The organism is Erwinia sp. CGal63 (assembly GCF_037026505.1).
Taxonomy (GTDB): domain Bacteria; phylum Pseudomonadota; class Gammaproteobacteria; order Enterobacterales; family Enterobacteriaceae; genus Erwinia.
The window spans coordinates 54924-229321 of record NZ_JAKUMN010000006.1 but is presented as its reverse complement, the minus strand read 5'-3'; the positions used below and the strand labels follow the sequence as shown (position 1 = coordinate 229321).

Annotated in this window: 172 protein-coding genes, 2 tRNA genes, 1 other RNA gene, 2 pseudogenes and 1 other annotated feature; of the genes and pseudogenes, 89 read left to right on the top strand and 88 right to left on the bottom strand. The window is 57.0% G+C overall.

Annotation, left to right across the window (positions count from 1 at the left end; genetic code table 11):
• The 6 genes and pseudogenes from clpX to MKZ79_RS17960 form a co-directional block, all read left to right on the top strand.
• Nucleotides 1-399 (top strand): annotated as a pseudogene (clpX, locus tag MKZ79_RS17985) (ATP-dependent Clp protease ATP-binding subunit ClpX); the annotation flags it as partial.
• Nucleotides 400-586: 187 nt separating this feature from the next.
• Nucleotides 587-2941: an endopeptidase La gene (lon, locus tag MKZ79_RS17980; RefSeq protein WP_336144002.1), complete on the top strand. Its 2355-nt coding sequence runs from the start codon at nucleotides 587-589 to the stop codon at nucleotides 2939-2941.
• A gap of 213 nt (nucleotides 2942-3154) precedes the next feature.
• Complete coding sequence (gene hupB / locus MKZ79_RS17975; protein ID WP_336144001.1) at nucleotides 3155-3427, top strand: nucleoid-associated protein HU-beta; 273 nt, start codon at nucleotides 3155-3157, stop codon at nucleotides 3425-3427.
• A 199-nt stretch (nucleotides 3428-3626) separates the two neighbouring features.
• Nucleotides 3627-5498, top strand: a complete 1872-nt coding sequence (gene ppiD / locus MKZ79_RS17970; protein ID WP_336144000.1) for a peptidylprolyl isomerase — start codon at nucleotides 3627-3629, stop codon at nucleotides 5496-5498.
• A gap of 139 nt (nucleotides 5499-5637) precedes the next feature.
• Nucleotides 5638-5973: a ComEA family DNA-binding protein gene (locus MKZ79_RS17965; RefSeq protein WP_336143999.1), complete on the top strand. Its 336-nt coding sequence runs from the start codon at nucleotides 5638-5640 to the stop codon at nucleotides 5971-5973.
• 101 nt (nucleotides 5974-6074) lie between these two features.
• Nucleotides 6075-6476, top strand: coding sequence for an acyl-CoA thioesterase (locus tag MKZ79_RS17960; RefSeq protein WP_336143998.1), 402 nt, complete (start codon nucleotides 6075-6077; stop codon nucleotides 6474-6476).
• Between the two features lie 22 nt (nucleotides 6477-6498).
• Here MKZ79_RS17960 and queC read toward each other — a convergent pair whose 3' ends face one another.
• Both queC and MKZ79_RS17950 read right to left on the bottom strand, forming a co-directional pair.
• Nucleotides 6499-7194, bottom strand: a complete 696-nt coding sequence (gene queC, locus MKZ79_RS17955; protein ID WP_336143997.1) for a 7-cyano-7-deazaguanine synthase QueC — start codon at nucleotides 7192-7194, stop codon at nucleotides 6499-6501.
• 199 nt (nucleotides 7195-7393) lie between these two features.
• Nucleotides 7394-8413 (bottom strand): annotated as a pseudogene (locus MKZ79_RS17950) (PLP-dependent cysteine synthase family protein); the annotation flags it as partial.
• Nucleotides 8414-8528: 115 nt separating this feature from the next.
• Between MKZ79_RS17950 and MKZ79_RS17945 the strand changes: the two are divergent.
• The 5 genes from MKZ79_RS17945 (at nucleotide 8529) to amtB (ending at nucleotide 14455) form a co-directional block, all read left to right on the top strand.
• Complete coding sequence (locus tag MKZ79_RS17945; protein WP_336143996.1) at nucleotides 8529-8987, top strand: Lrp/AsnC family transcriptional regulator; 459 nt, start codon at nucleotides 8529-8531, stop codon at nucleotides 8985-8987.
• A gap of 33 nt (nucleotides 8988-9020) precedes the next feature.
• Nucleotides 9021-10796 carry a SmdA family multidrug ABC transporter permease/ATP-binding protein gene (locus MKZ79_RS17940; protein WP_336143995.1) on the top strand — a complete coding sequence of 592 codons (1776 nt, stop codon included), beginning with the start codon at nucleotides 9021-9023 and terminating at the stop codon, nucleotides 10794-10796.
• Nucleotides 10783-12543, top strand: a complete 1761-nt coding sequence (locus tag MKZ79_RS17935) for a SmdB family multidrug efflux ABC transporter permease/ATP-binding protein (RefSeq protein WP_336143994.1) — start codon at nucleotides 10783-10785, stop codon at nucleotides 12541-12543. Before MKZ79_RS17940 ends, MKZ79_RS17935 begins: the two co-directional genes overlap by 14 nt.
• A 255-nt stretch (nucleotides 12544-12798) precedes the next feature.
• A complete protein-coding gene (gene glnK / locus MKZ79_RS17930) occupies nucleotides 12799-13137 on the top strand; it encodes a P-II family nitrogen regulator (protein WP_336143993.1) in 339 nt (112 codons plus the stop codon).
• Nucleotides 13138-13156: 19 nt separating this feature from the next.
• Nucleotides 13157-14455, top strand: a complete 1299-nt coding sequence (amtB, locus tag MKZ79_RS17925) for an ammonium transporter AmtB (protein ID WP_442897172.1) — start codon at nucleotides 13157-13159, stop codon at nucleotides 14453-14455.
• Nucleotides 14456-14503: 48 nt separating this feature from the next.
• Here amtB and tesB read toward each other — a convergent pair whose 3' ends face one another.
• Nucleotides 14504-15364: an acyl-CoA thioesterase II gene (gene tesB, locus MKZ79_RS17920; protein ID WP_336143992.1), complete on the bottom strand. Its 861-nt coding sequence runs from the start codon at nucleotides 15362-15364 to the stop codon at nucleotides 14504-14506.
• A 197-nt stretch (nucleotides 15365-15561) separates the two neighbouring features.
• Here tesB and MKZ79_RS17915 point away from each other — a divergent pair, with 197 nt between their 5' ends.
• Nucleotides 15562-16122 (top strand): YbaY family lipoprotein, encoded by a 561-nt coding sequence (locus tag MKZ79_RS17915; protein WP_336143991.1) that lies wholly within the window; start codon nucleotides 15562-15564, stop codon nucleotides 16120-16122.
• 70 nt (nucleotides 16123-16192) lie between these two features.
• Here MKZ79_RS17915 and MKZ79_RS17910 read toward each other — a convergent pair whose 3' ends face one another.
• Nucleotides 16193-16504 (bottom strand): MGMT family protein, encoded by a 312-nt coding sequence (locus MKZ79_RS17910; protein WP_442897171.1) that lies wholly within the window; start codon nucleotides 16502-16504, stop codon nucleotides 16193-16195.
• Nucleotides 16505-16693: 189 nt separating this feature from the next.
• On the opposite strand from MKZ79_RS17910, the gene ffs reads away from it, so the two are divergent.
• Nucleotides 16694-16790: signal recognition particle sRNA small type (gene ffs, locus MKZ79_RS17905), an RNA gene on the top strand.
• Between the two features lie 48 nt (nucleotides 16791-16838).
• Here the strand turns inward: ffs and MKZ79_RS17900 are convergent.
• From MKZ79_RS17900 to MKZ79_RS17890, 3 genes are all read right to left on the bottom strand, one after another.
• Nucleotides 16839-17057 (bottom strand): HHA domain-containing protein, encoded by a 219-nt coding sequence (locus MKZ79_RS17900; RefSeq protein WP_125288446.1) that lies wholly within the window; start codon nucleotides 17055-17057, stop codon nucleotides 16839-16841.
• A 28-nt stretch (nucleotides 17058-17085) separates the two neighbouring features.
• Entirely contained in the window at nucleotides 17086-17466 is a 381-nt protein-coding gene (tomB, locus tag MKZ79_RS17895) for an Hha toxicity modulator TomB (protein ID WP_336143990.1), read from the bottom strand.
• A 143-nt stretch (nucleotides 17467-17609) separates the two neighbouring features.
• Nucleotides 17610-17963 carry a hypothetical protein gene (locus tag MKZ79_RS17890; RefSeq protein WP_336143989.1) on the bottom strand — a complete coding sequence of 118 codons (354 nt, stop codon included), beginning with the start codon at nucleotides 17961-17963 and terminating at the stop codon, nucleotides 17610-17612.
• 289 nt (nucleotides 17964-18252) lie between these two features.
• Here MKZ79_RS17890 and MKZ79_RS17885 point away from each other — a divergent pair, with 289 nt between their 5' ends.
• Genes MKZ79_RS17885 through MKZ79_RS17870 form a run of 4 tightly spaced genes read left to right on the top strand, consistent with a single transcriptional unit; the run spans nucleotide 18253 to nucleotide 20781 of the window.
• Complete coding sequence (locus MKZ79_RS17885) at nucleotides 18253-18375, top strand: hypothetical protein (protein WP_336143988.1); 123 nt, start codon at nucleotides 18253-18255, stop codon at nucleotides 18373-18375.
• Nucleotides 18375-19043, top strand: coding sequence for a metal ABC transporter ATP-binding protein (locus MKZ79_RS17880; protein ID WP_336143987.1), 669 nt, complete (start codon nucleotides 18375-18377; stop codon nucleotides 19041-19043). Before MKZ79_RS17885 ends, MKZ79_RS17880 begins: the two co-directional genes overlap by 1 nt.
• A complete protein-coding gene (locus MKZ79_RS17875; protein ID WP_336144010.1) occupies nucleotides 19040-19906 on the top strand; it encodes a metal ABC transporter permease in 867 nt (288 codons plus the stop codon). Before MKZ79_RS17880 ends, MKZ79_RS17875 begins: the two co-directional genes overlap by 4 nt.
• Entirely contained in the window at nucleotides 19903-20781 is an 879-nt protein-coding gene (locus tag MKZ79_RS17870) for a metal ABC transporter substrate-binding protein (protein ID WP_336143986.1), read from the top strand. The genes MKZ79_RS17875 and MKZ79_RS17870 overlap by 4 nt, the downstream gene beginning before the upstream one ends.
• Before the next feature lie 97 nt (nucleotides 20782-20878).
• Here MKZ79_RS17870 and ykgO read toward each other — a convergent pair whose 3' ends face one another.
• The 4 genes from ykgO to MKZ79_RS17850 all read right to left on the bottom strand — a co-directional run bounded on the left by ykgO (nucleotide 20879) and on the right by MKZ79_RS17850 (nucleotide 25819).
• Nucleotides 20879-21019, bottom strand: coding sequence for a type B 50S ribosomal protein L36 (gene ykgO / locus MKZ79_RS17865; protein ID WP_336143985.1), 141 nt, complete (start codon nucleotides 21017-21019; stop codon nucleotides 20879-20881).
• Nucleotides 21020-21028: 9 nt separating this feature from the next.
• The gene (locus MKZ79_RS17860; protein ID WP_336143984.1) at nucleotides 21029-21280 is read right to left on the bottom strand and encodes a type B 50S ribosomal protein L31; all 252 of its coding nucleotides are present in this window, start codon (nucleotides 21278-21280) and stop codon (nucleotides 21029-21031) included.
• A 190-nt stretch (nucleotides 21281-21470) separates the two neighbouring features.
• A complete protein-coding gene (locus tag MKZ79_RS17855) occupies nucleotides 21471-24617 on the bottom strand; it encodes an efflux RND transporter permease subunit (protein WP_336143983.1) in 3147 nt (1048 codons plus the stop codon).
• Between the two features lie 17 nt (nucleotides 24618-24634).
• On the bottom strand, nucleotides 24635-25819 hold the full coding sequence (locus tag MKZ79_RS17850) for an efflux RND transporter periplasmic adaptor subunit (RefSeq protein ID WP_336143982.1): 1185 nt from the start codon (nucleotides 25817-25819) through the stop codon (nucleotides 24635-24637).
• Between the two features lie 142 nt (nucleotides 25820-25961).
• On the opposite strand from MKZ79_RS17850, the gene acrR reads away from it, so the two are divergent.
• Nucleotides 25962-26603, top strand: coding sequence for a multidrug efflux transporter transcriptional repressor AcrR (acrR, locus tag MKZ79_RS17845; protein ID WP_336143981.1), 642 nt, complete (start codon nucleotides 25962-25964; stop codon nucleotides 26601-26603).
• Here the strand turns inward: acrR and rsmS are convergent.
• The 3 genes from rsmS to priC are packed head-to-tail and all read right to left on the bottom strand — an operon-like array spanning nucleotide 26600 to nucleotide 27612.
• Nucleotides 26600-26767 carry a pleiotropic regulatory protein RsmS gene (rsmS, locus tag MKZ79_RS17840; RefSeq protein ID WP_336143980.1) on the bottom strand — a complete coding sequence of 56 codons (168 nt, stop codon included), beginning with the start codon at nucleotides 26765-26767 and terminating at the stop codon, nucleotides 26600-26602. The genes acrR and rsmS overlap by 4 nt on opposite strands.
• Before the next feature lie 15 nt (nucleotides 26768-26782).
• Nucleotides 26783-27028, bottom strand: a complete 246-nt coding sequence (locus MKZ79_RS17835) for a GlsB/YeaQ/YmgE family stress response membrane protein (RefSeq protein ID WP_336143979.1) — start codon at nucleotides 27026-27028, stop codon at nucleotides 26783-26785.
• A gap of 50 nt (nucleotides 27029-27078) precedes the next feature.
• Complete coding sequence (gene priC / locus MKZ79_RS17830; protein WP_336143978.1) at nucleotides 27079-27612, bottom strand: primosomal replication protein; 534 nt, start codon at nucleotides 27610-27612, stop codon at nucleotides 27079-27081.
• Nucleotides 27613-27880: 268 nt separating this feature from the next.
• Between priC and apt the strand changes: the two genes are divergently transcribed.
• The gene (apt, locus tag MKZ79_RS17825; RefSeq protein ID WP_336143977.1) at nucleotides 27881-28432 is read left to right on the top strand and encodes an adenine phosphoribosyltransferase; all 552 of its coding nucleotides are present in this window, start codon (nucleotides 27881-27883) and stop codon (nucleotides 28430-28432) included.
• A 49-nt stretch (nucleotides 28433-28481) separates the two neighbouring features.
• Here apt and MKZ79_RS17820 read toward each other — a convergent pair whose 3' ends face one another.
• Nucleotides 28482-32042 carry an autotransporter outer membrane beta-barrel domain-containing protein gene (locus MKZ79_RS17820; RefSeq protein ID WP_336143976.1) on the bottom strand — a complete coding sequence of 1187 codons (3561 nt, stop codon included), beginning with the start codon at nucleotides 32040-32042 and terminating at the stop codon, nucleotides 28482-28484.
• A 475-nt stretch (nucleotides 32043-32517) separates the two neighbouring features.
• On the opposite strand from MKZ79_RS17820, the gene dnaX reads away from it, so the two are divergent.
• The 7 genes from dnaX to MKZ79_RS17785 all read left to right on the top strand — a co-directional run bounded on the left by dnaX (nucleotide 32518) and on the right by MKZ79_RS17785 (nucleotide 40883).
• Nucleotides 32518-34473, top strand: coding sequence for a DNA polymerase III subunit gamma/tau (gene dnaX / locus MKZ79_RS17815; protein ID WP_336143975.1), 1956 nt, complete (start codon nucleotides 32518-32520; stop codon nucleotides 34471-34473).
• Nucleotides 33818-33879, top strand: a sequence feature (DnaX frameshifting element). Its footprint overlaps the gene before it by 62 nt.
• A 54-nt stretch (nucleotides 34474-34527) precedes the next feature.
• Nucleotides 34528-34857 carry a YbaB/EbfC family nucleoid-associated protein gene (locus MKZ79_RS17810; protein WP_336143974.1) on the top strand — a complete coding sequence of 110 codons (330 nt, stop codon included), beginning with the start codon at nucleotides 34528-34530 and terminating at the stop codon, nucleotides 34855-34857.
• Nucleotides 34857-35462, top strand: a complete 606-nt coding sequence (gene recR, locus MKZ79_RS17805) for a recombination mediator RecR (protein ID WP_336143973.1) — start codon at nucleotides 34857-34859, stop codon at nucleotides 35460-35462. Before MKZ79_RS17810 ends, recR begins: the two co-directional genes overlap by 1 nt.
• A 96-nt stretch (nucleotides 35463-35558) precedes the next feature.
• Nucleotides 35559-37433, top strand: coding sequence for a molecular chaperone HtpG (gene htpG, locus MKZ79_RS17800; RefSeq protein ID WP_336143972.1), 1875 nt, complete (start codon nucleotides 35559-35561; stop codon nucleotides 37431-37433).
• A gap of 351 nt (nucleotides 37434-37784) precedes the next feature.
• On the top strand, nucleotides 37785-38429 hold the full coding sequence (gene adk, locus MKZ79_RS17795) for an adenylate kinase (protein WP_336143971.1): 645 nt from the start codon (nucleotides 37785-37787) through the stop codon (nucleotides 38427-38429).
• 115 nt (nucleotides 38430-38544) lie between these two features.
• A complete protein-coding gene (gene hemH / locus MKZ79_RS17790) occupies nucleotides 38545-39504 on the top strand; it encodes a ferrochelatase (protein WP_336143970.1) in 960 nt (319 codons plus the stop codon).
• 74 nt (nucleotides 39505-39578) lie between these two features.
• Nucleotides 39579-40883, top strand: a complete 1305-nt coding sequence (locus MKZ79_RS17785; RefSeq protein WP_336143969.1) for an inosine/guanosine kinase — start codon at nucleotides 39579-39581, stop codon at nucleotides 40881-40883.
• Nucleotides 40884-40893: 10 nt separating this feature from the next.
• Here MKZ79_RS17785 and ybaL read toward each other — a convergent pair whose 3' ends face one another.
• Nucleotides 40894-42576: a YbaL family putative K(+) efflux transporter gene (gene ybaL / locus MKZ79_RS17780; RefSeq protein ID WP_336143968.1), complete on the bottom strand. Its 1683-nt coding sequence runs from the start codon at nucleotides 42574-42576 to the stop codon at nucleotides 40894-40896.
• A 439-nt stretch (nucleotides 42577-43015) separates the two neighbouring features.
• On the opposite strand from ybaL, the gene ushA reads away from it, so the two are divergent.
• A complete protein-coding gene (gene ushA, locus MKZ79_RS17775) occupies nucleotides 43016-44761 on the top strand; it encodes a bifunctional UDP-sugar hydrolase/5'-nucleotidase UshA (RefSeq protein WP_442897175.1) in 1746 nt (581 codons plus the stop codon).
• Here ushA and MKZ79_RS17770 read toward each other — a convergent pair.
• Complete coding sequence (locus MKZ79_RS17770) at nucleotides 44750-45184, bottom strand: multidrug/biocide efflux PACE transporter (RefSeq protein ID WP_336143966.1); 435 nt, start codon at nucleotides 45182-45184, stop codon at nucleotides 44750-44752. The genes ushA and MKZ79_RS17770 overlap by 12 nt on opposite strands.
• A gap of 85 nt (nucleotides 45185-45269) precedes the next feature.
• On the opposite strand from MKZ79_RS17770, the gene MKZ79_RS17765 reads away from it, so the two are divergent.
• Nucleotides 45270-46136 carry a LysR family transcriptional regulator gene (locus MKZ79_RS17765; protein ID WP_336143965.1) on the top strand — a complete coding sequence of 289 codons (867 nt, stop codon included), beginning with the start codon at nucleotides 45270-45272 and terminating at the stop codon, nucleotides 46134-46136.
• Here the strand turns inward: MKZ79_RS17765 and ybaK are convergent.
• The 5 genes from ybaK to copA all read right to left on the bottom strand — a co-directional run bounded on the left by ybaK (nucleotide 46133) and on the right by copA (nucleotide 51491).
• Entirely contained in the window at nucleotides 46133-46618 is a 486-nt protein-coding gene (gene ybaK, locus MKZ79_RS17760) for a Cys-tRNA(Pro)/Cys-tRNA(Cys) deacylase YbaK (protein WP_336143964.1), read from the bottom strand. The genes MKZ79_RS17765 and ybaK overlap by 4 nt on opposite strands.
• 135 nt (nucleotides 46619-46753) lie before the next feature.
• Nucleotides 46754-47584, bottom strand: a complete 831-nt coding sequence (locus MKZ79_RS17755) for a TraB/GumN family protein (RefSeq protein ID WP_336143963.1) — start codon at nucleotides 47582-47584, stop codon at nucleotides 46754-46756.
• Nucleotides 47585-47859: 275 nt separating this feature from the next.
• Nucleotides 47860-48147, bottom strand: a complete 288-nt coding sequence (locus MKZ79_RS17750) for a phage holin family protein (protein ID WP_336143962.1) — start codon at nucleotides 48145-48147, stop codon at nucleotides 47860-47862.
• Nucleotides 48147-48530, bottom strand: a complete 384-nt coding sequence (locus tag MKZ79_RS17745) for a putative holin (RefSeq protein WP_336143961.1) — start codon at nucleotides 48528-48530, stop codon at nucleotides 48147-48149. The genes MKZ79_RS17750 and MKZ79_RS17745 overlap by 1 nt, the downstream gene beginning before the upstream one ends.
• A 456-nt stretch (nucleotides 48531-48986) precedes the next feature.
• A complete protein-coding gene (gene copA / locus MKZ79_RS17740; RefSeq protein WP_336143960.1) occupies nucleotides 48987-51491 on the bottom strand; it encodes a copper-exporting P-type ATPase CopA in 2505 nt (834 codons plus the stop codon).
• A 247-nt stretch (nucleotides 51492-51738) separates the two neighbouring features.
• Here copA and cueR point away from each other — a divergent pair, with 247 nt between their 5' ends.
• Entirely contained in the window at nucleotides 51739-52149 is a 411-nt protein-coding gene (gene cueR / locus MKZ79_RS17735; protein WP_336143959.1) for a Cu(I)-responsive transcriptional regulator, read from the top strand.
• Between the two features lie 82 nt (nucleotides 52150-52231).
• Here cueR and MKZ79_RS17730 read toward each other — a convergent pair whose 3' ends face one another.
• The 5 genes from MKZ79_RS17730 to tesA form a co-directional block, all read right to left on the bottom strand.
• Entirely contained in the window at nucleotides 52232-52693 is a 462-nt protein-coding gene (locus MKZ79_RS17730; RefSeq protein ID WP_336144009.1) for an NfeD family protein, read from the bottom strand.
• A complete protein-coding gene (locus tag MKZ79_RS17725) occupies nucleotides 52690-53604 on the bottom strand; it encodes an SPFH domain-containing protein (RefSeq protein WP_336143958.1) in 915 nt (304 codons plus the stop codon). Before MKZ79_RS17725 ends, MKZ79_RS17730 begins: the two co-directional genes overlap by 4 nt.
• Nucleotides 53605-53657: 53 nt before the next feature.
• Nucleotides 53658-54515: a co-chaperone YbbN gene (locus MKZ79_RS17720; RefSeq protein ID WP_336143957.1), complete on the bottom strand. Its 858-nt coding sequence runs from the start codon at nucleotides 54513-54515 to the stop codon at nucleotides 53658-53660.
• An 81-nt stretch (nucleotides 54516-54596) separates the two neighbouring features.
• Nucleotides 54597-55367, bottom strand: a complete 771-nt coding sequence (locus tag MKZ79_RS17715; RefSeq protein WP_336143955.1) for an SDR family oxidoreductase — start codon at nucleotides 55365-55367, stop codon at nucleotides 54597-54599.
• A 31-nt stretch (nucleotides 55368-55398) separates the two neighbouring features.
• The gene (gene tesA, locus MKZ79_RS17710) at nucleotides 55399-56022 is read right to left on the bottom strand and encodes a multifunctional acyl-CoA thioesterase I/protease I/lysophospholipase L1 (RefSeq protein WP_336143954.1); all 624 of its coding nucleotides are present in this window, start codon (nucleotides 56020-56022) and stop codon (nucleotides 55399-55401) included.
• Here tesA and ybbA point away from each other — a divergent pair.
• From ybbA to MKZ79_RS17695, 3 genes are all read left to right on the top strand, one after another.
• The gene (gene ybbA / locus MKZ79_RS17705; RefSeq protein WP_336143953.1) at nucleotides 55993-56679 is read left to right on the top strand and encodes a putative ABC transporter ATP-binding protein YbbA; all 687 of its coding nucleotides are present in this window, start codon (nucleotides 55993-55995) and stop codon (nucleotides 56677-56679) included. The two genes, tesA and ybbA, sit on opposite strands and share 30 nt — an antisense overlap.
• Nucleotides 56676-59093, top strand: a complete 2418-nt coding sequence (ybbP, locus tag MKZ79_RS17700) for a putative ABC transporter permease subunit YbbP (protein WP_336143952.1) — start codon at nucleotides 56676-56678, stop codon at nucleotides 59091-59093. The genes ybbA and ybbP overlap by 4 nt, the downstream gene beginning before the upstream one ends.
• A 154-nt stretch (nucleotides 59094-59247) precedes the next feature.
• A complete protein-coding gene (locus MKZ79_RS17695; RefSeq protein ID WP_336143950.1) occupies nucleotides 59248-59907 on the top strand; it encodes an acyl-homoserine-lactone synthase in 660 nt (219 codons plus the stop codon).
• Here MKZ79_RS17695 and MKZ79_RS17690 read toward each other — a convergent pair.
• The 5 genes from MKZ79_RS17690 to ppiB form a co-directional block, all read right to left on the bottom strand.
• A complete protein-coding gene (locus MKZ79_RS17690; protein WP_336144008.1) occupies nucleotides 59869-60612 on the bottom strand; it encodes a helix-turn-helix transcriptional regulator in 744 nt (247 codons plus the stop codon). The genes MKZ79_RS17695 and MKZ79_RS17690 overlap by 39 nt on opposite strands.
• Nucleotides 60613-61035: 423 nt before the next feature.
• On the bottom strand, nucleotides 61036-62115 hold the full coding sequence (gene purK / locus MKZ79_RS17685; RefSeq protein WP_336143949.1) for a 5-(carboxyamino)imidazole ribonucleotide synthase: 1080 nt from the start codon (nucleotides 62113-62115) through the stop codon (nucleotides 61036-61038).
• Nucleotides 62112-62621 (bottom strand): 5-(carboxyamino)imidazole ribonucleotide mutase, encoded by a 510-nt coding sequence (purE, locus tag MKZ79_RS17680; protein WP_336143948.1) that lies wholly within the window; start codon nucleotides 62619-62621, stop codon nucleotides 62112-62114. The genes purK and purE overlap by 4 nt, the downstream gene beginning before the upstream one ends.
• A gap of 146 nt (nucleotides 62622-62767) precedes the next feature.
• On the bottom strand, nucleotides 62768-63493 hold the full coding sequence (lpxH, locus tag MKZ79_RS17675; RefSeq protein ID WP_336143947.1) for a UDP-2,3-diacylglucosamine diphosphatase: 726 nt from the start codon (nucleotides 63491-63493) through the stop codon (nucleotides 62768-62770).
• Nucleotides 63493-63987: a peptidylprolyl isomerase B gene (gene ppiB / locus MKZ79_RS17670; RefSeq protein WP_336143946.1), complete on the bottom strand. Its 495-nt coding sequence runs from the start codon at nucleotides 63985-63987 to the stop codon at nucleotides 63493-63495. Before ppiB ends, lpxH begins: the two co-directional genes overlap by 1 nt.
• A gap of 226 nt (nucleotides 63988-64213) precedes the next feature.
• Here ppiB and cysS point away from each other — a divergent pair, with 226 nt between their 5' ends.
• Nucleotides 64214-65602: a cysteine--tRNA ligase gene (cysS, locus tag MKZ79_RS17665; RefSeq protein ID WP_336143945.1), complete on the top strand. Its 1389-nt coding sequence runs from the start codon at nucleotides 64214-64216 to the stop codon at nucleotides 65600-65602.
• A 41-nt stretch (nucleotides 65603-65643) separates the two neighbouring features.
• Here cysS and ybcJ read toward each other — a convergent pair whose 3' ends face one another.
• Both ybcJ and folD read right to left on the bottom strand, forming a co-directional pair.
• Nucleotides 65644-65856, bottom strand: coding sequence for a ribosome-associated protein YbcJ (gene ybcJ, locus MKZ79_RS17660; RefSeq protein WP_336143944.1), 213 nt, complete (start codon nucleotides 65854-65856; stop codon nucleotides 65644-65646).
• Nucleotides 65856-66719 (bottom strand): bifunctional methylenetetrahydrofolate dehydrogenase/methenyltetrahydrofolate cyclohydrolase FolD, encoded by an 864-nt coding sequence (gene folD, locus MKZ79_RS17655; RefSeq protein WP_336143943.1) that lies wholly within the window; start codon nucleotides 66717-66719, stop codon nucleotides 65856-65858. Before folD ends, ybcJ begins: the two co-directional genes overlap by 1 nt.
• Before the next feature lie 183 nt (nucleotides 66720-66902).
• Here folD and MKZ79_RS17650 point away from each other — a divergent pair.
• The 3 genes from MKZ79_RS17650 (at nucleotide 66903) to MKZ79_RS17640 (ending at nucleotide 68203) form a co-directional block, all read left to right on the top strand.
• Nucleotides 66903-66979, top strand: a tRNA-Arg gene (locus MKZ79_RS17650).
• Between the two features lie 199 nt (nucleotides 66980-67178).
• Nucleotides 67179-67304 (top strand): DUF2256 domain-containing protein, encoded by a 126-nt coding sequence (locus MKZ79_RS17645; RefSeq protein WP_187497670.1) that lies wholly within the window; start codon nucleotides 67179-67181, stop codon nucleotides 67302-67304.
• 431 nt (nucleotides 67305-67735) lie between these two features.
• Complete coding sequence (locus MKZ79_RS17640; protein WP_336143942.1) at nucleotides 67736-68203, top strand: glycoside hydrolase family protein; 468 nt, start codon at nucleotides 67736-67738, stop codon at nucleotides 68201-68203.
• Between the two features lie 39 nt (nucleotides 68204-68242).
• On the opposite strand, the gene MKZ79_RS17635 is transcribed toward MKZ79_RS17640, so the two are convergent.
• Nucleotides 68243-69145: an ATP-grasp domain-containing protein gene (locus tag MKZ79_RS17635; protein WP_336143941.1), complete on the bottom strand. Its 903-nt coding sequence runs from the start codon at nucleotides 69143-69145 to the stop codon at nucleotides 68243-68245.
• Nucleotides 69146-69387: 242 nt separating this feature from the next.
• Here MKZ79_RS17635 and MKZ79_RS17630 point away from each other — a divergent pair, with 242 nt between their 5' ends.
• The 12 genes from MKZ79_RS17630 (at nucleotide 69388) to MKZ79_RS17575 (ending at nucleotide 83473) form a co-directional block, all read left to right on the top strand.
• A complete protein-coding gene (locus MKZ79_RS17630; RefSeq protein ID WP_336143940.1) occupies nucleotides 69388-69744 on the top strand; it encodes a helix-turn-helix domain-containing protein in 357 nt (118 codons plus the stop codon).
• Nucleotides 69745-69833: 89 nt separating this feature from the next.
• Nucleotides 69834-70214 carry a hypothetical protein gene (locus MKZ79_RS17625; RefSeq protein ID WP_336143939.1) on the top strand — a complete coding sequence of 127 codons (381 nt, stop codon included), beginning with the start codon at nucleotides 69834-69836 and terminating at the stop codon, nucleotides 70212-70214.
• 121 nt (nucleotides 70215-70335) lie between these two features.
• Complete coding sequence (locus tag MKZ79_RS17620; protein WP_336143938.1) at nucleotides 70336-71295, top strand: chemotaxis protein; 960 nt, start codon at nucleotides 70336-70338, stop codon at nucleotides 71293-71295.
• Between the two features lie 380 nt (nucleotides 71296-71675).
• Entirely contained in the window at nucleotides 71676-71957 is a 282-nt protein-coding gene (locus tag MKZ79_RS17615; RefSeq protein WP_336143937.1) for a hypothetical protein, read from the top strand.
• Nucleotides 71958-72118: 161 nt separating this feature from the next.
• On the top strand, nucleotides 72119-72613 hold the full coding sequence (locus MKZ79_RS17610) for a DUF1198 family protein (RefSeq protein WP_336143936.1): 495 nt from the start codon (nucleotides 72119-72121) through the stop codon (nucleotides 72611-72613).
• Between the two features lie 304 nt (nucleotides 72614-72917).
• On the top strand, nucleotides 72918-73643 hold the full coding sequence (locus MKZ79_RS17605; protein WP_336143935.1) for a gluconate 2-dehydrogenase subunit 3 family protein: 726 nt from the start codon (nucleotides 72918-72920) through the stop codon (nucleotides 73641-73643).
• Nucleotides 73644-73677: 34 nt separating this feature from the next.
• Complete coding sequence (locus tag MKZ79_RS17600) at nucleotides 73678-75447, top strand: GMC family oxidoreductase (RefSeq protein WP_336143934.1); 1770 nt, start codon at nucleotides 73678-73680, stop codon at nucleotides 75445-75447.
• Between the two features lie 6 nt (nucleotides 75448-75453).
• Nucleotides 75454-76707, top strand: a complete 1254-nt coding sequence (locus MKZ79_RS17595; protein WP_336143933.1) for a c-type cytochrome — start codon at nucleotides 75454-75456, stop codon at nucleotides 76705-76707.
• A 215-nt stretch (nucleotides 76708-76922) separates the two neighbouring features.
• On the top strand, nucleotides 76923-82013 hold the full coding sequence (locus MKZ79_RS17590; protein ID WP_336143932.1) for an AvrE-family type 3 secretion system effector: 5091 nt from the start codon (nucleotides 76923-76925) through the stop codon (nucleotides 82011-82013).
• A 12-nt stretch (nucleotides 82014-82025) separates the two neighbouring features.
• Nucleotides 82026-82430 (top strand): type III secretion system chaperone, encoded by a 405-nt coding sequence (locus tag MKZ79_RS17585; protein ID WP_336143931.1) that lies wholly within the window; start codon nucleotides 82026-82028, stop codon nucleotides 82428-82430.
• 188 nt (nucleotides 82431-82618) lie between these two features.
• Nucleotides 82619-83071 carry an RcnB family protein gene (locus tag MKZ79_RS17580; protein WP_336143930.1) on the top strand — a complete coding sequence of 151 codons (453 nt, stop codon included), beginning with the start codon at nucleotides 82619-82621 and terminating at the stop codon, nucleotides 83069-83071.
• Between the two features lie 192 nt (nucleotides 83072-83263).
• On the top strand, nucleotides 83264-83473 hold the full coding sequence (locus MKZ79_RS17575) for a hemolysin XhlA (RefSeq protein ID WP_336143929.1): 210 nt from the start codon (nucleotides 83264-83266) through the stop codon (nucleotides 83471-83473).
• A gap of 116 nt (nucleotides 83474-83589) precedes the next feature.
• Here the strand turns inward: MKZ79_RS17575 and MKZ79_RS17570 are convergent, their stop codons facing one another.
• The 3 genes from MKZ79_RS17570 to MKZ79_RS17560 all read right to left on the bottom strand — a co-directional run bounded on the left by MKZ79_RS17570 (nucleotide 83590) and on the right by MKZ79_RS17560 (nucleotide 85727).
• Nucleotides 83590-83982 (bottom strand): RcnB family protein, encoded by a 393-nt coding sequence (locus MKZ79_RS17570; protein ID WP_336143928.1) that lies wholly within the window; start codon nucleotides 83980-83982, stop codon nucleotides 83590-83592.
• 199 nt (nucleotides 83983-84181) lie between these two features.
• Nucleotides 84182-85318: an iron-containing alcohol dehydrogenase gene (locus tag MKZ79_RS17565; RefSeq protein ID WP_336143927.1), complete on the bottom strand. Its 1137-nt coding sequence runs from the start codon at nucleotides 85316-85318 to the stop codon at nucleotides 84182-84184.
• Between the two features lie 31 nt (nucleotides 85319-85349).
• Entirely contained in the window at nucleotides 85350-85727 is a 378-nt protein-coding gene (locus MKZ79_RS17560; RefSeq protein WP_336143926.1) for a hypothetical protein, read from the bottom strand.
• Nucleotides 85728-86178: 451 nt separating this feature from the next.
• On the opposite strand from MKZ79_RS17560, the gene pqqU reads away from it, so the two are divergent.
• From pqqU to fetB, 12 genes are all read left to right on the top strand, one after another.
• Complete coding sequence (pqqU, locus tag MKZ79_RS17555; RefSeq protein ID WP_442897174.1) at nucleotides 86179-88296, top strand: TonB-dependent receptor PqqU; 2118 nt, start codon at nucleotides 86179-86181, stop codon at nucleotides 88294-88296.
• Between the two features lie 142 nt (nucleotides 88297-88438).
• On the top strand, nucleotides 88439-90829 hold the full coding sequence (locus MKZ79_RS17550) for a glucose/quinate/shikimate family membrane-bound PQQ-dependent dehydrogenase (protein WP_336143925.1): 2391 nt from the start codon (nucleotides 88439-88441) through the stop codon (nucleotides 90827-90829).
• A 507-nt stretch (nucleotides 90830-91336) separates the two neighbouring features.
• Nucleotides 91337-92485, top strand: a complete 1149-nt coding sequence (gene arnB / locus MKZ79_RS17545; RefSeq protein ID WP_336143924.1) for a UDP-4-amino-4-deoxy-L-arabinose aminotransferase — start codon at nucleotides 91337-91339, stop codon at nucleotides 92483-92485.
• Complete coding sequence (gene arnC, locus MKZ79_RS17540; protein WP_442897170.1) at nucleotides 92478-93458, top strand: undecaprenyl-phosphate 4-deoxy-4-formamido-L-arabinose transferase; 981 nt, start codon at nucleotides 92478-92480, stop codon at nucleotides 93456-93458. Before arnB ends, arnC begins: the two co-directional genes overlap by 8 nt.
• Entirely contained in the window at nucleotides 93455-95437 is a 1983-nt protein-coding gene (gene arnA / locus MKZ79_RS17535; RefSeq protein ID WP_336143923.1) for a bifunctional UDP-4-amino-4-deoxy-L-arabinose formyltransferase/UDP-glucuronic acid oxidase ArnA, read from the top strand. The genes arnC and arnA overlap by 4 nt, the downstream gene beginning before the upstream one ends.
• Nucleotides 95434-96327, top strand: a complete 894-nt coding sequence (gene arnD, locus MKZ79_RS17530; protein WP_336143922.1) for a 4-deoxy-4-formamido-L-arabinose-phosphoundecaprenol deformylase — start codon at nucleotides 95434-95436, stop codon at nucleotides 96325-96327. The genes arnA and arnD overlap by 4 nt, the downstream gene beginning before the upstream one ends.
• Before the next feature lie 4 nt (nucleotides 96328-96331).
• Nucleotides 96332-97993, top strand: coding sequence for a lipid IV(A) 4-amino-4-deoxy-L-arabinosyltransferase (gene arnT, locus MKZ79_RS17525; protein ID WP_336143921.1), 1662 nt, complete (start codon nucleotides 96332-96334; stop codon nucleotides 97991-97993).
• Complete coding sequence (gene arnE / locus MKZ79_RS17520) at nucleotides 97990-98322, top strand: 4-amino-4-deoxy-L-arabinose-phosphoundecaprenol flippase subunit ArnE (protein WP_336143920.1); 333 nt, start codon at nucleotides 97990-97992, stop codon at nucleotides 98320-98322. Before arnT ends, arnE begins: the two co-directional genes overlap by 4 nt.
• Nucleotides 98322-98711, top strand: a complete 390-nt coding sequence (gene arnF, locus MKZ79_RS17515; protein WP_336143917.1) for a 4-amino-4-deoxy-L-arabinose-phosphoundecaprenol flippase subunit ArnF — start codon at nucleotides 98322-98324, stop codon at nucleotides 98709-98711. The genes arnE and arnF overlap by 1 nt, the downstream gene beginning before the upstream one ends.
• Nucleotides 98712-98784: 73 nt before the next feature.
• Nucleotides 98785-99891: an ABC transporter substrate-binding protein gene (locus tag MKZ79_RS17510; protein ID WP_336144005.1), complete on the top strand. Its 1107-nt coding sequence runs from the start codon at nucleotides 98785-98787 to the stop codon at nucleotides 99889-99891.
• 45 nt (nucleotides 99892-99936) lie between these two features.
• On the top strand, nucleotides 99937-100602 hold the full coding sequence (gene fetA / locus MKZ79_RS17505; protein ID WP_336143916.1) for an iron efflux ABC transporter ATP-binding subunit FetA: 666 nt from the start codon (nucleotides 99937-99939) through the stop codon (nucleotides 100600-100602).
• The gene (fetB, locus tag MKZ79_RS17500; RefSeq protein WP_336143913.1) at nucleotides 100589-101347 is read left to right on the top strand and encodes an iron efflux ABC transporter permease subunit FetB; all 759 of its coding nucleotides are present in this window, start codon (nucleotides 100589-100591) and stop codon (nucleotides 101345-101347) included. Before fetA ends, fetB begins: the two co-directional genes overlap by 14 nt.
• Nucleotides 101348-101375: 28 nt before the next feature.
• Here the strand turns inward: fetB and MKZ79_RS17495 are convergent, their stop codons facing one another.
• The 5 genes from MKZ79_RS17495 to MKZ79_RS17475 form a co-directional block, all read right to left on the bottom strand.
• Nucleotides 101376-102707 carry a carbohydrate porin gene (locus tag MKZ79_RS17495; protein WP_336143912.1) on the bottom strand — a complete coding sequence of 444 codons (1332 nt, stop codon included), beginning with the start codon at nucleotides 102705-102707 and terminating at the stop codon, nucleotides 101376-101378.
• Nucleotides 102708-103032: 325 nt separating this feature from the next.
• The gene (locus MKZ79_RS17490; RefSeq protein WP_336143911.1) at nucleotides 103033-103287 is read right to left on the bottom strand and encodes a CsbD family protein; all 255 of its coding nucleotides are present in this window, start codon (nucleotides 103285-103287) and stop codon (nucleotides 103033-103035) included.
• Nucleotides 103288-103496: 209 nt separating this feature from the next.
• Complete coding sequence (locus MKZ79_RS17485) at nucleotides 103497-103646, bottom strand: DUF2474 domain-containing protein (RefSeq protein ID WP_125288513.1); 150 nt, start codon at nucleotides 103644-103646, stop codon at nucleotides 103497-103499.
• Nucleotides 103647-103668: 22 nt separating this feature from the next.
• Nucleotides 103669-104676: a cytochrome d ubiquinol oxidase subunit II gene (gene cydB, locus MKZ79_RS17480; RefSeq protein ID WP_336143908.1), complete on the bottom strand. Its 1008-nt coding sequence runs from the start codon at nucleotides 104674-104676 to the stop codon at nucleotides 103669-103671.
• A 1-nt stretch (nucleotide 104677) separates the two neighbouring features.
• A complete protein-coding gene (locus tag MKZ79_RS17475; protein ID WP_336143907.1) occupies nucleotides 104678-106099 on the bottom strand; it encodes a cytochrome ubiquinol oxidase subunit I in 1422 nt (473 codons plus the stop codon).
• A 717-nt stretch (nucleotides 106100-106816) separates the two neighbouring features.
• Between MKZ79_RS17475 and MKZ79_RS17470 the strand changes: the two genes are divergently transcribed.
• Nucleotides 106817-107446 carry a LysE family translocator gene (locus MKZ79_RS17470; RefSeq protein WP_336143906.1) on the top strand — a complete coding sequence of 210 codons (630 nt, stop codon included), beginning with the start codon at nucleotides 106817-106819 and terminating at the stop codon, nucleotides 107444-107446.
• 257 nt (nucleotides 107447-107703) lie between these two features.
• A complete protein-coding gene (gene gntT / locus MKZ79_RS17465) occupies nucleotides 107704-109020 on the top strand; it encodes a gluconate transporter (RefSeq protein ID WP_336143904.1) in 1317 nt (438 codons plus the stop codon).
• Nucleotides 109021-109217: 197 nt separating this feature from the next.
• Here gntT and MKZ79_RS17460 read toward each other — a convergent pair whose 3' ends face one another.
• Entirely contained in the window at nucleotides 109218-109520 is a 303-nt protein-coding gene (locus tag MKZ79_RS17460) for a hypothetical protein (protein ID WP_336143902.1), read from the bottom strand.
• A 555-nt stretch (nucleotides 109521-110075) separates the two neighbouring features.
• Between MKZ79_RS17460 and MKZ79_RS17455 the strand changes: the two genes are divergently transcribed.
• On the top strand, nucleotides 110076-111188 hold the full coding sequence (locus tag MKZ79_RS17455; protein WP_336143899.1) for a hypothetical protein: 1113 nt from the start codon (nucleotides 110076-110078) through the stop codon (nucleotides 111186-111188).
• On the opposite strand, the gene MKZ79_RS17450 is transcribed toward MKZ79_RS17455, so the two are convergent.
• From MKZ79_RS17450 to MKZ79_RS17440, 3 genes are all read right to left on the bottom strand, one after another.
• On the bottom strand, nucleotides 111166-111807 hold the full coding sequence (locus tag MKZ79_RS17450; RefSeq protein WP_336143897.1) for a response regulator transcription factor: 642 nt from the start codon (nucleotides 111805-111807) through the stop codon (nucleotides 111166-111168). The two genes, MKZ79_RS17455 and MKZ79_RS17450, sit on opposite strands and share 23 nt — an antisense overlap.
• A gap of 34 nt (nucleotides 111808-111841) precedes the next feature.
• Nucleotides 111842-113296 carry a PAS domain-containing sensor histidine kinase gene (locus tag MKZ79_RS17445; RefSeq protein WP_336143896.1) on the bottom strand — a complete coding sequence of 485 codons (1455 nt, stop codon included), beginning with the start codon at nucleotides 113294-113296 and terminating at the stop codon, nucleotides 111842-111844.
• Nucleotides 113297-113488: 192 nt separating this feature from the next.
• Entirely contained in the window at nucleotides 113489-114031 is a 543-nt protein-coding gene (locus tag MKZ79_RS17440; RefSeq protein ID WP_336143894.1) for an RNA polymerase sigma factor, read from the bottom strand.
• A 280-nt stretch (nucleotides 114032-114311) separates the two neighbouring features.
• Between MKZ79_RS17440 and sctW the strand changes: the two genes are divergently transcribed.
• From sctW to sctU, 11 genes are read left to right on the top strand one after another with little or no spacing between them, the layout of a single operon-like run.
• A complete protein-coding gene (gene sctW / locus MKZ79_RS17435; protein ID WP_336143891.1) occupies nucleotides 114312-115469 on the top strand; it encodes a type III secretion system gatekeeper subunit SctW in 1158 nt (385 codons plus the stop codon).
• Nucleotides 115466-117574, top strand: coding sequence for a type III secretion system export apparatus subunit SctV (gene sctV / locus MKZ79_RS17430; protein WP_336143889.1), 2109 nt, complete (start codon nucleotides 115466-115468; stop codon nucleotides 117572-117574). The genes sctW and sctV overlap by 4 nt, the downstream gene beginning before the upstream one ends.
• A 10-nt stretch (nucleotides 117575-117584) precedes the next feature.
• Nucleotides 117585-118466 (top strand): FHA domain-containing protein, encoded by an 882-nt coding sequence (locus MKZ79_RS17425; protein WP_336143886.1) that lies wholly within the window; start codon nucleotides 117585-117587, stop codon nucleotides 118464-118466.
• Nucleotides 118463-119824 (top strand): type III secretion system ATPase SctN, encoded by a 1362-nt coding sequence (sctN, locus tag MKZ79_RS17420; RefSeq protein ID WP_336143885.1) that lies wholly within the window; start codon nucleotides 118463-118465, stop codon nucleotides 119822-119824. The genes MKZ79_RS17425 and sctN overlap by 4 nt, the downstream gene beginning before the upstream one ends.
• Nucleotides 119808-120269, top strand: a complete 462-nt coding sequence (locus tag MKZ79_RS17415; protein WP_336143883.1) for a type III secretion protein — start codon at nucleotides 119808-119810, stop codon at nucleotides 120267-120269. The genes sctN and MKZ79_RS17415 overlap by 17 nt, the downstream gene beginning before the upstream one ends.
• The gene (locus MKZ79_RS17410) at nucleotides 120266-120883 is read left to right on the top strand and encodes a type III secretion system HrpP C-terminal domain-containing protein (protein WP_336143880.1); all 618 of its coding nucleotides are present in this window, start codon (nucleotides 120266-120268) and stop codon (nucleotides 120881-120883) included. The genes MKZ79_RS17415 and MKZ79_RS17410 overlap by 4 nt, the downstream gene beginning before the upstream one ends.
• Nucleotides 120880-121896: a FliM/FliN family flagellar motor switch protein gene (locus MKZ79_RS17405; RefSeq protein WP_336143878.1), complete on the top strand. Its 1017-nt coding sequence runs from the start codon at nucleotides 120880-120882 to the stop codon at nucleotides 121894-121896. Before MKZ79_RS17410 ends, MKZ79_RS17405 begins: the two co-directional genes overlap by 4 nt.
• A gap of 4 nt (nucleotides 121897-121900) precedes the next feature.
• Complete coding sequence (gene sctR, locus MKZ79_RS17400) at nucleotides 121901-122554, top strand: type III secretion system export apparatus subunit SctR (RefSeq protein WP_336143875.1); 654 nt, start codon at nucleotides 121901-121903, stop codon at nucleotides 122552-122554.
• Nucleotides 122555-122561: 7 nt separating this feature from the next.
• Nucleotides 122562-122822 carry a type III secretion system export apparatus subunit SctS gene (gene sctS / locus MKZ79_RS17395; protein WP_246761439.1) on the top strand — a complete coding sequence of 87 codons (261 nt, stop codon included), beginning with the start codon at nucleotides 122562-122564 and terminating at the stop codon, nucleotides 122820-122822.
• Between the two features lies 1 nt (nucleotide 122823).
• Nucleotides 122824-123627 carry a type III secretion system export apparatus subunit SctT gene (gene sctT, locus MKZ79_RS17390; protein WP_336143872.1) on the top strand — a complete coding sequence of 268 codons (804 nt, stop codon included), beginning with the start codon at nucleotides 122824-122826 and terminating at the stop codon, nucleotides 123625-123627.
• Nucleotides 123627-124712 (top strand): type III secretion system export apparatus subunit SctU, encoded by a 1086-nt coding sequence (gene sctU, locus MKZ79_RS17385; RefSeq protein WP_336143871.1) that lies wholly within the window; start codon nucleotides 123627-123629, stop codon nucleotides 124710-124712. Before sctT ends, sctU begins: the two co-directional genes overlap by 1 nt.
• Before the next feature lie 3 nt (nucleotides 124713-124715).
• Here sctU and MKZ79_RS17380 read toward each other — a convergent pair whose 3' ends face one another.
• The 12 genes from MKZ79_RS17380 to MKZ79_RS17325 all read right to left on the bottom strand — a co-directional run bounded on the left by MKZ79_RS17380 (nucleotide 124716) and on the right by MKZ79_RS17325 (nucleotide 133030).
• On the bottom strand, nucleotides 124716-125261 hold the full coding sequence (locus tag MKZ79_RS17380) for a bactofilin family protein (protein ID WP_336143870.1): 546 nt from the start codon (nucleotides 125259-125261) through the stop codon (nucleotides 124716-124718).
• A gap of 785 nt (nucleotides 125262-126046) precedes the next feature.
• On the bottom strand, nucleotides 126047-126346 hold the full coding sequence (locus tag MKZ79_RS17375; RefSeq protein WP_336143868.1) for a hypothetical protein: 300 nt from the start codon (nucleotides 126344-126346) through the stop codon (nucleotides 126047-126049).
• 14 nt (nucleotides 126347-126360) lie between these two features.
• Nucleotides 126361-126546, bottom strand: coding sequence for an HrpT family type III secretion system protein (gene hrpT / locus MKZ79_RS17370; RefSeq protein WP_336143866.1), 186 nt, complete (start codon nucleotides 126544-126546; stop codon nucleotides 126361-126363).
• Between the two features lie 9 nt (nucleotides 126547-126555).
• On the bottom strand, nucleotides 126556-128640 hold the full coding sequence (sctC, locus tag MKZ79_RS17365) for a type III secretion system outer membrane ring subunit SctC (protein WP_336143863.1): 2085 nt from the start codon (nucleotides 128638-128640) through the stop codon (nucleotides 126556-126558).
• Nucleotides 128641-128653: 13 nt separating this feature from the next.
• A complete protein-coding gene (locus MKZ79_RS17360; RefSeq protein WP_336143861.1) occupies nucleotides 128654-129037 on the bottom strand; it encodes a type III secretion system chaperone in 384 nt (127 codons plus the stop codon).
• Nucleotides 129024-129251, bottom strand: coding sequence for an HrpF protein (locus MKZ79_RS17355; RefSeq protein ID WP_336143860.1), 228 nt, complete (start codon nucleotides 129249-129251; stop codon nucleotides 129024-129026). The genes MKZ79_RS17360 and MKZ79_RS17355 overlap by 14 nt, the downstream gene beginning before the upstream one ends.
• Nucleotides 129252-129347: 96 nt before the next feature.
• Nucleotides 129348-129947, bottom strand: coding sequence for a type III secretion system stator protein SctL (gene sctL, locus MKZ79_RS17350; protein WP_336143858.1), 600 nt, complete (start codon nucleotides 129945-129947; stop codon nucleotides 129348-129350).
• Nucleotides 129934-130518, bottom strand: coding sequence for a type III secretion protein HrpD (locus tag MKZ79_RS17345; RefSeq protein ID WP_336143853.1), 585 nt, complete (start codon nucleotides 130516-130518; stop codon nucleotides 129934-129936). The genes sctL and MKZ79_RS17345 overlap by 14 nt, the downstream gene beginning before the upstream one ends.
• Nucleotides 130519-130521: 3 nt before the next feature.
• Nucleotides 130522-131289, bottom strand: a complete 768-nt coding sequence (sctJ, locus tag MKZ79_RS17340; RefSeq protein ID WP_336143852.1) for a type III secretion system inner membrane ring lipoprotein SctJ — start codon at nucleotides 131287-131289, stop codon at nucleotides 130522-130524.
• Nucleotides 131290-131295: 6 nt separating this feature from the next.
• Entirely contained in the window at nucleotides 131296-131658 is a 363-nt protein-coding gene (locus MKZ79_RS17335; RefSeq protein WP_336143851.1) for an EscI/YscI/HrpB family type III secretion system inner rod protein, read from the bottom strand.
• A gap of 62 nt (nucleotides 131659-131720) precedes the next feature.
• Nucleotides 131721-131951, bottom strand: a complete 231-nt coding sequence (locus tag MKZ79_RS17330) for a hypothetical protein (protein WP_336143850.1) — start codon at nucleotides 131949-131951, stop codon at nucleotides 131721-131723.
• A gap of 107 nt (nucleotides 131952-132058) precedes the next feature.
• Nucleotides 132059-133030: a sigma 54-interacting transcriptional regulator gene (locus MKZ79_RS17325; protein WP_336143848.1), complete on the bottom strand. Its 972-nt coding sequence runs from the start codon at nucleotides 133028-133030 to the stop codon at nucleotides 132059-132061.
• Between the two features lie 385 nt (nucleotides 133031-133415).
• On the opposite strand from MKZ79_RS17325, the gene MKZ79_RS17320 reads away from it, so the two are divergent.
• The gene (locus MKZ79_RS17320; RefSeq protein ID WP_336143847.1) at nucleotides 133416-134051 is read left to right on the top strand and encodes a hypothetical protein; all 636 of its coding nucleotides are present in this window, start codon (nucleotides 133416-133418) and stop codon (nucleotides 134049-134051) included.
• 123 nt (nucleotides 134052-134174) lie between these two features.
• Here MKZ79_RS17320 and MKZ79_RS17315 read toward each other — a convergent pair whose 3' ends face one another.
• A complete protein-coding gene (locus MKZ79_RS17315) occupies nucleotides 134175-135095 on the bottom strand; it encodes a lytic transglycosylase domain-containing protein (protein ID WP_336143846.1) in 921 nt (306 codons plus the stop codon).
• 130 nt (nucleotides 135096-135225) lie between these two features.
• Between MKZ79_RS17315 and MKZ79_RS17310 the strand changes: the two genes are divergently transcribed.
• Both MKZ79_RS17310 and MKZ79_RS17305 read left to right on the top strand, forming a co-directional pair.
• A complete protein-coding gene (locus tag MKZ79_RS17310) occupies nucleotides 135226-136137 on the top strand; it encodes a hypothetical protein (protein WP_336143844.1) in 912 nt (303 codons plus the stop codon).
• Nucleotides 136138-136158: 21 nt separating this feature from the next.
• Nucleotides 136159-136575 (top strand): CesT family type III secretion system chaperone, encoded by a 417-nt coding sequence (locus tag MKZ79_RS17305; protein ID WP_336143843.1) that lies wholly within the window; start codon nucleotides 136159-136161, stop codon nucleotides 136573-136575.
• Between the two features lie 49 nt (nucleotides 136576-136624).
• Here MKZ79_RS17305 and MKZ79_RS17300 read toward each other — a convergent pair whose 3' ends face one another.
• Nucleotides 136625-136870 (bottom strand): hypothetical protein, encoded by a 246-nt coding sequence (locus MKZ79_RS17300; protein ID WP_336143842.1) that lies wholly within the window; start codon nucleotides 136868-136870, stop codon nucleotides 136625-136627.
• A gap of 432 nt (nucleotides 136871-137302) precedes the next feature.
• Between MKZ79_RS17300 and MKZ79_RS21285 the strand changes: the two genes are divergently transcribed.
• The 4 genes from MKZ79_RS21285 to MKZ79_RS17285 all read left to right on the top strand — a co-directional run bounded on the left by MKZ79_RS21285 (nucleotide 137303) and on the right by MKZ79_RS17285 (nucleotide 139890).
• On the top strand, nucleotides 137303-137386 hold the full coding sequence (locus MKZ79_RS21285) for a hypothetical protein (protein ID WP_442897173.1): 84 nt from the start codon (nucleotides 137303-137305) through the stop codon (nucleotides 137384-137386).
• Nucleotides 137387-138193: 807 nt separating this feature from the next.
• Nucleotides 138194-138769 carry a lipid IV(A) palmitoyltransferase PagP gene (gene pagP / locus MKZ79_RS17295; protein ID WP_336143839.1) on the top strand — a complete coding sequence of 192 codons (576 nt, stop codon included), beginning with the start codon at nucleotides 138194-138196 and terminating at the stop codon, nucleotides 138767-138769.
• Nucleotides 138770-138919: 150 nt separating this feature from the next.
• The gene (gene cspE / locus MKZ79_RS17290; protein WP_004156612.1) at nucleotides 138920-139129 is read left to right on the top strand and encodes a transcription antiterminator/RNA stability regulator CspE; all 210 of its coding nucleotides are present in this window, start codon (nucleotides 138920-138922) and stop codon (nucleotides 139127-139129) included.
• A 332-nt stretch (nucleotides 139130-139461) separates the two neighbouring features.
• The gene (locus MKZ79_RS17285; protein WP_336143831.1) at nucleotides 139462-139890 is read left to right on the top strand and encodes a GNAT family N-acetyltransferase; all 429 of its coding nucleotides are present in this window, start codon (nucleotides 139462-139464) and stop codon (nucleotides 139888-139890) included.
• Here the strand turns inward: MKZ79_RS17285 and MKZ79_RS17280 are convergent.
• A complete protein-coding gene (locus MKZ79_RS17280; RefSeq protein WP_336143830.1) occupies nucleotides 139871-141220 on the bottom strand; it encodes an aminotransferase class I/II-fold pyridoxal phosphate-dependent enzyme in 1350 nt (449 codons plus the stop codon). The two genes, MKZ79_RS17285 and MKZ79_RS17280, sit on opposite strands and share 20 nt — an antisense overlap.
• A gap of 124 nt (nucleotides 141221-141344) precedes the next feature.
• Between MKZ79_RS17280 and MKZ79_RS17275 the strand changes: the two genes are divergently transcribed.
• From MKZ79_RS17275 to tatE, 6 genes are all read left to right on the top strand, one after another.
• The gene (locus tag MKZ79_RS17275) at nucleotides 141345-142304 is read left to right on the top strand and encodes a nitrate ABC transporter substrate-binding protein (RefSeq protein ID WP_336143829.1); all 960 of its coding nucleotides are present in this window, start codon (nucleotides 141345-141347) and stop codon (nucleotides 142302-142304) included.
• On the top strand, nucleotides 142304-143092 hold the full coding sequence (locus MKZ79_RS17270; RefSeq protein WP_336143828.1) for a deaminated glutathione amidase: 789 nt from the start codon (nucleotides 142304-142306) through the stop codon (nucleotides 143090-143092). The genes MKZ79_RS17275 and MKZ79_RS17270 overlap by 1 nt, the downstream gene beginning before the upstream one ends.
• Nucleotides 143093-143100: 8 nt before the next feature.
• Nucleotides 143101-143988 carry an ABC transporter substrate-binding protein gene (locus MKZ79_RS17265; RefSeq protein WP_336144004.1) on the top strand — a complete coding sequence of 296 codons (888 nt, stop codon included), beginning with the start codon at nucleotides 143101-143103 and terminating at the stop codon, nucleotides 143986-143988.
• Complete coding sequence (locus MKZ79_RS17260) at nucleotides 143985-144926, top strand: amino acid ABC transporter permease (protein WP_336143825.1); 942 nt, start codon at nucleotides 143985-143987, stop codon at nucleotides 144924-144926. Before MKZ79_RS17265 ends, MKZ79_RS17260 begins: the two co-directional genes overlap by 4 nt.
• Nucleotides 144923-145687: an amino acid ABC transporter ATP-binding protein gene (locus MKZ79_RS17255; RefSeq protein WP_336143824.1), complete on the top strand. Its 765-nt coding sequence runs from the start codon at nucleotides 144923-144925 to the stop codon at nucleotides 145685-145687. Before MKZ79_RS17260 ends, MKZ79_RS17255 begins: the two co-directional genes overlap by 4 nt.
• A 129-nt stretch (nucleotides 145688-145816) precedes the next feature.
• Nucleotides 145817-146023, top strand: coding sequence for a twin-arginine translocase subunit TatE (gene tatE, locus MKZ79_RS17250; RefSeq protein WP_336143822.1), 207 nt, complete (start codon nucleotides 145817-145819; stop codon nucleotides 146021-146023).
• A 66-nt stretch (nucleotides 146024-146089) separates the two neighbouring features.
• Here the strand turns inward: tatE and lipA are convergent, their stop codons facing one another.
• From lipA to leuS, 14 genes are all read right to left on the bottom strand, one after another.
• Nucleotides 146090-147055 carry a lipoyl synthase gene (lipA, locus tag MKZ79_RS17245; protein WP_336143821.1) on the bottom strand — a complete coding sequence of 322 codons (966 nt, stop codon included), beginning with the start codon at nucleotides 147053-147055 and terminating at the stop codon, nucleotides 146090-146092.
• A 151-nt stretch (nucleotides 147056-147206) separates the two neighbouring features.
• Nucleotides 147207-147848: a lipoyl(octanoyl) transferase LipB gene (lipB, locus tag MKZ79_RS17240; protein ID WP_336143820.1), complete on the bottom strand. Its 642-nt coding sequence runs from the start codon at nucleotides 147846-147848 to the stop codon at nucleotides 147207-147209.
• Nucleotides 147849-147924: 76 nt separating this feature from the next.
• Entirely contained in the window at nucleotides 147925-148188 is a 264-nt protein-coding gene (ybeD, locus tag MKZ79_RS17235) for a DUF493 family protein YbeD (RefSeq protein ID WP_158783723.1), read from the bottom strand.
• A gap of 105 nt (nucleotides 148189-148293) precedes the next feature.
• Nucleotides 148294-149505 carry a D-alanyl-D-alanine carboxypeptidase DacA gene (gene dacA / locus MKZ79_RS17230; protein ID WP_336143819.1) on the bottom strand — a complete coding sequence of 404 codons (1212 nt, stop codon included), beginning with the start codon at nucleotides 149503-149505 and terminating at the stop codon, nucleotides 148294-148296.
• 121 nt (nucleotides 149506-149626) lie between these two features.
• Nucleotides 149627-150751 carry an endolytic peptidoglycan transglycosylase RlpA gene (gene rlpA, locus MKZ79_RS17225; protein WP_336143818.1) on the bottom strand — a complete coding sequence of 375 codons (1125 nt, stop codon included), beginning with the start codon at nucleotides 150749-150751 and terminating at the stop codon, nucleotides 149627-149629.
• Nucleotides 150752-150760: 9 nt separating this feature from the next.
• Entirely contained in the window at nucleotides 150761-151873 is a 1113-nt protein-coding gene (mrdB, locus tag MKZ79_RS17220; protein WP_336143817.1) for a peptidoglycan glycosyltransferase MrdB, read from the bottom strand.
• A 2-nt stretch (nucleotides 151874-151875) separates the two neighbouring features.
• Nucleotides 151876-153780: a peptidoglycan DD-transpeptidase MrdA gene (mrdA, locus tag MKZ79_RS17215; protein WP_336143816.1), complete on the bottom strand. Its 1905-nt coding sequence runs from the start codon at nucleotides 153778-153780 to the stop codon at nucleotides 151876-151878.
• A gap of 28 nt (nucleotides 153781-153808) precedes the next feature.
• Nucleotides 153809-154279, bottom strand: a complete 471-nt coding sequence (gene rlmH / locus MKZ79_RS17210; RefSeq protein ID WP_336143815.1) for a 23S rRNA (pseudouridine(1915)-N(3))-methyltransferase RlmH — start codon at nucleotides 154277-154279, stop codon at nucleotides 153809-153811.
• A gap of 3 nt (nucleotides 154280-154282) precedes the next feature.
• On the bottom strand, nucleotides 154283-154600 hold the full coding sequence (gene rsfS, locus MKZ79_RS17205; RefSeq protein ID WP_336143814.1) for a ribosome silencing factor: 318 nt from the start codon (nucleotides 154598-154600) through the stop codon (nucleotides 154283-154285).
• A gap of 284 nt (nucleotides 154601-154884) precedes the next feature.
• The gene (locus MKZ79_RS17200) at nucleotides 154885-156516 is read right to left on the bottom strand and encodes a glycoside hydrolase family 19 protein (RefSeq protein WP_442897169.1); all 1632 of its coding nucleotides are present in this window, start codon (nucleotides 156514-156516) and stop codon (nucleotides 154885-154887) included.
• A 213-nt stretch (nucleotides 156517-156729) separates the two neighbouring features.
• Nucleotides 156730-157389, bottom strand: a complete 660-nt coding sequence (gene nadD / locus MKZ79_RS17195) for a nicotinate-nucleotide adenylyltransferase (RefSeq protein WP_336143812.1) — start codon at nucleotides 157387-157389, stop codon at nucleotides 156730-156732.
• Complete coding sequence (holA, locus tag MKZ79_RS17190; protein ID WP_336143810.1) at nucleotides 157382-158413, bottom strand: DNA polymerase III subunit delta; 1032 nt, start codon at nucleotides 158411-158413, stop codon at nucleotides 157382-157384. The genes nadD and holA overlap by 8 nt, the downstream gene beginning before the upstream one ends.
• Nucleotides 158410-159003 (bottom strand): LPS assembly lipoprotein LptE, encoded by a 594-nt coding sequence (gene lptE, locus MKZ79_RS17185; protein WP_336143809.1) that lies wholly within the window; start codon nucleotides 159001-159003, stop codon nucleotides 158410-158412. Before lptE ends, holA begins: the two co-directional genes overlap by 4 nt.
• Nucleotides 159004-159017: 14 nt before the next feature.
• Nucleotides 159018-161600, bottom strand: a complete 2583-nt coding sequence (gene leuS / locus MKZ79_RS17180; protein ID WP_336143808.1) for a leucine--tRNA ligase — start codon at nucleotides 161598-161600, stop codon at nucleotides 159018-159020.
• Nucleotides 161601-161841: 241 nt separating this feature from the next.
• On the opposite strand from leuS, the gene MKZ79_RS17175 reads away from it, so the two are divergent.
• Nucleotides 161842-162324, top strand: a complete 483-nt coding sequence (locus MKZ79_RS17175; RefSeq protein ID WP_336143807.1) for a zinc ribbon-containing protein — start codon at nucleotides 161842-161844, stop codon at nucleotides 162322-162324.
• Between the two features lie 148 nt (nucleotides 162325-162472).
• On the opposite strand, the gene MKZ79_RS17170 is transcribed toward MKZ79_RS17175, so the two are convergent.
• The 9 genes from MKZ79_RS17170 to miaB form a co-directional block, all read right to left on the bottom strand.
• Entirely contained in the window at nucleotides 162473-163198 is a 726-nt protein-coding gene (locus MKZ79_RS17170) for an amino acid ABC transporter ATP-binding protein (RefSeq protein WP_336143806.1), read from the bottom strand.
• The gene (gene gltK, locus MKZ79_RS17165; protein ID WP_336143805.1) at nucleotides 163199-163876 is read right to left on the bottom strand and encodes a glutamate/aspartate ABC transporter permease GltK; all 678 of its coding nucleotides are present in this window, start codon (nucleotides 163874-163876) and stop codon (nucleotides 163199-163201) included.
• On the bottom strand, nucleotides 163876-164616 hold the full coding sequence (locus MKZ79_RS17160) for an amino acid ABC transporter permease (protein WP_336143804.1): 741 nt from the start codon (nucleotides 164614-164616) through the stop codon (nucleotides 163876-163878). Before MKZ79_RS17160 ends, gltK begins: the two co-directional genes overlap by 1 nt.
• 190 nt (nucleotides 164617-164806) lie before the next feature.
• Nucleotides 164807-165706 (bottom strand): glutamate/aspartate ABC transporter substrate-binding protein, encoded by a 900-nt coding sequence (locus MKZ79_RS17155; protein ID WP_336143803.1) that lies wholly within the window; start codon nucleotides 165704-165706, stop codon nucleotides 164807-164809.
• Nucleotides 165707-166127: 421 nt separating this feature from the next.
• Entirely contained in the window at nucleotides 166128-167660 is a 1533-nt protein-coding gene (gene lnt / locus MKZ79_RS17150) for an apolipoprotein N-acyltransferase (RefSeq protein WP_336143802.1), read from the bottom strand.
• A 7-nt stretch (nucleotides 167661-167667) separates the two neighbouring features.
• The gene (gene corC, locus MKZ79_RS17145; protein WP_336143800.1) at nucleotides 167668-168546 is read right to left on the bottom strand and encodes a CNNM family magnesium/cobalt transport protein CorC; all 879 of its coding nucleotides are present in this window, start codon (nucleotides 168544-168546) and stop codon (nucleotides 167668-167670) included.
• A gap of 67 nt (nucleotides 168547-168613) precedes the next feature.
• Nucleotides 168614-169084, bottom strand: a complete 471-nt coding sequence (gene ybeY / locus MKZ79_RS17140; protein WP_336143799.1) for an rRNA maturation RNase YbeY — start codon at nucleotides 169082-169084, stop codon at nucleotides 168614-168616.
• The gene (locus MKZ79_RS17135; RefSeq protein ID WP_336143798.1) at nucleotides 169081-170142 is read right to left on the bottom strand and encodes a PhoH family protein; all 1062 of its coding nucleotides are present in this window, start codon (nucleotides 170140-170142) and stop codon (nucleotides 169081-169083) included. The genes ybeY and MKZ79_RS17135 overlap by 4 nt, the downstream gene beginning before the upstream one ends.
• 210 nt (nucleotides 170143-170352) lie before the next feature.
• Nucleotides 170353-171777: a tRNA (N6-isopentenyl adenosine(37)-C2)-methylthiotransferase MiaB gene (gene miaB, locus MKZ79_RS17130; protein WP_336143797.1), complete on the bottom strand. Its 1425-nt coding sequence runs from the start codon at nucleotides 171775-171777 to the stop codon at nucleotides 170353-170355.
• A gap of 178 nt (nucleotides 171778-171955) precedes the next feature.
• Here miaB and ubiF point away from each other — a divergent pair, with 178 nt between their 5' ends.
• Nucleotides 171956-173134, top strand: a complete 1179-nt coding sequence (gene ubiF, locus MKZ79_RS17125; RefSeq protein WP_336143796.1) for a 3-demethoxyubiquinol 3-hydroxylase — start codon at nucleotides 171956-171958, stop codon at nucleotides 173132-173134.
• Between the two features lie 226 nt (nucleotides 173135-173360).
• On the opposite strand, the gene MKZ79_RS17120 is transcribed toward ubiF, so the two are convergent.
• The 3 genes from MKZ79_RS17120 to MKZ79_RS17110 form a co-directional block, all read right to left on the bottom strand.
• On the bottom strand, nucleotides 173361-173840 hold the full coding sequence (locus MKZ79_RS17120) for a hypothetical protein (RefSeq protein WP_336143795.1): 480 nt from the start codon (nucleotides 173838-173840) through the stop codon (nucleotides 173361-173363).
• A complete protein-coding gene (locus tag MKZ79_RS17115) occupies nucleotides 173809-174006 on the bottom strand; it encodes a hypothetical protein (protein ID WP_336143793.1) in 198 nt (65 codons plus the stop codon). The genes MKZ79_RS17120 and MKZ79_RS17115 overlap by 32 nt, the downstream gene beginning before the upstream one ends.
• A 315-nt stretch (nucleotides 174007-174321) precedes the next feature.
• Nucleotides 174322-174396 (bottom strand) — tRNA-Gln (locus MKZ79_RS17110).
• Between the last annotated feature and the right edge of the window lie 2 nt (nucleotides 174397-174398).

Below are 174398 nucleotides of genomic sequence, written 5' to 3'. Positions count from 1 at the left end.
GAAGACCTGATCAAGTTTGGCCTGATCCCGGAGTTTATCGGCCGTCTGCCGGTGGTGGCGACGCTGAATGAACTGAGCGAGGAAGCGCTGATCCAGATCCTGCGGGAACCGAAAAACGCGCTGACCAAGCAGTATCAGGCGCTGTTCAATCTGGAAGGCGTGGAGCTGGAGTTCCGCGAAGAGGCGCTGAAGGCGATAGCGCACAAGGCGATGTCGCGGAAAACCGGGGCGCGCGGTCTGCGCTCAATCGTGGAAGGCGCGCTGCTGGAAACGATGTACGATCTGCCGTCAATGGACGACGTGGAGAAAGTGGTGATCGATGAGTCGGTTATCGCGGGCGAATCGGAGCCGATGCTGATCTACGGCAAGGGCGATGCGCAGCAGGCTTCTGGCGAATAAATAACCATATCATTCCAACCGGTTAGCGCAAATGGGGGAAATTATTCCCCCATTTACTTTTCTCTCGCACATAACGTTGAATGTCTGATATTCATCCCCATATACTCAACTACCTGTGGGTAAAACTGCATGCCAGACAATTGCGGTTCCCCTCACCCTGGCGGAAATTAAACTAAGAGAGAGCTCTATGAATCCTGAGCGTTCTGAACGCATTGAAATCCCTGTGTTGCCGTTGCGTGACGTAGTGGTTTATCCGCACATGGTAATTCCGTTGTTTGTAGGCCGTGAAAAATCGATTCGCTGCCTTGAAGCCGCCATGGATCATGACAAAAAGATCATGCTGGTCGCGCAAAAAGAGGCTTCAACGGATGAACCTGGCATTAACGATCTCTTCTCTGTAGGGACCGTAGCGTCAATTTTACAGATGCTGAAGCTGCCTGACGGCACGGTGAAAGTGCTGGTCGAAGGACTGCAGCGCGCGCATATCACCACGCTCGCCGACAATGGCGACCATTTTACGGCTCAGGCAGAATATCTGGTTTCGCCTGAGATCGACGAACGCGAGCAGGAAGTGCTGGTGCGTACGGCGCTTAATCAGTTTGAAGGCTATATCAAACTGAACAAGAAAATCCCGCCGGAAGTGCTGACTTCCCTGAACAGCATTGAAGACGCGGCGCGCCTTGCGGATACCGTGGCTGCCCATATGCCGCTGAAGCTGGCTGACAAGCAGTCCGTGCTGGAAATGTCCGACATCAATGAACGCCTGGAATACCTGATGGCGATGATGGAGTCGGAAATCGATCTGCTGCAGGTGGAAAAACGCATCCGCAACCGCGTGAAAAAGCAGATGGAGAAAAGCCAGCGCGAGTACTATCTGAATGAGCAGATGAAGGCGATTCAGAAAGAGCTGGGCGAGATGGACGACGCGCCGGACGAAAACGAAGCGCTGAAGCGTAAAATCGACGCGGCGAAAATGCCGAAAGAGGCGCGCGATAAAACCGAAGCCGAGCTGCAGAAGCTGAAGATGATGTCGCCGATGTCGGCGGAAGCGACAGTGGTGCGCGGCTATATCGACTGGATGGTTCAGGTACCGTGGAACGCCCGCAGCAAAGTGAAAAAAGATCTGGTGAAGGCGCAGGAAACGCTGGATACCGATCACTTTGGTCTGGAACGCGTTAAAGACCGTATCCTGGAATATTTAGCGGTACAGAGTCGCGTCAGCAAAATCAAAGGGCCGATCCTCTGTCTGGTAGGGCCGCCGGGCGTGGGTAAAACCTCGCTGGGGCAGTCTATCGCCAAAGCGACCGGGCGCAAATATGTGCGTATGGCGCTGGGCGGCGTGCGTGATGAAGCGGAAATCCGCGGTCACCGCCGTACCTATATTGGTTCCATGCCGGGCAAACTGATCCAGAAGATGGCTAAAGTCGGCGTAAAAAACCCGCTGTTCCTGCTGGATGAGATCGACAAAATGTCTTCGGACATGCGCGGCGATCCGGCTTCGGCGCTGCTGGAGGTGCTGGACCCGGAGCAGAACATCGCTTTTAACGACCACTATCTGGAGGTCGATTACGATCTTTCCGACGTGATGTTCGTGGCAACCTCGAACTCGATGAATATTCCGGCGCCGCTGCTGGATCGTATGGAAGTGATCCGCCTGTCGGGCTACACCGAAGACGAAAAGCTCAACATCGCCAAAAAGCATCTGCTCTCCAAGCAGATCGAGCGTAACGCGCTGAAAGAGAGCGAGCTGACGGTGGACGACAGCGCTATCGTTAGCATCATTCGCTACTACACCCGCGAAGCGGGCGTGCGTAGCCTTGAGCGCGAGCTGTCGAAGCTGTGTCGTAAGGCGGTGAAAACGCTGCTGATGGATAAAACGGTCAGCCATATTGAGATCAACGCCGACAACCTGAAAGATTTCCTGGGCGTGCAGCGTTTCGACTATGGCCGCGCCGACAGCGAAAACCGCGTAGGTCAGGTAACTGGTCTGGCGTGGACGGAAGTGGGCGGCGATCTGCTGACCATCGAAACCGCCTGCGTACCGGGCAAGGGCAAGCTCACCTATACCGGCTCGCTGGGCGAGGTGATGCAGGAGTCTATTCAGGCGGCGCTGACCGTGGTGCGCGCGCGCGCAGAGAAGCTCGGCATTAATGGCGACTTCTACGAAAAACGCGATATCCACGTGCACGTGCCGGAAGGCGCGACGCCGAAGGATGGCCCAAGCGCCGGTATCGCTATGTGTACGGCGCTGGTTTCCTGCCTGACTGGCAACCCGGTGCGCGCCGATGTGGCGATGACCGGCGAGATCACGCTGCGCGGTCAGGTTCTGCCTATCGGCGGCCTGAAAGAGAAGCTGCTGGCGGCGCATCGCGGCGGCATCAAAACCGTGCTGATCCCGGATGAGAACAAGCGCGACCTGGAAGAGATTCCGGACAACGTGATTGCCGATCTGGAGATTCATCCGGTCAAGCGTATCGAAGAAGTGCTGACGCTGGCCCTGCAGAACGCGCCTTACGGTATGCAGGTGGCTACCGCTAAATAGTGATGTAAGACAAAAAGACCCTAAATCCGGAGCTGGCAGACGAATTCGCACTTGCCAGCTTTTTTTTGTGCCGCTAATTTAGGGGGCTGTTAAGCCGGTGAAGGTCTGAACAGGCCCTGCTTTTACGACTCAACAAACAACGAAAATTGCAGCGTGTTCGCAACGAGGGGGAAGCCCGTTTGCGAAATGAATAATTAAAGAGGGGATGATTGAGTGAACAAGTCACAGTTGATCGACAATATTGCTGCTGGTGCGGATATTTCTAAAGCGGCAGCCGGACGCGTGCTGGATGCTTTTATGGAAGCGGTAACCGACTCTCTTAAGGCGGGCGACGAAGTGGCGCTGGTAGGCTTTGGCACTTTCTCCGTGCGCGAGCGCGCGGAACGCACAGGCCGTAACCCGCAGACCGGCAAGGAAATTACCATTCCTGCAGGCAAAGTGCCTGGTTTCCGCGCGGGCAAAGCGCTGAAAGACGCGGTTAATTAAGGTCAGGCAGCAATTTCTTCGGTGGAATGAGGACTGTCCTGACGTTCTCATGTACCATACGAGGCACATCACAAAACGATGTGCCTTTTTTGTTTCAACGGTCGCAAGTGCCTGATACGCAGCGGCGTGGAGCGTCCCGGGAACATGGGAAGCAAGCGCAAGGGTTTACATTCATAACACAGCGGAGTGTTGTCATACCATGATGGACAATTTACGCGCGGCGTCGAACCATGTCGTGCTCAAAATTATACTGGGTCTGATCATTCTCTCTTTTGTTCTGACCGGGGTAGGCAACTACCTGATCGGCGGCAACGGAGATTATGCGGCTAAGGTCAACGGTCAGGAAATCAGTCGCGCGCAGCTGGAACGAGCATTCAGCAACGAGCGCTCACGTCAGCAGGAGATGCTGGGCGAACAGTTTTCTCAGCTGGCCAGTAATCCGGCCTGGCTGCAGCAAATCCGCCAGCAGGCGCTCTCCCGACTGGTGGACGAAGCGCTGCTGGATCAGTACGCGAAAGATCTTAAGCTGGCGATCGGCGACGATCAGATCAAGCAGGCCATCTTTAATCAGCCCGCTTTCCAGAGCAACGGCAAGTTCGACAACGCACGCTATCTGGCCATTATCAACCAGATGGGCCTGTCGGCCGATCAATATGCTCAGGCGCTGCGCAAGCAGCTGACCACCCAGCAGCTGATCGCTGCGGTAACCGGCACTGATTTCATGCTGCCGGGCGAAACCGAATCGCTGGCCGCGCTGGTTTCTCAGGAGCGTCTGGTACGAGAGGCGACGATCGACGTGGCGGCGCTGGCGGCAAAACAGAGCGTGAGCGACGAAGAAGTTAAAAACTACTACGAGCAGAATAAAAACAGCTTTATGGCGCCGGAGCAGTTCCGCGTTAGCTACATTAAGCTGGATGCGGCCTCGCTGCAGAAAACGCCTGATGAAAGCGAAATCAAAAGCTGGTATGACAGCCATCAGCAGGACTATACCCAGCCGCAGCGCAGCCGCTTCAGCGTAATCCAGACCAAAACCGAAGCCGATGCGCAGGCGGTGCTGGACGCACTGAAAAAAGGCGGCGACTTCGCCACGCTGGCTAAAGAGAAGTCGATCGATCCTATCTCCGCGCGCAAAGGCGGCGATATGGGCTGGCTGGAGCCGGACACCACGCCGGACGAGCTGAAAAGCGCCGACCTGACGCAGAAAGGCCAGCTGTCGGGCGTGATCAAATCTTCCGTAGGCTTTATCGTCGCTCGTCTTGACGACGTACAGCCGCAGCAGATTAAGCCTTTGGCGGCCGTCCATGACGAAATCGCCGCTAAGGTAAAACGCGAAACCGCTATCGATGCCTGGTATAAGCTGCAGCAGAAGGTTAGCGAAGCGGCCAGCAACGACAACGAGTCGCTGCAGAGCGCGGAAGAAGTGGCAGGCGTGAAAGCGGTGGAAACAGAGTGGTTCAGCCATGACAATCCGCCGGCCGAGCTTAATTTCAGAGCGGTTGAGCAGGCGATCTTCAACGGCGGTCTGCTGGGCGACAACGGCGCGCCGGGCAGCAACTCCGACATTATTACCGTTGATGGCGATCGTGCCTTCGTACTGCGCATCGCCGCGCACAAACCGGAAGCGGTTAAACCGCTGGCTGAGGTTAATGCGGAGATCGTTGAGGCGCTGAAAACCCAGAAAGCGCAGGCGCAGGCAAAATCCCAGGCGGAAAAACTGCTGGCGGATCTGCAGGCGGGCAAAGGCGCGGACGCCATGAAGGCGGCCAGCCTCAGCTTTGGCGAACAGAAAACGCTGACGCGCAGCGGTCAGGATGCGGTGACTCAGTCAGCCTTCTCGCTGGCGCTGCCGGCAAAAGATAAGCCGGTTTACGGCATCAGCGAAGACGAGAAAGGCAACGTCGTGCTGCTGGCGCTTGATCAGGTACGCAGCGGCACGCTGCCGGAAGCGCAGAAAAAAGCGATGGTGCAGGGCATTACGCAGAACAACGCGCAAATCGCCTTCGAAGCGCTGCTGAGCAACCTGCGTAAAGAGGGCAAGATTAAATACGGCGCCGCCGCTCAGGCGCAATAAGCCTCGCAAAATTTTTGCAACTCAGTGCAACTCTAAAGGCCGCTTATGCGGCCTTTTCCATTTCTGCAAACTGCCGTTTGCCGCGCGATTTTTCCGGGTTTAGTCTGGCGTTGCTGTCACACACATGGAGGATAACAGCATGCAAAACAAACTATTGGCTTTATGTTTCACCCTGTTGATGGGCGGCGCTTCGCCGCTTTACGCCGGGCCCGCTATCGACAACGTCAGCGCGCCGCAGGAAAGCGCGCAGCCGTCCGCAGAGAAAAATGCGTCGCAGTCTGAGCTGATCAGCATTAATCACGCCACGGCAGAAGAGCTGAGCGCCGTCATGAGCGGTGTGGGACTAAAAAAAGCGCAGGCCATTATCAGCTATCGCGAACAGTACGGGCCTTTTACGCAAATCGATCAGCTAAAAGAGGTACCGGGCATTGGTAACGCGCTGGTGGAGAGGAACCTGGCCAAACTGAAACTGTGATCGCTTTCGCGACTTGTCGCGGTAGCTTCGCGCGCTGCGCGCAGGCTGCTACGCTGAAAGAGGTCATACCAGTGGGTGTGGCCTTTTTTCAGGGGGAAAATATGCAGATTACGATTAAGGTACGCGGCTATCATCTGGACGTTTATCAACATGTTAACAATGCGCGTTATCTGGAGTTTCTGGAGGAGGCGCGCTGGGCGTGGCTGGAAAAACTCTCCGCCTTTCGCTGGATGCAGGAGAACCGGCTGGCTTTTATCGTGGTAAACATCAATATCAACTATCGTCGTCCGGCGGTGCTGGGCGACGAGCTGGCGATCGACAGCCGGCTGCTGCAGCTCGGCAACAAAAGCGGGGTTATTGGCCAGAGCGTGACGCTGCGACCGGGTGGTGAAGAGATAGCCGATGCGGCGCTGACCTTTGTCTGTATTGACCTGCGCACGCAAAAAGCGCAGCCGCTGACGGGAGAGCTGAAGCAGCGGCTGGAAGAGATGCTGGCGGAGTAACGGGCCGCCAGCGCAATAACTATCAGGCCAGGCCGGTTTTGCGCTGCATTTCCTGCATTACCGTGGCGCTGTTGATCTGATAATCGCGCAGGCCGTTGGCGCGCAGATGACAGGCGGCGCATTCTCCGCAGCCGTCGCCTTTGATGCCGTTGTAGCAGGTAAGCGTTTCATTGCGTACCCGCGCCAGCTGCTGCCAGTAATCCGCCAGCGCCCAGGTTTCCGCTTTGTTCAGCCACATCAGCGGCGTCTCAAAGCGTACCGGGCGCGCCATACCCAGCTCCACCGCATGATTCAGCGCCTTAACAAACTCATCACGGCAGTCGGGATAGCCGGAGAAATCGGTTTCGCATACGCCGCTAATGACCGCTTCCGCTTCGACCTGATAAGCGTAGATCGAGGCGAGCGTCAGAAACAGCACGTTGCGGCCCGGTACAAAGGTACTTGGCAGTCCGCTGGCGTCGGGATCGTAAGCCGGCACCGGAATACTGTCGCGAGTCAGGCTGCTGACCGCCAGCTCGTTAAGCAGCGTGACGTCCAGCACCTTATGCGCCCGCGCGCCCAGCGACTGCGCAAGCTCGCGAGCGATATCGATCTCCGCGCGATGCCGCTGACCATAGTCGAAGGTCAGGCAATGCACTTCGTCATACTGCTGCAACGCCTGAATCAGACAGGTTGTTGAATCCTGGCCGCCGCTGAAAACCACTACCGCACGTTTCATACTCTCTACCTCATTAATCTGTTGCGCAGTATGGTACTGCCTGCGGCGGCAGAAAGGTAGAGCTGTCAGAAAGCGAAGCAGGCGAAGGCGCGACGGCGGGCGCTATTTCCATTGCGGCGGCGGCATGGCAAAGCGGCGTTAGCGGCGACCGTGCTTCCGGCCGCGCTTCTGCTGTTTCGACACGGCCACAAGCTGACGGTAACATCTGCTGCCACGGCTGCAGATCGCCAATATGCCGGGCTACCCATTCCGGCTGATAATAAGTTTCCTGATAACGTTCGCCGCTGTCGCACAGCAGCGTGACGATAGCGCCGCCGCGCCGCTGCTTTTTCATCTCTTCGGCGATCTGCAAAGCGCCCCAGATACTGGCGCCGGTAGAGGCGCCAACTTTTTTGCCCAGCCGCTGCGACAGCCAGTGCATGGCAGCGATACTGGCCGCGTCGGGAACCTGCAGCATTTCGTCCACTACATCGGCAATAAAGGAAGGCTCCACGCAGGGACGGCCGATGCCTTCAATTAAACCGCCGCGTTCGCTGCGCAGCGAGCGATCTCTTTGTCGCCAGTAATCGTAAAAAACAGAGTGTTGCGGATCGACCACCAGCAGGCGCGAAGCGTGGCCCCGATAACGCAGGTAGCGGCCAATGGTGGTTGCCGTGCCGCCTGTCCCTGCGCCGACGACAAAAGCGTCGGGTATGGGGAAGGGCGTTTGCGCCATCTGCCGGAAAATTGCGTCGGCGATATTGCCGCTGCGCCAGTCCGTGGCGCGTTCAGCAAAGGTAAACTGATCCATAAAATGGCCGTTGAGCCTTTTTGCCAGCCGCGCCGCCTCGACCGCGAGCTGGCCGGCCTCTTTAACAAAGTGGCATTCGCCGCCCAGCCGGCGAATTTGTGCAATTTTGCTGCTGGCCGTTCCTTCAGGCACCACGGCAAAAAAGGGCAGGCCCAGCAGCCGGGCGAACCAGGCTTCGGAGATAGCGGTGCTGCCGGATGAAGCCTCGACAACAGGCATATCTTTCTTTAGCCAGCCGTTACAGAGCGCGTGCAGAAACAGCGAGCGCGCCAGCCGATGCTTCAGGCTGCCGCTGGCGTGCAGACTCTCATCCTTCAGATAAAGCCAGATAGCAGGCGCCAGCGCCAGACGCAGCAGCGGCGTCTCCTGCTGCCGCTCTCCTTCGGCGCACATTTTTTCTATCGCTGTAGCCAGCCATGGATCTGTCATCCTTTTTTCTCCGCTTATCAACAGCCTGCAGAGTAAAGCATTAACAGGAAAAAAAATTTGCTTTCTTCTCTGTAAAATCGTTCCAAAAGAGAAAATTATTCTCCCGGAGGCGCAAATGACAGATAAAACAGACCGAAAGCTGCTGGCGCTGCTGCAGCAGGACTGTACACTCTCCCTACAGGCGCTGGCGGATGCGGTGCATCTCACGACCACGCCGTGCTGGAAACGCTTGAAAAGGCTGGAAGAGGAAGGCTATATTCGCGGCCGGGTCGCGCTGTTGGATGCGGACAAGCTGGGACTGCCGCTGACCGCTTTTATGCTGATCAAAACCCAGCAGCACAGCAGCAGCTGGTATCAGCAATTCGTCGCCGTGGTGCAGTCGATGCCGGAGGTGATGGGCTGCTACAGAATGGCCGGCGAGTATGACTATCTGCTGCGCATTCGCGTTGCGGATATGAAAAGCTACGATGCCTTTTATAAGCGTCTGGTGAACGCAATGCCGGGCCTGCTGGATGTGACCTCCAGTTTCGCGATGGAAGAGATAAAATACACTACGGCGCTGCCGCTGAACTAAAGCGCTCGCCCAAACCTGACCAGGACGTTTATTGTGCGACTTTTCAGCCAATTAAGCTGGTACTTTTTGCGCGAATGGCGCCGCTATCTTGGCGCCGTTTTCCTGCTGATTATCATTGCGCTGCTGCAGCTGCTGCCGCCAAAAATCGTCGGCACCATCGTGGATGGCGTCTCTCATCAGCAGATGAGCGGCTCGCGGCTGCTGATGTGGACAGGCGTGATGCTGCTTACGGCGGCGGTGGTCTATCTGCTGCGCTATGTCTGGCGCGTGCTGCTGTTTGGCGCCTCCTACCAGCTGGCCGTCGAGCTTCGCCAGGATTTCTATCGCCAGCTGAGTCGGCAGCATCCTGAATTTTATCTGCGCCACCGCACCGGCGATCTTATCGCTCGCGCCACCAACGATGTGGATCGCGTGGTGTTCGCCGCCGGTGAAGGCGTGCTGACGCTGGTGGATTCGCTGGTAATGGGCCTGGCGGTGCTGACGGTCATGAGCACGCAGATCAGCTGGCAGCTCACGCTGCTGGCGCTGGTGCCGATGCCGGTGATGGCGATAGTGATTAAACGCTACGGCGACCAGCTCCACGAGCGTTTTAAGCATGCCCAGGCCGCCTTCTCGTCGCTGAACGACAGAACGCAGGAAAGCCTGACCAGCATCCGCATGATTAAAGCTTTCGGGCTGGAAGATCACCAGTCGGCTCAGTTTGCCGATATTGCTGCCGATACCGGACGGAAAAATCTGCGGGTCGCCAGAATCGATGCCCGCTTCGATCCCACTATCTATATCGCCATCGGGCTGTCGAACCTGCTGGCTATTGGCGGCGGCAGCTGGATGGTCTGGCACGGCGATATGACGCTGGGGCAGCTTACCAGCTTCGTGATGTATCTTGGCCTGATGATTTGGCCGATGCTGGCGCTGGCCTGGATGTTTAATATCGTCGAGCGCGGCAGCGCGGCCTGGAGTCGTATCCGCGCGCTGCTGTCGGAAGCGCCTGCCGTCGAGGACGGTAACAAAACCCTGCCGGAAGATCGCGGCCAGCTGCAGATCGCCATCCGCGAGTTCTGCTATCCCGGCGCACAGCAGCCTTCGCTGCGCCACATCAACGTCAATCTCAAGCCCGGCCAGATGCTGGGGCTGTGTGGCCCGACCGGCTCCGGCAAAAGCACGCTGCTGAGCCTGATCCAGCGGCATTTCGATATCGCGCAGGGCGATATTCGCTATCACGGTATTCCTCTGCCGCAGCTGCGCCTGGATAGCTGGCGCAGCCGCATGGCGGTGGTCAGCCAGACACCCTTTCTTTTTTCCGATACCGTGGCGAACAATATCGCGCTTGGGCGACCAACGGCGCAGCAGAGTGATATTGAGCGCGCGGCGCGGCTGGCCAACGTCCATGAGGATATTTTGCGGCTGCCGCAGGGATACGAAACGGAAGTCGGCGAGCGCGGCGTGATGCTTTCGGGCGGGCAAAAACAGCGTATTTCCATCGCCAGAGCGCTGCTTTTGAACGCGGAAATCCTGATTCTGGATGACGCGCTGTCGGCGGTCGACGGCCGCACCGAGCACCAGATTCTGCACAATTTAAGGAAATGGGGCGCGGGAAGAACCGTGATTATCAGCGCGCATCGGCTGTCCGCGCTGACGGAAGCCAGCGAAATTCTGGTTCTGCAGCAGGGCACGGTAGCCCAGCGCGGGCAGCATGACGCGCTGGTGGCGCAAAGCGGCTGGTATCAGGATATGTATCGCTATCAGCAGCTGGAAGCCGCGCTGGATGAGGATGACACTGCGAAAGAGGTGCCGCATGGCGAATCTTAATCAGCTCTGGCCAACGCTAAAGCGCCTGCTTAGCTACGGTATGCCGTGGCGAAAATCGCTCGGCCTCGCCGTAGCGCTGCTGTGGATCGCGGCGGCGGCGGAAGTGCTCGGCCCGGTGCTGGTCAGCTATTTTATCGACAACATGGTGGCGAAGCACGCTATGCCGCTGGGGCTGGTAACAGGACTGGCCGTCAGCTTTATTCTGCTGCAAATGCTGGCTGCCGCGCTGCACTACTGGCAGTCGCTGCTGTTTAACGCTGCGGCGGTGGGCGTGGTGCAGCAACTGCGCACCGACGTGATGGACGCGGCGCTGCGCCAGCCGCTGAGCGCCTTTGACACTCAGCCCGTCGGCCAGATTATTTCGCGCGTCACCAACGATACCGAAGTGGTTCGCGATCTCTATGTCACCGTCGTGGCGACGGTATTGCGCAGCGCGGCGCTGATTGGCGCGATGCTGGTGGCGATGTTTAGCCTGGACTGGCGAATGGCGCTGGTGGCAATAATGATCTTTCCGGCGGTGCTGGCGGTAATGCTGATCTACCAGCGCTACAGCACGCCTATCGTACGGCGGGTGCGCAGCTATCTGGCCGATATCAATAACGGCTTTAACGAAGTTATCAACGGCATGAGCGTTATCCAGCAGTTTCGCCAGCAGGCGCGTTTCGGCGAGCGAATGAGCGAAGCGAGCCGATCGCACTATCTGGCGAGAATGGAGACGCTGCGGCTGGACGGTTTCCTGCTCAGGCCGCTGCTCAGTTTGTTCTCTGCGATGATCCTTTGCGGACTGATGCTGCTGTTCGGCTTCTCCTCCAGCGGCAGTATCGAGGTCGGCGTGCTTTACGCCTTTATCAACTATCTGGGCAGGCTTAACGAGCCTTTGATTGAGCTGACCACCCAGCAGTCGATGCTGCAGCAGGCGGTGGTGGCCGGCGAGCGTATCTTTGAACTGATGGACGCGCCGCGTCAGCACTACGGCAAGGAGAGCCGACCGCTGGCTTCCGGACAAATCGAGATCGAGAACCTGAGTTTTGCCTACCGCGACGGTCGCAATGTGCTCAGTGATATTAATCTCAGCGTGCCTTCGCGCAGCTTTGTGGCGCTGGTTGGCCATACCGGCAGCGGCAAAAGCACGCTGGCTAATCTGCTGATGGGCTACTATCCGGTTACTCAGGGCCAAATCAAACTGGACGGCAGGCCGCTCTCCTCGCTCAGTCATGGCGTGCTGCGAGAAGGCGTAGCGATGGTGCAGCAGGATCCGGTAGTGCTGGCCGACAGCTTCTTCGCCAACGTGGCGCTGGGGCGGGCAATTAGCGAAGAGGCCGTCTGGCGCGCGCTGGAAACCGTACAGCTGGCCGATCTGGCGCGTTCGCTGTCGGACGGGATCTACACGCGGCTTGGCGAACAGGGAAACAATCTCTCCGTGGGACAAAAGCAGCTGCTGGCAATGGCGCGCGTGCTGGTCGCCTCGCCGCAGATTCTGATTCTGGACGAGGCAACGGCCAATATCGACTCCGGCACCGAGCAGGCGATTCAGAAAGCGCTGCGGGCAGTGCGCGAGCAGACCACGCTGGTGGTGATTGCTCACCGACTCTCCACCATTATCGAAGCGGACACTATTCTTGTGTTGCACCGCGGTCAGGCGGTAGAGCAGGGCGATCATCAGCAGCTGCTGGCGAAGCAGGGCCGCTACTGGCAGATGTATCAGCTGCAGCTGGCGGGCGAAGAGCTACAGGAGACGGAACAGTAACCCTTACCGTTTCGCTGCACTAAAAGCAGGCGGCATCGCCGTCTGAATTTACCCGATGCACAATTACAACGCGCAACGCACCTTAATGGTGCGTTTTCTTTTTCCCTCTATTCTTAAAGTGGCTGGCCTGCTTTCCGGCGCCAGCGCTGTCTGCCGTCGCGCCTTTGTAATACGTCCGTTTCTTATTTATGGCACAACCTTTGCTTTAGCTTATGCGGGGCGGAATCACCGTTTTATTTAGCTGGAGGGGATCGTATGAAGCTGGTTACCGTGGTAATCAAACCGTTTAAATTAGAAGACGTGCGCGAAGCGCTTTCTGCTATCGGCATTCAGGGCCTGACCGTCACCGAGGTCAAAGGGTTTGGTCGCCAGAAAGGGCATGCCGAGCTCTATCGCGGTGCCGAGTACAGCGTGAACTTCCTGCCAAAAGTCAAAATCGATATCGCGATTGCCGACGACCAGCTGGATGAAGTGGTGGATGTGATTGGCAAAGCCGCCTACACCGGCAAAATTGGCGACGGCAAAATTTTCGTCGCTGAACTGCAGCGGGTTATTCGTATTCGCACTGGCGAAACAGACGAAGCCGCACTCTAATCTTGGGCCAGGAATTGTGATGGGATGGGAAAAAATGAGAAAAATGACTAAGTTCGGCCTCGCCAGCCTTTTCCTGCTGCCGTCGCTGGCGATGGCAGCGCCAGCCGTGGCGGATAAAGCGGACAACGCCTTTATGATGATTTGCACCGCACTGGTGCTGTTTATGACGCTACCCGGCATCGCTCTTTTCTACGGCGGCCTGATTCGGGCCAAAAACGTGCTCTCAATGCTGACCCAGGTTTCCGTGACCTTTGCGATGGTCTGCGTAATCTGGATGCTTTACGGCTATTCGCTGGCCTTCAGCACCGGCAACGCTTTCTTTGGCGACTTCAGTATGGCGATGTTGAAAAACATCCAGCTGACGGCGCTGGTCGGCACCTTCTACCAGTATATCCACGTTTCGTTTCAGGCTTCGTTCGCCTGCATTACGGTTGGCCTGATTGTGGGCGCGCTGGCTGAGCGTATCCGCTTCTCGGCGGTGCTGATTTTTGTCGCTATCTGGGTCACTTTCTCTTATCTGCCTATCGCGCATATGGTCTGGTCAGGCGGTCTGCTGGCGCAGGATGGCGCGCTGGATTTTGCTGGCGGCACGGTGGTACATATCAACGCGGCGGTCGCCGGACTGGTAGGCGCTTATCTGGTTGGCAAGCGCGCCGGGTTTGGTAAAGAAGCGTTTAAACCGCATAACCTGCCGATGGTCTTTACCGGCACCGCTATTCTCTATGTCGGCTGGTTCGGCTTTAACGCCGGTTCCGCCAGCGCGGCCAACGAAATCGCGGCGCTGGCTTTTGTTAACACAGTGATGGCGACGGCTGGCGCAATGCTGAGCTGGACGTTCGGCGAATGGGCGCTGCGCGGTAAGCCTTCGCTGCTGGGCGTCTGCTCCGGCGCGATTGCGGGACTGGTCGCTATCACGCCTGCCTGCGGCTATGTTGGCGTCGGCGGCGCGCTGGTTATCGGCATCATCGGCGGCCTGGCGGGATTGTGGGGCGTTACCGTATTGAAAAAATGGCTGCGCGTTGACGATCCCTGTGATGTTTTCGGTGTGCACGGCGTCTGCGGCATCGTTGGCTGCATCCTGACCGGCGTTTTCGCTTCCTCGTCGCTGGGCGGCGTCGGCTACGCCTCAGGCGTGACAATGGGCCATCAGGTTTGGGTGCAGCTCTATAGCGTAGGTATTACGGTGGTCTGGACTGGCGTGGTGGCCTTTATCGGCTTTAAGGTAGCGGATATGACGGTTGGCCTGCGCGTAGCGGAGGATCACGAGCGTGAGGGTCTGGATGTCAACAGCCACGGTGAAAACGCTTATAACCAGTAGCAGATAGCCAGAAAAAACAGAAAGCCCCGCCTGAGGCGGGGCTTTTTATTATTTGCGCAGCCGCATTACACCTTCCTGTACCGTTGAGGCGACCAGCACGCCTTCCTGAGTAAAGAACTCGCCGCGTACGAAACCTCTGGCGCCCGAAGCCGAAGTGCTCTCCACGCTGTAAAGCAGCCACTGATTTAGATCAAAAGCGCGGTGAAACCACATGGAATGATCGATAGTGGCGACCTGCATACCCGGCTCCAGAAAGCCTTTGCCGTGCGGCTGCAGCGCAACCGGTAGAAAGTTGAAGTCTGATGCGTAGCCCAGCAGATACTGATGAATTCGTCTGTCATCCGGCATCGGCCCATTGGCGCGTAGCCAGACGTGGCGAACCGGTTCGGCAACCTGTCCCTTCAGCGGGTTATGAAACTGCACCGGGCGAATTTCAAAAGGCTTTTCCGACAAGAATTTTTCACGCGCTTTTTCCGGAATGAAATGGGAAAGCTGTCTGGCGATTTCGCCTTCCGGGATCAGCTCTTCCGGCCCGACGACATCCGGCATCGGCTTTTGGTGCTCGAAGCCGCTTTCCGGCGCCTGGAAAGAAGCGGTCATATAGAAGATAGGCTGACCATTCTGAATGGCGCTGACCCGCCGGGCGCTGAAGCTGTGTCCGTCGCGCAGGGTTTCCACATCATAGATAATCGCCTTCTGGCTGTCGCCCGGACGCAAGAAGTAGCTGTGGAAAGAGTGGATAATGCGCTCTGCGGGCACCATCTGTTTGGCGGCATACAACGCCTGGCCGACCACCTGGCCGCCGAAAACCTGGCGCAGGCCAAGATCTTCGCTCTGGCCACGAAACAGCCCCTCTTCCAGCTTTTCCAGATTCAGTAAATTCAACAGCTCGTGCAGTGCCTGGCTCATGGCGGCTTCCTCAATAGTCGATTCTCTATCAGTTTGCGAAACCGATCCCGCTGCCGTCAACGGCAAGGCGAAATATTCTTATCAGCGCGTCTTAACTGGCTAACAGGCGAAAATCAATAACCTGTGCCAGAATTAAAGCTTACGGGGCAGGACAGCTGCCTTTTACGTCCTGCATTGATCATAAGGAGAATAAATCAATGAAACTCTGGCCTGTATTGACCAGCGCCGCTCTGGCGGTTGCGCTTTCCGGATGTGCTGATAAAGGTAGAGATGTGCCTACGCCCACGCTGGCTTCTAAAATCGCAGGGGAGTCGGACACGCTGCGACAGCCACACGTTAGCGGGACGATTACGCTGCCGAGCAGCGTCGTGCTGCCGCCGGATGCGTCACTGACAGTAATGCTTTCAGACGCTTCGTTGTCAGATGCGCCGGCTAAAGTGCTTTCGCAGCGCGTGGTACTGACCAGCGGCAAGCAAGCGCCGTTCAAATTTATTCTGCCGTTTAATCCGGCCGATATTCAGCCGAACGCCAGAATTTTGCTGAGCGCGGCGGTCATTGTTGATGGCAACGTGATTTTAATAGCCGACTCCATCAAACCAGTGATTAACGGCGGCGGCACTAAAGATCAGGTGCTGAACCTCAAGGCCGTTCCGGCGAAAGCGCTGCCGACCGCTCAGCGTCCGGTTACAGCGGTGCCTTCAACCTCGCCGACGCAGGTTACGCCTTCCTCAACCGTTCCCGCGCCAACCTCCCTGTAATCTTTTCCGCCCCTTAAGGGGCGGTTCATCCCCTCAGGGGCGGTTTATCCCCCCAGGAGGGGGTTATCCTTTATCCCTGCCAGCGATAGCGCTCGAGCGAAACCTTACCTTCCGGGCTTACCTCTACGCCTTCGGCCAGTAGCGCCTGGCGCTGACGTGCCAGATCGGCGCCCGTCAGCGAAATTTCTCCCAGTCGGTTAATCACCCGATGCCAGGGGAGTTTGCTGCCTGCGGGAAGCCTTTTCAGCACGCCGCCGACCTGACGCGCAGCGCGCGGCGAGCCAGCCAGCCGGGCGATATCGCCATAGGTTGTGACTTTGCCTGACGGAATAGCGGCAAGGATCTGCCATACCCGCCGTGGAAATGTATCTTGTTCGGTCATGACTGCTCCCTGTTACTGCAAATAAAGTAATCGAAAGCGATCGTAAGCTGAAGGGAAGTTGCGCAAAAGAGAGGGGAAAGAGGTGGAGTTGTGCAAGAAAACAACGGTCGTCGGGCGCGGGCTTGCAATTGCCCAGGGGTTCATTGATAATGCCCTCGCTCCATAACATGGAGCCGTCAATGGGGGCCCGGTTGGTTCTCCCGCAACGCTAACTTGTGAACTCGGTCAGGTCCGGAAGGAAGCAGCCGCAGCAGGTGACGCGTGTGCCGGGATGTAGCTGGCAGGGCCCCCACCCAATTCTACTGGTGAATCCCCCGCCGCTTTTCGCAAACTGCTATCGTACAAACTTCCAGACAGAAACCGGCACTTTATCGTAGAGCTTATTCATCGTCAGTTCGGCCAGACGATGATCCGCTGCCGAATAAAAAACTGCCAGTTCATTATCAGATAATTCGTATTTGTTTTTTTCGATAACGCGTTCGAGCGTGTCAATTGAACGGCATCGTCTTAAACGCATCAGATAATCAGTTTTCGTAAGTAGTTTATCTGTCATTATTAAACCATTGAAAAAATAAAGGTTACTAAAATGAATGGCTTGCCTGTGCTTTGACGACAGCGCATTCCTCTGTAAAGACGTTGAACAACCGTTTCGCTGATTTCTGCCAGCGATGAAGATCCTGAACATTAATACCGTAATTGCTGAACAGCATAAAGGTATCGTCAAGGTATTCATCAATCTGACTAATCAGCTCGGTGTCTTCGATATGCTTGATTTTGTAATTCATGGTAAACCCAGCAATATGCTCAATGAGATCATTAAGCTGCAAATTAATTGCTGAAGTTGGATCGTTAACCCAGCCGTGATGGCTGTCGCCTAACGTAGCCAGACTTTCATCATACAGGTTTTCACACAAAAATTTCAGCTGGGCAATATCATGCCTTTTCGGTGAGTATTCGTCCATCTTTTTCCCCTCCATAGCGAGTGAAAAATGGTGTCCCGCAGGCTTGTAGCGTACGGTGTGCCAGGAAGCGATATTGAAGCTTTTACAGATAGCCTAATAAACATAAGTCTGTTGAATTGTATTTTGAGTTTGATTACTAAAAATTACAATTCGTCCGCCACCGTGGCGCGTTCCGTTTCAATAAAATCAAAAATCAGTGCGTCCGGCTGGCATTCAAAATTGACGGAGTGGATGCTCGTCTCACTTTCATCGATGTCCAGACAGGCGTTAAAAACGTTCCAGCTAAAACGATAAGTCATTTTGTAACCTGTCGGCTCCCGCCTTTCAATAGAAATAATTTTAAGACTTTCGGGAACATATTGCGCATTTTGTGAATACCACAACAGTGAGCCGGTTAACTCATCTTCTATTTTGGGAATAATCCGCTGAATAACACTAATCAGACCAGTTTCGTTATCTTCATTAACCGTGAAAGAGACGGGAATACATTTGCGCATTTTTTCTCCACAGAGTTAATAAACGCTTATACAGATAATTGATGCCAGCAGCGAAATAATCAAGTCGCCCGAAAAGAGAAAAAACTATCTCAATGATTTGACTATTAATTATTTTAGTAGAGGATCCCGCTTTCTGCGATAGAAAAAAGCAATTAAGTTGCAGAATTTTTATATAACGCGAAGCCCCGTGCTGATGAGTAGTGGAAATAAAAAGATACATTTTAATCAGGAAACTTAGCCGGCGGCATAATATGCTATTGTTATGTTATAACATAATGGTTGTCAGGCTATGTCCGCTCCTTCTTTTTCTTACCGCACTACGCTACTGATGCAGTCGGCACGAACACGCTTGCTGCTGGCTTCCGCTATCGTAGCCATCCTGATTTTACTGACCAGCTGGGCGATTTCCTGATGATAAGTTTAGTCAATCTTCAGGTCGGCTATCAGGGAAACGCAGTCACGCCACTGCTTAACGGCACTTTTCCCGCAGGATCGATGACCGCGCTGATTGGTGCCAACGGCTGTGGAAAATCAACGCTGCTTAAAACGCTGGCAGGGCTGTTGCCGCCGGTAAGTGGCCAGCTGATGCTGGATCGCGCGCTTAATATCGCCTGGCTGCCGCAGCAGTCCGGAATTGAGAAAAATTTTCCCGTTAGCGTTTTCGATCTGGTGGCGATGGGCTGCTGGCGGCGCTGCGGCTGGTTTGGCGCTGTCGATCGGCAGATGAAGCAAAAGGTGATGACAGCGCTGGAGCAGGTCAATATGAGCGGATTCGCCGCCGCACAGCCCGGCACGCTTTCGGGCGGCCAGCTTCAGCGGGTGCTTTTCGCCAGGCTGCTGGTACAGGACGCGTCGCTGCTGCTGCTTGATGAACCTTTTACCGGGATCGATACGGCGACAATTCAGCTGTTACTGGCGCTATTGCAGGAACGACATCGGGCTGGCGCCACCCTGATTGTGGTGCTTCATGATATGGCAACGGTAGAGGGATTCTTCCCCCAAATTCTGCGGTTAGGCGCCACGCAGGCGGAATGGACGAAGCGATCGCCTGCGGTAACGGCGCTGGAGTCAATATGCTGACGCTGCTGCATCCTTTTATCGAGTTCGGTTTTATGCGACGGGCGCTGGTCGCCTGTATCGCGCTTTCGTTCAGCGCCACGCCGCTGGGCGTCTTCCTGCTGTTGCGCCGTATGAGCCTGGTGGGCGACGCGCTTTCTCATGCGGTGCTGCCTGGCGCGGCGATCGGCTATCTGATTTCCGGGCTTTCGCTGGTGGCTATGGGGATTGGCGGTATTGTCGCCGGTCTTTCCGTGGCGCTGCTCTCCGGCGCCGTCAGTCGCTATACCCCGCTGCGCGAGGACGCCAGTTTCGCCGGCTTTTACCTCGGTTCACTGGCGCTGGGCGTGACGCTGGTGTCACTGCGCGGTTCCAGCGTCGATCTGCTGCATGTACTTTTTGGCTCTTTGCTGGCCGTCGATACCCCTTCGATTCTGCTGGTAAGTGGCATTGCCTCGATCACGCTGCTGGTGCTGGCGCTGATTTATCGGCCGCTGGTGATTGACGCCTTCGATCCGACTTTTTTACGGGCGCAGAATTGCTGGGCTGCGCCGTTGGTGCACGCCATCTTTCTGGTTCTGGTCGTCACCAACCTGGTCGCGGGTTTTCAGGTTCTGGGAACGCTGATGTGTGTAGGCCTGATGATGCTGCCTGCGGCCGCTTCTCGCTTCTGGCATCGCGAGCTGCCTGGCACTATCGCCGCTGCGATGATACTGGCGTTAATCGCCAGCTTCGGCGGACTGACCGCTTCCTTTTATCTGGCGCTGCCTGCCGGGCCAGCGGTCGTACTCTGTGCTGCGCTACTGTTTTTTATCTCAATTTTAGCGGGGCCGTGCGGCGGAATTCTGCGCGCGCGCTCTTTTACTGTTGGTAAGGAGAAAGTATGAAAAAGTTACCCGTTGCGCTGGCTCTGGCGGCAATCTGCACGACCTCGTCAGCGATGGCGAAAAGCCTGGATACGGTAGCCAGCTTTACCGTGCTGGCCGATATCGTGAAGCAGGTTGGCGGCGATCGCGTTCATGTAAAAAGCCTGGTAGGGCCGGATGGCGATCCGCACAGCTTTGAGCCGACGCCGCAGGACAGTCAGGCGCTGGCGAAAGCGGATGTGGTGTTTGTCAGCGGTCTGGGACTGGAAGGGTGGATGGATCGCCTGATTTCCGCCTCGGAGTATAAAGGACAGGTCGTTGTGGCTTCGACAGGTATCGCTACACGCTCACTGGAGGAAGAGGGCAAAACCATTACCGATCCGCATGCCTGGAACAGCATGAAAAACGGTGAGGTTTATGCCAGCAACGTGATGAATGCGCTAATAAAAGCCGATCCGGAAGATGCCAGCTATTTTCGCCAACGTGGCGCAGCCTATATTGAACGGCTGCAAAAGCTTGATCGGTGGGCAGCCGCCGAATTTGCGGCAGTACCGGCGGCAAAGCGTAAAGTCCTGACCAGTCACGATGCGTTCGGCTATTTTGGCCAGCGCTATGGCGTTGTGTTTATGTCGCCGGTAGGTTTTTCTACCGAATCGGAAGCGAGCGCAACCGATGTGGCGGGCCTGATTGACCAGCTGAAAAAAGAGCACATCCACAGCTATTTTATAGAGAACCAGACAGATCCACGGTTGGTGAAGCAAATCGCTTCGGCGACCGGCGCACGCTCGGGCGGTGAACTCTATCCGGAAGCGCTGACGAAGAAAGAGGGCCCGGCGGCGACTTATGAGGCGGCTTTCCGTCATAACGTCACGGCAATGCTGGCCGGCATGAAATAAAAAAACGGGCCGCTAAGCGGCCCGTCTGCATGGTGCTGATAAGTAAGGCGGAAGAGGCCTCCGTGCCGACTACGCTTCCCGACGTAAAACGCTATCCTCAGCGTTTTTTCTTCCTGCCCTGAACCGCTTTGAAGCGGGGATTGCTTTTACAAATCACAAAAACCCGGCCGTGGCGACGGATGATTTTGCAATCCTTATGACGTTTTCTGGCTGACGCCAGCGAGTTAACTACCTGCATCTGCGTTCCTTATTTACTGAAGAATCGGCCAAAGCGCTGGTTGAAGCGGTGCGCGCTGCCTTCTTTGGCAAACTCTTTCTGCTTACCGGTGTAATAAGGATGGGAAGCCGAAGAGACATCCAGCACTACGTAAGGCAACGTTCTGCCGTCCAGCTCAATAGTGCGATCGGTTTTAATGGTGGAACCGACAACAAAAAAGGTGTCGGCGCTGGTGTCGTGGAAAGCGACGCTACGGTAAGCCGGATGAATACCCTGTTTCATAAATTACTCCGCATAATATATGTTATAACATAACAATTATTATGCGCGGCATCGGCGGCGTTTGCAACGATAAATATGGGCTCTCTGTAAGGGAGTAAAAAGGCGCCGCCTGATGGGAAGAGGGGAGAGCGGAAGGCGTAACAGCGCTAAAAAAAAGAGGCCGCAAACGCGGCCTCTGAAGGGAAATGTTTTAGTGAGGCTGTTCCGGATGATGCGGTTCCAGATCCTCTTTGTGCTTGCTGAAGCGGCGGCGAACCACCACAAAGAACACAGGCACGAAGAAGATAGCCAGAATGGTCGCCGTCACCATACCGCCCATTACGCCAGTACCTACCGCGTTCTGCGCGCCGGAGCCTGCGCCGGTGCTGATTGCCAGCGGCAGTACGCCGAGGATAAAGGCTAGCGAGGTCATCAGGATAGGACGAAGACGCATACGGACTGCTTCCAGCGTCGCTTCTACCAGACCTTTGCCTTCTTTATCCATCAGATCTTTGGCGAACTCTACGATCAGGATGGCGTTCTTCGCCGACAGACCTATGGTGGTCAACAGGCCTACCACGAAGTAAACGTCATTGCTCAGACCGCGCAGGGTGGTGAACAGCAGCGCGCCGATAACACCCAGCGGCACCACCAGCATTACCGAGAACGGAATAGACCAGCTCTCATAGAGCGCCGCCAGACAGAGGAACACGACGATCAGCGAGATAGCGTACAGCGCTGGCGCCTGATTACCTGAGAGACGCTCCTGATAGGACATGCCCGTCCACTCATAGCCGATGCCCTGCGGCAGTTTGCCGGCCAGCTCTTCCATCAGGTTCATGGCGTCGCCCGAACTTTTACCCGGCGCAGCCTGGCCCAGGATCTCCATCGAAGGCAGACCGTTGTAGCGCTCCAGACGAGGCGAGCCGTACTGCCACTTCGCGCTGGCGAAGGCGGAGAACGGCACCATTTCACCGTTGGAGGCGCGTACGAACCACTTATCGATGTCGCCCGGCAACATGCGGGAATCCGCTTTACCCATTACGTACACCTTCTTCACGCGACCACGGTCGATAAAGTCGTTGACGTAAGAGCCGCCCCAGGCCGCGCCCAGCGTGGTATTGATATCGGAGATAGAAACGCCCAGCGCCTCCGCTTTCTCCTGATCAATCGTCAGCTTGTACTGCGGCGTATCTTCCAGGCCGTTCGGACGCATACCGACCAGCGTATCCGGATGCTGGGCAGCCATGCCGAGCAGCTGGTTACGCGCGTTGGTCAGCGCTTCATGCCCCAGGTTAGCCTGATCGATCAGCTCGAAGTCGAAGCCGGTGGCGTTGCCCAGTTCGATAATCGCCGGCAGGTTGAACGGGATCACCATCGCATCTTTGATGGCGCCGAAAGCCTGCATGGCGCGTCCGGCAATGCCTTCCACTTTGTTTTCAGAGCCGCTGCGCTCGTCCCACGGTTTCAGGCTGACGAAGGCGATACCGGTGTTCTGGCCGCGTCCCGCAAAGCCGAAGCCGTTAACGGTAAACACTGAACGGACGTTATCTTTCTCTTTGGTCAGGAAGTAGTCTGTGACCTGGTCGAGCACTTTTTGCGTGCGTCCCTGGGTCGCGCCAGCCGGCAGCGAAGCCTGAGCCAGCAGCAGCCCCTGATCCTCTTCCGGCAGGAAGGCGCTTGGCAGCCTGATAAACATTACCGCCATACCCACTACAATCACCAGATAGATCAGCAGATAGCGACCGGTGCTGCGAATAATGTGGCCAACGCTGTCGGTGTAATGGTGCGTGCTCTTATCGAAAACGCGGTTGAACCAGCCGAAGAAGCCAGTGGTTTTGCCGTGATCGCCTTTTTTAATCGGCTTCAGCAGCGTTGCGCAGAGCGCGGGCGTCAGAATCAGCGCCACGATCACCGACAGTACCATCGCGGAAACGATAGTGATGGAGAACTGACGATAGATAACGCCGGTAGAGCCGCCAAAGAAGGCCATCGGAATAAATACCGCCGACAGCACCAGCGCAATACCGACCAGCGCGCCCTGAATCTGCCCCATCGATTTGCGAGTAGCTTCTTTCGGCGGCAAACCTTCTTCCGCCATCACGCGCTCAACGTTCTCCACGACCACGATGGCGTCATCCACCAGCAGGCCTATCGCCAGCACCATCCCGAACATCGTCAGCGTGTTTATCGAATAGCCGAAGGCGCTGATAATGGCGAAGGTGCCCAGCAATACCACCGGTACGGCGATCGTCGGGATCAGCGTCGCGCGGAAGTTCTGCAGGAACAGATACATCACGATAAATACCAGCACGATCGCTTCAATCAGGGTTTTCACCACTTCCATAATGGAGATTTTAACGAACGGCGTGGTGTCGTACGGATAAACCACTTTCAGACCGGCCGGGAAAAACGGCTCCAGCTTGCCCAGCTCCGCTTTAACCGCTGCAGCGGTATCCAGCGCGTTAGCGCCGGTCGCCAGCTTGATACCGATACCGGAAGCCGGCTTGCCGTTGTAGCGAGCGATAACCTCGTAGTTTTCACCGCCCAGCTCGATTTTCGCCACGTCTTTCAACAGTACGCGAGAGCCGTCCGTGTTGACCTTCAACAGGATCTTGCCGAACTCGTCGGTGGAGGTCAGACGCGTCTGCGCGATAATCGAGGCGTTCAGCTGCTGGCCCGGCACCGGCGGCGAACCACCAAGCTGACCGGCGGCCACCTGGGCGTTCTGCGTGTTGATGGCGCTGATAACGTCAACCGGCGTCAGCTGGTAGTTGTTCAGCTTGTGCGGATCCATCCAGATTCGCATCGCGTACTGCGCACCAAAGATCTGGGTATCGCCGACGCCAGGCGTACGGCTGATAGGATCCTTGATGTTGGACGCAACGTAGTCCGAGATGTCGTTCTGCGTCATGGTGCCGTCATCGCTGACGAAGCCCGCCACCATCAGGAAGCTGCTGGAGGATTTCTGTACCTGGATACCCTGCTGCTGGACTTCCTGCGGCAGCAGCGGCGTGGCCAGCTGCAGTTTGTTCTGCACCTGAACCTGCGCGATATCCGGATCGGTACCTGACTCGAAGGTCAGGGTCAGCTGCAGCGTGCCCGATGAGTCGCTGTTCGACGACATATACATCAGGCCATCGATGCCGTTCATATTCTGCTCGATAACCTGAGTTACGGAATCCTGCAGCGTTTTGGCATCGGCGCCTGGGTAGGTAGCGCGAATCTGTACGGCCGGCGGCGCAACATTGGGATATTGCTCAATCGGCAGTTTAAGAATCGACAGCACGCCCACCAGCATAATAATGATGGCGATAACCCACGCAAAGATGGGGCGATCGATAAAGAACTTAGCCATGTATCAGCGGCTCCTGTTTAAGACTTCGGTTGTTCAGACTGCGTTTTGGTTACGTCGTCTGCACTCACTTCCTGCGGAGTCACAGTGGCGCCCGCTTTGGCTCGCTGCACACCCGTGGTGATCACGCGATCGCCTTCTTTCAGCCCTGACGTCACCAGCCACTTGTCGCCAATCGCCTGCTCGGTGATCAGCGTCCGGGATTCCACTTTGTTGTCCGCGCCGACAACCATGGCGCTGGCCTGGCCGGTCGGCGTACGGGTAACCGCCTGCTGCGGCACTAACAGCGCGGAAGGATTGGTGCCTTCTTCCAGACGTGCACGCACGAACATGCCCGGCAGCAGCGAGTGGTCCGGATTAGGGAAAACGGCACGCAGCGTGATAGAGCCGGTGGTTTCGTCAACCGTCACATCAGAGAATTCCAATGTTCCGCTCTGCGCGAATTCGCTACCATCCTGCAACAAGAGCTTAACTTTAGCTTTGCCGTCGGTCTGCTGCAGCTTGCCAGAGTTCAGCTCCTGACGCAGACGCATAAAATCTTCACTGGATTGCGTCACGTCGACATAGATAGGATCAAGCTGCTGAACTGTGGCCAGGGCAGTGGTTTGTCCGCTCTGCACCAGTGCGCCTTCGGTCACGGCGGATTTACCGATGCGGCCGCTGATAGGCGAAATCACTTTGGTGTAGGCCAGATTGATACGCGCGGTTTCCACGCTGGCTTTCGCTACCTGAACGGCGGCGGCTGTCTGACTCTGCGTTGCTACGGCGTTGTCGTAGTCCTGCTGGCTGATATATTTGGTGCCCAGCAGTGGCTGATAGCGCTTGACGGTCAGCGCGGCAATTTTTGCGTTAGCCTGAGCCTGCGCTAAGTCGCCTTTGGCGCTGTCGTAGGTCGCCTGATAGGGCGCGGGATCAATCAGATAGAGTGACTGACCGGCCTTCACATCGCTGCCTTCGATAAAGTTACGCTTCAGAATGATGCCCGACACCTGCGGGCGAACCTCTGCCACGCGAAACGAGGAAGTACGGCCCGGAAGATCGGTGGTAATGGTTAGCGGAGCGCTTTTCAAAGTAAGCACGCCCACTTCCGGCGCTTTCTGCTGACCGCCTTGCTGTGCGTCCTTATTGTCACATCCTGTTAGCACCAGGCTGCCTGAAAGCATCAGTACGGCCGCCAGAGGCGTTAACCCTCTGTTTTTGTTCATAAATAAACCTCGAGTGTCCGATATCGATTGTTCAATGGATCTTAAACCCAATAAACCCATTGCTGCGTTTAAATTATGGTCGTGCTATGGTACATACATTCGCAAATGTATGTAAGTCTGGCTTAGTTGTTAACATCCCCCTATGGCACGAAAAACCAAACAGCAGGCGCTGGAAACGCGGAATCACATCCTTGATGCAGCTATTGCAAGGTTTTCCGAACATGGTGTGGCGAAAACTACACTGGCAGATATTGCCACGGCCGCAGGCGTGACGCGCGGCGCAATCTACTGGCACTTCAAAAACAAAACCGATTTGCTTAATGAAATCTGGTCTCAGTCTGAGTCCGGGCTGGAAAGCATAGAGCTTGAGTATCAATTAAAATATCCTGACGATCCACTTTCTGTTTTACGCGCGATGCTCACCTATGTCCTTGAAGCAACAGTAAGGGATAAGCGCAGACGGGCGTTAATGGAAATTATCTTTCACAAATGCGAATTTGTCGGGGAAATGACCACTTTACAGATGATGCAGCAGACGCTCTATCTGGAGTGCTACGACAAGATCGAAGAGGTGCTGCGGCAGTGCATGGCGGCGCGCCAGCTGCCGGAAAAACTGGATACGCGCCGTACCGCCGTGGTGATGCGCGGCTATATTACCGGCATTATGGAAAACTGGCTGTTTATGCCGGAAAGCTTCGATCTGGCAACGGACGCGCCGCAGCTGGTAGAGGTTCTGCTTGATACCGTTGCGCACAGCACGACGTTGCGAAGTGCCGCTTCTTAGCTGGATGAGCTGCGGTTTGGTTCGCCGCTCGCCTTTTTCTCGTAGTCTCTCTGCACGATGGCCAGGGCAGCCAGCACCGTTTGCGGCGCGATCTGGTTCTCTTCCAGCAGCATGATTAAATCAACGGCCAGCTTAACTTCTTCCGGAGCGCTTTCCAGCGACATCTTATTTCTCCCGTTTTAAAGGCGGAGTTTTCTGGCCACCAGCACCATCAGCAGCGCGCCAGCCAGAGCAATCAACAGCGCTCTGGGTTCCATTTCGCCCAGCGTACCATAATTGAAAAAGGCGCCGATATAGCCGCCAACCAGCGCGCCTACCACGGCCAGCACCAGCGTGGCTATTAGTCCGCCCGGCCGGCCAGGAAAAAAGCGGCGGCAGATAAACCCTACCGCCAGCCCGATAATAATCCAGGAGAGAAGCCCCATTAATGATCTCCAGTCAGCTTAAGCGAACAGTATAGCAAGGCAACGCGTCACTACTGGCGCTCGCGGTTTTCAATGGCGCGTTCGATTTTCTTTAGCGCCAGCAGGCAGCGCTGTAGCCGTCCTTCCAGCGCGGCGATTTCACGCTGGAGCTTCTGCTGCTGGACCAGCGTTTGCTGATTAGCCAGCTGGCTTTCGCGATCGGCCACCATGGCGCGCAGACGACGTTCATAATCCTGATGCTTCGCCAGCTTCTCGTAGAGGTTTTCCTGCTCGGGTTCCGGTCGATTTTCGCTGTTGCGCAGCTGTAGCGTCGCCAGCTCGCGCTGCAGTGCGCTCATTTGCAGCACCACGCGTTCGGCCATCCAGGCGACACGCTCCGTACGCTGGCCGTTTACGCTCTGCCTGAGCAGCAACATACTCTGCCGCACTTCCTGCAGATAGTCGTCAAGCCGCGTGCCGTGAGTGTGAAACAGCTGGCCGTCGAAGCGTGCTTTAGGGGTTCTGATATTGGCGTGTGGCGCGACGGCCTGCGCCAGCTCATTCAGCTTCGCCTCCAGCTGGTCAAGCAAATGGGCACTTTTCATTTTTTCCTCCCTGGGTAACCACGCCTATAATACGCTTAATTTGCACGATCTGTGTGCTGTGCTGTTTTCTCCGCTGCAATCGGCATTGATAAAGGGCAATAAAAGCGCGGATTTTGCTTCTGGCGGTTGCAATTGTCGGACGATTTGCATAGATTTGGTCGTTTTCGTGCGTGGCTTCCCCCGGAACAGATCTGTTCAGCTCTGCGACTCTCCGTGTCAGGGCAATGAAGCTGCGCGAGTCAGATTTGTATTTACCAGGCATAACACTATGACCGCGACTGCGCAGCAGCTTGAATTTCTTAAAAACAGTATCAAAAGCATTGAGGATTACCCTAAGCCAGGCATTCTGTTCCGTGACGTCACCAGCCTGCTGGAAGATCCCAAAGCCTATGCACTCAGCATTGAACTGTTGGTTGAACGCTATCGTGATGCAGGTATTACTAAAGTAGTGGGTACCGAAGCGCGTGGCTTCCTGTTTGGCGCGCCGGTGGCGCTGGCTCTGGGCGTGGGCTTCGTACCCGTACGCAAACCGGGCAAGCTGCCGCGTAAAACCTACGCTGAAAGCTACGAGCTGGAATATGGCACCGATTGTCTGGAGCTGCACTGCGACGCTATCGGCGCTGGTGATAAAGTGCTGGTGGTGGACGATCTGCTGGCTACCGGCGGCACGATTGAAGCCACCGTTAAGCTGATCCGTCGCGCTGGCGGCGAGGTGAAAGACGCGGCCTTTATCATCAATCTGTTCGATCTGAGCGGCGAAGCGCGCCTGAACGCGATGGGGCTGAACTGCTTTAGCCTGGTCAACTTCCCGGGCCACTAAGCCGTAAAGCGAATAAGAAAAGGCTGGCAGGCGCCAGCCTTTTTTGTGCTTAAAATTTAAGATTGAACGACGCGGAAACGGCCTGAGCGGTTTCATGCGACGATTTTTGCACGTCGTAGTTCAGCCCATAGGTCAGGTCGCCTTTTTGCAGCAGCGCGCCCGCGCTAAGGCCGAAAGCCGAGCTGTCGGCAATACGGGATTCGCTCCACGCCGAGCCGTTTACGTCAGCCATGCTCACTCTGGTACCGTGCGTGGTATCGCCTGTGTTGGCAATAAACGAGAAATCCACTCTGGGTTTCAGGGTATAGCCCGATTCAAACTGAAATTCGCGCGCCAGGCTGACGCCTAACGGCATCGACCATAGCGTGGCGGAAGCGGCGCCGTTCGTAAACAGCGATTTTCCGCTGCTGCGCGCGCTGAACCTGTTGTTTTTCAGTTTGCTGTAGCGCAGCCCGATATGCGGCATCACATCCATATAAGGCGTACTGAAAAGATATTCCGCCCGCAGACCGCCGCCGAGAATAGTCGACTTCGCTTTGCCGGAAATTTTCCCATAGCCTGCGGCCGGCAGCGACATATCCATCTCATGCGTGACCCGCGAGTAGTTTACGTCGGCCATCAGGTTCCAGTTATTGTTCAGCCAGCTGCCGTATACCGACAGTCCCCAGAAATCCAGGTCGCTTTTCACCGGATAAAGGTTGCCGCGCGCCCGGCTTTTTCCCCGACCGACGTTAAATGCGCCGCCGGTTTTCAGAATGGCCTCGTCCTGGGTGATTAGCGTATCCTCTGCGCCGATAAACGCGCCGCCCAGCCAGGTTTTGCTTTTACTGTTGAAGCCGCCCGAGTTGTAGCCTTTTAACTCGCTGTTGTCATACACCAGCGACGTCCACAGGTTGAAGCCTTCCTCCAGCGGCGTGCCCTCGAAAAAGTGTTCGCCCTGAGAAAGATGGCGGGAGAGGGCGCGGGTAGCGGCGGACATCACCTGGTAACCGGTGCCTGCGACGTTAGCCACGGAGGCGAAATTGATGGCGGACTCCACGATACGCGCAGCGGTAGCGGCATCGCTGACGTAACGTATATCTGTGGTTTGCGAGATCAACTGCTGGGCGGCGTTGTCGGATGTGGTGTTTACGCCAATCTGGCTGACCATCGCGTTAAGCAGGCCTGCCGAACCGGAAGAGAGCCGCGGCAAGGTAGTGCCGAGATCGGCCGTTTGCAGCGTCAGCTGAGTTCCCTCGGCGCTGGCAGAAGAGGAGACGTCCAGCATACGGCTGGTGGTACTGATGTTGGCCATTTTCCAGCTGGGCGCTGAGAGCGCGTCCGTGCCAGAAACGGCCGTGAAACTCTCTCCGGTGCTAACGCCGTCATCCGTCATAACCAGCAGGCTGGCCCGATCGTCGATTTGCGCGCTGCCTAACGCTAACGCGGCCTTGCCGGAATCAATATAAGATCGTGCCTTGATCACCGTCAGCGAGGAAGATCCCAGCCCCGAAGTGGCGGCGTCGCCGCCGATCCGCCAGCTGAGATCGCTGCTGGAGAAATCGATGGTGTTGTCGCCGCTCAGGATCAGTTTGCCGCTCCAGGTCTTGTTCAGCTCCTGCTCCAGGCGAGCCACGCTTTCCTGCCAGTTATCGACGTTCAGCTCTGTCGAGCCGAATATTACCGTGCCGTCGCCGCTCACGGTCAGCGTTCCCTGGTTGGCCTCCAGCGTTTTACTGGCGAAGGTGCCGTTATTAACGATCAGGCTGCCGCTATTGAACTCCGTCGTGTTGACCTGAAACGAGCCGCCGCTTTGCAGATACTGGCTGTCCGCCGTAGAAACGCTGCCCTGCAAAGTGTTCCAGACCGTAGAAGCGCCGATAGAAAGCGTGCCGGCGGTAAAAGAGCCGCCGCGAATTTCCAGTATGCCGGCGCCGCCAGCGCCCGCCGTTTGCGCCCGGGCGCTGCTGTTTAACACGCCATCGTGGCTGCCGTTGGCGCCGCCCAGCTGAACGGTAGCGCCTATCTGGCCGCTGCCGCTGGTAAAGATGGCTGTGCCGCTGCCGCCGTTGCCCGCCGCGCCGCCATTGCCGGAGCGGCCTTTAGCGCCGTTGTTGATGCCGCCGTCGCCAGCGTTGCCGCCCTGGCCGCCCAGCTGCAGTACGCCGCTGTTGTTAATGGTGCCGCTGTTGAACCAGAGCGTCCCCGCTGCGCCGTCGGAACCGTTGCCGCCGCTACCGGCGCCGCTGCTGCCCTGCAGTGAACCGCCGGCGCCGCCGTTGCCGCCGTTGCCGCCAATCCAGACGCCTGAACTCAGCGTCAGCTTGCCGCCTTCCACGGTCATGGTGCCCGCTCCGGCGCTTCCGGCATTGCCGCCGTTACCACCCTGGCCACCGGCCGCGCCTTTACCGGCCGACGCCACGCTATCCGCCTTGCCAGCCTGGCCGTTGCTGCCGCTATTACCGCCGTTGCCACCGTCCGCGCCGTTTGCGCCGACCATTAGCGACTGCGCGCTGACGGTGCTGTTGTTAAGCAACAGCGTTCCTGCGCCGCCGCTGCCGCCGTCTGCGCCTTTACCGCCGCTGCCGCCTTTACCGCCATAGCCGCCGTCGCCGCTGTCGCCTGTTTCACCGGTGATATTGGTTTCCACGTAGGGATCGGCCGTCTGTCCGGCATCGCCGCCGTTACCGCCTTCGCCGCCATTGCCTCCATTCGATCCTTTACCAGCCGCGCCGCCGACGGTCAGCGTATTACTTACCGTCAGCGTGGTGCTGTTAAACGTCAGGGCGCCGGTGCCGCCGTCGCCGCCGCTGGCGCCATTGCCACCGCTACCGCCAGCGCCGCCCGTACCGCCTTTTCCGCCGTTGCCCGGGATGCCGCCCGCCGCCTGTAAGCCGGATACGCCTGCTTCGCCGCCGCTGTTGCCTTTGCCGCCGTCGCCGCCGTTCTGGCCTTCTGCGCCAGCGCTGGCCGCGCCGCCGGCGCCGCCTACCGCCAGCTTAGTGCTGGAGAAATTGCTCTGGTTTACCGTCAGTGTGCCGTCACCGCCGGTCGCGCCGCTGCCGCCGCTGCCACCGTTCGCGCCCTTACCGCCGTTGCCGCCATCGCCACCGTCGCCGCCTGCGCCGCCCATACCGGAAGTACCGCCGCTACCGCCATTGCCGCCTTTTCCGGCCGCGCCGCCATCAGCGCCGGCGGAAGCACTGCCCGCTAAGCCGCCGCTGCCGCCGTTCGCGCCAACCCGCAGTTCTCCCAACTGACCTTTGACGTTACGTAAGGTAGCGGAAATGCCTGCATTGCTTAGCCCGGCGGTGCCGTCAACGCCTGGCGTGCCGTTAGCGCCGTTAGCGCCCGATAAGCCGTCGCTGCCGTCACTGCCATCGCGGTTTCCCGCTGCGTTACCGCCGTTGCCGCCATTGCCGCCATTGCCGGCGTCACCCGCCTGGCTGGCGCTTCCGCCGCTGGCGCCGCTGGCGCCCTGAGTGCCGACGGTAATATTATCCTGCGCCCGCACGGTGTTAGCAGCAAACAGAGCAGGTAAGGTGATTATCGCCAGCGCATTAAAAGCGGTAAGCCAGCCTCTTTTCTTTAATATACCCTCAGGATGAAATCCCTTTTCCTTATTCTTCATTTTAATAGTCCATTTTTTTATTTAACAAGGTCTGTAGAAATATTTCTTATAAAGTTTATATTATTCAATTAGTTGGGCCATCGATATTTTTTGCGTTTCTTAAGGTTTCTGAACTCCTTTCTGTTCTGTTTTAATAACCAAATTTCCAGGGTGTTTTTTTATTAAATACTCTTCTTATACGAGGGTAAATGCCTTTTTCAATTTTAGGAAAAGTGACTGGTTTTTATTTTAAATGGGAGGGGAGAACAGGGCTGGTAATTTTATGCGCGGCTTCACGTTAATATTTCTGATATAAATTCGCCCGGCATTTTGCCCGCCACGCGGCGCCTGCGGATTTAACCAGGGGTTTTGTGCAAATTGATAGGAATGACCCTGGCCGTACTGGTACACTATAGCGGCAATCAGCAACGAGGCTAAAACACGGGTTAACGGTGTTTAGATGAATTATTCCTTATAAATCAATGATGAATCACGAATGAGCTACCAGGTACTGGCCCGCAAATGGCGTCCCCAGGCGTTCAGTGATGTCGTCGGTCAGGAGCACGTGCTGACCGCGCTGGCTAACGGCCTGTCGCTTGGCCGCATCCATCACGCTTACCTTTTTTCCGGCACCCGCGGCGTAGGGAAAACCACTATCGCCCGTCTGCTGGCGAAAGGCCTTAACTGCGAAACCGGCATTACCGCTACGCCCTGCGGCAAGTGCGATAACTGCCGTGAAATCGAACAGGGACGCTTTGTCGATCTGATCGAAATCGACGCCGCTTCGCGCACCAAAGTCGAGGATACCCGCGATCTGCTGGACAACGTGCAGTACGCGCCGGCACGCGGCCGCTTCAAGGTCTACCTTATCGACGAAGTCCATATGCTCTCGCGCCACAGCTTTAACGCGCTGTTAAAAACGCTGGAAGAGCCGCCCGAGCACGTTAAGTTTTTGCTTGCCACTACCGATCCGCAAAAGCTGCCGGTGACCATTCTGTCCCGCTGCCTGCAGTTTCATCTCAAGGCGCTGGATGTCGCCCAGATCCGCGGCCAGCTCGAGCACGTGCTGCAGGCGGAACAGATCGAAGCGGAAACGCGCGCGCTGCAGCTGCTGGCGAGAGCCGCCGATGGCAGTATGCGCGACGCGCTAAGCCTCACCGACCAGGCTATTGCGATGGGGCAAGGGCAGATTACCACCGCGACGGTCAGCAGTATGCTCGGCACGCTGGATGATGAGCAGCCGCTGGCGCTGATCGAAGCGCTGGTGAACGCCGAGGGCGAGCAGGTAATGGCTCTGCTGAATCAGGCCGCTTCGCGCGGCGTCGAGTGGGAGGCGCTGCTGGTGGAGATGCTGACGCTGCTGCACCGCGTGGCGATGATTCAGCTGCTGCCTTCCGCGTTGGGCGAAGAGTTTGCGGGCGTGGAGCCGCGTCTGCGCGAGCTGGCTCGGGTACTGCCGCCTGCCGACGTGCAGCTCTATTATCAGACGCTGCTGGTTGGCCGCAAAGAGCTGCCGCTGGCGCCCGATCGCCGCATGGGCGTGGAGATGACGCTGCTGCGCGCGCTGGCTTTTCATCCTAAACAGGTGATTGCCGAGCCGGTGGCGCGGCCTGCGATGGTACCGCAACCGCAGCCAGCAGCCCCGCAGGCGGCCCGACAGCCGGAGAATATTCCGTCGCCGTCCGTGGTCAACAGCGAACCGCCAGCGGGGCCGGCGCCAACACATGCCGGGCAGAACAGCGCGCCGCTCCCGGACGCCACCAGCCAGCTGCTGCAGGCGCGAACGCGACTGCGTCAGCAGGGAGCGACCAAAGTAAAAAAGAGTGAGCCGGCAGCGCCCAACGCGCGGCCGGCAGCCTCGGCGCTGGAGCGGCTGGCTGCCGCGACCGAGCGTGGCCAGCAGCGGCAGAGCGCCGTTGCCGCGCCTGAACCGGTAAAACCGGAAGCCTATCGCTGGAAAGCGCAAACCGTCGAGGCGAAGCCAGAGCCGGTGGCGACGCCCAAAGCCTTGCGTACGGCGCTGGAACATGAGAAAACCCCGGAGCTGATGGCGAAACTGGCCGCAGAGTCGCAGCAGCGCGACGCCTGGGCGGCAGAGATCGCCGGGTTGACGCTGCCGAAACTGGTGCAGCAGCTGGCGCTGAACGCCTGGAAAGAGCAGACGGAAAACGGCGTTTGCCTGCATCTGCGCTCCAGCCAGCGCCATCTGAACTCGCCTTCGGCGCAGAAAGCGCTGAGCGAGGCGTTAAGCGCCGCGGCGGGCAGGCCGGTTGAACTGACGCTGATTGAAGACGATAATCCGGCGGTGTTAACGCCGCTGGAATGGCGACAAAAAATCTACGAAGAGAAACTGGCGCAGGCGCGTCAGTCAATTATCGCGGATAATCATATTCAGACGCTGTGTCGTTTCTTCGACGCGGACGTGGATGAAGAGAGTATTCGCCCCCTTTGAAACGCTGCGCCCGGGCTTCGGCGCGAGTGCGGCCCTTCTTGAAGAGAGAGAACTATGTTTGGAAAAGGCGGACTGGGCAACCTGATGAAGCAGGCCCAGCAAATGCAGGACAAAATGGCGCAGGTGCAGGAAGAGATCGCAGCGATGGAAGTCACGGGCGAATCGGGCGCGGGCCTGGTGAAGGTGACCATCAACGGCGCGCACAACTGTAAGCGCGTGGAGGTCGATCCAGGCCTGCTGGAAGATGACAAAGAGATGCTGGAAGATCTGGTCGCTGCTGCCTTTAACGACGCCGCGCGTCGCGTCGCGGAAGCGCAGAAAGAGAAGATGTCAGCGGTCTCCAGCGGGATGCAGCTGCCGCCTGGCTTTAAGATGCCGTTCTGATGCAGACCAGCCCGCTCCTTGAAAGCCTGATGGAGTCGCTGCGTTGCCTGCCCGGCGTGGGGCCGAAGTCGGCGCAGCGCATGGCGTTTCAGCTGCTGCAGCGAGATCGCAGCGGTGGTATGCGCCTGGCGCAGGCGCTGACCCGCGCCATGTCGGAAATCGGTCACTGTGCGGATTGCCGCACCTTTACCGAGCAGGAGATCTGCACCATCTGCGCCAACGCTCGTCGTCAGCAGACCGGATTAATCTGCGTGGTTGAAAGCCCGGCCGATATTCACGCCATTGAGCAGACCGGCCAGTTCGCCGGCCGTTACTTTGTGCTGATGGGGCATCTTTCGCCGCTGGATGGCATTGGCCCGAACGATATCGGTCTTGACCGGCTGGAACAGCGGCTGGAAAAAGAAGCGATTCAGGAAGTTATCCTGGCCACCAACCCAACGGTAGAAGGGGAGGCGACCGCCAACTATATCGCTGAACTGTGCGGACAGTATGGCGTTGATGCCAGCCGTATCGCGCACGGCGTACCGGTTGGCGGCGAGCTGGAGATGGTGGACGGCACCACGCTGTCGCACTCTCTGGCCGGGCGCCACAAGATTAAATTTTAGTCATTTAACGGCACGATACGTCGTGCCGTCTTGAAAACCCGCCAGTTGACCCCATTCTACCTCTCATCGTAAACCGCCAAGTTAACTGAGGTAGCAATGACCATGAAAGGACAAGAGACGCGTGGCTTCCAGTCAGAGGTAAAACAGCTTCTGCACCTGATGATCCATTCCCTCTATTCAAACAAAGAAATCTTTCTGCGCGAACTGATCTCCAACGCCTCTGATGCGGCCGACAAGCTGCGCTTCCGTGCGCTCTCTTCGCCGGATCTCTATCAGGGCGACGGCGATCTGCGCGTACGTGTTTCTGTTGATAAGGAAAATCGTACCCTGACGCTGAGCGACAACGGCATCGGGATGACGCGAGAAGAAGTCATTGAAAACCTGGGCACCATCGCCAAATCGGGCACCAAATCTTTCCTGGAGTCGCTGGGTTCCGATCAGGCAAAAGACAGCCAGCTGATCGGTCAGTTCGGCGTCGGCTTCTACTCCGCCTTTATCGTGGCGGACAAAGTTTCCGTACGTACCCGCGCGGCGGGCGCCAGCGCCGATGAAGGTGTGTTCTGGGAATCTGCGGGCGAAGGCGAATACACCGTCGCCGATATCACCAAAGAAGATCGCGGCACCGAGATCACGCTGCATCTGCGTGAAGGCGAAGATGAGTTTCTGGACGCCTGGCGCGTGCGCAGCATCATCAGCAAATACTCTGACCATATCGCGCTGCCGGTAGAGATCGAAGAGCATAACGAGGAAGAAAAAACCTCAAGCTGGGAAAAAATCAACAAGGCGCAGGCGCTGTGGACGCGTAACAAGTCCGAGATTAGCGACGACGAGTATAAAGAGTTTTATAAGCATATCGCCCATGACTTCACCGATCCGCTGACCTGGAGCCATAACCGCGTGGAAGGCAAGCAGGAGTACACCAGCCTGCTCTATATTCCTTCCCAGGCGCCGTGGGATATGTGGAACCGCGATCACAAGCACGGCCTGAAGCTGTACGTGCAGCGCGTCTTTATCATGGACGACGCCGAGCAGTTTATGCCGAACTATCTGCGCTTCGTACGCGGTCTGATAGATTCCAGCGATCTGCCGCTGAACGTCTCCCGTGAGATCCTGCAGGACAGCCGTATTACCCAGAACCTGCGTAACGCGCTGAGCAAACGCGCGCTGCAGATGCTGGAGAAAGTGGCGAAAGAGGACGAAGAACAGTATCAGAAATTCTGGCAGCAGTTCGGTCTGGTGCTGAAAGAAGGCCCGGCGGAAGACAGCGCCAACAAAGAAACCATCGCTAAGCTGCTGCGCTTCGCCTCTACCAGCAGCGAAGGCTCCGCACAGACCGTGTCGCTGGAAGACTATGTCAGCCGCATGGTGGAAGGTCAGGAGAAAATTTACTACATCACTGCCGACAGCTATGCCGCCGCGAAAAGCAGCCCGCATCTGGAGCTGTTCCGCAAGAAAGGCATTGAGGTGCTGCTGCTCTCCGATCGCATCGACGAGTGGATGATGAGCTACCTCACCGAGTTCGACGGCAAGCCGTTCCAGAGCGTCAGCAAAGCCGATGAGGCGCTGAGCAAGCTGGCCGACGAAGAGAGCGAAGAGCAGAAAGAAGCGGAAAAAGCGCTGGAGCCGTTCGTGGAGCGCGTGAAAACGCTGCTGGGCGACCGCGTGAAGGAAGTGCGCCTGACGCATCGCCTCACCGATACGCCTGCCATCGTCACCACCGATGCCAACGATATGAGCACCCAAATGGCAAAACTGTTTGCCGCGGCGGGCCAGGCTGTGCCGGAAGTGAAGTATCTGTTCGAGCTGAACCCGGATCACGCGCTGGTGAAACGTGCTGCGGAAACGCAGGATGAAGCCCGCTTTGGCGAGTGGATCGAGCTGCTGCTGGATCAGGCGATGTTTGCCGAGCGCGGCACGCTGGAAGATCCTAACCAGTTTATCCGCCGTATGAACCAGCTGCTGCTGGGCTAAAACCGCTTAAAGCGGAGAGTCGAGGTTTTCGCTCTCCGCTTTTTATCTTCCAGGTAAAAGCTTCCTTCTCCCGCCAGCCTCTCCTGCCCAAAATCTTCTGCCGATAAGGTTAGTGATGGTAACAATTCTGCTATCGTCAGGTGAAAGAGTCTGAAAACAGGGCTTTCAGCCCGCCAGCCTTCATAACGCGCTAAAGCTGCGTCAATAATGCCGAAAGCCCTTTACGTTACCGGTAACTTCAAGGCGTAGTTACCAGGCTTAACCGCCGCGTTCCTTGTGGATACAGGGGCATGATGGTATGTTCATGCCCTACATAACTTGATTAAAGCGATTCGCAAGGGGATTTACGCAATGCGTATTATTCTGCTCGGTGCTCCGGGTGCAGGTAAGGGGACTCAGGCTCAGTTTATTATGGAGAAATACGGCATTCCGCAGATCTCCACGGGCGACATGCTGCGCGCAGCGGTAAAAGCCGGCAGCGAGCTGGGTCAGCAGGCTAAAGAGCTGATGGACGCGGGCAAGCTGGTCACTGACGAACTGGTTATCGCCCTGGTTAAAGAGCGCATTGCTCAGGAAGATTGCCGTAACGGCTTCCTGCTGGACGGCTTCCCGCGCACCATTCCTCAGGCTGACGCCATGAAGGAAGCGGGCATTAAGATCGACAACGTGCTGGAGTTCGCCGTGCCGGACGAGCTGATCGTCGAGCGTATCGTCGGTCGCCGCGTACACGCGCCTTCTGGTCGCGTCTACCACGTGAAATTCAATCCGCCTAAGGTTGAAGGCAAAGATGACGTGACCGGCGAAGAGCTGACCACGCGTAAAGACGATCAGGAAGAGACCGTGCGCAAGCGCCTGGTGGAATACCATCAGATGACCGCGCCGCTGATCGCCTACTACAGCAAGGAAGCGGAAGCGGGCAATACCACTTACCACAAAATTGACGGCACCCGTAAAGTGTCTGAAGTCAGCGCCGAGCTGGAAAAAATCTTCGGTTAATGCCTTTCAGGGCCGATGAAAGTCGGCCCTACTACAGCAATTGGTTTTCCTTCCCCGATTTTCCGCTAAAATGATTCTCGTTTTCATCACCTGAGATGCCAGATAAGGAATAACAATGCGGCAAGATAAACCCGGCGTGCTGCTGGTGAACTTAGGCACGCCTGACGCGCCCACCACGCCTGCTGTTAAACGCTACCTGAAACAGTTCCTCAGCGATAAACGCGTAGTCGATACGCCGCGTTGGCTGTGGTGGCCGATTCTGAACGGCGCGATCCTGCCGATTCGCTCGCCTCGCGTCGCCAAACTCTACGCTTCGGTGTGGATGGAAGAGGGCTCGCCGCTGATGGTTTACAGTAAACGGCAGCGTGCGGCGCTGGCGGCGCGGCTCGATATGCCCGTAGAGCTGGGCATGAGCTACGGCAACCCCAGCCTGAAGAGCGCGCTCGACAGCCTGATGGCGCAGGGCGTAACCCGACTGATCGTGCTGCCGCTTTATCCGCAGTTTTCCTGCTCTACCGTAGCGGCGGTGTGGGACGGCATTACTGAGGTTTTTGCGGGCTATCGCAGCCTGCCTTCGGTGCAGTTTATTCGCGACTACGCCACGCATCCGACCTATATTGCCGCGCTGAAGGCGTCGGTGGAGCGCTCATTCGCCAAACACGGCAAGCCGGATCTGCTGGTGATGTCCTTCCACGGCATTCCGCAGCGTTTTGCCGATGAAGGCGACGATTATCCGCAGCGCTGCCGGGAAACCAGCGAAGCGCTGATCGCCGCGCTGGGCCTGAAAGAGCACGAAGCGATGCTGACTTTCCAGTCGCGCTTTGGCCGCGAGCCGTGGCTGACGCCTTACACCGACGAAACCATGCAGTCGCTACCGGCGAAAGGCGTGAAGCACGTACAGGTTATGAGTCCCGGCTTCTCCGCCGACTGCCTGGAAACGCTGGAGGAGATCAGCGAGCAGAACAGCGAGTTCTTCCTGCATGCGGGCGGCGCCAAGTTTGAATATATTCCGGCCCTGAACGACGACGAGCTGCATATCGATATGATGGTCGAGCTGGTCAACAGCCAGCGTTAAAACTCTGGGGTGTGGGCAGTCAGCCGCATCCCTGTTATCATTGCCTGCCTGTATCCCTTCCTGAAGTCAGCAACATGAAATTTCCCGGCCAGCGTAAATCCAAACACTACTTTCCCGTCAGCGCCCGCGATCCGCTGCTCCAGCCCGTGCAGCAGGAGAGCGAAACCGCGACCAGCTGGATAGCCGGCATCGATCAGATCCTGGTGGATATCGAAGCGAAAGTGGATGACGCTTTTATTGCGCGTTATGGCCTGAGCGCGGGTCACTCGCTGGTGATTGAGGACGACGTTGCCGAAGCGCTCTACGCGGAGCTGACGCGCGATAATCTTATTACGCACCAGTTCGCCGGCGGCACCATCGGCAACACGCTGCACAACTATTCGGTGCTGGCGGACGATCGCTCGGTGCTGCTGGGCGTAATGTGTAGCAACGTGCAGATCGGCAGCTACGCCTACCGCTATCTCTGCAATACCTCCAGCCGTACCGACCTGAACTATTTACAGGGCGTGGATGGCGCAATTGGCCGCTGCTTTACGCTAATCGGCGAGCATGGCGAGCGGACTTTCGCCATCAGTCCGGGCATGATGAACCAGCTGAGCAGAGAGAGCATTCCGGAAGAGGTGGTCGCCGGCGCTTCGGCGCTGCTGCTGACCTCCTATCTGCTGCGCTGCAAGCCGGACGAACCGATGGCGGAAGCGACCATGCAGGCCATCGCCTGGGCGAAAAAGCACAATGTGCCAGTGGTGCTGACGCTGGGAACTAAATATGTGATTGGCGATAATCCGCAGTTCTGGCGCGATTTCCTGCGCGATCACGTTTCCGTAGTGGCGATGAACGAAGAGGAAGGCGAGGCGCTGACCGGCTTCAGCGATCCGCTGCAGGCGGCCAATATGGCGCTCGACTGGGTGGATCTGGTGCTCTGCACCGCCGGGCCGAACGGCCTCTATATGGCGGGCTATACCGAAGAAGAGGGCAAGCGTAAGACTCAGCATCCGCTGCTGCCCGGCGCTATCCCGGAGTTTAACCAGTACGAGTTCAGCCGCGCCATGCGCTATCAGGATTGCGAGCAGCCGCGACGGATTTTCTCGCATATCGCGCCTTACATGGGCGGCCCGGAAAAAATCATGAACACCAACGGTGCGGGCGACGGCGCGCTGGCGGCGCTGCTGCATGATATCACCGCCAACGACTATCATCGCCTGAACGTACCCAACTCCAGCAAACATGGCCGACGCTATCTGACCTACTCCTCGCTGGCGCAGGTTTGCAAATACGCCAACCGCGTCAGCTATCAGGTGCTGAACCAGCACTCGCCGCGCCTGACGCGCGGGCTGCCGGAGCGCGAAGACAGCCTGGAAGAGTCCTACTGGGAAAGATAAGCGCTGCGCCTCAGGTCGGGCAGGCCTGCGGCGCCCGATCTTTTGCAGCCAGCATAATGTTTAACATGCTGTTGGCGATCTCCCGCTCGCCCATTACCACCTGATTCGCGCCGCGTTCGGTAATGTAGTTCACCTCTTCGTCGTGATGAGCGCGGGCGAGGATCTCAATTGCCGGACGCTTCTCGCGTGCCGCGATAACAATCTCGCCCGCTTCAAATCCGTTGGGAATAGTCAACAGCAGCCAGCGCGCGCAGTCCAGGCGCGCCAGATCCATAGTTTCCGGGCGGGCGGCGTTGCCCAGCACCGCGCTGATCCCTTGCGCCCTTAGCGCTTCCACCCGCGTGCGGCTGTTCTCTACCACCACAATCGGAATATTGCTCTCCATCAGCATTTTTCCCAGCAGGCTGCCGACGCGGCCAAAGCCGACGATAATGGCATGGTTGCAGAGATCGACCGGGATTTGCTGCTCTTCCTGCATCGCCTGAGCCTGCTGCTGTTCCTGCTGCGTCTCTTTTTTGTCCAGATAACGCTGCAGCAGCGCGAAAAGAACGGGATTGAGCATGATGGAAAGGATAGCGCCGGCCAGCACCAGATTGCGGCCTTCCTCAGGCAGCAGCTTTAGCGAAATGCCTAACCCAGCCAGGATAAAGGCGAACTCGCCGATCTGCGCCAGGCTGACGGAAATCGTCAGCGCCGTGCGGCGCGAATGGCCGAACAGCAGGACCAGCAGCAGCGCCGCCAGCGACTTGCCCAGGACGATAATCGCCAGCACGCCCGCGACGGCAAGCGGCTCTTCGACCAGGATCATGGGATTAAACAGCATACCGACTGAAACAAAGAAGAGCACGGCGAAGGCGTCGCGCAGCGGCAGCGTATCGTGCGCGGCGCGATGGCTCAGCTCCGATTCGTTCAGCACCATGCCCGCGAAGAAGGCGCCCAGCGCGAAGGAGACGTCAAAGAGCTCTACCGCGCCGAAAGCGATGCCGAGCGCCAGCGCCAGCACCGACAGGGTAAAAAGCTCTCTTGAACCGGTAGCGGCGCTGCGGGCGAGGATCCAGGGAACGGCGCGTCGTCCCACCACCATCATCAGCACCATAAAAGCGACAACCTTGCCGATAGTAAGCAGCAGATCGAGCAGCAGCATACTGACGCTGGCGTTGCCTTCCTCGAACATGCCGGCGATGGCCGGCAGCAGCACCAGCGCCAGCACCATCACTAAATCCTCCACGATCAGCCAGCCGATAGCGATCTGCCCGCGTCGGGAATCGATAAGCTGACGCTCTTCCAGCGCGCGCAGCAGCACCACGGTACTGGCGGTGGAGAGACAAAGACCGAAGACCAGGCCGGTCATCCATGACCAGTCCATCAGTGATGCAAGCCCCATACCCAGCAAGGTGGCGACCGCGATTTGCGCGACCGCGCCGGGGATCGCGATGGATTTAACCGCCATCAGATCCTTTAGCGAAAAGTGCAGCCCGACGCCGAACATCAGCAGGATTACGCCCAGCTCCGCCAGCTCCGGCGCCAGATTGGTATCGGCCACAAAGCCGGGCGTGAAAGGGCCGGCCAGCACGCCAGCCAGCAGATAGCCGACCAGCGGCGAAACGCGAAGCTTGTTCGCCAGCATACCCAGGAGAAAAGCGAGAACTAGTCCGCCGACTATAGTGGTGATAAGCGGGGTGGTGTGGTGCATGCTTTTCTCCTTGTATGTGCAAATGTATCCGAATGTAAGTTTAAAGTGTATGGCATAACCGGCTGCTTCGCTCAGAATATTGGTTTAAAAAAGCGAAAAAAAAGCATTAGCGGCAAAAAACCTCTTAATCTCCTCTTTTTTATCAGTTAAGCGTCTGAAGAGTTCAGGGTGAAGGCTTCAACAGGCTGAATTACGCAATTATCTGTGGAAGTGCGGGCCTTTTTCCTGCGTGGGAGTGGTGCGGAACCGGGCTGAGTCCTCCATTTTTGCTGGAACCCTGCAGATTTAACAGACATCTTCCCGTCACGCTTAGAGTGTTTAAATTGTCTTTCGGGACGGGTGCCATGTGCCGCTTGCCATTCGACGCGCCTGTAGTAGATTGCTACCTCAGACCGCCAGCTTTACAAGTGCTTAAACAAGGAGATCCGCTGTGCTCTTACTGAAGAAAAAAACGCTGACGCTGTTGGCGCTGGCCATACTTGGCGCGCCGATTGCTGCTCAGGCCTGGGTAAAAGATCGGGTATACAAATTTACCGTGCTGCATACCAACGATCATCACGGCCGCTTCTGGCAGAATGAGCACGACGAATATGGCCTGGCCGCGCAGAAAACCATGATGGATCAGATTAAATACGACGTGCAGGCGCACGGCGGTGCGGTGCTGATCCTCTCCGGCGGCGATATTAATACCGGCGTGCCGGAGTCCGATTTGCAGGATGCCGAACCCGATTTTCGCGGCATGAATCTGGTTGGCTATGACGCGATGGCGATCGGCAATCACGAGTTCGACAATCCGCTTTCCGTGCTGCGTCAGCAGCAAAAGTGGGCGAAGTTTCCACTGCTTTCCGCCAATATTTACCAGAAGAGCACCGGCAAGCGCCTGTTCCAGCCCTGGGCGCTGTTTAACCGCATGGGACTAAAAATCGCCGTTATCGGATTGACCACCGACGATACGGCGAAGATCGGCAACCCGGAATATTTTACCGACATCGTTTTTCATAAACCGGCGACGGAAGCGAAGGCGGTAGTGGAAGAGCTGCGCCAGCACGAAAAACCGGACGTGATTATCGCCGCGACCCATATGGGGCATTACGACAACGGCAACCACGGTTCTAATGCTCCCGGCGATGTGGAAATGGCGCGTGAGCTGCCCGCAGGCTATCTGGATATGATTGTGGGCGGTCACTCGCAGGATCCGGTCTGTATGGCTAAAGAAAACGTCAAGCAGAGCGACTACGTGCCGGGCACGCCGTGCCAGCCGGATCGGCAGAACGGCACCTGGATTGTACAGGCGCACGAGTGGGGCAAATATATCGGCCGCGCCGATTTCACCTTTCTTAACGGCAAGCTGACGCTGGAGCACTATGAGCTGGTGCCGATCAACCTGCGTCACAAGGTAACCAACGCCGACGGCAGCGTCAGCTGGATCAACTATACGCAGGAGATCGCCAAAAATCCGGCAATGATGAAGCTGCTGACGCCTTTCCAGAAAAAAGGGGAAGCGCAGCTTAATGTGAAAATCGGCAGCGTCGACGGGCATCTGGAAGGCGATCGCAGCAAGGTCCGCTTTGTGCAGACCAATCTCGCCAGAGTGATTCTGAGCGCGCAAATGGAGCGAACCGGCGCGGATTTCGCGGTAATGAGCGGCGGCGGCGTGCGCGATTCTGTTGAAGCCGGCGATATCACCTATAAAGATGTGTTAAAAGTGCAGCCGTTCGGCAATACGCTGGTTTACGTCGATATGAAAGGCAGCGAGGTGGAAAAATATCTGGCCGTGGTGGCCAATAAACAGGTCGATTCCGGCGCCTACGCCCAGTTCGCCAACGTCAGCCTGACGGCCGACGACAGCGGCGTTCACAACGTCAAAATCAAAGGCGAGCCGCTGCAGGCGGATAAAACTTATCGTATGGCGACGCTCAGCTTCAACGCTACGGGCGGAGACGGCTATCCGGTAATTACGCAGCTGCCGGGCTACGTCAACACCGGCTTTGTCGATGCCGAAGTGCTGAAACAGTATATTGAGAAACATTCGCCGTTGCAGGCCGCCGCTTTCGCCCCGCACGACGAAATTCTTTATCAGCAAAAAGCGGCGGCTACGGAGCAGAAAGCCGACGAGCCGCCAAAAAAATGGCGGCTGGCGCGTATTGAACTGGCTATGCGCGAGGCCTGGTCGTCACTGTTCTGAGGGAACGCGATGCGCTTTGTGCTGCCATCTGGCGCGAAGCGTATCGTACAGCCAGTTGTAGACGACCGTGTAGGGCAGAAAAAACAGGAAAAAACCGATTTCCAGTAGCAGCGCCTGCCACAGCGAGACGCCCAGCATCCAGGCGGCGATCGGCAGGCCAATCAGGATAAAGCCGCCCTCAAAAGCCAGCGCGTGCAGAATGCGTAGCGGCAGGCCGCGACGCCCGTTCGGGAACAGACGATCGAAACCGGCGTTGTAGATCATATTCCACAGCATAGCGACGGTCGACAGCATCACCGCCAGCGCGCCCATCTGGAAAAGAGGTTTATCCATTACCCACGCGGCCAGCGGCGAAACCAGCACGATGGCCAGCGCCTCAAACCCAACCGCATGGAAAAAACGTTCTTTTAATGTACGGCTCATTTACTCTCCTTAACGTCAGGCAACCATTTTGCCCGCAAATTTTGTTAAGCTGAAATGAACACCTATCGAAAAAAGCGATACTTTGATGCGTTATTCACCTGAATCTCTCCAGGCTTTTGTGCAGACCGTGGAAAGCGGCTCTTTCTCTGCGGCGGCGCGGGCGCTGCGCAAAAGCCAGTCCACTATTAGCGCCGCCGTCGCCAATCTGGAGGCGGATCTGGGCTTCGCGCTGTTCAGTCGCGACGCGCGTTCGCCAGTTCTGACGGAAAACGGACAGCGAGCGCTGATTCAGGTCAGGGAAGTGCTGGCGGCCAGCGAGCGGCTGGATGAGCTGGCGATTCGTCTGACCGGCGAGGTGGAACCCTGCCTGAGCATGGCGATCTCCGATTTCTGGCAGGCGGATTATCATGAATCGCTGCTAAGGCGCTTTGCCGATCGCTATCCGCATATTGAATTTGAATGCATGATCGCGGAAGACGCTGACGTTATCGATCTGCTGCAGGCCGGCCGGGCGCATATTGGTGTGATCCGCGTGCAGCCTCATTACCCGGCCGATATCGCCACGGCCAGACTGCAGGTGCAGGCGCAGATGGCAATTTATCTGCATCAGGATCATCCGCTGGCGCAGCAGGCGAGCGTCAGCGAGAAAGCGCTGAAAAACGAGCGGCAGCTCTGCCTGAACACCTGGGTGGAGAAGCAGCGTCCGCATTCGGGGAACGGCGTCTGGTCGGCGCCTTCCTATCTGCTGCTGCTGGAGATGGCGGAGCAGGGCTTTGGCTGGACGATACTGCCGCGCTGGCTGGTGCAGCAGTTCGGACATCAGGTACTGCGCGAACTGCCGGTCAGCGGCTGGCCGCAGAACCTGTCGGTGGATGTCGCCTGGTCCCGTACTTCGCCGCCTGGCCCGGCAGGATGCTGGATGACGGATCAGCTGCTGGCGCAGACTAACTAGCTCCGCTCGCGCTTCGCGATATCGGCGAAGCTGGCGGCTAGCTGACGCGCCAGATCCTGTGGCGCGATCTCTATTTCCAGCCCGCGCCGTCCGCCGGAGACAAAAATGGTGGGAAACTGTTCCGCCAGTTTATCGACCACCACCGGCAGACGCTTCTTCTGCCCCAGCGGGCTGATACCGCCAAGCTGATAGCCCGTCACGCGCTGGGCGATTTGCGGATCGGCCATCTCGACTTTTTTCGCGCCGAGCGCTCTGGCGACATTCTTCAGGTCCAGCTGGCTGGCGACGGGCGTTACGGCCACCGCCAGCGTCTGCGGCTCGCCGTTTAACGCGACCAGCAGCGTCTTATAGACCCGGTTTGGATCCTGATTCAGCTTGCGCACGGCTTCATCGCCAAAGTGGGTGTCGCTGCTGTCATGGTCATAGCTGTGCAGCTGGAATTTTATCTTTTGTTTTTCAAGCAGTTTTACGGCTGGCGTCACGGGTTTGCTCCATCAGGCTCGTCAGGAACCGACTGGTGAAAAAAAATACTGGCGGAATTGTGGCTTTCAGGCGACAATATGCACCCTTTCGACAGCTGTCGAAGGCGAACTAAAACCAGAAAAAAAAGATCTTATTCATGGCCGGTAGCGATATTGGCCTTTTTTTTCGCCTTTTTTCAACAGCCCGGGCAAGTTTCCTTCGCCATAAAGGTGCAGCGCGCCGACCGCGACAACATAATTTCCGGGCGGCAACGCCGTCAGCTGATGTTGCCAGCTTCGGTTGCGCTGCAGCATCAGTACCTCGTTCAACGAACTGTTAAAGGTGCCGGGCAAAACAGGATGACTGTCGGCAGGCGGCGACTCCAGCCACCAGCCGATCATGGTTTGCAGCAGGCGAGCGTTGGTGTGCCAGTGCTTTAGCGTATCCTGCAGCAGCGATAATCCCTTGTCCGGCAGCGCTTTCAGCAGCGCCAGCTGCGCCTGTGGCCCTTCCAGCTCAATGATCTTTTTCCCCTGCGCCTTCGCCGCGCCCAACAGTTGAAAATCGATGCCGTAGTCCGCCCGCAGCCCCAAACGCTGTGCCTGCTGAGCCTGCAGCATCAGAGCGATTTGCCAGGCAGGCAGCGTGTCGATCGCTTCCGCATCAATAGCCACCTCACGACACAGACGCTGCAGCGCCTGTAGCTCTTCGGCGTTCAGCCGCTCCGCCAGCGACGGGCAGACTTCGCTTTCGCTAAAAGGCGAGGCGCCGGAAGTAATATCCGCTTCGACGATCAGCGCATCCGCCTGCGCCAGCTTTTTCTGCAGCGGCGTCGGCAACGGCATCATGGTTTGTGTTCCCATATGAATGCTGCCGACCAGATGCAGACGGCGAGCGCCGAGCGTCATATCCTGCGCCGGGTAGGCGTAGCGCGTCGGCGAGAGTTTGCGCCACAGCGCCGCAGCCTGCTGCAATAGTTTTCCCATAGGCTCCGCCTCGTTAGTTTTGATCATGCTAACGGTTTAGCTTAAGAAGGAACAGAGCAGAACGGGGCTTTCAGACAGAGACTAAAGGCGTCTGGTAGCCTGCACGGCGGCGTGCCTGGAGGCGGCGAGGGCGGCGGCTGAGCCTCCGCTAAGTCAGCCAGCGACAGGGCCGGGTTCAGTCGCAAGTCGAACATCGCTGTTTCTGAGAGGCATATTGACAGAATGGCGTTTGCCAGCTTCCAGCCTGACTCAGCGTAAAACGTCTTATTAAGCGATTAAACCTGTTTACCGCGTATGGCAAACGCCATCAGTTTCGCCACGTTGCCGCGTACGGCGAAAACGACAATGCCGCTCAGCAGATTGAACAGTGCCATCGGCCAGCTGCTTTGATAATAGCCGAATAGCCAAAGCAGGGCGAAGTTGCTATAAAATAAAATTAAACCCGCTGCAATCCAGGAAATTGCCTTTTTATAAGTTTTATCTGCTTTATAAAAAAGCATAATCCGAAGCGCTATCGCCACGCAAATCGCCGCATCGATGAGGCTTAACAGATCGGTTTTCATTATTTTCCTCCCAGCAACTTCTTGATAAAAGGCAGCTCCATTAAACCGCCATTTTTAAGCCAGAAATAGCCCTGCACGGCCAGGGCGGAGATCAAAACGGCGGCTAACGTATCCAGCCTGCTTTCCCTGTAATTAAAATATTCTGCCGCCTGGTGAGCGACAAAGCTGGCGCCGGATACGCCAACAGCGTAGCCAAATATAAAGTAACCCAGCACCTGACGACGGTTGAGGTTAGGGGCCGTCACCACAAAGCAGATGGAGCCGGCCAGCGCGCCGAAGGCGATCGCATAGTCGACAGAGGTAAATAACTCCAGCAAATTCAGCGCTACCGTTTCCCAGCCTTTAGGGCTTTTTGCTGTTATCATCGTTACAGTTGCTGCCATCACCTTATCCTCCGCACACAAAAATTGCTGCTGGCGACCCGGTATCGTTGATATTCCTTGTAATGTTGCAGCCGCTGGCTAACAGAAAGCATCGTTTGTCTGGAAAAAGGCTACCGATAACAGAATCTGCCTGCATTGAGATTAACTTTCTCTGAGCTAATATATTGGGAGGCAGAAGATAAAGGCATTATTTATTCTTTATTAAGATAAACAGGTAGCTTAAATGAATTTTGGTCATGCGCTAATTTGAAAGCGTATGTTGCTTTGAATAAAGCAGACGATTTGCAATGGGGTTGCAGGTTTATTATTAATATTAATGATGGCGGTGTTACGTTTTAAATAAAATGCAGAGGTTAAGAGAGAAAGCCTTACAACACTTATTTGCCGGCATAAACAGAGGCCCAGGCCACTTTTTATGCCGGCTTTATAGTTCTGGCTTTGCGAACAGAACCCGTGCTATTTCTGCGGCGGTCGGTAGCGAAGCAGGCGGTTGGCGTTACTGACTACCGTAACCGAAGAGAGCGCCATCGCGGCGCCGGCGACCACCGGGCTCAGCAAGGTTCCGGTCAGCGGATAGAGCACGCCAGCCGCTATCGGGATGCCGCAGGCGTTGTAGATAAAGGCGCCCAGCAGATTCTGCTTCATGTTTCGCAGCGTCGCTTTCGCCACGGCCAGCGCATCCGCAACGGCGGCAAGGTTGTGGCGCATCAGCGTAATGCCCGCCGTCTCAATCGCCACATCGCTGCCGCTGCCGATAGCGATGCCGACATCCGCCTGCGCCAGCGCCGGCGCGTCATTGATGCCGTCGCCAATCATGGCTACGCGCGCGCCCTGTTGCTGTAGCGAACTGATTGCCGCCGCCTTGCCGTCGGGCAACACGCCGGCAATGACTTTCTCTATGCCGGCCTCTCTGGCAATAGCCTGGGCGGTCGCCTGATTGTCACCCGTCAACATCACCAGCTGATAGCCCTGCTGGCGCAGATGCCGCAGCGTGGCGACGCTCTCCTCGCGCAGCGAATCGCGTAGCGAGAACATCGCCTTTAGCTGGCCTTCCACGGCCAGCAGCACCGGCGTCATGCCTTTTGCCGCCTGAGCCGCGATAAGCTCATCCATCTCTGCGGTAGCCACGTTTTGCCGCACCATCATTTCGCGGTTGCCCAACCAGCAGGTTTCGCCCTGAACCTGGCCACTGACGCCCAGGCCGCCCAGGGTTCGAAAACCGCTGACTTCTGGCAGCGCAAGCCCTTGCGCCCGTTCGATCATGGCGCGCGCCAGTGGATGTTGCGATCCCTGTTCCAGCGCCGCCGCCAGCGTCAGCGCCTGCTTTTCGTCAGCGCCGTTAAACAGCGTTATCCCGACTACCCGAGGTTTGCCCTCGGTCAGCGTGCCGGTTTTATCAAACACCAACGTGGTAAGCGTGCTGGCGCGCTGTAGCGCATCGGCATCGCGTACCAGCACGCCGAACTCGGCGGCGCGACCCATACCGGCCATCAGCGACATCGGCGTAGCCAGACCCAGCGCGCAGGGACAGGCGATAATCAGTACCGTGGTGGCAATAACCAGCGTATAAACAATCTGCGGCGCGGGGCCGATAAAGTACCAGATCGCGCCGCTCACCAGCGCTATGGCTACCACCGCCGGAACAAATATGGCAGAAATTTTGTCTACCAGCCGGCCAAGTTCCGGCTTGCTGCTCTGCGCCTGACGTACCAGATGTACGATGCGCGACAGCGTTGTGTTTTTACCGACCGCGCTGGCGGTAAAGAGCACGCTGCCGTCCTGTACCATCGTGCCTGCGTGTACATTGTCGCCTGGGTTTTTTTCCTGCGGCAGCGCTTCGCCGGTCAGCATGGCTTCATCCAGCCAGGCTTCACCCTGAGAAATCACGCCGTCAACGGGCACGCGATCGCCCGTGACAAGGCGCAGCGTCATTCCCGGCGTCACTTCACTAAGCGGAACAACTTTCTCTTCGCCTGCCGCCACGACTCTGGCGACGGGCGGCGTCAGATCCAACAGACGTTCGAGCGCCTGTGAAGAGCGCTGACGCGCGCGCTGTTCCAGCATATGGCCCAGATTGATCAGACCGATAATCATCACGCTGGCTTCATAATAAAGATGGCGCGCTTCTGGCGGAAAAGCAGCGGGCCAAAGAGTGACCGCGCTGGAGTAAAGCCAGGCGGCTGCCGTGCCAAGCGCCACCAGCGTATCCATCGTGGCGCTGCCGTTCAGCAGGCTGCGCCAGGCGCTGCGATAAAAATGGCCGCCCGCGACAAGCATAATCGCCAGCGTAACCGCGCCCAGCGTCAGCCAGGTCGCACGGTTATCGGCCGTCAGCACCATATTATCGCCAATCATGCCCCAGCCCATCAGCGGCAGACCGAACGCCAGCGCCAGCAAGGCCTGCCAGCGAAAGCGGCGCATCGCTTTCAGCGCCGTTTGCTGCTGTTTCTCGCGCCGTTCGCTCTCGTCCTCAATGATTTCAGCCTCATAGCCCGCGTCCCGCACTGCCTGAATCAGCGAAGCGGGCGATGCTTCTCCCATCACCAGCGCGCTGCGTTCCGCTAAATTCACCTGCGCTCTGGTGATGCCGGGCACCTGCCGTAGCGCGTTTTCCACGCGGCTAACGCAGCTGGCGCAGCTCATGCCGTCAATCAGCAGATGAAAGCTGTCGTCGTCCGCCGGAAGCTGAGAGTGGACCGCTGTCAGCGCTTCCGGCTGGGATTCTGATTCTGTCAGCGGTTCAGGCTTTGGGCGCGCGCCGTCCGCCGGCACGGCGTGATAGCCCGCCTTTTCGACAGCGTCGATAAGCGTCTGCGTGCTGGCTTCGCCGGTCACGCGCGCTTCATGAATGGAGACTTCAGCCTGTTCGACATCGGCAAGCTGCTCCAGCGTCTCTTTAACTCTTTTTACGCAGTGGCCGCAGGAAAGGCCGTCCAGCGTCAGCAAGATCGTATGTGACATATAAAACTCCTTGCGAATAGGTTTCAGTATCAACGGTAGATAAGGGTAAACCTTCCATCAAGGGGAAGGTCAAGCCAGTTTTGATTCACAGAGAATCCTGCCCTGATCACACCGCCGTTGTTTTGCAGGCGCCTCCATCTCCGGGAAAAACAGCCTGCGCTTCCATTTATAGCTATCGGGCAGAAGCGTTTTAGTCTCCCTCGGGAGAGTGCTAAAATTGAGCGAAATTCAGCAGATGAGATCGCGTATGAACATCAGCGACGTAGCCAGAAAAACCGGGCTGACCAGCAAGGCCATCCGTTTTTACGAAGAGAAGGGCTTGCTCACGGCTCCGGAGCGGGCCGAAAACGGCTATCGCAACTACACGACAAAGCACCTGGAGGAGCTGACGCTGCTACGCCAGGCCCGACAGGTAGGCTTTAATCTGGAAGAGTGCCGGGAAATGCTTTCGCTCTTTCACGATCCGCACCGCCACAGCGGTGAAGTGAAAGCCAGGACGCTGCATAAGGTTGCAGAGATTGAAGCCCATATCAGCGAACTGAACCAAATGCGCGAGCGCCTGCTGGCGCTGGCCGCCAGCTGTCCGGGCGATGAGAGCGCCGACTGCCCTATTATCAATAACCTGGCGGGATGCTGCCGCAGCGAAAGCGTGCGTTGAAGGCGCTTCAGGAAGGCTGGCGTCAGGCCCGATCACGGCGAGCGGCTGATTTTACTGATTAGCCTCGCCGCTCAATGGTTGTTCAGCTGCTACCAGAAGAGTGTTTGACAACACGCAGCGTGATGCCTTCCACCGCAACGACGGTAACGGATGTGCCGGCCGGCAGGTTTTCCGCGGCCTGAACCCGCCAGCTGCTGTCGCCTACGCGGATATGTCCGGTCCCTTCCTGCAGCGGCTCCTCCAACAGCAGCGTCGTGCCAATCAGCTGATTGCCGCGCTGGTTAAGCGAAGAGGGCGGCTCTCTGCGTTCCCGGCCGCGCAGCCAGCGATACCACCACAGCGCGGAAAGAATAGTCAGCATGGCGAAACAGAGACCCTGCCATTCCCACGGCAGCGGCACCAGCCAGACCAGCAGGCTGACCAGCACCGCAGCAATGCCGCTCCACAGCAGGTAGCCGCTGGCGCCCAGCATTTCGGCGGCCAGTAAAATACCTCCCAGCGACAGCCATAGCCAGGCTGGATTGGCTAACAGGTCGGCCATTATGCCTCCCGATCTTTTTTGGTTTCCTTCAGCAGTTCCGAGATGCCGGCGATGGAGCCCAGCAGGCTGGAAGCCTCCAGCGGCATCATAATCATTTTACTGCTGTCGGAAGTGCCGATCTGCTGCAGCGCGTCGGTATATTTTTGCGCGACAAAGTAGTTAATTGCCTGGATGTCGCCGGCTGCGATCGCTTCCGACACCATCTTCGTGGCGCGTGCTTCCGCCTCTGCGCTACGCTCGCGCGCTTCAGCCTGTAAAAACGCCGACTGGCGCTCGCCTTCCGCTTTAAGGATTTGCGCCTGTTTTTCACCTTCCGCACGCAGGATGGCAGCCTGTCGTACGCCTTCCGCTTCCAGAATATCGGCGCGTTTAGTTCGTTCCGCCTTCATCTGCGCATTCATCGACGCCGTGAGTTCCGCTGGCGGCCGCACGTCGCGGATTTCAATACGGGTGATTTTCACGCCCCACGGATTGGTGGCTTCATCAACAATACGCAGCAGCCGGGTATTGATGTTATCGCGCTGTGACAGCATCTCGTCCAGCTCCATGGAGCCTAATACGGTACGCATATTGGTCATGGTAAGATTAACGATCGCCAGCTCAAGGTTGCTGACCTCGTAAGCAGCGCGAGGAGAGTCGATAACCTGAATAAAGCAGACCGCGTCGATAGTGACGCTGGCGTTGTCCCTGGAGATGATCTCCTGTGAGGGAATATCCAGCACCTGCTCCATCATATTGATCTTGCGGCCAACACGATCCATAAAAGGCACCAGAAGGTTAAGGCCAGGCTGCAGCGTTTTGGTGTAGCGGCCGAAACGTTCCACCGTCCACTGATAGCCTTGCGGCACGATTTTGATGCCCGACCAGACGATAACCAGGGCGACAAGAATAATAACGGGAATAACCGTAAACATATAACCTCCGGATTGTTGAAAAACGGGCTGATTCATTCAGCCCGTACGCATTATTAATAGAGCAGCGAGTAAAGCTGACGGCGATATTTCGCGGCCAGCGCGTCGCCCGTGCCCAGCGCCGCCAGAATTTCCTGCAGTATTTTACGCGCCTGGCCGTCCGCCGCGCCCAGATCCTTTTGCAGATGTCCGAACAGCAGCGCCAGCGCCTCTTCGTTGCGGCCAACCTGATGCAGCTGTAGCGCCAGCTTGGTTGCCAGTTCAGCGTTATCTGGATCGGCTTCAATCTGCTGTTGCAGCTGTTGAATTTCCGGCGTATCGGCCGCCTGCTTCAGCAGATCGATCTGTGCAATCAATCCCTGGTAGCGGGTATCTTTATCCTGCAGCGGCACCACATCCAGCACCGTCTGGGCTTCATCGCTGCGGTTCAGGCTAATCAGCGCCTCGGCCAGCAGAAAGCCCATTTCGCTGTTCTGGTTGCTTAACTGCCAGGCTTCCTTCAGCAGCGGCAGCGCCTCCAGCGGCTTGCCTTCCTGCAGCAGCTGCATACCCTGCTGCGCCTTCAGCTCTTCCTCTTTCGGCAACACTTTGTGCAGCAGCGCGCGAATGGCTTCTTCCGGCTGCGGCCCCTGGAAGCCATCTACCGGTTGACCATTCTGGAAAAGATACACGGTTGGAATTGAACGAAGGCCAAACTGCTGCGCGACAGCAGGCTCCGCGTCGCAGTCCAGCTCGGCAAGGATAAACTGACCGGCGTACTCCTGGGCCAGCCGCTCCAGCACCGGCGTCAGTTCCTGACAGTGCTGACTGCGCGCAGACCAGAAATAGAACAGGACAGGAACCTGCATCGACTGTTCGAGCGTCTGATGCAGATTGCTTTCGTTAATAGTGACAATAGCAGCTTGTGATGACATGAATTTGTCTCTTTATACTGGGTTTCTTACTCTATTGGGGCGGATAGGTCAGCTTCAAGGTTTTATTGATCTTCACGCCGGTTAACCGCGCAAAATGCGATCCAGTATCCGACCCGGCAGCAAACGGCGCAGCAAACTCAGCGCATGGGCGACCACCGTCACAGGATAGCGCAGACGAGGCCGTTTACTCTCCAGCGCGTGGCGCAGCTTCGGCAGAATCGCTTCCGGCGGCAATGTGAAACGGGCGGCGATGCCGGGGTTTTTCACCGGCTTTTCCCGTTCGGCCTGGTTCACGTTATCGGTAAAGCGGGTTTTGATCGGGCCGGGTTCAATCAGGCTGACCTGAACGCCGCTGCCGTGCAGCTCCATACGCAGTGCGTCCGTCCAGGCTTCCAGCGCATATTTGCTGGCCGCGTAGGCGCCGCGTCCCGGCGTGGCGACCAGGCCCATCACCGAACTGGTGTTGATGATGCGGGCCTGGCCGCTGGCGCGTAAAGCCGGCAGTAGCAGCATTGTCAGCTGGTGAGTGCCGAAAAAATTGGTGGAGAACTGCTGCTCCATCTGCTGGCGGCCGATCGCGGTCAGCGGGCCGTAAACGCCATAGCCGCCGTTATTGAACAGGGCATAAAGCCGGTTATCGCTGAGGGCCAGAATTTGCTCTGCGGCGCGCGTCACGCTTTCGCTGCTGTCGAGATCCATTTCGATGCCGATAAAGCCCAGCTCGTTCATTCGCTCCACGTCCTGCGGCTTACGGCATACGGCCAGAATACGATAGCCGCGGCGCAGCAAATCATTAGCGGCGGCCAGGCCGATGCCGCTGGAAGCGCCGGTAATCACTACTGTTTTTTGCATAACTTTACCTGTAAGCGGTCTGCATCTTCGGTTACTCATGGTTAACTAGCGGAGCCAGCGCTTTCGCCATTACGTCAGCGATAAAAGGCTGCGCGTCCGGATTGGGATGAATGCCGTCCTGCTGCATCCACTCTGGCTTCAGATAAACCTGCTCCATAAAAAAGGGCAGCAGCGGCAGAGAAAACTCTTTCGCCAGCCTGGGGTAGACATCGCTGAAGGCTTCCGTGTAGCGACGGCCATAGTTAGGCGGCAGGCGGATTTGCATCAGCAACGGCTGCGCGCCCGCGGCCTGTACCTGGCGGATGATCTGCCGCAGCTGCTGCTCCAGCTGCTGCGGAGGAAAACCGCGCAGGCCGTCGTTTCCTCCCAGTTCAATCAGCACCCAACGTGGCTGATGCTGCTTCAGCAGGGCAGGCAGGCGAGCCAGTCCCTGCGCCGCCGTATCGCCGCTTATGCTACCGTTAATGATAGCGGGGGATTTCTGCCATTTATCATTGAGTAACGCTGGCCACGCGGCGCTGGCGGACATGCGATAGCCGGCGCTCAGACTGTCGCCGAGCACCAACAGCTTGTCCGCCGCCGTCGCCCGCAGCGTCGTCAGAGCCAAAAATAACAGGATAAGGTAATGCCAGCGGAAAACATTCTTGAAGTTCATCGTCTTAGTAAGTCCGTCGGTCAGGGTGAGCATCAGCTTTCCATCCTTACCGGAGTTGAGCTGGTTGTCAAACCGGCTGAAACCATCGCGCTTATCGGCGAGTCCGGTTCCGGTAAATCGACGCTGCTGGGTATTCTCGCCGGTCTGGACGATGGCAGCGCGGGCGAAGTTTTCCTGCTGGGGTCGCCTCTGCATCAGATGGATGAGGAGCAGCGGGCGGCGCTGCGGGCCAAAAGCGTCGGCTTCGTGTTTCAGTCTTTTATGCTGGTGCCGACGCTAAACGCGCTGGAAAACGTGCAGCTTCCGGCGCTGCTGCGCGGCGAAAGCGATGCGCAAAGCCGCGAGCAGGCCAGGAGCCTGCTGACGCAGCTGGGGTTGGCGGCGCGCCTGAGCCATATGCCGTCGCAGCTTTCCGGCGGCGAGCAGCAGCGCGTGGCGCTGGCCAGGGCTTTCAGCGGTCATCCGGCGCTGCTGTTCGCCGATGAGCCGACCGGTAATCTCGATCGCCAAACCGGCGAACGCATTGTCGACCTTCTTTTTTCGCTAAACCGCGATTTCGCCACCACGCTGATCCTGGTTACTCACGATGAGCAGCTGGCCGCCCGTTGCGATCGGCGTTTGCGTATGCGCGACGGCAAACTCCAGGAGGAAGCATGATCTGGCGCTGGTTCTGGCGGGAGTGGAGATCGCCGTCGCTGCTGATTGTCTGGCTGGCGCTGACGCTGGCGGTAGCCTGCGTGCTGGCGCTGGGCTCGCTCAGCGACAGAATGGAAAAAGGCCTGACGCAGCAGAGCCGCGATTTTATGGCGGGCGATCGCACGCTGCAAAGTTCGCGCGCGGTGCCTGAAGCCTGGCTGGAGGAAGCCAGACGTGCAGGGTTGCAGGTTGGCCGACAGCTGACCTTTATGACCATGACCTTCGCCGGCGAGACGCCGCAGCTGGCCGCGGTAAAAGCCGTGGACGATCGCTATCCCATGTTCGGCGAGCTGGCTACCGAGCCGGCAGGATTGCGGCCCGCAGCAGGCACCGTGCTGGCCGCGCCGAGGCTGTTGGCGCTGTTGAATCTCAAGGCGGGCAGCGAGCTGGATGTCGGCGACGCCACGCTGCATGTTGCCGGCGAAGTGATTCGCGAACCTGACGCCGGCTTTAATCCTTTCCAGACCGCGCCGCGCCTGCTGATGAATCTGGCCGATGTCGGGAAAACGGGCGCGGTACAGCCAGGCAGCCGCCTGACGTGGCGCTATAAATTCGCCGGCACGCCCTCGCAATTGGCGAACTACGATCGCTTTATTCAGGCCAACATCAAACCCGATCAGCGCTGGATCAGCGTGGAAAACTCGGAAGATGCGCTGGGCAAATCGATGCAGCGCGCCCAGCAGTTTCTGCTGCTGTCGGCACTATTGACGCTGTTGCTGGCGATCGCGGCGGTCGTGGTCGCCATGAACCACTACTGCCGCAGCCGCTACGATCTGGTCGCCGTCCTGAAAACGCTGGGCGCTGGTCGGGCGGCCCTGCGTAAACTGATTATCGGGCAGTGGCTGGCCGTACTGCTGCTGGCGGCGATTTGCGGCGGCCTCGCGGGCAAAGCTTTCGAAGCGCTACTGCTGCATATGCTCGGGCCGGTGCTGCCGGGCGAATTGCCCGCTGCGAGCTTCTGGCCCTGGCTGTGGGCGATAGGTTCGCTCTTCACAATTTCTCTGTTGGTCGGCCTGCGGCCTTATCGTTTGCTGTTAGCCACTCAGCCGCTGCGGGTATTGCGACGCGACGCGGTGGCCGTAGTCTGGCCGCTAAAATTTTATCTTCCCGCTATGGCTGCGACAATCGTCGCCTTACTGGCGCTGCTGGTCGGCGGCAGCAAGCTGCTCTGGGCGCTGATAGTCGGTATTTTGCTGCTGACGCTGCTGCTGGGTGGTCTGGGCTGGGGCGCATTGTTGCTGCTGCGAAGGCTGCGCGTCCGTAATCTGCCTTTTCGGCTGGCGGTCAATCGGCTGCTGCGCCAGCCGTCGGCCACCTTCAGCCAGCTGGCCGCCTTTTCGCTCTCCTTTATGCTGCTGGCTCTACTGCTGGTGATGCGTGGCGATCTGCTGGATCGCTGGCAGCAGCAGCTACCGCCGGACAGTCCTAACTATTTCCTGCTGAACTTGACTGAGGATCAGGTACCGCAGGTGAGCGCTTTCCTGAAGGCGCGTCAGGTCGAAACGCAGACCTTTTACCCGATCGTCCGGGCAAGACTGACCGGCATTAACCAGCAGCCTGCGGATCCCTCGCTGGATAACTCGCTGAACCGGGAGCTTAATCTCACCTGGCTTCAGCAGCTGCCCGACCACAATCCTCTCGTCGCCGGCAGCTGGCCGCCGAAAGAGGGCGAAGTTTCTATAGAGGAGGCGCTGGCGGGCAGACTTGGCGTCAGGCTGGGCGATACGCTGACCTTTACCGGCGACACGCAAACCTTTTCCGCCAGAATCAGTAGCCTGCGTAAAGTGGACTGGGAGAGCCTTAAGCCAAACTTTTTCTTTATTTTTCCGCCCGGCGCGCTGGACGGCCAGCCGCAAACCTGGCTGACCAGTTTTCGTGTCGAGAATGACAATGCGCTGCTGGCGCAGCTTAACCGCGCTTTTCCCACGCTCAGCCTGCTGGATATCGGCAGCATTCTACGGCAGATAGGGCAGGTGCTGGCGCAGGTCAGCCAGGCGCTGGAGATCATGGTGGTGCTGGTTACCGCCTGCGGTATTTTACTGCTGCTGGCGCAAATCCAGGTCGGCATGCGCCAGCGCAGGCAGGAACTGGTCGTCTGCCGCACCTTAGGCGCGGGGAAAAAGCTGCTGCTGAGGACGCTGTGGTGCGAATTCGCGCTGCTGGGCTGCGTATCGGGCATTGCCGCCGCGACAGGCGCGGAAGCGGCGCTGTGGGCGCTGCAGCGTAAAGTTTTCGATTTCCCCTGGCAGCCTGACTACCTGATGTGGCTGATTTTGCCCTTAACGGGCACCGTCATACTCTCCGCGTGCGGCGGCTGGCTTGGCATAAGATTACTTAAAGGAAAGGCATTGTTCAGAGGGTATAACGCAGCGTAGAATAAAGGCCGATAGCAATCGGCCTTTATCGTTTTATCTTCATCGTCTGTTCGGAAACACCTGGGATATTCTGAATGGTTTTGCCTGACCTGTTTTTTCAGGAGTGGATAAAGGCCCCGAATAATGTAGATAGTGGAATAGGGAAATAGCTGAAATGTTGGATCTGCTGGATATAAAATATCGTCACCTTTCTGAGTTGAAGTCGAATGAGCTTTTTTCATTAAGAAAAAGGGTGTTCAAAGACAGACTCAACTGGATGGTTAACAGTCAGAATGAAATGGAATTTGATGAATACGACAACGAACGGACCACATACGTTTTTGGCATCCATCAAGATACCTGTGTTTGCAGCCTGCGCTTTATTGAAACAAAATATCCTAATATGATCACCGGCACGTTCCGCTCATGGTTCAGCGATTACACGCTTCCGGAAGGGAATTTCGTAGAGGCCAGCCGTCTTTTTATTGATAAAGAGCGGATTAGCCAATTAAAACTGCGTCAGAAGCCCGTCAGCGCGCTGCTTTTCCTGTCGATGATTAATTACGCCAGACACTATAAGTATGAAGGCATCTATGCGATTGTCAGTCATCCTATGTATCTCATTTTTAAACGTTCGGGATGGGAAATCAACGTCGAAGCGCAAAGCTATTCCGAGAAAAAGGAAAAGATATTTCTGATATTTATGCCGGTGGATGACAGGAATCAGCAAATACTCATCAACCTGGTTAAATCGAAGGCACCCGAGTTACAGATAACGCTGGATGCCTGGCCGCTTTCATTCCCCGTCAGCCAGCACAGGCCTGATCAGCTGTAGCTCTATGCTTAACCGAATCGCGTGCTTCATATTGGTGACGCCTAATTTTTTCACCGCGTTGCCAATATGGTACTTAACCGTGGTGAGTTTAATCCCCAGAATCAGCGCAATTTCCTGATAAGATTTCCCTACGCTGGCCCAGTAGATAATTTCATTTTCTCTTTTAGAAAATATCTCCCGCGTATTCATCTCGTCGAAATCACTTTTTCTGGCCTGCTCCTGATAGAGCGCCGTCAGCTTTTCATGCGCGTTGATCAACAACATTTGCAGCTTGTTTTTATTGGTCTGAATAATCTCTTCTATATTATCGTCACAGGAGTCATCAAGCATGATGGAAAGCACGACAAGATTGTTGTTGTGATCGTGAAGGACAAAAGTATAGCCATTAATAATATTATGGTTGCGCGCCATGTCGAAGAGCTTAGGAACTTTCACGCCCTTATTTAGCATGATGTTTTCGTCCCACGAGAACGGCGAGACGCGATAAAGCGCGGTAATGAGTACGGGATCGATAAACTGAAAGTTGTTCTCGACATACACCTGAAACCATTCCGGCCTGTTGGAAATGATAGAAAAATCCGCCGGGTTCCGTTTACTCATAATCGCGTAGGCATATTTAACGTTATTAAACTGTGCCAGTTTTCGCTCAATATAATCTTTTATTGAGGAATTGATAACCTGATTACTAAAAAATGATTTAGACATGTCATTATCTCCCTGAGAAAGTGAGGCTTCCATCGTCAATGGCCGACTTTACCATGCTTTTAAAGCCAAACCTAACGTTACGCTTTACTCTGCCAGGTGGCTGAAGATGATTCGTATAATTAAAAAGATTAAATAATGTTCAGTATGACGAAGCAACTATAGTAGCTTCTTATCGCAGAGGATGAAACCGGAGGTTGGAACGAAAGCACTATTTGATGAAGAGAGGGGAGGAGAACCAAACCAGACCCTAAATGCGTAAAAGATGTAAAAAATCTTACGTATTTATCCTGACTGTCTGAGAGTGGTTCCCTTGGTGTTGGCAAAGAAAACTTCTAATTACTTAATAGTATTATGTATTTATTGTTTTGTTCGCCACTACAATACGGCTTTCGTTTATAAAATGATAGCCATACTTAAGTACAGTTAAGCACTGTCCTTTTTCAAATGCGCGCTGGCCCAGGCTATACCGCTGGCGTAATCCGCAGGCAAGTCAGGCGTCAGCGCCTGCAAAGCCTGCTGCAGCGATTCATGGCTGGTATCGATAAGATTAAGGTGGCCAACCTTGCGGCCCGGACGCACCTCTTTTTCATACCAGTGCAGGTGAACCAGCGGCTGCTGTAGCCAGGCGAGGTTTACCGCTGTACCAATCAGGTTGATCATCACGGAAGGTGTACTAACGACCGGCTTCGGCAGCGGCAGATCCAGGATAGCGCGCAGATGCAGCTCAAACTGGCTAATCGAGGCGCCATTCTGCGTCCAGTGGCCGCTGTTGTGTACGCGTGGAGCCAGCTCGTTAATCAGCAAACCCTGCGGCACCACAAAACACTCCATCGCCATTACGCCGACATAATTTAGCTCGTGCATAATCGCTGCAAGCATACTTTCCGCCTGCTCTTGCTGCGCCGCATCCGGCTCAGGGAGCACCACGCTGGCACGCAGAATGCCATCCTGATGCAGATTATGGGTCAGTGGATAGAAGACAGTGCTGCCGTCGTGAGCGCGAGCGCCGACCAGCGAAACCTCGCCGGAGAAGTTAATACCCTGTTCCACAATGCATTCGCCGTAGCAGTCCGCAGGCAGGGAAGCGGCGTCGTTTGCCCGCAGACGCCACTGGCCGCGGCCATCGTAGCCGCCGGTGCGGCGCTTTACGATAGCCAGCTCGCCTAATTTTTCGAACACTTCTGGCCACTCGGCCGCTTCGCTTAACAGCTGCCACGGCGCTGTCGCCAGGTTTAGCCGATCCAGCAGCTGTTTTTGCGTCAGGCGATCCGCCAGCAGCGGAAAAATATCACGGTTAACAAAAGCGTTATGGTTAGCCAGCTCTCGTGTCAGCGCTGTTTCAGGCCAGCGTTCGATTTCCGCCGTGATCACGCTCTGCTGGATCGGCAGCGCTTCCGGTTCAGCGTCCAGCCCGACAGGATAGACGGCGATGCCCAGCGGCTCGCCAGCCTGACGCAGCATGCGGCCAAGCTGCCCATTTCCTAGTACGCAAACTGGTTTCATGCTTCCTCCCGCGGATCCGGATGATGCAACACTTCATCCGTCTGGCTTTGCCGCCAGCCGGCCAGCCGTTTCGCCAGCTCAGCGTCGTGCAGCGCCAGAATTTGTGCTGCCAGCAGCGCGGCGTTGGCCGCGCCAGCTTTACCGATAGCCAGCGTGCCGACCGGAATACCGCGCGGCATCTGCACAATAGAATAGAGGCTGTCGACGCCGCTCAGCGCCGCGCTTTGTACCGGTACGCCCAGCACGGGCACCAGCGTTTTCGCCGCCAGCATACCGGGCAAATGGGCCGCGCCGCCTGCGCCGGCGATGATAACCTGGAATCCGTTCTCCTCGGCCTGTTCAGCGAAACTGAACAGCTTGTCCGGCGTACGGTGCGCTGATACCACTTCGCAATGGAAGGGAACGGCCAGGCTGGTAAGGATATCCGCGGCAAATTGCATGGTTGCCCAGTCACTTTTGGAACCCATTACAATCGCGATGCGGGCCGGTGCGGCGTTGGAAGACATGCGGGTCTGACTCCTGTGATTATACAAATATCACCCATCAACCGGCGGGCTGACGGATGGGAAGGAGTGAGAGAATAGCATGACTGGAAAGCAAGGAAAACGTTTGCTCTGGCAGGAAAACGGCGGAGAACGCCGCTTTGGGCGAATCAGAAAGGAAAAGCGATTAGCCTGATTTCATCCGCGCTGACTTTAATCATCGACCCTTCGCTATGCCAGGCGCCCAGCACGGCGCGCTCGGCCGGCCGGCCGTCAACGGTCAGCGAATGGATTGCGGGACGATGGGTGTGACCATGGATCAGATACCGCACCTGATGACGGCTCATCGCCGCCTGCACGGCTTCGGCGTTGACATCCATAATAGCTACGTCTTTGCTGCGGTTAGCCTGTTTGCTGCCGGCCCGCATTTTCAGGGCAATACGTTGACGCAGAGCCAGCGGCAGCGCCAGAAAAAGCTTTTGCAGCCAGCGCTGGTGAACCTTACGGCGAAAACGCTGATAGCCTTCATCATCGGTACACAGCGTATCGCCATGCATAATCAGGATGCGGCGACCATAGAGGTTCAGCAGCTGCTCCTGCGGCAGCAGTCGCATACCGCTGGCGGCGGCAAAACGCTGCCCGAGCAAAAAATCGCGATTACCGTGAATAAAATAGCAGGGCACGCCGGCGAGCCGTAAGGCATCCAGCGCGGCGGCAATCTCCGCGTGTAGCGGATTAGGATCGTCGTCGCCAATCCACGCTTCGAAAAGATCGCCGAGGATATAGAGCGCGTCGACCTGACGCGCTTCGCGCCGTAAAAATGCAAGAAAACCGGCAGTAATTGCCGGTTCTTCTTCACACAGATGTAAATCTGCGATAAACAGCGTGTGCGACATTATTCGCTGACGGTGACTTTCTGGATCACCACATCTTCTTTCGGCACATCCTGATGCATGCCGCTGCGGCCGGTGGCAACGCCTTTGATTTTCTCAACCACGTCCATGCCTTCCACCACTTCGGCGAACACGCAATAGCCCCAGCCCTGCAGACTTTCGTCGCGGAAGTTCAGGAAGTCGTTATCGGCAACGTTAATAAAGAACTGCGCGGTAGCGGAATGAGGCGCCTGAGTACGGGCCATCGCCAGCGTGCCTTTGGTGTTTTTCAGGCCGTTGTTGGCTTCGTTACGGATTTCCGCTTTGGTGGCCTTCTGCTGCATGCCTGGTTCAAAGCCGCCGCCCTGGATCATAAATCCATTGATAACACGGTGGAAAATGGTGTTGTCGTAAAAACCTTCACGGCAGTAATCCAGGAAGTTTTTAACGGTTTCCGGCGCTTTATCGTCAAAGGTTTTAATAACGATATCGCCATGATTAGTCTGGAAAGTGACCATATTCTCATCCTGTAAAGGTTGAAGGAGTGGGTTCAACAGCCGTCAGCGTCTTGGCTGACAGGCAGTAAAATAGAGCGCTCTTATATCACAAAATGTGATGACGAGTCAGCACCGCTGCATAAACGGAAGCGGGCGGAGCCTTGCTTTGCATAGCGCTTGCGTTAACAATACGTCAGAATATGCATATCACTGTCACGATCGCACACGTTAAAAACGGAATGTCTCAATGCTAAAGATTTTCAACACCCTGAGTCGTCAAAAAGAGGAATTTAAACCTATCCATGCCGGGAAGATCGGCATGTACGTGTGCGGCATCACCGTTTACGACCTGTGTCATATTGGCCACGGACGCACTTTCGTCGCCTTTGACGTTGTCGCACGTTATTTGCGTTTTCTGGGCTATTCGCTGAACTATGTCCGCAACATCACCGATATTGACGACAAAATTATCAAGCGCGCCAACGAGAACGGGCAGAGCATTCAGGAGCTGACCGATCTGATGATCGGGGAAATGCACATGGATTTCGCCGCGCTGAAGATTCTGCCTCCTAATCAGGAGCCGCGCGCCACACATCATATCGACGATATTATTGAGCTGGTCAGCAAGCTTATCGCTCGCGAGCACGCCTATGTCGCCAGCAATGGCGACGTCATGTTCTCCGTAGCCAGCGATCCGGATTATGGTCTGCTGTCGCGTCAGGATCTGGAACAGCTTCAGGCGGGCGCTCGCGTGGAAGTGGCCGCAGACGTTAAACGCAACCCCATGGACTTTGTGCTGTGGAAAATGTCGAAGGCCGGTGAGCCGGGCTGGGCTTCTCCGTGGGGAGAAGGGCGTCCGGGCTGGCATATCGAATGTTCGGCGATGAACTGCAAGCAGCTGGGCGAACATTTTGATATTCACGGCGGCGGTTCCGATCTGATGTTCCCGCACCATGAGAATGAAATCGCGCAGTCCACCTGTGCGCACGACGGCCCTTACGTCAATTACTGGATGCATTCCGGTATGGTGATGGTGGATCGCGAGAAAATGTCCAAGTCGCTGAACAATTTCTTTACCGTGCGCGACGTGCTGGAGTACTACGACGCGGAAACCGTGCGCTACTTCCTGATGTCGGGCCACTATCGCAGCCAGCTGAACTATAGCGAAGAGAATCTGAAACAGGCGCGTGCGGCGCTGGAAAGGCTTTATACCGCGCTGCGTAATACCGATCCTCGGGCGGAGATAGCGGGCGGCGAAGCTTTTGAAGCCCGCTTCCGTGAAGCGATGGACGACGATTTCAATACGCCGGAAGCCTATTCAGTGCTCTTCGATATGGCGCGCGACGTCAACCGTCTGAAAGCTGAAGATATGGCGGCAGCGAACGGCCTGGCAGGGAAACTGCGTCAGCTGGCCGGCGTGCTGGGGCTACTGGAGCAGGATCCGGAAGTATTCCTGCAGAGCGGCGCGCAGAGCAACGATGATGAAGTCGCGGAAATCGAAGCGCTGATTAAAATGCGCAACGACGCGCGCAAAGAGAAAAACTGGGCGCAGGCCGACGTGGCCAGAGACAAGCTGAACGAGCTGGGAATTATTCTGGAAGATGGGCCGCAGGGCACCAGCTGGCGCCGTAAATAACGAAATATTCAGGGGCTGCGGCCCCTGAATAGCCTCGGCGATTACGCCACTACCTTAACGCTGTTGCCGTCGAAAGCCACGGTCTGGCCGGCGACGATTTTACAGCGCTTACGGGTTTCCACCGCGCCGTCTACGGTCACGTAGCCGTCTGCGATCAGCGCCTTAGCCATCGCGCCGCTTTCCGCCCAGCCTTCCAGCTTCAGCAGATCGCACAGGTCTACGTGCGGATGTTTACCTAAAGAAAAAGTTGCCATTATTCTGCTCCATCATGAAATTCTTCGCACGCCTGCAGGGTATTCTGGATCAGCGTGGCTACGGTCATCGGGCCGACGCCGCCCGGAACCGGCGTAATAAAAGAAGCTCGCGCTGAAGCGGCTTCAAAATCAACATCGCCAACCACTTTGCCGCTTTCCAGACGATTGATGCCGACATCGATAACAATGGCGCCTGGTTTAATCCAGTCGCCCGGAATAAAGCCAGGTTTGCCGACGGCGACAATCAGCAGATCGGCATGTTCAATATGATGACGCAGATTTTTGGTAAAGCGGTGCGTTACGGTGGTGGTGCAGCCCGCCAGCAGCAGCTCCATGCTCATCGGGCGGCCAACAATATTCGAAGCGCCAACCACCACCGCGTTTAAGCCGAAGGTGTCGATTTCGTAGCGCTCCAGCAGCGTCACTATGCCGCGCGGCGTGCAGGGACGCAGTTTAGGCGCGCGCTGACAGAGACGCCCGACGTTATAAGGATGAAAGCCATCCACGTCTTTTGAGGGGGCGATGCGCTCCAGTACCTTCACGTTATCAATGCCAGCCGGCAGCGGCAGCTGCACCAGGATCCCGTCGATGTCACCATCGGCGTTCAGCTTGTCGATCAGCGCCAGCAGCTCCGCTTCGCTGGTAGAGGCGGGCAGATCGTAAGAACGGGAGATAAAGCCTACTTCTTCGCAAGCGCGGCGCTTGCTGCCTACATAAATTTGCGAAGCCGGGTTTTCACCCACCAGCACCACCGCGAGGCCCGGCGCGCGTTTGCCGGCCGCCAGCCGTTGCTGAACTTTTTCCGCAACTTCAAGGCGCACCTGGTGCGCAATCGTTTTACCGTCAATAATCTTTGCTGCCATCAGAAAGGGGATCCATCTGTGTTGAGTTAAAACGGGAGATGGCGCCTATTCTGGCAGAAGCGCGCGCCGCTGTCAGGCACAGATTCAGGCGAGGCTGTTCAATAGTGCAGCAACAAACTGAGCCGCTAAGTAAAATCGTTGACTCGACGGCTTCGCGCCGTATAATCCGAGCCAGTTCCCCATGCGCCCTTAGCTCAGTTGGATAGAGCACCGGCCTTCTAAGCCGTAGGTCACAGGTTCGAATCCTGTAGGGCGTACCAAATTCGCAAGCGTTTAAACCAGTTTCAATCCTCCCTGATTACGTCACTCCCCAAAAGAATAATTAGTGGTTTCCGAAGCCTGCACTGACCGACTATCCCTGAAGCTCTCATCCCGTAAAACTGCGTCGCGCTGAACTGCCCATTTCCAAAAAATCGACTAAAATAATCTGTCCATGACCCTGACCACCCGAGGTTCTTTGTGAAGAAAAGCGAACTCCCCACAAAAATCTGTACGGTTTGCGGACGGCCATTTACATGGCGTAAGAAGTGGGAAAAGTGCTGGGATGAAGTGCGGAAATGCTCCGAGCGTTGTCGGCGTAAGTGAGCCGCGTTCGCACTAATTTGTTAATATCACGCGCCAGATTACATAAACTCCACCAATGCATGCCTTACGACTGAGTAATCGGCAGGTTGAATGCCATCGTCAAGTTTGATTTTAAAACTTACCTGCCAAAACCACATGAAAACCAAATTTTACATAGCCTTCGAAACTTGCCTTTTACTCCACAAATAATATTAATAATATTAATATTAATTAAATTACTGATATTTTAATTATCTATTAACCTGCCGTAAGACAGCCTGGCGCAGGAAATTAATTTCATTCATAAACAGTGGTTTACGCTATGTATTTTTATTTTTTATATTTCTTACGGTCGTTAAGAAAATCAGTTTCTCCTTATTTCAACTCTGTTTAATCTTGCCTTGTATAGTAGGGATAGGTGGCAATAACTATACTCAGCGTGGGAGAGGGAAATGAGTAAATTAATAGCTATACTGAATTTTGAAGAAGGCTATCGTGAAGCCCCTTATCTTGACACACTTGGCTTTCCAACCGTCGCTGGCGGAATAAAAATCGGGCCGCAAAATGCGCCGCTGAGTTACTATCAGTTTACCGTGCCGCGCGAGGTTGGCGACGTCTGGAAAAAATGCATGGTGGATGAGAAAACCGCGCAGATGGCAAACCAGACCGCTATTATGGCCGCACTGGAAAAATGCAACGCTGCCCGCGCGGATATGCTTTATTCGATGGCGTACCAGATGGGCGTAGCCGGGCTGGCCGGTTTTCGTAACACGCTGGCCATGATTGCGGCAGAGAATTTTTCCGGCGCGGCAGAAGGCATGTTGAACAGCCTGTGGGCCAGGCAAACACCAAACCGTGCCCGGCGTCATGCGGAAGTGATGCGCACGGGCACCTATGCAGCCTATGATGGGCTTATCTGACAGCGCCTGCCGATGGCAACGGCGCTGGCAGAAAGCCTATCATCCGGTCAGCAGCATCCCGATAAAACGATCTACCGGCCATGCTTTGCTGTCTGAAACCTGGCCGTCGCCAATCTCAACCAGTCTTAATTCGCCCTGTTTGTTTTCGATCATATCGACAGAAAAAAACGGGCTCTCTATACGTTCCGCAATTTCTTTTACGCTTTCAGGAATAAAATCGTCAGCGGCAAAGACTTTTTTATGCAGGACAAAATAGCGCTTCTCACTCTCTTTCCTGAAATCTTCAAAACGACGAAGACAAATGCCGCCGGTAATTTCACCACGAAATTTCTGTAGTAACTGAATAATTTCCCTGACTTCCTCTGCGTTATGCGCCACCGAGCCACGAGCCGTGGTTAAAGACTTCACATAGTCCTTCACAAAGAAAGCAGGCCAGGGCAGCCTGCTTAGCAGGGCATCGAAATCGGCATCCGCCGCAACAACTTCCGTCTCCGGCGTGAATTCGCGGCAAAGATCATACCAGCCCGGCAGATAGTGGCAGCGAAGATACGCCTCTGGCGAAGTCATCATCTCCACGCCTTTTTTGGCAACGGCGGAACAGAGCTGACGATACTCCCGATCCGACATCATCCAGCCGCGCCAGATTGCTGGATTACCGGGTTGAAAAGCGGTGGAGAAACGGTATTCGCCCATAGCTGCGGCATCCGACGACAGCAGCAAACAATGCAGCCCTTTTTCTCGTGCGCATTCATATTCCTGAGCATAGGCTTCATCAGGAATTTTGGGTGAAAATAGCTGCGCGGGATAGATAATTTGCACAGAATACTCCTTTTCCTTGCACAGATAATTCTCTTTCCGGGTGAAAGAGTTCCTTTTATCAACCAAATAGTATTGCTGTTTTGGTTGGATAAACAGACTACCTAATAATGCTTTATTTACCAACTCGGAATAACGCCCGCTAGAACAAGCGGGCAGGCTGAAGCAGTTATATTCATCCGGCGACAGTGAATGATTGATTAATGAGCCTCATTCATAACATCAACCTCCGGCGCGCCGCTAATCACGGCAGGCTATCGCTGCTATGCTTCTTTACCCTGAAACAGACTATGCCCCGCTATATCATGAGCGAGGCATGCTTAGTTACAACGTACTAACAGAACCGGAGCCGAAAGAGGAGATCGAGCATGCAGCGGGAACAAGCCCTTATTTATGACCTGGTCGCCTGGATCGACGCCAACATCCATCTGCCGCTGAAAATTAACGATGTGGCGGAGAGAGCGGGTTACTCAAAATGGCATCTGCAAAGAATGTTTCAGCGCGTGATGGGGAAAAACCTGGGCAACTCTATTCGCGATACCCGACTTGCGCTGGCGGCAAGAGATCTGATTAAATCCACCGAAACGGTAATGACCATCTCTCAGAAATATGGCTATGAATCCCAGCAAACCTTCACCCGTATTTTTGCCAGAAAGTACCAGGCGCCGCCAGCCGCATTCAGAAAAATCCACGCGCAGAAGCGCGACCACAGTGATTATTGCTGAGTTGGCGTCATCGACGAAGCCTCCGTTGAAGGGAGATTTATGAACGGCTGATAGAATCGGCAGCGACTACGTTCATCTCAAGGATTGCTATGCGTCTTCTTCCGGCGGCTGTCGCGGCCATGCTGCTGACGGGCTACGCTTCTGCTTCTCCCCAACGCGTCGAGGTAAACAGAAGCGCGAAATATGATTTTTACTCGGATCATTTTTTTGAGCCGGTTCACGATTGCCTGTTGCAGAACGTAACGAAAAAAGGCTATCAGCTGGAATGGCGCAGAGGCGAGGTAACTCATGGCATTAACCGGTATGAGCTGCGCCAGGCGGGTAAATTCGTCGGCTATCTGGATCTGGATACCGCCAGCGGCGGGCTTACCGCCTCAACGCACACTAAAAAGGACGCGCGGCTTATTCAGGATCTGAACTCGGCTATCGAGCTGTGTCAGAAATATATGGATGAGCTTCCGGGCCGCTAACTCTTCTCAGGCTACCCTGTACTTTTCTTCGCCGTTGCCGATAACACTCACAGAGTGATAAGCCGCGTGCCGTTGTACGCCGCTTACCAGCGTACAAACAGCAGGCAACCAGAGGTAGTTAATGGATAATTTCCAGAGAGAGATTGACGAGAGAGCGAATCTCGCCTTATCCAACAAGTTCGAGCTTCTGTTATTTCGTTTAGGTTCCGATCAGAACGACGCGAAATCAGAACTTTTCGGCATTAACGTATTTAAACTGCGTGAAATCGTGCCTATGCCGCCTGTAACCAAAGCGGCCGGGATGAAATCGCCGCTGCTGGGCATGGCGAATATTCGCGGCCAGTTTATCCCGGTTATCGATCTGCCTGCCGTGGCGGGCTGCACGCCGGAAACGGGCCTGAACCTGCTACTGGTGACGGAGTATGCCCGTAGCACCCAGGCGTTCGCCGTGGAATCCGTCGACGATATCGTGCGGCTGAACTGGAGCCAGATCCATACGGCAGAATCGGGTATCAGCAGCCGTAATATTACCAGCATCGCCTGCCTGGACGATAAAACCAACAGCATGGCGATGGTACTGGACGTAGAGCAAATCCTGCATGACGTTATCCCTTCAGTGCGGGATGTTAAACAGGAAGACGTTAAGCTTAAGGCGTTCAACATCAAGCCTGGCTCGGTAGCTATCGTGGCAGAAGATTCCAAAGTCGCGCGCCAGATGCTGGCACAGGGACTGGAAGTGATGGGTATTCCTGCCGTGATGCATACTACCGGCAAAGAGGCCTGGGATAAGATCAAGCTGATGGCGCAGCAGGCGATGGCGGAAGGGGTTTCCATTCACGACAAAATCGCGATGGTGCTGACCGATCTGGAAATGCCGGAGATGGATGGTTTCACCCTGACGCGCAATATTAAAAGCGATTCGGGCCTGAAAAACATTCCTGTGGTGATCCACTCTTCGCTTTCGGGCAGCGCCAACGAAGACCATGTACGCAAGGTTGGCGCCAACGGTTATGTCGCCAAATTTGAGATCAACGAGCTCTCCGCTGTTATCCATAAAGTTCTGGAAGAAGCTGGAAATTGATCGTGACTGGCGGTCATCCGGCCGCCATATAACAGTAATGAGCCAGGTTCAGCACGGCATTAAGCATAAAAGCGAAGCCCAGAGTACGATAAACGCGGCTTTGGCGCTTCACGGCCAGCCAGAAAAAAAGGCAGCCAGCAAAAAATAATATAATGGCGGCTATTAACATCGATGCTCTCTGCGAATGTAATTAATAACAGCCATTATAGCTTATCCGTTAATCTATTAATATGCGCTTGCACAGTGCGTTTTATCGTCATTATTCTGAGTGTCCTTTCTTATTTTTACTTCTTATATTTTTAAAGTTTCAGATAATAAAGTATAGGCGCAAAGTCAGAAGTACATTATTATTTGCGCTGTCAGAAAATAAGGAGATGATAATGACCATACTGGAAGTGAAAAAAGTACTCTATCTTAATAATCATCAGGATGAATATTTAAGGTATGAAATCCTCGCGAACGAAGCAGGGCAGGCCATCCTCGTTTTAGTGCAGATGTCGCTACAAAACCAGATCGGCCAGCTCTCCTGGGCCGTATGGACAAAGGTCGACGAGCTGCCTTTGCCCGCAGAAGAAACAGCAAAAGCGACGCCTGAAGAGGCGCTGCGCATGGCTATTGATGCCTGCATAAAGCATCGCGCCGAATGGCAGGCGCAGGCTTAATCCGCAATCGCCTTAAAGCTGTTGCGGACAGCTTTAAGGTTATGCGCTATTACTGACGCTTATCCCCGCCCTGAAAAACGTCGGCGCAAGGCTTACGGGTTTGCTTTCTGCGCGAAGCTGCTGCTACTCTGGCGCTCCCTGTGCCCGCCTCGGTAATGATAATGATTTGGCTGATGCTTCTGACTTTGGTAGTGGTTTTTGTTATTGGTTTTCGCGTACTCAATTCCCGAACCCGACGCGCTACCGGCGCGCTGACCAAACGATTGAATATCGATCCGGTTTATGTTGAGTCATTGCTCAGCCTGATGGGCCAGACAGCCGGCAAAGAGTTTGTCGATTATCTCTCCCGCGATAGCGAAGCGCACTTAAGCAACGCGGCAAGCGTACTGCTAATCTGGCAGCTGTTTCTGGTGGATGAGTCTGAAGAGAATATCGTCTTCTGGCGCGGCGTGCTGAAGGAAGCCTGGCTGCCGACAGAGCTGGCGGGCGAACACGTTCGGCTGGCGCTAAAATTCCTGCGGGAACTGGAGCCGGACGCCCAGGAAATGCATGCTTTTCGCCTGCGCTACAATGCTCGCTTTGCGCCCGATATCACTGTCGCTGAAGGCGAAGGAAATAACGTGGTGTCGATTCATTCTCATTCGCATTACCACTGAATAATTTTTCCTGTCTGTTCACGCCTGGCATTATCACCCAGCTGAATTATCTTTAAGGCGTTATAAGGAAATAGTGCCTTTATCGAGCGGGAAAGTAATGGCAAAGCCTCTTTTTTGAACACAACATCCGGGTAGCAATTATATTGCTGTTTTATAACAAAGTTATAAAACTTAACTAAAAACAAATTTAATTTAATTTTTACATTTCGAAATACTTTTATCCATAACATTACTTTTTTTCTGGTCGATAACAAAAGCTATTAACTCAAATTACATTTTATTATCATGTGAGAGTCGTAATGTTATGCTGCTACAAAAAGAAACTACCCGGCGTAAATTTTTACTGGGGTCGCTGCTAGCGCTGCCGCTTGGCGAACTGGTCTTTAAAGGATTAACGGCGGCGCAGGCGGCTGAAATGGCCGCGCCCGATCTGCTCGATTACAAACCTATTTTCTTCTCCGCCAGCGAATGGCAATTTGTTATGGCCGCCTGCGATCGTCTGATCCCGGCCGGCGGCAAAGGCAAAGCGCCTGGCGCGCTGGAAACCAACGTCCCAATCTTTATCGATCAGCAAATGCATGGCGATATGGGCAGCGAAATCTATATGCAGGGCCCGTTTGATCCTCATGCGCCGGCCACGATGGGTTATCAAATTCCTTTTCGTCCACAGCAAATCCTGCAAACCGGCATTCGTCTGGTCGACGGCTGGTGTCAGCAGAACCATCAGAAAGCCTTCCACGAACTGGCGACAGCCGATCAGGAAGCCGTATTAACTCAGGTGCAAAAAAATCAGATCCGCTTCGCCGATCTGGGAGAAAGCGCGCTGCAGGGTTCGCAGTTCTTTAGCGAATTACTCTCCAATACCAAACATGGCTACCTCGCCGACCCGATGTACGGCGGCAATAAGGGGATGAAGGCGTGGATTGCGATTGGCTTCCCCGGCGCGCGCGCCAGCTATATGGAATGGGTTAAGCAGCATAACGTTCCTTATCCGCTGGGCCCGATTAGCATCAAGGGCGAAAGAGCCTGAGTTTTTCTCTGATTACAGACTGGCAGGATTGAAAATGGCAACAGTAAATAAAGAAGAAGTCGACGTAGTCGTAGTCGGCCTGGGCTGGGCTGGCTCGCTGATGAGTATCGAGCTGGCGATGGCCGGACTGAAAGTGCGCGCGCTGGAGCGCGGCGGCGACCGTGGTTATGAAGAGTTCGCCTATCCGAAACCGGCGGATGAGTACGCTTACGGCGTGCGGAACAAAGTGATGGCGACGCCAGCGGAAGCGGCGGTCACCGTGCGTTACAACATGAGCCAGACGGCGCTGCCAACCCGCAAATGGGGAGCTTTTGCGCCAGGCACGGGCGTCGGCGGTTCCGGTCTGCACTGGACGGCGGTACTGATCCGTCCAACGCCAACCGATCTCAAGCTGAAAACCTATGCGGATCAGGCTTATGCGCCGGGTATCCTGCAGGAAGATATGCGCATTATGGACTTCCCGTTCAGCTGGGACGAAATCGAGCCGTACTACACTAAGTTTGAGCATATCTGTGGGCAGTCCGGCACGACCGGCAACCTGCGCGGCCAGATTATGGAAGGCGGCGATCCCTTTGAAGGGCCGCGCTCCGAGCCTTACCCGCTGCCGGCGCTGGAAGAGACGCTCAATACCACCATGTTCGCCAAAGCGGCGAAAAAGCTGGGCTATCATCCGTTCCCGAACCCTTCGGCATGCGTTTCCCGCGCCTGGACCAACCCGTACGGCAACCAGATCGCGCCATGTAACTACTGCGGCTACTGCAGTAAATATCCCTGCCTGAACTACTCCAAAGCCTCGCCACAGACGGCGGTAATGGATGCGCTGAAGCGTATGGACAACTTCTCTTACGAAGTGCACGCCAACGTGATGAAAGTCGTGCTGCACGACGACAAGAAAACGGCGAAAGGCGTGATCTACATCGACGCGCAGGGCAACGAATGCTTCCAGCCGGCGAAAATCGTGGTGCTGAGCAGCTTCCAGTTCTGCAACGTTCGCCTGATGCTGCTCTCCGGCATCGGCAAACCTTACAACCCGATTACCGAAGAGGGCGTGGTTGGACGTAACTACGCCTTCCTGAGCAACGGCGGCGCCACGCTGTTCTTCAAGGATAAAAATTTCAACCCGTTCGCGACAGCAGGCGCTACCGGACAGATGTTTAACGACATCTCGCCTGGCAACTTCGACGGCCCGTCGCTGGGCTTTATCGGCGGCGCGAAAATCCACAGTTCGCAGGCTACCGGCACGCCAATCAGTACCGCGCTGCCGAAAGGCACGCCAGCATGGGGAACCGGCTGGAAAGAGGGGCTGGAAGAGTGGTACGGCCACTCGATGAAGATCAGCATCACCACCACCTGCCAGTCCTATCGCGATATCTATCTGGATCTGGATCCGAACTACAAAGATGAATATGGCTATCCGCTGCTGCGCATGACCTTTGACTGGAAACTGAACGAACTGAAACTGCAGCAGTATCTGAAAGGCATCGTCAGCGATATCACCAAAGAGCTGAACCCGGACAGCTACAGCGAAAGCTTCCTGCCGATGGACGCGCACTTCGACCTGACCAAATATGTCTCCACCCACAACGTGGGCGGCGCGGTAATGGGCGATAACCCGAAAACCTCGGCGCTGAACAAGTACCTGCAAAGCTGGGATGTGCACAACGTCTTTGTGCCGGGCGGCAACGCTTTCCCGCAGAACTTCCAGGCGAACCCGACCGACACTATCGGCGCGCTGACGCTGATGGCGGCGCAGGCGATCAAAGATATCTACCTGAAAAACCCAGGCCCAATGGTACAGGCGTAAGCGACGATGAAAATAAAACATTTTTTACTCGCCAATGCCGTGCTGCTCAGCGCAGGCTCCGCGCTGGCGGCTCCGGCAGACAATGGCGAACTGATTAAGCAGGGCGAATATCTTTCGCGTCTGGGTGACTGTAGCGCCTGCCACTCGCTGCCGGGCAAACCGGAGTTCTCCGGCGGCCTGGCGATCGAGTCGAACCTCGGCACCATTTATTCAACCAATATCACGCCGGATAAAGAGCACGGTATCGGCAACTACAGCGAGCAGCAGTTCTCTGACGCGGTGCGCAAAGGCGTGCTGCCGGACGGCAAGCGGCTCTATCCGGCGATGCCTTATCCGGACTACGCCAAAATCAGCGACGAAGATATGCACGCGCTCTACGCATACTTTATGCAGGGCGTAAAGCCGAGCGCGGAACAGCCGCCGGAAACGGATCTGAGCTTCCCGTTCAGCCAGCGCTGGGGAATGCGCTTCTGGAACTGGGCCTTTACCTCCGATAAGCCTTTCCGGCCAATCGGCGGCGCTTCAGCGGAAGTGAATCGCGGCGCCTATATCGTGGAAAGCCTCGGCCACTGCGGTAGCTGCCATACGCCTCGCGGTCTGGGGATGAATGAAAAAGCGCTGGACAGCAGCGACAAAGAGTTCCTTTCCGGCGGCAATCTCAACGGTTGGGAAGTACCTTCGCTGCGTGGATTAGCGCACTGGACAGAGCAGGAAACCGTCGATTACCTGGCAACGGGCCGCAACGATAAAGCCGCTGTGGGCGGTGAAATGACCTCCGTGGTTGAACACAGCACTTCCTATATGAGCGACGCGGATCTGAAAGCGATTACGGCCTATCTGAAGTTCCTGGGCGGCAATCCTTCTCTGCCGGCCGGCGATGACAAAGCGACCAGCGCCACGGAAGCTAAGCTGACGGCGGCGAAAAACCTGACCACCGGCGAGCGTCTCTATCTGGACAACTGCAGCGCCTGTCACTTTGTCACCGGCAAAGGCGCGCCTGGCGTCTTCCCGCAGCTGGATCAGGCCACTATCGTTAACGCGGGCGATCCGGGCGGGCTGATCCATACCATCCTGGCCGGCGCGCAGCAGCCTTCAACGGCGAAAGCGCCTTCCACGCTGGCGATGCCGGGCTTCGCTTCCCGTCTGAGCGATGAGGAGGTGGCGCAGCTGGCTACCTTTATCCGTCAGGGCTGGAGCAACAAAGCGGCGGCGGTGAAAGCGGACGATGTGAAAAAAGTGCGCGAAACGCTGAAGCATTAATTCTTCACTCTGCAAGAGAGGCGCAACGCCTCTCTTTTTTTATCCTTTCCGACTATCTCCTTCACTACATTCCTTTTTTCAAAGAGATAGCCTGTTACCGGCCATCGCTTAGCCTGCCGCCGTAACAAATAAGAACAATCTATGACAGTGGGAACCCCGCCGCTTGTTCCGCCACTTAAGCCAAAGTTTTGCTCTTTTGCTTCAGGAGAAACAACGTGTTAACGGGGATCAGAACAGCTTTCGCCTCAGCGACAAACAGCGCGCAGCGCTCGACTTCACGACAAACCGGCCAGAACGCGCCGCAACAGCAACATGCGCAACCCAGCCAGCGCGGCGGCGGCACTTTGCAAAGCGCCGCTGGCAACAGCGCGGCAATACCGGCGAACGTTCAGCAGGGCAGCGCCGGACGAGCCACGGGACGAGGGCGCTTTCACGGCTTCAGTCATCTGCCGCTGTTCAGGAAAAATCCGCCGCGCGCGGCCGGGCCAGCAAGTTTTCAGCTACAGCGCCTGGACGTGCCGATTCCCTCCACGGCGGAAGGTTCGCTGGCGCAGGAGATCGGCGCGACGCTGGCCGAACAGCACGCGCATCAGACTCAGGAAAAAGCCTCGCTGGGCGTGCGGCTGACCGAACAGCGTAACGTCGCTATCGCCGCGCCGGCAGGACGCGACGCCCAACGCGCGCTGCTCCGGCAGACTGTCGGCCATCCTGAAATGCGCTACCAGAGCGTAGCGGCCACTAAAAACCACCGTCAGCATACTCTGCTGAGCGACGACGGAAAATTGCTGTCGCTGCACTCGTCACGGGACGCGCTGGTCGGCGTCGCCCACAGCAAGCCGACCTGGGCCAGAGAAGAGACGCCGGGCGCCGCTTTTCCCCGGCGCAAAGCGGCGAACGTTGTCGATCACGCTTTAACCCTCAACGACGATGGCGCCAGCGTGCAAATCAGCCGCAACAATACGCCAACGGCACGCACAGCCGAGGTAAAACTGCCGGATGCCGCCGTGCTTGGCCAACTGACGGACGTGCATCATCTGGCTACGCCTGAGGGCGACAGGGCGTTTCGCCTTAGCGACAAAAAACTCTATCAGCTGGCTTCCCACGAGCAGGGCTGGCAGCGGGTCGACCCTTTTAACGACGATAAAGATCTGTCGAAGCTGTCGCGGCAGGCTGACGATTCGCTCTATCTAATCCATGACGATCGCCACTTACACCATCTGCAGACGCAAACCCAGAGCGTGCGCTTCACGGATAAAATCAGCGGCGCCTCCGTGGCGGCTGACGGTCAGGCGATCGTGCTGCTCGCTAACGAAGAGAACAAGCAGCAAAGCGTTAAGCTGCTGCCGCGCCTCGACAGCCCGGAAACGGAACAGCGCACGCTACAGCTGATACCCGCCAAAACCACGCTGGCGTCGGTGGCGCAAACTGACAGCCTGGTTATCGCCGTTGACCACAAGGGACGTCTGCTGGTGGCGGATCGGCCCGGCGACGGCGACGAGCTTAATTTCGGCGACGCGCAGAAGCTGAACCTGCGCGACAGAATGCATCAGCAGATCGCGGAGGTCATTGGCGATCGCTTTCATGTACAAAGCCTGCTCTGTGGCGAAAACGGCCAGCTACATGCGGTAGTCAAAGACGGGATGGACAGGCAGCACGCTATCGCGCTGAATCCCGATCCGGCCAGGCCGCCGGTGTCGTCCAGCTGGAACCTCAGCGACAGCCTGGTGATGGACTTTCAAAAAGGGCTGCCGCAGCCCGCGCCGACGCGTACCGATATTGTCGCGGTCGGCGCTAACGGCAAGCTGGCGCTGCATGACGGCAAGGTGCATTTCTTTAATGAACTGACTAACGGTTGGGAGGCGACGGAAGTCAAGGCCGACCAGCTGCGTACCGGGCAGGACGGTCAGGCATGGGTACTGAAGGATAACGAACTCAAAAGGCTGAAGGTCAACGTCTCCAGCAACAAGATTAATTTTCAGCAGAACGTGTTTGCGCTGCATCAGGTCAAAAAAAGCGTCAGCGAAGATCCGGCGATGCCGGGGCTCGATAAAAACCAGAAAACCGTCGCGGCCAGCGCGCTGGATGATGGCCGCTTCGTCACGCTGGAAGAGAAGGGCGACATCCATTTTCATCATGTGCACACGGAGAGCCGTCGCGACAGGCAGCTTCCCCGGACGCTTCCGCGCGAGGCGTTGAGCCAGGCGATGAATAAGTCCGGCGCGGCGCTGAGCATGGCGGCTGGTGCGCAGGTCGATCATCTGGCGACGGATATGGTGCTCGGCCCGGAAAACCGGCTCTTTATTCTGAGCGACAAGGGCAAAGTCTTCAGCCTGCCGGCGGAGAGCTGGCAGCAGGGCAAAGTCGACGGCATGAAAGCGGAACAGCTGCCTAAACCAGGTGCTGACGACAGCGGTGAGCCTGCCGGAGCGCTGCCCGTGAAATTTTACGCCAATCAGAAAGGCGGGCTGCTGATGGCGATGGATAACAACCAGGTGCTGGCCCGAAACGAACACGGCTGGCATCCGGTTTCAGCGGACGTTTCCGCAGGCATCCGCGACGTGGAAAATCACGCGGACAGGAACTATGAGCGGCTGAGTTCCGCCACGCGCGACGGCAAGCTGGGCAAAACCGGTATCACCTACAAACGCGAAATCAACACCTTCGGCCAGTCCGGCCATGACGGTCATAAAGTGCATACGCCTTTCCGAACCCGGCTCAGCACTTTTGTGTTTCGCCCGACGCTGGCAACGCCGCGCCCGCTGAAAAATATGGGCAACCTTGTGCAGCATGGCCACAGCGGGCGACAGGGACTGACGGCGATCTACCAGCAGCAGACGCAGCAGCTGACAGAGCTGACCCAGCACCTCAGAAATCTGCCGACGCCGCTGCCGCAGGAGCCGCTCAGCCTGAAGCTGCAGGCGCTGGCGAAGCGCGAAGATCTGCCCGCCTGGTTTGGCGAGATGCAGCAATTCAACAAGCTGCTGGCGGAGAGCGCCGCGCATCAGGCTGGCCTGCTACAGCAGCACTACGGTGCCCAGGGCAGCGCGGGCAGACAGCTTGATAAGCTGACCGGCAGCCTTAATCCGGCCAGCACGCACCACGACGATCTGCTGAATAAGCTGCACCAGCTCTGGTCCCTGCATCCCAGCGGCAAAGGCAATAACGCGCAGCTCTCTTTAACGGCAATGCGCGACGCGGGCGTAAAGCTGGCCCATCAGAAGCCTGCGGAAGCGATCCCGGCAGGGATGAACCGCGACAAGCACGATGTAATGGGACTGACGAAATCACGCCTGATTCTGGACGGCCTGACCAACGTTAAAATGCATGACTTAACGGAGCGCCTTACCCGCGCGCTGGCGTTGCCGGAAGAGAAGCGCGAGCAGGCGCTGCAGGCGCTGGGCCGCGAGTTCCGGGAGCTGCGGGACGTGGAGTGGGAAAGCAATCCGCTTAAGCAGGTCACCGGCCAGGGCTTCACCGGCAACGACAAGCTGGAAGCTAACTATGACGCCATCAAGTCGATGACTAAAGCCTTTACCAAGGCGGATCACGCCATGAACGTCACTACCCGCACCGTGATGCAGGCGGAAGATCAGCAGCTGCTCGCCCGCCATCTGGAGAACACGGTACTGGATATGGAAAAAGGCGAAAGCCTGTCGTTCAGCCGGGCCTACGGCGCTACCACCACCATCAGCGCGCTGCCCGGCTCGCAGGTTATCGCGGGCGTCGGCGGCAGAGGCAGTCTGGATCGCGGCTATAGCATGAGCCTGACGCGCGGCGAAGGCGGCGTGACCGTCAGCTTTGGCCGCGATGGCGGCGGCTCGCTAACCGCATTTACCGGCGTAGGCTACAACCTGCTTACTGGCTATATGAAAGATCCGGCGCACGATGTCGCCGTCGACAATCAGCGCAATCTGGCGCCTGCCGTACGTCTGGGCGGCGTATTTTCCGCCACGCCGCTGGATGTGAAAAAACAAAACAGCGTCAGCTTCGATATTACCGAAGCGGAGCTGCCCGCTTTTATCGAGGGCCTGACTCAGGGCACGCTCGATCCGCTGACGCTGCTCAACCGCGGCATCAACCACAGCATTAAACATGGCGAGGTGCTGAACGTCAGCCTGGACGCCAATGCCGCCGCGCTGGCGTCGGCAGGCGTGCCTTTAACCAACAAGCATGAGAAAGAGACGCCTGCGAGCTTCCGCGTAGGCGGCGGCGCTTATGCCGGGGTCAATATGCTTTCCGGCACGCGCGAAAGAGGCAAGAGCAATAAAGAGGACAGCAGCACCGAAAGCCGCAGCAACAATCGCCTGCGCGGACTGAACAAAGCCAGCGTGGGCGTTAACTTCGCGCTGCCTGTCGGCGTATTGCTGAAAGGCGAAGAGGGGCGACTGCCGCTGTTTGCCGGGCCGGCGGCCAGCGTACAGCTGGCGGTGGATAACCGCACAAAGCAGAGTCTGACGATGGAAACCAAAACGGCTCGCCCGCTGGCGTCGACGCATATCGATAAGCTTTCGGAAACGCTGGGCAAAAAATTTACCGATCCGGCCACGGCGGCCCTTATCGATTCGCTGAAAGATAAAGAAGATCAGACGCCGCTGACGCCGCGCCAGAAGCTGGACAAGCTGGATGCCCATTTTACTCCGCGCGAGATGCGTGAAAAAAACAATGAACAGCAGGCCGCGCTGCGCGATTTGGATAAGCATCTGCGCCAGCAAAGCGCGGCGGAGCGCGGGCAAAAACTGCTGCAGGGCGGCGAATATCAGACTACCTACGCCAACCTGAGTAAAGTGGACAGCAACGGGCTATGGCACCAGCTTTCCCACCTGCTCGACGGCACGCTTAACGCCAGCAACGCCACTAAAATGCGCGAGCTGATGAAAGATGACCATCAGCTACAGAGCCTGATCGCGGCGCTGCAGGATAATGTCAGCACCGAGGCGACGGTAACGCTGGAGCTTAAGGATGAGGTACGGGAAAGACTGGAGCAGCGCTGGCTGCAGCAGGGCAACAGCCCGGATGAGATGCGGGCCGAGCTGACCAACCGCGACAACCTGCGTCTTAAATCCATCGGCTTTACCAAATCACAGACCAAAACCGACGGCTTCGCCACGCCCGCTTTTCTGCTTGGCGGCGCCAACAGCGCGTCGGTTTCGATGAAACGCAACCTTGGGAAAATCAGCTTTAGCTATGGCGAGGATCAGGACAAACCGCTTAATTACGCGCTGGAAGGGCGCATCGCCAAAGCCACGACGGAGCTGGCCGGCGCGCTGCGACGCGGTCAGGATCAAAACTTTGTGCTCAAAAGCTAACGGGAGAAAGGTATGAACGCTACAGAGCAGCTTAATCATTTTCTGGCCTACTACGGTCGTCGTCTCGGCATTGAGCTGGGCTTAAAAAACGGCGTTTGCGCGCTGATGCGTGACCAGCAGGAGCTGGCTATCGTTGAACTGCCGCCCGAAAGCGACTGTGTGATCTTCCATCGTCGGCTGGGAGATCTGAAAGAGGCGGCGGAGAGCTATTTACGCACGCTGCTGGCGCTAAATTTTGAGATGGACGCGATGCGCGGTTGCTGGCTGGCGATGGACGGCGACGACAGGCTGCGGCTCTGTAGCCAGCAGCCGCTGGCGGGGCTCGACGCGGCGGGCTTCGGCCTGCTGCTGAACGCGTTTATGCGCCAGGCGGATGAGGTTGGCGAATTTCTGTCCGAAACCCAGAGCGCCGCCTGACTTATCACAAATTATTTGGGCAAAACAGCTCCATAATTTACCCATAGTGTTAAGAAAGAGTCAGATTCAGGTAAATTACGGTAATACCAGAAGTTTTAAGAGTGTTAGATATGTTTTCGAAGCTCAGGTTAGACGATAGTGTCGGTCAGCGGCGCAACAGAAGCCGTGAGCAAATCGAGGATGTAACCATGAAAAAAACGACCCTGGCGCTGTTAATGACCCTGTTTTCAGGCACGCTCTTTTCCACCGTTACCCAGGCTGAAGGCCCTCCGGGACAGGAGTGGCACCATCAGGGCGGACACGAAGGACGCGGCGGGCCGGATCGTGGCGGCCCTGACCATGGTCCCGATCGCGGCCCGGATCGCGGTCACGGCGACTTCCGTGGTCATGAAGGACACGGCCCCGACCATCATTTTGAAGAGCGCGATCGCTTCGCCTGGCAGGGGCACGAATTCCATCGCGGGCAGCCGTTGCCGCCTCGTTTCCGTGGTCACGACTATCGCGTAGACGACTGGCGCGCGCGTGGCCTGCATGAGCCGCCACGCGGCGAACGCTGGGCCTATATTGACGGTAACTATGTGCTGATTGCCGCCGCGACAGGCGTTATCACCTCTATTCTGCTGAACAGCGCTTTCCATTAATTTCCCGCTCTGCCGATATCTTCGGATATCGGCATGTTTTTGCCCGCCGATCCCGTCTCATGTATGCCCGCAGTTGCAGTCATTATCATTCATTTTTCAGAACGTTATCGCAATTTACCCCTCGAAAAAGGCTGGCGTTTTTTTGTCCGTCCTCTATGATCGGCCACGGTCAGTTAAAAAGGAGAAGGAAAAATGGAGGAGAGAATGAAGCTGCTGGAAGGTAAAGTCGAGACGCTGTTGATCGACGTCGCCGTGATCAAAGCCAACTACGCCACTAAGATAGATATCGAAAGCGTCAGAAAAGAGCTGCATACCTCGATCAATACCCAAACCAAATGGTTTATCGCCGCGTTGTTTATCGCGCTGGGCGTAGGGCTGGGCGTCGCAAGGCTGCTGTTTTAACGTCTGCTGCTGGTTTTTATTCCATTCTGCTCTTTCCTAACCGCCTGGCGAAAGCGCAAAAAAGCTGCCCTTGTTGGGACAGCCTTAAGCGTGACTCACCTGGAACGCGGTCGCTTTTAGTGGTGCACAATCACTGAGGTGATTACGCCGGTCGCTACGGCGATCAACACATAGTCGCCGTTGATATTCTGCCAGCGATGCCCGGCTGGCGGCGCTTTCAGGCCGTGTTTACGCCAGTCGTCCACCCGATAGCCCTCGCCGCGATATTTCTCCGGCAGCGGACGGCCTTTGCGAAAATCCGCATGCTGCGCCTGCCGATGCTCCGTCGGACGTGCATTGTGCTGCGGTTCGCGATGTTCCTGCGGCGGGTTACCGTGCTGCTGTGGATTGCCGTGCTGCTCATGCTTAACCGGCGGGCGCTCGTCATGCTGTGGCCCTTCGGCGAAAGCGCTCAGGCTGGTGGCGGCAAACAGCAGCGCGGAAAGCGTGATTACGCCTGACTTTTTCATTCTTATTTCCTTGCGGGTTTTGGATGTTTTAGGTCGATGGCACTAATCTGGGGAGGAGAAAGGCGCTTAACAATGACAATAATCTTAAGAAACGGTGGTTTAACGTAATTTTTACGCTTTGCGAATGAAAGGCTGACACTCTCTTCTGCCGCGTCGGGAAAAAACGAGCGGCAGAAGCATTAGCAGGCGCTAAAATCGCTTACTCAATCCGGAAAGCCTGCTCCAGCATAAAGCGCTGCTGCGCCTCACTGTAGGTCACCAGCGAGTTTTTACTGTTGGCGCGAGCAAGTATCCACTCGGCTTCGGCAGAGGTGAGCGGCGGCGGATCCAGCCAGAAAGGCGTTATCGCTTTGTCCTGCAGCCAGGAGGCCAGCATCCGCGCCGGCGGCAGGGTAAAACCAGGAAAGAGCGCGACGGCCAGCTCATCCATCAGCTTTTGCTGCTGCTCATTTTCACTGTCGTTTAACAGCTGTAAAAAAGGCAGCAGCAGGCGGCCGCAGACTTCGCCGTGGTGATAATCTTTGATGGCGCCCAGCTCGCCGGCGATACCGTGAATAACGCCCAAACCGGCCATGCTCAGGCTCAGTCCGCCCTGCCACGAGGCAATCATCATCTGCTCGCGAGCGAAATCGCCCTGTTCATCCGGCAGATTCAGATAAGGCCAGGCGCTGATAAAAGCCCGTAAGCCGCCGAGCGCCGTCTGGCGGCTGAGCAGATTGCCTTTAGCGGAAAGGTAAGCCTCAAAAAGATGGGTAAAGGCGTCGATAGCGCAGCAGGCCAGCACGGAGTCGGACGCGCCGCGCAGCAGGTCAGGATCGAGAATGGCGACCTGCGGGACAAAGCCGGGATGGCGCAGCGAAGCTTTAACTTTTCTGTCTGCTTTATCCGTCACCACCGCGTTTTGCGTCGCTTCGCTGCCCGTTCCCGCAGTGGTCGGAATGGCGATAACCGGCAGCGTTTTGCCGTCGATAGCCGTATCGCCGACCTTTTCCAGGTAGCGCAGGGTAGGGAGCGGATGCTGGCTGACGGCGGCGAAAGCTTTCGCGGCGTCCAGCACGCTGCCGCCGCCGATGGCCACCACGAGCGCGGCCCGATCGCGCCATCGAGCCACCCAGCTATCAATTTCCGCTGGCGAGGCTTCATGGCGCACAACCTCAATGCCCGCCAGCAGCGGTTCCACTTCGGCCTGCACGCTTCGCCATGCTTCGCCCTGTAAAAAGGAGTTCGCACAAAACAGCAGCGTCGGCTGCGCGTGTTGGCTAAGCAGCGGCGCCAGCTCGCGCAGGCTGCCACAGCCAAAAAAAGTCTGTCGGTTAGCTATCTGGCTGACAATCATTCCGTTCCTCGGCGCTGAAAAGTAGTAAGTGTTAGATAGCGCGGGCAGGGCAGCTAAAGGTAATCATTCTGTCCTGCTGAGCATTGATCACGCTAAAACGGGTATCGGAGAGCCGCTGCGCCAGCCAGCCCTCTTTGGTGACGGCAGAAGGAATATATTGTTGCGGATTGCTGGAGTAAAGCTCGCCGCTCTCCAGCTTCAGCTTTTCCATGGTGACGTGGAAAGAGGTAAAGCGGTCGATGATTTTCCCTTCGGTATTGCCCAACGCCTGGCCGCTCAGGGTTTCGATTTTGCCTTCGCACACCATGCCGCCGTTGCCGGATGAGCAGGCGGTCAGCAGCGGAGCGGCGAAAATCAGAGCGAGCACGGGAAGAAGAGCGGAAAATTTACAGGAGTCCAGCCAGCGCATGATAATCCCTTGGCAACGAATAATGGCCTAAGTATAGCCTTCACTTTGGTTTCGTTATGAAAAAGCGCAAAACCCGATAAAAAGAGGGGATAAGCCGCGCCGCGCAAGGTTGTAATAAAAGTATTATCATTTTGTGGCTTATTGCTGAATCAGTTCAGCTAATTCGTTAACAACGGTTCGCAAAGAGTTTATTGAGTGCTACAATTCTGCTGTTTTTGATACTTTCATCTTATTCCCGGCCTGCAGACAGGCGTTTGCATCGGCCAAAGACGCAATTACCCATACTTTGCAAGGGATTAGCGAGCAAGTTTCAAAACAGCTTGTATACTTTTTCTGCACCGGCCAGTTTTTGCTGCCGGCGGAGAAGTTCTATCGGGCGTCAGGCTGCAAGCATTCTGGCAATAAATTGATTAACCGAACCAATCCTGTGAATAGAAAATCTGCTCTTTTATTGACGCCGCTGGCGCTGTTTCAGCCCGTAGCCGGCCATGCTCAGTCTGCCGATGCGCAGAAAGATAGCGCGGAAAGCACCCTAATGGTGATTAAGCAGCGTGACGGCCTTTCCGAGCTGGATACGCCAGCCGCCGTCAGCGTTGTCAGTGGCCAGCAGCTGCGCGGAAGTACGCCGCAGGTGAATCTTTCTGAAACTTTGGGCAACGTGCCTGGCCTGCAGGTTCAGAATCGCCAGAACTACGCACAGGATCTTCAGCTCTCGGTACGCGGCTTCGGTAGCCGCTCCATGTACGGCGTACGCGGCGTGCGCGTCTATGTGGACGGCATTCCCTCCACGATGCCGGATGGCCAGGGACAAACCTCCAATATCGATATCAACTCGGTCGATAAAGTCGAAGTGCTGCGCGGCCCTTATTCCGCGCTTTACGGCAATGCCTCCGGCGGCGTGGTTAACATCGACAGCGAAAGCGGCAGCCAGCCGACCACCTTAACCGCAGGCACCTATTACGGCAGCTATGGCAGCTGGCGCAACAGCGTTAAGGCAAGCGGCGCCACCGGTGACGGCACGCATGCGGGCGACGTAAACTATATGATCTCCGGGTCGCGCTTCACTACGCACGGTTTCCGCGACCAGAGCGGCACGCAGAAAAGCCTGGGCAACGGCAAATTCGGCGTGCGCATTGATGATGTCAGCACGCTGACGCTAATGTTCAACACCGTTTCCGTGGACGCCAACGATCCGGGCGGCCTGACCCGTGATGAGTGGAAAGCTAATCCCCGACAGTCGCCGCGCGGCGAGGCTTACAACACCCGCAAAAGCCTCGATCAAACTCAGCTTGGCCTGCGCTATCAGCGTGAGATGAGCGAGAAAGATCTGCTTACCTTCACCGCATGGCACGGCGAACGTCACACTACGCAGTATCAGTCGATTCCGGTCGCGGTGCAGAAAAACCCGGCCTATCCGGGCGGCGTTATCGTGCTGGAACGTAAATATTCCGGCCTGGATACGCGCTGGCAGCATAAAGACCAGCTCGGTTCCGTGCCGTTCAGCCTGATCGGCGGTCTGGATTATGAAACCCTGACCGAACGCCGTCAGGGTTTCGAGAACTACCGCGTCGAGAATGGCGCCACGCTGCTGGGCGAAAAGGGCAGCCAGCGCCGTAACGAAAAGAACGTGATGTGGAATCTGGATCCCTATCTGCAAACCAGCTGGGATCTGACGTCAAAATGGACGCTGGACGCCGGATTGCGCTACAGCACCGTTAGCTTCGACTCCACCGACTACTATGTTACGCCAGGTAACGGCGATGACAGCGGCAGCAAGCGCTATCACAAGCTGCTGCCGATGGGCTCGCTCAACTACGCGCTGACCGACGCCTCGAATCTCTATTTTTCTGCCGGCCGCGGCTTTGAGACGCCGACCATCAACGAGCTCTCTTACCGTTCGATCAGCGGCAGTCAGACCGGGCTGAACCTGGGGCTGAAGCCGTCCACCAGCGATACCTTCGAGCTGGGCAGCAAAACCCGCGTTGGCTACGGCCTGTTTACCGCCGCGCTGTTTCAGACCAACACCGACAATGAGCTGGTGGTGGCGCAAAGCAGCAACGGCCGTTCCGTCTACAAAAACGCCGGTAAAACCCGTCGTCGCGGACTGGAGCTGGCGCTCGATCAACAGTTCGCGGAAAACTGGCAGCTGAAGATGGCCTGGACGCTGCTGGACGCGACCTACCGCAATGAAACCTGCGATAACGGCGGCAGCTGTACGCCATCCGGCAACCGCCTGCCGGGCGTGGCGCGAAATATGGGCTACGCTTCTTTGGGCTGGATGCCGGAAGAGGGCTGGCACGCAGGCGCGGAAGTGCGCTATATGAGCAGCATCCAGGCCGACGACGAAAACGACGCCAAAGCGCCATCCTATACCGTCGCCGCGCTGAACGGCGGCTACCGCTTTAACTGGGACAAGTGGTCGCTGGATACTTTCGCCCGCGTCGATAATCTTTTCGACAAAGAGTATGTCGGCTCGGTCATCGTTAATGAAGGCAACGGCCGCTATTACGAACCGGCTCCGGGACGCAACTACGGCGTTGGCGCCACGCTCACTTATACCTTTATGTAAGAATCCAGAACAATCCGCCGCAGGTTACCTGCTCTGCGGCGGGTTCAAAACACCGGGATGGATAAGCAGTACAAAACCGGGTGTTTTTTGAGATTAGGCTCAGGCTTAATCGCAGACGTTAAATTTTGGTAAGGTCCATACTATGCAAAGTAAAGCACCGTTATCACGGACTCTCGTGATACTTACGGCTGTATTTGCCGCTCTCAGCGGGTTATACCTGCTGATTGGCGGTATCTGGCTGGCTAAACTCGGCGGCTCTTTCTACTACATCATCGCTGGTGTTGTGGAAGTGGTCGTCGCCTGGCTGCTGTTCCGTCGCCGTTCTTCAGCGCTGATGCTGTACGCGGTATTCCTGCTGGCAACGCTGATCTGGTCGTTGTGGGAAGTGGGTTCAGACTTCTGGGCGCTGACGCCGCGTCTGGACGTCACCTTCTTCCTCGGCCTGTGGCTGGTACTGCCTTTCGTTTACCGTGGCCTGTCTCAGGGCAAAGCCGCACGCGGCGCGCTGAGCGCGGTGCTGGTGGTAACAGTGATCGCGCTGGCTTACGCCGTGTTCAACGATCCGCAGGAAATCAACGGTTCCCTCAGCCCGGAGCAGGCGGCGAATGCTGAGAAGTCCGCTGACGGCATCGCGGCTGGCGACTGGCCTGCCTATGGCCGTACTCAGGCCGGCACCCGCTACTCGCCGCTGACGCAGATCAACGATAAAAACGTTGGCCAGCTGAAAGAAGCGTGGACCTTCCGCACCGGCGATATGAAGCGCCCAACCGATCCAGGCGAAATGACGGATGAAGTCACGCCAATTAAAATCGGCGATTCCCTCTACCTCTGTACGCCTCACCAGATCCTGTTTGCGCTGGACGCGGCTACCGGTAAAGAAAAGTGGAAATTCGATCCGCAGCTGAAAACCGATCCTTCCTTCCAGCACGTAACCTGCCGTGGCGTTTCTTATCATGAAACCCCGGCAGCAGCCGACGTAGCCGGCGGCAAGCCTGCGCTGTGCTCACGTCGCGTGATCCTGCCGGTGAACGATGGTCACCTGTACGCGCTGGACGCGGAAACCGGCGCGCTGTGCCCGGAATTTGGCGACAACGGCAAGCTGAATCTGCAGCAGAACATGCCTAACGCCCGTGCGGGTGCTTACGAGCCGACTTCACCGCCGATTATCACCGATAAAACTATCGTGATTGCCGGCGCGGTAACCGATAACTACTCCACCAAAGAGCCATCCGGCGTGGTGCGTGGTTTTGATGTCAACACAGGTAAACTGCTGTGGGCATTCGATCCGGGCGCGAAAGATCCGAACGTGGTGCCGGAAGGCGAGCAGCACTATGTGGCTAACTCACCAAACTCCTGGGCGCCGGCTTCTTACGACGCCAAACTGGATCTGGTCTACCTGCCGATCGGCGTTGCGACACCGGATATCTGGGGCGGCAACCGTACCCCAGAGATGGAGCGTTATGCGACCGGTATGCTGGCGCTGAACGCGACCACCGGTAAAGTGGCCTGGTTCTACCAGACCGTGCATCACGACCTGTGGGATATGGACGTGCCTGCTCAGCCGACGCTGGCTGACATTACCGTGAAAGACGGCAGCACCGTTCCGGTTATCTATGTACCGACCAAAACCGGCGATATCTTCGTTCTGGATCGTCGTAGCGGTAAAGAAGTGGTTCCGGCTCCGGAAACGCCAGTTCCTCAGGGCGCGGCGAAAGGCGATCGCGTTTCGCCAACGCAGCACTTCTCTGAGCTGACCTACCGTCCGAAGAACAAGCTCTCCGGCGCGGATATGTGGGGCGCGACTATTTACGATCAGCTGATCTGTCGCGTTATGTTCCACAGCCTGCGTTATGAAGGCCCGTTCACGCCGCCGTCAGAGCAGGGCACGCTGGTGTTCCCTGGCAACCTGGGCATGTTCGAGTGGGGCGGTATCTCTGTTAATACCGATCGTCAGATCGCCATTACTAACCCAATGGCGCTGCCGTTCGTTTCCCGTCTGATCCCACGTGGGCCAAACAACCCAATGTGGCCAGGCGAGAACGATAAAGGCGGCAGCGGCACCGAAACCGGCGTTCAGCCGCAGTACGGCGTGCCTTATGGCGTGACGCTGAACCCGTTCCTGTCTCCGCTGGGCTTCCCTTGTAAGCAACCGGCCTGGGGTTATATCTCTGCGGTTGATCTGAAAACCAACGATATCGTGTGGAAAAAACGCATCGGTACCGTTCGCGACAGCTCGCCAGTGCCGCTGCCGTTCAAAATGGGTATGCCTATGCTGGGCGGCCCAATCTCTACGGCGGGTAACGTGATGTTTATCGGCGCGACCGCGGATAACTATCTGCGCGCGTTCAACGTTACTAACGGTGAAAAACTGTGGCAAGCTCGTCTGCCAGCTGGCGGCCAGGCAACCCCAATGACCTATGAAGTGAACGGCAAGCAGTACGTGCTGATCGCGGCTGGCGGTCACGGTTCCTTCGGTACCAAGCTGGGCGACTATATCGTTGCCTATGCGCTGCCGAATGATGCCAAAAAATAAGGCGTAAACCACCACGCTGACAGCATCAGGGATGCCCTTTATGGGCATCCTTTTTTTTAATGTTAAGCGATGCTGACCAATCCAGTCTTTACAACGTGACCGGTAAAAAATGACCGCTTTTTTAAATTTAAGTTCCTGAATAAAAGTAATAAATTTCGTTAACCTTTATTGCTTACAATCTCGTCTGTGGCTAAAGCTTAAACCTATCCTCAACGACCTCTTTTTTAACATCCATTCTGTTACCGCATTCGCATTTTCTTAATCTTCCCCTAAGGTTTCTCGCCTATCGTTCAGCTTTGGTTGAATCAGCGCGGCTGAGCTCATGGCAGAATGCCCTGGCTTATTGTGAATCCAATGTGTGATTAATGTGAAATTCTCAAGCTAACTGCAGAAGGGCGAAGAGAGGGCCTGTATAGTTAAAAATTAATAATTTATCGGGTTTACCACTGTTCAATATCGCACGATCTGCTAAATTGGCTTAAGGTAATGGTTAAAGGAAATTTAATAATGTCCGAGTTTCTTCCCTTTTCTCGTCCGGCGCTGGGCGAAGCTGAACTGGCGGCGGTTGGCGAGGTGCTGACTTCTGGCTGGATTACGACCGGGCCAAAGAATCAGCAGTTGGAAAAAGCATTTTGCGAACTGACAGGCAACCAGCACGCGATTGCGGTCAGCTCCGCTACCGCGGGGATGCATGTCACCCTGATGGCGTTGGGGATTGGCGCAGGCGATGAGGTGATTACGCCGTCGCTGACCTGGGTTTCCACCCTGAATATGATTGCGCTGCTGGGCGCGGAACCGGTGATGATCGATGTCGATCGCGATACGCTAATGGTGACGCCTGAGCAAATCGAAGCCGCCATTACGCCGCGCACCAAAGCGATTATTCCTGTTCACTATGCCGGCGCGCCGGCGGATATCGACGCCATCCACGCGCTGGGCGAACGCTATGGCATTGCGGTTATCGACGATGCCGCCCACGCCGCCGGTACCGGGTATAAAGGCCGTCATGTGGGCGCAAGCGGCACGGCCATCTTCTCTTTTCACGCCATCAAAAATATGACCTGCGCCGAAGGCGGCCTGGTCGTTACCGACGACGAGGCGCTGGCAAACCGCATCCGCAGCCTGAAGTTTCATGGGCTGGGCGTGGATGCCTTTGACCGCCAGACGCACGGCCGCGCGCCGCAGGCGGAAGTGATCGCGCCCGGCTACAAATACAATCTGGCGGATATCAACGCGGCTATCGCGCTGGTGCAGTTAGGCAAGCTGACGCGGCTGAACGCCCGCCGCAGCGAAATCGCCGGGCGCTATCTGCATGAGCTGGCGGATACGCCTTTTTTACCGCTGGCGCAGCCGGGCTGGGATCACCAGCACGCCTGGCACCTGTTTATTATCCGGGTTGACGAGGCGAGCTGCGGCCTGAGTCGCGACGCGCTGATGCAGGAGCTCAAGGAGCGCAATATCGGCACAGGTCTGCATTTCAGGGCCGCGCATACGCAAAAGTACTACCGCGAACGCTTTCCGGCGCTCTCGTTACCCGCCACAGAATGGAACTCGGATCGTATTTGTTCAATCCCTCTGTTTCCCGGTATGACCGATGAAGATGTCAGCCGCGTGATCGCCGCGCTGCATGAAATTGCTGAGAAATATCATGTCTGAACAAGCTATCAAAAAAGTCTCGGTCGTCATTCCCGTTTACAACGAAGAAGAAAGCCTGCCTGAGCTGCTGCGTCGCACGCGCGAGGCCTGCGCAGCGTTGCCGATGGCCTGGGAAATCCTGCTGGTGGACGACGGCAGCAGCGACAGATCGGCCGAGATGCTGACCGCAGCGGCGGAAGAGCCGGGAAGTCCCGTCGTCGCCGTTTTGCTGAACCGCAACTACGGCCAGCACTCGGCGATTATGGCGGGCTTCAGCCACGTCAGCGGCGATTTGATTATTACCCTGGACGCCGATTTACAGAATCCGCCGGAAGAGATCCCGCGGCTGGTAGCGAAAGCGGAAGAAGGGTATGACGTGGTCGGCACCGTCAGGCAGAACCGTCAGGACAGCTGGTTTCGTAAAAAGGCCTCGCATCTGATCAATCACCTTATCCAGCGCGCTACCGGCAAAGCGATGGGCGACTACGGCTGTATGCTGCGCGCCTATCGTCGCCATATCATCGACGCGATGCTGCACTGCCACGAGCGCAGCACCTTTATCCCGATTCTGGCTAATACCTTTGCCCGCCGGGCGATTGAGATTCCCGTCCTGCACGCGGAGCGCGAACACGGCGACTCCAAATATAGCCTGATGCGGCTGATTAACCTGATGTATGACCTGGTGACCTGCCTGACCACCACGCCGCTGCGTATGCTCAGCGTGGTCGGCAGTTTGATCGCCCTGATGGGGTTCGCCTTTTCGCTGCTGCTGATCCTGCTGCGCTTGTTTTTGGGGCCGCAGTGGGCGGCTGACGGCGTTTTTATGCTGTTCGCCATTCTCTTTATTTTTATCGGCGCGCAGTTTGTCGGTATGGGGCTGCTGGGTGAGTACATCGGCCGCATCTATAACGATGTGCGCGCTCGTCCCCGCTATTTTGTGCAGCGTGTCGTCAACGCCTCTCTCCCTGCTTCTGTTAAGGATGATCAAGAATGAAAACTGTTGTGTTTGCCTATCACGATATGGGCTGCATCGGCATCAATGCGCTGATTACTGCCGGTTATGAAATTGAAGCCATCTTTACCCATGCGGACAGCGCCGGAGAGAACCATTTTTTCGGTTCGGTCGCGCGCCTGGCGGCGGAACAAGGCATCCCGGTTTTCGCGCCGGAAGAGGTTAATCATCCGCTGTGGGTCGATCGGATTAAAGCGATGGCGCCGGAGGTAATTTTCTCTTTTTACTATCGCAATCTGCTTTGCGACACCATCCTGGCCTGCGCCAGCGTCGGCGCCTTTAATCTGCACGGTTCGCTGCTGCCGAAATATCGCGGCCGCGCGCCGCTGAACTGGGCGCTGGTCAACGGCGAAACCGAAACCGGCGTGACGCTGCATCGGATGATCAAACGGGCCGACGCGGGCGCGATTACCGCTCAGGAAAAGGTCGCTATCGAGGCGGAAGACAACGCCCTGACGCTGCATCGTAAACTCAACACCACCGCGGAAAAACTGCTGGCGAACTGCCTGCCGCTGCTGAAAGCGGGCGATGCGCCGGAGCGCGCGCAGGATGAATCCCAGGCCAGCTGCTTTGGCCGCCGCAGGCCGGAGGATGGTTGCATCGACTGGACGAGTCCGGCGGAGAAGATTAACAACCTGGTGCGGGCGGTCACGGATCCCTGGCCGGGCGCGTTCGGCTATGTGGGTTCCGCGAAGTTTATCGTCTGGAAAAGCCGCGTGCGTCACGATTTACCGGCGGCGAAGGCCGGCACCGTGCTCTCTGTCGCGCCGCTGATCGTCGCCTGCGGCGAAAATGCGCTGGAGGTATTAGCGGGACAGAGCGAAAACGGCGTCTGGATGCAAGGCTCGCAGCTGGCGCAAACGCTGGGGCTGGTCAAAGGCGCGCTGCTGAGCAGCCAGGCCGTCTCCGCCGTCAAACGCCGCACTCGCGTGCTGATCCTTGGCGTGAACGGTTTTATCGGCAATCACCTTACCGAGCGCCTGCTGCAGGATGATAACTTTGACGTGTTCGGCCTGGATATCGGCTCTGACGCCATCAGCCGTTTTGTCGGCCATCCGCGCTTTCAGTTTGTGGAGGGGGACATCAGCATCCATTCAGAGTGGATTGAGTACCATATCAAAAAATGCGACGTGATCCTGCCGCTGGTGGCGATCGCCACGCCGATTGAATACACGCGCAACCCGCTACGGGTGTTCGAGCTGGATTTCGAAGAGAACCTGAAAATTATCCGCGACTGCGTGAAGTATAAAAAGCGCATCATTTTCCCTTCCACTTCCGAAGTTTACGGCATGTGTACCGATGCGAACTTCGATGAGGATCACTCCAACCTGGTGGTCGGGCCCATCAACAAGCAGCGCTGGATCTACTCTGTCTCCAAGCAGCTGCTGGATCGCGTTATCTGGGCCTATGGCGATAAAGAAGGGCTGCGTTTCACCCTGTTCCGGCCGTTTAACTGGATGGGGCCGCGGCTGGACAACCTCAACGCGGCGCGTATCGGCAGTTCCCGCGCCATCACCCAGCTGATCCTGAACCTGGTGGAAGGCTCGCCGATCAAGCTGATCGACGGCGGCAGGCAGAAGCGCTGTTTCACCGATATCAGTGACGGCGTCGAGGCGCTGTTCCGCATTATTGAGAATAAAAACAACAACTGCGACGGCCAGATTATTAATATCGGCAACCCGGACAACGAAGCGAGCATCAAGGAGCTGGCCGAGCAGCTGCTGACCAGCTTCGATCGTCACCCGCTGCGCGACAGCTTCCCGCCGTTCGCCGGTTTCCGCGAGGTGGAAAGCAGCAGCTACTACGGTAAAGGCTATCAGGACGTGGAGCATCGCAAGCCATCCATCCGCAACGCGCGCCGCCTGCTGAACTGGACGCCGGAAGTGAAGATGGATAAAACTATCGACGCCACGCTGGACTTTTTCCTGCGCACCGTGGAAGGCGTGGACGGGGAAAAATGAGGAAGGTCGGGCTTCGGATTGATGTGGATACGTGGCGCGGCACGCGGGACGGCGTGCCGGGGCTGCTTGAAGTGCTCGATCGGCATCGCGTGTGCGGCACCTTTTTCTTTAGCGTCGGCCCGGACAATATGGGCCGCCATCTGTGGCGTCTGCTGAAGCCGAAATTTCTGTGGAAGATGCTGCGCTCCAACGCCGCTTCGCTCTACGGCTGGGATATTCTGCTGGCCGGCACGGCGTGGCCCGGCAGGAAGATCGGCAAAGGGCTGGCGAAGATCGTGCGCCGCGCGGCGGATCGTCATGAGATCGGCCTGCACGCCTGGGATCACTTCGCCTGGCAAACCTGGGCGGGCGTCTGGCCGCCGGAGGAGCTGACGCGGCAGATTCGGCTGGGGGAAGAAGCGCTCAGCGAAATCGTCCGCCAGCCTGTCACTTGTTCCGCCGTGGCGGGCTGGCGCGCCGATCAGCGCGTTGTGGCGGCTAAGGAACCCTTTGGCTTTCGCTATAACAGCGACTGTCGCGGCACGGCGCCTTTTCTGCCTCGCCTGGCCAGCGGCGCGCTGGGTACGGTGCAGATCCCGGTGACGCTGCCGACGTGGGATGAAGTGGTGGGATCGACGGTCAGCAAAGCGGACTACAACGCTTTTATCATCGAGCGGATAAAGCAGGACAGCGGCACGCCTGTTTACACCATCCATGCGGAGGTGGAAGGCATCGCCATGCGCGAGCTGTTCGATGAGCTGCTGACGCTGGCGGCGGAGCAGGGCATTCTGTTCTGTCCGCTGGGCGAACTGCTGCCGGAAGATCTCTCCTCGCTGCCGACAGGAAAAATTGTTCGGGGTAGTCTCCCCGGTCGTGAAGGATGGCTGGGATGCCAACAATCAGCCGGATAACCTAATGAAACTCATGAGAAATGGCTTTCTCTTGCTGGCGCTTTTCGGGTTGTATTACCTGGCGCCTCTGGAATTTCGCGCGTTATGGCAGCCTGATGAAAGCCGCTACGCGGAGATCAGCCGGGAAATGGTGGCAAACGGCGACTGGGTGGTGCCGCACTTTTTCGATCTGCGCTATTTTGAAAAACCGGTGGCGGGCTACTGGATAAACAATCTCAGCCAGCTGATCTTCGGCCACACGAATTTCGCCGTGCGCTTCGGAGCGGTTTTCTCTATTACCCTGACGGCGCTGCTGGTTTACTGGCTGACGCTGCGTATCTGGCGACAGCGCGCTACCGCGCTGCTGGCCAGCGTTATTTTCCTTACCAGCCTGCTGGTGTATGGCGTGGGCAGCTACGCGGTGCTCGATCCGATGATCGCGCTGTGGCTGACGGCGGCGATGTGCGCTTACTGGCTGGCGACGGAAGCGTCGACTACGGCGAAAAAAATAGCGGCCTGGCTGCTGCTGGGCTTCGCCTGCGGCATGGGCTTTATGACCAAGGGCTTCCTGGCGCTGGCCGTGCCGGTTATCGCCATTCTGCCCTGGGCTATTGTTCAGCGGCGTTTTAAAGAGCTGGTTGGCTTTGGCGGGCTGGCGGTTGTCGGCGCGGCGATTATCAGCGCGCCCTGGGCCATCGCTATCGCACAGCGCGAGCCGGATTTCTGGCGCTACTTTTTCTGGGTCGAACACATTCAGCGTTTCGCCGAAGAGAACGCTCAGCATAAAGCGCCGTTCTGGTACTACCTGCCGGTGCTGCTGTGCGGCTGCCTGCCGTGGCTCGCCTTACTGCCGGGCGCGTTACGCAGCGGCTGGCGCGAGCGGCGACAGTCGCCCGGCGCGCTTTATCTGCTTAGCTGGCTGGTGATGCCGCTGCTGTTTTTTAGCATCGCCAAAGGCAAACTGCCTACCTATATCCTGCCATGCTTTGCGCCGCTGGCCGCGCTGATGGCCAGCGAAGCGGTGCGGCTGGCCGCGATTAACGGCAGGGCGCTGCGCGTCAACGGCTGGATCAATCTGGTTTTCGGCCTGGCCTGTACGCTGGCCGTGGTGGGTTTTCTGGCGCCCTGGGGACTGGCGAAGCATCCGGATTTCGCCGCGCATGAACAGCTGAAAGTGGGACTGGCCGCCGTCATCTTCCTGAGCTGGGCGGCCTGCGGCCTGGTAACCTTATCCGCGCCGTCGCAACGCTGGCCGTGGGCGGCTTTCGCGCCGCTGGCGCTGGCGCTGCTGGTCGGTGCGGCGATCCCGGATCGTATTCGGGACGCCAAACAGCCGCAGGCCTTTATCCGCGAGATGAAAAGCCAGATAGCGCCCAGCCGTTTCGTGCTGGCTAACAATCCTGGCCTGGCTTCCGGGCTGGCCTGGGAGCTGCGGCGCAGCGATATTCTGCTCTATCAGCAGCCGGGCGAGGTGCAGTACGGCCTCAGTTACCCGGACGCCAAAGGGAAGTTTATCGCTGAAGCGGACTTTGCCGGCTGGCTGCAACAGCATCGCCGTGAGGGCAGCGTAACGCTGATGCTGGTGAGGTCGCGCGACAATGAAAACACGGACGCCGAAGTGCCGAAAGCCGACGCCAGCTATCGTCGGGGACGGCTGGTGATCTATCACTACGCGCAAACGCCATGAATACGCTGATGATCGTATTCAGCAGCCTGCTGAGCTGCGCCGGCCAGCTCTGCCAGAAGCAGGCGGCCCATCATGGGCTGCTGAAAGGCAAATGGCATCTACTGTTCTGGCTGGGGTTAAGCGTGCTGCTGCTTGGCTGCGCCATGCTGGTCTGGCTGCGGGTGCTGCAGCTGGTGCCGGTTGGCGTGGCCTATCCCATGCTGAGCCTGAACTTTATTTTTGTAGCGCTGGCGGCGCGCTGGCTGTGGCGGGAAGCGGTGCCGCCGCGTCACTGGCTGGGCGTGCTGCTGATCGTCGCTGGCGTAGCTGTGATGGGGATCTACGCCTGATGGGGCTGCTATTGGCTTTATGCAGCGTGCTGTTGGTGAGCGCAGCGCAGCTGCTGATGCGCTGGTCGCTGGTGACGCTGCCGCCCGCCAGCGATCCTGCCGCTTTTTTTGCCGCGCTGCTTGCGCTGCCGCCCGGTGCCTGGGGCCTCGCTGGCGGGCTGCTGGCCTATCTGCTTTCCATGCTCTGCTGGCTGCTGGCGTTAAGAAAAATAGCGCTGAGCAAAGTGTATCCGCTGCTAAGCGTCAGCTACGTGCTGGTCTGGTGCGGCGCGCTTTTTCTGCCCGGTTTCCACGAAGCTTTTCACTGGGGCAAGCTGGTCGGCGTGCTGCTGATCCTCGGCGGTCTGCTGCTGATCGGCTGGCCGCAGAGAGCAAAAGCAGGCAAATGAAAACGCAGGAAAAACGGCGTGGTTAGCGGTATAGTTTGCCTCGTTTATTTTTTGATGGAGAAACAACGTGACCATTCGCCGCTGGCTGTTGCTGGCTTCCTTGACCCTCTCTGCGGGCGCGGCCGCCACTACTTATCCGCTGCAGATTACCGATATGGATAATCAGCAGATTACCCTGGAGAAAGAGCCGCAGCACGTTATCCTGCAGGATGGCCGCGATATCCTGGCGCTGGCGCTGCTGGATCGCGAAGATCCCTTCCGTCGCGTGGTTGCGTGGAACAACCTGCCGAAAAAACAGGACCCGCAAACCTGGGCGCTGCTGAGCAAAACCTGGCCGCAGGCGAGCAAAATCCTGGATATGGGCTTCAACGATCAGGGACAGGTCAACCTGGAGAGCGTGGTGGCGGAGAAGCCCGATCTGATGATCGCCCAGCTGCGCGCCAAAGCGGCGCTGAAGCAGACCGGCGTGCTGGCTACGCTGCAGCGCCTGCATATTCCGGTGGTCTTTATTGACTATGAGCTGCATCCCGTGGAGAACACTGCCAACAGCATTACGCTGCTGGGCAAGGTGCTGAATCAGGAGACGCGCGCCAAAGCCTATACGGACTTTTATCAGCAGCGTCTGACCGCGATGCAGCAGACGATCGGCCATATCGATCGTAAACCCACCGTCTTTATCGAGCCGATAGCGGGCAACTCGGACAGCTGCTGCTTTACGCACGGCCATAACGGCTGGGGCGGCCTGGTAGAAGCGGTTGGCGGTAAAAATATCGGTTCGGCGCTGCTGCCCGGCTCATCGGGCTTTGTGGCGCTGGAAAAGATTATCGCCATGAAGCCGGACGTTTATATTATGTCCGGTTCGAAACGCCCGAATAACAACGTGCTGCCGTTCGGCTATAACGTTGCGCCGCAGGAGGTCAATGTAACCTTTCAAAAGCTGATTAACCGCAACGGGCTACAGCAGATCGCGCCGGTACAGCAGGGCAGGGTTTACGGCGTTTATCATCACTTCTATAACCATCCCTATAATATTATCGGCATGGAAATTCTGGCGAAGGATCTCTATCCCCAGGCGTTTGCCGGGCTTGATCCGACCGCGGATTTTCATCAGCTGGTCACGCGTTTTACTAAATTGCCGGACGCGCCGGTTATCCTCAGCTATTCCGCTACCCAGCAGTAGCTTGTCGGGGCGGCCTGTGCCGCCCGTTTTCTGCTCAGGCCCGATATGTCCGCTTTCACTCCTTTACTCGATGTGCAAAACGTCGGCTACAGCCAGCAGGGCGTTGAACTGCTGACGCCCGTCTCTTTCCAGCTTAACGCGGGCGAGCAGCTCTGTTTGACCGGGCCTTCCGGCAGCGGGAAAAGCACGCTGTTAAAAATTATCGCCTCGCTGCTGGAGCCAACCAGCGGCGCGCTGCGGTTTCAGGGCGATGCCGTGGCGCGTCTCAGGCCGGAACGCTATCGCCTTCAGGTTTCTTACTGTTTTCAGACGCCAACGCTGTTCGGCGAAACGGTACGGGATAATCTCGCTTTTCCCTGGCGTATCCGGGAGAAAAAAGCGGATGCGACGCTGATGCGGCGCTGGCTGGAAAGGGTGCGGCTGCCGGGCGAGATACTTGATAAACCTGTCGGCCAGCTTTCCGGCGGCGAAAAGCAGCGCATTGCCCTGCTGCGCAATCTGCAGTTTCCGCCGACTGTTCTGCTGCTGGATGAGGTCACCAGCGCGCTGGATGAAGAGAATAAGCGGGTGATTGCCGACCTGATTAAGGAAACGGCGTCAGAGCAGAGCACGGCGATTATCTGGATTACGCACGATACGGCGGAAATCAGCCGGGCGTCGCGGCTGCTTACTCTGGAAAAACCGCTAAGGAGAGAAGATGAGTCAGCATAATATCAGCAACGAGTCGCTGCTGCTGGCGCTGGCGCTGGTGCTGCTGGCGCTGCTGGTGAGTAAAAAAGAGCGGCTGCGGCTGGAGAAAGAGATGCTCTGGAGCATTACGCGGGCGGTGATTCAGCTGATCGTCGTCGGCTACGTGCTGAAATATATTTTCGATGTGAACAATGGCTGGCTGACCGTCGCTATGGTGCTGTTTATCTGCGTCAACGCCGCCCTGAACGCCCGTAAGCGCAGCCGCAATATCGATCGGGCCTTCACGCTCTCCTTTATCGCCATTACCGTCAGCACCATGCTGACGCTGACCATCCTGCTGTTGAGCAAGGCTATTGCGTTTGTACCGATGCAGGTGATCCCCATTACCGGCATGATTGCCGGCAACGCGATGGTGGCGGTAGGGCTGTGCTACAGCAATCTTAACCAGCGCTTTGACGACAACCGCCAGCAGATTCTGGAGATGCTGAGCCTGGGCGCGTCGGTGAAAACGGCGTCGGCCAGCTATATACGCGACAGCATCCGCGCAGCGATGATCCCGACCGTGGACGCGGCGAAAACCGTCGGTCTGGTAAGCCTGCCGGGCATGATGTCAGGGCTGATTTTTGCGGGTATCGATCCGGTAAAAGCGATTAAGTATCAGATCATGGTGACTTTTATGCTGCTGGGTACGGCGAGTATCGCCACGATTATTGCGGGCTACCTGGCCTGTCGGCGCTTTTTTACCGCGCGGGCGCAGCTAAAGTAAGGCGGGCGTAAAGCCCGCCTGAGGAGCATCAGAAGTTGATGGTGGCGGTGATGCCGCCAACGAAGGCGTCTTTGACTTCGCTGACCGCGCCAGGCGAGGCCACATACTGCAGGTTAGGACGCAGGTTCATCCAGTTGGTGACGTGCGCGTTGTAGTAGATCTCGTAGTTATATTCCGAACCGCTCTGAATCGGCAGGTAAGTCGGATTATCGTAGCTGTTTACGCCGTTTTCACGGTTGGTCTGGCGCAGCATCTTGCTGTAATCGTCGTTGACGTGAATACGCGCTGCGCCGATACCAATCTCATCTTCCGCACGGGATTCAAACGGCCCGGTCCAGACCAGCGCCAGCGACTGATAGTTGTCGGTTTTCGAGGTCTTGTGATCGTTCATCACGCCCTGAGCCACTACGCTCAGCCCGCGCTTGTTGTCGCCGCCCATCGCGAACAGCTGCTGCTGCAACAGCAGATAGCCGCCGTAAGAGTGGTTATCCTGGCCGTACTCGCCGTTGCTGTAGGAGCTGTAGTTGTCGCCTCTGACCGAAGAGTAGTAGAAGCCCGCGCGGTAGTTGCCCTGGAGCTTATCCGCGCCCAGCGTCGGCTGCCAGCCCAGCTCGACCGGTACCAGGTTGCCTTCGGTATGGCCGCCGTCCAGGCGGAAGCCGTTGCCGGTGTCGTAGTTGGAGGCGGTCTGGTTATAGAAGCCGACCTGCAGGAAAACTTCCGGCGTGAAGTTAACCTTAACGCGGCCGCCCCACTGAGAAACCGGCCAGTTGTACCAGCGATCGCCGCGCCAGTTGCCCGCCTGACCGCCGCCGAACGCCAGGTTCTGGAACTTGCTCGGCCAGCTGTCAAAATCTTCGCCCACGGTGACGCGACCCGCTTTTACTTCCACCGTATGGTCAAAGAAGCCCTTGTTCAGCCAGAACTGCGTCAGGCGCCAGGTCTGCCCGCGTCCCCAAACCTCCTGCACGGAAGAGAGGCCGCCGGAGCGCGGATCGTTGATATAGTCGGTAAGATTCTGCCCGTTACGGCTGGTGATGGTCGCCTGGAACTGGGTATCGTTCCAGTTCAGCAGCTTTTCCAGATCCAGCGTGGTGCCGAAGCCCCACTGATCGGTATAACGCGCCGAGGTAGAGTGGTTGTAGCCGCCGGAGAAGTTGCTGGCGGATTCCATCGTGTAGTTAACCTGAAACTGCACGCCGTCCTTCTCAAGCTGGGTACGGTTGCCGGCCCAGTCGCCGAAGGCGTAAGGCGAGTCGATGCTGAGCGGCGCGTAGTCCGCCAGCGCCTGGCCGGAGGCCAGCAGTAAGCCAACACCACAGAACGCCACTGTTCTTTTCAAGGTGAATTCGCTTTTCATAATGGGAAACCCTGTTTTAGTGAGAGCGCCGCGCTTCCGCAGGCGGAAGGCAGGTTGCGGCCATCATGCTTTTATCAGCATTATCTCCGGCGTTAAACCTCTGGTAAGGAAGAAAAAGCTGACATAACGCGCGGGCGACGGCCTGTACGCCAGGATGTAACCACTAATCCGGAATAAAATTGTTATAAATAGTGCTGAATATGTTTTATTTTTGCTAAAAAAGTTGCACAGATCACGGTTTGGGGCGGGAAGTCGAGGAAAAACGGTGGAAAGCTGGGCATAACAGAAATAAAAAAGGGCCGGAGAGCCGGCCCTGTTTACGCGACTAGCGGCGACCAAAAATCTTCGCGGCAAGGAAACCTACACCCGCGGCGATCGCCAGCGAGACAAAAGGGGAATCCTGGGTTTTGGTCTTGACGCAGTCCAGCGCATCGTCAACGGCATAAGAGGCTTTCGCGGCGCCCTGACGCATTTTGCCCTTGAACTCATGCTCCGGAGACTCGGCGGCCTTACCAAACTGCTCCTGGCCTTTGCCCAGCGCTTCGTCGGCTTTATCGTTAGCTTTATCCAGTAAACTCATAGTGCCTCCTTCTGATGGCATGATTACCTCATGAATGAATTAAAAGCATAGACCATGAATAGCGATCTGCCGCTGCGGTTGTGTGTAAATTTATGAATGGTGTAAAGAAATGCGCGGAAACAGCTCGGATAGTTCTGAATAGCAAACCGAACGGCGGCCATAAAAAAGCCCACGCTTAGCGTGGGCCTGGTAAACCGGCAATCAGAGTATCAGTGTGACTTCATGCCAGCTGCGGTCATCATAAAGCGGAACAGCGTTGCCACGACGCCCAGCGCCAGCACGCTGCCCGCATAGATGACGGCCAGCCACAGGATGCGTTTCCACACCGGGAGCTTAGGCGCTTGCTGAGTTTCAACCATACTATCCTCCGAAAACCCGTTATTAGTGGTAATGCTCTTCCGGTTTGATCTTCCCGCGGAACACGTAGTAGCTCCAGAAGGTGTAGAACAGAATAACCGGAATAATCAACAGACCGCCGACCAGCATAAAGCCCTGGCTCTGCGGTGGCGACGCCGCCATCCAGATGGTGATGTGCGGTGGAATAATGTTCGGCCAGACGCTGATGCCCAGGCCGGTAAAGCCCAGGAAAACCAGCGCCAGCGTCAGCAGGAACGGTGAATAGTGCGCATGACGCTTCAGGGCGCGCAGCAGCGCGATAGAGGCCAGCAGCACCAGTACCGGTACCGGCAGGAACCAGAACAGGTTAGGCAGCGTGAACCAGCGGTGCATAATGTCGGCGTGCTCCAGCGGCGTCCAGACGCTGACGATGGCGATAATCGCCAGCAGCACCAGCAGCAGCGGTTTGGTGATCGCCGTCATTTTGCGATGCAGCTCGTTCTCGGTTTTCATAATAAGCCAGGTGCTGCCCAGCAGCGCGTACGCCACGACCAGACCCAGACCGCAGAACAGCGAGAACGGCGTCAGCCACAGCAGCTCAGGGCCGCTATAGGCGCGGTTGGTCACTTCAAAACCGTTGATAAAGGTACCCAGCACCACGCCCTGGCTGAAGGTCGCCAGGAACGAACCGAAGATAAAGGATTTATCCCAGAACGCGCGATGCTCTTCAGTGGCTTTAAAGCGGAACTCAAAGGCCACGCCACGGAAGATCAGGCCGATCAGCATCAGCGTCAGCGGCACGGAAAGCGCATCCAGAATCACCGCATAAGCCAGCGGGAAGGCGCCATACAGCGCCGCACCGCCCAGCACCAGCCAGGTTTCGTTACCGTCCCAGACCGGCGCGACGGTGTTGACCATCATATCGCGCTCGGTAGCGTCTTTATTGAATGGGAACAGAATGCCGATACCCAGATCGAAACCGTCCATCACGATATACATCAGCGTCGAAAAGACGATGATGGTGAACCAGATAATAGAAGTATCAATGCCCACGTTATTTATCCTCTTCCGCGCTTAACTTTTCTTTCACGGCAGACAGCGGACGCGCCTGGGTGTGGCGTGTACCTGGGCCGCCTTCAGGTTCGTCGTGACCTTCGCCCTGTTTCGGACCTTTTTTGATCAGGTTGAACAGATAGGTATAGCCCACGCCGAACACCGACATATAGACCACGATAAAGGCGATCAGGCTGATGCTCATATGCATGTCGCCGTGCGCCGATACCGCGTCTTTAGTGCGCAGCAGACCGTAAACCACCCACGGCTGACGACCGATCTCGGTAGTGAACCAGCCCGCCAGCAGCGCGATCAGACCGGAAGGGCCCATCAGCAGCGCGAACCACAGGAAAGGACGAGAGGTGTACAGGCGCTTGCGATAGCGCAGCCACAGGCTCACCACGCCCAGCAGGATCATCAGCATCCCCAGGCCCGCCATCACACGGAACGACCAGAAGACGATCAGCGAATCAGGACGATCCTCTTTCGGGAAAGTCTTCAGCGCCGGAACCTGTTTATCCAGGCTGTGCGTCAGGATCAGGCTGCCCAGATAGGGAATTTCCAGCGCATATTTGGTTTTTTCCTGCTCCATGTCCGGAATACCGAACAGGATCAGCGGCGTAGGTTCGCCCGGCGGGTTTTCCCAGTGGCCTTCGATTGCGGCGATTTTGGCCGGCTGATGTTCAAGCGTATTCAGACCGTGGGCGTCGCCCAGCATCGCCTGAATTGGCGAGACGATCAGCGCCATCCACAGCGCCATGGAGAGCATTTTGCGGATTGCCGGCGTGTCGTTTTTACGCAGCAGATGCCATGCCGCGGAAGAGCCAACAAAGAAGGCGCTTGCCAGGAAAGCGGCGGTGGACATATGCAGCAGGCGGAACGGGAAGGACGGGTTAAAGACAATCTTAAACCAGTCAGCCGGTACCACCAGGCCGTTTTGAATCTCATAGCCCTGCGGCGTCTGCATCCAGCTGTTGGAAGCGAGGATCCAGAACGTGGAGATAATGGTGCCGAGCGCCACCATACAGGTTGCAAAGAAGTGCAGGCCCGGACCAACGCGGTTCCAGCCGAACAACATCACGCCCAGGAAGCCAGCTTCAAGGAAGAACGCGGTAAGCACTTCGTAGGTCAGCAGCGGACCGGTGATGCTGCCCGCAAACTGCGAGAAGCCGCTCCAGTTGGTGCCGAACTGATACGCCATCACCAGGCCGGACACAACGCCCATACCAAAGTTCACGGCGAAGATTTTCGACCAGAAGTGATACAGGTCGCGATAGTCTTCGTTTTTGGTTTTCAGCCACAGGCCTTCCAGCACCGCCAGAAAGCTGGCGAGCCCGATGGTGATGGCCGGGAAGAGAATATGGAAGGAAACGGTAAACGCGAACTGTATCCTCGCCAGGTGGAACGCATCTAATCCAAACATTGCTTACCTCGATCTGACATAAACTGCCTTTCTTTTTTATTTACCGCACATTAACAATAGGGCTACATGTATAACGCTATGCAGACCCTGTTTATGCGGATATTTCAACGAAGTTTGATCCTGAGACCAAATCGGGAGAAGGAGTAGCAACAGTAATCGCAATTTCAGCGATAACAGCATGGATCTTTGCGATGAATTGTTTCACCGCTGCGTTAAATCATTGCCGCCTACTGTTAAATGATAATTACCCGTTGCTACATTTTTGTAAAAATAATGTGGCTTTTGAGCAATGGAAGCGTTTTCATTGTCTGCCATTACCGGTTGGTGAACGGATGAATAAAAAAGTTAACTAATCTTTTTATTTATAATAGCGCGTTGAAATGTCACTTAACAGAATATCAATCCCGCGAATAAGCGCACAAATTGGAAATTAAACGGCGGATTAACGTCCCTGCAGAAGGTAATGTTATTGTTATGTTGCCACTTGGGTGGCTGGCGTTTAAATATTGCATTAATGATTGTTATCAACAGCAGGTAGTCACTGGCAGCAATCATCTTTTGCGCAAAGCATTGTAAATGTTAAACCATAAAAACGCATTCTGATGCAGATAGAATCATTTGGTTACATTTTTACTTACGTTAAGTCAAATTTTTTTGTTTCATGTCAAGGTGCGATGGTATTGATTATGGATTCAACCTCACAAAAGGAAAGGGACTATGGCAGCAACATTGTTAACATTATTACCGGTATACCTGGCTTATTTGCTGGGCACGGTCAGTCCCGGCCCGAGCAATCTGGCGATCGTGAATGTGGCGATGCGGCAGGGCAGGGTTGCTGCACTGGCGCTGGCTGCAGGCGTGGTGACGGGCTCCATAGGCTGGGCGATACTCGTTGCCTGCGGGCTTTCTACGCTGCTGCTTGCCTGGTCGAAAGCGCTGTTTGTCCTGAAGATAGTCGGCGGCTTTTATCTGCTCTGGATGGCGTTTAAAGCGGCGCGTAGCGCCAGGGTAAAAAACCAAAGCGCGATAAACGCCAGCGCAACTGCGCCTGTATCGCCCGGCGCGCTTTATCGGCGAGGTTTACTGCTGCATCTCGCTAATCCCAAAGCGATTCTGGTATGGGTGGCTATTATCTCGCTCGGCATTCATCCGGGCGCGCCTGCGACAGTATTGCCGCTGATTGCCGGCGGCTGTGCGCTGCTGGGTGTGCTGGTGTTTGGCAGCTACGCTCTGCTTTTTTCAACGGCCGCCGCGACCCGGCTTTACCTGAAAGGTCGGCGTCTGATTGAGGGCGTGTTCGCGCTCTTTTTTGGCGCAGCCGGTATTTTGCTGCTGACGCGTAAATAACGCCTGCATTTCGGTTGAAGCGCTGCCGCCTTTGATGCGGCGGCGCAGATGCTTTGTTGTCGTTATGTAATCAATGTGGTAACGAAAGTTTGATCTTCATCTCAAATTGTAAATTCCCTCGCCGCGCCCCATTTTAGTTGCGTCATGTTACCGTTAACATGCCGGCAGCAGGCAGACGCCTGCTTAACTGTTCCCCGACTCATTCGCCGCCCTGGGCGGAAAAACAGAAGCGGCCAACAGGCTGCCGGAGAAACATCATGCCAATACTCTTTGTCGTCATCGGCGTTGCGCTGCTGCTGCTGTTGATGGTTCGTTTCAGGCTGAACGGCTTTATCGCGCTGATCCTGGTGGCGCTGGCGGTCGGCGTTATGCAGGGAATGCCGGTCAACAAAGTCATCACCTCAATAAAAGCTGGCGTGGGCGGCACGCTGGGCAGCCTGGCGCTGATTATGGGTTTTGGCGCAATGCTGGGAAAACTGCTGGCCGACTGCGGCGGCGCGCAGCGTATCGCCACCACGCTTATCGACAAATTCGGTAAGGAGCGCATCCAGTGGGCGGTAGTGCTGACTGGCTTCACGGTAGGCTTCGCGCTGTTCTACGAGGTTGGTTTTGTGCTGATGCTGCCGCTGGTGCTTTCTATCGCCGCCGCCGCCCGCGTGCCTCTGCTGTTTGTCGGCGTGCCGATGGCGGCTTCGCTGTCGGTAACGCACGGTTTTCTGCCGCCGCATCCTGGCCCGACCGCTATCGCCACGCTGTTTCATGCTGATATGGGCAAAACGCTGCTGTTTGGCACGCTGTTGGGTATTCCCACGGTTATTCTGGCCGGGCCGGTATTTGCGCGCTTTCTGAAAAATATCGATAAGCCGGTGCCGCAGGGACTCTATAACCCGAAAACCTTTACCGAAGCGGAGATGCCGACGTTCGCGGTCAGCGTCTGGACGGCGCTGGTGCCGGTGGTGCTGATGGCGGTGCGCGCGGTGGCGGAGATGGTGCTGCCGAAAGGGCATACGCTGCTGCCTTACGCAGAGTTTTTCGGCGATCCCATTATGGCGACGCTAATCGCGGTATTGATCGCAATTTTCACTTTCGGGCTGAACCGCGGTCGCACCATGGATCAGATTACGGCCACGCTGGGCGACTCGATTAAAATTATCGCCATGATGCTGCTGATTATCGGCGGCGGCGGCGCCTTCAAGCAGGTGCTGGTGGACAGCGGCGTGGACAAATATATTGCCAGCCTGATGGAAGGCAGCGCGGTGTCGCCTATTTTAATGGCCTGGTCTATTGCGGCCGCGCTGCGCCTGGCGCTGGGCTCTGCTACGGTCGCCGCTATTACCGCTGGTGGTATCGTGGCGCCAATTATTGTGACCACCGGCGTCAGCCCGGAGCTGATGGTGATTGCGGTCGGTTCAGGCAGCGTTATTTTCTCTCACGTAAACGATCCGGGATTCTGGCTGTTTAAAGAGTACTTTAACCTCACCATTGGCGAGACGCTGCGTTCCTGGTCGGTGCTGGAAACCATTATCGCCGTGTGCGGCCTGGTGGGCTGCCTGCTGCTGCAGGCGGTAATCTAAAAGGTCGCGAGTGCTAATGAGGTCGCTAAAATCAGCACAACGCTAAACACAGCGGCTTATGCCGTAAGCCGCTGTGAACTGGCCGTGCAACAAGAGATGACCGGCGGGCGACAGCCTCGCTGTGAGCGTAACAGCGACGGCCAAATCGCTGAGCCTGATAATAAAACTGGCCAAAAGCGAAGGTGAAAGGCGCGGCCTTAAAACCAGTAAAACCCTTTTGCCATTAGCGCGGCCAGCCCCAGCACCGAGGTAATAAGCGCAGCGAACATCAGGCGGAAATCCGTTTTCATCTCGCTACGCAGGCTGGTATCCAGTTTACCGATGTCCCGACGAATTTCGCGAACATCCATTTTCACGTCGCTGATGTTGCCTGTGATGTTGTCGACATTGGCTTCAAGCTTCGCGATTTTGCCTTCCATCTCTTTTTCTCCTTCTTTACCGGTGATCGTCACGGCGGTACAGGGAGAAGCGCACCGATAAAAATGTTTTACTTTTGCCATCCCTGCTGTCCCGTTTACTTTTGATAGCACTGCACTGTTTCTGCTGAAGCAGGCTTTCAGATTCGGGTTTACTTTATGCCTTCAGGATTCTCCGTCAACCTCAAATGGCCGTAGTTCTGCATGGCTTTTTGTTTCTGGAAGATATCGCATAAAAAAATGAAAATGCCTGCAACCGCTCGCAGGAACGACCGCTACGGCTTGCGCATGGCGCCTGCCCAACCCGGCAAAATTTCGGGCGCTAATTTCACTTAAAAAGAACTATTCTGTTGTGCCGGCGCTTTTCTTCTTTAGGCTGCTTTTTATTATCAATTTATCCTCTACGCTTAGCTGCTCATTTTAAAAGATATTTTATCCGGGCAACGGACAGCTTATTTCAGCGGTTGCCAGATGAGGGCGCAGAAAAGTATAATGCTTTGAATTAACTTGAATTTTTAACTTAAGCCAAATAAGTGGCGGCGTGTCGTCGGCGGATGCTGACGCGGCCTGTTATTTTCGGCTTTGCCTCTTTTTATCCGAGCGAACGGGCGGGCTTCCGCTTTTGGGGATTATTGCAGTATGGAAGAACAACCAGACATCGTTAATTCAGCGCCTGATTTGCCGCTGGACGGTATTCCGTCGTCGATTCTTCGGCTGGGCAAGCGGCTGGCGGACACGAAATATCAGATCGATCTGCTGGGTAAAAACGGCTGGGCGGAGCTGACGTCGAATCTGCACGGGCTGGAAACGGGCGGCGAATGGGACGGCCCGGACGATGCGCTGACCTTTTTCAGCAAGATTTTCCCTTTTGCCGTTTCGCCAGCCGAAACCGAACCGATGGGCGTGTTTAACGTGCCAACGGAGCGCGTCATCGGCCGCAGCTGGCGCTGGTGGCCCGAACATCTGAACGGCAGCAGCGAAGCGAGATTCCTGGAGCACCTCAACGGCCCGTTCGCGGCAGAAGGCACCTCCTGGTATTTTTTGCCTTCGCTCGGCGTGCTGCTTGCCGCGCAGGGGCAGGGCAGAGTCAACTACTGCCGCTATCATCATATTCCCACCATGCAGGCGCGCGTCAGCCATCTGCACTATCCACCGGCGGATCGTTTCCGGCTTTACCACGTGATGCGCGGCGAAACGCGCCAGAGCTGGGTGGTTTATAACAATCGCTATCTGCAGCCGGTGCAGTTACCGCGCATCACCTTGCCCGCGCTGACCGCTTACGGCGTACACAGCGCCAGCTGGCCGCTGACCTTTCCACCGATAGCGCGGGTGTTTGACGAGCTGCATCATCCGCGGCCGCTGGGCGATTTTATTGCGCCGGGAATCGATCTGGAGGCGGTAAAAGGCAGGATCCGCGCCGAGAAAGAGGCGGAGAAGCGAGCGGTTAAGCCGGTGAAAATGGCGCTCAGCGATATGGATATCACCAATATCTGGCCAGTGAGCCTGACGCTCTCTTTCTTTTTTATTTTGTCGCTGGTGGTGGCCGGTATCACTTCCGGCGCGGGCTGGCCGGGCGGCATCAGCCTGCTGGTGTGCGGCATGGCGGGCAGCCTGCTGCTGTTTATCGCCACGCCGATCTTTCTGGTAAGCAAGCGGCACCATCGCGCCTGGCAGCCGGAAAAACCGCAGGCGGAAGAGACGCCGCCCGCAGAGGAGACGCCGCCGGAAGCTACTGCACCAGGCGGTGGCTGATAGCGTACCTGACGATATCGGCGTTGCTGCCAAACTGCATCTTTTCCATCATGCGTGATTTATAGGTGCTGACGGTTTTGTTGCTGATAGCAAGCGCTTCGGCGATGGCGTTAATGGTTTCGCCGTGCGCCAGCATCATCAGGATCTGCCGTTCGCGCGTAGTCAGGGTTTCGTGCAGCGCCCGGTTGCCATTCTGGTATTCGGCGAACACAATCTCCTGCGCCAGATCGTGGTCGATATAGCGGGAGCCGCGCGCCACGCTGCGGATTGCCGCCAGCAGCGCGTCCGGGTTTTTATCTTTGGTGATATAGCCCAGCGCGCCGCAGTTGAGCACGCGCCGGGCTATTTGCGGCTCGTTAAACATGCTCAGCACGAGGATCGGCAGATTTTCATACTGCGACCGGATGCGGTTAATCAGATCCTCGCCGCTGATGCCGGGCATGGAGATATCCAGCAGCAGCAGATCGAGGCCGCCAAGACGCAATCTTTCCAGTACCTGGCCGCCGTCGCCAGCTTCGCCCACGACGGCGATATTGTCGTCGAGCGCGAATATCTGCTTCAGCCCTTCGCGCATCAGGGCATGGTCGTCGGCAATCACTAATCTTATTACTTCATTCATTCGCTATCCCTGGTTGCTGACGGTGAACATCGACTTACTGTTTTAACGGCAGGGTCAGCTCCAGCTGGGTGCCTTCGCCGGGACGGCTGGTAATGGTTACCTGACCCTGCAGCATATCGACCCGCTCTTTAATGCCCAGCAGGCCAAAAGCGTCATGACGCACGGCGTGCGTCTGGAAACCGCGCCCGTTGTCGCGCACCTGTATCACCAGCGTCTCCCGGCTGGTCTGTACGATAATAGAAACCTTACTGGCGCGGGCGTGGCGGGAAATATTGGTCAATGACTCCTGCACGATGCGGAACACAGTCGTCACCACCTGATCGGAAAGCGTCACCGGCTTGCCTGTCGGCACAATCAGCATACAGCTGCAGCCGCCGTTTTTGACGAACTCGTCGCGCAGCCACTCCAGCGCGGGCATCAGCCCCATATTCAGCATATTAGGCCGCAGTCGCGTCGAGACATCGCGTACCACCTGGATAGTGCTGTCGATCAGAGTCATCAGGTATTCCACCTGGCTGGCGACGCGCGCGGGATCTTTATTCTGCATCCCAATCACCGACAGCCCGGCGCGCAGGCTGGTCAGATGCTGGCCCAGCTCGTCGTGAATTTCACGGGCGATATGTTTGCGCTCCTGCTCGGTACGCTCCTGCTGGTTGCTGGCCAGCAGACGCAGCTGATGGTGAGCGGCGCGCACCTGGTTTTCCGCCTCTCGCAGCTGAGTAATATCGCGGCCTACCGCCAGGATAGTGACGACTTCGCCTTTTAAATCGTACTCCGGCACGCAGCGGACGTGCAGCACCATAGCGCGCTCGCCGAAACGCGCCTCAAGTTCCGATTCGCTCTTATCGCCGCTCGCCAGCGTATTGGAGACAAGGCGAAACAGCTGCATACCCGGCTCATCAAAGGGAATGCTGTCGGTCAGTCGCCAGCCGCGCGCTTTTTCTTCGCTACAGCCGATTAAATCCAGCACGCGCGGATTGGCGTAAAGGCAGCGCAGCCCGGTATCGAAGCGGGCGATCAGATCCGGCGAGTTCTCCACCAGCGAGCGAAACTGCTGCTCCTGCTGCAGATAGCGCTCCGTGCGCTGCTTGAGTTCGCGCACGTCGCGCACCACGCACAGCACCAGCATCTCGCCTTCATGCTCCCAGGCGCTGGAGTTGACCTCCACCGGGATGATTTCGCCATTGTGCATCCGATGCTGCGAGGTAAAGCGGATCCCTTCCGGGCGCAGGCTCAGCTTCCACCACAGTGCGGCCACGTCCGGGTCCTGCAGCTCGCCTTCAATATCGGAATAGCTTAATCGAATAAGCGCCGGGTAATTATAACCGAGCATCTCGCAGGCTTTATTATTGATATAAGCCAGTCGGGCATCCTGGCGCACCAAATAGATCGCGTCGTTAACGCGATCCAGCGCGAAGTCGGGCAGGATAGCGCGACCATTATAGGGTTCTTTACTGACGTTAAGGCTAAATATTTCCGACGAAAGCATTTCTCTCTCTGTTCAGGGAAAAGGAAAGAATAAGCATAAATTATTACAGCTTATCGTGCAGCAGCGAAAAAAAGCGCCTGCGTGAAATTACAGCAAATATTTAAGCCGATGACCATTGAAGCGGCTCTGAAAATGGCGACGGATCGCAAATAATTAATTATTACGGCAATCAGCCTGCAAAAAGCGATTTCTTCAGCTTATCGTGCTTTTCAACGATTCGCGCACGCGCGACAGGCGCGATTTTACCGTACCGAGAGGAATATTCAGCGAAGTCGCCACATCCTGATAGCTGCCGTTGCGCTCCACCAGAATAGTCAGCATACGGCGCGTCTCTTCCGGCAGGCGATCGATAGAGGCGGCCATCACGCTCAGCAACTGATCGTTGGCGATAATATCGCTGGGATCGCACTCCTGAATCAGATCGGGCGCGTTGTCTTCGCTGATGCTGTCGAAAAGAAAACGGTTTTGATGCGTTTTATAGTAGTTACGGATCAGGTTGGCGGCGATGCCAAACAGCCAGGTTTCCGGCCGCGACGCGCCCAGAAATTTATGGCTGTTGCGCAGCACTTCAACGCAGGTCATCTGCGCGATATCTTCCACATCTTCACGGTTCGCGACGCGTTTACGAATAAAGTTATGCAGCTTGCGATTTTGCTGGCAAAGAATTTCCTGCCATAAAACGGCGACCGGGGCTTCAGCGGTATAAGTTATTTCAATTGGCGCGGCAGTTAACATTTTTTTGCTCCAGGCATTATTTAGTTACGTTGTTTATTGCAAAGGGTGTGCCAGGAGAAAAAATGCGGGAAATAGCAGTAACGGCGCGGCTCTTGAGATTTATCTAAGAATCGTCTGAGACAAATTCCGGCGAAATATTAAAAAAAGCTGTGCAACTTTTTACACTAATAACGCAGGTTGAAAGTTTCAGCTGTACGCCTTTTTTTCCTTTTAATCATCGGGAACCCGTTCGTCTTTTTCGCCACTTAACAACATCGCGAAATCAACCTTCGAGGCCGGAATGATCAAAGTTCATTCTTCTCTGCAGTATCAACAGGCGCTGGTCAAAACGCTGTTAAAGCAGGATGGCACGCGTCCGGCCGCGACAGGCACGGACGTGCAGCCCCGATCGGTCAACACCCATTCAGCGGCGGCGTCGCTGACCGATTCGCTGGAAGAGATCGGCATGATGTTCAGCGAAAAAGTAGAGAAAAAAAGCAAAGGGCTGAGCCGTCGGCAGATCAATACCCAACATCTGCGCAGCAATCGCGGCGCGGTGGAGCGCATTGAGCGGCTCGGCGAGCTTTATCAGCTGCTGGATGACCAGCAGCAGGAGAAGCTGGAGGAGCGTCTCAGCGCGCTGAGAGGCGCGCTGGGCAGGCAGGCCGAACCGGATACGGAACAGCTGGTGGCTGCGGCGGATAACGATCCGGCGCGCTGCGATCTGCTGCTGCGCATGACGCTGCGCGAAGCCGATCGCAGCGGCGATATCGCCACCGCCAACGCGGCGGGCGAGGCGCTGAGCAAGCTGGACGAGCACTATGGCGAAAGCGTACGCGCCGGTCTGAACACCGCGTCGGCTATCGCCAGTTTCACCACCGATCCCACGGAGAAACAGTCGATGCGCCAGCTCTACTATCACGGCATCGTCAAGCACCAGTCGGCGGCGGTGATTCTGGACAGTTTGCTGGAACGCTTTGGCCGCGAACAGTTTATACCGGGTTTACGCACGCTACAGCGCGCGCTGGCGGAGGATATCGCCTCGCTGACGCCTTCGCTTTCTTCCCGCTCGCTGCACAAAATTCACCTTGGACTAAGCGAAGCGGGCCAGCTGACGCAGCTGATCGCCAACAGCGACAAGCTGCTTAACCGACTGCGCAGCGGCGGTAAAATCCCGATCTCCGCGCTCGGCGGTCTGGATATGGCCAGGCGTTTGCTGGGCGTGGCGGAAATGGGCCTGCAGCCGCGCGATATCAACGCCATCGGCCAGGAGTTCGCGGGCGAGCAGCCGCAGGCGCGGATGCGCTTTCTTAACGGGCTGTTGCCGCTGGTCAACGATATGCCGCCGATGCTGTGGCGGGACAAGAAAAACCGCTCGGAGGCGGCGACGCTGCTGCGCGGCGCCATCACCCAGCTGATCAATAACCAGAACCGGGCGGGCAGTCAGGGAGCGGCATGAACAACCTGTTTCTAATCCTGAACCGCATCGCGCTGGCGGCCATGCAGCGCTCCGAGATCATCGGCGCCATCTTCGCGCTGGCGATCGTCTTTATGCTGATTATCCCGCTGCCGCTGGGGCTGATCGACGCGCTGATCGCGGTCAATATCTGTCTCTCCTCGCTGCTGGTGGTGCTGGCGATGTATCTGCCCAAGCCGCTGGCGTTCTCCAGCTTTCCGGCGGTGCTGCTGCTGACCACCATGTTCCGGCTGGCGCTGTCGATCTCCACCACGCGTCAGATTCTGGTGCAGCAGGACGCCGGCCATATCGTGGCGGCTTTCGGCACCTTTGTGGTCGGCGGCAATCTGGCGGTTGGTATGGTGATGTTCCTGATCCTGACTGTGGTCAACTTCCTGGTGATCACCAAAGGGTCGGAAAGGGTAGCGGAAGTGGCCGCGCGCTTTACGCTGGACGCGATGCCGGGCAAGCAGATGTCAATCGACAGCGATCTGCGCGCGGGCATCATCGATGTCAGCACCGCCAAGCGCAAGCGTGTCGACCTGGCGAAAGAGAGCCAGCTTTTCGGCGCGATGGACGGCGCCATGAAGTTTGTGAAGGGCGACGCGATAGCGGGCCTGGTGATCCTGTTTATCAACCTGATCGGCGGCTTCAGCATCGGCGTGATGCAGCTCGATATGGCGGCCGGCGACGCGATGCATACCTATTCGGTGCTGACCATCGGCGACGGCCTGATCGCGCAGATCCCGGCGCTGCTGATCTCGCTGACGGCCGGGATGATCATCACCCGCGTTTCGTCCGACGGCGACAGCAACATGGACAACAATATTGGCCGGGAGATTGCGGAGCAGCTCACCAGCCAGCCGAAAGCCTGGGTTTTCTCTTCCGTCGGCATGTTCGGCTTCGCGCTGCTGCCGGGGATGCCGACCGGCGTTTTTATCGTGCTGGCGCTGCTGACGCTGGCTTCCGGCAGTTTTCAGGTCTGGCGCGCCAAAAGAGAGCTGGTGGCCAGCCAGCCGCAGATGGAGAACGAGGTGATCCCGCCGGAGCTGAACGGCACGGAAGATCTGCGCCAGTTCAATCCCACGCGGCCCTATCTGCTGCAGTTTCCGGCCAGCGCGCGCGGCACTGCGGAGACGCTGGAGCTGGTGCAGGCCATTCGCCGCCTGCGCAACAGCATCGTTTATAACTACGGCTTTACGCTGCCCGCGTTCGATATCGAGTTTCAGGAGCAGCTACCGGCCGATGAGTTTCGCTACTCGGTGTATGAAATCCCGCGCGTGGTCGGCACTTTCGGCGTGACCGCGCTCGCCGTCAGCCGCTATCAACACGAAGCGCTGGCGGAGCAGGAAGGCGTGCAGGCGGGAAGCGAAGCCCGAAGGGAAGCGACGCTGCTCTGGCTGCCCGCCGATCACGCCGCCCTGCAGGATGAAAGCGTGCCGCGCTGGGGCTTCCACGAACTGCTGATGAAGCGGATGGAGAACGCCATTCACGCCAGCGCGCCCAACTTTATCGGCCTGCAGGAAACCCGCGCGCTGATGGGCTGGCTGGAGAGCGAACAGCCCGAGCTGGCGCAGGAGCTGCAGCGGGTGATGCCGATCGCGCGCTTCTCCAACGTTCTGCAAAATCTGGTGGCGGAACGCATTCCGCTGCGTTCGGTACGCGCCATCGCCGAAGCGCTGATCGAGCATGGCCAGCACGAGCGCGATATCAGCCTGCTCACCGACTTAGTGCGCATCTCGCTGAAAGAACATATCTGTTATCAGTACACGCAGGACGACGGCCTGCATGTCTGGCTGCTGACGCCGGAGATGGAAGAGCAGCTGCGCGACGCCCTGAGGCAGACGCAGAACGAGGTCTTCTTCGCGCTGACCCAGGAGCAGACGATGGCGATCCTCGCCCAGCTGCGCGGCGCCTTCGCGCCGGAACAGCCGGCATCCGCGGTGCTGCTGGTGGCGCAAGATCTCCGCAGTCCGCTGCGCGGGCTGATTCAGGATGAGTTCCATCAGGTGCCGGTGCTGTCGTTCGCCGAACTGCAAACCAACCTGGCGATTAACGTGGTTGGCCGTCTTGAACTGGATGAGGGCGTCGACGCTTTCGACGCCTGAGGAGCGGATTATGTTTGAGCTACGCGTACTTACTGGCCGCCATCAGGGAGCGGCCTTGCCGGTTAGCGGCGGACGCTGGACGCTGGGGCGCAGCAATGAGGCCGATCTGCAGCTGACGGACGACGGCGTGCTGCCTCTCCATGCCGCGCTATGTTTTGTCGACGATGTCTGGCAGCTGCAGGAGTTAGAGGGAAAAGTGCGTCAGCCGGACGGCGACTTGCTGTCGCCCGATACGCCTTTCGCGCTGGGCGAAGTCTGGCTCTCGCTGACGCACGCGGCGCAGCCGTGGGACGAGATGCGCGCCGCGCCGCTGCCCGTTGCTGTCACACCCGCCGAGGCCGCACCGGCGATGGCCGCGCCAGCCGCGCCGTCACGGCTTTTTTCTCGCGGCGTTCAGGTATTGTCGGTCAGCCTGATTCTGCTGCTCAGCTTCACCATTATCAGCTGGATACTGCAGCCCACCGTGGCGCAGACCTCCACGACGCCTTCCAACCGTAAGATACTGGAAACCCTGCAGGAAGTCCGGCCGCCGCTGCTGGCGATGCTGCGCGAACGCGGCCTGACTCCCGGCGTGAAAATCGATATGGATAAGGGCCGTCTGATCCTTAACGGCGAGCTGAGCAAAGAGCGGCTGCAGATACTGGATCGGATGCTGACGCGCTTTCAGGCGCAGTATGCGGTAGTGCCGCAGCTGGTCAACCATACGCGCCTGCGCAGCGCGAAGCTGCCGTTCCGTATCGTGCAGATCACCACCGGCAAACGGGCCAACGTGGTAACCGATGGCGGAGAGCGCCTGTTTATTGGCGATCAGGTGGGCGATCTGCGGCTGGTGGCGATTACCGCAAGCGAAATCGAATTCGCCGGACGGGAACAGATAAAGGTGAACTGGTGAGCGCTGATTTTCCTCTGCTTGACGACTGGTTCACCGCTCATCAACAACGGCTGGCGCGCTTTGCGCCGGTTGCGCGCTATGGCCGCATTACCGGCATCAGCGGCATTCTGCTGGAGAGCAGCCTGCCGGAAGCGCGTATCGGCGATCTTTGCCAGATTGAAGGCAAAAACCAGCTGCCGGTACTGGCGGAAGTGGTGGGATTCAATCCTCAGCACACGCTGCTTTCCGCGCTGGGACAGCTGGACGGTATTGCGCAGGGCGCCCGCGTTACGCCGCTATTTTTGCCGCACAGCATCCGCGTCTCCGACCAGCTGTTGGGCAGCGTGCTGGACGGCTTCGGCCGCCCGATTGAAGAGGGCGGCGTCAGCGCTTTCGCGCTGCCTGGCGAAGCGGACAACGTCAAGCCGGTGCTGGGCGACGCGCCGCCGCCTACGGCCAGGCCGAGAATCGACACGCCTTTGCCGACCGGGATGCGCGCCATTGACGGGCTGCTGACGCTGGGCGTCGGGCAGCGCGTAGGCATCTTCGCCGGCGCGGGCTGCGGCAAAACTACGCTGCTGGCCGAGCTGGCGAGGAATACGCCCTGTGACGTGATAGTTTTCGGCCTGATTGGCGAACGCGGTCGTGAACTGCGGGAATTTCTCGATCACGAGCTGGACAGCGAGCTGCGCAGCCGCACGGTGCTGCTCTGTGCCACTTCCGACCGCAGCAGCATGGAGCGCGCCCGCGCCGCTTTCACCGCGACCGCCATCGCCGAGGCTTTTCGCGACCAGGGCAAAAGCGTGCTGCTGATCCTGGATTCCCTGACCCGTTTTGCCCGCGCCCAGCGCGAAATTGGCCTTGCGCTCGGCGAACCGCCGGGCCGCGGCGGTCTGCCGCCTTCGGTTTACACGCTGCTGCCTACGCTGCTGGAACGCGCCGGGCAGACCACGACCGGCGCCATTACCGCGCTCTACTCAGTGCTGATTGAACAGGATTCGATGAACGATCCGGTGGCCGACGAGGTGCGCTCGCTGATTGACGGCCACATTGTGCTGACCCGCAAACTGGCGGAGCGCGGCCACTATCCCGCCATCGATATTCTCGCCAGCCTTAGCCGCACCATGAGCAACGTGGTGGCCCGCCAGCAGATCAAAGAGGCGACCGCCGTGCGTCAGCTAATGGCCGCCTGGCAGCAGGTCGAGATGCTGATTCGCCTGGGCGAGTATCAGACGGGCAACGACGCGCTGACGGATGCGGCGGTTGAGGCGCAGAGCGCAATCAACGGCTACCTGCAGCAGGCGATGCGCGCGCCTTCCGTTTTTGAGCAGAGCTGCTATCAGCTGTCGGAGGTAAGCCGCTATGCGCCGTCTCGCTAATCCCGAACCGGAACCCGCCGTTGACGCCACGGCGCAGGAGCTGCGGCGCACGCTGGATCTGCTGCTGCCGATACGGCGTCAGCGGCTGAACCGCAGCGAAAGGCAGCTGCGCGAACAGGAACAGGCGCTGCGCCAGCTAGAGGAGCAAAGGGAGCGGGCCGATGAGCAGCTGCATGAGCGTCAGCAGCGCTATCAGCAGCTGAAAGCGGGCTTCGCACAGCAGAACTGCGGCGTCCGCCAGGCGAGCTATCTGCTGGAGCGGGCGCTGGAGCAGGAGCAGCAGGCGCTGAAAAACGTCCACGGCGGGCGGCTGACGCTGCAGGAGATCGATCGGGCGCAGCTTGAGCGACAGCAGCATGTTGAAGAAGCGCGTCAGGAGACACGGCAGCGGCAGCGCGAAGTGGAGAAGCTGGAATTTTTACTACAGCAGGAGGTAAACGAATGATTACCCTTCCCGGACAACAGCAGACGGCGCGGCAGCAGTTGCTGCGCGACACGCAGCGCCAGACTACCGAGCGCCATATGCAGCAGCGCGATACGCAGCGCCAGGGAGAGACGCGAAGCGCGCAGCGCAAAGAGGCATCCTCCGCCAGCGAAACGCCAGCCGCACCGCGCCGCGAGCTGCGCAAACCCGCGCGCGAAGACGATGTGCTGTTCAGCGAGCTGCTGGAAGAGAACGACAGGCCTTACTCGCCGCCAGCCTTTAGCCAGTCCGGTTCGCAGCAGCAGGGATTCGGTCAGCTGGAAGAAAACAGCGCCTCCGGCGCGCCGCCCGCGATGGCGATGTGGCAGGAGATTGAAACAGATCTGCTTGCCGCCACGGAAACGCGTCCGCCGGGCGAGATGACGCTGACGCTGATCCTGCCGAAGCTTGGACAGGTCGACGCTCGCTTTTCCGCGCTTGCCGCTGGCGGCTGGGATATCGCCCTGCGGCTCCAGCCATCCGCCTGGCGCGCGCTGTTGCCGCATCAGGAACGCTGTCGCCTGTCGCTGCGCCAGCGCATGGCCTGTCGGGTAAAACTGCGTTTTGAGCAGCGCGCAGCGGAGCAGGAAGCATGAGCCGGCTACGCCTGAGAAAGCTCAGCAGCCAGGCGGCGCAGCTGCGTCGGCAAATTGGCGCGGGCTGTTTTTATCCCTATCGGCTGGCCGGAGAAATGGGGGTGCTGCGGCTGCAGCTTGCCGATGACTCTCAGCTGGAAGAGATGAGCGGCTGGCGATGCGAGGCGGGAAATCTGCGGCTTTCCGACGCGCAGTCGGTGCTGTCGCTGATGGCCGCAACCCCAACTTTCGCGCTGCCGACAGCGGCGCCGGAACAGAGCTGGTACTGGCCGTGGTGGCAAAGTCAACTTTCTGCCGAACTTCTGGCGCTGTTCGGCCACATAACCGTAACGGAAGAAAAAGCAGCAGAGGAATTTTTGCTGATTATGACGCTGGAGTGGGGAGAGCAGCAGGCGCGTAGCCTGCTGGCGCTCTCTGCGGAGACTTTGATGCGGCTTCTCGGCAAAACCGGCTGGCAGCGGGATACGCTGCCGCTGTCGACCGATATGCCGCTGACTTTGCCGATAACCGTCGGCCATGTCGTGCTGTCGCCAGGCGAACTAAAGCGCGGTGACGTGGTGCTGCCGCCACGGCCTTTTTTTACCCCGGACGGTCGCGGCGCGATTCGCTGCGCCGGGCGCCTGCTGCGCGGAGAGCTGCAGATGCAGCAGGCGACGGCGCATTTTTACCTTAGCCAGATGGAGAACGATGACGTGACTTTGCCCCCTGACGAGTTTGAGCAGCCGATCTCTCCCGATCCCGACTGGGATGCGGGATCGATGACGGATGCTACGGATTTCTCCGTGTTGCCGCTGGCGCTGTCGGTACGCTGCGGCCAGCTGCGGCTGACGCTGGGAGAACTCTCCACGCTCGCTCCGGGCGCCACGGTGATGATCGATAACGTCACGCCAGGCGAGGCGCTGCTTTGCCACGGTGACTACCCGGTAGCGAAAGGCGAGCTGGTCGACGTGGAAGGCCGGCTTGGCCTGCAGATCACCCAGATGCTGCCGGGCTATAACCCGCTGGCACGGTAAACGCATGGATTCTCTGTCGCTGAACCCGATGACGCTGGCCCTGTTTCTGGGCGCGCTGTCGCTGGTGCCGATCCTGATGATCGTCTGCACCTGTTTTCTGAAGATCTCAATGGTGCTGATGCTGACCCGCAACGCGATGGGCGTGCAGCAGGTGCCGCCTAACATGGCGATTTACGGCATCGCGCTGGCCGCTTCGCTGTTCGTGATGGCGCCGGTTTTTAACGAAATCAGCCAACGGGTAAAAGCGGTGCCGATCGACACTCAGTCCGCCGAAAGGCTCGACTATACCGTCAGCAACGGCGCGGAGCCGCTGAAGCGCTTTATGGTGAAAAACACCGATCCCGATATTCTGATCCACCTGCAGGAGAATGCGCAGCGTATGTGGCCGAAAGAGATGTCGGCTACTATCGCGCACGACAGCCCGCTGCTGCTGATCCCCTCCTTTGTGCTGTCGGAGTTGCAGAACGGTTTTAAGATCGGCTTTCTGATTTTTATTCCCTTTATCGTGGTGGATCTGATCGTTTCCAACGTGCTGCTGGCGCTGGGGATGCAGATGGTGTCGCCGATGACCATCTCGCTGCCGCTGAAAATTCTGCTCTTTGTGCTGGTCAGCGGCTGGACGCGGCTGCTCGACGGCCTGTTTTACAGCTATCTGTGAGGAAAGAATGGATATCCTGACGCTGTTCCGCCAGGCGATGCTGCTGGTGGTGATCCTCTCCGCGCCGCCGTTGATTGTGGCGGTTATCGTCGGCGTCATCGTCTCGCTCCTGCAGGCGGTGATGCAGCTGCAGGATCAGACGCTGCCGTTCGCCATCAAGCTGGTGGCGGTAGGCGTCGCGCTGGCGCTGACCGGCCGCTGGATCGGCGTGGAGCTGACCGAGCTGGCGCAGAGCGCCTTCGCCATGATGCCTAACGTGAAGTACTGATATGTGGAACAACGTCCTGTTCGACGGCTACCACTTTATTCTGGCGCTGACGCTGGCGATGGCGCGTATTTTTCCCTGCCTGCTGCTGTCGCCGGTCTTCTCTTTTAACGCCATCAAAGGCGGTTTGCGCTCCGGCATCGTGCTGGCGCTGGCGCTGTTTCCCGCGCCGATGATCCAACAGCAGCTGGCCGCAGACGATCCCTCGCTGTTTCTGCTGGCGGCGCTGGCGCTGAAAGAGGTGATTATCGGCGTTGTGATCGGGCTGCTGATGGCCATGCCTTTCTGGCTGTTCGAGTCGGTGGGCGCGCTGTTCGACAACCAGCGCGGCGCGCTGATGGGCGGCCAGCTTAATCCGCAGCTGGGGCCGGACGCTACGCCGCTCGGTTTTCTGATGCAGCAGTCGATTATTCTGCTGCTGGTGGTAGGGCTGGGGCTGTCGACCATCACGCAAATCATCTGGGACAGCTATCAGCTCTGGCCGCCGATGCAGTGGCTGCCGCTGCCAAACGAAGCGGGTTTCAAGGTCTACCTTACTATTTTAGGCGGCATCTTTACCCATATCGTGCTCTATGCCGGGCCGCTGGTGGCGCTGCTGCTGCTGGTGGATTTCAGTGTGGGCATTCTCAGTATCTACAGCCCGCAGCTGCAGGCGACCGTGCTGGCGATGCCCGCCAAATGTCTGCTGGGGATGCTGTTTTTTGTGCTTTATCTGCCGATTCTTAATTATGTGGCGGACGAGCGGCTGTTTGACCTGAAAGACCTGGTGCCGCAGCTGGCGGATATGTTTGGTAAAGGAGCGGGCTGATGGCGGAAAAAACCGAAGACGCCACGCCCCAAAAGCTCAAGGAGTCGCGAAAAAAAGGGCAGGTCGGCCAGACGCCCGATATTCCGCGCCTGCTGATTTGCGTGGGCGTGATGGAGACGATTTTCGCGCTGGTCGGCGGCGGAATGCAGCGGCTGGAAGCGATGATTATGCTGCCGCTCGCGCGCCTGAACGATCCTTTCGGCCACGCCATGCAGGAAGTCATAATGGATGGGCTGATGGTGCTGTGCTATTTCTGCGGCATTGTCTGCGCGCTGATTTTTCTGCTGCGCATTCTGGGCGGCTGGCTGCAGTTCGGCCCGCTGTTCGCCACCGAAGCGCTGGCGCCAAAGTTTGACGCCATTAATCCGGTCGGCCACCTGAAAAATATGTTCTCCGCCAAACAGCTAAGCACGCTGCTGACCAGCGTGCTGAAGGCGATCGCCATCGGCTTTGTCTTTTATCTGGCTATCGAACCCGATCTCGGCCCGCTGGCGAAGCTGGCTTACGGCGAAGATTTAAACGGCTTCTGGCAGGCGGTGCTGGCGCTGTTTATGAAAATCGTCCGTGAAACCCTGGCGCTGCTGCTGGTGCTGAGCGCGTTTGACTTCGGCCTGCAGAAATATTTCTTCCTTAAGCAGCAGCGCATGAGCCACGAGGATATTCGCAACGAATATAAGCAGAGCGAAGGCGATCCGCATATGAAAGGGCATCGTAAGTCGATGTCGCATCAGATACTTAATGAAGCGCCCAAACCCCGCAGGGAAGTGGCGGTGGAAGAGGCGGATATGGTGCTGGTCAACCCGACGCACTTTGCCGTCGGGCTTTACTACCGCGCTGGCGAAACGCCGCTGCCGCGCCTGCTGTTCAAGGCCGAGGGCTATGAGGCGCAGGATATTATTGAGGAAGCTAAAAACCGCCAGATGCCGGTGATCCGCTTTGTCTGGCTGACGCGCACGCTGTTCAGAACGGTGAATGAGGGCGACTATATTCCGCGTGAAACCCTGAAAGCCGTCGCCCAGGTCTACCGGCTGCTGAAAGAGCTGGAAGATCAGCAGCTGGAGGAGATAGTGGAAATTGAAGAGTAGCTTCTAACCGGCCTTGCTTTGTGGCGCAGGATCCGCCACTTTGTTGCCCGCATCGGCCACCGTAAGCAGCTCCGCTTTTGCTTTGCCGCGAGTTTTCTCCGCGGGGAGAGCCGATTTTTTCTGCGACTGGCCGATAAAGATGCCGCCTTTATCGATAATCAGCTCTTCGGTGAAGATGGTTCCTTCCACCAGACCTTCGCACTGCAGCGTAACGGTATCCGCATGCAGTTTCCCTACGGCCTGGCCATTGATGACGATATATTGCGCGGTGATATCGCCCTGCACCTTGCCGTCTTTCTCAATCCGCACCTGCTGCGCGGTGATATTGCCTGTTACGTCGCCTTCAACTATCACGCTGCCGCCGCTTTCCAGATTGCCGGTGAGTAGCGTGGCGCAGGCGACGATGCTGGTCTTATCGGCGCCCGTCGCGACGGCGCTTTTCGCCAGCGCACCCGATCGGACATCCGCTCCGGCGCGGAACGCTGGCAGAAACGGGGTAGCCGTTTTATCAGCCTCGGCGGGCTTTGGCTTACGATTAAAAATTCTCATTTTACGTTTTCTCATCATAATTTGATAAAAAATGAGCGCCGGTATGAAGACGGCTAAGAGCGAACCGCTCCCTTTCACTATGCCGGCGGAAGGAAATAGGCTGTGTAGCAGCCAGGACGCCCAGATAAACCAGACAATCCAGAGAAACCTGTATTCACGCATCGCGCTTCCTTATAGCGACGCTCTTCTGAAAAGAAGCCAGCGTGCTCTCCTGAGCTGAAATATCGTGACCAGAGGGCCAGGTAAATAAAAAGTATTGCAATGTTAACAAAAATAACAAACCCGCTATGCCGGGATTATTAACTCTGTCTGTAGTCGGCGGCTATAATAAACAGGAGTAAGTTTTTTCTCAAGCTGGTTTATTCTTTTTGCCTGCGCCGGACCAGCGTTATAGTGAGTTAGTTAAAAAGATAAATAAATTTTTTGGCATGTTGTTCTGATGGTTTATTTAATTAGTATATGATTTTATTGATATTTTTACCGGAGTGCTAGCCGCGTGCGCTGACAGGTTTTACGCGCGAATCTGTCAGGCTATGCGACGGCATAAAGGTTATTTCTTTGGCGGATAACAGCAGGCTTTAATACCGGTTAATAATGAATGGATGACCGGCTGCCTGGCGCATTTGCTTTTATGAGCTTCGGGTTTAAAAGATATCATCTTCTGGTAAAGGAAGCCTCTTCAATTAACGTAAGCAGTATAAAACTCCCTTTTTTAGTAAAGATTTTTGCCTGCGATTATTTTTTAAAGTCAGTAAAAGTTGCCTTACCGCCGGGCGCCGCTATTTCTACTCCGCATCCGCCAGCGAATAAAGCGTCGCTATCGCATCCTGCGGCACGTCCCGGGCATTTAGCAGGTAGAGCAGCAGCGGCGCGCCTTCGGCCGTCACGGAAAGATGGCAGCCGTCGTAGCGATCGGGAGAGAGAAAGCGACGGCTCAGCGCCTCGCGCAGCCGGAAAGCGGAGAACGCGCCGGGCAGCAGCTGGAGCATCGGCACGGGATGGGGAAGAAAACGCAGCTCATGTCCGGCGGCTTCCTGCCAGCTGCACGCTGCGCCGCGTTGCCAGGCGGCCAGAAAGGCCGCCATCGTCTCCGCGCGGATCACTGGTTAACCGAAGCCTGAGAATAGTCAAAAGGGCCGTTGCGCATATCCGGCTGCCACCAGATAGTGATCGCCCGGTCATCCGAAACCGGACGGCACGCTATGTCGTTACAGCCCGCAAATTTGGGCTTCGCGCAGGCGGTCAGCAGGGTCGCCAGCAGCAGAATAAAAAGCGGTTTTCTCATGTTGCTTCCTTATTGCGACAGCAAACGCGTGGTGGTGGCGCTGTCGGGAACCGCAGCCGACTGCAGCAGCGAGACGCGGCCTGGTCGGGCTGGCGCTTTGGTATCGTAAGCGACGTAAACCTCGGTCGATTCGCCCGGTTTTAATCGGGTATGCGGCCAGGCCGCCACCGCCAGCGTGCGATCGCCGCGGCAGAAGGATTCGTCAAAACGGGCCTCTTTGCTGCTGGTATTGGTGATCACCCCAATCGAAATCTGCATATCGCCATTGCCGTACCACTGCTGGCGGGCGCTGGCGCGGAAGGTCAGCGGCACCGAACAGAGCGAACCGAGCGGCAGCCCGCTCTGGCTGGGCTGCAGTCCGGCCGGCTGGCGGCTTTCGGCCAGATCCTGCATGGCGTTTTCGATGTTGCGTTTCATATCGCCGAACTGATGGCGACGGTTGATATCCCGCAGCGTGTCGTTAACCTGCGCGCTGTTTTGCGCGTCGACATAGCGTGACGGATCGACCTGGTCGCCAATCAGATGCGGCGTAATGATAAACAGCCGCTCGCGCTGGGAGGTCGTATGGTTGTTTGAGGTGAACAGCTTGCCCAGCAGCGGAATTTTGCCGAGGATCGGCACGCGCTGTTCATCGTCGCCGCTCTGTTTGGTATGGAAGCCGCCCATCACCAGCGAGCGTTTCTCCTGCACCAGCGCCTGGGTACTGATCACGCCGTTTTCCGTGCCCTGCGCGCTGCCGTCCTCGTTTTTATCCAGCTTGCCATCTTCCACATCCACTACCAGCTGGACGGCGGCCTTGCCCGGATTGTCGCCGATCGAGCGCGGCGTTACGCGCAGGCTGGTGCCCGCCGTCACTTCCCGGATATCCGCCACGCGTTCGCCAATGGCGGTGATAAAAGCGGTGTTGCTGAAGTCGATTACCGCAGGCTGATTCTCCAGCGTAAGCACCGAAGGATTAGCGATAATCGAGGCGGTGCCTTCGCCTTCCAGCGCCTGAATATCGGCGAAAAAGCGGTTGAAATCGGTGACGAAAAGCGTGCTCGCGCCGCTAAGCATCGACGCGCCAGCGGTGACGTTGCCGAACTGTCCCGACCAGTTGGTGGAGAGCCGTGCCAGCTCGTTGCGATCGATATCGACAATAACCGCGTCGATTTCAATCAGCTTTTGCGGCACGTCGATCATTTTGACCAGCTCCAGATACTCGGCGCGCAGCTTTTTATTATCGCGTACCAGCAGCGTATTGTTGCGTACGTCGGCGGAGACTTTGCCCTGCAGCGTTTTTGTTTCCTGCCGATCGTTGCTGCGGCCCAGCCGGGTGTTGCGGCCGATCATCTGCTCCATAATGCTGCGGCTTTCGCCCTGTAGCGCCTGGTAAGGGCTGTCGCTGCCGCCGCGCCCGTTCTGCGTCGTGGTTGTTCCATTGGCCGACCCGTTGCTGTTCTGTCCCAGCAGCTCGTTGAGCATGGTAGCCACGCCGGGCACCACCAGCGTTTGATCGCGGTATCGGATGGTGCGATCCGCCACGTCGGCGTATTTCAACGGAAAGGCCATCATCTGCTTGTCTTCGCTGGTTTCCGGCTCCGACTTTTTGCTGAACTCTGCGATCAGCTCGACATATTTCGGCGGCCCGGTGACCAGCACCACGCCGTCGTCCGGCAGCTCGCCCCAGCCGAAGCGCGGCTCCAGCAGGCCGACGCCCTGTAGCGCCTGTTTAATATCGGGCGCGGCGTCGGGACTGATCTTCAGGCGGCGCGAGGTCTGCTGCGACTGCGGGCTGACGTAAAGCGTGTTGTTGTAGACGAACCACTGGAAGCGATGCTCCAGCGCCAGCCGGTTCAAAAAGGCTTCCGCGTTGTCAGATCGCAAACGACCGGTGACAAAGGTGTCGGGCAGGCCGGTCACGTTGACGTCCACGCCGTGGCTGCCTGCAAAATCCTGCAGGATCACGCTGAGCGGCGTATTGTCGGCGGAGTAGGCGTAGGCGCCATCGCGCCACTCTTCCGGCGTATTAGCATAGCTGTGTGAGACAGAAAGCCCGATCGCCAGCGCAAGCAGCAGAGGACGAAAGGGTAAAAAAGCAGACGGCGTAGGCACGCTTCTCTCCTTGTTACAGGCTCGTTGGCCGCATTAACGTCAGCAGGATCGCCTGCCAGACTTCACACTGGTTGCAGAGGTTTTCCAGTAGCGCAACGGCGTCGTCGCACCGATCGCTTTCCAGTCGTACCAGCAGGCAAAGCGTTTCCCGCTGCGGGTTGAGACTGAGGGCGGCGGTCTGCGCGCCGAAATGCAGCAGCGCCGGGCCGGTCAGCCGCAGCGCCCGCTGCATCAGCGGCTCATCCACTGCTGCAGGCAGCTGCAGCTCGGCAAAGAAAAACCAGCCGCCGGGCAGGCGCTGCAGCCTGACGGGCATCTCGTCAATCCACAGCGACAGCTCGCCGCCGGGCCGATCGAGACAGGCTTCGATCAGGTCGGCGACATCAGTTGATGGCATCAATAATCGCCTTGCGGATGCCGTGTTTGTACTGGGTGTACTGCGAGCTGGCCCAGTTGGCGTTGGAGAGGTCGAGCATCTCGTTCTGAAAGGCGTACATATCGCTGACGTTAAACGGCTGGTCCTGACTCTCTTGCGCAAACTGGTACATATCTTTTTGCGCGTGCACCACCTGACTGGTCAGCCGGCGCTGGATCGCATCATCATTGCTCATGGTTTCACTCTCCGGTATGGGGTTGCCATTAAGTGGCTGAGATCGCGGGCCGGTTCCGGCAGAGCGAAAAAATTATTGCGGCTGAAAAAGCGGAGGCTAAGCGGGGAGCAGCGCCGCGCAAAGCTGAGGCCAGTTCAGGCTCAGCTCGCCGTTTTCGGTGGTTAGCCGCAGCGTGTCGTTATCCAGCGAGCTGTCGCCGACAAGTTGCCAGTCAAGCGGATGCTGCCGCAGCCAGCAAGCGACCTCTTCCAGCACGGCAGGCGCGCAGTTCAGCGTGGCGGCGGCCTGACGGCCCTGCGCCTGCTGTAGCTGATGCAGCATGGCAGTCAGCCGCGCTTCAGCGGGCAGTTCGGCCAGCAGCTGGCCCATTGCCTGTTTCAGCAGCGCTTCCGCACGCGGAATCAGGGCTTCGTGCCAGCGCTGCCGCTCCTGCTGCCAGTCAGCGAAAAACGCTTCCGCGTTGGCGATAAAGGCCTGCTGCGCTTCGGCAACGGCCGCCGCCGCGCTCTCCCGGGCGTCGGCCAGCAGCTGCTGTGCGGCTTCTTCGGCCTGAAGCAGCCGCGCCTGCGCCTGCTGCTCCGCCGTTTGCAGCAGGCTCAGCGCCTGCTGATGGTCAGCCAGCGCTTCCCTGGTCAGCAGCGGCCCGATGGTCTGCTGCGAATCGACCAGCACGCTCAGTTTTTTAGTTGCCCACATGCGGTTCGGCTCCTGTTTGCTGACACTGCCAGATCACGGCATCGTAAAGCGCCGCCAGCCGGGCGACGGGCAGGGAGAGCGCGGGATACTCCTCCAGCTGTTGCGCCCATTGATACGGAAAACGCAGGCGCAGACGCGGCCAGCTTTGCGGATGCAGCGTGCGCAGCAGCAGCAGGCCGCCGACGGGCCAGGGTTGAAAACAGGCGGCGTCCAGCCAGCTGTCGCAGCGCAGCGCCTTGCTCAGGCGACGGCACCAGATCAGGTCGCTGCCCGTCATCTCCGCAGGCGCGACCTGCGGCGCGCAGATGGCGGCGAGCAGGGCCAGCAGCCGCTGCCAGTCGTCGTCGCTAAAGGCCAGCAGCGTCAGCAGGCGCGCAGGCGGCTCCGGCGGCAGGGCAGGAGAGATGCCGAAGCTGGCCGCCACAGCCTGCGGCTGCTGCCAGCACAGTTTCTGCTGCTGCGCCAAAGGCAGGGCGAAAAAATCGGATGACCAGCTCGCGTCCGCCTGTTGCCACCAGCCCTGTTGCCACCAGTGCAGCCAGGCCGCGATCGCTTCATCCTTCTCGCTCATCGCTTATTTCCCGGCGGCGGCCGCAAGCGGCTTCTCTTTTTTTCTGCCGGGTCTGAACAGCAGCAAAGCGAAAGCGATCAGCAGCACGATGGCAAACAGCGCAAAAACCCATTTCACCGTGGAGTAGCCATCGGGCGAAAGCTGAAACGGCCCCATCTGTACCACCTCAATCTTGTCCTCGTAGGTTTGCGCCGGCACAAAGACGATAGCCAGATCCTTGTCGCTTTTTCCCGCCAGGCCAGGAATGCTGGTGGAAACCATCTGCCGGATGCGCGGTTCGATGCTGTCCGGGTCCAGGCTATTGTGATATTTGATAAATACCGAAGCGGAAGCGGGCTGTACCGGCTCGCCGGGCGCCAGCCTTTCCGGCAGCACGACGTGGACGCGCGCCACCACCACGCCGTCGATCTGCGCCAGCGTCGACTCCACTTCCTGCGACAGCGCGTAAATATAGCGGGCACGCTCCTCCATCGGGCTGGAGATTACGCCGCTTTTCTGGAATACCTCGCCAAGATTGGTGCGCGCCTTGCGCGGCAGGCCGGCGGAATCGAGGATTTTCACGCTGCGCTCGATATTTTCCGCGTCAACCGAGACTGAAATCCCCGCTTTTTCGATCAGCTTTTGCGCGGCGATCTGATGCTGATTCAGTTCGGCGATGATATCGTTGGCGTCGTTTTCCGCCAGGCCGCTGTAGAGCACGGTTTTATCGCCACAGCCGGCCAGAAAAAGCGCCAGCGAGCCTATCATTAGCCATTTCAGCAAAAGTTTCATAGCGGCTTACTGTAGGTTGGTCAGTTTATCAATGCTCTGAACGCCTTTAGCGACGATTTTCGCATTCATTAAATTTTCAATATAGTAATTAGATAAAGCGGCGTTGGCCTGGCTGAACTCTAATAAATTGGAGGAGCGCGACGCTTTTTGTAAATCCTGATAGGCTTCTTTTCGCTGACGTTCATTATTATTTAATGAACTGGCGATGCCGGAGAGAAAGTTTGTGACTTCGGCGGGTGCGGAAACTTTTTCCACCTGCGGCTCTTTAAGCTGGGCGGAAAAAAAATCGACGTCGCTTTGCTGCGGTTCTGCCGTACTTTTTATTTGCGGAAGCTGGGTTAAATCTGACGGGGAGGAGTTTATTTTCATAGGGATCTCGCGCAAGACAAAAAAAGCAACGCGGGCCGCTTTCGCCGCCCGCGCCGTCAGTACTAGTACTGGATTTTTACCTGAGCGGCGGCGGAACCAGCCTTGCTGGCGCTGTCCGCGATGCCGTTCATTTTGTTGTTCTGCGCATCAAGCTTGGCCTTATCCACCATATCCTGCTGCATCTGGCCCTGGACTTCCTGCATCTGTGACATGAAGCTGGCGCCGTCAGTCGCGCTTTCTACTTTTGTTGCCGCTGCAGCTGTGTTCGCAATACCGCTGGATACTGTAGACATAGTGTGACTCCCGATTAAATTAAAGTTTAAACATCAGCGTATTCGTTTGTTAAGTGGGTGCGGCGCAGCAAGAGTTCCAAAGGAAATAAATTATTTTATAAAAAATATCAGGCGACGATATTCAGTAATTTAATACGGTGATAAAGCGTGCGGCGCGGAATGCCTAATTCATGCACCACGTCGTCGATTTTATGGCCGTGACGATGCAAACACTCTTTAATCAGGCTGCGCTCAATACGGCGCAGGCGATCTTTTAACAGCGTCGCTTCGCCTTCGCCCGGCGTAATATTGCAGAGCGGCGGCAGATGCAGCACGTGTCTTTCCGCCGCCGCCTTCAGCTCGCGGATATTGCCGGGCCAGCTATGCAGCAACAGCGCTTCATCCAACGCCAGCGATCGCGGCGGAATCGGCTGCTGTAGCCGCATCGCCGCTTCCTGAGTAAAGCGGCGAAATAGCGGAATAATCAGTTCCGCATGGGAGCGCACCGTCGGCGTCTCCAGCTTGATGGTCGAGAGACGGAAATAGAGGTCGCGACGGAAGCGGCCCGCTTCAACCAGCTCCGCCAGCGGCGTTTGCGAAGCGGCGATCACCCGCAGATCCAGCGGTACCGGCTGCGTGGAGCCGAGCCGGTGAATGGCGCGAGTCTCCAGCACGCGCAGCAGCTTGGCCTGCAGGATCAGCGGCATACTGTCGATTTCGTCCAGAAAAAGAATGCCCTTGTCGGAGGCTTCGATATAGCCGGCGCGGGAGTGGCTGGCGCCGGTATAGGCGCCGGCCATCACGCCGAACAGTTCGCTTTCCGCCAGATTTTCCGGGATGGCCGCGCAGTTCACCGAAATCAGCGGGCCTTTAGCGCCGGAAAGCTGGTAGATGCGGCGGGTCAGCGTATCTTTACCGGTGCCGGTTTCGCCTTCCAGCAGCAGATCGACTTTCAGTGGCGCAAGGTTATCAACCATCGGATGCAGGCTGGCGTGAATGTCGGTTTTGACTCGCTCAGCAGCCGTACCCGGCTCGGTAAGGAAAGCCGTGACTTTATCGCGACGGATACTGCCTGACTCTTTCTCACTACCCGTGACCATATTTTCTCCTGTCTTCCCTCGGACTATGCGGTTACCCGTTGCGAAATAAGCAGAAACAACAGGAAACCAGAAGCGGGCTGCTCGGGGATTTCATTTACTATTTATCAGCGCGGCATGGCGAGACTATCAGTTTCCTCTGAAGTTCTTGTGGGGATCTCCGGGTAGCAACGTAAGGAAATCCCTACAAAAATTTCTGAGCGTGGCGCTAAGTCAATGTAAACGAGCGCATTATCGTGATTACAAAACGTTAAGAATATGTAATTTAGTTTTCCGTAATTAAGACTTTGTCAGTGTCGTATGGAACGGTTAGGGCGCCGCCGCCACCCAAAACCGAGACGAAGCCTGACCCGCAGGCTGGCTCATTTCACTTAACAGAGGAAGCGATATGAAAATAGGCGGCGGTTTAAACGGCGCGTCCGGCGGCGGCAAAACGGGCGAGATGGATCTGACCACAAATCTGGTCGGCAAGGGTAAACAGAATGGCCCGGAGGCGGGCAATTTGGGCAACGTGCTGAGTTTTGGCACGTCGGCGCTAAACGGCAGCGGCGGCCAGGGCGTACAGTTCGGCGACAGCAAGGCGCTGGCTCAGACCGGCGAAAGCGGGAAAAGCCAGTCGGGCAGTAGCGAAAACACTATTACCCAGCTGCTGAATGCCATTCTGGAACTGCTGAAAGGCAGCGAAGCGAACAATGAGAAAAATGGCTCAGGTTCCGGCACGGGCAACGGATCTTCCGGCACTCAGGACGCCTCCGGCAGCGGCGACATCATGACTCAGCTGATGGAGATGATTAAGAAGATGCTGGGTCAGTCCTCTGAAGGATCGAACGCCTCCGGCCAGAACGGGTCGCCGTCCTCTTCCCAGAGCGGGAATTCCCAGAGCGGTAACGGATCCGATCAAACTCAGGACAGCAGCGGACTGGCGGCTAAGCTGGGCGGCGCGTTGCAGATGCTGGGGCTGGGCGCAATCCTTTCCGCACTCTCCGGCGGCGCTGGCGCACAGGGCGGCGGCGAAAGCAAATAGCCTTTGCGGCAAGCCTGAAGCGTTCAAAGCCCGTGACAGAGCAGGCGTCACGGGCGGCTCAATCCGCCACGGATGGCGCCCGCTTAGCAACCTTAAGGGCGATCCTCGATCGCCCTTTTTCAGTCAGGCCGGCAGTGTTCCTTTACCGGTGGCGATGGTATTAGCGAAATCCATGACCTTATCCACATAGGTGGCATCGCCCGTTCCCGTTTTCGAGATATCGCTTAAATCGCTGGTGTTGACGTTATTCGGCCCTGAGTTATAGGCGCGCAGCGCCGCGCCCATGCTGCCGTCAAAGGCGTTGAGCTGCTCTTTCATATAGAGCGCGCCAGCCATGATGTTGTCGTGCGCATTGTTCAGGCTGGCGTTGGCGCCCAGCAGATCGGGATTTTTACTCTGCAGATCGGCGAAAGTATTGCTGTTGACCTGCATCAGTCCCGCGTCCTGCAGCCCGTTACCGCCGTTGACCGTCGCCGCGCCCAGGTTGCCGCGCGACTCCTGCCAGATCTGCGCGGCCAGCACGTTAGCCGGCACGCCGGTAGCCTGCGCGGCGTCCTGAATATCGGCTTCATAAGGCTTGAGTGAGTCCGGCAGATGAAGATCGCTGCTGCCGACGGAGAGCGCCGCGCCGGTGCTTTGCGTTTGCTCCGCGGACAGCACGGCAAGAGTGGGCGAAGTCGTTTGCGCCGCGCCGTTTTGCGCTGTTGGACTGGCGCTGTTGAAGTCGATCGGCGTATTGCCGCTGCCTGAGCCGTTGCTGCTGTTTTCAGCCTGCTTGCCCTGAATGATTTGCAGTATGGTCGGCAGCACGGCCTTAAGGATTTCCCCTATCAGCTGCGACAGCTCGTTGTTTTGCGGCTGACTCTCATCGCTGTTCAGCAGGCTTGCCAGCGAAGTGCCCTGGCCGCTGGATTGGCCGAAATTAATCGCAGCGCCGGATTTCTCGTTAAGCGGGCCGGGCAGGTTATCCCCTGGCCGCAGCAGATCGCTGTTGAGCTCGGAGGAAAGAGGCGAAAAAGAAGTACCGGAAGAAACGGAAAGCATAGTTTTTCCTTTGGCGCAGAGGTAAGTGGTGAAGATGAGTGGCTTGCTGCGCAGGCGGGTTCCGCTCTGAAAGGAACTTCTGTGCCAGCCGCGCCACTCACAGCCACCCGTTCTGTCTGATGGAAAAATTATGCCTTTTAATCTCTTTGGCGCGCCTGCCAGCGCCAGCCGCCACTCGCGACAGTCTGACCCGAAAGTTATGCTGCCAGGCAAGCCTGGCCTGGAAGGAACGCATCAGGGGCGCGTTATTACCGTTACGGAAAGCCAGCAGCAGATTTTGAAAAAAGCGAACCGCTCGATTGAAGATACCTGGAAGGCGCTGGATAAAGGTTCCGCCAATCAACTCCACGATATTATTCATACGCGCGGCGGCGTGATAAAGCGCACGTCCGCCTGCCGGGCAGAAAGCACCACGGCGGAAAGTCGCCCCTGGCGCGCCGCACGCTTTCGCGCCGGCAACTGTGGCGAAATGGCGGCGGTGAACGGCCTGCTGCTGGCCTCTTCCGGCATTAGCGAGCCGGTGTCGGTGTGTAGCGCGCTGGATGGCGATCACGCTTTTGTTATGGTGGGCGACAAACGTATCAACGGCGAGCGTATTTACTCCGATGCCTGGCCGCTCTATGGCCGCGCCGACAAAGAACAGAATTATGAGCTGTCTAAACGCTACCGCATTGTCAAAGAGTATGCGCCTCAGGCCGCCAATCCTGACGTTCGGGAACAGTTGCTGCACGGCGACAAGGCCAGCCGCGAGGAAGTCAACTTGCTCTATCAGCGGGAAATGCGGCGTCAGGGCGAGCCGATCGACAGCAGGGATCTCAATTCGCTGAAGCATATCGCGCGTCGACACGGCGGCGGGCTCTATCAGCAGTATCAGGCGTCGAGAAACATCAACGTTTACTACCAGACTGAAAGCGGCGGCAGCGATACGCAACTCAAGCCGGAGATGAAGCGCTCGGTCTATGAATCCCGCAGGCGACGACAGGATGACGCGACCCGCGAAGAGGTTGCAGAACTGATGCGCAATGTTAATCGCGGCGTGTGATAACAGGATCCGGAGGAAAAAATGGCAGCCACAAAACGGTTGAAAACGCTGCTCGGGCCGCTGCTGCGGCAGCTGCGTATTGACGGCTCGCAGCTGGAGGAGAGCGAAAGCTATGTGATGGAGGCGCAGGGCATCACGCTACAGTGGGAGGAAAGCCCGCGCGACTATCTGACGCTAAGCTGCCTGCTGCCGATGCGCGAAAGCGACTTCAGCGATCCCGCCACGCTAAACGTGCTGCTGCAGTGTAATGCTCTGGGACTGGCCCATCCGCCCGTACTGACTGCGACGCTGCCGGAGCAGCGACAGGTGCTGTTGTGGAGCAGGGAAGCTTTCGTGCTGCTTGAGCCGCACCAGCTATTGACGCTGTTTGAACGCTTTACGCAACAGGCGGAAAAGGTGCAGCGTTTTTTACAGCTGCCGGCGGTGGAAAAAGAGTAGGGCGTTTACGGCAAAAATGAAAAGGGCCGCAGAAGCCGGCCCGTGACGATCAGTGCGGCTGTTCAAAGCCGGCTTTTACCATCTCTTCCCGGAAAGCGTTGGTAATAGCGCGATTACCGCCGGTGACAGGATAGACGACGTTATTAATGACGTCGTCAAGGTAGTGCTCGTCAAATTCCTGAAGCGTAAGCGGCGAGCCGCCTTCGTCGTTGATGGCGATAGAGCCATGAATATGGTCGCCAGCGTGCTGCGCCTTCAGGCTGTAGCGGCCCATACTGCTGTTTAACGTGCTCATAAGATCTCCTCATAACCGTCAGGGACAGGCATAACAGACAGGTTTATTGAGTCTGGTCAGCTTTGCCTGACCTGTCTAAGAATCCTCTGTAAAGAAATCACAGAGCGTGATCGCGATCGCGAAAAAAAACCAGGCGCGAATGTTGTTTTAATCTTTTGATTTTAATAGTTTTTTTATAGTTTCAGGAAAAAGTGTAGCGGTTGCAGCAGGTTAGAAGGCTTCGTTGAGCGTCGTGACGGGATCTTCCCTGTTCTGGCCGCCATATGACGAAAAAATGGTGCGAACCCCAGGGCGAAACGCTGGCCGCGATACGACGGCGTAGGCGCGTCAGGACGTGAGAAAAACCGCTGAAAAAGCGCAGAGTAAAAATCTTCTTCTATACTCAAGTGACTACACGGTAGTGATTTTTTTTATCTGGCTGAGGAAAATGGAATGAAGATTATTCTCTGGATTATTGCGATTATTTTTATTGTCGGCCTGCTGACGTTAACCGGCGTTTTCAAGATCCTTTTCTAATGGATCACAGGGTGACAATACGCGCGTATTGTCACCTTTTGCCGGAAGGTTTAGCCATGCCCGAAATCGTTTTGAGTTTTTCACTGTTTTCAGACAACGAATGGAAAAGATCGACTTCTTCTTCCGTCGTGGTCGGCATGAGACGCGGAAACAGGCAATCTTTTAACGTGATAGGTTTCCGGCAATGCGCGCATATCGCACCATGATGCTGACCAAAGCGATCGCCGCGAAAAGTAAATATGATTTCTGCGTGTCCGCATCTTCCGCACCGAATTCTCACGCCGGCTCCTTAAAGTTGCTGATTTAACCAGGATTAATCTTACCAAAAAAAGCCGCTGGAACGATAAATAATCTTTATCAGTTTCGCGAGATGATATTAACCTATAACAACATGATTAAAAAGGGGTAACTTTCCTTACTGCAGTTATTTACACTGCTGTGACGATTAATGTTATTTCTTTAGACACTTTTATTTTACTTTTTGGCTAAATAAGCATTCATTAGGCAGAATTAATGATCTGGATCAACATTAGTTCCGGTTAATTATGTTTGAAAACAGCCAGGCAGCGATCGGGCAGCGCTGCGCTTTCTTTAAGCAGACCCGCTTAAAACTTTCCCTGACGGCTAAATCAACGCGATTTCTTAAAAAAATGTACAGAGATGAAAATTTGTTCATCGTGCATTCAGGAAGCGTTTAGCCAAAGTAATTACAATATCGCCCGGATTTACATTATGTCTAAGGCTGCCGCTTTTAATCAGCAACGTCAGGCATTTTTTAACAACACCATTTGCGACCGGTAGATCAACATGAAACATATTCGCCTTTCTCTTCTTTTACTGAGCCTGGCCGGCACTGGAGGAGCGACCGCGTCGGCTCAGGCGCAAACGCTGGGCGCCGCGCTCTCCGACGGCTGGCAGAATTTCAGCGGCAAAGTCACCACGACATGGAACGAACCGCAGCATTACGATCTCTATGTTCCGGCAATTACCTGGCACAACCGGGCAACCTACGACCGGGCGCATATCGATAAGTATAATGAACGTCCCTGGGGCGCAGGCGGCGGTATCTCCCGCTACGACGAAAAGGGCAACTGGAACGGACTCTACCTGATGGCTTTTAAAGACTCCTTTAACAAATGGGAGCCCTTTGGCGGTTACGGCTGGGAAAAAATCTGGCGTCCGCTTGATGATAAAGATTTTCGGCTGGGGCTGGGCTACACGGCGGGCGTAACGGCCAGGGATAACTGGAAATATATCCCGGTCCCGGCGGTGCTGCCTCTTGCATCAATAGGTTACAGTAAAGCGACCTTTCAGATGACTTATATTCCCGGCACGCACAACAACGGCAACGTCTATTTCGCCTGGTTCCGCTGGCAGTTTTAACGGCGGAAAAAGGCTAAAATTAAAATCTGTCGGTCAAAAAGGCGATATTTATCACTTTTTCGTGAAAGGTTACTGGACAAAAGGCTCAGCAATTGCTGTACTAACTGCCGACACAGTTTAGTGTCCATTTTTCATGTAAAGGTAATATAGATGTCTAAGATCAAAGGTAGCGTTAAGTGGTTTAATGAGTCCAAAGGATTCGGTTTCATTACTCCTGAAGATGGTAGCAAAGATGTGTTCGTACACTTCTCTGCCATCCAGAGCAACGGTTTCAAAACTCTGGCTGAAGGTCAGCGCGTAGAGTTCGAAATCACCAACGGTGCCAAAGGCCCATCTGCTGCTAACGTTGCCGCTATTTAAGTTATCAGACAGAATTCTAAAAACCCGCCGAATGGCGGGTTTTTTTTTGCCCTCACGCTGGCGATGGATGTCCGGGAGGCAGAAGCCGTTTCCTGTCGAAGCCTTACGCCGCGCCTTTAGCCGGGTTTGCGTTAAAGAGTGTGGCAAAACATTATAAAAGAAACACTAATCATTCTACCTTGCCCCTGCCCGGCGGTTCTGAGCGCCATTTCGCCTTATTCTGTAACACACGGCTGCCGAAGAGAAGTTGCTTATCCTGAAGGGCAGGCTATAAAAATGGTACGACGAAAAGAGTTAAAACCCGCAGCGGAACGCAAGCCGCAGGAGAGAGGATGAGAATTCGACTGGCGAATACGCACGACGCTTTTGCCCTGAGCGCCCTGTTAACCGAGCTGGGCTACGCTAACAATGAAGCTTTTATCGAACGCCGGCTGGCTCAGCTGATTGACGATCGGGCAGAGCAGCTGCTGATCGCCGAGCAGGGCAGCACCGTGCTGGGTTTTCTCTCGCTGCATTTTATTCCGCAGCTCGCGCTGGCGGGTGATTTCGCGCGCATCAGCTATTTTTGCATTGCGGAAGGCAAACGTAGCGAAGGCGCCGGTCACCAGCTGTTGAGCTATGCCGAGAAGCTGGCGAAGGCACACGGTTGCGATCGCATGGAAGTCCACTGCAACGAGCATCGTATCAAAGCCAACGCTTTTTACGCCCGCGAAGGCTATAGCGAATCTCCTCGCTATCTGATTAAAAATCTGCCCGGCTAGCCTGTTCGCGGTGACAGGCCAGCGCCAGCGCGTCGGCAATGCTCTCTACGTTTTCTGTCGTTATCATCGCCGTGCAGACCCGAATAAACTGCCTACCGCCGCTGCGGCAGCGTTCGCCGGGCAGTACCGCAATGCCTCTTGCCGCCAGGGTTATCATAGCGAACTGCTCCGACTGAACCGGGATGCAGAGGCTGAGGCCATCGCGATCCGGCAGGTCGATGCCCCTATTTGCCAGCGCCGCCAGCAACAGTCGTCGACGCTGTTGATAGACTTCCCGCGCATGGGCTATCTGCCGTTGCGTTTCTTCATCCTGCAGTAGCCAGGCAACCGCCTGCTGAAGAATACGGCTGGTCCAGCTGGCGCCGAAATGACGCCATGACTGAATGCGCCCAATCAGCTTTTGCGGCCCGGAAAGCACTGCCAGACGCAGATCCGGCCCGTAGGCTTTCGAGAAAGAGCGAACGTGCAGCGTGCGTTCAGGATAAATTCGCCCAAGCGTGTAAAGCGGCTGGGCGGAAAGCTCGCCGATGCCGTCATCTTCAATAATCAGCGCCGTGCTGTTCGCCAGCGCCGCCGCCAGCGCTTCGCTGCGCGCCAGGCTGACGGTATGGCCAGTGGCCGAATGGGTACGCGGCTGATAGATCAGCGCCGATGCGCCTTTCTTCAGCAGCATCGCCAGCGCGCCCGGCAGCGGGCCTTCGTCATCGCACGCCAGCGGCAGGATCTCCGCGCCGAGATTGTCCAGCATATCCAGCAGGCGAGTGGCGGTGGGATCTTCAATGATGATCTTATCGCCAGGCCGAAACAGCGTCTGAATCAGGCCGTTCATGGCGTCAAAGCCGCCGTCGGTCGCCAGCCATGCCTCAGCTTTGTAAGGCCATCGCGGCGTTATCGCCGCCAGCAAGGCGGGTACGATGGCTTCGCGCCGATAGCTGTTGAGCGTCGGGCAGACCAGGCCCATCTGCATCGCCGTTTTCAGGTCGGGCAGCAGAGCGGGATCGGGAGCGGCCAGCGCCAGATCGGCACGAATTGCGCTGCCGTAATTGCCTATTTGTTCAAAGCGCACCGGGCGCGGCGTCAGGCTATCGCCGCAGACCCAAATGCCGCTGCGGCCTTTGCCCACCACCACTTTTTGCTGTTTTAGCTGGCGCCAGGCGGCGGAAATCGTCGCCGGACTCACCCCCAGTTTTTCCGCTAAATCCCGTACCGGCGGCAGCTGCGTGCCCAACGGGATCTCCCCTGAATGGATAAGCGCCGCCGTTTCGACAGCGATGCCTTTAACCGAAACGTCGGTTAAGCGCGAAGCGAGCCATGACAGATCCAGAGCCATAAGAAATCTCTTTGTTCAGTAACAAATAAATTATTGTACAGCTAATATTATCGACTTAGTATCAAAAACAGGCAGATTTTCCGCGCGCCAGGCGATGGCCGCTTTTGATAATAAGAGAGAAAGCATGGTAACGATCAGACTGGCGGTACGCGACTGGGACTATTTTACGCCGCTCGCGCTTGGCGATATTCGTCCTGAAGGCTTTGCGCTGGAAGTCCATCGCGTCGGCACGCTGGTAAACGACCTGGCGAACAGCGAAACGTACGACGCGGCGGAGATCTCCTTCAGCCGCTATGCTCAGCTCAGGGCCAGAGGCGACAGCTCGCTGTGGGCGCTGCCGCACTTTTTAATGCGCGGCTTTCGACAGCGCTGCATCATCACGACGGAAAACAGCTCGCTGATTTCGCTCGATCAGCTGAAAGGCAAGAGGATCGGCGTAACCGGCTGGCAGGATTCCGGTAACAGCTGGACCCGCGCGCTGCTACGCGAAGCCGGTGTGGAGATCGAGGACGTTTACTGGTACGCCGGACGGCTCACCGCAGACCATCCGATAGTGGACAGACTGGGCAGTTTCGGACGTCCGGGCCATATCGAAGCCGCGCCGGGCGAGCATCCCCTGATCGATCTGCTGAAGGTCGGCGAGCTGGATGCGATCTTTACGCCTTTTATGCCGCAGGGCTTTTTTAACGGCTCCGGGCTGCGTCAGCTGCAGCGCGACTTCCGCGAGGCGGAGCTGGCCTGGTTCAACCGGGTCGGTTATATCCCCGGTCATCATATTCTGGCTTTTAAGCCTGACATCGCCCGGCGCTATCCCGATGTTGCCGCTGAGTTAAGTGAGCTTATCGACCGGTCGGCACGGCTGTGGCACGAAAAACGTGAGAAATACGCCGACACCACGCCCTGGCTGCTCGACGATATCAGGCGCACCGCGCAGGATCTGCCCGCCGACTGGAATCGCAATGGTCTGGAGGCGAACCGTAAAATGATCGGGGATTTCGCCAGCGAACTTTTCGCTCAGGGAATTATCGCGCAACGCCTGACGCCGGAAGCGCTGTTTCCAACCCTTAACTACGGAGAGGCATAATGAAAGTCGCTTCAGGACAGTTTGCGGTCAGCCGCGAATGGCAGGAAAACGCAGCAATCTGCACGGATTTAATGGCGCAGGCGCTGGCTGGCGGCGCAGATCTGCTGGTGTTGCCGGAAGGCGTGCTGGCGCGTGATATCGCCGATCCGGATCTGGTGTTGAAAGCCGCCCAGCCGCTGGACGGCCCGTTTCTGACGGAGATCTATGCGGCAAGCCGCGGCAATAGCCTGACCACCATGATGACGGTGCACGTGCCGACCGACGACGGCAAAGCGTTAAACGTGCTGCTGGCCATCTGCAACGGCGAAATTATCGCGCGCTACGACAAGCTGCATCTTTACGATGCTTTTGCCATGCAGGAGTCCCGCAACGTCACGGCGGGCAACGAAGTGCCGCCGCTGGTGGAGGTCGCCGGAATGAAAGTAGGGCTGATGACCTGTTACGACGTGCGTTTTCCCGAGCAGGCTCGTCGCCTGGCGCTGGACGGCGCGGAGGTGCTGGTGCTGCCGGCAGCCTGGGTTAAAGGCCCGCTGAAGGAGATGCACTGGGAGGTGCTGGTGACGGCGCGCGCGCTGGAAAACACCTGCTACATGGTTGCGGTTGGTGAGTGCGGGCCGCGCAATATCGGCTGTAGCCTGACGGTAGATCCGCTGGGCGTGGCGATCGCCAGAGCTGCGGAAGCGCCGATGCTGCTTTTCGCCGAGCTGGAACCGGCCCGCGTCGCCCATGCGCGCAGCGTGCTGCCGGTGCTGGAAAACCGTCGTTTTTCCCGTCCTGAACTCAATTAGCGGAGAAGATAATGAAAACAGCTACCGCTCTTGTGCTGGCCGTAAGTTTAGCCACGGGTCTGGCTCAGGCCGCCGACGCCATTCCTGTTGTTAAAATGGACCAGGCGCTGCACGACCGACTGCCTGCGTCGATTAAGCAGGCCGGCAAGATGATTTCCGTCAATAACGGCTCTTTTCCTCCCTACGAAATTGTCGAAGGGCCAACGTCAATGAGCGGCGCATCCGCCGATCTGACCGAGGCGCTGGCTCAGCTGCTGGGCGTTAAAATAGAACACGCTACGGTCAGCGGCCTTTCGGGCGTGCTGGCGGGGATTAAATCAGGACGCTATCAGCTGGCGATTGGGCCGGTAGGCGACTATCCCGACCGCCAACAGCAAAACGATTTTATCGATTATGTGCAGGAGTTTGTGGTCTTCGCCGTACAAAAAGGCAATCCGGCGAAAATCAACGGCCTGCAGGATACCTGCGGCAAGCGCATCGCGGTGATGGCGGCAGGCTCGGCCGAGCAGGTAATCCGCAAGCAGTCGCAGGCCTGTACGGAAGCGGGCAAACCGGGCGTGACGGTGCAATCCTTTACCGATCAGCCTTCCTCTATCCTTGCCGTACGTTCGAAACGGTCGGACGCCTTTTTCTCCTCCCAGGCGCCACTGGTTTATTTTGTCGGACAGGCGCACGGCCAGCTGGAGCTGACCGGCCAGGGGAGCAAAAACGGCTTCGGCGATATTTTTCAGGGCACCGTGGTGCCGAAAAATTCTGAACTCGGCAAAGTGGTGCTGGACGGCTACAAAATGCTGTTTGCCAACGGCACCTACGCGGCGATTATGAAAAAGTGGCAGCTGACGGGCAATATGATTAAGGCGCCCGGCATCAATCTGGCGCAGGGGACGGCAAAATGAGATCTACCGATACGCCTGCACGCATCAGGGAAAGCGAGCAACGCAATGTCGCGTTTGCCCGCGCTAAGCCTCGCTATGGACGGCTGATCGCCTGGATTGCCGTGCTGTGCGTAGCGGCTAACGCTGGCTGGCTGGTGGCGACCAACCCGAATTTTGAATGGAGCGTGGTAGGACAATGGTTTACCGAAGCCTCGGTGCTGAAAGGGCTACAGGTCACGCTGGGACTTACCGTGGTTTCAATGATCGCCGGCACGCTGCTGGGCCTGCTGCTGGCGGTGGCGCGGCTCTCCGATAACCGGCTGCTCAGTGGCCTGGCGGGATTGTATATCTGGTTTTTCCGCGGCACGCCGCTGCTGGTGCAGCTGATCTTCTGGTATAACATGTCAACGCTGTTTCCCGCCATTACGCTGGGCCTGCCTTTTAACGGGCCGGTATTCGCCAGCTGGAACACCAACGATCTCATCACGCCGCTGACCGCCGCGATTGCGGGCCTGGCGCTGAACGAAGCCGCCTATATGGCCGAGATTATCCGCGCCGGGCTACAGTCGGTAGACAATGGTCAGGTCGAGACAACGCAGGCTTTCGGGATGAGCCGCGCCCGCGCGCTGCGCCGTATTATTATTCCCCAGGCGATGCGATCGATTATTCCGCCGACGGGCAACCAGCTGATCAGCATGATTAAGGCAACCTCGCTGGTCAGCGTGATCGCCATGGGCGATCTGCTCTATTCGGTACAGTCGATCTACAACCGCACGTTTGAAGTGATCCCCATGCTGATGGTGGCGGTGATCTGGTATCTGTTGATTACCTCCGTGCTCAACGTCGGCCAGTCGGCCATCGAGCGTTATTACTCCCGCGGCGTACGGCGTAGCGTTTCCGTAGCGAAACGGCCTGCGGCAATAGCGCCTCGTCCTTTACTGCATAAGGAGGAACTGTGAATCAGCCGCTGGTGCGGGCGCGCAACGTGCAAAAAAGCTACGGCGACAACGAGGTGCTGAAAGGCATCGATCTGGATGTGATGCCGGGCGAAGTGGTGGTGATTCTGGGGCCATCCGGCTCGGGGAAATCCACTTTTCTACGCTGTATCAATCACCTGGAGGAGATGAACGCCGGTTCGATTATGCTGGGCGAAGAGCAGATCGGCTACGAGCTGAAAAAGGGGCGGCTACAGCGGCTTTCCGCACGCCGCATCGCTCGCCAACGCCAGCGCATCGGCATGGTGTTTCAGCAGTTCAACCTCTATCCACATATGACAGTGTTGCAGAATATTATTGAGGCGCCGATTGGCGTGCATAAGCAGTCGCGGCAGGAGGCGACGCGCTATGCTGGCGAACTGCTGGCAACGGTGGGATTAAGCGATAAGGCGGACGCATGGCCGCGTCATCTTTCCGGTGGTCAGCAGCAGCGCGTCGCCATTGCCAGAGCGCTCGCCATACGGCCCGAGCTGATGCTGTTTGACGAGCCTACTTCCGCGCTCGATCCTGAACTGGTCGGCGAAGTGTTGGCTACCATGCGCACGCTGGCGGAGCGTGGCCTGACGATGATCGTGGTGACGCATGAGATTGGCTTCGCCCGCGAGGCGGCGGATCGCGTGGTGTTTATGGATGGCGGCGTGGTGGTGGAGCAGGGGCCGCCGGAAGAGGTGCTGGTAAATCCCCGTCATCCGCGATTTCAGGCTTTCCTGAGCCGTTTTATCTGATATTATTCGTCGGCCCTTTGTGCAGTTCTTACTCTGTTACAGATGGCGGTTGTATTGACCGACGATCTGCGCGTTAATACACTTCATGGTTATTGACCCTTACCGGTCCGGTTAAAAAAGAAGGTGTGTATGGAAGGTATCACTATTGCCAAACTGCTGATCATTGGCGCTCTGATTGTATTACTTTTCGGAACCAACAAGTTACGCTCGCTTGGCGGCGATCTGGGTTCGGCGATCAAAGGCTTTAAAAAGGCGATGAGCGACGACGACACCTCCGCGAAGAAAGCGCCTGTCGCTGAAGAAAAAGCGGCTGAGCAGGTTGCTCATAAAGAGTAACGTGCCGCATAAAGCGATAAAAAAACGGATGACACTGTCATCCGTTTTTGTTTTCAGGCGCCGGCGTTATTTCACTTCCAGCCCTTTCGCCTGCATATCCGCATGGTAGGAAGAGCGCACGAACGGGCCGCAGGCCGCATGGGTGAAGCCCATCGCCATCGCCGCCTCTTTCATCTCGTCGAATTCGGCCGGACTGACGTAGCGCTGTACCGGCAGATGGTGACGGCTTGGCTGTAAATATTGTCCCAGCGTCAGCATGGTGACGCCGTGGCGGCGCAGATCGCGCATCACTTCCACAATCTCTTCGTTGGTTTCGCCCAGGCCAACCATCAGTCCCGATTTGGTAGGGATCTCAGGATGCGCCTCTTTAAATCGCTCCAGCAGCTTCAGCGACCACTCATAGTTGGCGCCCGGACGCACCTGACGATAGACGCGCGGCACGTTTTCCAGGTTGTGGTTAAACACGTCCGGCGGCGTGGCGTTAAGGATATCCAGCGCGCGATCCATACGGCCGCGGAAATCCGGCACCAGGGTTTCAATTTTAATGTTTGGACTTTTCGCACGGATAGCGCTGATACAGTCGGCAAAGTGCTGAGCGCCGCCGTCGCGCAGGTCGTCGCGGTCAACAGAGGTGATCACCACGTAGCGCAGGCCCATATCGGCAATAGTTTGCGCCAGCTTTTCCGGTTCGTTAACATCCGGCTGCACGGGACGGCCGTGCGCCACGTCGCAGAAAGGGCAGCGACGGGTGCAGATAGCGCCCAGGATCATAAACGTGGCGGTGCCGTGGTTAAAACATTCGGCAAGGTTAGGGCAGGAAGCCTCTTCACAGACGGAGTGCAGACCGTTTTTACGCATGGCGGCCTTGATGCCCTGAATGCGGCTGGAGTCGGCAGGGAGTTTGATCTTCATCCACTCCGGCTTACGTAGAATCTCTGTGCGTTCGGTGACCACGGTTTTCACCGGGATCAGCGCCATCTTATCCGCGTCGCGGTATTTGACGCCGCGTTCCATCTGAATAGGTTTACTCATAATCTTGCTGTTTCCAGGTTGGCATGCGCTAGTCAGCCGCGTGACATTCAAATTTTTTTGAGAAAAGCGCAAAAATTATATCATCTTGCGGCGCCGGTTTCAGCCGGGTCGGATGAGAAAATGTGACGAAATTGTAAAGTTAAAGCGGCCGTCACCGATCCAGCCATTTAACATCCGTCACCGCCAGCTCGCGCGCGAAGTGCTTCACCAGCAGCGGCTGTACATCCGCCAGCGTCACGCCTTCTTTAAAAGCGGCGAGCTGCGTCATTTCCAGCCCGGCGTAGCCGCAGGGATTAATGCGCATAAAAGGTGAAAGATCCATCGCCACGTTCAGCGCCAGCCCGTGAAAAGAGCAGCCGTTGCGAATACGCAGGCCCAGCGAACAGATCTTTTTGCCGTCGACGTACACGCCCGGCGCATCCGCTCTGGCGGCGGCCACGACACCGTAATCCGCCAGCGTGGCGATAACCGTTTGCTCAATAGCGGTAACCAGCTCCCGCACGCCGGTTTTGCGGCGCCGCAGATTGACCAGCACATACATAACCTGCTGACCTGGCCCGTGATAGGTGATCTGTCCGCCACGATCGCTCTGCATCACCGGAATGTCGCCCGGCGTCAGCAGATGTTCGGCTTTGCCCGCCTGGCCCTGAGTGAAAACCGGCGGATGCTCCACCAGCCAGAGCTCATCCGGCGTTTCCTGAGTGCGTTGATTGGTGAAGTCGTGCATTGCCTGGGAAACGGGTGCCCAAGGCTGCAGGCCGAGCTGACGAACGAATAGGGTATCCTGATGCATGGAGAGTCCGGTCAGGGAAGAAAGAAGGGAGTATAACGCCGAACGAGGGCTGCGGTCAGCCCCCGAACGGTCACGGCTACAGCACCATCCGCACGATCTCTATCTTGCCCAGCTCTTCATACAGCGTTTCCACCTGTTCGATGTGGGTCGCTGTGATGGTGATAGAGACGGAATGGTAGTTGCCTTTGCTGCTTGGTTTAACATCCGGAGAGTAGTCGCCGGGCGCGTGACGCTGCACGACTTCGACTACTTGATCAACCAGCTCCGGCTGCGCCAGACCCATCACTTTATAGGTGAAAGGGGTTGGAAACTCGAGCAGTTCTTTAAGATTGGTTTTCATAGGGGCTCCGGTAATGCCAAAACAAAGACTCCCGCGTCAGCGGGAGCCTGGATATAAATTTAATATGGGGTGCATTCAGACTGAAATCAAGCGTCCGCGTGCGGCTTAGCCGAACCAGTGATGGAACATCAGCTTGATGTAATCGACGATACGGCCGAAGAAGCCGCCTTCCGGCACTTCATTCAGCACCACCAGCGGATGCTGCTCAATGGTTTTGCCGTCGAGCTGGAAGTTGATAGTGCCCACGACCTGGTTTTTCGCCAGCGGCGCATGCAGCTCGGTATTGCTCAGCGTGTAGCTGGCTTTCAGATCTTTCATGCGGCCGCGTGGGATAGTCAGATAGACATCTTTCTGCACGCCCAGCTGTACGCGGTCGCTGTTGCCGAACCAGACCGGCTCGGAAGCGAACTCTTTGCCCGCCTTCAGCGGCGCCACGGTTTCAAAGAAACGGAAGCCCCAGGTCAGCAGTTTTTTGCTTTCGGTTTCGCGACCTTTATAGGTATGGCCGCCCATGACTGCGGAGATCAGTCGCATCTGGCCTTCCGTAGCGGAAGCCACCAGGTTATAGCCTGCGGATTCCGTATGGCCGGTCTTGATGCCGTCAACGTGCAGGCTGGTATCCCACAGCAGGCCGTTGCGGTTGGTCTGGCGAATATTGTTAAAGGTGAACTCTTTCTCTTTATAGACGGCGTATTCGTCCGGCACGTCGCGGATCAGCGCCTGGCCAATCAGCGCCATATCGCGGGCCGAGCTGTACTGGCCTTCGGCGTCCAGGCCGTGCACGGTCTGGAAGTGGGTGTTCTGCAGGCCCAGCGCCTTAACATAGTTGTTCATCAGGCCGACGAAAGCGTCCTGGCTGCCCGCTACGTAGTCCGCCATCGCCACGCAGGCGTCATTGCCGGACTGCAGTACGATGCCGCGCGTCAGCTGGGAAACCGGTACGCGGTCGCCCGGCTTCAGGAACATCAGCGAGGAACCTTTAAATACCGGGTTGCCGGTCGCCCAGGCGTCCTTACCTACGGTCACCACGTCTTCCTGATGAATTTTGCCCGCTTTCACCGCCTGGCCGATAACGTAGCTGGTCATCATTTTGGTCAGGCTGGCCGGATCGCGGCGCGCGTCGGCATTTTTCTCTGCCAGCACTTTACCGGAGTTGTAATCGATCAGCACATAGGCTTCTGCGTCGATATCCGGTACGCCTGGGATCATGGTTTTGATATTCACGTCTTCAGCGTGGGCGAAGGCGGTGAGGCTGAGGGCGATCAGCGAACCCGCCGTCAGGCGTTTGAACAGTTGGGAAGAGGTCAGAGTATTCATGTTGGGGACAACAACATCCATGGCTAAGTTAAAAAAGTGACTCACTATAGCAAATGCGTTTCCGGGCGGCATCCGTCTTTACCTGCGTTATCAGCGTAACGCGGGCAAAGACGGGAAGCCGTCACCTGCCGCCTGCTGCCGTGGTCACGAAAGAGTTGAGACTGGCTTCGCTGGCAAGCCGCTGCTGCAGCGCCGTCGCCTGCTGGCGTGAGGTGAAATTGCCCAGCTGCACGCGATAAACGTTACCGCTCATCGTCACCTTGCCCGGCACGCCGAACTGCTTGCCTAACGAAGAGGCCAGCTGATGGGCGCGAGCCGCATCGCTTAACGCGCCTGCCTGCACGACATAGGAAGCGCTTGCGACTGGCTCGGCAGCAGGCGATGAGACGGGCGCAGGCTGAACTGGAACGGGCGCGGCTACGACCGGCGCGGGTTCAGGCTCGCTGCCTTCCAGCACGCCGTTGGCTAACGGCTGCGGCGCGCCTAAAAATCCGCTGCTGCGCACCGGCGCGCCCAGGCTGTCATCGCTGCTCAGCGTGCTGTTGTCTACAGGACGCACATCGGGCTGCGCGGCGACGGCAGGCTGGGACATCTCACCGGAAGAGGCATCCTGCGACGCGGCCGCGCCGCCCATCACTACCATGCCGCCGCCGATATCAGGACGCGGCGGCAGCGCGTAGCTCTGTTTGGCGACGGTAGTGCCGACAGTGCCCGGGCCGGAAAGCGACCCGTCCGGCGCGACCTGGATATAGTCAATTTTTACGCGGGTATTGTTGGAGATATTCAGGCGGTCGCCTGCCGCTTTTGATAAGTCGATAATCCGGCCTGGCTTGTAGGGGCCGCGATCGTTGACGCGCACCACTATCTGCCTGCCGTTCGCCAGGTTAGTGACGCGCACGTAGGCGGGCAACGGCAGAGTAGGGTGCGCCGCCGTCAGCGCCTGCGGATCGTACTGTTCGCCGATAGCGGTGCGGCTGCCGTCGGCGCTTTCGCTGTACCAACTCGCCAGCCCGGTTTCGCTGAAGTTCGACGGATCTTTAACGATGCGGTAGTTCTGACCGTTAACGCGATAGTCCTGGTTGGCATTGGGGCTCAGCGGCTCATAGCGCGGCTCGACGCCGCCAATCTCCACAACAGGGCCGTTATAAGTTTGCTGCTGTTGGGTAACAGGTGCCTGCTGTTGTTCGCTGACACAGCCTGCCAGCAGCGCCGCAGCCAGACTAATACAGAGCCAATCCTTACGCATATAAGCCTCTTAAACGCTTTTCGACAACAGTTTACGGTGGGTATGAATCGACATAATAATGCCGAAGCCGGCCATCAGTACGATCAGGGCGGAGCCGCCATAGCTTACCAGCGGCAGCGGTACGCCGACCACGGGTAATATACCGCTGACCATGCCGATATTCACAAAAACATAAACAAAGAAAATCAGCATCAGGCCGCCGGCCATCACCCGGCCAAAAGTGGTTTGCGCTCTCGCCGCCATCAGCAGGCCGCGCATGATCACCAGGATATAGAGCAGCAGCAGCACCAGCACGCCGACCAGGCCCAGCTCTTCCGCCAGTACCGCAAAGATAAAGTCGGTATGGCGTTCGGGCAGAAACTCCAGCTGCGACTGGGTACCGTGCAGCCAGCCTTTACCGCGCAGCCCGCCGGAGCCGATAGCGATTTTCGACTGAATAATATGGTAGCCCGCGCCTAAAGGGTCGCTCTCCGGATCGAGCAGCATCATGACGCGGTCGCGCTGATAGTCATGCATCAGAAAGAACCAGAGCACCGGTATAAAGGCGGCGACCAGCAGCACGGCCACCAGAATCAGTTTCCAGCTCATGCCCGACAGAAACAGCACGAACAGGCCGGAGGCGGCGATCAGGATCGCCGTGCCGAGGTCGGGCTGCGCCGCCACCAGCAGCGTGGGCATAAAAATCAGCACCAGCGCGATGGCGGTGTTTTTCAACGTCGGCGGACAAACATCGCGGTTGATAAAGCGCGCCACCATCAGCGGCACGGCTATCTTGGCTATCTCCGAGGGTTGAAAGCGCACCACGCCCAGATCCAGCCAGCGCTGTGCGCCTTTACTGATATGGCCGAAGGCGTCCACGGCGACAAGCAAAATGACGCAGATAATATAAAGATAGGGCGCCCAGCCTTCGTAAACGCGCGGCGGAATTTGCGCCATTACCAGCATAATCACGATGCCCATCGCGATCTGGCCCAGCTTGCGCTCCATCATGCCCGGATCCTGGCCGCTGGCGCTCCAGATCACCAGCGCGCTGTAGACCAGCAGGGCGAAAATCAGGATAAAAAAGGTGGGATCGACGTGGATCCTCGTCCAGATCGTGCTTTTCTGGTGACGATCGTTCATGGTTATTCGCCTTCGTAGCCAGACGGCACCGGAGCGGCGTCTGGCAGGTTGGTGTTGTTGTCCCCGAGCATTATATGGTCGAGGATTTGTCGCATAATGGTGCCGACCGCCGGCCCTGCGCCGCCGTTTTCCAGAATCATCGCTACCGCTACGCGTGGATGATCGTAGGGCGCAAACGCGGTCATCAGCTTATGGTCGCGCAGCAGTTCAGAAATCTTGTGGGCGTTGTAGGTTTCGTTCTCTTTCAGGCCGAATACCTGCGCCGTACCGGATTTGGCGGCAATCTTATAGGGCGCGTCGAAGAAGCTTTTGCGCGCCGTGCCGTTAGGGCGGTTGGCGACGCCGTACATGCCGTCTTTGGCGATCTCCCAGTAACCGGAATGGATATCGGCCACCGGCGGGATCTCCGGCTGCTTCCAAGGCACCGTGACGTTATTCAGTTTGTTGGCCATCATCAGATGCGGCGTGCGCACGATGCCGTCGTTAATCAGAATCATCATCGCTTTATTCATCTGCACCGGCGTCGCCGTCCAGTAACCCTGGCCGATGCCTACCGGAATGGTGTCGCCCTGATACCAGGGTTTTTTGAAGCGTTTCATCTTCCATTCGCGAGTCGGCATGTTGCCTGCCGTCTCTTCCACCAGATCGATACCGGAAAGGCGGCCATAGCCGAACTTGCCCATCCATTCGGAAAGGCGGTCGATGCCCATATCATAGGCGACCTGATAGAAGAAGGTATCCGCCGATTCCTCCAGCGATTTGGTGACGTTCAGATGACCATGACCCCAGTGTTTCCAGTCGCGGAAGCGTTTTTCCGAACCGGGCAGCTGCCACCAGCCGGGGTCGAACAGGCTGGTGTTTTTATTGATCACGCCGGCGGAGAGCGCGGAAACGGCAATATAGGGTTTTACCGTGGAAGCGGGCGGATAGGCGCCCTGAGTCGCGCGGTTGATCAGCGGCCGGTTCGGATCCTGCAGCAGTTTGTTGTAGTCCTTGCTGCTGATGCCATCCACAAACAGATTCGGGTCATAGCTGGGCATGGAAACCATCGCCAGGATTTCGCCGCTGCGCGGATCGGTCACCACCACGGCGGCGCGGCTGCCCGCCAGCAGCGTTTCGATGTACTGCTGCAGCTTGAGATCGATAGTCAGCCAGATATCCTGTCCGGCCTGCGGCGGCTGCTCGTGCAGCTGGCGGATGACGCGGCCGCGGTTGTTGACTTCCACCTCTTCGTAGCCGGTTTTGCCGTGCAGGATATCTTCGTAATAGCGCTCAATACCCAGCTTGCCGATATCGTGCGTGGCCGCGTAGTTCGGCCATTTGCCCTCTTTATCCAGCCGCTCGACATCGCGATCGTTGATCTTGGAGACATAGCCCAGCACGTGGGTCAGGGCGGAGCCGTAAGGGTAGTAGCGGCGCTGATAGCCTTTGACTTCCACGCCGGGAAAAGCGTACTGATTAACGGCGAAGCGTGCGACCTGTACCTCATTCAGCCCGGTTTTAACCGGAATCGAGGTAAAGCGGCGCGAGCGCTTGCGCTCTTTTTCAAAGGCCGCGATATCTTCATCGGTGAGATCGACCACCTGGCGCAGCGCCAGCAGCGTTTTTTCAAGGTTTTCGACTTTTTCAGGAACCAGCTCAACCTGGTAGATAGTCCGGTTGAGCGCCAGCGGCGTGCCGTTGCGATCGTAAATAATGCCGCGGCTGGGCGCGACAGGCACCAGCTTGATACGGTTCTCGTTGGAGCGGGTACTGTAGTCGTTATAGCGAACAATTTGCAGATGATAGAGATTAGCTATCAGGATGCCGGAAAGCAGTAAGATGCCAAAAAAAGCGATCAGCGCCCGGCGAACAAACAGCGTCTGTTCGGCGGTATAGTCACGAAAGGCGTTACGTTGTAATTTCATCCGCTGCGTTAATCTGTCCGGTTAAGGGCTATTCGCGATGGTAAGGGTGATTGGCTGTGATGCTCCATGCCCGGTAAAGGCTTTCCGCCACCAGCACGCGCACCAGAGGATGAGGCAGCGTCAGGGCGGAGAGCGACCAGCTTTGCTCCGCCGCCGCTTTGCAGGCGGGCGCCAGTCCTTCCGGGCCGCCGATCAGCAGGCTGACGTCGCGGCCATCCTGCTTCCAGCGTTCAAGCTGCGCGGCCAGCTGCGGCGTTTCCCACGGCTGCCCCGGAATATCCAGCGTGACGATGCGGTTGCCTTTTCCCACGGCGGCCAGCATCGCTTCACCTTCTTTTTCCAGAATACGTTTGATATCGGCGTTTTTCCCGCGCTTGCCGGCTGGCACTTCGGTCAGCTCAAAAGGCATGTCTTTGGGAAAACGGCGCAGGTATTCCAGAAATCCGGTTTGCACCCAGTCGGGCATTTTGGTGCCAACGGCAACCAGCTGCAGCTTCACGCGTCAGCTCCAGAGCTTTTCGAGTTCGTAGAGGCGACGGCTCTCTTCCTGCATAACGTGCACGATGACATCGCCTAAATCGACCACCACCCATTCGGCGGAGGCTTTACCGTCGACGCCCAGCGGCTTCAGCCCGGCGGCGCGCGACTCCTGCACCACATGATCGGCGATGGAAGCGACGTGGCGTGTGGAAGTACCGGTACAGATAATCATGCAGTCGGTGATACTGGATTTGCCCTGTACGTTGACAGAAACAATATCCTGGCCTTTCAAATCGTCAATTTTATCGATGACGAATTCCTGGAGTGCTTGACCTTGCAAAAGGTTCCCCTCTGAATACGGTTGAATGAAATAGATCCGCCAGGCGGAAGCGCTATTATCCCACGTCAGCGTCGAAGATCCACGCTCCTGAGCCGAATAATTGTGTGCTTATGTGGACGCCCGCTTAAAAATCATGGCAGCGGAGAATAACAGTCCGTGGCTGAGAGTCAATGACCGCTGGCCGGATAGTTGTTTCAGGGCAGAGAGGCTGCGTGGCGCGTAGAGAGAAACGGCGAGCTGAAAGCGGAAGAGCGCGCTCGCTCTTCCGCCGGTTTTAACGCGGGTTAATCGGTAATCACCAGATCGGGGAAGTGCGCTTTGACGCATTCCGCGTAGTCGCCCTTTTTGAAGGCGCTGTAAGGCGTCTGATAGCCGACCAGTTTGCAGGCGTAGCTTTTACCGCCCGGATTTTTTTCGTTATAGTCCCAGTTCTCCTCCCAGTAGATGGGCAGCGCGCCTGCGCCGCCTTCCGAGAACTGCTTCATATTTTTACAGCCGAGTACCTCGTTAGCGGCAATGGGTACGTTCAGCTCTTTGGCAAAAGCCTCATAGTACTTGATACGGTTCAGCGACTGCGCCACTTCAACGCTGCCGCCGCACTCCACGCCGCCGTTGATGATCTGCGTGGTAACGCCGAAACCAGGCACCAGGCCATCCGCTTTATCCTGTGCGTTAGGCTGCCATGTCCCATCAATAACGAACTGCATGCTGGGCTTAGGCGGCTGCGGATAGATATAGAAGAAGATGGCGCTGGCAAGGTTGAGCCAGGTATCGGCGACCAGTTCAGGCTTATCCAGCAGGACGCGGACATCGCCGAACATCGCTTCTGAAAAGGGGCCGTAATTGTAGTTATAGCTGAGCTGCTTGGCGCCGCGGCCAAAATAGCTCAGATAGCGGCCTTCTTTATCTTTGCCGCATGGCCAGGCTTTGCCCTGCCAGGTGTCCGGGTTGCATTCGCCGTTGTAGCCGTTCGGCTGGCCTTCCACCCAGCCCATTTCGCGCACCCAGTGCAGGCCCTGACGCCATTCCGGCACGTCGCCGTGGACATTGTGCTCGCCGGTTTCCTGCGCGAAGTGCGCGAACATGGTCGCCAGGGTTTTACGACAGATGCCGTCCGCGTCGCGACCATCTTTAAAGTCGCCGCAGAGACGCGGGAATTTGCCGACCGCCTTCAGAAAATTGTCGTAGGTATAGGCGGCGTCGCGACGAGGGAAGAGATAATCCCAGCGTTTAGCGTCGATAATCTTTTCCACCCGCTTCACGTTATCCGGATTCTCTTTGGCGCCAGCGGTAATTTTTTCAACCTTTGCGTTATCCAGCGTGGCGATAGAAGTCATCACTTCGCTCATCAGGCCGCCGCTGGTCAGCTGCGCTTCGGTTTTAGCCAGCTCGGCGCGGGAAAGGGTCATGGAGGCTTCCGGCTGCGTGTCGCTGGCGTCTCCGCCGCCTGCGCTGTCGCTTGAGTAGATGGCCCAGGCTGACTTCCAGCCGTGACCTACGCCAGGTTCATAGGCCAGCGCACTGCCGCTGCACCAGGCGGCAACGCCCTCTTTGCAGATATAATTTTTTCCGGCATTGCTGACGATATCGCCAGATTTATAGGCGGTTCCCGCCACATAAGGCGGATAGTCGGATGGCGTGACTTCTGGCGCAGGATCGGGTTTTACCTCCGGCGTTGGGTCTGGCTTCACCTCCGGCGCGCCGCTGTCACGGACCAGCTCCCACGGCGTATCCCACGGATTTTCCACTACAGCGTCCGGCCGCTGACCCGCGCCGACCCACCATTTGGCATGATAGGTTTTGCCGTCCAGCGTGACGTAAGATCCGGCGGGATAAGTTTGCTGCGGATTATATAAGTCGTAAGCGAAGGCGTTGAAAGAGAGGGCTATGCAGCTTGCCAGCAGCAATTTTTTCATCTTATTTTCTTTCATTTTTCTTTCCCGGTAGAGAGGCTTTTTATTCCCACGCCCGGCGGCGAAGAAAATAAAAGTGGCCGCTGTGCGTGGGATCCGGGTCGGATTTTTGAAGCGTGGCTGCGCAGAAGCAAATCAATAATAGTTAATCAAAATAGGTTGTTATTCAGTAACCGCCGGATAATTTGCTCGCGGCGGGCAGAAATAAATTAATAACTACTGCTGTGCCGGGTAAAGGCCTTGTTGATCCATCCACTCGATAACCTCGGCTGGCAGCACTCCTTCGCAGGAAAGTCCGGCGCGGCGGCGTTCGCGAATCTCCGTGGCGGAGATGGGCAACAACAGGGTGTCGGCCAGAAATACCGAACCGGCAGGGGAATGATGCAGCTGCGATATCTCTTCCGTACGGTGAGTATCAAGCCAGCTTTGTTGTTCCGGCGTGCTCATTTTTTCCGCGTAACCGGGACGTTTGCATACCAGAAGATGGCAGTAATCCAGCAGTTCCTGCCAGCGATGCCATTTATGCAGCGTCAGCAGTGAATCCTGACCGATAATAAATCCCAGCGGCTGCCGCTCGCCGCGCTCCCGGCGAAGCTCGATCAGGGTATCGATAGTCCAGGAGGGCGTCTGGCGCTGCAATTCGCGCTGGTCAATATCGAACAAAGGATTACCGGCTATCGCCAGCGAAATCATTTTTATGCGTTGAGCAGGCGACGCTTCCGGTTGCGGGCGATGCGGCGGCACGTTATTGGGCAGCAGCGTGATCTTTTGCAGGCCAAGCCGGTCGGCCAGCGTTTCCGCCGGGCGAAGATGGCCATAGTGAATGGGATCGAAAGTGCCGCCGAACAGCGCCTGCAGCTTTGCGGATTCAGCCATCGCAGAAGGCCTCCGGGAAAGAGGCGGTGCAGAGCAGCAGCGACAGGGTTTCCAGCTCGTTCCAGATCGCCTGGCCATAATCCTGCTTCAGCGTCAGCTCAATGCGCGTCAGCAGGCTTATCGCCTGCGCCAGCTGTTTCGCCGTCAGCCTCTGTAGCGCTTCCGTTAACAGCGGACGCCGGTTCTGCCAGACCCGATGCTGGTCGAACAGCGTGCGCAGCGGCGTTTGCTTCATTTGCCGCTGCAGGGTCAGCAGCGTCATTAGCTCTCTTTGCAGCGTGCGCAGCAGGATCACCGGCTCGCTCTCTTCCGCTTTTAGCTGGCGCAAAATATGCTGCGCCCGCTTGCTTTTGCCGCCCAGCAGCGCGTCCACCCAGTGAAAAGGGGTAAAGTGCGCGGCGTCGTTGACCGCCTGTTCGACTCTCGGCAGCGTCAGCTTGCCGTCCGGCCAGAGCAGCGACAGGCGCTCCAGCGCCTGCGACAGCGCCAGCAGGTTGCCTTCGTAACAGTAGCAGAGCAGCTGTACCGCCGCTTCGTCCACCGCCAGTCCCATGCTTCTGGCGCGCGCGTTGACCCAGCGCGGCAGCTGCGCCTGTTCCGGCGTCTGACAGGGAACGATAACGGCGTTGGCGCTGAGCGCTTTAAACCACGCGCTGTTCTCCTGCGCTTTGGTCAGTTTTGGCGCGCGCAGCAGCAGCAGTATATCTTCATGCAGCAGCGTGGAGAGCGTCAGCAGCTTTTCGGCTATGGCGGCGTTAGCGCCGTTTTCCGGCAGCGAGAGCTGCAGCGTCTGGCGGCTGGCGAACAGGCTGAGCGCCTGACAGGTAGAGTAGATAGCGTCCCAGTCGGTTTGTTGGTCGACCACGACGCTGAAATGTTCGGTGAACCCCTGCTGCTGTGCGCTGGCGCGCACGGCGTCCTGCGACTCCTGTAGCAGCAGCGGCTCGTTGCCGCTCAGAATGTAGCAGGCGCGCAGCCCCTCGCGGAGCTGCGCGCCAAGCTGTTCAGGATAGATCCTGATCATCTGGCGTAAGAGTTATCAGGCAGAACGGAACGCGGCGAGGTTTGATCGATAGCCGGCGGCGAGTTGCCCAGCGTATTGACCGAACTGTCGTTTTCCGCCGCGTGTACGGTCAGCAGCTTACGCACCAGCTGTTGCGCCGCCTGAACGCGCATTTCGCTGACGATGATGTCCTGCTCCGAATCCTTCGCCAGCGCCGCCAGCGGGTTATCAAAGAAGGAACGATAGACCGTAGCGCTAATCGGATAGATGCCCTTATTCGGGATCAGCACCTGGGCGTTAACGGTCATCACCAGCGAATACTCGGCGGTTTTGCCATCCTGGAAGATAGACGCGGTGTCGCGGCCCTGAGTCTCCGTGCCCAGACGCAGCGACGGCACGTCTTTGCGCAGGCCTGGCTTTTCCAGAATAGTCACGTTATTCAGACGCAGCTGCTCGCGCACGGCGCGCGCCAGCGGGCCGTAAGGATCGCCTGAGTCCACAATCATGGTTTTCAGTTCGGGCGGAACCGAGGTGGTTCCGCGCAGATGATAACCACAGCCGGCGGTCAGCAGCACCAGACCAGCGATAAACAGCGAGATAATATGTCGCACTCTTCCTCCCGACATTAACCCACGACCAGGTTAAGCAGCTTGCCCTGAACGTAAATCACTTTGCGAATGGTGACGCCGTCCAGGTATTTTGCGACCAGGTGCTCCTGAGCGGCGCGCGCCTGTACCTGTTCCTGAGTAGCATCCGCCGGCACGGTGATTTTACCGCGAACCTTGCCGTTGACCTGAACCACCACCAGCAGAGAATCCTCTACCATAGCGGCTTCATCAGCCTGCGGCCACGGCGCGTTGTCTACTTCGCCTTCGCCGCCCAGCGCTTCCCACAGCGTGAAGCAGGCGTGCGGCGTAAACGGATAGAGCATACGCACAACCGCCAGCAGCGCTTCGTGCATCAGCGCGCGATCCTGTTCGCTCTCCTGCGGCGCGCGCGCCAGCTTATTCATCAGCTCCATGATCGCGGCGATGGCGGTGTTAAAGGTCTGACGACGACCGATATCGTCCGAGACTTTGGAGATGGTTTTGTGCAGATCGCGACGCAGCGCCTTCTGCTCCTCATTCAGGTCGTTCAGATCCAGCGCGCCAGCCGGGCCTTTCGCGGTATGTTCATAAACCAGTTTCCAGACGCGTTTCAGGAAGCGGTTAGCGCCTTCCACGCCAGATTCCTGCCACTCCAGCGTCATTTCCGCCGGGGAAGCGAACATCATAAACAGGCGTACGGTGTCCGCGCCGTAGCGCTCTACCATGACCTGTGGGTCGATGCCGTTGTTCTTCGACTTCGACATTTTGCTCATGCCCGCATAGACCAGCTCGTGGCCCGCTGCATCGGTAGCCTTCACGATGCGGCCTTTCTCGTCGCGCTCTACGGTAACGTCAACCGGCGACACCCAGTTGCGCTCGCCGTTGGCGCCCAGCCAGTAGAAGGCGTCGGCCAGCACCATACCCTGACAAAGCAGGCGTTTGGCCGGCTCGTTGGAGGTGACCAGGCCAGCGTCGCGCAGCAGCTTGTGGAAGAAGCGGAAGTAGAGCAGGTGCATAATCGCATGCTCAATGCCGCCTACATACTGATCGACCGGCAGCCAGTAGTTAGCCGCTGCCGGGTCCAGCATGCCTTTATCAAAATCCGGACAGGTGTAGCGCGCGTAGTACCAGGAGGACTCCATAAAGGTGTCGAAGGTATCGGTTTCACGCAGCGCCGGCTGACCGTTAACGGTGGTCTTCGCCCACTCGGGATCGGCTTTGATTGGGCTGGTGATGCCGTCCATAGCAACATCTTCCGGCAGGATGACCGGCAGCTGGTCTTCCGGCGTCGGCATCACCGTGCCGTCTTCCAGCGTCACCATAGGAATTGGCGCGCCCCAGTAGCGCTGACGGGAAACGCCCCAGTCGCGCAGACGGTAGTTGACTTTGCGTACGCCTACGCCTTTGTCCGCCAGCCTGTTGGCGATGGCGTTAAAGCCTTCTTCATAAGAAAGGCCGTCGAATTCGCCGGAGTTAAACAGCGTGCCTTTTTCAGTCATCGCCGCCGCGTTCAGGTCAGGCTCGCTGCCGTCGGCGTTAAGGATGACCGGCTTCACCGGCAGATCGTATTTGGTGGCGAACTCCCAGTCGCGCTGGTCGTGGCCCGGCACGGCCATCACGGCACCGGTGCCATATTCCATCAGCACGAAGTTGGCGACCCACACCGGCAGCTGCTCGCCGGTTAATGGATGCGTGGCGAACAGACCTGTCGCCATGCCTTTTTTCTCCATCGTCGCCATATCGGCTTCGGCGACTTTGGTGTTGCGGCATTCGGCGATGAAATCCGCCAGCGCAGGATTGTTGACCGAGGCCTGGATTGCCAGCGGATGACCCGCGGCCACGGCCAGGTAGGTCGCGCCCATAAAGGTGTCCGGACGCGTGGTGTAAACGGTCAGCTTCTCTTCGCTGTCGGCGACGTCAAAGGTGATTTCCACGCCCTCGGAACGGCCAATCCAGTTGCGCTGCATGGTTTTAACCTGCTCAGGCCAGCTTTCCAGCGTGTCCAGGTCGTTTAACAGCTCGTCGGCGTAGGCGGTGATTTTGATAAACCACTGCGGGATCTCTTTACGCTCTACCTTGCTGTCGCAGCGCCAGCAGCAGCCGTCGATAACCTGCTCGTTAGCCAGTACGGTCTGATCGTTCGGACACCAGTTGACGGCGGAGGTCTTTTTGTACACCAGACCTTTTTCATAGAGCTTAGTAAAGAACCACTGCTCCCAGCGATAGTATTCCGGCTGGCAGGTAGCCAGTTCACGGCTCCAGTCGTAGCCAAAACCCAGCAGCTTGAGCTGGTTTTTCATGTAGGCAATGTTGTCGTAAGTCCATGGCGCGGGCGCGGTGTTGTTTTTTACCGCGGCGCCTTCGGCCGGCAGGCCAAACGCATCCCAGCCGATCGGCTGCAGGACATTTTTGCCCAGCATACGCTGGTAGCGGGAGATAACGTCGCCGATGGTGTAGTTACGCACGTGGCCCATATGTAGGCGGCCGGAAGGATAGGGCAGCATGGAGAGGCAGTAATATTTCTCTTTACCTTCCTCTTCGGTGACTTTAAAAGTTTGCTTCTCGTCCCAGTGCTGTTGAACACGGGATTCTATCTCTTCCGGGCGATATTGCTCTTGCATGGCGGCCAGTGGTCCTTTTTAAATAACGCCGGGCACCTGGTGAGACGCGCCGGGCTTCATGTTCATTCAGATCCGCATAGCATAGCCGATTCGCCCCCGGCGCAACAACAGTAACCGCCCTGACGACGGGCATTTCTCTGCAAGCTGGAAGACGGCAGGCAAATTTCGCTGTCATCCCGCTGCAATAATGCGATTAGCGCTAAACTGAAAGAAGCGAATGTCGGCATGCTCAGGAGATAAAATGAACAAGGTTGCTCAGTATTATCGTGAACTGGTTTCCTCTTTGACGGAGAGAATTAACAGAGGCGAGCATGATATTGATGCTCTGGTGGAAGCTGCGCGGCAGCGAATGAACAATCGCGGCGAGCTGACCCGTAGCCAGATTGACGACGTCGCCCGCGCCGTGCGCCGCGATCTGGAGGAGTTCGCCCGTAGCTATACGGAAAATCAGCAGGATACCGGCGACAGCGTCTTTATGCGGGTGATCCGTGAAAGCGTCTGGAAAGAGCTGGCGGACATCACGGATAAGAGCCAGCTGGAGTGGCGCGAGGTTTTTCAGGATCTGAATCATCATGGCGTCTATCAGAGCGGCGAAGTGGTGGGATTGGGCAATCTGGTCTGCGAAAAGTGTCAGTTTACCCGCGCTATCTATACGCCGGAGACGCTGACGCGCTGCCCGGAGTGCGGCAACGATCAGTTTCAGCGGCAGGCTTTCGAGCCGTAGCTCGTCTGATTGCTAAAAGGTGTCTGATGATCTGAATTTCAGCTGGCGAACGCTAATTCAGGCAGGTATAGCAAGGAGAGAAAGTAAGGGACTTTGTGACCGCAGATTTCAGCGAGAAAAGGCAGAGCAGTGCTCTGCCTTAACACTATCAGTGCAGAATTTTCGCCAGGAAATCTTTTGCGCGGTCGGACTGCGGATTATTAAAGAAGTCATCTTTCGGCGAATCTTCGATGATCTTTCCCTCATCCATAAAGATCACGCGGTTAGCCACTTTGCGGGCGAAGCCCATCTCGTGCGTCACCACCATCATCGTCATGCCTTCATTCGCCAGCTCGACCATAACATCCAGTACTTCGTTGATCATTTCCGGGTCAAGCGCGGAGGTCGGCTCGTCAAACAGCATGGCGACAGGGTCCATACAGAGCGCGCGCGCAATCGCCACGCGCTGCTGCTGACCGCCGGAAAGCTGGCCAGGATGCTTGTTGGCGTGCGCGGAAAGCCCTACGCGCTCCAGCAGCTTCAGGCCTTTCTGCCGTGCTTCCTCTTTATTTCGCTTCAGCACTTTTACCTGCGCCAGCGTCAGGTTTTCGACGATGGTCAGATGCGGAAAAAGCTCGAAGTGTTGGAAAACCATGCCAACCTTTGAGCGCAGCTTCGCCAGATTGGTTTTTTTCTCGTTAACCGCCGTGCCGTTAACTGCGATGGTGCCCTGTTGCACAGGCTCCAGGCCGTTAACCGTTTTAATCAGCGTCGACTTGCCGGAGCCGGAAGGGCCGCAAACCACCACTACTTCGCCTTTTTTAACCTCGGTAGAGCAGTCGGTCAGCACCTGAAAGTGACCATACCACTTAGAAACGTTTTTCAGGGTAATCATTTAAACTGTCCTTTTTTTCTTCAGATAGCTGACCAGAAGCGAAGCGCTAAGGCTGATAACAAAGTAAACCGCGCCGGCAAACAGCACCATTTCGATCTCGGTACCGTTGTTAATACCTATGGTGTCGGCGGTGCGGAAGAAGTCGGCAAGGCTGAGCACATAAACCAGGGAGGTATCCTGAAACAGCACTATGCCCTGGGTAAGCAGCAGCGGCACCATAGCGCGAAACGCCTGCGGCAGGATAATCAGCTGCATCGCCTGCCACTGCGTCATACCCAGCGCCAGCGCGGCGTTGCCCTGGCCGCGAGCGATGCTCAGAATGCCCGCGCGAATAATTTCCGAATAGTAGGCAGCTTCGAACAGGGCAAAAGCCACCATAGCGGAGATCAGGCGGATGTCGGTTTTCGGCGAAATCCCTAATACCTGCTGCAGGAAGCTGGGTACCACCAGATAGAACCACAGCAACACCATCACCAGCGGTACGGAGCGGAACAGGTTAACGTAGAGTTTGGCGAACCAGCTGACAGGTTTAAAGCTCGACAGCCGCATCACGGCCAGCAGCGTTCCCCAGAGAATGCCGAACACTACGGCGACGGCAGTAATCTTCAGCGTGATAATCATGCCGTTAATCAGATAAGGCAGATTGGGAACGATGGTGCTCCAGTCAAATTCGTACATTATTTGCCTCCCATGCTGCCGGGCAGGCGCACTTTGCGTTCCACCAGGCTCATCAGCAGCATGATGACCGCGTTGATGGCGATATAGGCTACGGTGATGGCGGTAAAGGATTCATAGGCGTGCGCCGAGTAGTCCAGCAGTTTGCCTGCCTGCGCCGCCATATCAACCAGCCCGATAGTGGAAGCGATAGCGGAGTTTTTTACCAGGTTAAGCATTTCTGACGTCATCGGCGGTACGATCACCCGGTAGGCGTTAGGCAGCAGCACGTAGCGGTAGGTTTGCGGCAGCGTCAGCCCCATCGCCAGCCCGGCGTTTTTCTGGCCGCGCGGCAGCGACTGGATGGCGGCGCGTACCTGTTCGCAAACGCGAGCGGCGGTAAAAAGGCCGAGGCAGAGCACCGAACAGGTAAAAAACTGTACGTTGGGATCGAGCTCTGATTTAAACCACATGCCGATGCTTTCCGGCAGCAGTTCCGGCACCACCAGGTACCAGATAAAGAATTGCACGATCAGCGGTACGTTGCGGAACAGCTCTACATAACAGGTGCCGATAGCGGAAAGTCCGCGATGAGGCACGGTGCGCAGGATGCCGAACAGCGAGCCGACCAGAAGGGCGATAACCCAGGCGCAAACTGAGACAGCGAGGGTGACCTGAAAGCCTGACCACAGCCATCCCAGATAGGTAGTGTTGCCGAACGGAGCCTGCTGCAGAAAAATGCCCCAGTTCCAATCAATTGACATAAGTCACTCCGGTAGAAAAAAGGGTAGCCGGGCTACCCTGAAGATTGATGAAAGGCGTGTTCGTCACGGGGAACGACCGTGGCGAACCTCAGCCCGAATGTCGACGTCGTTGCGTCGCGCTGTTCAGGCCGCTGTCTGTCCTTGCCCGGGTTCAACAATCAAAGGCGGCGTACCGCCCTTATTCTTGTTATTAAAGTGCCTTGTCGTTCGGCGTTTTGAACGTAGCTTTCATATCGTCAGAGAGCGCGAAGTTCATATTCAGGTTTTTCGGCGGAATAGGCTGGGTAAACCATTTATCGAACCACTTCGTCGCTTCGCCGGAAGTCTGCGCTTTAGCGATGGTGTCATCCATCAGCTGCTTAAAGCCGGTATCGCCTTTGCGTAACATGCAGCCGTAGGCCTCTTTCGACTGTGGCGTACCGACGATCTCCCAGTTATCCGGCTTTTTGGCCTTGGCGCGTTCGCCAGCCAGCAGCGCGTCATCCATCATAAAGGCCACGGCGCGGCCGCTTTCCAGGGTACGGAACGAATCGCCGTGATCTTTGGCGCTGATGATGCGCATGTCCATTTTCTTCTCGTCGTTAAGCTTATGCAGCAGAATTTCGGAAGTGGTGCCGGAGGTCACGACGACGGTTTTGCCTTTCAGATCCGGGAAATCTTTAATCGGGCTGCCTTTTTTCACCAGCAGACGCGTGCCGATGACAAAAATCGTATTGGAGAAGGCGGCCTGCTGCTGACGTTCCGCATTGTTGGTGGTAGAGCCGCACTCGAAATCATAGGTGCCGTTTTGCAGCAGAGGAATGCGGTTCTGCGAGGTGATCGGCAGCATTTTTACCTGCAGATCGGGCTTGTTGAGTTTAGCCTTGATCGCCGCCACGATGGCGTTGGAGTAGTCCTGCGAATAGCCGACCACTTTTTGCTGATTGTCATAGTAAGAGAAAGGCACGGAAGATTCGCGGTGCCCAACGACGATAACGCCATTTTTAGCGATTTTATCCAGCGTATTTTGCGGTGCGTCGTCTGCGTGAACCACGGCGGAGGACAGGCCAGCCAGTGCCAGCAGGCAAAGCCCAGTTTTCCGAAATTTCATCTCCAACTCCTTCGTTGTAAAGCGCCATAACGGTGCGCTGATTTTGATGTTGTGTTTGTCATCGCTTTTGTTTTGTCTGTCGCTGCCGGAGCCGCGCCGGATAGCCTTAACATAGCTGAATGTTAACGTTATGAAACAATAAAGTTTCTATTTTGCGAAGCGCGCCGCACCAAAATAAAGCATCCCGAAAAGTGCTGCCCATTAACAGCGCAGGGCGCGGGCATTTATGGTGCGTCTCCGGCTAATCGGTCGCTGCAGGCCGACGGTTCAGCGTTGTCTCAGAGATAATTGCAATCGCCATGCCAGATTTTTTCAGATGGTTTAATGTGGGTGGTTTTCAGCCGTAAAAGGTTCTGAAGCGGCAAGAAAAAAGCGCCGCAATGCGGCGCTGAAGAGAAGAGGAGAATGCGGTGTTTTGACGCTAGCGGCGTTTTCGCCAGCCGGTAAGCAGGGCGGCTGCGGCGAATAGCGCGGAGACAATCCACACCGTCCAGTTACCGAAACGCGCATAAGGCGTCAGGCCGCGGGTTGGCGTTACATCGGTGGCCAGCACGCCCGGGACAAACTGCGGAATCATCTCTTTCGCGCTGCCGTCCGCGTTAATCACTGCGGTTACGCCGTTATTGGTATCGCGCAGCAGCGGACGGCCCAGCTCCAGCGCGCGCATACGCGCCATTTGCAAGTGCTGCCACGGGCCGATGGAGTGGCCGAACCAGGCGTCGTTAGAGATGGTCAGCAGGAAATCGGTATCGGGACGGAAATTGTCCCGCAGCTGCTGGCCCAGCACGATCTCATAACAGATGGCCGCCGTCAGCCTGTAGCCGCCAGCCTGCAGCTGCGGCTGCAGATAGTCGCCGCGGCTGAACGAAGACATCGGCAGATCGAAGAACGGCGCCAGCGGACGCAGCAGCGCTTCCAGCGGCACAAATTCGCCAAAAGGCACCAGATGATTTTTCTGATAGCGGCTGCCGTTTTCGTAGCTGTAAGGGTTTTTGTCACCCAGCACGATAATCGAGTTGTAATCGTGATAGCGATTATTTTCCAGTCGTGAATCGACAATGCCGGTAATCAGGCTGCTGCCCTGCGAACGCAGCTCGCGGTCAATGGTTTGCAGGAAAGGCTGCTGGTTGGTTTCCAGATCCGGGATCGCCGATTCCGGCCAGATAATCAGCGGCGCATTGTTAACGTAAGGCCGACTCAGCGAGGTATAGGTTCGCAGCGTATTGATCAGCTGATTGGGGTCCCACTTCAGCGACTGCGCAATATTGCCCTGTACCAGCGCGACTTTTACCGTGCGCTCGGGCTGCGGCTGATACCAGCCAATCATGCGCAGCGGCCAGGGCAGCAGCAGCAGCGCCAGCGCGCCAACCGCCGCCATCCAGCGACGAGCAGCGAACGCCCAGACTATCAGCCCGGCGACGAGGGTTAACGCAAAAGTAATGCCTTCCACGCCGATCAGCGGCCCCAGGCCTTTCAGCGGCCCGTCAATCTGGCTGTAGCCAAACTGCAGCCAGGGAAAGCCGGTAAGAATCCAACCGCGCAAAAACTCGGTGATTTGCCACAACACGGGCGCGGCCAGCGCCAGGCGCGTCAGTGAGGTTTTAGGGAATAACCGGTTAAGCAGGGCGGCGAACAGCATAGGGTAAAGCGAGAGATAAGCCGCCAACAACACCACTAAAAAGACGTTGACCGCACCGGGCATACCGCCAAAGGTGGCGATGCTGACGTAAACCCAGTTGACGCCGCTGCCGAACAGGCCGAAGCCCCAGACGAAACCGATAGCGGTCGCCTGACGGGTCGATCGATTCAGGGTCAGCGCCAGCAGGCCGCAAAGCGATATCAGCGCGGCTGGCCAGAAGTCGTAAGGCGAAAACGCCAGGGTGCCAGCGGCACCCGTCAGCAGCGCTAAAAGCAGGCGAACCCGCTGGCGCTGGTATAAAGAGGCAATAGCCATAGGGGAGTTATTCTTCCAGTATCGGTTGCGTCGCGTTTTCCGGAATTCTGACATGCACCTGAATAATACGGCGGCTGTCGGCCATCGCGACCTTGAACTGGTAGCCCTCGATCTCGATGCTTTCGCCGCGCGCCGGCAGATGACCGAACGCCTGCATAACCAGGCCGCCGATGGTATCCACCTCTTCGTCGCTGAAGTGCGTTTCAAAGACTTCGTTGAAATCTTCAATCGGCGTCAGGGCGCGAATAGTGTAGGTGTGGCGGCTCAGCTGGCGAATATCGCGATCTTCTTCATCGTCATATTCGTCTTCGATCTCGCCGACAATCAGCTCCAGAATATCCTCGATAGTCACCAGGCCGGAGACGCCGCCGAATTCGTCGATCACTATCGCCATATGGTAGCGCTGCGAACGGAACTCTTTCAGCATGCGATCGACGCGCTTGCTTTCCGGCACCACTACCGCCGGACGCAGCACTTTTTCGATGCTGAACGGGGCGGACTCGCTGCTCATAAACGGCAGCAAATCCTTCGCCATCAGAATGCCTTCGACATGATCCTTATCTTCGCTGATCACTGGAAAGCGAGAGTGAGCGGATTCGATAATGGTATCCAGGCACTCGTCGAGCGACTGGTTGCGCTTTAGCGTCACCATCTGCGAGCGCGGGATCATAATATCGCGCACGCGCTGCTCGGCGATATCCATGACCCCTTCGAGCATATCGCGGGTATCCTGGTCTATCAGCTCGTTCTGCTCGGAATCGCGGATCAGCTCCAGCAGATCGTCGCGATTTTTGGGCTCACCGTGAAACAGCTGGTTGAGGATAAGGGTAAAAAATCCCTTTTTACTACTGGGGGCGTCGTTGTTCTGTGAATGGTCATCGCTCATGGCGTTTTTGTTTCTGTCACTCTTGTTGAGATAAAAGGTGTCCCTTCCGATACGGAAGGGACGCGGTTTAGAACTCTTTCTCCGAAATGTACGGGTCGGCATAACCAAGAGCAAGCATTATCTCTGTCTCGATCGCCTCCATCTCTTCGGCTTCATCATCTTCGATATGGTCGTAGCCCAGCAGATGGAGGCTGCCGTGCACCACCATATGCGCCCAGTGCGCCAGCAGCGGCTTCTCCTGCTCAAGGGCTTCGCGTTCCACCACCTGGCGGCAGATAATCAGATCGCCCAGCAGCGGCAGCTCGATGCCCGGCGGCGCTTCAAAAGGGAACGACAGCACGTTGGTGGGCTTGTCCTTGCTGCGATAGGTGTGATTCAGCTCGCGGCTTTCCGCTTCGTCCACCAGGCGGATCGTTACCTCGCTCTCTGCCTGAAACTGCGGCAGTACCGCTTCCAGCCAGCGCTGAAAATCCGCTTCGGCCGGCAAGCCTTCCGGCTGTTCGCACGCCAGCTGTAAATCCAGTATTACGGTACTCATTTCTGCTCCTGCGCGGCCTGCTGTAGCGCCAGCGCCTCGCGTTTACGTTCTTCTGCCAGCGCGTCGCGGCGCTTCTGATCTGCGGCTTCCCAGGCTTCATAAGCGATAACCACACGGGCGACCACGGGATGGCGCACGACGTCCTCGCTATGGAAGAAGTTAAAGCTGATCTCTTCTACCTCGGCCAGCACTTCGATTGCGTGGCGCAGACCCGACTTCAGGTTGCGCGGCAGGTCAATCTGCGTGACGTCGCCGGTGATCACCGCTTTAGAGTTAAAGCCGATGCGCGTCAGAAACATCTTCATCTGTTCGATGGTGGTGTTCTGGCTTTCATCAAGAATGATAAAAGCGTCGTTCAGCGTGCGGCCGCGCATATAGGCCAGCGGCGCGACTTCGATCACGTTGCGCTCGATTAGCTTTTCGACGCGCTCAAAGCCGAGCATTTCAAACAGGGCGTCATACAGCGGACGCAGATAAGGGTCGACCTTCTGGCTCAGATCGCCGGGCAGAAAGCCCAGCTTCTCGCCCGCTTCCACTGCCGGACGCGTCAGCAGAATACGGCGCACTTCCTGACGTTCCAGCGCGTCTACCGCAGCTGCCACTGCCAGGTAAGTTTTGCCTGTACCGGCCGGCCCGATACCAAAGGTGATATCGTGATCCAGCATATTGGCGACGTACTGCGCCTGGTTAGGCGTGCGCGGTTTAATAACGCCGCGTTTGGTCTTGATGGTGACCGCTTTGCCATATTCCGGCACGCTGTCGGCCGACTGCTCCAGTACCCGGCTCTCTTTGATCGCCAGGTGAATCTGCTCGGGATCAATATCCTGAATATGGCCGCGCATGGGCGCCGTATCCACATAGAGATCGCGCAGAATATGGATGGCCGCTTCCACAATCAGCGACTTTCCGGTCAGCTTAAAAGCGTTGTCGCGACGATTGATCTCAATGCCTAATCGACGCTCCAGCTGCTTGATATTATCGTCGAACGGGCCGCACAGGCTCAGCAGACGCTGGTTATCGGCAGGATCTAAAGTGATTTCGCGTGTTTCAATATTCAAACTAATCCTTTGGGTCGCTCAGGGCCAGTTGAGGATGGCTTTTCACAGGCTGGTCAGCCGGTAAAGGCGTGACCATACAGGAATTATTTATGGCTGCGCCCTAATACGCAAGCGCAGTTGATGATATTTGGGCACAGTGCGCAGAAAGCAAGCCGCGTACGCGTTTTCAGGCGGCGAAGCTGTGAGATTCGCCGCAAATATTCGGTGGGATTAAGGCTGGAAGAGGCCGACGCCCAGCTCGTTTTCCTTGCGGGTACGAGCGATAACGGAAGCCGGAGATTCGATGGCGCGCAGGCCCATCTCATCTTCAGTGCGCACTACTTTGCCGCGCAGAGAGTTGGTGTAGACGTCGACAATCTCTACATCAACAAACTTGCCGATCATCTCTGGCGTGCCTTCGAAGTTCACCACGCGGTTGTTTTCCGTACGGCCGGACAGCTCCATCACGTTCTTACGCGAGGTGCCTTCCACCAGAATACGCTGCACGGTGCCCAGCATCCGGCGGCTCCACGCCATCGCCTGCTGATTGATGCGATCCTGCAGGATCCACAGGCGCTGCTTTTTCTCTTCTTCCGGCACGTCGTCCGGCAGATCCGCAGCCGGCGTTCCCGGACGGGCGGAATAGATAAAGCTATAGCTGGTGTCGAAATTGACTTCGCCGACCAGCTTCATGGTCTGCTCGAAATCCTGCTGGGTTTCGCCAGGGAAGCCGATGATAAAGTCTGAACTGATCTGGATATCCGGACGCGCCGCACGCAGCTTGCGAATAATCGCTTTATATTCCAGCGCGGTATGCGCGCGCTTCATTAGCGTCAGGATACGGTCTGCGCCGCTCTGTACCGGAAGATGCAGGAAGCTGACCAGCTCCGGCGTATCGCGATAGACCTCAATAATATCGTCGGTGAACTCAATCGGATGGCTGGTGGTAAAGCGGATGCGGTCAATGCCGTCAATCGCCGCTACCAGGCGCAGCAGGTCGGCGAAGGTACAGAGCTCGCCATCAAAGGTTTCGCCGCGATAAGCGTTGACGTTCTGCCCCAGCAGGTTAACTTCACGTACGCCCTGCGCCGCCAGCTGAGCGATTTCAAACAGGATATCGTCGCAAGGACGACTCACTTCCTCGCCGCGGGTGTAGGGCACCACGCAGAAAGTACAATACTTGTTGCAGCCTTCCATAATAGAAACAAAGGCGGTTGGGCCTTCCGCTTTCGGCTCCGGCAGGCGGTCGAATTTTTCAATCTCCGGGAAGCTGATATCGACAATCGGGCTTTTTGAGCCGCGCACGGTGTTGATCATTTCCGGCAGGCGGTGCAGCGTCTGCGGGCCGAAAACGATATCGACGAAGTGCGCGCGCTGGCGAATATGCTCGCCTTCCTGCGACGCCACGCAGCCGCCCACGCCGATGACCACATCGGGATTGCGATCCTTCAGCGTTTTCCAACGCCCAAGCTGATGGAAAACTTTTTCCTGGGCCTTTTCACGAATGGAACAGGTGTTGAGCAGCAGCACATCGGCTTCTTCCGCCACTTCCGTCAGGGAATAGCCGTGGGTGCTGTTTAACAGGTCAGCCATTTTGGATGAGTCATACTCATTCATCTGACAGCCCCAGGTTTTGATATAAAGTTTTTTCGTCATCTGGTTGCCATTTATCATGCAGGAGAGAATGCAGGGCGCGTATTGTAAAGCTTTGCTGCTGTTGTGACCAGCGTCTTACCGTTTTCTCAATGACCGCGAAAATTCCGGTACACTTAAGATAATGAAACCGGCTCGCGTACGCAAAGGCGCGCGCATGTCCAGCGGACAGGAAAAAAGAATGACAGAGACAATGCAAAAATGGGATGTCGCTATCGTGGGCGGCGGCATGGTGGGCGCGGCGCTGGCCAGCGGCCTGGCGGCTCAGGGTTTTCAGGTGACGGTGCTGGAACGCCAGGAGCCGGCGGAATTTGTAGCGGAAAGCGACCCGGATATCCGTATCTCCGCGCTGGGCGCTTCTTCGGTGGATCTGCTTAAGCAGTTAGGCGTTTGGCCTCGCGTTCAGGCGATGCGCTGCGCGCCTTATCGCAAGCTGGAAACCTGGGAGTGGCAAACGGCGCAGGTCGGCTTCGACGCCGCTTCGCTTGGCCTGCCGGAGCTGGGTTATATGGTGGAAAACAGCGTGCTGCAAAGCGCGCTCTGGCAGCAGCTGCAGCAGCAGGAAGTAACGCTGAAGTCGCCCGCGCAGCTGCAGACGCTGGAAGCCTGTAACGGCGGTTGGGCGCTAACGCTGGCGGACGGCGAAAAGCTGCACGCCAGGCTGGTGGTTGGCGCGGACGGCGCTAATTCTCAGGTACGCCAGCTGGCGGGCATCGGCATTCGCGGCTGGAACTACGCGCAGTCCTGTATGTTAATCAGCGTACGCTGCGAGCATGATGCGGGCGACTGCACCTGGCAACACTTTACGCCTGACGGGCCACGCGCTTTTTTACCGCTGTTCGACGGTTGGGCGTCGCTGGTCTGGTATGACAGTCCGGCGCGCATACGCCAGCTGCAGTCCATGCCCATGCCGCAACTGGCACAAGAGATAAAAGCACATTTTCCGGCGCGGCTGGGCAGAGTGACGCCGGTAGCCGCAGGCTCGTTCCCGCTGGTTCGTCGTCACGCCACCCGCTATGTGTTGCCGGGCCTGGCGCTGGTAGGCGATGCCGCACACACTATTAATCCGTTGGCGGGGCAGGGCGTGAATTTAGGCTATCGCGATGTAGACGCGCTGATTGACACGCTGGTTGCGTCGCGCGAGCGAGCGGAAGACTGGGCGTCAGAAAGAGTGCTGCTGCGCTATCACCGCTCGCGCTACAGAGATAATTTGCTGATGCAGAGCGGCATGGATCTTTTTTATTTCGCTTTCAGCAACCAGGCTGCGCCTTTACGCGTGTTGCGTAATTTGGGGCTGATGGCGGCGGAAAGGTCGGGCGTCCTGAAGCGGCAGGCGCTGCGCTATGCGTTGGGGCTGTAGCTGCATATATGGCTTAAGAAACAGCTCGCGGGCTTTTATAGCAAGAGGCTTTATAAAAGCCAGGGCTCGCCGGGGCCTTATCAGCTATCAGCTGGCGAAGCTTCAGATGTTGACCGGAACGGGGTTTGAGGAAAAGCAAGCAGTCAAGCTGGTGCCTGAGAGAGCGGCATTGAGGCGAAGGGAGCGATTCATTGACAGCTCTTTAATTATGCTTGGCAAGAAGTTGTTAAGTAAAGTTATCATCAGGGAATTTTCCCTGTATCAGATTATCCAGTTTGGCGTGAATGCGGTTCATTTGCGTTCGGTTGTGTTTCGCTTCGCCTTTTGCGCCAAACATATCTGCATGGTCAATCATGGTCAAAATCATTAGTACCGGATCGGCTAAACCTTCGCGCGTTTCAAAAGAGACAACCAACAGAGGATCGAACTCATGCTCATCGTCCATAACTCGCGTATGATGCAAACCAATATATAGCGGAACGACAGTGCCATCGGCTTTAAGGTGCGACTCTTTAATCCATCCGTATCGATGGCGTTCACCCTGCGAATAAACCCAAACTTCGCTGTTCTTTTCCCATAACTGCTGTAAGTCGTCTATATCCTGAAAATATGAAAGTACTACTACATCATCAAAACCGTATTCATTACTGATCGCCCGAAACAGGGCGCTGGTTTCAACGTGCGAGATCCTTCTTTTGATTGCCATGGCTTGTTCCTTCAACCCGGATCATATCTTCCTTGCCCAGTACATCTTTCATAAACTGCGCACGACGTTTTTCATAAGAATCACCTTCAATTCGCACAGATCCAGCTTTACGGGCTTTAGTTAGCATGCTTGTAAGATTTTCGGCATTTACTGGTGTAGTTTTCATGCAGCCTCCTGTTCATTTACTGGTCAAGTATACCACAGGCATAAGCATTCAAAAAAAGATGGCTTTGATAAAACCTCCGTTTGCGAGAGAGCTTCAGGATTTCACTGTTTGATACTTGCTAAACGAATTGCTCTGCCATCCGGATGCTGAAAACATACGCCAGAGCATGATTTACCAATCCTCTACCAGATAACGTTTTCTTTAGCCAACGCCGTGAGAGTCTGTAATTAGCGTGACGTTTATCCTGCGTGGCTGGGGAAGGAGAGTGGTGATACAGACGTAAAAAAGCCCGCTTGCGCGGGCTTCTTTACTTATTGGCTGGGGTGCAGGGATTCGAACCCCGGAATGCTGGTATCAGAAACCAGTGCCTTACCGCTTGGCGACACCCCAAT

What these genes read in the sequence shown, in the direction of transcription:
- MKZ79_RS17785 (WP_336143969.1), top strand. Translation starts at nt 39,579, where the DNA reads ATGAAATTTCCCGGCCAGCGTAAATCCAAACACTACTTTCCCGTCAGC.
- ybaL (WP_336143968.1), bottom strand. Translation starts at nt 42,576, where the DNA reads ATGCACCACACCACCCCGCTTATCACCACTATAGTCGGCGGACTAGTT.
- MKZ79_RS17640 (WP_336143942.1), top strand. Translation starts at nt 67,736, where the DNA reads ATGAGTAAATTAATAGCTATACTGAATTTTGAAGAAGGCTATCGTGAA.
- arnC (WP_442897170.1), top strand. Translation starts at nt 92,478, where the DNA reads ATGTCTGAACAAGCTATCAAAAAAGTCTCGGTCGTCATTCCCGTTTAC.
- ubiF (WP_336143796.1), top strand. Translation starts at nt 171,956, where the DNA reads ATGACAGAGACAATGCAAAAATGGGATGTCGCTATCGTGGGCGGCGGC.
- copA (WP_336143960.1), bottom strand. Translation starts at nt 51,491, where the DNA reads ATGTCACATACGATCTTGCTGACGCTGGACGGCCTTTCCTGCGGCCAC.
- dnaX (WP_336143975.1), top strand. Translation starts at nt 32,518, where the DNA reads ATGAGCTACCAGGTACTGGCCCGCAAATGGCGTCCCCAGGCGTTCAGT.
- MKZ79_RS17870 (WP_336143986.1), top strand. Translation starts at nt 19,903, where the DNA reads ATGAAAAAGTTACCCGTTGCGCTGGCTCTGGCGGCAATCTGCACGACC.
- MKZ79_RS17745 (WP_336143961.1), bottom strand. Translation starts at nt 48,530, where the DNA reads ATGGCAGCAACTGTAACGATGATAACAGCAAAAAGCCCTAAAGGCTGG.
- MKZ79_RS17835 (WP_336143979.1), bottom strand. Translation starts at nt 27,028, where the DNA reads ATGGGGCTTCTCTCCTGGATTATTATCGGGCTGGCGGTAGGGTTTATC.
- MKZ79_RS17900 (WP_125288446.1), bottom strand. Translation starts at nt 17,057, where the DNA reads ATGACAGATAAACTACTTACGAAAACTGATTATCTGATGCGTTTAAGA.
- ybbA (WP_336143953.1), top strand. Translation starts at nt 55,993, where the DNA reads ATGCCAGCGGAAAACATTCTTGAAGTTCATCGTCTTAGTAAGTCCGTC.
- MKZ79_RS17945 (WP_336143996.1), top strand. Translation starts at nt 8,529, where the DNA reads ATGACAGATAAAACAGACCGAAAGCTGCTGGCGCTGCTGCAGCAGGAC.
- ybeY (WP_336143799.1), bottom strand. Translation starts at nt 169,084, where the DNA reads ATGAGTACCGTAATACTGGATTTACAGCTGGCGTGCGAACAGCCGGAA.
- corC (WP_336143800.1), bottom strand. Translation starts at nt 168,546, where the DNA reads ATGAGCGATGACCATTCACAGAACAACGACGCCCCCAGTAGTAAAAAG.
- MKZ79_RS17720 (WP_336143957.1), bottom strand. Translation starts at nt 54,515, where the DNA reads ATGTCATCACAAGCTGCTATTGTCACTATTAACGAAAGCAATCTGCAT.
- recR (WP_336143973.1), top strand. Translation starts at nt 34,857, where the DNA reads ATGCAGACCAGCCCGCTCCTTGAAAGCCTGATGGAGTCGCTGCGTTGC.
- MKZ79_RS17885 (WP_336143988.1), top strand. Translation starts at nt 18,253, where the DNA reads ATGTCCGCTCCTTCTTTTTCTTACCGCACTACGCTACTGATGCAGTCG.
- miaB (WP_336143797.1), bottom strand. Translation starts at nt 171,777, where the DNA reads ATGACGAAAAAACTTTATATCAAAACCTGGGGCTGTCAGATGAATGAG.
- pagP (WP_336143839.1), top strand. Translation starts at nt 138,194, where the DNA reads ATGAAACATATTCGCCTTTCTCTTCTTTTACTGAGCCTGGCCGGCACT.
- hrpT (WP_336143866.1), bottom strand. Translation starts at nt 126,546, where the DNA reads ATGAGAAAACCGCTTTTTATTCTGCTGCTGGCGACCCTGCTGACCGCC.
- sctR (WP_336143875.1), top strand. Translation starts at nt 121,901, where the DNA reads ATGGATTCTCTGTCGCTGAACCCGATGACGCTGGCCCTGTTTCTGGGC.
- fetA (WP_336143916.1), top strand. Translation starts at nt 99,937, where the DNA reads ATGTCCGCTTTCACTCCTTTACTCGATGTGCAAAACGTCGGCTACAGC.
- holA (WP_336143810.1), bottom strand. Translation starts at nt 158,413, where the DNA reads ATGATCAGGATCTATCCTGAACAGCTTGGCGCGCAGCTCCGCGAGGGG.
- MKZ79_RS17570 (WP_336143928.1), bottom strand. Translation starts at nt 83,982, where the DNA reads ATGAAAAAGTCAGGCGTAATCACGCTTTCCGCGCTGCTGTTTGCCGCC.
- MKZ79_RS17155 (WP_336143803.1), bottom strand. Translation starts at nt 165,706, where the DNA reads ATGAAATTTCGGAAAACTGGGCTTTGCCTGCTGGCACTGGCTGGCCTG.
- amtB (WP_442897172.1), top strand. Translation starts at nt 13,157, where the DNA reads ATGGGATGGGAAAAAATGAGAAAAATGACTAAGTTCGGCCTCGCCAGC.
- MKZ79_RS17450 (WP_336143897.1), bottom strand. Translation starts at nt 111,807, where the DNA reads ATGAATGAAGTAATAAGATTAGTGATTGCCGACGACCATGCCCTGATG.
- MKZ79_RS17565 (WP_336143927.1), bottom strand. Translation starts at nt 85,318, where the DNA reads ATGATTGTCAGCCAGATAGCTAACCGACAGACTTTTTTTGGCTGTGGC.
- MKZ79_RS17405 (WP_336143878.1), top strand. Translation starts at nt 120,880, where the DNA reads ATGAGCCGGCTACGCCTGAGAAAGCTCAGCAGCCAGGCGGCGCAGCTG.
- MKZ79_RS17280 (WP_336143830.1), bottom strand. Translation starts at nt 141,220, where the DNA reads ATGGCTCTGGATCTGTCATGGCTCGCTTCGCGCTTAACCGACGTTTCG.
- ppiD (WP_336144000.1), top strand. Translation starts at nt 3,627, where the DNA reads ATGATGGACAATTTACGCGCGGCGTCGAACCATGTCGTGCTCAAAATT.
- MKZ79_RS17880 (WP_336143987.1), top strand. Translation starts at nt 18,375, where the DNA reads ATGATAAGTTTAGTCAATCTTCAGGTCGGCTATCAGGGAAACGCAGTC.
- fetB (WP_336143913.1), top strand. Translation starts at nt 100,589, where the DNA reads ATGAGTCAGCATAATATCAGCAACGAGTCGCTGCTGCTGGCGCTGGCG.
- sctS (WP_246761439.1), top strand. Translation starts at nt 122,562, where the DNA reads ATGGATATCCTGACGCTGTTCCGCCAGGCGATGCTGCTGGTGGTGATC.
- tomB (WP_336143990.1), bottom strand. Translation starts at nt 17,466, where the DNA reads ATGGACGAATACTCACCGAAAAGGCATGATATTGCCCAGCTGAAATTT.
- MKZ79_RS17850 (WP_336143982.1), bottom strand. Translation starts at nt 25,819, where the DNA reads ATGAACAAAAACAGAGGGTTAACGCCTCTGGCGGCCGTACTGATGCTT.
- MKZ79_RS17495 (WP_336143912.1), bottom strand. Translation starts at nt 102,707, where the DNA reads ATGAAAAGCGAATTCACCTTGAAAAGAACAGTGGCGTTCTGTGGTGTT.
- MKZ79_RS17355 (WP_336143860.1), bottom strand. Translation starts at nt 129,251, where the DNA reads ATGAGCAATGATGATGCGATCCAGCGCCGGCTGACCAGTCAGGTGGTG.
- cspE (WP_004156612.1), top strand. Translation starts at nt 138,920, where the DNA reads ATGTCTAAGATCAAAGGTAGCGTTAAGTGGTTTAATGAGTCCAAAGGA.
- sctU (WP_336143871.1), top strand. Translation starts at nt 123,627, where the DNA reads ATGGCGGAAAAAACCGAAGACGCCACGCCCCAAAAGCTCAAGGAGTCG.
- folD (WP_336143943.1), bottom strand. Translation starts at nt 66,719, where the DNA reads ATGGCAGCAAAGATTATTGACGGTAAAACGATTGCGCACCAGGTGCGC.
- lipA (WP_336143821.1), bottom strand. Translation starts at nt 147,055, where the DNA reads ATGAGTAAACCTATTCAGATGGAACGCGGCGTCAAATACCGCGACGCG.
- tesA (WP_336143954.1), bottom strand. Translation starts at nt 56,022, where the DNA reads ATGAACTTCAAGAATGTTTTCCGCTGGCATTACCTTATCCTGTTATTT.
- MKZ79_RS17715 (WP_336143955.1), bottom strand. Translation starts at nt 55,367, where the DNA reads ATGCAAAAAACAGTAGTGATTACCGGCGCTTCCAGCGGCATCGGCCTG.
- cueR (WP_336143959.1), top strand. Translation starts at nt 51,739, where the DNA reads ATGAACATCAGCGACGTAGCCAGAAAAACCGGGCTGACCAGCAAGGCC.
- ybcJ (WP_336143944.1), bottom strand. Translation starts at nt 65,856, where the DNA reads ATGGCAACTTTTTCTTTAGGTAAACATCCGCACGTAGACCTGTGCGAT.
- rsmS (WP_336143980.1), bottom strand. Translation starts at nt 26,767, where the DNA reads ATGTCGCTGGAAAGCGCTCCGGAAGAAGTTAAGCTGGCCGTTGATTTA.
- MKZ79_RS17765 (WP_336143965.1), top strand. Translation starts at nt 45,270, where the DNA reads ATGCGTTATTCACCTGAATCTCTCCAGGCTTTTGTGCAGACCGTGGAA.
- leuS (WP_336143808.1), bottom strand. Translation starts at nt 161,600, where the DNA reads ATGCAAGAGCAATATCGCCCGGAAGAGATAGAATCCCGTGTTCAACAG.
- arnT (WP_336143921.1), top strand. Translation starts at nt 96,332, where the DNA reads ATGAAACTCATGAGAAATGGCTTTCTCTTGCTGGCGCTTTTCGGGTTG.
- lipB (WP_336143820.1), bottom strand. Translation starts at nt 147,848, where the DNA reads ATGCATCAGGATACCCTATTCGTTCGTCAGCTCGGCCTGCAGCCTTGG.
- MKZ79_RS17575 (WP_336143929.1), top strand. Translation starts at nt 83,264, where the DNA reads ATGGAGGAGAGAATGAAGCTGCTGGAAGGTAAAGTCGAGACGCTGTTG.
- nadD (WP_336143812.1), bottom strand. Translation starts at nt 157,389, where the DNA reads ATGGCTGAATCCGCAAAGCTGCAGGCGCTGTTCGGCGGCACTTTCGAT.
- MKZ79_RS17270 (WP_336143828.1), top strand. Translation starts at nt 142,304, where the DNA reads ATGAAAGTCGCTTCAGGACAGTTTGCGGTCAGCCGCGAATGGCAGGAA.
- rlpA (WP_336143818.1), bottom strand. Translation starts at nt 150,751, where the DNA reads ATGCGTAAGGATTGGCTCTGTATTAGTCTGGCTGCGGCGCTGCTGGCA.
- ybeD (WP_158783723.1), bottom strand. Translation starts at nt 148,188, where the DNA reads ATGAAAACCAATCTTAAAGAACTGCTCGAGTTTCCAACCCCTTTCACC.
- sctJ (WP_336143852.1), bottom strand. Translation starts at nt 131,289, where the DNA reads ATGAAACTTTTGCTGAAATGGCTAATGATAGGCTCGCTGGCGCTTTTT.
- MKZ79_RS17470 (WP_336143906.1), top strand. Translation starts at nt 106,817, where the DNA reads ATGGCAGCAACATTGTTAACATTATTACCGGTATACCTGGCTTATTTG.
- MKZ79_RS17285 (WP_336143831.1), top strand. Translation starts at nt 139,462, where the DNA reads ATGAGAATTCGACTGGCGAATACGCACGACGCTTTTGCCCTGAGCGCC.
- MKZ79_RS17360 (WP_336143861.1), bottom strand. Translation starts at nt 129,037, where the DNA reads ATGCCATCAACTGATGTCGCCGACCTGATCGAAGCCTGTCTCGATCGG.
- htpG (WP_336143972.1), top strand. Translation starts at nt 35,559, where the DNA reads ATGACCATGAAAGGACAAGAGACGCGTGGCTTCCAGTCAGAGGTAAAA.
- ppiB (WP_336143946.1), bottom strand. Translation starts at nt 63,987, where the DNA reads ATGGTCACTTTCCAGACTAATCATGGCGATATCGTTATTAAAACCTTT.
- lon (WP_336144002.1), top strand. Translation starts at nt 587, where the DNA reads ATGAATCCTGAGCGTTCTGAACGCATTGAAATCCCTGTGTTGCCGTTG.
- MKZ79_RS17915 (WP_336143991.1), top strand. Translation starts at nt 15,562, where the DNA reads ATGAAACTCTGGCCTGTATTGACCAGCGCCGCTCTGGCGGTTGCGCTT.
- MKZ79_RS17120 (WP_336143795.1), bottom strand. Translation starts at nt 173,840, where the DNA reads ATGGCAATCAAAAGAAGGATCTCGCACGTTGAAACCAGCGCCCTGTTT.
- ybbP (WP_336143952.1), top strand. Translation starts at nt 56,676, where the DNA reads ATGATCTGGCGCTGGTTCTGGCGGGAGTGGAGATCGCCGTCGCTGCTG.
- MKZ79_RS17460 (WP_336143902.1), bottom strand. Translation starts at nt 109,520, where the DNA reads ATGGCAAAAGTAAAACATTTTTATCGGTGCGCTTCTCCCTGTACCGCC.
- sctW (WP_336143891.1), top strand. Translation starts at nt 114,312, where the DNA reads ATGATCAAAGTTCATTCTTCTCTGCAGTATCAACAGGCGCTGGTCAAA.
- tatE (WP_336143822.1), top strand. Translation starts at nt 145,817, where the DNA reads ATGGAAGGTATCACTATTGCCAAACTGCTGATCATTGGCGCTCTGATT.
- MKZ79_RS21285 (WP_442897173.1), top strand. Translation starts at nt 137,303, where the DNA reads ATGAAGATTATTCTCTGGATTATTGCGATTATTTTTATTGTCGGCCTG.
- MKZ79_RS17585 (WP_336143931.1), top strand. Translation starts at nt 82,026, where the DNA reads ATGAACGCTACAGAGCAGCTTAATCATTTTCTGGCCTACTACGGTCGT.
- MKZ79_RS17965 (WP_336143999.1), top strand. Translation starts at nt 5,638, where the DNA reads ATGCAAAACAAACTATTGGCTTTATGTTTCACCCTGTTGATGGGCGGC.
- MKZ79_RS17490 (WP_336143911.1), bottom strand. Translation starts at nt 103,287, where the DNA reads ATGAGTTTACTGGATAAAGCTAACGATAAAGCCGACGAAGCGCTGGGC.
- purK (WP_336143949.1), bottom strand. Translation starts at nt 62,115, where the DNA reads ATGAAACCAGTTTGCGTACTAGGAAATGGGCAGCTTGGCCGCATGCTG.
- MKZ79_RS17275 (WP_336143829.1), top strand. Translation starts at nt 141,345, where the DNA reads ATGGTAACGATCAGACTGGCGGTACGCGACTGGGACTATTTTACGCCG.
- MKZ79_RS17690 (WP_336144008.1), bottom strand. Translation starts at nt 60,612, where the DNA reads ATGTCTAAATCATTTTTTAGTAATCAGGTTATCAATTCCTCAATAAAA.
- dacA (WP_336143819.1), bottom strand. Translation starts at nt 149,505, where the DNA reads ATGAATACTCTGACCTCTTCCCAACTGTTCAAACGCCTGACGGCGGGT.
- MKZ79_RS17890 (WP_336143989.1), bottom strand. Translation starts at nt 17,963, where the DNA reads ATGCGCAAATGTATTCCCGTCTCTTTCACGGTTAATGAAGATAACGAA.
- mrdA (WP_336143816.1), bottom strand. Translation starts at nt 153,780, where the DNA reads ATGAAATTACAACGTAACGCCTTTCGTGACTATACCGCCGAACAGACG.
- MKZ79_RS17315 (WP_336143846.1), bottom strand. Translation starts at nt 135,095, where the DNA reads ATGCTTTCCGTTTCTTCCGGTACTTCTTTTTCGCCTCTTTCCTCCGAG.
- MKZ79_RS17200 (WP_442897169.1), bottom strand. Translation starts at nt 156,516, where the DNA reads ATGAAAAAATTGCTGCTGGCAAGCTGCATAGCCCTCTCTTTCAACGCC.
- MKZ79_RS17605 (WP_336143935.1), top strand. Translation starts at nt 72,918, where the DNA reads ATGCTGCTACAAAAAGAAACTACCCGGCGTAAATTTTTACTGGGGTCG.
- MKZ79_RS17485 (WP_125288513.1), bottom strand. Translation starts at nt 103,646, where the DNA reads ATGGTTGAAACTCAGCAAGCGCCTAAGCTCCCGGTGTGGAAACGCATC.
- MKZ79_RS17475 (WP_336143907.1), bottom strand. Translation starts at nt 106,099, where the DNA reads ATGTTTGGATTAGATGCGTTCCACCTGGCGAGGATACAGTTCGCGTTT.
- MKZ79_RS17440 (WP_336143894.1), bottom strand. Translation starts at nt 114,031, where the DNA reads ATGTTAACTGCCGCGCCAATTGAAATAACTTATACCGCTGAAGCCCCG.
- MKZ79_RS17770 (WP_336143966.1), bottom strand. Translation starts at nt 45,184, where the DNA reads ATGAGCCGTACATTAAAAGAACGTTTTTTCCATGCGGTTGGGTTTGAG.
- purE (WP_336143948.1), bottom strand. Translation starts at nt 62,621, where the DNA reads ATGTCTTCCAACGCCGCACCGGCCCGCATCGCGATTGTAATGGGTTCC.
- MKZ79_RS17305 (WP_336143843.1), top strand. Translation starts at nt 136,159, where the DNA reads ATGGCAGCCACAAAACGGTTGAAAACGCTGCTCGGGCCGCTGCTGCGG.
- MKZ79_RS17325 (WP_336143848.1), bottom strand. Translation starts at nt 133,030, where the DNA reads ATGGTCACGGGTAGTGAGAAAGAGTCAGGCAGTATCCGTCGCGATAAA.
- tesB (WP_336143992.1), bottom strand. Translation starts at nt 15,364, where the DNA reads ATGAGCCAGGCACTGCACGAGCTGTTGAATTTACTGAATCTGGAAAAG.
- cysS (WP_336143945.1), top strand. Translation starts at nt 64,214, where the DNA reads ATGCTAAAGATTTTCAACACCCTGAGTCGTCAAAAAGAGGAATTTAAA.
- MKZ79_RS17910 (WP_442897171.1), bottom strand. Translation starts at nt 16,504, where the DNA reads ATGACCGAACAAGATACATTTCCACGGCGGGTATGGCAGATCCTTGCC.
- MKZ79_RS17580 (WP_336143930.1), top strand. Translation starts at nt 82,619, where the DNA reads ATGAAAAAAACGACCCTGGCGCTGTTAATGACCCTGTTTTCAGGCACG.
- MKZ79_RS17625 (WP_336143939.1), top strand. Translation starts at nt 69,834, where the DNA reads ATGCGTCTTCTTCCGGCGGCTGTCGCGGCCATGCTGCTGACGGGCTAC.
- MKZ79_RS17615 (WP_336143937.1), top strand. Translation starts at nt 71,676, where the DNA reads ATGACCATACTGGAAGTGAAAAAAGTACTCTATCTTAATAATCATCAG.
- MKZ79_RS17560 (WP_336143926.1), bottom strand. Translation starts at nt 85,727, where the DNA reads ATGCGCTGGCTGGACTCCTGTAAATTTTCCGCTCTTCTTCCCGTGCTC.
- apt (WP_336143977.1), top strand. Translation starts at nt 27,881, where the DNA reads ATGACCGCGACTGCGCAGCAGCTTGAATTTCTTAAAAACAGTATCAAA.
- MKZ79_RS17695 (WP_336143950.1), top strand. Translation starts at nt 59,248, where the DNA reads ATGTTGGATCTGCTGGATATAAAATATCGTCACCTTTCTGAGTTGAAG.
- MKZ79_RS17855 (WP_336143983.1), bottom strand. Translation starts at nt 24,617, where the DNA reads ATGGCTAAGTTCTTTATCGATCGCCCCATCTTTGCGTGGGTTATCGCC.
- MKZ79_RS17455 (WP_336143899.1), top strand. Translation starts at nt 110,076, where the DNA reads ATGGAAGAACAACCAGACATCGTTAATTCAGCGCCTGATTTGCCGCTG.
- arnD (WP_336143922.1), top strand. Translation starts at nt 95,434, where the DNA reads ATGAGGAAGGTCGGGCTTCGGATTGATGTGGATACGTGGCGCGGCACG.
- MKZ79_RS17750 (WP_336143962.1), bottom strand. Translation starts at nt 48,147, where the DNA reads ATGAAAACCGATCTGTTAAGCCTCATCGATGCGGCGATTTGCGTGGCG.
- arnF (WP_336143917.1), top strand. Translation starts at nt 98,322, where the DNA reads ATGGGGCTGCTATTGGCTTTATGCAGCGTGCTGTTGGTGAGCGCAGCG.
- MKZ79_RS17330 (WP_336143850.1), bottom strand. Translation starts at nt 131,951, where the DNA reads ATGTCTACAGTATCCAGCGGTATTGCGAACACAGCTGCAGCGGCAACA.
- MKZ79_RS17860 (WP_336143984.1), bottom strand. Translation starts at nt 21,280, where the DNA reads ATGAAACAGGGTATTCATCCGGCTTACCGTAGCGTCGCTTTCCACGAC.
- adk (WP_336143971.1), top strand. Translation starts at nt 37,785, where the DNA reads ATGCGTATTATTCTGCTCGGTGCTCCGGGTGCAGGTAAGGGGACTCAG.
- MKZ79_RS17260 (WP_336143825.1), top strand. Translation starts at nt 143,985, where the DNA reads ATGAGATCTACCGATACGCCTGCACGCATCAGGGAAAGCGAGCAACGC.
- sctV (WP_336143889.1), top strand. Translation starts at nt 115,466, where the DNA reads ATGAACAACCTGTTTCTAATCCTGAACCGCATCGCGCTGGCGGCCATG.
- MKZ79_RS17115 (WP_336143793.1), bottom strand. Translation starts at nt 174,006, where the DNA reads ATGAAAACTACACCAGTAAATGCCGAAAATCTTACAAGCATGCTAACT.
- MKZ79_RS17320 (WP_336143847.1), top strand. Translation starts at nt 133,416, where the DNA reads ATGAAAATAGGCGGCGGTTTAAACGGCGCGTCCGGCGGCGGCAAAACG.
- MKZ79_RS17160 (WP_336143804.1), bottom strand. Translation starts at nt 164,616, where the DNA reads ATGTCAATTGATTGGAACTGGGGCATTTTTCTGCAGCAGGCTCCGTTC.
- MKZ79_RS17425 (WP_336143886.1), top strand. Translation starts at nt 117,585, where the DNA reads ATGTTTGAGCTACGCGTACTTACTGGCCGCCATCAGGGAGCGGCCTTG.
- MKZ79_RS17550 (WP_336143925.1), top strand. Translation starts at nt 88,439, where the DNA reads ATGCAAAGTAAAGCACCGTTATCACGGACTCTCGTGATACTTACGGCT.
- MKZ79_RS17810 (WP_336143974.1), top strand. Translation starts at nt 34,528, where the DNA reads ATGTTTGGAAAAGGCGGACTGGGCAACCTGATGAAGCAGGCCCAGCAA.
- MKZ79_RS17725 (WP_336143958.1), bottom strand. Translation starts at nt 53,604, where the DNA reads ATGTTTACGGTTATTCCCGTTATTATTCTTGTCGCCCTGGTTATCGTC.
- ykgO (WP_336143985.1), bottom strand. Translation starts at nt 21,019, where the DNA reads ATGCAGGTAGTTAACTCGCTGGCGTCAGCCAGAAAACGTCATAAGGAT.
- glnK (WP_336143993.1), top strand. Translation starts at nt 12,799, where the DNA reads ATGAAGCTGGTTACCGTGGTAATCAAACCGTTTAAATTAGAAGACGTG.
- priC (WP_336143978.1), bottom strand. Translation starts at nt 27,612, where the DNA reads ATGAAAAGTGCCCATTTGCTTGACCAGCTGGAGGCGAAGCTGAATGAG.
- MKZ79_RS17300 (WP_336143842.1), bottom strand. Translation starts at nt 136,870, where the DNA reads ATGAGCACGTTAAACAGCAGTATGGGCCGCTACAGCCTGAAGGCGCAG.
- sctL (WP_336143858.1), bottom strand. Translation starts at nt 129,947, where the DNA reads ATGTGGGCAACTAAAAAACTGAGCGTGCTGGTCGATTCGCAGCAGACC.
- MKZ79_RS17630 (WP_336143940.1), top strand. Translation starts at nt 69,388, where the DNA reads ATGCAGCGGGAACAAGCCCTTATTTATGACCTGGTCGCCTGGATCGAC.
- MKZ79_RS17175 (WP_336143807.1), top strand. Translation starts at nt 161,842, where the DNA reads ATGAACAAGGTTGCTCAGTATTATCGTGAACTGGTTTCCTCTTTGACG.
- sctT (WP_336143872.1), top strand. Translation starts at nt 122,824, where the DNA reads ATGTGGAACAACGTCCTGTTCGACGGCTACCACTTTATTCTGGCGCTG.
- MKZ79_RS17820 (WP_336143976.1), bottom strand. Translation starts at nt 32,042, where the DNA reads ATGAAGAATAAGGAAAAGGGATTTCATCCTGAGGGTATATTAAAGAAA.
- lnt (WP_336143802.1), bottom strand. Translation starts at nt 167,660, where the DNA reads ATGGCTATTGCCTCTTTATACCAGCGCCAGCGGGTTCGCCTGCTTTTA.
- MKZ79_RS17380 (WP_336143870.1), bottom strand. Translation starts at nt 125,261, where the DNA reads ATGAGAATTTTTAATCGTAAGCCAAAGCCCGCCGAGGCTGATAAAACG.
- arnA (WP_336143923.1), top strand. Translation starts at nt 93,455, where the DNA reads ATGAAAACTGTTGTGTTTGCCTATCACGATATGGGCTGCATCGGCATC.
- MKZ79_RS17310 (WP_336143844.1), top strand. Translation starts at nt 135,226, where the DNA reads ATGCCTTTTAATCTCTTTGGCGCGCCTGCCAGCGCCAGCCGCCACTCG.
- MKZ79_RS17375 (WP_336143868.1), bottom strand. Translation starts at nt 126,346, where the DNA reads ATGGCGGCCTTTCTGGCCGCCTGGCAACGCGGCGCAGCGTGCAGCTGG.
- MKZ79_RS17620 (WP_336143938.1), top strand. Translation starts at nt 70,336, where the DNA reads ATGGATAATTTCCAGAGAGAGATTGACGAGAGAGCGAATCTCGCCTTA.
- lpxH (WP_336143947.1), bottom strand. Translation starts at nt 63,493, where the DNA reads ATGTCGCACACGCTGTTTATCGCAGATTTACATCTGTGTGAAGAAGAA.
- MKZ79_RS17335 (WP_336143851.1), bottom strand. Translation starts at nt 131,658, where the DNA reads ATGAAAATAAACTCCTCCCCGTCAGATTTAACCCAGCTTCCGCAAATA.
- MKZ79_RS17410 (WP_336143880.1), top strand. Translation starts at nt 120,266, where the DNA reads ATGATTACCCTTCCCGGACAACAGCAGACGGCGCGGCAGCAGTTGCTG.
- MKZ79_RS17600 (WP_336143934.1), top strand. Translation starts at nt 73,678, where the DNA reads ATGGCAACAGTAAATAAAGAAGAAGTCGACGTAGTCGTAGTCGGCCTG.
- queC (WP_336143997.1), bottom strand. Translation starts at nt 7,194, where the DNA reads ATGAAACGTGCGGTAGTGGTTTTCAGCGGCGGCCAGGATTCAACAACC.
- acrR (WP_336143981.1), top strand. Translation starts at nt 25,962, where the DNA reads ATGGCACGAAAAACCAAACAGCAGGCGCTGGAAACGCGGAATCACATC.
- MKZ79_RS17445 (WP_336143896.1), bottom strand. Translation starts at nt 113,296, where the DNA reads ATGCTTTCGTCGGAAATATTTAGCCTTAACGTCAGTAAAGAACCCTAT.
- MKZ79_RS17170 (WP_336143806.1), bottom strand. Translation starts at nt 163,198, where the DNA reads ATGATTACCCTGAAAAACGTTTCTAAGTGGTATGGTCACTTTCAGGTG.
- arnE (WP_336143920.1), top strand. Translation starts at nt 97,990, where the DNA reads ATGAATACGCTGATGATCGTATTCAGCAGCCTGCTGAGCTGCGCCGGC.
- MKZ79_RS17960 (WP_336143998.1), top strand. Translation starts at nt 6,075, where the DNA reads ATGCAGATTACGATTAAGGTACGCGGCTATCATCTGGACGTTTATCAA.
- MKZ79_RS17610 (WP_336143936.1), top strand. Translation starts at nt 72,119, where the DNA reads ATGATTTGGCTGATGCTTCTGACTTTGGTAGTGGTTTTTGTTATTGGT.
- MKZ79_RS17595 (WP_336143933.1), top strand. Translation starts at nt 75,454, where the DNA reads ATGAAAATAAAACATTTTTTACTCGCCAATGCCGTGCTGCTCAGCGCA.
- hemH (WP_336143970.1), top strand. Translation starts at nt 38,545, where the DNA reads ATGCGGCAAGATAAACCCGGCGTGCTGCTGGTGAACTTAGGCACGCCT.
- arnB (WP_336143924.1), top strand. Translation starts at nt 91,337, where the DNA reads ATGTCCGAGTTTCTTCCCTTTTCTCGTCCGGCGCTGGGCGAAGCTGAA.
- MKZ79_RS17935 (WP_336143994.1), top strand. Translation starts at nt 10,783, where the DNA reads ATGGCGAATCTTAATCAGCTCTGGCCAACGCTAAAGCGCCTGCTTAGC.
- gltK (WP_336143805.1), bottom strand. Translation starts at nt 163,876, where the DNA reads ATGTACGAATTTGACTGGAGCACCATCGTTCCCAATCTGCCTTATCTG.
- gntT (WP_336143904.1), top strand. Translation starts at nt 107,704, where the DNA reads ATGCCAATACTCTTTGTCGTCATCGGCGTTGCGCTGCTGCTGCTGTTG.
- MKZ79_RS17415 (WP_336143883.1), top strand. Translation starts at nt 119,808, where the DNA reads ATGCGCCGTCTCGCTAATCCCGAACCGGAACCCGCCGTTGACGCCACG.
- mrdB (WP_336143817.1), bottom strand. Translation starts at nt 151,873, where the DNA reads ATGAACGATCGTCACCAGAAAAGCACGATCTGGACGAGGATCCACGTC.
- MKZ79_RS17755 (WP_336143963.1), bottom strand. Translation starts at nt 47,584, where the DNA reads ATGGGAAAACTATTGCAGCAGGCTGCGGCGCTGTGGCGCAAACTCTCG.
- MKZ79_RS17345 (WP_336143853.1), bottom strand. Translation starts at nt 130,518, where the DNA reads ATGAGCGAGAAGGATGAAGCGATCGCGGCCTGGCTGCACTGGTGGCAA.